Annotated in this window: 206 protein-coding genes, 4 tRNA genes and 1 riboswitch (1 of these 211 running past the window's edge); of the genes, 104 read left to right on the forward strand and 106 right to left on the reverse strand. The window is 73.9% G+C overall.

Going from position 1 to position 223,690, the window contains the following annotated elements; genetic code table 11:
* Positions 1–197 precede the first annotated feature (197 nt).
* The gene (locus tag ACIA8Q_RS05460) at positions 198–491 is read right to left on the reverse strand and encodes a hypothetical protein (protein WP_360210205.1); all 294 of its coding nucleotides are present in this window, start codon (positions 489–491) and stop codon (positions 198–200) included.
* A 135-nt stretch (positions 492–626) separates the two neighbouring features.
* On the opposite strand from ACIA8Q_RS05460, the gene holA reads away from it, so the two are divergent.
* Positions 627–1,625 carry a DNA polymerase III subunit delta gene (gene holA, locus ACIA8Q_RS05465; RefSeq protein ID WP_360210203.1) on the forward strand — a complete coding sequence of 333 codons (999 nt, stop codon included), beginning with the start codon at positions 627–629 and terminating at the stop codon, positions 1,623–1,625.
* Positions 1,626–1,836: 211 nt separating this feature from the next.
* On the opposite strand, the gene ACIA8Q_RS05470 is transcribed toward holA, so the two are convergent.
* The 3 genes from ACIA8Q_RS05470 to ACIA8Q_RS05480 all read right to left on the reverse strand — a co-directional run bounded on the left by ACIA8Q_RS05470 (position 1,837) and on the right by ACIA8Q_RS05480 (position 3,757).
* Complete coding sequence (locus ACIA8Q_RS05470) at positions 1,837–2,664, reverse strand: hypothetical protein (protein WP_360210201.1); 828 nt, start codon at positions 2,662–2,664, stop codon at positions 1,837–1,839.
* Between the two features lie 362 nt (positions 2,665–3,026).
* Positions 3,027–3,296: a 30S ribosomal protein S20 gene (gene rpsT / locus ACIA8Q_RS05475; protein ID WP_196951699.1), complete on the reverse strand. Its 270-nt coding sequence runs from the start codon at positions 3,294–3,296 to the stop codon at positions 3,027–3,029.
* Positions 3,297–3,451: 155 nt separating this feature from the next.
* Positions 3,452–3,757 (reverse strand): antibiotic biosynthesis monooxygenase, encoded by a 306-nt coding sequence (locus ACIA8Q_RS05480; RefSeq protein WP_360210199.1) that lies wholly within the window; start codon positions 3,755–3,757, stop codon positions 3,452–3,454.
* Between the two features lie 231 nt (positions 3,758–3,988).
* Here ACIA8Q_RS05480 and lepA point away from each other — a divergent pair, with 231 nt between their 5' ends.
* Positions 3,989–5,857: a translation elongation factor 4 gene (gene lepA / locus ACIA8Q_RS05485; RefSeq protein WP_360210197.1), complete on the forward strand. Its 1,869-nt coding sequence runs from the start codon at positions 3,989–3,991 to the stop codon at positions 5,855–5,857.
* Between the two features lie 112 nt (positions 5,858–5,969).
* On the opposite strand, the gene ACIA8Q_RS05490 is transcribed toward lepA, so the two are convergent.
* The 4 genes from ACIA8Q_RS05490 to ACIA8Q_RS05505 form a co-directional block, all read right to left on the reverse strand.
* On the reverse strand, positions 5,970–7,049 hold the full coding sequence (locus ACIA8Q_RS05490) for an FAD-dependent oxidoreductase (RefSeq protein WP_360210195.1): 1,080 nt from the start codon (positions 7,047–7,049) through the stop codon (positions 5,970–5,972).
* Between the two features lie 201 nt (positions 7,050–7,250).
* Positions 7,251–8,333 carry an RNA polymerase sigma factor SigJ gene (gene sigJ, locus ACIA8Q_RS05495; RefSeq protein WP_360210193.1) on the reverse strand — a complete coding sequence of 361 codons (1,083 nt, stop codon included), beginning with the start codon at positions 8,331–8,333 and terminating at the stop codon, positions 7,251–7,253.
* Positions 8,334–8,426: 93 nt separating this feature from the next.
* The gene (locus tag ACIA8Q_RS05500) at positions 8,427–10,325 is read right to left on the reverse strand and encodes an ABC transporter ATP-binding protein (RefSeq protein WP_360210214.1); all 1,899 of its coding nucleotides are present in this window, start codon (positions 10,323–10,325) and stop codon (positions 8,427–8,429) included.
* Between the two features lie 170 nt (positions 10,326–10,495).
* Positions 10,496–12,229, reverse strand: a complete 1,734-nt coding sequence (locus ACIA8Q_RS05505; protein WP_360210191.1) for an ABC transporter ATP-binding protein — start codon at positions 12,227–12,229, stop codon at positions 10,496–10,498.
* Between the two features lie 416 nt (positions 12,230–12,645).
* On the opposite strand from ACIA8Q_RS05505, the gene ACIA8Q_RS05510 reads away from it, so the two are divergent.
* The 3 genes from ACIA8Q_RS05510 to ACIA8Q_RS05520 all read left to right on the forward strand — a co-directional run bounded on the left by ACIA8Q_RS05510 (position 12,646) and on the right by ACIA8Q_RS05520 (position 16,493).
* A complete protein-coding gene (locus tag ACIA8Q_RS05510) occupies positions 12,646–14,577 on the forward strand; it encodes a long-chain fatty acid--CoA ligase (protein ID WP_360210190.1) in 1,932 nt (643 codons plus the stop codon).
* A gap of 91 nt (positions 14,578–14,668) precedes the next feature.
* Positions 14,669–15,898 (forward strand): radical SAM family heme chaperone HemW, encoded by a 1,230-nt coding sequence (gene hemW, locus ACIA8Q_RS05515; RefSeq protein WP_387897648.1) that lies wholly within the window; start codon positions 14,669–14,671, stop codon positions 15,896–15,898.
* A gap of 40 nt (positions 15,899–15,938) precedes the next feature.
* Entirely contained in the window at positions 15,939–16,493 is a 555-nt protein-coding gene (locus ACIA8Q_RS05520; RefSeq protein WP_396316792.1) for a Uma2 family endonuclease, read from the forward strand.
* 8 nt (positions 16,494–16,501) lie between these two features.
* Here the strand turns inward: ACIA8Q_RS05520 and ACIA8Q_RS05525 are convergent, their stop codons facing one another.
* From ACIA8Q_RS05525 to htpX, 3 genes are all read right to left on the reverse strand, one after another.
* Positions 16,502–17,329: a DUF3097 domain-containing protein gene (locus ACIA8Q_RS05525; RefSeq protein ID WP_360210184.1), complete on the reverse strand. Its 828-nt coding sequence runs from the start codon at positions 17,327–17,329 to the stop codon at positions 16,502–16,504.
* A gap of 31 nt (positions 17,330–17,360) precedes the next feature.
* Positions 17,361–17,945 (reverse strand): hypothetical protein, encoded by a 585-nt coding sequence (locus tag ACIA8Q_RS05530; protein WP_360210182.1) that lies wholly within the window; start codon positions 17,943–17,945, stop codon positions 17,361–17,363.
* A gap of 103 nt (positions 17,946–18,048) precedes the next feature.
* Positions 18,049–18,969 carry a zinc metalloprotease HtpX gene (gene htpX / locus ACIA8Q_RS05535; protein ID WP_360210180.1) on the reverse strand — a complete coding sequence of 307 codons (921 nt, stop codon included), beginning with the start codon at positions 18,967–18,969 and terminating at the stop codon, positions 18,049–18,051.
* Positions 18,970–19,232: 263 nt separating this feature from the next.
* Here htpX and hrcA point away from each other — a divergent pair, with 263 nt between their 5' ends.
* The 15 genes from hrcA (at position 19,233) to era (ending at position 33,897) form a co-directional block, all read left to right on the forward strand.
* Positions 19,233–20,267 carry a heat-inducible transcriptional repressor HrcA gene (gene hrcA, locus ACIA8Q_RS05540; protein ID WP_360210178.1) on the forward strand — a complete coding sequence of 345 codons (1,035 nt, stop codon included), beginning with the start codon at positions 19,233–19,235 and terminating at the stop codon, positions 20,265–20,267.
* A gap of 76 nt (positions 20,268–20,343) precedes the next feature.
* Positions 20,344–21,486: a molecular chaperone DnaJ gene (dnaJ, locus tag ACIA8Q_RS05545; protein WP_360210176.1), complete on the forward strand. Its 1,143-nt coding sequence runs from the start codon at positions 20,344–20,346 to the stop codon at positions 21,484–21,486.
* A 117-nt stretch (positions 21,487–21,603) separates the two neighbouring features.
* A complete protein-coding gene (locus tag ACIA8Q_RS05550) occupies positions 21,604–22,353 on the forward strand; it encodes a 16S rRNA (uracil(1498)-N(3))-methyltransferase (protein WP_396316793.1) in 750 nt (249 codons plus the stop codon).
* Positions 22,354–22,437: 84 nt separating this feature from the next.
* On the forward strand, positions 22,438–25,701 hold the full coding sequence (locus ACIA8Q_RS05555; protein WP_360210172.1) for a PDZ domain-containing protein: 3,264 nt from the start codon (positions 22,438–22,440) through the stop codon (positions 25,699–25,701).
* A 166-nt stretch (positions 25,702–25,867) separates the two neighbouring features.
* Positions 25,868–26,659 (forward strand): RDD family protein, encoded by a 792-nt coding sequence (locus ACIA8Q_RS05560; RefSeq protein ID WP_396316794.1) that lies wholly within the window; start codon positions 25,868–25,870, stop codon positions 26,657–26,659.
* A 44-nt stretch (positions 26,660–26,703) separates the two neighbouring features.
* Positions 26,704–27,057 carry a histidine triad nucleotide-binding protein gene (locus tag ACIA8Q_RS05565; RefSeq protein ID WP_360210168.1) on the forward strand — a complete coding sequence of 118 codons (354 nt, stop codon included), beginning with the start codon at positions 26,704–26,706 and terminating at the stop codon, positions 27,055–27,057.
* 8 nt (positions 27,058–27,065) lie between these two features.
* Complete coding sequence (locus tag ACIA8Q_RS05570) at positions 27,066–27,989, forward strand: ribonuclease Z (RefSeq protein ID WP_360210166.1); 924 nt, start codon at positions 27,066–27,068, stop codon at positions 27,987–27,989.
* Positions 27,990–28,164: 175 nt separating this feature from the next.
* Entirely contained in the window at positions 28,165–29,283 is a 1,119-nt protein-coding gene (locus ACIA8Q_RS05575; protein WP_387897660.1) for a PhoH family protein, read from the forward strand.
* Positions 29,284–29,297: 14 nt separating this feature from the next.
* Positions 29,298–29,792, forward strand: a complete 495-nt coding sequence (gene ybeY, locus ACIA8Q_RS05580) for an rRNA maturation RNase YbeY (RefSeq protein WP_030061268.1) — start codon at positions 29,298–29,300, stop codon at positions 29,790–29,792.
* A gap of 19 nt (positions 29,793–29,811) precedes the next feature.
* On the forward strand, positions 29,812–31,137 hold the full coding sequence (locus ACIA8Q_RS05585) for a hemolysin family protein (RefSeq protein ID WP_360210164.1): 1,326 nt from the start codon (positions 29,812–29,814) through the stop codon (positions 31,135–31,137).
* Positions 31,138–31,170: 33 nt separating this feature from the next.
* On the forward strand, positions 31,171–31,407 hold the full coding sequence (locus ACIA8Q_RS05590) for a hypothetical protein (protein ID WP_360210162.1): 237 nt from the start codon (positions 31,171–31,173) through the stop codon (positions 31,405–31,407).
* An 87-nt stretch (positions 31,408–31,494) separates the two neighbouring features.
* Complete coding sequence (locus tag ACIA8Q_RS05595) at positions 31,495–32,034, forward strand: DUF4383 domain-containing protein (RefSeq protein ID WP_396316795.1); 540 nt, start codon at positions 31,495–31,497, stop codon at positions 32,032–32,034.
* A gap of 93 nt (positions 32,035–32,127) precedes the next feature.
* Complete coding sequence (locus ACIA8Q_RS05600; protein WP_387897666.1) at positions 32,128–32,481, forward strand: cytidine deaminase; 354 nt, start codon at positions 32,128–32,130, stop codon at positions 32,479–32,481.
* Between the two features lie 200 nt (positions 32,482–32,681).
* Entirely contained in the window at positions 32,682–32,840 is a 159-nt protein-coding gene (locus ACIA8Q_RS05605; protein WP_360210156.1) for a hypothetical protein, read from the forward strand.
* 127 nt (positions 32,841–32,967) lie between these two features.
* Positions 32,968–33,897 carry a GTPase Era gene (gene era / locus ACIA8Q_RS05610; RefSeq protein WP_360210154.1) on the forward strand — a complete coding sequence of 310 codons (930 nt, stop codon included), beginning with the start codon at positions 32,968–32,970 and terminating at the stop codon, positions 33,895–33,897.
* A gap of 106 nt (positions 33,898–34,003) precedes the next feature.
* Here era and ACIA8Q_RS05615 read toward each other — a convergent pair whose 3' ends face one another.
* Both ACIA8Q_RS05615 and ACIA8Q_RS05620 read right to left on the reverse strand, forming a co-directional pair.
* Complete coding sequence (locus ACIA8Q_RS05615; RefSeq protein WP_360210152.1) at positions 34,004–34,270, reverse strand: protealysin inhibitor emfourin; 267 nt, start codon at positions 34,268–34,270, stop codon at positions 34,004–34,006.
* Positions 34,271–34,429: 159 nt separating this feature from the next.
* Positions 34,430–35,452: a M4 family metallopeptidase gene (locus ACIA8Q_RS05620; protein WP_396316796.1), complete on the reverse strand. Its 1,023-nt coding sequence runs from the start codon at positions 35,450–35,452 to the stop codon at positions 34,430–34,432.
* Positions 35,453–35,789: 337 nt separating this feature from the next.
* On the opposite strand from ACIA8Q_RS05620, the gene leuA reads away from it, so the two are divergent.
* From leuA to ACIA8Q_RS05640, 4 genes are all read left to right on the forward strand, one after another.
* Entirely contained in the window at positions 35,790–37,586 is a 1,797-nt protein-coding gene (gene leuA, locus ACIA8Q_RS05625) for a 2-isopropylmalate synthase (protein WP_360210148.1), read from the forward strand.
* 240 nt (positions 37,587–37,826) lie between these two features.
* Positions 37,827–38,519, forward strand: coding sequence for a TerB family tellurite resistance protein (locus tag ACIA8Q_RS05630; protein ID WP_360210146.1), 693 nt, complete (start codon positions 37,827–37,829; stop codon positions 38,517–38,519).
* Between the two features lie 313 nt (positions 38,520–38,832).
* Positions 38,833–39,579 carry a DNA repair protein RecO gene (gene recO / locus ACIA8Q_RS05635; RefSeq protein ID WP_387897671.1) on the forward strand — a complete coding sequence of 249 codons (747 nt, stop codon included), beginning with the start codon at positions 38,833–38,835 and terminating at the stop codon, positions 39,577–39,579.
* Between the two features lie 4 nt (positions 39,580–39,583).
* Complete coding sequence (locus ACIA8Q_RS05640; protein WP_360210142.1) at positions 39,584–40,423, forward strand: isoprenyl transferase; 840 nt, start codon at positions 39,584–39,586, stop codon at positions 40,421–40,423.
* Between the two features lie 79 nt (positions 40,424–40,502).
* On the opposite strand, the gene ACIA8Q_RS05645 is transcribed toward ACIA8Q_RS05640, so the two are convergent.
* Genes ACIA8Q_RS05645 through ACIA8Q_RS05660 form a run of 4 tightly spaced genes read right to left on the reverse strand, consistent with a single transcriptional unit; the run spans position 40,503 to position 43,649 of the window.
* Positions 40,503–40,913, reverse strand: a complete 411-nt coding sequence (locus ACIA8Q_RS05645) for a Fur family transcriptional regulator (RefSeq protein ID WP_360210140.1) — start codon at positions 40,911–40,913, stop codon at positions 40,503–40,505.
* A 35-nt stretch (positions 40,914–40,948) separates the two neighbouring features.
* Positions 40,949–41,905, reverse strand: coding sequence for a metal ABC transporter permease (locus ACIA8Q_RS05650; RefSeq protein ID WP_360210138.1), 957 nt, complete (start codon positions 41,903–41,905; stop codon positions 40,949–40,951).
* On the reverse strand, positions 41,902–42,666 hold the full coding sequence (locus tag ACIA8Q_RS05655; RefSeq protein WP_360210136.1) for a metal ABC transporter ATP-binding protein: 765 nt from the start codon (positions 42,664–42,666) through the stop codon (positions 41,902–41,904). The genes ACIA8Q_RS05650 and ACIA8Q_RS05655 overlap by 4 nt, the downstream gene beginning before the upstream one ends.
* A gap of 17 nt (positions 42,667–42,683) precedes the next feature.
* Entirely contained in the window at positions 42,684–43,649 is a 966-nt protein-coding gene (locus tag ACIA8Q_RS05660) for a metal ABC transporter substrate-binding protein (RefSeq protein ID WP_396316797.1), read from the reverse strand.
* 191 nt (positions 43,650–43,840) lie between these two features.
* Here ACIA8Q_RS05660 and ACIA8Q_RS05665 point away from each other — a divergent pair, with 191 nt between their 5' ends.
* Positions 43,841–45,223, forward strand: coding sequence for a glycine--tRNA ligase (locus tag ACIA8Q_RS05665; RefSeq protein ID WP_360210132.1), 1,383 nt, complete (start codon positions 43,841–43,843; stop codon positions 45,221–45,223).
* Between the two features lie 88 nt (positions 45,224–45,311).
* Here the strand turns inward: ACIA8Q_RS05665 and ACIA8Q_RS05670 are convergent, their stop codons facing one another.
* The 7 genes from ACIA8Q_RS05670 to ACIA8Q_RS05700 form a co-directional block, all read right to left on the reverse strand.
* A complete protein-coding gene (locus tag ACIA8Q_RS05670) occupies positions 45,312–46,385 on the reverse strand; it encodes a hypothetical protein (RefSeq protein ID WP_360210130.1) in 1,074 nt (357 codons plus the stop codon).
* A 68-nt stretch (positions 46,386–46,453) separates the two neighbouring features.
* A complete protein-coding gene (locus ACIA8Q_RS05675; RefSeq protein WP_396316798.1) occupies positions 46,454–47,653 on the reverse strand; it encodes a hypothetical protein in 1,200 nt (399 codons plus the stop codon).
* Positions 47,650–48,228, reverse strand: coding sequence for an NADAR family protein (locus ACIA8Q_RS05680; RefSeq protein ID WP_396316799.1), 579 nt, complete (start codon positions 48,226–48,228; stop codon positions 47,650–47,652). Before ACIA8Q_RS05680 ends, ACIA8Q_RS05675 begins: the two co-directional genes overlap by 4 nt.
* A gap of 119 nt (positions 48,229–48,347) precedes the next feature.
* Entirely contained in the window at positions 48,348–49,046 is a 699-nt protein-coding gene (locus tag ACIA8Q_RS05685; RefSeq protein ID WP_387897682.1) for a hypothetical protein, read from the reverse strand.
* 90 nt (positions 49,047–49,136) lie between these two features.
* A complete protein-coding gene (locus ACIA8Q_RS05690; RefSeq protein ID WP_360210122.1) occupies positions 49,137–49,847 on the reverse strand; it encodes a hypothetical protein in 711 nt (236 codons plus the stop codon).
* A 191-nt stretch (positions 49,848–50,038) separates the two neighbouring features.
* Positions 50,039–50,539 (reverse strand): hypothetical protein, encoded by a 501-nt coding sequence (locus tag ACIA8Q_RS05695; RefSeq protein ID WP_396316800.1) that lies wholly within the window; start codon positions 50,537–50,539, stop codon positions 50,039–50,041.
* 218 nt (positions 50,540–50,757) lie between these two features.
* A complete protein-coding gene (locus ACIA8Q_RS05700; protein WP_387897690.1) occupies positions 50,758–52,317 on the reverse strand; it encodes an MFS transporter in 1,560 nt (519 codons plus the stop codon).
* Positions 52,318–52,419: 102 nt separating this feature from the next.
* On the opposite strand from ACIA8Q_RS05700, the gene ACIA8Q_RS05705 reads away from it, so the two are divergent.
* Positions 52,420–53,283, forward strand: a complete 864-nt coding sequence (locus tag ACIA8Q_RS05705) for a helix-turn-helix transcriptional regulator (protein WP_360210118.1) — start codon at positions 52,420–52,422, stop codon at positions 53,281–53,283.
* Between the two features lie 58 nt (positions 53,284–53,341).
* Here the strand turns inward: ACIA8Q_RS05705 and ACIA8Q_RS05710 are convergent, their stop codons facing one another.
* Positions 53,342–53,728 (reverse strand): hypothetical protein, encoded by a 387-nt coding sequence (locus tag ACIA8Q_RS05710; RefSeq protein ID WP_360210116.1) that lies wholly within the window; start codon positions 53,726–53,728, stop codon positions 53,342–53,344.
* Positions 53,729–54,009: 281 nt separating this feature from the next.
* Between ACIA8Q_RS05710 and ACIA8Q_RS05715 the strand changes: the two genes are divergently transcribed.
* From ACIA8Q_RS05715 to ACIA8Q_RS05740, 6 genes are all read left to right on the forward strand, one after another.
* Complete coding sequence (locus ACIA8Q_RS05715; RefSeq protein ID WP_360210114.1) at positions 54,010–55,224, forward strand: histidine kinase; 1,215 nt, start codon at positions 54,010–54,012, stop codon at positions 55,222–55,224.
* On the forward strand, positions 55,212–55,856 hold the full coding sequence (locus ACIA8Q_RS05720; RefSeq protein ID WP_360210112.1) for a response regulator transcription factor: 645 nt from the start codon (positions 55,212–55,214) through the stop codon (positions 55,854–55,856). Before ACIA8Q_RS05715 ends, ACIA8Q_RS05720 begins: the two co-directional genes overlap by 13 nt.
* Positions 55,857–55,876: 20 nt before the next feature.
* Positions 55,877–56,647: a DUF4097 family beta strand repeat-containing protein gene (locus tag ACIA8Q_RS05725; RefSeq protein WP_396316801.1), complete on the forward strand. Its 771-nt coding sequence runs from the start codon at positions 55,877–55,879 to the stop codon at positions 56,645–56,647.
* Between the two features lie 148 nt (positions 56,648–56,795).
* Entirely contained in the window at positions 56,796–57,965 is a 1,170-nt protein-coding gene (gene dusB / locus ACIA8Q_RS05730; protein WP_360210108.1) for a tRNA dihydrouridine synthase DusB, read from the forward strand.
* A 563-nt stretch (positions 57,966–58,528) separates the two neighbouring features.
* The gene (ppdK, locus tag ACIA8Q_RS05735; RefSeq protein ID WP_360210106.1) at positions 58,529–61,237 is read left to right on the forward strand and encodes a pyruvate, phosphate dikinase; all 2,709 of its coding nucleotides are present in this window, start codon (positions 58,529–58,531) and stop codon (positions 61,235–61,237) included.
* Between the two features lie 270 nt (positions 61,238–61,507).
* On the forward strand, positions 61,508–62,023 hold the full coding sequence (locus tag ACIA8Q_RS05740) for a ribonuclease (protein ID WP_360210104.1): 516 nt from the start codon (positions 61,508–61,510) through the stop codon (positions 62,021–62,023).
* Between the two features lie 71 nt (positions 62,024–62,094).
* Here ACIA8Q_RS05740 and ACIA8Q_RS05745 read toward each other — a convergent pair whose 3' ends face one another.
* Positions 62,095–63,090, reverse strand: a complete 996-nt coding sequence (locus tag ACIA8Q_RS05745) for a hypothetical protein (RefSeq protein ID WP_360210102.1) — start codon at positions 63,088–63,090, stop codon at positions 62,095–62,097.
* A gap of 110 nt (positions 63,091–63,200) precedes the next feature.
* Between ACIA8Q_RS05745 and ACIA8Q_RS05750 the strand changes: the two genes are divergently transcribed.
* Positions 63,201–64,466 (forward strand): ADP-ribosylglycohydrolase family protein, encoded by a 1,266-nt coding sequence (locus tag ACIA8Q_RS05750; RefSeq protein WP_396316802.1) that lies wholly within the window; start codon positions 63,201–63,203, stop codon positions 64,464–64,466.
* Here the strand turns inward: ACIA8Q_RS05750 and ACIA8Q_RS05755 are convergent.
* On the reverse strand, positions 64,456–65,190 hold the full coding sequence (locus ACIA8Q_RS05755; RefSeq protein ID WP_360210098.1) for a GNAT family protein: 735 nt from the start codon (positions 65,188–65,190) through the stop codon (positions 64,456–64,458). The two genes, ACIA8Q_RS05750 and ACIA8Q_RS05755, sit on opposite strands and share 11 nt — an antisense overlap.
* A gap of 647 nt (positions 65,191–65,837) precedes the next feature.
* Between ACIA8Q_RS05755 and ACIA8Q_RS05760 the strand changes: the two genes are divergently transcribed.
* The 5 genes from ACIA8Q_RS05760 to ACIA8Q_RS05780 all read left to right on the forward strand — a co-directional run bounded on the left by ACIA8Q_RS05760 (position 65,838) and on the right by ACIA8Q_RS05780 (position 72,904).
* A complete protein-coding gene (locus ACIA8Q_RS05760; protein ID WP_360210096.1) occupies positions 65,838–66,782 on the forward strand; it encodes a PAC2 family protein in 945 nt (314 codons plus the stop codon).
* A gap of 191 nt (positions 66,783–66,973) precedes the next feature.
* Positions 66,974–67,972: an SGNH/GDSL hydrolase family protein gene (locus ACIA8Q_RS05765; RefSeq protein ID WP_360210094.1), complete on the forward strand. Its 999-nt coding sequence runs from the start codon at positions 66,974–66,976 to the stop codon at positions 67,970–67,972.
* Positions 67,973–68,125: 153 nt separating this feature from the next.
* Positions 68,126–69,439: a deoxyguanosinetriphosphate triphosphohydrolase gene (locus ACIA8Q_RS05770; RefSeq protein WP_360210092.1), complete on the forward strand. Its 1,314-nt coding sequence runs from the start codon at positions 68,126–68,128 to the stop codon at positions 69,437–69,439.
* A 74-nt stretch (positions 69,440–69,513) separates the two neighbouring features.
* On the forward strand, positions 69,514–71,427 hold the full coding sequence (gene dnaG / locus ACIA8Q_RS05775; protein WP_360210090.1) for a DNA primase: 1,914 nt from the start codon (positions 69,514–69,516) through the stop codon (positions 71,425–71,427).
* 235 nt (positions 71,428–71,662) lie between these two features.
* Positions 71,663–72,904, forward strand: coding sequence for a sigma-70 family RNA polymerase sigma factor (locus tag ACIA8Q_RS05780; RefSeq protein ID WP_396316803.1), 1,242 nt, complete (start codon positions 71,663–71,665; stop codon positions 72,902–72,904).
* Here the strand turns inward: ACIA8Q_RS05780 and ACIA8Q_RS05785 are convergent.
* From ACIA8Q_RS05785 to ACIA8Q_RS05800, 4 genes are all read right to left on the reverse strand, one after another.
* Positions 72,892–74,157 carry a DUF2690 domain-containing protein gene (locus tag ACIA8Q_RS05785; protein WP_360210088.1) on the reverse strand — a complete coding sequence of 422 codons (1,266 nt, stop codon included), beginning with the start codon at positions 74,155–74,157 and terminating at the stop codon, positions 72,892–72,894. The genes ACIA8Q_RS05780 and ACIA8Q_RS05785 overlap by 13 nt on opposite strands.
* A 442-nt stretch (positions 74,158–74,599) precedes the next feature.
* The gene (locus tag ACIA8Q_RS05790) at positions 74,600–76,003 is read right to left on the reverse strand and encodes a glutamate decarboxylase (RefSeq protein ID WP_396316804.1); all 1,404 of its coding nucleotides are present in this window, start codon (positions 76,001–76,003) and stop codon (positions 74,600–74,602) included.
* Between the two features lie 87 nt (positions 76,004–76,090).
* Positions 76,091–77,524 (reverse strand): FGGY family carbohydrate kinase, encoded by a 1,434-nt coding sequence (locus ACIA8Q_RS05795; RefSeq protein WP_360210084.1) that lies wholly within the window; start codon positions 77,522–77,524, stop codon positions 76,091–76,093.
* Positions 77,525–77,631: 107 nt separating this feature from the next.
* Positions 77,632–77,928 carry a hypothetical protein gene (locus ACIA8Q_RS05800; protein ID WP_387898648.1) on the reverse strand — a complete coding sequence of 99 codons (297 nt, stop codon included), beginning with the start codon at positions 77,926–77,928 and terminating at the stop codon, positions 77,632–77,634.
* 238 nt (positions 77,929–78,166) lie between these two features.
* Between ACIA8Q_RS05800 and ACIA8Q_RS05805 the strand changes: the two genes are divergently transcribed.
* Both ACIA8Q_RS05805 and ACIA8Q_RS05810 read left to right on the forward strand, forming a co-directional pair.
* A tRNA-Asn gene (locus ACIA8Q_RS05805) sits at positions 78,167–78,239 on the forward strand.
* Between the two features lie 60 nt (positions 78,240–78,299).
* Positions 78,300–78,372 (forward strand) — tRNA-Asn (locus ACIA8Q_RS05810).
* Between the two features lie 163 nt (positions 78,373–78,535).
* Here the strand turns inward: ACIA8Q_RS05810 and ACIA8Q_RS05815 are convergent.
* Together ACIA8Q_RS05815 and ACIA8Q_RS05820 are read right to left on the reverse strand one after the other, a co-directional pair.
* On the reverse strand, positions 78,536–79,282 hold the full coding sequence (locus ACIA8Q_RS05815; RefSeq protein WP_396316805.1) for a trypsin-like serine peptidase: 747 nt from the start codon (positions 79,280–79,282) through the stop codon (positions 78,536–78,538).
* Positions 79,283–79,397: 115 nt separating this feature from the next.
* Positions 79,398–80,261 carry a hypothetical protein gene (locus tag ACIA8Q_RS05820; RefSeq protein ID WP_360210078.1) on the reverse strand — a complete coding sequence of 288 codons (864 nt, stop codon included), beginning with the start codon at positions 80,259–80,261 and terminating at the stop codon, positions 79,398–79,400.
* Between the two features lie 187 nt (positions 80,262–80,448).
* Here ACIA8Q_RS05820 and ACIA8Q_RS05825 point away from each other — a divergent pair.
* From ACIA8Q_RS05825 to ACIA8Q_RS05865, 9 genes are all read left to right on the forward strand, one after another.
* Positions 80,449–80,522, forward strand: a tRNA-Ile gene (locus ACIA8Q_RS05825).
* Positions 80,523–80,879: 357 nt separating this feature from the next.
* Complete coding sequence (locus tag ACIA8Q_RS05830) at positions 80,880–81,833, forward strand: SPFH domain-containing protein (RefSeq protein ID WP_360210076.1); 954 nt, start codon at positions 80,880–80,882, stop codon at positions 81,831–81,833.
* A 13-nt stretch (positions 81,834–81,846) separates the two neighbouring features.
* Positions 81,847–82,074: a hypothetical protein gene (locus tag ACIA8Q_RS05835; protein WP_360210075.1), complete on the forward strand. Its 228-nt coding sequence runs from the start codon at positions 81,847–81,849 to the stop codon at positions 82,072–82,074.
* Positions 82,075–82,117: 43 nt separating this feature from the next.
* Positions 82,118–82,762, forward strand: coding sequence for a GPP34 family phosphoprotein (locus ACIA8Q_RS05840; RefSeq protein ID WP_360210073.1), 645 nt, complete (start codon positions 82,118–82,120; stop codon positions 82,760–82,762).
* A gap of 315 nt (positions 82,763–83,077) precedes the next feature.
* Complete coding sequence (locus tag ACIA8Q_RS05845) at positions 83,078–83,980, forward strand: ABC transporter ATP-binding protein (RefSeq protein ID WP_360210071.1); 903 nt, start codon at positions 83,078–83,080, stop codon at positions 83,978–83,980.
* Between the two features lie 81 nt (positions 83,981–84,061).
* Complete coding sequence (locus ACIA8Q_RS05850) at positions 84,062–84,811, forward strand: ABC transporter permease (protein ID WP_360210069.1); 750 nt, start codon at positions 84,062–84,064, stop codon at positions 84,809–84,811.
* A complete protein-coding gene (locus ACIA8Q_RS05855) occupies positions 84,802–86,091 on the forward strand; it encodes a sensor histidine kinase (protein WP_396316806.1) in 1,290 nt (429 codons plus the stop codon). The genes ACIA8Q_RS05850 and ACIA8Q_RS05855 overlap by 10 nt, the downstream gene beginning before the upstream one ends.
* Positions 86,092–86,095: 4 nt before the next feature.
* Positions 86,096–86,746, forward strand: coding sequence for a response regulator (locus ACIA8Q_RS05860; protein ID WP_396316807.1), 651 nt, complete (start codon positions 86,096–86,098; stop codon positions 86,744–86,746).
* A gap of 9 nt (positions 86,747–86,755) precedes the next feature.
* Complete coding sequence (locus ACIA8Q_RS05865; RefSeq protein ID WP_360210063.1) at positions 86,756–87,673, forward strand: pyridoxal-phosphate dependent enzyme; 918 nt, start codon at positions 86,756–86,758, stop codon at positions 87,671–87,673.
* Positions 87,674–87,729: 56 nt separating this feature from the next.
* Here ACIA8Q_RS05865 and ACIA8Q_RS05870 read toward each other — a convergent pair whose 3' ends face one another.
* Together ACIA8Q_RS05870 and ACIA8Q_RS05875 are read right to left on the reverse strand one after the other, a co-directional pair.
* A complete protein-coding gene (locus tag ACIA8Q_RS05870) occupies positions 87,730–89,334 on the reverse strand; it encodes an LCP family protein (RefSeq protein ID WP_360210061.1) in 1,605 nt (534 codons plus the stop codon).
* 121 nt (positions 89,335–89,455) lie between these two features.
* Positions 89,456–89,920 (reverse strand): MarR family transcriptional regulator, encoded by a 465-nt coding sequence (locus ACIA8Q_RS05875; RefSeq protein ID WP_360210059.1) that lies wholly within the window; start codon positions 89,918–89,920, stop codon positions 89,456–89,458.
* 100 nt (positions 89,921–90,020) lie between these two features.
* Between ACIA8Q_RS05875 and ACIA8Q_RS05880 the strand changes: the two genes are divergently transcribed.
* On the forward strand, positions 90,021–91,046 hold the full coding sequence (locus ACIA8Q_RS05880; RefSeq protein WP_360210057.1) for an NADP-dependent oxidoreductase: 1,026 nt from the start codon (positions 90,021–90,023) through the stop codon (positions 91,044–91,046).
* Between the two features lie 352 nt (positions 91,047–91,398).
* Complete coding sequence (locus ACIA8Q_RS05885) at positions 91,399–91,893, forward strand: DUF3145 domain-containing protein (protein WP_360210055.1); 495 nt, start codon at positions 91,399–91,401, stop codon at positions 91,891–91,893.
* Between the two features lie 63 nt (positions 91,894–91,956).
* Here ACIA8Q_RS05885 and fabF read toward each other — a convergent pair whose 3' ends face one another.
* The 5 genes from fabF to ACIA8Q_RS05910 all read right to left on the reverse strand — a co-directional run bounded on the left by fabF (position 91,957) and on the right by ACIA8Q_RS05910 (position 96,991).
* Positions 91,957–93,222: a beta-ketoacyl-ACP synthase II gene (fabF, locus tag ACIA8Q_RS05890; protein WP_360210053.1), complete on the reverse strand. Its 1,266-nt coding sequence runs from the start codon at positions 93,220–93,222 to the stop codon at positions 91,957–91,959.
* 180 nt (positions 93,223–93,402) lie between these two features.
* A complete protein-coding gene (locus ACIA8Q_RS05895) occupies positions 93,403–93,645 on the reverse strand; it encodes an acyl carrier protein (protein ID WP_360210051.1) in 243 nt (80 codons plus the stop codon).
* Positions 93,646–93,725: 80 nt separating this feature from the next.
* Positions 93,726–94,757, reverse strand: coding sequence for a beta-ketoacyl-ACP synthase III (locus ACIA8Q_RS05900; protein WP_360210049.1), 1,032 nt, complete (start codon positions 94,755–94,757; stop codon positions 93,726–93,728).
* The gene (locus ACIA8Q_RS05905) at positions 94,754–95,704 is read right to left on the reverse strand and encodes an ACP S-malonyltransferase (protein ID WP_360210047.1); all 951 of its coding nucleotides are present in this window, start codon (positions 95,702–95,704) and stop codon (positions 94,754–94,756) included. The genes ACIA8Q_RS05900 and ACIA8Q_RS05905 overlap by 4 nt, the downstream gene beginning before the upstream one ends.
* 90 nt (positions 95,705–95,794) lie before the next feature.
* A complete protein-coding gene (locus ACIA8Q_RS05910) occupies positions 95,795–96,991 on the reverse strand; it encodes a helix-turn-helix domain-containing protein (protein ID WP_360210207.1) in 1,197 nt (398 codons plus the stop codon).
* A 195-nt stretch (positions 96,992–97,186) separates the two neighbouring features.
* On the opposite strand from ACIA8Q_RS05910, the gene ACIA8Q_RS05915 reads away from it, so the two are divergent.
* The gene (locus tag ACIA8Q_RS05915) at positions 97,187–97,963 is read left to right on the forward strand and encodes a pirin family protein (protein ID WP_360210045.1); all 777 of its coding nucleotides are present in this window, start codon (positions 97,187–97,189) and stop codon (positions 97,961–97,963) included.
* Positions 97,964–97,993: 30 nt separating this feature from the next.
* On the opposite strand, the gene ACIA8Q_RS05920 is transcribed toward ACIA8Q_RS05915, so the two are convergent.
* Positions 97,994–98,824 (reverse strand): serine hydrolase domain-containing protein, encoded by an 831-nt coding sequence (locus ACIA8Q_RS05920; protein WP_360210043.1) that lies wholly within the window; start codon positions 98,822–98,824, stop codon positions 97,994–97,996.
* A gap of 122 nt (positions 98,825–98,946) precedes the next feature.
* On the opposite strand from ACIA8Q_RS05920, the gene ACIA8Q_RS05925 reads away from it, so the two are divergent.
* Together ACIA8Q_RS05925 and ACIA8Q_RS05930 are read left to right on the forward strand one after the other, a co-directional pair.
* Positions 98,947–99,450: a MerR family transcriptional regulator gene (locus ACIA8Q_RS05925; protein WP_360210041.1), complete on the forward strand. Its 504-nt coding sequence runs from the start codon at positions 98,947–98,949 to the stop codon at positions 99,448–99,450.
* Positions 99,447–100,472, forward strand: a complete 1,026-nt coding sequence (locus tag ACIA8Q_RS05930; protein ID WP_360210039.1) for an aldo/keto reductase — start codon at positions 99,447–99,449, stop codon at positions 100,470–100,472. The genes ACIA8Q_RS05925 and ACIA8Q_RS05930 overlap by 4 nt, the downstream gene beginning before the upstream one ends.
* A gap of 61 nt (positions 100,473–100,533) precedes the next feature.
* Here the strand turns inward: ACIA8Q_RS05930 and ACIA8Q_RS05935 are convergent, their stop codons facing one another.
* Positions 100,534–101,112 (reverse strand): TIGR03086 family metal-binding protein, encoded by a 579-nt coding sequence (locus tag ACIA8Q_RS05935; protein WP_360210037.1) that lies wholly within the window; start codon positions 101,110–101,112, stop codon positions 100,534–100,536.
* A gap of 101 nt (positions 101,113–101,213) precedes the next feature.
* On the opposite strand from ACIA8Q_RS05935, the gene ACIA8Q_RS05940 reads away from it, so the two are divergent.
* Positions 101,214–102,242 (forward strand): helix-turn-helix transcriptional regulator, encoded by a 1,029-nt coding sequence (locus ACIA8Q_RS05940; protein WP_396316808.1) that lies wholly within the window; start codon positions 101,214–101,216, stop codon positions 102,240–102,242.
* Positions 102,243–102,272: 30 nt separating this feature from the next.
* Here ACIA8Q_RS05940 and ACIA8Q_RS05945 read toward each other — a convergent pair whose 3' ends face one another.
* From ACIA8Q_RS05945 to ACIA8Q_RS05985, 9 genes are all read right to left on the reverse strand, one after another.
* Complete coding sequence (locus ACIA8Q_RS05945; RefSeq protein WP_387898003.1) at positions 102,273–103,487, reverse strand: alpha/beta hydrolase; 1,215 nt, start codon at positions 103,485–103,487, stop codon at positions 102,273–102,275.
* Positions 103,488–103,673: 186 nt separating this feature from the next.
* Positions 103,674–104,009: an MmcQ/YjbR family DNA-binding protein gene (locus ACIA8Q_RS05950; RefSeq protein ID WP_360210031.1), complete on the reverse strand. Its 336-nt coding sequence runs from the start codon at positions 104,007–104,009 to the stop codon at positions 103,674–103,676.
* A gap of 79 nt (positions 104,010–104,088) precedes the next feature.
* Positions 104,089–106,494, reverse strand: coding sequence for a Dyp-type peroxidase (locus ACIA8Q_RS05955; RefSeq protein ID WP_360210029.1), 2,406 nt, complete (start codon positions 106,492–106,494; stop codon positions 104,089–104,091).
* A 34-nt stretch (positions 106,495–106,528) separates the two neighbouring features.
* Positions 106,529–108,433, reverse strand: coding sequence for a galactose oxidase-like domain-containing protein (locus ACIA8Q_RS05960; RefSeq protein ID WP_396316809.1), 1,905 nt, complete (start codon positions 108,431–108,433; stop codon positions 106,529–106,531).
* 231 nt (positions 108,434–108,664) lie between these two features.
* Complete coding sequence (locus ACIA8Q_RS05965) at positions 108,665–109,894, reverse strand: acyltransferase (RefSeq protein ID WP_360210025.1); 1,230 nt, start codon at positions 109,892–109,894, stop codon at positions 108,665–108,667.
* 26 nt (positions 109,895–109,920) lie between these two features.
* Positions 109,921–111,042 (reverse strand): alpha/beta hydrolase, encoded by a 1,122-nt coding sequence (locus ACIA8Q_RS05970; RefSeq protein ID WP_360210023.1) that lies wholly within the window; start codon positions 111,040–111,042, stop codon positions 109,921–109,923.
* Positions 111,043–111,305: 263 nt separating this feature from the next.
* Complete coding sequence (locus tag ACIA8Q_RS05975) at positions 111,306–111,980, reverse strand: response regulator transcription factor (RefSeq protein WP_360210021.1); 675 nt, start codon at positions 111,978–111,980, stop codon at positions 111,306–111,308.
* Positions 111,977–113,281, reverse strand: a complete 1,305-nt coding sequence (locus ACIA8Q_RS05980; RefSeq protein WP_360210019.1) for a sensor histidine kinase — start codon at positions 113,279–113,281, stop codon at positions 111,977–111,979. The genes ACIA8Q_RS05975 and ACIA8Q_RS05980 overlap by 4 nt, the downstream gene beginning before the upstream one ends.
* A 121-nt stretch (positions 113,282–113,402) precedes the next feature.
* A complete protein-coding gene (locus tag ACIA8Q_RS05985) occupies positions 113,403–114,095 on the reverse strand; it encodes a TetR family transcriptional regulator (RefSeq protein WP_360210017.1) in 693 nt (230 codons plus the stop codon).
* A gap of 224 nt (positions 114,096–114,319) precedes the next feature.
* On the opposite strand from ACIA8Q_RS05985, the gene ACIA8Q_RS05990 reads away from it, so the two are divergent.
* Positions 114,320–115,921 carry an MFS transporter gene (locus ACIA8Q_RS05990; protein WP_360210015.1) on the forward strand — a complete coding sequence of 534 codons (1,602 nt, stop codon included), beginning with the start codon at positions 114,320–114,322 and terminating at the stop codon, positions 115,919–115,921.
* Positions 115,922–116,165: 244 nt separating this feature from the next.
* Here the strand turns inward: ACIA8Q_RS05990 and aceE are convergent, their stop codons facing one another.
* Positions 116,166–118,916, reverse strand: coding sequence for a pyruvate dehydrogenase (acetyl-transferring), homodimeric type (gene aceE, locus ACIA8Q_RS05995; RefSeq protein WP_360210013.1), 2,751 nt, complete (start codon positions 118,914–118,916; stop codon positions 116,166–116,168).
* Positions 118,917–119,432: 516 nt separating this feature from the next.
* On the opposite strand from aceE, the gene ACIA8Q_RS06000 reads away from it, so the two are divergent.
* The 5 genes from ACIA8Q_RS06000 to ACIA8Q_RS06020 all read left to right on the forward strand — a co-directional run bounded on the left by ACIA8Q_RS06000 (position 119,433) and on the right by ACIA8Q_RS06020 (position 123,694).
* Positions 119,433–119,870 carry a DUF3052 domain-containing protein gene (locus tag ACIA8Q_RS06000; RefSeq protein ID WP_360210011.1) on the forward strand — a complete coding sequence of 146 codons (438 nt, stop codon included), beginning with the start codon at positions 119,433–119,435 and terminating at the stop codon, positions 119,868–119,870.
* Positions 119,871–120,234: 364 nt separating this feature from the next.
* Positions 120,235–120,693 (forward strand): peroxiredoxin, encoded by a 459-nt coding sequence (locus ACIA8Q_RS06005; protein ID WP_360210009.1) that lies wholly within the window; start codon positions 120,235–120,237, stop codon positions 120,691–120,693.
* A gap of 323 nt (positions 120,694–121,016) precedes the next feature.
* Positions 121,017–121,592, forward strand: a complete 576-nt coding sequence (locus ACIA8Q_RS06010; protein WP_360210007.1) for a TerD family protein — start codon at positions 121,017–121,019, stop codon at positions 121,590–121,592.
* A 279-nt stretch (positions 121,593–121,871) separates the two neighbouring features.
* Complete coding sequence (locus tag ACIA8Q_RS06015) at positions 121,872–122,450, forward strand: TerD family protein (RefSeq protein ID WP_360210005.1); 579 nt, start codon at positions 121,872–121,874, stop codon at positions 122,448–122,450.
* Between the two features lie 149 nt (positions 122,451–122,599).
* On the forward strand, positions 122,600–123,694 hold the full coding sequence (locus tag ACIA8Q_RS06020; protein ID WP_360210003.1) for a DUF475 domain-containing protein: 1,095 nt from the start codon (positions 122,600–122,602) through the stop codon (positions 123,692–123,694).
* 82 nt (positions 123,695–123,776) lie between these two features.
* Here the strand turns inward: ACIA8Q_RS06020 and ACIA8Q_RS06025 are convergent, their stop codons facing one another.
* The gene (locus tag ACIA8Q_RS06025; protein ID WP_360222634.1) at positions 123,777–124,994 is read right to left on the reverse strand and encodes a DUF2637 domain-containing protein; all 1,218 of its coding nucleotides are present in this window, start codon (positions 124,992–124,994) and stop codon (positions 123,777–123,779) included.
* Between the two features lie 348 nt (positions 124,995–125,342).
* Between ACIA8Q_RS06025 and ACIA8Q_RS06030 the strand changes: the two genes are divergently transcribed.
* Positions 125,343–126,092 (forward strand): Tellurium resistance, encoded by a 750-nt coding sequence (locus tag ACIA8Q_RS06030; protein ID WP_360222637.1) that lies wholly within the window; start codon positions 125,343–125,345, stop codon positions 126,090–126,092.
* A 150-nt stretch (positions 126,093–126,242) separates the two neighbouring features.
* On the opposite strand, the gene ACIA8Q_RS06035 is transcribed toward ACIA8Q_RS06030, so the two are convergent.
* Positions 126,243–127,496, reverse strand: coding sequence for a TerD family protein (locus tag ACIA8Q_RS06035; RefSeq protein ID WP_396316810.1), 1,254 nt, complete (start codon positions 127,494–127,496; stop codon positions 126,243–126,245).
* A gap of 372 nt (positions 127,497–127,868) precedes the next feature.
* Here ACIA8Q_RS06035 and ACIA8Q_RS06040 point away from each other — a divergent pair, with 372 nt between their 5' ends.
* The 3 genes from ACIA8Q_RS06040 to ACIA8Q_RS06050 all read left to right on the forward strand — a co-directional run bounded on the left by ACIA8Q_RS06040 (position 127,869) and on the right by ACIA8Q_RS06050 (position 132,771).
* The gene (locus tag ACIA8Q_RS06040; RefSeq protein ID WP_396316811.1) at positions 127,869–129,065 is read left to right on the forward strand and encodes an HpcH/HpaI aldolase/citrate lyase family protein; all 1,197 of its coding nucleotides are present in this window, start codon (positions 127,869–127,871) and stop codon (positions 129,063–129,065) included.
* A gap of 182 nt (positions 129,066–129,247) precedes the next feature.
* On the forward strand, positions 129,248–131,917 hold the full coding sequence (locus tag ACIA8Q_RS06045; RefSeq protein ID WP_396316812.1) for a phosphoribosyltransferase domain-containing protein: 2,670 nt from the start codon (positions 129,248–129,250) through the stop codon (positions 131,915–131,917).
* Complete coding sequence (locus ACIA8Q_RS06050; protein ID WP_396316813.1) at positions 131,917–132,771, forward strand: HAD family hydrolase; 855 nt, start codon at positions 131,917–131,919, stop codon at positions 132,769–132,771. The genes ACIA8Q_RS06045 and ACIA8Q_RS06050 overlap by 1 nt, the downstream gene beginning before the upstream one ends.
* A 59-nt stretch (positions 132,772–132,830) precedes the next feature.
* Here the strand turns inward: ACIA8Q_RS06050 and ACIA8Q_RS06055 are convergent, their stop codons facing one another.
* The gene (locus ACIA8Q_RS06055; RefSeq protein WP_360222652.1) at positions 132,831–133,052 is read right to left on the reverse strand and encodes a zinc ribbon domain-containing protein; all 222 of its coding nucleotides are present in this window, start codon (positions 133,050–133,052) and stop codon (positions 132,831–132,833) included.
* Between the two features lie 164 nt (positions 133,053–133,216).
* Positions 133,217–134,578, reverse strand: coding sequence for a hypothetical protein (locus ACIA8Q_RS06060; protein ID WP_396316846.1), 1,362 nt, complete (start codon positions 134,576–134,578; stop codon positions 133,217–133,219).
* 173 nt (positions 134,579–134,751) lie between these two features.
* On the opposite strand from ACIA8Q_RS06060, the gene ACIA8Q_RS06065 reads away from it, so the two are divergent.
* Positions 134,752–134,826, forward strand: a tRNA-Val gene (locus tag ACIA8Q_RS06065).
* Positions 134,827–134,888: 62 nt separating this feature from the next.
* Here the strand turns inward: ACIA8Q_RS06065 and ACIA8Q_RS06070 are convergent.
* The 16 genes from ACIA8Q_RS06070 to ACIA8Q_RS06145 form a co-directional block, all read right to left on the reverse strand.
* Positions 134,889–136,058 carry a tyrosine-type recombinase/integrase gene (locus ACIA8Q_RS06070; RefSeq protein WP_396316814.1) on the reverse strand — a complete coding sequence of 390 codons (1,170 nt, stop codon included), beginning with the start codon at positions 136,056–136,058 and terminating at the stop codon, positions 134,889–134,891.
* The gene (locus ACIA8Q_RS06075) at positions 136,058–136,282 is read right to left on the reverse strand and encodes a helix-turn-helix domain-containing protein (RefSeq protein WP_387898030.1); all 225 of its coding nucleotides are present in this window, start codon (positions 136,280–136,282) and stop codon (positions 136,058–136,060) included. The genes ACIA8Q_RS06070 and ACIA8Q_RS06075 overlap by 1 nt, the downstream gene beginning before the upstream one ends.
* A complete protein-coding gene (locus ACIA8Q_RS06080) occupies positions 136,275–137,615 on the reverse strand; it encodes a replication initiator (RefSeq protein WP_387898032.1) in 1,341 nt (446 codons plus the stop codon). Before ACIA8Q_RS06080 ends, ACIA8Q_RS06075 begins: the two co-directional genes overlap by 8 nt.
* The gene (locus ACIA8Q_RS06085) at positions 137,615–138,589 is read right to left on the reverse strand and encodes a DNA cytosine methyltransferase (RefSeq protein ID WP_387898034.1); all 975 of its coding nucleotides are present in this window, start codon (positions 138,587–138,589) and stop codon (positions 137,615–137,617) included. The genes ACIA8Q_RS06080 and ACIA8Q_RS06085 overlap by 1 nt, the downstream gene beginning before the upstream one ends.
* Before the next feature lie 67 nt (positions 138,590–138,656).
* Positions 138,657–138,824, reverse strand: coding sequence for a hypothetical protein (locus ACIA8Q_RS06090; protein WP_387898036.1), 168 nt, complete (start codon positions 138,822–138,824; stop codon positions 138,657–138,659).
* Between the two features lie 3 nt (positions 138,825–138,827).
* Positions 138,828–139,013 carry a hypothetical protein gene (locus ACIA8Q_RS06095; protein ID WP_387898039.1) on the reverse strand — a complete coding sequence of 62 codons (186 nt, stop codon included), beginning with the start codon at positions 139,011–139,013 and terminating at the stop codon, positions 138,828–138,830.
* Between the two features lie 101 nt (positions 139,014–139,114).
* Entirely contained in the window at positions 139,115–139,663 is a 549-nt protein-coding gene (locus tag ACIA8Q_RS06100) for a GGDEF domain-containing protein (RefSeq protein WP_387898041.1), read from the reverse strand.
* Between the two features lie 87 nt (positions 139,664–139,750).
* A complete protein-coding gene (locus tag ACIA8Q_RS06105) occupies positions 139,751–140,281 on the reverse strand; it encodes a hypothetical protein (RefSeq protein WP_387898044.1) in 531 nt (176 codons plus the stop codon).
* A gap of 23 nt (positions 140,282–140,304) precedes the next feature.
* Positions 140,305–140,499: a hypothetical protein gene (locus tag ACIA8Q_RS06110; RefSeq protein WP_387898047.1), complete on the reverse strand. Its 195-nt coding sequence runs from the start codon at positions 140,497–140,499 to the stop codon at positions 140,305–140,307.
* Between the two features lie 12 nt (positions 140,500–140,511).
* Positions 140,512–141,228: a DUF2637 domain-containing protein gene (locus tag ACIA8Q_RS06115; RefSeq protein WP_387898049.1), complete on the reverse strand. Its 717-nt coding sequence runs from the start codon at positions 141,226–141,228 to the stop codon at positions 140,512–140,514.
* A 6-nt stretch (positions 141,229–141,234) separates the two neighbouring features.
* Positions 141,235–141,399, reverse strand: a complete 165-nt coding sequence (locus ACIA8Q_RS06120) for a hypothetical protein (protein ID WP_387898051.1) — start codon at positions 141,397–141,399, stop codon at positions 141,235–141,237.
* Positions 141,396–141,578, reverse strand: coding sequence for a hypothetical protein (locus ACIA8Q_RS06125; protein WP_387898054.1), 183 nt, complete (start codon positions 141,576–141,578; stop codon positions 141,396–141,398). The genes ACIA8Q_RS06120 and ACIA8Q_RS06125 overlap by 4 nt, the downstream gene beginning before the upstream one ends.
* 5 nt (positions 141,579–141,583) lie before the next feature.
* Positions 141,584–141,802 carry a hypothetical protein gene (locus ACIA8Q_RS06130; protein ID WP_387898056.1) on the reverse strand — a complete coding sequence of 73 codons (219 nt, stop codon included), beginning with the start codon at positions 141,800–141,802 and terminating at the stop codon, positions 141,584–141,586.
* Between the two features lie 83 nt (positions 141,803–141,885).
* Positions 141,886–143,268, reverse strand: a complete 1,383-nt coding sequence (locus ACIA8Q_RS06135) for an FtsK/SpoIIIE domain-containing protein (RefSeq protein WP_387898059.1) — start codon at positions 143,266–143,268, stop codon at positions 141,886–141,888.
* Between the two features lie 5 nt (positions 143,269–143,273).
* Positions 143,274–143,630, reverse strand: a complete 357-nt coding sequence (locus ACIA8Q_RS06140; RefSeq protein WP_387898060.1) for a hypothetical protein — start codon at positions 143,628–143,630, stop codon at positions 143,274–143,276.
* Between the two features lie 182 nt (positions 143,631–143,812).
* Entirely contained in the window at positions 143,813–144,592 is a 780-nt protein-coding gene (locus ACIA8Q_RS06145) for a GntR family transcriptional regulator (RefSeq protein ID WP_387685950.1), read from the reverse strand.
* A 17-nt stretch (positions 144,593–144,609) separates the two neighbouring features.
* Here ACIA8Q_RS06145 and ACIA8Q_RS06150 point away from each other — a divergent pair, with 17 nt between their 5' ends.
* The gene (locus tag ACIA8Q_RS06150) at positions 144,610–145,089 is read left to right on the forward strand and encodes an NUDIX hydrolase (protein ID WP_387898654.1); all 480 of its coding nucleotides are present in this window, start codon (positions 144,610–144,612) and stop codon (positions 145,087–145,089) included.
* A 1-nt stretch (position 145,090) separates the two neighbouring features.
* On the opposite strand, the gene ACIA8Q_RS06155 is transcribed toward ACIA8Q_RS06150, so the two are convergent.
* A complete protein-coding gene (locus tag ACIA8Q_RS06155; protein WP_387898063.1) occupies positions 145,091–146,035 on the reverse strand; it encodes a nuclease-related domain-containing protein in 945 nt (314 codons plus the stop codon).
* A gap of 578 nt (positions 146,036–146,613) precedes the next feature.
* On the opposite strand from ACIA8Q_RS06155, the gene ACIA8Q_RS06160 reads away from it, so the two are divergent.
* Positions 146,614–146,997 carry a hypothetical protein gene (locus ACIA8Q_RS06160; protein WP_396316815.1) on the forward strand — a complete coding sequence of 128 codons (384 nt, stop codon included), beginning with the start codon at positions 146,614–146,616 and terminating at the stop codon, positions 146,995–146,997.
* Positions 146,998–147,154: 157 nt separating this feature from the next.
* On the opposite strand, the gene ACIA8Q_RS06165 is transcribed toward ACIA8Q_RS06160, so the two are convergent.
* Positions 147,155–147,967, reverse strand: coding sequence for a hypothetical protein (locus ACIA8Q_RS06165; RefSeq protein ID WP_396316816.1), 813 nt, complete (start codon positions 147,965–147,967; stop codon positions 147,155–147,157).
* 1,616 nt (positions 147,968–149,583) lie between these two features.
* On the opposite strand from ACIA8Q_RS06165, the gene ACIA8Q_RS06170 reads away from it, so the two are divergent.
* The 6 genes from ACIA8Q_RS06170 (at position 149,584) to ACIA8Q_RS06195 (ending at position 158,183) form a co-directional block, all read left to right on the forward strand.
* Complete coding sequence (locus ACIA8Q_RS06170) at positions 149,584–152,169, forward strand: ATP-dependent Clp protease ATP-binding subunit (protein ID WP_396316847.1); 2,586 nt, start codon at positions 149,584–149,586, stop codon at positions 152,167–152,169.
* A gap of 192 nt (positions 152,170–152,361) precedes the next feature.
* The gene (locus ACIA8Q_RS06175) at positions 152,362–153,612 is read left to right on the forward strand and encodes a sensor histidine kinase (RefSeq protein ID WP_396316817.1); all 1,251 of its coding nucleotides are present in this window, start codon (positions 152,362–152,364) and stop codon (positions 153,610–153,612) included.
* Positions 153,609–154,286, forward strand: coding sequence for a response regulator transcription factor (locus ACIA8Q_RS06180; protein WP_360220474.1), 678 nt, complete (start codon positions 153,609–153,611; stop codon positions 154,284–154,286). The genes ACIA8Q_RS06175 and ACIA8Q_RS06180 overlap by 4 nt, the downstream gene beginning before the upstream one ends.
* 293 nt (positions 154,287–154,579) lie before the next feature.
* Complete coding sequence (locus ACIA8Q_RS06185) at positions 154,580–154,858, forward strand: SHOCT domain-containing protein (RefSeq protein WP_360220477.1); 279 nt, start codon at positions 154,580–154,582, stop codon at positions 154,856–154,858.
* Complete coding sequence (locus ACIA8Q_RS06190; RefSeq protein ID WP_396316818.1) at positions 154,855–155,610, forward strand: ABC transporter ATP-binding protein; 756 nt, start codon at positions 154,855–154,857, stop codon at positions 155,608–155,610. Before ACIA8Q_RS06185 ends, ACIA8Q_RS06190 begins: the two co-directional genes overlap by 4 nt.
* Positions 155,607–158,183, forward strand: a complete 2,577-nt coding sequence (locus ACIA8Q_RS06195) for an FtsX-like permease family protein (RefSeq protein WP_396316819.1) — start codon at positions 155,607–155,609, stop codon at positions 158,181–158,183. The genes ACIA8Q_RS06190 and ACIA8Q_RS06195 overlap by 4 nt, the downstream gene beginning before the upstream one ends.
* A 150-nt stretch (positions 158,184–158,333) precedes the next feature.
* On the opposite strand, the gene ACIA8Q_RS06200 is transcribed toward ACIA8Q_RS06195, so the two are convergent.
* The 3 genes from ACIA8Q_RS06200 to ACIA8Q_RS06210 form a co-directional block, all read right to left on the reverse strand.
* Positions 158,334–159,206, reverse strand: coding sequence for a metallophosphoesterase (locus tag ACIA8Q_RS06200; protein WP_360220486.1), 873 nt, complete (start codon positions 159,204–159,206; stop codon positions 158,334–158,336).
* 106 nt (positions 159,207–159,312) lie between these two features.
* Positions 159,313–159,642 carry a DUF4190 domain-containing protein gene (locus ACIA8Q_RS06205; RefSeq protein WP_387898079.1) on the reverse strand — a complete coding sequence of 110 codons (330 nt, stop codon included), beginning with the start codon at positions 159,640–159,642 and terminating at the stop codon, positions 159,313–159,315.
* A gap of 40 nt (positions 159,643–159,682) precedes the next feature.
* Positions 159,683–159,838, reverse strand: a complete 156-nt coding sequence (locus ACIA8Q_RS06210; RefSeq protein ID WP_360220492.1) for a hypothetical protein — start codon at positions 159,836–159,838, stop codon at positions 159,683–159,685.
* A 118-nt stretch (positions 159,839–159,956) separates the two neighbouring features.
* Between ACIA8Q_RS06210 and ACIA8Q_RS06215 the strand changes: the two genes are divergently transcribed.
* From ACIA8Q_RS06215 to ACIA8Q_RS06240, 6 genes are all read left to right on the forward strand, one after another.
* Positions 159,957–160,586 (forward strand): TetR family transcriptional regulator, encoded by a 630-nt coding sequence (locus ACIA8Q_RS06215; protein WP_396316820.1) that lies wholly within the window; start codon positions 159,957–159,959, stop codon positions 160,584–160,586.
* Between the two features lie 131 nt (positions 160,587–160,717).
* Complete coding sequence (locus ACIA8Q_RS06220; RefSeq protein WP_360220498.1) at positions 160,718–161,629, forward strand: serine protease; 912 nt, start codon at positions 160,718–160,720, stop codon at positions 161,627–161,629.
* A 180-nt stretch (positions 161,630–161,809) separates the two neighbouring features.
* Positions 161,810–163,294: a S28 family serine protease gene (locus tag ACIA8Q_RS06225; RefSeq protein WP_360220501.1), complete on the forward strand. Its 1,485-nt coding sequence runs from the start codon at positions 161,810–161,812 to the stop codon at positions 163,292–163,294.
* A 216-nt stretch (positions 163,295–163,510) separates the two neighbouring features.
* Positions 163,511–164,281 (forward strand): TetR/AcrR family transcriptional regulator, encoded by a 771-nt coding sequence (locus tag ACIA8Q_RS06230; RefSeq protein ID WP_360220504.1) that lies wholly within the window; start codon positions 163,511–163,513, stop codon positions 164,279–164,281.
* Positions 164,265–165,899: an acyl-CoA dehydrogenase family protein gene (locus tag ACIA8Q_RS06235; RefSeq protein ID WP_360220507.1), complete on the forward strand. Its 1,635-nt coding sequence runs from the start codon at positions 164,265–164,267 to the stop codon at positions 165,897–165,899. Before ACIA8Q_RS06230 ends, ACIA8Q_RS06235 begins: the two co-directional genes overlap by 17 nt.
* Positions 165,896–166,774, forward strand: a complete 879-nt coding sequence (locus ACIA8Q_RS06240) for an amidohydrolase family protein (protein WP_387898094.1) — start codon at positions 165,896–165,898, stop codon at positions 166,772–166,774. Before ACIA8Q_RS06235 ends, ACIA8Q_RS06240 begins: the two co-directional genes overlap by 4 nt.
* A 141-nt stretch (positions 166,775–166,915) precedes the next feature.
* Here ACIA8Q_RS06240 and ACIA8Q_RS06245 read toward each other — a convergent pair whose 3' ends face one another.
* On the reverse strand, positions 166,916–167,758 hold the full coding sequence (locus ACIA8Q_RS06245) for an inositol monophosphatase family protein (protein ID WP_396316821.1): 843 nt from the start codon (positions 167,756–167,758) through the stop codon (positions 166,916–166,918).
* 129 nt (positions 167,759–167,887) lie between these two features.
* Here ACIA8Q_RS06245 and ACIA8Q_RS06250 point away from each other — a divergent pair, with 129 nt between their 5' ends.
* Together ACIA8Q_RS06250 and ACIA8Q_RS06255 are read left to right on the forward strand one after the other, a co-directional pair.
* The gene (locus ACIA8Q_RS06250) at positions 167,888–168,949 is read left to right on the forward strand and encodes an Lrp/AsnC family transcriptional regulator (protein ID WP_360220516.1); all 1,062 of its coding nucleotides are present in this window, start codon (positions 167,888–167,890) and stop codon (positions 168,947–168,949) included.
* 251 nt (positions 168,950–169,200) lie between these two features.
* Positions 169,201–169,629, forward strand: a complete 429-nt coding sequence (locus tag ACIA8Q_RS06255; protein WP_387898102.1) for a hypothetical protein — start codon at positions 169,201–169,203, stop codon at positions 169,627–169,629.
* 50 nt (positions 169,630–169,679) lie between these two features.
* On the opposite strand, the gene ACIA8Q_RS06260 is transcribed toward ACIA8Q_RS06255, so the two are convergent.
* The 3 genes from ACIA8Q_RS06260 to ACIA8Q_RS06270 form a co-directional block, all read right to left on the reverse strand.
* Positions 169,680–170,510, reverse strand: a complete 831-nt coding sequence (locus ACIA8Q_RS06260) for a helix-turn-helix domain-containing protein (RefSeq protein ID WP_396316822.1) — start codon at positions 170,508–170,510, stop codon at positions 169,680–169,682.
* A gap of 85 nt (positions 170,511–170,595) precedes the next feature.
* Positions 170,596–171,078, reverse strand: a complete 483-nt coding sequence (locus ACIA8Q_RS06265) for a DUF2269 family protein (RefSeq protein ID WP_396316823.1) — start codon at positions 171,076–171,078, stop codon at positions 170,596–170,598.
* A gap of 219 nt (positions 171,079–171,297) precedes the next feature.
* A complete protein-coding gene (locus ACIA8Q_RS06270; protein WP_360220528.1) occupies positions 171,298–172,005 on the reverse strand; it encodes a 4'-phosphopantetheinyl transferase superfamily protein in 708 nt (235 codons plus the stop codon).
* A 220-nt stretch (positions 172,006–172,225) separates the two neighbouring features.
* Here ACIA8Q_RS06270 and ACIA8Q_RS06275 point away from each other — a divergent pair, with 220 nt between their 5' ends.
* Positions 172,226–173,815 carry a choice-of-anchor A family protein gene (locus ACIA8Q_RS06275; protein WP_396316824.1) on the forward strand — a complete coding sequence of 530 codons (1,590 nt, stop codon included), beginning with the start codon at positions 172,226–172,228 and terminating at the stop codon, positions 173,813–173,815.
* 218 nt (positions 173,816–174,033) lie between these two features.
* On the opposite strand, the gene ACIA8Q_RS06280 is transcribed toward ACIA8Q_RS06275, so the two are convergent.
* Entirely contained in the window at positions 174,034–174,663 is a 630-nt protein-coding gene (locus ACIA8Q_RS06280) for a TetR family transcriptional regulator (protein WP_396316825.1), read from the reverse strand.
* Between the two features lie 76 nt (positions 174,664–174,739).
* On the opposite strand from ACIA8Q_RS06280, the gene ACIA8Q_RS06285 reads away from it, so the two are divergent.
* Positions 174,740–175,699, forward strand: a complete 960-nt coding sequence (locus ACIA8Q_RS06285) for a hypothetical protein (protein WP_396316826.1) — start codon at positions 174,740–174,742, stop codon at positions 175,697–175,699.
* A 168-nt stretch (positions 175,700–175,867) separates the two neighbouring features.
* Here the strand turns inward: ACIA8Q_RS06285 and ACIA8Q_RS06290 are convergent, their stop codons facing one another.
* The 5 genes from ACIA8Q_RS06290 to ACIA8Q_RS06310 form a co-directional block, all read right to left on the reverse strand.
* Positions 175,868–176,365 carry a hypothetical protein gene (locus ACIA8Q_RS06290; RefSeq protein ID WP_387898118.1) on the reverse strand — a complete coding sequence of 166 codons (498 nt, stop codon included), beginning with the start codon at positions 176,363–176,365 and terminating at the stop codon, positions 175,868–175,870.
* Between the two features lie 87 nt (positions 176,366–176,452).
* Entirely contained in the window at positions 176,453–177,217 is a 765-nt protein-coding gene (locus ACIA8Q_RS06295; RefSeq protein WP_396316827.1) for a glucose 1-dehydrogenase, read from the reverse strand.
* Positions 177,214–177,849, reverse strand: a complete 636-nt coding sequence (locus tag ACIA8Q_RS06300; protein ID WP_396316828.1) for a TetR family transcriptional regulator — start codon at positions 177,847–177,849, stop codon at positions 177,214–177,216. The genes ACIA8Q_RS06295 and ACIA8Q_RS06300 overlap by 4 nt, the downstream gene beginning before the upstream one ends.
* Positions 177,850–177,907: 58 nt before the next feature.
* On the reverse strand, positions 177,908–179,140 hold the full coding sequence (gene kynU / locus ACIA8Q_RS06305) for a kynureninase (RefSeq protein ID WP_396316829.1): 1,233 nt from the start codon (positions 179,138–179,140) through the stop codon (positions 177,908–177,910).
* Positions 179,141–179,148: 8 nt separating this feature from the next.
* Positions 179,149–179,895: a tryptophan 2,3-dioxygenase gene (locus ACIA8Q_RS06310; protein ID WP_396316830.1), complete on the reverse strand. Its 747-nt coding sequence runs from the start codon at positions 179,893–179,895 to the stop codon at positions 179,149–179,151.
* Positions 179,896–180,195: 300 nt separating this feature from the next.
* Here ACIA8Q_RS06310 and ACIA8Q_RS06315 point away from each other — a divergent pair, with 300 nt between their 5' ends.
* Together ACIA8Q_RS06315 and ACIA8Q_RS06320 are read left to right on the forward strand one after the other, a co-directional pair.
* Positions 180,196–180,630 (forward strand): Lrp/AsnC family transcriptional regulator, encoded by a 435-nt coding sequence (locus ACIA8Q_RS06315; RefSeq protein WP_360220552.1) that lies wholly within the window; start codon positions 180,196–180,198, stop codon positions 180,628–180,630.
* A 52-nt stretch (positions 180,631–180,682) separates the two neighbouring features.
* Positions 180,683–181,222 (forward strand): NAD(P)H-dependent oxidoreductase, encoded by a 540-nt coding sequence (locus tag ACIA8Q_RS06320; RefSeq protein ID WP_360220555.1) that lies wholly within the window; start codon positions 180,683–180,685, stop codon positions 181,220–181,222.
* Between the two features lie 50 nt (positions 181,223–181,272).
* On the opposite strand, the gene ACIA8Q_RS06325 is transcribed toward ACIA8Q_RS06320, so the two are convergent.
* Entirely contained in the window at positions 181,273–181,905 is a 633-nt protein-coding gene (locus tag ACIA8Q_RS06325) for a MarC family protein (RefSeq protein ID WP_360220558.1), read from the reverse strand.
* Between the two features lie 327 nt (positions 181,906–182,232).
* Here ACIA8Q_RS06325 and ACIA8Q_RS06330 point away from each other — a divergent pair, with 327 nt between their 5' ends.
* The 3 genes from ACIA8Q_RS06330 (at position 182,233) to ACIA8Q_RS06340 (ending at position 185,773) form a co-directional block, all read left to right on the forward strand.
* Positions 182,233–182,793: a DoxX family protein gene (locus ACIA8Q_RS06330; RefSeq protein WP_360220560.1), complete on the forward strand. Its 561-nt coding sequence runs from the start codon at positions 182,233–182,235 to the stop codon at positions 182,791–182,793.
* Positions 182,794–182,969: 176 nt separating this feature from the next.
* Complete coding sequence (locus ACIA8Q_RS06335) at positions 182,970–183,650, forward strand: hypothetical protein (RefSeq protein ID WP_360220563.1); 681 nt, start codon at positions 182,970–182,972, stop codon at positions 183,648–183,650.
* A 305-nt stretch (positions 183,651–183,955) separates the two neighbouring features.
* Positions 183,956–185,773: a glycosyl hydrolase family 18 protein gene (locus ACIA8Q_RS06340; protein ID WP_360220566.1), complete on the forward strand. Its 1,818-nt coding sequence runs from the start codon at positions 183,956–183,958 to the stop codon at positions 185,771–185,773.
* Here the strand turns inward: ACIA8Q_RS06340 and ACIA8Q_RS06345 are convergent.
* Entirely contained in the window at positions 185,689–186,339 is a 651-nt protein-coding gene (locus ACIA8Q_RS06345; protein WP_396316831.1) for a MarR family winged helix-turn-helix transcriptional regulator, read from the reverse strand. The genes ACIA8Q_RS06340 and ACIA8Q_RS06345 overlap by 85 nt on opposite strands.
* 158 nt (positions 186,340–186,497) lie before the next feature.
* On the opposite strand from ACIA8Q_RS06345, the gene ACIA8Q_RS06350 reads away from it, so the two are divergent.
* From ACIA8Q_RS06350 to ACIA8Q_RS06365, 4 genes are all read left to right on the forward strand, one after another.
* Complete coding sequence (locus ACIA8Q_RS06350; RefSeq protein WP_360214498.1) at positions 186,498–187,790, forward strand: MFS transporter; 1,293 nt, start codon at positions 186,498–186,500, stop codon at positions 187,788–187,790.
* Between the two features lie 157 nt (positions 187,791–187,947).
* Positions 187,948–189,558: a dolichyl-phosphate-mannose--protein mannosyltransferase gene (locus ACIA8Q_RS06355; protein ID WP_396316832.1), complete on the forward strand. Its 1,611-nt coding sequence runs from the start codon at positions 187,948–187,950 to the stop codon at positions 189,556–189,558.
* Complete coding sequence (locus ACIA8Q_RS06360; RefSeq protein WP_360214502.1) at positions 189,537–190,346, forward strand: ABC transporter permease; 810 nt, start codon at positions 189,537–189,539, stop codon at positions 190,344–190,346. The genes ACIA8Q_RS06355 and ACIA8Q_RS06360 overlap by 22 nt, the downstream gene beginning before the upstream one ends.
* A gap of 199 nt (positions 190,347–190,545) precedes the next feature.
* Positions 190,546–191,136 carry a TMEM165/GDT1 family protein gene (locus tag ACIA8Q_RS06365; RefSeq protein ID WP_360214628.1) on the forward strand — a complete coding sequence of 197 codons (591 nt, stop codon included), beginning with the start codon at positions 190,546–190,548 and terminating at the stop codon, positions 191,134–191,136.
* Between the two features lie 110 nt (positions 191,137–191,246).
* Here the strand turns inward: ACIA8Q_RS06365 and ACIA8Q_RS06370 are convergent, their stop codons facing one another.
* Positions 191,247–192,341: a hypothetical protein gene (locus tag ACIA8Q_RS06370; protein ID WP_360214504.1), complete on the reverse strand. Its 1,095-nt coding sequence runs from the start codon at positions 192,339–192,341 to the stop codon at positions 191,247–191,249.
* Positions 192,342–192,663: 322 nt separating this feature from the next.
* Here ACIA8Q_RS06370 and ACIA8Q_RS06375 point away from each other — a divergent pair, with 322 nt between their 5' ends.
* Positions 192,664–194,736 (forward strand): MFS transporter, encoded by a 2,073-nt coding sequence (locus tag ACIA8Q_RS06375; protein ID WP_396316833.1) that lies wholly within the window; start codon positions 192,664–192,666, stop codon positions 194,734–194,736.
* Positions 194,737–194,796: 60 nt separating this feature from the next.
* Here the strand turns inward: ACIA8Q_RS06375 and ACIA8Q_RS06380 are convergent, their stop codons facing one another.
* A complete protein-coding gene (locus ACIA8Q_RS06380) occupies positions 194,797–195,273 on the reverse strand; it encodes a MarR family winged helix-turn-helix transcriptional regulator (RefSeq protein WP_360214506.1) in 477 nt (158 codons plus the stop codon).
* Between the two features lie 63 nt (positions 195,274–195,336).
* Here ACIA8Q_RS06380 and ACIA8Q_RS06385 point away from each other — a divergent pair, with 63 nt between their 5' ends.
* Both ACIA8Q_RS06385 and ACIA8Q_RS06390 read left to right on the forward strand, forming a co-directional pair.
* Positions 195,337–195,747, forward strand: coding sequence for a cupin domain-containing protein (locus ACIA8Q_RS06385; protein WP_387898141.1), 411 nt, complete (start codon positions 195,337–195,339; stop codon positions 195,745–195,747).
* A gap of 90 nt (positions 195,748–195,837) precedes the next feature.
* Positions 195,838–196,161: an antibiotic biosynthesis monooxygenase gene (locus tag ACIA8Q_RS06390; protein ID WP_360214510.1), complete on the forward strand. Its 324-nt coding sequence runs from the start codon at positions 195,838–195,840 to the stop codon at positions 196,159–196,161.
* A 76-nt stretch (positions 196,162–196,237) separates the two neighbouring features.
* On the opposite strand, the gene ACIA8Q_RS06395 is transcribed toward ACIA8Q_RS06390, so the two are convergent.
* The 3 genes from ACIA8Q_RS06395 to ACIA8Q_RS06405 all read right to left on the reverse strand — a co-directional run bounded on the left by ACIA8Q_RS06395 (position 196,238) and on the right by ACIA8Q_RS06405 (position 201,318).
* Entirely contained in the window at positions 196,238–197,116 is an 879-nt protein-coding gene (locus ACIA8Q_RS06395; RefSeq protein WP_396316834.1) for a LysR family transcriptional regulator, read from the reverse strand.
* A gap of 157 nt (positions 197,117–197,273) precedes the next feature.
* On the reverse strand, positions 197,274–200,090 hold the full coding sequence (locus tag ACIA8Q_RS06400; protein ID WP_360214514.1) for a glycoside hydrolase family 3 C-terminal domain-containing protein: 2,817 nt from the start codon (positions 200,088–200,090) through the stop codon (positions 197,274–197,276).
* 277 nt (positions 200,091–200,367) lie between these two features.
* Entirely contained in the window at positions 200,368–201,318 is a 951-nt protein-coding gene (locus ACIA8Q_RS06405) for a helix-turn-helix transcriptional regulator (RefSeq protein ID WP_360214516.1), read from the reverse strand.
* An 89-nt stretch (positions 201,319–201,407) separates the two neighbouring features.
* Between ACIA8Q_RS06405 and ACIA8Q_RS06410 the strand changes: the two genes are divergently transcribed.
* Positions 201,408–202,163: an SDR family NAD(P)-dependent oxidoreductase gene (locus ACIA8Q_RS06410; RefSeq protein ID WP_396316835.1), complete on the forward strand. Its 756-nt coding sequence runs from the start codon at positions 201,408–201,410 to the stop codon at positions 202,161–202,163.
* A gap of 57 nt (positions 202,164–202,220) precedes the next feature.
* Here the strand turns inward: ACIA8Q_RS06410 and ACIA8Q_RS06415 are convergent, their stop codons facing one another.
* From ACIA8Q_RS06415 to ACIA8Q_RS06440, 6 genes are all read right to left on the reverse strand, one after another.
* Positions 202,221–203,099: an ECF transporter S component gene (locus ACIA8Q_RS06415; RefSeq protein ID WP_360214519.1), complete on the reverse strand. Its 879-nt coding sequence runs from the start codon at positions 203,097–203,099 to the stop codon at positions 202,221–202,223.
* Between the two features lie 74 nt (positions 203,100–203,173).
* Positions 203,174–204,775 carry an ABC transporter ATP-binding protein gene (locus ACIA8Q_RS06420; RefSeq protein WP_387898156.1) on the reverse strand — a complete coding sequence of 534 codons (1,602 nt, stop codon included), beginning with the start codon at positions 204,773–204,775 and terminating at the stop codon, positions 203,174–203,176.
* Positions 204,772–205,875 (reverse strand): CbiQ family ECF transporter T component, encoded by a 1,104-nt coding sequence (locus ACIA8Q_RS06425; protein ID WP_396316836.1) that lies wholly within the window; start codon positions 205,873–205,875, stop codon positions 204,772–204,774. The genes ACIA8Q_RS06420 and ACIA8Q_RS06425 overlap by 4 nt, the downstream gene beginning before the upstream one ends.
* Before the next feature lie 63 nt (positions 205,876–205,938).
* On the reverse strand, positions 205,939–206,580 hold the full coding sequence (locus ACIA8Q_RS06430) for an SCO2322 family protein (protein ID WP_396316848.1): 642 nt from the start codon (positions 206,578–206,580) through the stop codon (positions 205,939–205,941).
* A 92-nt stretch (positions 206,581–206,672) separates the two neighbouring features.
* Entirely contained in the window at positions 206,673–207,914 is a 1,242-nt protein-coding gene (locus ACIA8Q_RS06435) for a prenyltransferase/squalene oxidase repeat-containing protein (RefSeq protein WP_360214526.1), read from the reverse strand.
* 117 nt (positions 207,915–208,031) lie between these two features.
* Positions 208,032–208,106: riboswitch (cobalamin riboswitch) on the reverse strand.
* 135 nt (positions 208,107–208,241) lie between these two features.
* A complete protein-coding gene (locus ACIA8Q_RS06440; RefSeq protein ID WP_360214528.1) occupies positions 208,242–208,871 on the reverse strand; it encodes a TetR family transcriptional regulator in 630 nt (209 codons plus the stop codon).
* A gap of 221 nt (positions 208,872–209,092) precedes the next feature.
* On the opposite strand from ACIA8Q_RS06440, the gene ACIA8Q_RS06445 reads away from it, so the two are divergent.
* The 3 genes from ACIA8Q_RS06445 to ACIA8Q_RS06455 all read left to right on the forward strand — a co-directional run bounded on the left by ACIA8Q_RS06445 (position 209,093) and on the right by ACIA8Q_RS06455 (position 212,321).
* Positions 209,093–210,403 (forward strand): glycosyltransferase family 4 protein, encoded by a 1,311-nt coding sequence (locus ACIA8Q_RS06445; protein WP_360214530.1) that lies wholly within the window; start codon positions 209,093–209,095, stop codon positions 210,401–210,403.
* A 125-nt stretch (positions 210,404–210,528) separates the two neighbouring features.
* The gene (locus ACIA8Q_RS06450; protein WP_360214532.1) at positions 210,529–211,263 is read left to right on the forward strand and encodes a class I SAM-dependent methyltransferase; all 735 of its coding nucleotides are present in this window, start codon (positions 210,529–210,531) and stop codon (positions 211,261–211,263) included.
* On the forward strand, positions 211,260–212,321 hold the full coding sequence (locus ACIA8Q_RS06455) for a prenyltransferase (RefSeq protein ID WP_360214534.1): 1,062 nt from the start codon (positions 211,260–211,262) through the stop codon (positions 212,319–212,321). The genes ACIA8Q_RS06450 and ACIA8Q_RS06455 overlap by 4 nt, the downstream gene beginning before the upstream one ends.
* 111 nt (positions 212,322–212,432) lie before the next feature.
* Here ACIA8Q_RS06455 and ACIA8Q_RS06460 read toward each other — a convergent pair whose 3' ends face one another.
* The 4 genes from ACIA8Q_RS06460 to ACIA8Q_RS06475 all read right to left on the reverse strand — a co-directional run bounded on the left by ACIA8Q_RS06460 (position 212,433) and on the right by ACIA8Q_RS06475 (position 216,732).
* Complete coding sequence (locus ACIA8Q_RS06460) at positions 212,433–213,320, reverse strand: hypothetical protein (RefSeq protein ID WP_396316837.1); 888 nt, start codon at positions 213,318–213,320, stop codon at positions 212,433–212,435.
* A gap of 197 nt (positions 213,321–213,517) precedes the next feature.
* Positions 213,518–214,525 (reverse strand): N-acetylmuramoyl-L-alanine amidase, encoded by a 1,008-nt coding sequence (locus ACIA8Q_RS06465; RefSeq protein ID WP_396316838.1) that lies wholly within the window; start codon positions 214,523–214,525, stop codon positions 213,518–213,520.
* A 7-nt stretch (positions 214,526–214,532) separates the two neighbouring features.
* Positions 214,533–215,813 carry a hypothetical protein gene (locus ACIA8Q_RS06470; protein WP_360214540.1) on the reverse strand — a complete coding sequence of 427 codons (1,281 nt, stop codon included), beginning with the start codon at positions 215,811–215,813 and terminating at the stop codon, positions 214,533–214,535.
* 265 nt (positions 215,814–216,078) lie between these two features.
* The gene (locus tag ACIA8Q_RS06475) at positions 216,079–216,732 is read right to left on the reverse strand and encodes a class I SAM-dependent methyltransferase (RefSeq protein WP_360214542.1); all 654 of its coding nucleotides are present in this window, start codon (positions 216,730–216,732) and stop codon (positions 216,079–216,081) included.
* A gap of 183 nt (positions 216,733–216,915) precedes the next feature.
* On the opposite strand from ACIA8Q_RS06475, the gene ACIA8Q_RS06480 reads away from it, so the two are divergent.
* Positions 216,916–218,004: a Zn-dependent alcohol dehydrogenase gene (locus ACIA8Q_RS06480; protein WP_360214544.1), complete on the forward strand. Its 1,089-nt coding sequence runs from the start codon at positions 216,916–216,918 to the stop codon at positions 218,002–218,004.
* 71 nt (positions 218,005–218,075) lie between these two features.
* Here the strand turns inward: ACIA8Q_RS06480 and ACIA8Q_RS06485 are convergent, their stop codons facing one another.
* Both ACIA8Q_RS06485 and ACIA8Q_RS06490 read right to left on the reverse strand, forming a co-directional pair.
* Entirely contained in the window at positions 218,076–218,249 is a 174-nt protein-coding gene (locus tag ACIA8Q_RS06485; protein WP_360214546.1) for a hypothetical protein, read from the reverse strand.
* 200 nt (positions 218,250–218,449) lie between these two features.
* Positions 218,450–220,441: an alpha/beta fold hydrolase gene (locus ACIA8Q_RS06490; RefSeq protein ID WP_360214548.1), complete on the reverse strand. Its 1,992-nt coding sequence runs from the start codon at positions 220,439–220,441 to the stop codon at positions 218,450–218,452.
* Between the two features lie 871 nt (positions 220,442–221,312).
* Here ACIA8Q_RS06490 and ACIA8Q_RS06495 point away from each other — a divergent pair.
* The 3 genes in view from ACIA8Q_RS06495 to ACIA8Q_RS06505 are tightly spaced (at most 23 nt apart) and all read left to right on the forward strand, a layout consistent with a single transcriptional unit that may run on beyond the window.
* Complete coding sequence (locus ACIA8Q_RS06495; RefSeq protein WP_360214550.1) at positions 221,313–222,149, forward strand: Nif3-like dinuclear metal center hexameric protein; 837 nt, start codon at positions 221,313–221,315, stop codon at positions 222,147–222,149.
* A gap of 23 nt (positions 222,150–222,172) precedes the next feature.
* Complete coding sequence (locus ACIA8Q_RS06500) at positions 222,173–222,916, forward strand: C4-type zinc ribbon domain-containing protein (protein ID WP_360214552.1); 744 nt, start codon at positions 222,173–222,175, stop codon at positions 222,914–222,916.
* A 4-nt stretch (positions 222,917–222,920) separates the two neighbouring features.
* A protein-coding gene (locus tag ACIA8Q_RS06505; RefSeq protein WP_360214554.1) for a bifunctional RNase H/acid phosphatase crosses the window boundary here: on the forward strand, positions 222,921–223,690 show its 5' portion. Its footprint extends 367 nt past the window's final position; 770 of the gene's 1,137 nt are visible here — the first part of the coding sequence; its start codon is at positions 222,921–222,923; its stop codon lies off the right edge, out of view.

A 223,690-nucleotide genomic window follows, 5' to 3' on the forward strand; every position in this document is an offset into this window, starting at 1 on the left:
GGGGCGGCGCCCCGCCCCCCGGCCCCCCGGGCCGGGGGGGCGGCCCCCGGGGGGGGGCCCGGCCCCCCGCCGCACAGGGCCCAGCTCGATGCTCGATGCCAGGGTTCCAGGGCTTCGAAGTTCCACGACTCCTGGGCTCGGAGCCACGTGGCCCGGGCCCGGGGCTCACCGGCTCACCCGTTCGTCGGGGTCGGGGATCAGCCCGCTTCGCGCCAGCCCTCGTACTCGGCGGCGAGGGCGTCGAGGGCGCCGAGTCGGGCCGGGGTCCAGCCGTCCTCCGGGGGTTCGACGACGACCAGCCACTGGGCGTCCTCGGCGTCGTCCTCCCCGGCCAGGGCGTCGCGGACGATGTCGAGCTCGCCGAGGTCGGGGTGGGTCGCGCTGAGTTCCTCGGAGGCCTCCTCGGCGGCCTCGCGGTCGGGCAGGACGAGCAGTTGCCGGGCGTGCGGGTCGTCGACGACCGGCAGGTCGGTGGTGTGGTTCTCGGTCACCGGACCATTCTCCAGGTCGGGCGCGGGCCGGTGCGGCCGGGGAGGGCGAGCCCGCCGGGCTGCCCGGTGGGCCGGGTGGGGTGGGCCCGGCGGCCCGGCGGGGAGTGTCCGCGCCCCGTGGGATGCTGGTAGGCGATGGCCAGGAAGAGTGCACCCGACGACCTGCTCGCCCCGCTGACCCTCGCGGTCGGCCAGGAGGAGCTGCTGCTGGACCGCGCGGTCGCCCAGGTGGTGGCGGCGGCGAGGGCGGCGGATCCGGACACCGACGTGCGGGATCTGCCCCCCGGTGGCCTGCAGCCCGGCAGCCTGGCCGAGCTGACCACGCCGTCGTTGTTCGCGGAGCGCAAGGTGATCGTGGTCCGCGCCGCGCAGGACCTCTCCGCCGACTCGGTGAAGGAGGTCAAGGCGTACATCGAGTCGCCCGCCGAAGAAGTGATCGTGGTGCTGGTGCACGCGGGCGGCGCGAAGGGCAAGGGCCTGCTGGACGCCGGGCGCAAGGCCGGCGGTCGTGAGGTGGCCTGCGCCAAGCTGGCCAAGGCGAACGAGCGGTTGGCGTTCGTCCGGGGCGAGTTCCGCACGCTGGGCCGTTCGGCCACCCCGGAGGCCTGCCAGGCGCTGCTGGACGCGCTCGGCAGTGACCTGCGCGAGCTGGCGGCCGCGTGCAGCCAGCTGACCTCGGACGTCGAGGGGACGATCGACGAGACGGTGGTGGCCCGTTACTACAGCGGGCGGGCCGAGGCGACCGGCTTCGAGGTGGCGGACCTGGCGGTCACCGGCCGGGCCGCGGAGGCGCTGGAGCGGCTGCGCTGGGCGCTGGCCGTGGGCCAGCCGCCGACCGGCATCACCTACGCGCTGGCCTCCGGGGTGCGCAGCATCGGGCGGTTGGCGACCGCCGGGCGGAACATGCGCCCGGCCGACCTCGCGCGCGAGTTGGGCATGCCGCCGTGGAAGGTGGATCGGGTCCGCCAGCAGATGCGCGGGTGGACGGGTGACGGGGTGGCCACCGCGCTTACCGCGATCGCCCAGGCCGACGCCGCCGTCAAGGGCGGTTCGGACGATCCCGCCTTCGCCCTGGAGCGTGCGGTGGTCGCCGTGGCCCGCGCCTCCCGGGCCGGGTCCCGCCCCGCCTACTGACGCCCCGGTCGGCATCCTCGACCGGCACCCCACCCGACACTCCGACCGGCACCCCACCCGACACTCCGACCGGCACCCCACCCGACACTCCGACCGGCACCCCCGCCAACGGCCTGCCTGCCGCGCGGGCGCCCACCGGGCGTCCGCGGCCCGACCCCGGCCTCACCTCCGGCCCCGTCCGCGCCCCGGACGTCCGGCGGTGCGGCGACGGCTACTTGTGCATCGAGCGGACGGCGTTGCGGGCGTCCGTCTGCAGGGCGGACCGCAGGTCGTCCCTGGACGGCACCTTGCCCTTGCCCTCGGTGTAGCTGGCCGAGTAGGAGATGTAGAACGTCATCCCGCCGTCCCGCACGTCCACTTCGGCGCTGATGCTGTGCCAGGTCTTGTCCGAGCTGCCCGCGTCGTCCTTGTACAGGAAGTACGCCTCCTCGCCGATCCCCGGGACGTCGGTGACCTGGTAGTCGCGCGCCCGGTAGACCTCCTTGGCGGCGGCGAACTCGGGTGCAGGGTTGACCGCCTTGTGCAGGTCGGCGCGCAGGTAGACGGACGCGTAGTCGGTGTCGGAGCTGCTGGCGCCGGTGCGCTTGAGCGACATCGAGCAGTTCATGCTGTCCAGGGCGGGGTGCCGGTCGCTGTGGTGGGTCGGCGGGCTGGTGTCGGATGCGCTGTAGGTGGTGAGCAGGCTGGAGGGCTTGCCGGTGGTGCAGAAGTCGTCGGAGACCTGGTAGGCGCTCACGCTCCGGGGCGAGGAGTCGGTGCTGACCACGCCGGGGACGACGAGCACGGCGGTGGCCCAGCCGGCCGAGGCGAGCAGGGCGCCGACGAAGGCCCAGACGGTGTTGCGCCGCAGGTTTCCGCCGCCGGGGCGCCCGGGTGTGGGGTGGCCCGGTGCGGCGGCTCCCGGGAGGAGGCCGCCGGGTGCGGGCGGCAGCAGTCCGGTCGGCGGTCCGAAGCCCGGCGACGCGCCCGGCGCGGGCGTGCCCGCTCCGGCGACCGGCCCCGGTGCCTGCTGCGGGAAGCCGTATCCCGGCCGGTTCACCGCTCCCGGGTGCGGCTGGGCCCCTGGCCGGGCTCCGGGCTGGGCCCCCGGCTGTGGCTGAGGCTGCTGCGGCGGTGGTGGTGGCGTCGTCATGGAGTCAGTCCCCCTCGGGCCCGGTGTCGTGGTGCTCCCCGCACCTCCGATCGCGCGTGACCAGACCATAGCGGCCGGACCGCGGAACGCGACAGGCGCCGCGGCCGGCCTCCGGGGAGGAGGTCGGCGGCGACGCCTGTCGTACTGCTCTGTGCACCGCACCCGCGTGGCGAACGCAGGCCGCGTACGGTGCGAGTCTCGCGCGCCTCAGGGGTCCGGGTAGAGGGCCGGGGCGTCCCGAGGCGGTGGGGGCCGGGGCCCCCGGGGCGTCAGGCCTGGGCGGCCGCGTTGACGCGCTTGGTGATGGCCGACTTCTTGTTGGCGGCCTGGTTGGCGTGGATGACGCCCTTGCTCACGGCCTTGTCGAGCGCCTTGGAGGCGGCGCGGGCCAGCACGACGGCCTTCTCGGTCTCGCCGGCGGCAGCGGCCTCACGGGCCTTGCGCAGAGCGGTCTTCAGCGAGGACTTGACGGCCTTGTTGCGCAGGCGCGCCTTCTCGTTGGTCTTGTTGCGCTTGATCTGGGACTTGATGTTCGCCACGAAGGAGCCTCAGTCTTGTCTGAAAAGGATTGAACGGGCTGCACCGGCGGCCGCCGGTCCTGCTGAGAGGGCATGCCGGGGCCAGGTGCAGCTGACCACGCTACCAGGGGGCCCGCCGCCGACCCAAACCGGCCGCGGCCGGAGCCCGGGTCCGGTCAGGCCCGCAGCACCGGCTCCCCGTAGTGCTCGACCTCCGGGAACGGCCGGTAGAAGCGGTGCAGCAGCTCCCGCCAGCGCTGGTACTCGGCGGAGGTGCGGAAGCCCTCGGTGTGGTCGGTGAGGGTCTCCCACTCGACCTGGAGGAGGAAGCGCGAGCCGCGGCCCTCGTCGAGGCAGCGCCGCAGTTCCAGGGAGCGGAAGCCGCGCTGGACGGCGATCAGGGGACGGGCCTCGGTGAAGGCGGCGAGGAATTCGTCCTCCTGGCCGGGCAGGACGTCGAGCAGGGCGCTTTCCAGGATCATGGCGGGCCATCCTGCCGTTCCGGGGACGTTCCGCGGAAGGCGGGGGAGCGCCCCACGGGCGCCCCGGGAGCGCCTCGGGGGCGGTCGGGGCGGACCGAACGGCGGCCGGTGCCGTGGTCGTGGGAGGATGGGGGGACTATTTCGATCGGACGAGACTGTCCGGTCCCCGGGAAACCGGTCAGCGATGATCCGGACACCCCCGGCCCCGGACCAACGGAGAATCGGACCAAGGTGCCCGCGACCCCCAGCAATGTGCCAGAGCCCAGCCGTACCGACCCGGCGCTGATCCGCAACTTCTGCATCATCGCCCACATCGACCACGGCAAGTCGACGCTCGCAGACCGGATGCTGCAGATCACCGGCGTCGTCGACCCGCGGCAGATGCGTGCCCAGTACCTCGACCGCATGGACATCGAGCGCGAGCGCGGCATCACGATCAAGTCGCAGGCGGTCCGCCTCCCGTGGGCGCCGAAGACCGGTCCGAACGCCGGGACGACGCACATCCTCAACATGATCGACACCCCGGGTCACGTGGACTTCACGTACGAGGTGTCCCGTTCCCTCGCTGCCTGCGAGGGGACCATCCTGGTCGTCGACGCGGCCCAGGGCATCGAGGCACAGACCCTCGCCAACCTGTACCTGGCGCTGGAGAACGACCTCACGATCGTCCCGGTGCTGAACAAGATCGACCTGCCGGCAGCCCAGCCGGAGAAGTACGCCGCGGAGATCGCGCACATCATCGGCTGCGACCCCTCGGACGTGCTGCAGGTCAGCGCCAAGACCGGTCTCGGCGTCGAGGACCTGCTCGACCACATCGTCAACACCGTCCCGGCCCCGGTCGGCGTCAAGGACGCCCCGGCCCGCGCGATGATCTTCGACTCGGTCTACGACTCCTACCGCGGCGTGGTCACCTACGTGCGTGTCGTGGACGGTCAGCTCACCAAGCGCGAGCGGATCGCCATGATGTCCACCGGCGCGACCCACGAGCTGCTGGAGATCGGCGTCATCTCGCCGGAGCCGAAGGTCGCCGACGGCCTGGGCGTCGGCGAGGTGGGCTACATCATCACCGGTGTGAAGGACGTCCGGCAGTCCAAGGTCGGTGACACGATCACCTCGATGCACAAGGGTGCGACCGAGGCGCTGGGCGGCTACAAGGACCCGCGCCCGATGGTGTTCTCCGGCCTCTACCCGCTGGACGGCTCGGACTACCCGCTGCTGCGCGACGCCCTGGACAAGCTGCGGCTCAACGACGCGGCCCTGGTGTACGAGCCGGAGACCTCGGTGGCGCTCGGCTTCGGCTACCGCTGCGGCTTCCTCGGCCTGCTGCACCTGGAGATCATCCGGGAGCGCCTGGAGCGCGAGTTCAACCTCGACCTGATCTCCACCGCCCCGAACGTGATCTACCGGGTGATCATGGAGGACGGCACCGAGCACACCGTCACCAACCCGAGCGAGTTCCCGACCGGCAAGATCGCCGAGGTCTACGAGCCGGTCGTGCGCGGCACCATCCTGGCGCCCAACGAGTTCGTCGGCGCGATCATGGAGCTGTGCCAGTCCCGCCGCGGCAACCTGCAGGGCATGGACTACCTGTCCGAGGACCGGGTCGAGCTGCGCTACACCCTGCCCCTCGCCGAGATCGTCTTCGACTTCTTCGACCAGCTGAAGTCCAAGACCCGCGGCTACGCCTCGCTCGACTACGAGCCCATCGGCGAGCAGAGCGCCAACCTGGTCAAGGTCGACATCCTGCTGCACGGCGACGCGGTGGACGCCTTCTCCGCGATCGTGCACAAGGACAAGGCCTACGGCTACGGCGTGATGATGGCCGGCAAGCTGCAGAAGCTGATCCCCCGCCAGCAGTTCGAGGTGCCGATCCAGGCCGCCATCGGCTCCCGGGTGATCGCCCGTGAGACGGTCCGCGCGATCCGCAAGGACGTCCTCGCCAAGTGCTACGGCGGTGACATCTCGCGCAAGCGCAAGCTGCTGGAGAAGCAGAAGGAGGGCAAGAAGCGGATGAAGATGGTCGGCCGCGTGGAGGTCCCGCAGGAGGCCTTCATCGCCGCGCTGTCCACCGACGCCGAGGCGCCCAAGGACAAGAAGTAACCGCAGGCGACCGAAGGGGCCCGGGCATCCGCCCGGGCCCCTTCGCGCGTCCCGGGCCTCTTCGCGCGTCCCGGTCCGGTCCGGCAGGTGGCCGCCGCCGGGCCGCCGTGGGCTACTTCAGCGCGCCGTAGACGCCGCCGACGATCGCCGCCTTGGCCAGCCGCCCGGCCGTGCCGGTGAGCACGGTGGGCCGCATCGAGTCGTCCGCGTGGATCAGTTGGAGCAGCCCGTCGTGCCGGCCCAGGCTCACGCACTGCGCGACGTACTTGAACGAGTACGGCGCCGTGGTGGCCCCGTCGAGCAGCTTGCCGAGGTAGCGGCCCATCGGCAGGGCGGTGGCGCAGCCCATCCGCAGGGTGCCGATGCCGGGCAGCGTCACCGCGGCGGCGTCGCCGACCACGTGGACGTCCGGGTGGGAGACCGACCGCAGCCGGTCGTCGACGACGGCCCGGCCGCGGGCGTCCACGGCCAGCCCGGCCTCGGCGGCCAGCGGGTGGGGCTCCAGCGAGGCGGCCCAGACGGTGACCTCGGCGTCGACCGGGCCGGTGGTGGTGCGCAGCCCGTCGGCGGTGACCGCGGTGACGGTGGCCTGCTCGTGGACGGTGACGCCGAGCCGGTCGAGGGCGCGCAGGACGTGGGCGCGGCCCCTGGGCGAGTAGATGCCGCCGACCTGCCCGGCGGCGACGATGTGCACCCGCCACTGCGGGTGGCTCTCGGCGAGTTCGGTGGCCAGTTCGATGCCGGTCGGTCCGCCGCCGACCACGGCCAGGGTGCCGGGCCGGTCGGCCGTGCGCAGCCGGTGGTCGATTTCGGCGGCCTGCTCGGCGGAGTACGCGTGCTCGGCGGCGCCGGGGACGTCGTGCCAGGCGGTGCGGCTGCCGAGGGCGTAGACGAGGGTGTCGTAGCCGAGGGTGGTGCCGTCGTCGAGCCGGACCCGGTGGTCGGCGAGGTCGATCCCGACGGCCCTGGCCCGCCGGTGGTCGACCTGCCGGCCGCGGACGAGGTGGCCGATGGTCGGCCACTGCCGGCCGTGACCGGCCGCCGTCTCGTGCAGGCGGACCCGGTGGAGCAGCCGCTCCTCGGGTGCGACCAGGGTGACGGGGCGCCGCTTCCCGGCGCGCTTGGCGACGCTGAGGCCCGCGTAGCCGGCTCCCAGTACGACGATCCGCTGGTGGGTGGTGGTGCCGCTCATCTCGTCCGCCTCCATTCGGTGCGCCCGCGCGGAGCGCTGTTCGGGAGGGGGACGACGCGGCCGGCGGGAGTGTGACGGTGACCCGTGTCACATCCCGGCCGGGCCGCCGTCACGCACGCCGGCCGGGCCCGGGCCACACGCCGGCCGGGCCGCCGTCACGCACGCCGGCCGGGCCGCGGTCACACGCCGACCGGGCCGTCGTCACACGCCGATCGGGTCGATGTGGCCCAGCTTCTCCGGGTTGACCACCACGTACGCCTGGGTGATCCGTCCGTCGGCGACGTCGAGGGCGACCACGCCGCCGACGGTGCCGGTGGCCTTCTCGTACCAGACGATCCCCGGCTCGCCGTTGACCTGGGCGAAGCCGAAGCCGTGGTCGGGGGTGGACCACTTGGTGACCAGTCCGACCACCAGCCGGGCCACGTTCCAGGCGCCGAGGACGGGGCGGGCGGCGGCGCGGACGATGCCGCCGCCGTCGGCGTGCCAGACCACGTCCGGGTCGAGGACCTCCAGGAGGGCCTGGAGGTCGCCGCGTGCGGTGGCGGCGGCGAAGGCCTCGACGGCCTGGCGGTGCTCGGCCGGGTCGGCGCCGGTGCGCCGACCGCCGTCGCGCACCCGCCGGCGGGCCCGGGAGGCCAGCTGCCGGGTGGCGTCGGGGGTGCGGTCGAGGGAGGTGGCGATCTCGTCGAAGCCGACGGCGAAGACGTCGTGCAGCACGAACGCGGCCCGCTCGGCCGGGGTGAGCTGCTCCAGCACGGTGAGCAGCGCGAGCGAGACGGACTCGCCGCGTTCGGCCAGGTCGGCGGGGGAGTCGGGGGCGGAGGCGTAGGAGACGGACGGCTCGGGCAGCCACTCGCCGTAGTAGGCCTCGCGGCGGGCCCGGGCGGAGCCGAGCTGGTCGTAGCAGAGCCGGGTGACGACGGTGGTCAGGAAGGCGCGCGGGTCGTGGACGGCGGTGCGGTCGGCGGCCCGCCAGCGCAGCCAGGCGTCCTGCAGGACGTCCTCGGCGTCGGTGAACGAGCCGAGCAGCCGGTAGGCGACGGAGCCGAGGTAGCGCCGGTTCGCCTCGAAGGCGTCCGGCGCGCGGTCGCCGCCCGTGTCCCCGTCCGTGTCGTCTGCCGTGTCGTGCGCCGTGTCGCCGACCCCGGCGCGGGCGGTCCCGGTACCGGCGGTCCCGCCCCGGGCGGTCGCGCCGCCGGGCTCGCCGCCGGTCCCGCCCGTCCTGCCCGTCCCACCGGCCGTGTCGTCGTCACCGGCGGCCCTGGCCGCGTCCTCGGAGATCACGGGCCCACGGTAGCGAAGCCGGTGCGGAACGCGAAGGGCCGGGGCGGTGGAGTCCCGCCCCGGCCCTCCGGCCGTCCCCCGTGCCCGTCCGGGTCAGTCCACCTCGGCCACGGCCTCCGCGAACTGCGCCTGGTACAGCCGCGCGTACGCGCCGTCGGCGGCGATCAGCTCGTCGTGGGTGCCCTGTTCGACGATCGAGCCGTTCTCCATCACCAGGATCACGTCGGCGTCCCGGATGGTGGAGAGCCGGTGGGCGATCACGAAGCTGGTGCGGCCGGTGCGCAGCCGGGCCATGGCCCGCTGGATCAGCACCTCGGTGCGGGTGTCGACGGAGCTGGTCGCCTCGTCCAGGACGAGGATCGACGGCTGGGCGAGGAAGGCCCGGGCGATGGTGATCAGCTGCTTCTCGCCGGTGCTGACGCCGGTGCCCTCGTCGTCGATGACGGTGTCGTAGCCGTCCGGCAGGGTGCGCACGAAGCGGTCGACGTGGGCGGCCCTGGCGGCCTCGACGACCTGGTCGCGGGTGGCGCCCTGGGCGCCGTAGGCGATGTTGTCGGCGATGGTGCCGCCGAACAGCCAGGTGTCCTGGAGCACCATGCCGATGCCGGAGCGCAGCTCCTCGCGGGACATCGCGGAGATGTCGACCCCGTCGAGGGTGATCCGCCCGGAGCTGACCTCGTAGAACCGCATCAGCAGGTTGACCAGGGTGGTCTTGCCGGCGCCGGTGGGGCCGACGATGGCGACGGTCTGGCCGGGTTCGACCTTGAGCGACAGGTCCTCGATGAGGGGCTTGCCGGGCTCGTAGCGGAAGGACACGTCCTGGAAGGCGACCCGGCCGTGGACGGTGTCGGGGCGTTCGGGCATGGCCGGTTCGGGGGTCTGCTCGGGGGCGTCCAGCAGTTCGAAGACGCGCTCGGCGGAGGCGACCCCGGACTGCACCAGGTTGGCCATGCTGGCGACCTGGGTGAGCGGCTGGCTGAACTGCCGCGAGTACTGGATGAACGCCTGGACGTCGCCGATGGACAGCGCGCCGCTGGCGACCCGCAGGCCGCCGACGACGGCGACCAGCACGTACTGCAGGTTGCCGATCAGCATCATCGCGGGCTGGATGATCCCGGAGATGAACTGCGCCCGGAAGCTGGAGGCGAACAGCGCCTCGTTGTGCTCGCGGAAGGTCTCGGCGGACTCGCGCTGGCGGCCGAACACCTTCACCAGGGTGTGGCCGGTGTACATCTCCTCGATGTGGGCGTTGAGCTGGCCGGTGGACTTCCACTGCTGGACGAACTGCGGCTGCGCCCGCCGGCCGACCTTGGCGGCGACGACCACCGACAGCGGCACCGAGACCAGGGCGATCACGGCGAGCAGCGGGGAGATCCAGAACATCATGGCGAGCACGCCGACCACGGTGAGCAGCGAGTTGACGACCTGTCCCATGGTCTGCTGCATGGACTGGCCGATGTTGTCGATGTCGTTGGTGACCCGGCTGAGCACCTCGCCGCGGGGCTGCTTGTCGAAGTAGCTGAGCGGCAGCCGGGAGAGCTTGGCCTCGACGTCCTGGCGCAGCCGGTAGCCGGCCCGCTGGATGGCCGTGGTGGCCAGCCGGCCCTGGGCGATGCCGAACACGGCGGAGGCGACGTAGATGGCCAGGACCCAGAGCAGGACGGTGCCGATGGCGCCGAAGTCCATGCCCTGGCCGGGGGTGAAGTCCACGGAGGAGAGCAGGTCGGCGACGCCGCCCTGGCCCTGGGCGCGCAGCCCGTCGACGACCTGGGTCTTGGAGGTGCCGGGTGCGAAGCGGGCGCCGACGACGCCGGCGAAGATCAGGTCGGTGGCGTTGCCGAGGATCTTGGGGCCGACGACGGCGCAGCCGATGCTGACGACGCCGAGCGTCAGCACGCCGGAGAGCAGGGCGCGTTCGGGGCGCAGCAGGGCGAGCAGGCGCTTGCCGGAGCCCTTGAAGTCCATGGACTTCTCGGTGCCCTGGCCGCCCATGAAGCGGCCCGGGCCGGCCGGGCCGCGGCGGGCGGCGGCGGCCTGCGAGTCGCTGGGGAGCTCGCTGCCGGCCGCAGCGGGCCCGCGGCCGGGCGCCTTGCCCAGGTCGGGGGCCTCGCCCGGGTCGGTCTGGTCCTCGGGGGCCTTGTCGGGGGCCTTCTCGGGGGTGGTCACGCCGCCTCCTGCTCGGTGAGCTGGGAGAGCACGATCTCCCGGTACGTCGGGTTGTCGGCCATCAGTTCGCGGTGGGTGCCGGTGCCGACGACCGCGCCCTCGTCGAGGACGATGATCCGGTCGGCGTCGCGGATGGTGGAGACGCGCTGGGCGACGATCAGCACGGTGGCGTTCGAGGTCTCGCGGGCGAGGGCCTTGCGCAGCCGGGCGTCCGTCGCGTAGTCGAGCGCGGAGAAGGAGTCGTCGAAGAGGTAGACGTCGGGCTTGCGGACGAGGGCGCGGGCGATGGCGAGGCGCTGGCGCTGGCCGCCGGAGACGTTGCCGCCGCCCTGGGAGATGGGGGCGTCCAGGCCTTCGGGGAGCTTCTCGACGAAGTCCTTGGCCTGGGCGATCTCCAGGGCGTGCCAGAGCTCCTCGTCGGTGGCGTCGGGCCGGCCGTAGCGGAGGTTGCTGGCGACGGTGCCGGAGAACAGGTAGGGCTTCTGCGGGACGAGGCCGATGCACTCGGCGATCGCGTCGGCGGCGAGTTCGCGGACGTCGACGCCGTCCAGCAGGACCTGTCCCGAGGTGGCGTCGAACAGCCGGGGGACGAGGCCGAGCAGGGTGGACTTGCCGCTGCCGGTGGAGCCGATGACGGCGGTGGTCTCGCCGGGGCGGGCGGTGATGTCGACGCCGCGCAGCACGGAGGCCTCGGCCCCGGGGTAGCGGAAGTCGACGTCGCGCAGTTCGAGGTTGCCGCGGCGCAGCACCTCGGTGACGGGGGCGGCGGGCGGCACGACGCTGGAGGAGGTGGCGAGCACCTCGTCGATGCGTTCGGCGCAGACCTCGGCGCGCGGCACCATCATGAACATGAAGGTGGCCATCATGACGCTCATCAGGATCTGCATCAGGTAGGAGAGGAAGGCGGTGAGCGCACCGATCTCCATGCCGCCGCTGTCGATCCGGTGGGCGCCGAACCAGAGCACGGCGACGCTGGAGACGTTCACCACCAGCATGACGGCCGGGAACATGAAGGACATCAGCCGGCCGACCTGGAGGGCGACGTGGGTGAGGTCCCCGTTGGCGCCGGCGAAGCGGGCCTGCTCGTGGTCGTCCTTGACGAAGGCGCGGATGACCCGGATGCCGGTGATCTGTTCCCGCAGGACGCGGTTCACCGTGTCGATCCGCTCCTGCATGCTGCGGAACTTGGGGCGCAGCGAGCGCACCAGCAGGATGACGACGACGGCGAGGAGCGGGATGACGGCGAGCAGCAGGCCGGACAGCGGGACGTCCTGGTTGAGCGCCATGATGATGCCGCCGACGCACATGATCGGGGCGGCGACCATGAGCGTGAAGCTCATCAGGGCCAGCATCTGGACCTGCTGGACGTCGTTGGTGGTGCGGGTGATGAGCGAGGGGGCGCCGAACTGGCCCATCTCGCGGGAGGAGAAGGTCTGCACCCGGTCGAAGACGGCGGCGCGCACGTCCCGTCCGAAGGCCATCGCGGTGCGGGCGCCGTAGTAGACGGCGCCGATCGAGCAGACGGCCTGGACGAGGGTGACGCCGATCATCACGCCGCCGACGCGCAGGATGTAGCCGGTGTCGCCCTTGACCACCCCGTCGTCGATGATGTCGGCGTTGAGCGTCGGCAGGTAGAGCGCGGCGAGGGTGGACACCAGCTGGAGGGCGACCAGCAGGGCGATCGGTCGGGTGTAGGGGCGCAGGTACGCCCTGAGCAGTCTGATCAGCACTGGCACACTCTTGTCGTCGGCGGGTGGATTCGCACCCCAATTCTCGGTCTTTGGTGCACTCGTACAGGCGATTCACGGGGTGCGAGCCGGAGGTTTGTCCAGTCCTTTGCCGAATCGCCCGGCGGGCCCGGTTGTATCGTTCACGCGGGCCCGGTCGTCAGGTCGGCGGGGGCCCGGTCGTACGGTCCGCGCCGGCCCGTTCCCGCGGGTCGGGCGGGGGTCGCGGGGCGGACACCGGCGCCGCGGGGGCGTGCCAGCTGGCCTCGCCCCCTTACGGAATGACCGGTTTCCCCCTAGGCTGCTGATTGCCCCCTTGTTACTCGCCGGTACCGAACAGGTGAACCGGGGGCCCGGCGACCGCCCCCACGGACGCCGCGACAATCCCTCAGACGGCCACCCGCCCCCGGAGGTCCTCGTTGAGTTCCGCGCAGTCCCTGATCGACTCCGGCAGTGCCGACATCGTCGCCGGGCGTCCCGCCTCCGTCGCCCACCTGTTCCTGGAGCGGGTCGCCCTGACCCCGAACGGCGAGGCCTACCGCTACCCGGCCCCGGTCGACGAGCAGGCCGCGGACAGCGCCCCCGGCGCCGAGCAGTGGCGCTCGCTCACCTGGGCGCAGACCGCCACCCGGGTCAAGGCGGTGGCCGCCGGTCTGATGGCGCTGGGCATCCAGCCGGAGGACCGCGTCGCCCTGGCCGCCTCCACCCGGCTCGAGTGGGTCATCGCCGACCTCGGGAACATGTGCGCGGGCGCCGCCACGACGACCGTCTACCCGAGCACCAACGCCGACGAGACGGCCTTCATCCTATCCAACTCGGGCTCCAGAGCGCTGTTCGCCGAGAACACCGCCCAGCTGGCCAAGGCCGTCGACCAGATCGGGCAGCTGCCCGACCTGCGCACGGTCATCCTCTTCGACGGGCCCGAGCCCGGCGCCGAGGCCCCCGCCACCGGCGGCCTGGAGGTGCTCACCCTCGCCGAACTGGAGCAGCGCGGCGCGGCCTACCTGGAGGAGCACCCGGACGCCGTCGAGAAGGCCGTCGCCGCCCTCGACAAGGAGCAGCTGGCCACCCTCATCTACACCTCCGGCACCACCGGCCGCCCCAAGGGCGTGCGCCTGGTGCACGACTGCTGGGCGTACGAGGGCCGGGCCCAGGAGGCCAGCGGACTGCTGCGCTCCGACGACGTCCAGTTCATGTGGCTGCCGCTGTCGCACGTCTTCGGCAAGACGCTGATCTCCGGGCAGATCGCCACCGGCCACGTGATGGCCGTGGACGGCCGGGTCGACCGGATCATCCACAACCTGCCGGCCATCCGGCCGACCGTGATGGCCTCGGCGCCGCGCATCTTCGAGAAGGTGTACAACGGCATCGCCGGCCGGGCCCGTGCCGAGGGCGGGGCCAAGTACAAGATCTTCCTGTGGGCCGCCAAGGTCGCCCGGGCCCACGCCCGGGCCGTGCAGGAGAGCCGGATCGCCACCGGCACCGGCACCGCCCCGCTCGGGCTGCGGCTCCAGCACGCCCTGGCCGACAAGCTCGTCTACGCCAAGATCCGGGCGGCCTTCGGCGGCCGGCTGCGCGGTGCCGTCTCCGGCAGCGCCGCCCTCGCCCCCGAGATCGGCTACTTCTTCCTCGGCGCCGGCGTGCCGATCCTGGAGGGCTACGGGCTCAGCGAGACCAGCGCCGGCTCCTGCGTCAACCGCGAGGAGGACGTCCGGATCGGCACCGTCGGCCGCGCCCTGCCCGGCACCGAGGTCCGGATCGCCGAGGACGGCGAGATCCTGCTGCGCGGCCCCGGCATCATGCGCGGCTACCACGACCTGCCGGAGAAGACCGCCGAGGTGCTGGAGGCCGACGGCTGGTTCCACACCGAGGACATCGGCGAGCTCAGCGCCGACGGCTTCCTGCGGATCACCGACCGCAAGAAGGACCTGTTCAAGACCTCCGGCGGCAAGTACGTCGCGCCCAGCGAGGTCGAGGGCAAGTTCAAGGCGGTCTGCCCGTTCGTCAGCAACATCCTGGTGATCGGCAACGGCCGCAACTACTGCACCGCGCTGATCGGCCTCGACGAGGCGGTCATCATGCCGTGGGCGGCCGAGCACGGCATGGCCGGCCGGTCCTACGCCGAGGTGGTCGCCGACCCGCAGGTGCACCAGCTGATCGAGGGCTTCGTCAAGCGGCTCAACGCGGACCTGCAGCGCTGGCAGACGATCAAGCGGTTCCACCTGCTGCCGCGTGACCTCGACATCGAGCACGGCGAGCTCACCCCGAGCCTGAAGATCAAGCGCCCGGTGGTCGAGCGGACCTACGCGGACGCCGTCACCGCGATGTACGCGGGCGCCAACGAGGCCTGAGCCACCCGCCCCGTACGGTCCGCGCCCGGTCGCGGGCCGTACGGGGGCGCGGGCCGCACGGGATACCCGGGCCGTACGGGACAATGGGGTCATGCCCTCCGCACTCCCCGACGGCGATCCGGTGCCGTCCGACGGTTCCCTGCCCGCGCACGCCCTGACCGGGCTCGGCGAGCGGCCGTTCGGTTTCTACCTGCACGTGCCGTACTGCGCCAGCCGCTGCGGCTACTGCGACTTCAACACCTACACCGCCACCGAGCTGCGCTCCTCCGGGGCCGTCGCCTCCCAGGAGACCTACGCGGACAACGTGGTCGCCGAGATCCGGCTGGCCCGCAAGGTGCTCGGCCCGGTCGACCTCCCCGTGCAGACGGTCTTCCTCGGCGGCGGCACCCCCACCCTGCTGCCCGCCCGGGACCTGGTGAAGATGCTCACCGCGCTGCGCGAGGAGTTCGGGCTCGCCCCGGACGCCGAGGTCACCACCGAGGCCAACCCGGAGTCCGTCGACCCGGCCTACCTGGCGGAGCTGCGCGAGGGCGGCTACAACCGGATCTCCTTCGGCATGCAGAGCGCCCGCCCGCACGTCCTGCAGCTGCTCGACCGCCACCACACGCCCGGCCGCCCCGAGGCCTGCGTCGCCGAGGCCCGCGGGGCCGGCTTCGAGCACGTCAACCTGGACCTCATCTACGGGACCCCGGGCGAGTCCGACGACGACTGGCGGGCCTCCCTGGACGCCGCGATCGGCGCCGGACCGGACCACGTCTCCGCCTACTCCCTGATCGTCGAGGAGGGCACCCGGCTGGCCGCCCGGGTCAAGCGCGGCGAACTGCCGATGATCGACGACGACGTGCACGCCGACCGCTACCTGATCGCCGAGCAGGCGCTCGCCGCCGCCGGCTACTCCTGGTACGAGGTGTCCAACTGGGCCACCACCCCGGAGGGCCGCTGCCGCCACAACGAGCTGTACTGGACCGGAGCCGACTGGTGGGGCGCCGGCCCCGGCGCGCACAGCCACGTCGGCGGCGTGCGCTGGTGGAACGCCAAGCACCCGGCCGCCTACGCGCAGGCCCTCGCCGAGGGCCGCACCCCCGCGCAGGCCCGCGAGGTCCTCACCGAGGAGGACCGCCGCGTCGAGCGCGTCCTCCTGGAACTGCGCCTCGCCGAGGGCATCCCCCTGGAGCTGCTCACCGCCGCGGGCCGCCGGGCCGCCGACCGCCACCTCGCCGACGGCCTCCTCGCCGCGGGGACGTACGCCGACGGCCGCGCCACCCTGACCCTCCAGGGCCGGCTGCTCGCCGACGCGGTCGTGCGTGACCTGGTGGACTGACGGCCGTTAACGTGGTGTCAGCCGTCGGAGGGAGCGCGCAGTGACCGCCATCGATGACCGGATGACGGGGATCTTCGAGAACCTGGAGGTCCCGGAAGGCGTCAAGGCCGAGCTCATCAGGGGGGAAATCGTGATGACGGCCGGGCCGGACATGGTCCACAACCTCATCATCGAGTCCATCGTCGACCAGATTCCCCGTGGCCGCTGGCACCGGCTCCAGACCCAGGACGTGGCGTTCCCCGCGGACGGCAGCGAGCCGCAGCCCGACCTGGTGGTGATCGAGCGGGGCGCCGTCGAGGGCCCCGGGCGTCTGGTCCCCGCACCGGCGGTGACGCTCGTCGTCGAGGTCGTCTCGAGGACGAGCGTCCACCGCGACTACCACGTCAAGCGGGAGATCTATGCCGGGGGGATGATCCCGGTCTACCTGATCGTCGATCCGACGAAGGGCGAGTGCCTGATGCTCACCGAGCCGCGCACGGCGACCGCCTCGGGCGTTCCGGACTACTGGTCCGGGCGCACCACCAAGTTCGGGGACCCGATCCCCGTGGACGTCCTGGGGATGACCCTGGAGACCGGTGAGTTCGGAACGCTCTGATCCGGACGTCAGTCCGGGAGGGTCACGAAGTCGATGAGCTCCTCGACGCGGCCGAGGAGCTCGGGCTCCAGGTCCTTGTAGCTGTTCACCCGGGACAGGATGTGCTTCCAGGCGGCGGGGGTGTCCGCCGGCCAGCCGAGGCGGCGGCAGGTGCCCTGCTTCCAGTCCTCGCCGCGGGGGACGTCGGGCCAGGCGGGGATGCCGACCGAGGAGGGCTTCACGGCCTGCCAGACGTCGACGTACGGGTGGCCGACGACCAGGACGGCGTCGCCGGTGACCCGGGCGGCGATCCGGTGCTCCTTGGTGCCGGGGAGCAGGTGGTCGACCAGGACGCCGAGCCGCCGGCCGGGGCCGGGGGCGAACTCGGCGACGATCGCGGGCAGGTCGTCCACGCCCTGCAGGTACTCGACGACCACGCCCTCGATGCGCAGGTCGTCGCCCCACACGCGTTCGACCAGTTCGGCGTCGTGCCGGCCCTCGACGTAGATCCGCGACTCGCGCGCCACCCGGGCCCGGGCGCCGGGGACGGCGACCGAGCCGGAGGCGGTGCGGCCGGGCGTGCGGGCGGGGGCGGGGCCGGCCGGGCGGACCAGGGTGACCACCCGGCCGTCCAGCAGGAAGCCGCGCGGCACCAGGGGGAACACCCGGTGCTTGCCGAAGCGGTCCTCCAGGGTGACGGTGAAGCCCTCGGCGGTCTTCTCGCAGCGCACCACCGCGCCGCAGAAGCCGGTGGCCGCCTCCTCGACGACCAGGTCCCGGTCGGCCGGCACCTCCGGGGCGGGGGTCTGCTTCTTCCACGGCGGGGTCAGGTCGGGTCCGTACTGGCGGCTGCGCATGCAGGCGACTATAGGGAGTGCGGACGGACCGTCAGAGTCCGGGCGCGCCCCAGACCGGGAACCAGCGGCTGAGGTCCTTCTCCAGCCGCAGGTCGTTCCCGAGCAGGGCGTTGACCTGCAGTTCGAGCGGGCTGTTGCGCCGCTCGCCGCCGCCGGGCATCGGCGCGAAGGGGTAGAAGGTGCCGCGCTTGTACAGGTAGACGAGGGCGAGCGACCGGCCCTGCGGGTCGCGGAAGCCCACCAGCGAGCAGAGCAGCTGCGGCCCGAAGCCGTTCCCCTCCAGCTCGCTGTTGACCGCGTGCAGGTCGTTCACCAGCTCGGGCAGCTCCTCGGGGGTGTGCCGGGCGAGCAGCCAGGAGTAGCCGTAGCCGTCCTTGGAGGCCTCCACCGGGACGCCGCCGCGCTCGGTGTCGGCGTCCAGCAGCTCCCGCACCTGCTGCTCGACCTGGCCGAAGGCCGCGCCCTCGACGGCGGCGAAGCACACCGAGCCGAGCCCGGTGGGGGTGAACCCGGCCCCGGCCTCCAGGGTGAGGGCGGCGGACGGCACGCCGAACAGCTGGTCGAGGTCGGGCTTGACGGGCTTGGTGCGGCCGAACAGGGCGTCCAGGATTCCCACGGTGGTCCTTTCGCGTCGAGGCGGAGGGGTGGCGGGGCGGAGGGGTGACGAGGCGGCGGGCCGGTGAGGCGGCGCGGCGGCGGTGGGCGGGGGAGCCCCGCGGTCAGCGGCCGAGCTGCTCGGAGATCTTCGCCAGCTGGTCCAGCCGCTTCTCCAGCGTCGGGTGGGTGGAGAACAGCTGGGCGGCGGTCTCCCGGGCGCCGAGCGCGGGGGCGAAGTAGAAGGCGTTGTAGGGCTGGGCCTGGCGCAGGTCCTTGCTGGGGATGGCGGCGATCTGCCCGGTGACCTTGGTCAGGGCGGAGGCCAGGGCGCTGGGCCGGCCGGTGAGCTGGGCGGCGGCGCGGTCGGCGGCGAGCTCCCGGTAGCGGGAGAGCAGCCGGGTGAGCAGGAAGCTGATGGCGTAGACGACCATCGACACCAGCGGGATGATCAGGGCGACGATGGCCGCGTTCTGGTCGTTGTTGTTGCGGCCGCCGCCCATGAAGCCGCCGTACACCGCGATCCGGGTCATCGCGCCGGCGAGGACGCCGAGGAACCCGGCGACGGTCATCACCGCGACGTCCCGGTGGGCGACGTGCGACAGCTCGTGGGCGAGGACCCCTTCGAGCTCCTCGGGCTCCAGCCGGCGCAGCAGCCCCGTGGTGACGCAGACCACGGCGTTCTGCGGGTTGCGGCCGGTGGCGAAGGCGTTCGGCATGTCGTTGTCGGCGACCGCCACCCGGGGCTTGGGCATGTCCGCGAGGGCGCAGAGCCGGTCGATGGTGCCGTGCAGCTGCGGGTACTGCTCCGGGCTCACCTGGTGGGCGCCCATCGCCCGCTCGGTGATCTTGTCGCTGAACCAGAACTGGGCCACGAACAGCCCGCCGGAGATGAGGACGATCAGTGGCCAGGCGCCGCGCAGGAGCGCGATCAGCAGGCCGGTGAAACCGACGTACAGCAACCCGATCACGAACATCGTCACGACCATGCGGCCGGTCAGACCGCGGTCGGGCGCGAAACGGGTGTGCTGGCCCGAGCTCGACATCGCTTGCTCCTCCATTCGCCGTCGCTTCCGATGCTGCCACCCGGACGGCCCCACGGCACCACCCCCGCGCCGGGAACTGCGGGCAGGATCACTCCGGCCGGGCCGTTCCTGCCTCAAGGCCCGGGCCTTACACTGGCAGGTACGGTTCTGGCACTCGTAGGTTCAGAGTGCCAGGGCGGTCACCGGATCCGGGGCCTTCCCGGAGCGGTCGGCAGCATCTGTGACACAGACGGACAACGTGCGAAGACGGAGGTGTGTGCCCCATGGCCGGTGAGATCCGCCAGCTGGACGACCGCAAGCTCGCCGTGCTCCGCGCGATCGTCCAGGACTACGTGGGGACCGAGGAGCCGGTCGGCTCCAAGGCCCTGGTGGAGCGGCACAACCTCGGGGTCTCCCCGGCGACCGTGCGCAACGACATGGCGGCGCTGGAGGAGGAGGGCTACATCCACCAGCCGCACACCAGTGCCGGGCGCATCCCCACCGACAAGGGCTACCGCCTGTTCGTCGACAAGCTCGCCGAGATCAAGCCGATGAGCGCCCCCGAGCGCCGGGCGATCCGGCACTTCCTGGACGGCGCCGTCGACCTGGACGACACCGTGGCCCGCACGGTGCGGCTGCTCGCGCAGCTGACCCGGCAGGTCGCGGTGGTGCAGTACCCGTCGCTGTCGCGCTCCACCGTCCGGCACATCGAGCTGGTCGCCCTCGCCCCGACCAAGGTGATGCTGGTGCTGATCACCAACACCGGCCGGGTCGAGCAGCGGATGGTGGACTGCCCGGGCACCGTCGGCGAGACGGTCCTGGCGGACCTGCGGGCCCGGATCAACGCGCGGGCCGCCGGCCAGCGGCTGCCGGACGTGCCGGGGTTCCTGGAGGAGCTCCCGGCGATGTTCGAGCAGGCGGACCGGCCGACCGTCACCACCGTCCTGGCGACGCTGTTCGAGGCGCTCGCCGAGCAGAACGAGGAGCGGATCATGCTGGCCGGCACGGCCAACCTGACCCGCTTCGGCCACGACTTCCCGCTCACCATCCAGCCGGTGCTGGAGGCCCTGGAGGAGCAGGTCGTCCTGCTCCGCCTCCTGGGTGAGACCGCGGACGCCGGGATGACGGTCCGGATCGGGCGCGAGATCGCCTACGAGGGGCTGAATTCCACCTCGGTGGTGTCGGTCGGTTACGGTTCGGGCGACGAGAGCGTGGCCAAACTGGGTGTGATCGGTCCGACCCGGATGGACTATCCGGGCACAATGGGGGCGGTGCGTGCGGTGGCGCGGTACGTGGGTCAGATCCTGGCCGAGTCGTAGCAATCGACCGCCGTTGCACGGGTAACGGCGGTGTCCAGTCGCAGCACTTCTACAGGCGGAACAAGCGGAGCATTTGGTGGCCACGGACTACTACGCGGTACTCGGCGTCCGACGGGATGCGGGGCAGGACGAGATCAAGAAGGCGTTCCGGCGCCTGGCACGCGAACTGCACCCGGACGTCAACCCGGACCCGAAGACGCAGGAGCGGTTCAAGGAGATCAACGCCGCCTACGAGGTGCTCTCCGACCCGCAGAAGCGCCAGGTCTACGACCTCGGCGGCGACCCGCTGTCCCCGGGCGGCGGCGCGGGCGCGGGCGGCTTCGGCGCCGGCGCGGCCGGATTCGGCTTCTCGGACATCATGGACGCCTTCTTCGGCGCCGCGGCCGGCCAGCGCGGACCGCGCTCGCGGACCCGGCGCGGGCAGGACGCCATGATCCGGCTGGAGATCACCCTGGAGGAGGCCGCGTTCGGCACCACCAAGGAGCTCCAGGTCGACACGGCGGTCACCTGCACCACCTGCAGCGGCGAGGGCGCGGCCCCCGGCACCTCCGCGCAGACCTGTGACATGTGCCGCGGCAAGGGCGAGGTCTCCCAGGTCACCCGGTCCTTCCTGGGCCAGGTCATGACCTCCCGCCCCTGCCCGCAGTGCCAGGGCTTCGGCACCGTCGTGCCGACCCCGTGCCCGGAGTGCGCCGGCGACGGCCGCGTGCGCGCCCGCCGCACCCTGACCGTCAAGATCCCGGCGGGCGTCGACAACGGCACCCGGATCCAGCTGGCCGGCGAGGGCGAGGTCGGCCCCGGCGGCGGCCCGGCCGGCGACCTGTACGTCGAGATCGCCGAGACCACCCACACCGTCTTCCAGCGGCGCGGGGACGACCTGCACTGCACCGTCACCATCCCGATGACGGCGGCCGCGCTCGGCACCCAGGTGCCGCTGCAGACCCTCGACGGGCTGGAGGAGGTCGACATCCGGCCGGGCACCCAGTCCGGGCAGTCGATCCCGTTGCACGGGCGGGGCATCACCCACCTGCGCGGCGGCGGCCGCGGCGACCTGATAGTGCACGTCGAGGTGCAGACGCCGACCAAGCTCGACGCCGAGCAGGAGGAGCTGCTGCGCCGGCTCGCGGTGCTGCGCGGCGAGGAGCGGCCGGCCGGCCAGTTCGCGCCGGGCCAGCAGGGCCTGTTCTCGCGCCTGAAGGACGCGTTCAACGGCCGGTAGCCGTCCGCGCGGGGGTGCCGGGGATCCGCCCGGCACCCCTTTCGCGTGCCCGCCCGGTTTCGCGTGCCCGCCCAGCCGGAGCGCCCCCGCTCCGCCCCACCACCGGAGGTTCCCCGCATGACCGCCCCCGTCTTCGTCGTCGAGACCGAGCGGATCGCCGCCGCCGCGCCCGGCACCGTGGTGCGCCTGGACGGGCCGGAGGGGCGGCACGCGGCCGCGGTGAAGCGGCTGACCGCCGGTGAGGCGGTGACCCTCGCCGACGGCCTGGGCCTGGGCGTGGACGGCACGGTCGCCGAGGTGCTCGGCAAGGACGCGATCGACGTCGCGGTGGCGGCGGTGCGCCGGGAGCCGGAGCCGGCGCCGCGGATCGTCGTCGTCCAGGCCCTGCCCAAGGGCGACCGCGGCGAGCTGGCGGTGGAGACCATGACCGAGGTCGGCGTGGACGTGGTGATCCCGTGGTCCGCCTCCCGCTGCATCACCCAGTGGAAGGGCGACCGGGGCGCCAAGGCGCTCGCCAAGTGGCGGGCCACCGCCCGGGAGGCGGGCAAGCAGTCCCGCCGGCTGCGCTTCCCCGAGGTGCGCGAGCCGATGACCACCCGGCAGCTGGCGCCGGTGCTGGCCGCCGCGGCGTTCGCCGCCGTGCTGCACGAGGAGGGCTCCCGGCCGCTGGCGCACGCCGGGCTGCCGGAGGGCGGCGACCTGGTGCTGGTGGTGGGCCCGGAGGGCGGGGTCTCCCCGGAGGAGCTGGCGGCCTTCGCCGAGGCGGGCGCCGGGCCGTACCGGCTGGGCCCCTCGGTGCTGCGCACCTCGACCGCCGGCGTGGCCGCCGGCGCACTGCTGCTGGGGCGCACCGGCCGCTGGTCCTGACCGGCCGGACCGGGCGGCTCGCCCGGGCGCCGGAGTCTGCGAAAAGCGGAGCGCGTCGTACGCGCACGTGCCTACGCTGGCCGCGTGACGGAACCCCTGAGCACCCCTGCGGGCGCCTACCTGCGCCACCCCCATCTGCACGGTGACCTGATCACCTTCGTCGCCGAGAACGACGTCTGGCTGGCCCCGCTGGACGGCGGCCGGGCCTGGCGGCTGACGGCCGACCACCTGCCGGTCCACCACCCCCGGTTCGCCCCCGACGGGCGGCACATCGCCTTCACCTCCACCCGGGACGGCGCGCCCGAGGTGCACGTGGTGCCGGTCGACGGAGGCCCCTCCCGCCGGCTCACCCACTGGGGCAGCGACCAGACCCAGCTGCAGGGCTGGACGGCGGACGGCCGCCCGATCGCCACCACCACCGCGGGCGAGGCCACGCTGCGCCGCACCTGGGCGCACGCCGTGCCGCTGGACGGCGGCGCGTCGGAGCGGCTGCCGTACGGACCGGTCGGCGGGCTCGCCCTCGAGCCGGACGGCGCGGGTGCCGACCCGGCCGAGGACCGGGGGAGGGTGCTGCTGGCCACCGTCAACAACCGCGAGCCGGCCTGGTGGAAGCGGTACCGGGGCGGCCGGGCGGGCAAGCTGTGGATCGGCCGGGACGAGTTCGTCCGCGTCCACGAGGAGCTGGACGGCCAGCTCTCCTCGCCGCTGTGGGTGGGGGAGCGGATCGCCTTCCTCTCCGACCACGAAGGCGTCGGCGAGCTGTACTCCAGCCTCCCCGACGGTTCGGACCTGCGCCGGCACACCACCTCCCCGGACGGCTTCTACGCCCGCAACGCCAGCACCGACGGCACCCGGGTGGTCTTCCACCGCGCCGGCGACCTCTGGCTGCTGGACGACCTGGACGGTGCCGAGGCGCGCCGCCCGGACGTCCGGCTGGCCGGCCCGCGCAGCGGCCGCCGCCCGCGCCCGGTGTACGCCGCGCACTGGCTGGAGTCCGTCGCCCCCGACCGCACCGGCCGGGCGAGCGCCGTGGTGGTGCGCGGCGGGGTGCACTGGCTGACCCACCGCGAGGGCCCGGCCCGGGTGCTGGACGAGACGCCGGGCGTGCGCGCCCGGCTGGCCCGGGTCGTCCCGGGCGAGGACGGCGGGCAGGGCGTGCTCTGGGTCAGCGACGCCGAGGGCGAGGACGCCCTGGAGTTCGCCCCCGCGGTGCAGGGCGCCGAGCGCCGACGGCTGGCGGCCGGGCAGCTCGGCCGGGTGAACTCCCTGGTGGTGTCGCCGGACGGCAAGCAGGCGGCGCTCGGCGTGCACGACGGCCGGGTGCTGCTGGTCTCGCTCGCCGACGGCACCGTGCACGAGCTGGCCCGCAGCACCGATGGCGAGGTGAGCGGGCTGGCCTTCAGCCCGGACTCGGCGTGGCTGGCGTGGTCGCGCCCGGTGCCGGGGATGGGCCCGTACTCGCTGCGCCAGATCGTGCTGGCCAACCTGGCCACCCGCACCGTCGGCGAGGCCACCCAGCAGCGCTTCATCGACACCTCGCCGGCGTTCACCGCGGACGGCCGCTACCTGGTGTTCCTGTCGGTGCGCAACTTCGACCCGGTCTACGACTCGCACGTCTTCGACCTGTCGTTCCCCAACGGCTGCCGCCCGTACCTGATCACGCTGGCCGCGGACACGCCGTCGCCGTTCGGGCCGCAGCGGGCCGGGCGTTCGATCGGCGGGGACGAGGACGAGCCGCGCGGCAAGAAGGCGGACGGCGAGGAGGCCGCCGCCGACGCCGCGCCGGTGACCAGGGTCGACCTGGACGGCATCGCCGACCGGATCGTCCCGTTCCCGGTCGAGGGCGGCCGCTTCGACTCGCTCCGGGCGGTCAAGGACGGCGTGCTGTGGAGCCGGGTCCCGCTGCTCGGCGAACTCGGCGACGAGGCGGCCTCGCTGGAGGACGAGCGGCCCCGGCCCACCCTGGAGCGCTTCGACCTGCGCAAGCGCCGCGCCGAGCAGCTGGTGCACGGGCTCGACTCCTTCGCGGTCAGCGGGGACGGCACCCGGGTGGCGGTGCTGGACGAGGGCGAGCTGCGGATCGTCCCGGCCGACCACAAGGCGGGCGGCGAGGACGACGAGGTGGCCGTCGACCTGGCCCGGCTGCGGGTGACGGTGGACCCGGCCGCCGAGTGGCGGCAGATGTTCGACGAGAACGGCCGCCTGATGCGGGACAACTTCTGGCGCCCCGACCTGGGCGGCGTGGACTGGGACGGCGTCCTGGACCGCTACCGGCCGCTGGTCGACCGGGTCGGCTCCCACGACGACCTGGTGGACCTGCTCTGGGAGGTGCACGGCGAGCTCGGCACCTCGCACGCCTACGTGATGCCGCACGGCCTGCACACCGAGCCGGCCCGGCGCCAGGGCCTGCTCGGGGCCGACCTGGTCAAGGACGGCGACCAGTGGCGGATCGCCCGGATCCTGCCCGGCGAGTCCTCCGACCCGCGGGCCCGCTCGCCGCTGGCGGCGCCCGGCGCGGCCGTCCGCCCGGGGGACGCCGTCCTGGCCGTGAACGGCCGCCCGGTCGACCCGGTCACCGGCCCGGCCCCGCTGCTGGCCGGTACCGCCGGGCAGCCGGTCGAGCTGACGGTGGCCGGAAAGGACGGCACCGACCAGCGGCACCCGGTGGTCGTGCCGCTCGCCGACGAGGAGCCGCTGCGCTACCACGACTGGGTGGCCGGGCGGCGGGCCGCGGTGCGCGAGCTGTCCGGCGGGCGCCTGGGCTACCTGCACGTCCCCGACATGCAGACCACCGGCTGGGCCCAGATCCACCGCGACCTGCGCTCGGAGATGGCCCGGGAGGGCGTGGTCGTCGACATCCGGGAGAACCGCGGCGGCCACACCTCGCAGCTGGTGATCGAGAAGCTGGCCCGCCGGATCGTCGGCTGGGACGTCGCCCGGGACATCGCCAGCCCGCTGCCCTACCCCGGTGACGCGCCGCGCGGGCCGCTGGTCGCGCTCTGCAACGAGTTCTCCGGCTCGGACGGCGACATCGTCAACGCCGCGATCCAGGCGCTCGGCCTCGGCCCGGTGGTCGGCACCCGGACCTGGGGCGGGGTGATCGGCATCGACAGCCGGTACCGGCTGGTCGACGGCACCCTGGTGACCCAGCCCAAGTACGCGTTCTGGCTGGAGACCTACGGCTGGGGCGTGGAGAACCACGGCGTCGACCCGGACGTCGAGGTGCCGTTCGCCCCGCACCAGTGGGCGGCCGGGGAGGACCCGCAGCTGGCCGAGGGGGTCCGGATCGCGCTGGAGGCCCTCGCCGCGACCCCGGCCCGGCCGGCGCCCGCGCTGCCCTGGGAGTAGCGGGGCCGCCCGCGCACCCGGGGGCGGGGGAAGCCGGCGGCGGGGGAGGCCGGCGGAGCGGGAAGTCGGACGGGCCGACTTCCCGCTCCGGGCGGTGAGTAGGATGCGGGGCTGTTCTTGATCGATCCCGATCGGGAACGAGCATCCACAGCTCACGGGGGAGCACATGGCACAGGGCTATCCGCAGCCGCAACCGCAGCAGTACGGGCAGCACCCGGACCCGTACGGGCAGAACCCGTACGGGCAGGGCGCCCACGGCCAGAACCCGTACGGGCAGAACCCGTACGGCCAGGACCCGTACGGCCAGGACCCGTACGGCCAGGACCCGTACGGGCAGGGCGCCCACGGCCGGAACCCGCAGGCCCAGCCGTACCCGGGGCAGCCGCAGTACCAGCAGCCCCAGCCGCCGCAGGCGCCGTACCCGCCCTACCAGCAGGCGCCCCACCAGCAGCCGTACGGGCAGCCGCAGCCCGCCGCGCACCGGCCGCCCTGCCCCAAGGAGGCGGGCGGCGGTCGGCGCTTCCTGGCGATCGTGCTCGACTTCCTGTTCGCCGTCGGCCTCGGCTTCGTCGCCGCCAACGCGGCCAGCCGTCCCAGGCCCGCCGCGCACGCGGTGGCCGGCCACGCGTCCCACGCCGCGGGCCCGGCCGTGCCCTACTTCGTGGCGCTGCTGCTGGTCGGACTCGCCGCGTCCTTCCTCAACCAGGTGGTGCTCGCCCGCCTGACCGGGTTCAGCGTGGGCAAGGGGATCCTGGCGATGCGGGTGGTGCGCCGCAAGGGCGTCATGCGCCCGAACACCTGGCGGCTGACCCGGCGCTGGCTGCTCGGCTTCGTCTTCCTCGCGGTCACCCTGCTGTCCGAGGACTTCGACCTGGACGACGGCGACATCGTCGGGATGCGCTCCGTCCGCTGGAAGCACCTGCAGGAGTACCAGCAGGCGGTCGGGCGGCTCGGCTAGGCTGCCGCCGTACCGCCCCGCGACCCGAACCCGAGGAGTAGCCGATGGCCGGCGAGCCGCAGTCCGACTGCCTGTTCTGCAAGATCGTGGCGGGCGAGATCCCGGCGACCGTCCTGCGCAAGACCGAGCGCGTGCTCGCCTTCCGCGACATCGCCCCCAAGGCCCCGGTGCACGTCCTGGTCATCCCGCACGTCCACTACCCGAACGCCGCCGCGCTGGCCGCCGCGGAGCCGCAGATCGCCGGCGAACTGCTCGCCGAGGCGGGCGCGGTGGCCCGGGACGAGGGCATCGAGGACTACCGGCTGATCTTCAACACCGGGGCCGGCGCCGGCCAGACGGTCTTCCACGCCCACGTCCACGTGCTCGGCGGCAAGCCGATGACCGAGAGCATGGTCTGAGGCTCTCCGTGTCACAGCGCGAACTCGTCGTCCTCGGCACCGCCAGCCAGGTGCCCACCCGGCACCGCAACCACAACGGCTACCTGCTCCGCTGGGACGGCGAGGGCCTGCTGTTCGACCCCGGCGAGGGCACCCAGCGGCAGATGCTGCACGCCGGGGTCTCGGCCACCCAGATCACCCGGATCGCCGTGACGCACTTCCACGGCGACCACTGCCTGGGGCTCGCCGGGGTGATCCAGCGGATCAACCTGGACCGCGTCCCCCACCCGGTGGACGTCTACTTCCCGGCCTCCGGCGAGGTCTACTTCGAGCGGCTGCGGCACGCCACCGCCTTCCACGAGACGGCCGTGCTGCGCCCCCGCCCGATCGACGAGCCGGGCCCGCTGCCGGCGCCCGGCGCCCGGTTCGCCCTGGACGCCGTGCGGCTCTCCCACCCGGTGGAGTCCTTCGGCTACCGGCTGTCCGAGCCGGACGGCCGCCGCCTGGTGCCCGAGCGGCTCGCCGCCCTCGGCGTCCACGGCCCCGCGGTCGGCCGGCTGCAGCACGAGGGCGCGACCGAGGTCGACGGCCGGCTGGTCACCCTGGACGAGGTGAGCGAGCCCCGGCCGGGCCAGCGCTTCGCCTTCGTGATGGACACCCGGCTCTGCGACGGCGTCCACGAACTGGCCGAGGGCACCGACCTGCTGGTCGTCGAGTCGACCTTCACCGACGCCGACGCCCGCCTCGCCGAGGACCACGGCCACCTCACCGCCGGGCAGGCCGCCAAGGTCGCCGCCGAGGCCGGCGCGCGGACCCTGGTGCTGACCCACTTCTCCCAGCGCTACCCGGACCTCGGGCAGCACCTGGCCGACGCCCGCAAGCACTTCGACGGGCACCTGGTGCTCGCCGAGGACCTCGCCCGGGTGCCCGTCCCGCCGAGGCGGCAGGGCTGAACCGCGCGGAGCACGCCGAAAAGGGCTCGCGCCGCCCCGCGATCTGCCGCAGCATCGTCGGGTGCGGCCCCGCCGCCCGCCGCGGCGATCACGTGCGCGGCGTACCCTGGTGCCCCGGAGGACCGAGCGGCACACGACACCACGGATGGGATGAGGCAGGCCCCAGCGCCGACCTATGAGTGACACATCGCAGACCCGTACCAACGGACAGTCGCGCCCCGAACCGGCCGACGACGGCCGCGTCAGCGCCCGGATCGTCATCCCCGAGAAGCACCCGATGGTCACCCTGCTCGGCACCGCGGACTCACTGCTGCGGGTGATCGAACAGGGGTTCCCCGCCGCCGACATCCACGTCCGCGGCAACGAGGTGACCGCCACCGGAGCCCGCGCCGAGGTCGCGCTCGTGCAGCGGCTCTTCACCGAGATGATGCTGGTGCTGCGCACCGGCCAGCCCCTGACGGAGGACTCCGTGGAGCGCTCCATCGCCATGCTCCGCGGTGCCGCGGAGGACCCGGACAGCCCGGCGCCGTCCCAGGTGTTCACCGCGAACATCCTGTCCAACCGGGGCCGCACGATCCGCCCCAAGACCCTCAACCAGCAGCGCTACGTCGACGCGATCGACAAGCACACGATCGTCTTCGGCCTCGGCCCCGCCGGTACCGGCAAGACCTACCTCGCGATGGCCAAGGCCGTCCAGGCCCTGCAGGCCAAGGAGGTCAACCGGATCATCCTGACCCGCCCGGCGGTCGAGGCGGGCGAGCGGCTGGGCTTCCTGCCCGGCACGCTCTACGAGAAGATCGACCCGTACCTGCGCCCGCTCTACGACGCGCTGCACGACATGATGGACCCGGACTCCATCCCGCGCCTGATGGCGGCCGGCACCATCGAGGTCGCGCCGCTGGCGTACATGCGCGGCCGCACCCTCAACGACGCCTTCATCATCCTGGACGAGGCCCAGAACACCTCGCCCGAGCAGATGAAGATGTTCCTCACCCGCCTCGGTTTCAACTCCCGGGTGGTGGTCACCGGCGACACCAGCCAGATCGACCTCCCGGGCGGCACCCGCAGCGGCCTCAAGGTCGTCCAGGAGATCCTGGCCGACGTGCCCGACATCCACTTCTCCGTCCTCACCAGCACCGACGTGGTCCGCCACAAGCTGGTCGGCCGGATCGTGGACGCCTACGAGCGCTGGGACGCCCGGCAGGAGGCCGAGGAGAACCCCTCGTCCGCCCGCAAGCCCGCCCAGCGGCGCGGCTCCCGCGCACCCCGCCAGTCCCATCGCACCGAAAGCTGAGTACGCAGCCCGTCATGTCGATCGACATCGCCAACGAGTCCGGTTGGGACGCCGACGAGGAAGCCATCCTCGACGTCGCCCGCTTCGCCCTGGACAAGATGCGGATCCACCCGCAGTCCGAACTGTCCGTGATCCTGGTGGACGGTGCGGCGATGGAGGAGCTGCACATCCAGTGGATGGACCTCCCCGGACCCACCGACGTGATGTCCTTCCCGATGGACGAGCTGCGTCCCGGCAAGGAGGGCGAGGAGCTGCCGCAGGGCCTGCTCGGGGACATCGTGCTCTGCCCCGAGGTCGCCGAGCAGCAGGGCAAGGCGGCCCCCTCCAAGCACTCGATGGACGAGGAGCTGCAGCTGCTCACCGTCCACGGCGTGCTGCACGTCCTCGGCTACGACCACGAGGAGCCCGAGGAGGAGGAGGAGATGTTCGCCCTCCAGAAGCGCATCCTCGACGACTGGCGGGCGGGCCGCGGCCTCGGCGGCATCTCCCCGGCCCCCACCACCCACTGAGCGCGGAGCCCGAACCCCTGTGAGTGGTGAGAGTACGAGCTTCATCCTGGGTGCCGTGCTGCTGGTCGTCCTCGGCTGGCTGGCCGCGTGCGCCGAGGCGGGGATCTCCCGGGTCTCCCGGTTCCGGGCGGAGGAGGCGGTGCGGGTCGGCCGGCGCGGTTCGGCGCGGCTGCTGACCCTCGCCTCCGACCCCATCCGCTACCTCAACCTGGCCACCCTGATCCGGGTGGCCAGCGAGATGGCGGCTGCCGTGCTGGTCACCGTGGTCTGCGTGCGCAACGTCGAGCCGACCTGGCAGGCCGTCCTGCTGGCGTTCGGCGTGATGGTGCTGGTGTCCTTCGTCGCGGTGGGCGTCTCGCCGCGCACGATCGGGCGCCAGCACCCGCTCACCACGTCGACCGCGGCCTCCTTCGTGCTGCTGCCGCTGGCGGCCGTGCTCGGCCCGATCCCGCGGCTGCTGATCCTGCTCGGCAACGCGCTGACCCCGGGCAAGGGCTACCGCGAGGGCCCGTTCGCCTCCGAGGCGGAGCTGCGCGCGCTGGTGGACCTCGCCGAGAAGGACGACCTGATCGAGGACGAGGAGCGCCGGATGGTGCACTCGGTCTTCGAACTGGGCGACACCATCGTGCGCGAGGTGATGGTGCCGCGCACCGACCTGGTGATGATCGAGCGGCACAAGACCGTCCGGCAGGCGCTCACCCTGGCGCTGCGCTCGGGCTTCTCGCGGATCCCGGTGGTCGGGGACAACGAGGACGACGTGGTCGGCATCGTCTACCTGAAGGACCTGGTCCGGCGCACCCACATCAACCGCGAGGCGGAGTCCGAGGAGGTCGGCGCGGTGATGCGCCCGGCCGTCTTCGTGCCGGACTCCAAGCCGGCCGCGGACCTGCTGCGCGAGATGCAGCAGCGCCGTTCGCACGTGGCCATCGTGATCGACGAGTACGGCGGCACCGCCGGCCTGGTCACCATCGAGGACATCCTGGAGGAGATCGTCGGCGAGATCACCGACGAGTACGACCGGGAGATCGCGCCGATCGAGGACCTGGGCGACGGCTCGTACCGGATCACCGCCCGGCTGCTGGTGGAGGACCTCGGCGAGCTGTTCGGCGTCGAGCTGGAGGACGAGGACGTCGAGACGGTGGGCGGCCTGCTGGCCAAGCACCTCGGGCGGGTGCCGATCCCCGGCTCCGCCTGCGAGATCCCGCTGCCCGAGCCGGCCGGCACCGGCCTGGCCGGGATCCTGCTGACCGCCGAGTCCTCGGCGGGGCGCCGCAATCGCATCGGCTCGATGGTCGCCACCCCCGTCCGGGAGGTCGAGGAGGCGGCGGCGGAGTTCGGCGAGTAGCGGCCGGGCGGTCGCGGAGCGACCATGGAGGGCATGACGCACCAACTTCGCGCGGAGCACGGCCCGCAGGGTACGGCCGGCGGGGTCAAGGTCTGGCACGTGGTACGCGAGACCGACCCCGCGACGGCGCTCTGCGGCCGCAGCATGGCCGACGACGCCGACACGCGGCCCGAGCAGGAGTGGGGCACGGGGCTGCGCTGCTGCCAGCAGTGCGGCTCGCTCTACATGCACGAGGTGCCGCACATGCAGGGGAGCCACCCCTACAGCTAGGGGGTGCCCTGTGGATCACTGCCCGGTGCCGTGACGCCTGGACGGCTGGACCACGGCCGGGCCGACTACACCATGGTGGAGGCCGCCATGAAGCTGCAAGACGAACTGCCCGTCGACAACCGGCTCGTCACGGTGTGGCGGATCGGTGCGGGGCTCGGGGGGATCTTCCTGATCGTGTTCGGGTGCCTGGGGCTGGCCGACCACCCGGGTTTCCTCTCCACCCACGGCTCGGACGTCGCCGGGCTGTCGACCAACGGGGCGCTGAGCATCCTGTCCATCGTGGCGGGCGCGGTCCTGGTGGTGGGCGCGGTGATCGGCGGGAACTTCGCGTCCAACCTGAACATGGCCGTCGGCGTGCTGTTCGTCCTCTCCGGCTTCTACGGCCTGACGGTGCTCGGGCGGCCGGACGCCAACATCCTCAACTTCCGGATGGCGAACGTGCTCTTCGCATTCGTCTTCGGAGTGGTCCTGACGACCTTCGGGATGTACGGCAGGGTGAGCAGCCACCTGCCGCACGACAACCCGTACTGGCGCGAGCGCGCCGGGCGCGAGGAGCCGCTGCCCAACGGGCCGAAGACCTTCGTCAGGATCCTCCGCCCGGGGCCGCCCAATCCCGTGGGGCACTGAGTCCGGAGCCTTCCCGGGTCGGTCCGCCCGCTCCGCCGGGCGGGCGACCGGTCGCCCGCCCGGCGCCGGGGCGGGCCGCCTATGCTCGGCGGCATGAGTGACATCGTCGAGCTCGACCCCGAAGACAAGAAGATCATCACCCTGGCCCGCTCGGCCCGCGCCCGCAACGGCGTGGCCGAGGGGGCCGCGGTGCGCGACGAGACCGGCCGCACCTACGTGGCCGGGACGGTCGCGCTGGAGTCGCTGCGGCTGAGCGCCCTGCAGACGGCGGTGGCGATGGCGGTGGCCAGCGGCGCGAAGTCGCTGGAGGCGGCCGCCGTGGTGAGCGAGGCGGAGCAGCCGGCCGAGGCCGACCTGGCGGCCGTCCGGGACCTCGGCGGGGCCGGGACGCCGGTGCTGCTGGCCGGGGTGGACGGGGTGCTGCGGGTGGCGGTCGAGGCCCGCTGAGGCACCGCGGGGGCCGTCCGGGGGGGCTGCCCGGGCTCCCGGCCCGGGCCCCTGTTCGGGGGTCGGGGCCCCACGGGGCGTCCGGAGCCCCGCCGGGGCCGGCCCGGGCTCCGCGGGGGCGGCGACGGTCCGGCGACCACCGTCCTGTGTTCAGCAGATAATCTCACCGGGGGAGTGAACTCGGTGAGGGGGCTGGGCAGATGGGGGCGGTCGCGTTCTTCGCCGGACTGCTGCTGTTCGTGATGGGGATGGGCAAGTGGCAGGAGACCGGCTCGCCGTTCTGGCTTTGGGGCTCCATCGCCTTCCTGGTCCTGCTGATCGTGATGTCCCTCGTCGCCAGGGGCGAGCGCCGGGGCTGATCCGGGCTGGTCCCGGGCCGCTCCCGGGGCCGTTCGCGGCCCGCAGGCGGCCCGTCCCCGGCGGCCGGTCGCGGGTTCCGGGCGGGGTCGGACGGCGGGGCTCCGGTGATCAGGGAGAATGGAGCGCATGAGTGCCCCTTCCTCCCCGTACCGCTCCGGCTTCGCGTGCTTCGTGGGCCGACCCAACGCGGGCAAGTCGACCCTGACCAACGCCCTGGTGGGGACGAAGGTCGCGATCACCTCCGACCGACCGCAGACCACCCGGCACACCGTGCGCGGCATCGTGCACCGCCCGGACTCCCAGCTCGTCCTGGTCGACACCCCCGGCCTGCACAAGCCGCGCACCCTCCTCGGCGAGCGCCTCAACGACCTGGTCCGCTCGACCTGGGCCGAGGTCGACGTGATCGGCTTCTGCCTCCCCGCCGACCAGAAGCTCGGCCCCGGTGACAAGTTCATCGCCAAGGAACTCGCCGAGATCAAGAAGACCCCCAAGGTCGCCATCGTCACCAAGACCGACCTGGTCGACTCCAAGCGGCTGGCCGAGCAGCTGATCGCCATCCAGCAGCTCGGCGTCGAGCTGGGCATCGAGTGGGCCGAGATCATCCCGGTCTCCGCGGTCGGCGACAAGCAGGTCGACCTGGTCGCCGAGCTGCTCACCAAGCTCCTGCCGGAGGGCATGCCGCTCTACCCGGAGGGCAACCTCACCGACGAGCCCGAGCAGGTCATGATCGCGGAGCTGATCCGCGAGGCCGCGCTCGAGGGCGTCCGGGACGAACTGCCGCACTCGCTGGCCGTGGTCGTCGAGGAGATGCTCCCGCGCGAGGGCCGCCCGGCGGACCGCCCGCTGCTGGACATCCACGCCTACGTCTACATCGAGCGCCAGAGCCAGAAGGCCATCGTGATCGGCGCCAAGGGCGCGCGGCTGAAGCACGTCGGGACCACCGCCCGCAAGCACATCGAGGCGCTGCTGGGCACGCCGGTCTACCTCGACCTGCACGTCAAGGTGGCCAAGGACTGGCAGCGCGACCCGAAGCAGCTGCGCAAGCTCGGCTTCTGAGCCGCGGCCGGGCCGACGGCCCGGGCGGGCCCGTCCGGAGTGCTCCGGGCGGGCCTTCGCCGTACGCGGGGGCGGTGGCCACCGGGCGGCGCAGCACCGTCCGGGCCTACGCGCCCTCGCGCAGCACCAGCGAGACCAGCTCGCGCTGGGAGTCGGTGAGCTTCGGGTCGGCGCAGTGCACCGTGCGGCCGTCGACGCTGATCTCGTAGTGGAAGCCGTCCGGCACCCCGTAGGAGGGTGCCCGCAGCCCGCCCGCGACGGCCTCGCGGGCGAGCGCGTGGACGTGCGGGGCGTCCGTGCGGTCGGAGGTGTCGAGCTCCGCGTGGCGGACGATCCCCGCGAGGCCGCCGGTCCGGGTCACCTGGATACGCATGGTGTCCATGGTGCTACGCAGGGAGGGGGATTGCCGGGCCTTTTCCCCGACCGTGACCTTAAGCCCGGCTCGACCAGCCGCCGATCCCCCTCCGGGCGCCTTCCGGGCCCCCTTCCGGCCCCTCGTCGACTCCCCTCCGGCCGTCCTCCCGGACGGTGGTCAGCCCGGGCTGACCCCGACCTGCGCCCAGGAGGCCGTCACGGTGTCCGCCACCGACGGCTGGTCGGGGTAACGGGCCTGCGCGGCGGCCACGGTGGCCCGGGCGAAGGCGGTGAAGTCGGCGTCGGCGGGCAGCCGGCGGCCCGTCAGCGCGTCGTACCAGATCCGGCCGGCGCGCTCCCAGGCCGGGCCGCCGAGGGCGGTGGCCAGCAGGTAGAACGCGTGGTTGGGGATGCCGGAGTTGATGTGCACCCCGCCGTTGTCCTCGGCGGTGTCCACGTAGTCCCGCAGGTGCGCGGGCTGCGGGTCCTTGCCGAGCCTGGGGTCGTCGTAGGCGGTGCCGGGGGCCTTCATGGAGCGCAGCGCCACGCCCTGGATGCCGGGGGCGAGGAGGCCGGCGCCGATCAACCAGTCGGCGTCGGCGGCGTCCTGGCGCAGCGCGTACTGCTTGACCAGCGAGCCGAAGACGTCGGAGACCGACTCGTTGAGCGCGCCGGGCTGGTCCTGGTACTGCAGTCCGGCGGTGAACTGGGTGACGCCGTGGGTGAGTTCGTGGCCGATGACGTCGATGCAGGCGGTGAAGTCACCGAAGATCTCGCCGTCGCCGTCGCCGAAGACCATCCGGTGGCCGTTCCAGAAGGCGTTGTCGTAGTCCCGGCCGTAGTGCACGGTGGCGTCCAGGCGCAGCCCCTGGTCGTCGATCGAGCGCCGGCCGTAGGGGTCGGAGAACAGGGCGTAGGTGGCGCCGAGGCCGTCGTAGGCGTGGTCGACCGACTGGTCGGCGACCGGGGCCTGGCCCTCGGTGCGGACGGTGCGGCCGGGCAGCCGCTGGCTGTGACCGGCGTCGGCGATCACCCGGCTCGGGGCCGCCCCGCCGGCGGGCGGCGGGGGAGGGGCGAGGCGGGCCGCGCGGTGCGCGGTGTCGAGTGCGAGGGAGCGGACGGCGGGCTCGTGACCGGCCTCGGCGAGGCGGTCCAGGACGTACGGCGGGACGATCGCGCAGATCGGTACTGCTGCAGTCATGTGGCCCAGGGTGAGGCCTCGATGACCGGATGTCACCACTCTTGGCATGACCGGTCGGCGTCTCAAGGAGTGGAACGGTGGGCCGGATCACTTCGGGGGCGCGCGGCCCTGGGTTACGCTGGGGACATCATGCGCAACGGGCTGCTTCTTCTTAGCTGCCGCGTCGAGGGCCTGTAGTCCATTTCGGGCCGGCTCCCTCGCCGCGGGGATTCGAGCTGTGCGCGTCATCGGGCGATCCAACGGAGGATCGCGAGCGGCAGCTGGCCGGCCAGTCGGTGTTGATCTTCCCCGACCCGCCCCGCACCCACGCATCACAGGAAGCCGAGAGAGTCACTCCATGACCGAGCAGAGCTCCGCCGCGTCCATCCCCGCCGGTCGCGCCTTCGTCGACCGCCCCACCCCGATCACCGGCGCCTCCGTCCGCCAGCAGCCCTCGGGCATGCGGCACGGGCGCTACCTGCCGTTCGACACCGTCGACCTGCCGGACCGCACCTGGCCGAGCAAGGTGATCACCAAGGCGCCGCGCTGGCTCTCCACCGACCTGCGGGACGGCAACCAGGCGCTGATCGACCCGATGTCCCCGGCCCGCAAGCGCAAGATGTTCGACCTGCTGGTCGCGATGGGCTACAAGGAGATCGAGGTCGGCTTCCCGTCCTCCGGTGCCACCGACCACGCCTTCGTGCGGTCGCTGATCGAGGAGGGGGCGATCCCGGAGGACGTCACCATCTCGGTGCTGACCCAGGCCCGCGAGGAGCTGATCGAGAAGACCGTCGAGTCGCTGGTCGGCGCCCCGCGCGCGACCGTCCACCTGTACAACGCGACGGCCCCGCTGTTCCGCCGGGTGGTCTTCCGCAACGACCGGGCCGCCACCAAGGCGATCGCCACCGACGGCACCCGGCTGGTGATGGAGTACGCCGAGAAGCTGCTGGGCGAGGACACCGTCTTCGGCTACCAGTACTCACCGGAGATCTTCGTCGACACCGAGCTGGACTTCGCCCTGGAGGTCTGCGAGGCGGTGATGGACGTCTGGCAGCCCGGCGAGGGCCGCGAGATCATCCTGAACCTGCCGGCCACCATCGAGCGGGCCACCCCGAACGTCCAGGCCGACCAGTTCGAGTGGATGTCGCGCAACCTGTCGCGCCGCGAGTTCGTCTGCCTGTCCGTCCACCCGCACAACGACCGCGGCACCGCCGTGGCCTCCGCCGAGCTGGCCTACATGGCGGGCGCCGACCGCATCGAGGGCTGCCTGTTCGGCCAGGGCGAGCGGACCGGCAACGTCGACCTGGTGACGCTGGGCATGAACCTGTTCTCGCAGGGCATCGACCCGCAGATCGACTTCTCCGACATCGACGAGGTGCGCCGCACCGCCGAGTACTGCAACCAGATGGAGGTGCACCCGCGCCACCCGTACGCCGGTGACCTGGTGTACACCTCCTTCTCCGGCTCGCACCAGGACGCCATCAAGAAGGGCTTCGACGCCCTGGAGGCGGACGCGAAGGCGGCCGGCGTCCCGGTGGAGGAGCACACCTGGGGCGTGCCGTACCTGCCGATCGACCCGAAGGACGTCGGCCGCACCTACGAGGCGGTCATCCGGGTCAACAGCCAGTCCGGCAAGGGCGGTGTCGCGTACGTCCTGAAGAACGACCACAAGCTGGACCTGCCGCGCCGGATGCAGATCGAGTTCTCCCGGATCATCCAGGCCATGACCGACGCCGAGGGCGGCGAGGTCACCCCGGCCGAGATCTGGCGGGTCTTCGAGGACGAGTACCTGCCCACCACGGAGAACCCGTGGGGCCGGATCTCGCTGAGCGGTTCGCGCACCCTGACCACCGAGGACGGCCGGGACGCGCTGATCGCCGGCGCGCTGGTGGACGGCCTGCCGGTCACCCTGACCGGTGTCGGCAACGGTCCGGTCTCCGCCTTCGCGGACGCGCTGGCCCGCATCGACGTGGACGTCCGCGTCCTGGACTACGCCGAGCACGCGCTGAGCGAGGGCGGCGACGCCCAGGCCGCCGCGTACGTGGAGTGCGCGGTGGACGGCAAGGTGCTGTGGGGCGTCGGCATCGACGGCAACACCGTGCTGGCCTCGCTGAAGGCGATGATCAGCGCCGTCAACCGGGCGCAGCGCGGGTAGTTCGTACGAGTGGCACGCGGCGGGGCCGTCCTCCGGGGCGGCCCTTCGCCGCACCTGGGGGCGGCTGTGTCCTGCGCCACATTTTTTCGGGTCGGAAGGCGTTCGGGGTACTGACACGTGCCGGTAACCGTGGCAACATCGATCCACCGGAAAGCCGGGTCGGTGGGACGGCCCAGGTGTCCGGTCGCGTGACCTGCCCATAGTTGTGCAGGCCGCCTGCCATGTCTGGGGAGTGGCGCCGTGACCAGGTTGTGGGGTGTTCGCCCGCGGTGGCGGACGGACGTTCTCGGTGACTTCTTCTGCCCCGGCTGTGGCGGGGACCGCAACTACCGCCGGCAGCACGGCCGGCGGTGGCTGCGGTTGCTGGGGACGCCGGTGCTCCCGCTCGGCCCGGTGATCGGCAGCGTGCAGTGCACCGGCTGCCACGGCCGGTACGGCGTCGAGAGCCTGGAGCAACCGACCTGCGTGCGTCTCGGAGCGATGCTGCGGGACGCCCAGTACACCATCGCGCTGGCCCTGCTCGCGGCCGGCGGCACCGCCCACCGGGCGGCCCGCGAGGCGGCCTGCACGGCGGTGCGCGAGGCCGGCTTCGAGGACTGCGGCGAGGCGCAGGTGCTGGCCGCGCTCGCCGCGCTCTCCGGGCTCGGCGGCGAACTCCGCGACGCCCACGAGCTGGGGGAGCCCTCCGGCGAGGGGCTGGGGGAGGCCGCCGGCCTGGCGGTGGAACTGCACGCGGTGCTCGAACCGCTCGCCCCGCACCTGGCCCACCAGGGCCGGGAGCGGCTGCTGCTGCAGGGTGCGGCGATCGCCCTCGCCGACGGCCGCTACCTGCCGCAGGAGCGCGAGGCGCTGGCCGCGGTCGGGCGCTGTCTGGACCTGCCGGCGTCGCGGGTCGGGGCGCTGCTGGAGGCGGCGACCCGGGCGCCGTACTAGTCGCCCCGCCCGTCCCGGTCTCCGGCTCCGGGCCGCCCCCGCCGAACCGACCTCCTGAACCGGCCCCCTGGAAACCGACCTCCTGAACCGGCCCCCTGGAAACCGACCTCCTGAACCGTCCGACCGGACCCCCGAGCCATCCCCATCCCCCACAAACGGGCCCGACTCCCCCCTCCGGGCCCGCCGTGACCCGCACCGTACGGTCCTCCCCCACGGACTCGGTGCGGGCAACACGGCTGTCGGCGCCCGCCCGGGCCCCGGCGGTCGTCGCCGGCTGTCGGCCGGGGCCGGCGGCTGGGGGAGAATGGCTGGCATGAGTCTTTTCCGGGACGACGGCGTCGTGTTGCGGGCGCAGAAGCTCGGCGAGGCCGATCGGATCATCACCCTGCTGACCCGCCAGCACGGCAAGGTGCGCGCGGTGGCGCGCGGGGTGCGGAAGACCAAGTCCAAGTTCGGCGCCCGCCTGGAGCCGTTCTCGCACGTGGACGTGCAGTTCTTCAGCCGGGGGAGTGAGCTGGTCGGCCGAGGGTTGCCGCTCTGCACCCAGGTGGAGACCATCGCGCCGTACGGCGGTTCGATCGTCACCGACTACGGCCGCTACACCGCCGGGACGGCGATGCTGGAGACGGCCGAGCGGTTCGCCGAGAACGAGGGCGAGCCGGCCGTGCAGCAGTACCTGCTGCTGGTGGGCGGTCTGCGCACGCTGGCGGCTGGCCTGCACGAGTCGCACCTGGTGCTGGACGCCTTCCTGCTCAGGTCGCTCGCGGTGAACGGGTACGGCGCGAGCTTCACCGACTGCGCCAAGTGCGGCCTGGAGGGGCCGAACCGTTTCTTCTCGCTCCAGGCGGGCGGCGTGCTCTGCCCGGACTGCCGAGTGCCGGGATGTGCCGTACCCTCCCCTGAGACACTGGTACTGCTCGGGGCGCTGCTGTCAGGGGACTGGCAGACGGCCGATTCCTGCGAGCCGCGGTACTGGCGGGAGGGCAGCGGCCTGGTCGCGGCCTATCTGCAGTGGCATTTGGAGCGGGGCATCCGCTCGATGAGATACGTGGAGAAGTGAGCACATGGCAGCGCGACGGCTCTTCGGCGGCGGCAAGCAGCGGGAGTACGTTCCCCCGACCCCGCACCCCAGCGGCGCCCGGCCGCCGAAGATCCCCGGTGAGCTGGTCCCCGAGCACGTCGCGATCGTGATGGACGGCAACGGCCGCTGGGCCAAGGAGCGCGGGCTGCCGCGCACCGAGGGCCACAAGGTCGGGGAGTCCGTCGTGCTGGACGTCCTCAAGGGCGCGATCGAGCTCGGGGTCAAGAACATCTCGCTGTACGCGTTCTCCACCGAGAACTGGAAGCGCTCGCCCGACGAGGTGAAGTTCCTGATGAACTTCAACCGGGACGTCATCCGCCGCCGCCGGGACGAGATGGACGCGATGGGCGTGCGGATCCGCTGGGCCGGCCGGATGCCGAAGCTGTGGAAGAGCGTCGTCCAGGAGCTGCAGGTCGCCGAGGAGCAGACCAAGGGCAACGACGCCGTCACGCTCTACATGTGCGTCAACTACGGTGGCCGGGCCGAGCTCGCGGACGCGGCGCAGGCCCTCGCGGCCGACGTCGCCGCCGGGCGGCTGGACCCGAAGAAGGTCAACGAGAAGACCCTCGCCCGCTACATGTACCACCCGGACATGCCGGACGTGGACCTCTTCCTGCGCCCCAGCGGCGAGCAGCGCACCTCCAACTTCCTGCTCTGGCAGTCCGCGTACGCCGAGTTCGTGTTCCAGGACGTGCTCTGGCCGGACTTCGACCGCCGTGACCTGTGGCGCGCCTGCGAGCAGTACGCGATGCGCGACCGCCGCTTCGGCGGGGCGATCCCGAACGAGGTGCCGGCGCCGGTGGGGCTGCCCACCCAGCGCTGAGGCGCGGCGCCGGGGCACGGCGAAGGGCCCGCGGGAGCAGCTCCCGCGGGCCCTTCGCCGTCGCGTCCGGGCGGCGCGCTCAGACCTTCTTGGCGCACTCCGCGCAGGTGCCGAAGATCTCCAGGGTGTGCGCGATGTCGCTGAACCCGTGCTCGGCGGCGACCGAGTTGGCCCAGCGCTCCACCGCCGGGCCCTCCACCTCGACGGTGGCGCCGCAGTGCCGGCAGACCAGGTGGTGGTGGTGCCCGCTGCTGCACCGGCGGTAGACCGCCTCGCCGTCGGCGGTGCGCAGCACGTCCACCTCACCGGCGTCCGCGAGCGACTGGAGGGTGCGGTAGACCGTGGTCAGACCGACGGAGTCCCCGCGGTGCTTGAGCATGTCGTGGAGCTCCTGCGCGCTGCGGAAGTCCTCGATCTCGTCCAGGGCCGCCGAGACGGCGGCACGCTGCCGGGTCGATCGGGCGCGCGGCGACGGGCCTGCGGTGGTCACCGTGGGTCCTCCTGGGGTGGTGGGCGTCTCGCACCTCATTGTGCCAGCCCTGCCCGCCGCCCCGGGGTGGTCGTGTCGGACGAACTCTGTTCCGGGAGTTGCCCCGGGTGCGACCCGGCCGGACGGTCCGGCAGTTCGACGTCGCAGACCTTCGGTCCCGGGTCCGCGGAGGCCCGGTGGCGGCGCCGGGCGAGCGGTGCCGCGAGCACGCTGAACACCGCGAAGACGGCGATCGCGAGCAGCACGATGGCCGGACCGGAGGGCACGTCGAGCTGGTAGGAGCCGGTGACGCCGGCCAGCGAGACCACCACGCCGAGCGCGATCGAGGCCGCCTGGGTGGCGGCGAAGGAGCGGGTCAGCTGCTGGGCGGCGACCACCGGGACCACCATCAGGGCGCTGACCAGCAGCAGGCCGACCACCCGCATGGCGACGGTGACGGTGACCGCCGCCATCACCGCGAGCAGCAGGTTGAGGGTGCGCACCGGCAGCCCGGTGACCCGGGCGAAGTCCTCGTCCTGGCAGATCGCGAAGAGCTGGCGCCGCAGCCCGACGGTGACCGCGACGACCACCGCGCCGAGCACCGCGATGGCGGTCAGGTCCGCGGGGGCGACGGTGAGGATCGAGCCCCACAGGTAGCTCTCCAGCGAGCCGGCGCCGGCCTGGGCGGAGAGCGAGACGAGTAGCTTGCCGCAGGCCATGCCGCCGTAGAAGAGCATCGCGAGCGCGATGTCGCCGCGCTGGTTGCCACGCGAGCGGACCAGCTCCATGGTGACGGCGCCGAGCACGCAGACCAGGACGGCCATCCAGACCGGGCTGGTCTGGAAGATGAAGCCGAGGCCGACGCCGGTCATCGCGACGTGGCCCATGCCGTCGCCCATCAGGGCCTGCCGGCGCTGCACCAGGTAGATGCCGACGGCCGGGGCGGTGATCCCGACCAGGACGGCGGCGAGCAGGGCGCGCTGCATGAACTCGTAGGACAGCATCTCGGTCATGCGAGCAGCCTCGGCGGGGTGTGGTCGGCGTGCGGGTGGACGTGGTCGTGGCCGGGGAGCGCGTGCAGCCCGGTGTTGGGCACCGGCGGGCCGTCGTGCGCGACGCAGCCGTCCCGCAGCACCACGGCGCGGTCGATCAGCGGCTCCAGCGGGCCGAGTTCGTGCAGCACGAGGAGGACGGCGGCGCCGCGGGCGACCTCGGCGCGCAGCGTGTCGGCGAGCACCTGCTGGCTGGCGGCGTCCACGCCGGCCATCGGCTCGTCCATGATCAGCAGGTCGGGGGTGCCGACCAGGGCGCGGGCGATCAGCACCCGCTGCTGCTGGCCGCCGGAGAGGTCGGCGACGCCGTCCCCGGCCCGCTCCAGCATGCCGACGGCGTGCAGCGCGCGGTCCACCGCGGCGCGGTCCCGGCGGCGGAACGGCAGCAGCCGGTGCTGCGGCAGGCGCCCGGTGGAGACCACCTCGCGCACGGTGGCGGGGACGCCGGAGGCGGCGGTGGTGCGCTGCGGGACGTACCCGATCCGGTGCCAGGCGCGGAACCCGGCGTACGGGACGCCGAACAGCTCCAGGGAGCCCTGCTCCAGCGGGACGGAGCCGATGACGGCCTTGACGGTGGTGGACTTGCCGGAGCCGTTGGCGCCGAGCAGGGCGACCACCTCGCCGGGCTGGACGGTGAGGTCGACGCCGCGCAGCACCGGCCGGCCGCCGCGCGAGGCGACGGCGTCACGGAGGCGGACGGCCGGGGGTGTCGGAGGGGTCATGGCGTGCTGTCGTCCCGTCAGCTGGCGGCGCTGGTGGCGCCGAGGGCGGCCTGGAGGTTGGCCAGGTTCTGCTTCATCACCGTCAGGTAGTCGTCCTTGGCCGGGTCCTTGACGCCCTCCAGGGGGTCCAGGACGGCGGTCCTGAGGCCGAGGTCCTTGGCGACGGTGTCGGCGATCTTGGGGCTGACCAGGGTCTCGAAGAAGATCGTGGTGACGCCGTTGTCCTTGGCGGCCTTCTGCACCTCGGCGAGGCGGGCCGGGGTGGGCTCGGACTCCGGGTCGACGCCGTTGACGGCGACCTGGGTGAGGCCGTAGTGCTCGGCGAGGTAGCCGAAGGCGGCGTGGCTGGTGACGAAGGTCCGGGTGCCGGCGTCCTTCAGGCCGGTGCGGAACTGCTCGTCGAGCGCGGTCAGCCGGCCGACCAGGTCGTCGGTGTTCCGGCGGTAGTCCTCGGCGTGGGCCGGGTCGGCCTTGGCGAACTCCTCGCCGACGCTCCTGGCCACCGCCGCGTAGCGGGTCGGGTCGAGCCAGATGTGCGGATCGCCGGCCGGGCCCTCGTGCCGGTGCCCGTCGGCCCCGCCGCCCTCGGCGCCCTCGTCGAGGTGGTGGTCCACCAGCGGGCTGGCGGCGGTGGCGTCGATCTTGTGCTTGCTGCCGGACTGGGCGACCGCCTGGTCGACGGTGGGCTGCAGGCCCTTGAGGTAGAGGATCGCGTCGGCCTTCTGGACGGTGCCGACCTGCTTGGCGGTGAGCTCCAGGTCGTGCGGCTCGACGCCGGCCGCGGTGAGGTCGGTGACCGCGACGTGGTCCTTGCCGATCTGCTGGGCCAGGTACTCCATCGGGTAGAAGGAGGCGACGACCTTCAGCTTGCCGTTCGCGTCCTGGGCGCTGCTGCTGCCGCCGCAGGCCGTGAGGGCGAGGGAGGCGGCGAGGGCGGTGGCGGCGAGGGCTATGGAGCTGCGGGTGCGTCGTCGGATCATCATGACAATCATTCTCATCTTTAGTGGAAATGATTGTCAACTCACTCGGACGGGTGAACGGCAGGTGACGATGGGTGGGGGAGACCGGACGATACCGATTTGAACCACGTACCCATATGGCCGGTAGCCTGAGGTATTCGGGTACGCGCAACCAGCCGTGCCCTGACCGTGCCGTACGTACTGAAGAGAGCACTGTGGCCGCCGACAAGATCGACACGATCGTCAGCCTGAGCAAGCGCCGTGGCTTCGTCTACCCCTGCAGCGAGATCTACGGCGGCACGCGTGCCGCCTGGGACTACGGGCCGCTGGGTGTCGAGCTCAAGGAGAACATCAAGCGCCAGTGGTGGCGCGCGATGGTGCAGGCGCGTGAGGACGTCGTCGGACTCGACTCGTCGGTGATCCTCGCCCGTGAGGTCTGGGAGGCCTCCGGCCACGTCGCCACCTTCAACGACCCGCTGACCGAGTGCCTCTCCTGCCACAAGCGCCACCGGGCCGACCACCTGGAGGAGAAGTACGAGGCCAAGCACGGCTTCCCGCCGGCCAACGGCCTCAAGGACGTCAACTGCCCCGACTGCGGCACCAAGGGCCAGTTCACCGAGCCCAAGGACTTCTCGGGCATGCTGAAGACCCACCTCGGTGTCACCGAGGAGGCCAGCGGCCTGGCGTTCCTGCGCCCCGAGACCGCCCAGGGCATCTTCACCAACTTCAAGGCCGTCCAGACCACCTCGCGCAAGAAGCCGCCGTTCGGCATCGCCCAGACCGGCAAGAGCTTCCGCAACGAGATCACCCCCGGCAACTTCATCTTCCGCACCCGCGAGTTCGAGCAGATGGAGATGGAGTTCTTCGTCAAGCCGGGCGAGGACGAGCAGTGGCACGAGTACTGGCTCCAGCAGCGCTGGGACTGGTACGTCGGCCTCGGCCTGCGCACCGAGAACATGCGCTTCTTCGAGCACCCGAAGGAGAAGCTCTCCCACTACGCCAAGCGCACGGTGGACATCGAGTACCGCTTCAACTTCGGCGGCAGCGAGTTCTCCGAGCTGGAGGGCGTCGCCAACCGCACCGACTACGACCTGCGGGTGCACAGCGAGGCGTCCGGCCAGGACCTGAAGTACTTCGACCAGGAGTCCGGCGAGCGGTACTTCCCGTACGTCATCGAGCCGGCGGCCGGCCTCAACCGCGCCATGCTGGCCTTCCTGATCGACGCCTACTTCGAGGACGAGGCGCCCAACGCCAAGGGCGTCCTGGAGAAGCGCGTCGGCATGCGGCTCGACCCGCGCCTGGCCCCGGTCAAGGTCGCCGTCCTGCCGCTGTCGCGCAACGCCGACCTCTCCCCGAAGGCCCGCGGCCTGGCCGCCGACCTGCGCACCGCGTGGAACGTCGAGTTCGACGACGCCGGCGCCATCGGCAAGCGCTACCGCCGCCAGGACGAGATCGGCACGCCGTTCTGCGTCACCGTCGACTTCGACACCCTCGAGGACAACGCGGTGACCGTGCGCGAGCGCGACACCATGTCGCAGGAGCGCGTCTCGCTCGACCAGGTCAAGTCGTACCTGGCCGCGCGACTGATCGGCTGCTGAGTCCGGCCGGCGCCTCCGGGAGCCCCCGTCCACCCTCACCGGGCGGGCGGGGGCTCCCGTCGTCGCGGCCCGTCGCGGCCCGGCGCGGCTACCTGCGGCCCCAGCGGGACCGCGGTGCCGGGGCCGGCGTGGTCGGCAGGCCGGCGCTGCGCAGCGCGGCGAGGGTGGTCCGGTGCCGGACGGCGTCGGCCAGCAGGGCCGCGAGCAGTTCCTCGTACAGCCCCGGGGCCGTCTCCAGGGCGGCCGCCAGCCGGACCAGCTCCGCCGGCGGGCGCAGCGCGGCCAGCTCGTGCAGCAGTACGGTGGCGAGCTCGGCGGGCAGGCCCGTCGCCAGCGAGGCCAGGTCCGCGGTCGGCCGGCCCGCCGCCTGGCGCAGCAGGGTCCGCAGGTCGGCCCGGCGGTTCGCGCGCCGCAGGCCGTCGGCCAGCGCGGTGAGCTCCGGTGTCGGCGCCGAGCCCCACTCCCAGAGCAGCGTGGCGCCGTCCGCGCTCTGACCGGCCCGCTCCAGCGCCGCCAGCAGGGCGGGCAGCTCGGCGGCCGGGAGGCCCCAGAAGGTGTGGAACAGCTCCGCGGCCTCCTCGGCCAGCCCGAGCTCGCGCAACTCCGCCAGCACCGCCACCGCCTGCTCCGGGGAGCAGCGGGCGGCGCTCCTGGCCAGCCGGAGCGAGGCGCCCGACGGGCCGCGCCGGGCCAGCATGCCGACCAGCAGTGCGGTGTCGGCCGGTTCGAGGCGGGTCGCGGCCTGGGCGAGCAGCTCCGCGGCCTCGGCGAACGCGCCGGCGCGGTGCAGGGCCGACACCCGTTCGGACAGGGCGCCGAGGTCGGGCCGGGCGGGCGGTGCCGCCGGCGCGGGGTGCGGTGCCTGCTCGGACTGCCGGTGCCGCAGCCGGGTCTGCAAGTCCTCCAGCTGGTCGCTCAGTTGGAGGCAGCGGGCGCCCAGGCCCTCGCGCAGGGTGCGGGCCTGGGCCAGTTGGCGCAGCAGGTCCCCGTCCGGCCGCTGGCGGCCCGGTGCCGCCCGCAGCGCCTCGTTCAACCGCCGCTCCCGCTGGCTCGCGTAGCGGCTCGCCCGGAGTAACTCGTCCAGCTCCGCCCGGAGTTCGTGCGCCTGGTGCTCGCCTTCCAGGTGCTGGCCCGCGGGTTCTGCCGTCGGCCGCATGCGCATGATCGCCCCACCCTGTCCATCTCGACCCTGACTGCGGGACATCCTGGCGTCGTTATGTGGCTGGGGAGTTAAGGGAGCACGTCCAGTCGTGACCGAGTGGTGTCAAGGAGCTCGCAGAGGGCGGACGCCGCGAGAAGTGCGCCGGTCGCGCTCCGGAGCAGCGTCGCCTCGAAGTACGGCCCCGGCAGCAGCGCGGCCACCGCGCACCCGACGGCCAGGCCCGCCGCCGCGGCGGGGAGCAGTCGGAGGGACTCCCGGCGCAGCGCGGCCGCCGCCACCAGCAGGCCCGCGGCGGCAGCGAGCCGGGGAGTGCCGAAGGAGGCGCCGTAGCGGATCGCGAGCGCCGGCACCAGGAAGAGGGCGAGCGCGCGGCCGGTCGTCGCGGTGAGCGCGGCGACCCGGGGGCCGGGTTCCTGCGCGGACCGCGGCAGCGCCGCGGTGACGGCCAGGGCGGCCACCGCGGCGAGCGCGCCGGGCAGGTGCCCGCCGAGCCGGCCCAGGTTGTAGAGCAGCACGGTGTCGTACAGCACCAGCATCAGGTGGCCGTACAGCCACAGGTCGACCGCGAACAGCACCGGGCTGCGCGGCGGTCGGTCGGCGGGCGGCTCCCGCCCGGCGATCCGGGCCAGCAACGGCGGGGTGACCAGCGCCGAGACGATCCGCAGCGCGATGTCGTCCACGGTGTACGGGTTGTGCAGGTCCCACTCCACCGCGCAGAACGCCACCGTGTAGGAGGCGGCGGCGAACGGGACCAGCGGCGAGCGCGCCACCCGTACGTACAGGCCCCGGTCCAGCCGGCGCAGCACGGCGGCGAACGCCAGCAGCACCAGCGGCAGTTCGAGCAGCGCCTGGACCCGGAGCACGGTGGGCGCCAGCAGCTCCGGTGCGGGGAAGTGCGCCGCCAGCCGGTCGAGCAGCGCGTTCGGGCCCGCCAGGTCGAACCAGCCGGGCGGCAGGTGGCGGGCGACGAACGCGGCGCTGCCGTCGTGCACCCGGCGGACGTACACCGTGAACAGGGCCTGGTTGAGCAGGATCAGTCCGACGACGACGGCCAGCGCCGCCTCCGGGCCGAAGCGCCCCCCGCGCCCGGGCGGGACCTCCCGGCTCCCGCGCCCCCGCGGGACCTCCCGGCTCCCGCGCCCGGGCGGGACCTCCCGGCTCCCGCGCCCGGGCGGGACCTCGCGCCGCCACGCCCGTGGCGCCAGTGCCAGCGCCGCCCCCGTCGACAGCAGCACGGCACCGTCCAGCAGCGGGACGACCGCCCTCACGGGGCCAGCCGTGCGCGGGCCTCCATCAGCGCGAAGCCGAGCAGGTTCTCCCCCCGCCACTCGGCGGGGCGCTCCGCCCGGGCGTCGTCCGCGGCGAGCCCGATGCCCCAGATCCGGTCCACCGGACTGGCCTCGACCAGCACCCGCGCCCCCGTGCCCAGCAGGTACGCCCGCAACCGCTCGTCCTGCCCGAACTTGGCGACGTTGCCCTCGACGACCAGCTCGAACCGACCGGCCTCCCACGCCTCGCCGTCGAAGCCCCGGACCAGTCGGCCCAGCTTCTTCGCCTGGGCCGGGGTCCGCGCCTCCAGCACCTGCCGCGCGATGGCCTCGTCCCCGAACATCCGGGCCTTGCCCGCCATCATCCAGTGCTCGGCCGACGGGTACGTCACCCCGTCCACGGTGAACTCCGCGGGCCACCACTGGCTCAGGCACTCCTGCCGGGTGCCCCCGCCCCCGCGCGCGGTGTGCCCCCAGAACATCACCCACTTCGGCCGCGCCCCGGCCGCCGTCAGCGCCGCCAACTCGGCCCGGCTGCGGGCCTCGCCGGGGTGCCCCACGTGCTTCTCGTTCATATCGTCACTCTGACATGAAGGGGCGGGTCCGGGCCAGCGGGTTTCGGGGCGGCAGTCGGGGGTGCCCCCCGGGGGGCGCTGTGGAAGAGCGCGCCCCGGCCCGGGTGGGAGCCCGTCGCTCAGGCCGCCGGCAGGGTGTCGGCGAGCTCGCGGAAGCGGGCCGAGGGGCGCATCATGCCGTTCGTCCCGACGTTGAGGTTCTCGAGCCAGCCGTCGCGGTACCAGAAGATCGACGAGGTCAGCGGCGCCGGGTCGCCGGCGGCGAGGTTCCCGGACAGGTCGATCATGAAGCGGATCGCGTTCAGCGAGGCGCTGGTGCGGATCGGCGCGGCGCAGAAGGCGTTGCCCGTGGGCAGGGTGACCAGGGCGCCGTAGGGCAGTTCGATCCCGCCCAGGGCCTGCTCCAGGCGCAGCGCCCGGGCGGCGCCGGGCCAGGCGCCCGTGCCGTTGACGGCGTACAGGGTGTCGCCGTTGGTGGCGTTGAAGGACCGCCGGTTGAGGTCCTGGGCGGGCAGGTTGGCGAACGCCCGCTCCCACAGCTCCGGGCGGCTGATGCTCCACTGGTCGGCGGCGTGCTCGGCGATCGACAGGGCCGCCGTCGCCCCGCCCCGCTTCCCCCCGTCGACGCAGAGGACCACCGACAGCTCGTCGTCGATCCGCTGCGCCATCGTGTCCGGCCCCAGGCCGCTGGTCGGGGTGATCAGGAGCCGCAGCCGGTCCCGGACGTCGAAGACCGAGATCCTGGCGAGTTCCCTGCACGGGCCGTGCTCGTCGCACAGGGGCTTCGGAAGGTTCTTGCGGCTGCCGAACAGCGGCATGGGTGGCTCCCCCGGGTGGTCGTGGTGCGGTCGGATCGGGGCCACAGCCTTCCAGGTGTCGCCCCGCCCGTCCCGGAGATCACGCGATTCTCACACTTCGCCGGGCGGCGCGTCAGGGCACCGGTGCTCCCAGCGCAGTGCGGGGTGGCCCGGGACCCAGGCGGTCCAGGTGTGCGGGGCGATCCGGAGCCGGACGGCGGTGGCGCCGGGGCGCCCGGCCTCCTGCCAGGCGGCCAGGAGGGGTTCGGCCTCGTCCCACAGGGCGCGCCGGCCGCTCTGGTGGGCCGTCCAGCCGTAGGTGTCGTCGCGGACCTCGGCCAGCGAGCCGGGGGTCGCCAGGCAGTGGATCGACTCCAGGTCCTCGCCGATGGTGACGTAGTACTCCGCGTCGGGGAAGGCCAGTTGGACGAGGAGGGCGGCCGCCGGGTCGCTCAGGAGGGTGGGGGTGATCCGCGCCGGCCGGCCGGGCCCGGCGAAGGTGATCCAGTACGGCTGGCTCCGGGCGTACCGGGCGGCGTCGCCGGGGAGCGCGTCGGCGCGGGCGATGATCCCGCCCTCGGCGGTGCCGTCCGGCAGGACGGTGAGCCGGGCCAGGCCGGCGCCCTCGCTCCAGGTGCCGAGGACGGCCACGAGGGTGGCGCCGGGCCTGCTCCGCGCCACCCAGGCGTACGGGAGCCGGCGGACCGGGCGGGTGGCGAGCACCTTGTCGTACGGCGGGCGGTTGGGCGGGGCGGCGGCGCCGGCCTCCAGGAGGTTGTCGTCCTCCTGGAGGTCCAGCGCCTGGTGGATGTCCGGGGTCATGTCCCTCCTCGGGGTGGCCGTCGGTACGGGGTGCCCGCCGCGGCGGGGCGGATGACCAGGGTGACAGCCCGGAGCGCGGGGAGGAAGGCCGGGCGGGCCTGGCAGGAGGGCACCGCGGGCGGGAGCCGGTGCGGGCCGTGGGGGCACCGCGCCCGGTGGGCGCTGCGGTCGCCGGTCGCCACGACGGGACGTCAGCGGCCGTCGACCGCCCCGCTGCCGAGGCCCGGCCACGGTGTCCGCCGCATCCGGGGCAGCACCGTGGCCACCAGGGCGGCCGCGCTCAGGGGCAGCAGGACGGCGAGCGCCCCGACCGCGGCCGGATCGCGCAGGCCGCCGAAGACGGCGCCCGCGCCGCCGACGGCCAGCAGCCCGGTGCAGAGCGCCGTCCCCGCCGCGAAGGCCGCCGCGCCCGCCGCCCCCTGCCGCAGGCGGTGCGCCGCCCGGGCCCAGCACCACACGGCGGTGGCGGCCACCAGCAGGATCATCAGGAAGCCGATCCCCGCGACCAGGTTGTCGATCTGGGCCGTCTCGTACTCGGCGGAACCCCACTTCTCCCGGGGCGGCAGCCGATCGCCCGGATGCGGCCGCATGGCCAGGGCGTAGAAGGGGGCGGCCCCCCAGAACCCCGCGCCGACCACCATGAGCCGGGCGACCGCGGTGCGGTGGGCGGAACGGGCGGCTTCGACGGACACGACGGTCTCCTCGGGTGTGCGGTAGGTACGGGACGAGCCTTCCGCAGGCGCCCCGGCGCGGCATGAGTACGGGTACTCACCCCGCCCGGGTGCCGGCACCCGGGCCCGGGGCGGGGTGAGTGACGCCCCGACGGGCACCGCCCCGCCGGGAACGGCCGGACCCCGCGGTCACGGGGTGACCGCGGGGCCGTCCTGCGCGCCGTGACCCGCCGGCCGGGTCAGCCGATGGAGCGGGGGAGACGGGTGGTCAGGTAGAGGACGGTGAACGAGCCGAGGAGCTGGAGACCCAGGCAGAGGGCGAGGGCGCGGTCCATGCCGAGACCGGGGGAGAGCGACAGGTAGAGGGTGCCGAGGGTGGCGACGCCGAGGGCGAGGCTGGCCTGCTGGCTGGTGGCGAGTACGCCGCTGCCGACGCCGGCGCGCGCGGTGGGCACCTTGGAGAGGACGACCCGGAACAGCGGGGTGCCGATGAGACCCTGCCCGATGCCGGCCAGGGCGACGCCGGGGGCCATCCGCAGCGGCGAGAAGTGCGCCCAGTCGGTGAGCACGGTCGCGGCGAGGGTGGCCAGGCCGGTGGCCTGGACGACGGCACCGGCGCTCAGCACCCGGCTGCCGTACCGGCCGATCAGCCGCGGGCCGGAGAGCGAGGCGCTGAAGTAGCCGACGGCCATCGGGACGAGTGCCCAGCCGGCCGCCACCGGGCCCAGGTGCAGGCCCTGCTGCAGGGCGACGGCGATGACGAACATGAAGCCGCCGAAGCCGGCGAAGTAGGGCAGGGCGATGCCGAGGCCGCGCCGCATCTCGGGGATGCGCAGCAGCGTCGGCGGCACGAGCGGGGTGTCGCCGCGCCGCTCCGCGCGGCGTTCGACGAGGGCGAAGGCGACGGCGAGGACGGGGAACAGGGCCAGCATCACCCAGGACCAGAGCGGCCAGCCGGCGGCGCGGCCCTCCATGAGGGGGACGAGCAGCGCGACCAGGGCCGCGGTGAGCAGGACGGTGCCGGGGACGTCGACCCGGGCGGCGCTGGCGGCCCGGCTCTCCGGGACGTAGCGGACGGCGAGGACCACCGCGAGCAGCGCGAACGGCACGTTGAGGAGGAAGACGGAGCGCCAGCCGGTGCCGAACAGGTCGGCGGCGACGAGCATGCCGCCGAGCACCTGGCCGATCACGACGGAGATGCCGCCGACGGCTCCGTAGACGCTGAGGGCGCGGCCGCGCCGGGCCCCCTCGGTGGCGGCGGTGATGGTGCCGAGGACCTGCGGGATCAGCAGTGCGGCCGAGGCGCCCTGGGCGGCCCGGGCGGCGACCAGGCTCCAGGCGCCGGGGGCGAGGCCGCAGGCGAGCGAGGTGACGGCGAAGGCGAGCGCGCCGATGACGAAGAGCCGGCGCCGGCCGAAGATGTCGCCGAGGCGGCCGCCGAGCACCAGCAGCACGGCGAAGGCGATGCCGTAGCCGGCGGCGACGAGTTCGAGGACGGCGGGGCCGGCGGCGAGGTCGTGGTCGATGGTGGGCAGCGCGACGTTGACGATGAAGAAGTCGAGCATCGGCAGGAAGGCCCCGAGCAGGACGGTGACCAGCCCGGCGGTGCCGAGGGAGGGGGTCCCGGGGGACGGGGCCACGGCGGGGCGGCCGCCGGTCGAGGGGTGGGCGGTCGACGGGCCGCCGGTGGCCGGGGTGTCGGTGGCCGGGATGCCGGCGGGGCGGGTGGCGGTGGCGGTGCTGCCGGGGGTGGTGGCGGCGCGGGCCGGTGCGGCTGCGGTGGCGAGGTGTCGGGTCACGGGTCATACGATCCGCTGCTCCGCACCCTGGTACCAGAGTGTGGTTATCCGGGTATGAGAAGTACCTGGCAACAGGATCGCGGCTGACGCATGCTGGGAACCATGAGCCTCGTCACCCCGCCCGCGCAAGCCCGGAACACCCCTGCCGACGCCCGCCGGCACGACCTGGCGGCCTTCCTGCGCAGCCGCCGCGAGCGGATCGCACCCGAGCAGGTCGGCCTGCCGATGACCGGGCGCCGCCGGACCCCGGGCCTGCGCCGGGAGGAGGTCGCGCAGCTCGCCGCCGTCGGGGTGACCTGGTACACGTGGCTGGAGCAGGGCCGCGACATCCAGGTGTCCGCCCAGGTGCTGGACGCGGTCGCCCGTGCGCTGCTGCTGGACCCGAGCGAGCGCGCCCACCTGTTCACCCTGGCGGGCGCGGACGACCCGGCGCCGGTGGTCGACTGCCCGTCGGTGACGCCCAGCATCCGCCTGGTGCTGGATCAGCTGGCGCCCTGCCCGGCCGGAGTGATCAACACGCGTTACGACGTGCTGGCGTACAACGCCCAGTACACCGGGATCGTCGGGGACCTCGCCGAGCTCGCCCCGGAGGACCGGAACCTGTTGTGGCTGGCGTTCACGCCCTCGCGCTTCCGCGAGGTGCTCGTGGACCACGACACCGAACGCGACGTGATGGTGGCCCGGTTCCGCGCCGGGATGGCCGACCACAGTGCGGAGCCGGCCTGGAAGACGCTGCTGGCGCGGCTGCGCAGGGCCTCGCCGGACTTCGAGGCGGCCTGGCAGCGGCACGACGTGATGCGCCCGGGCAACGGCATCAAGCGCTTCCGGGTGCCGGGCGTCGGACTGCTGCACTGCGAGTACACCAACCTCTGGCTCGGCCCCCGGCTCGGCACCCGGATGATCACCTACACCCCGCGCGACGAGCAGACCCGCGAGCTGATGAACCGTCTGCCCACCACCCGCTGACCGGCCCGGCGCCCCGCCTCGGCACCGACCCTCAGAGACCGACCCTCAGGGACCGGCCTCAGCGTCCGGCCGCCGCGGCCCGGCCGAGCAGGACGCAGACCACGGCGAGCGGCAGTTCGACGAGGAACGCCATCACCAGCGCGGCGAGCACCGCGTGGCCCGGCCCGGCGCAGGCGACGTCGGCCAGCGCGTCCCCGGCGAGCAGCAGGGCGACGGCCGCGCCGGCCACGGCGGCGGCGCTGCTGCGCCGGCGCAGCAGCGCGTCGAGCGAGACCAGCGCGGTGAGCTCGACCAGGTCGAGCACCACCCACGGGGTCTCGTGGCAGACGGCGAGGACCGCGAGCCAGGGCAGCAGCGCGACGGCGGCCAGCGCCGGCACCCGCTCGAAGCGTGCGGGCAGGACGAACGGGGCGGCCGGGCGGCCGGCCAGGACGGCGGTGCTCATGCCGCGCCGCCGTCCCGGCCGGCCCCGACGGGCAGCGTGCCCTCCGGCCCCGCCGCGCGGGGCGCGCCGTCGGGAGTAGCCCCGTGGCTCCCGGGGGCGGGCCGCCGGTGCGGCGGGGTGGCGGAGTGCGGTGCGCTGCTCGTCATGGGCCCAAGAATTCCGTCGATCATGGTCCGTTGTCGGTGGTGCCCCGCTCCGAATCGGGGGTGTACCCAGGTACACCCCCGCCGGGGCGCCCCCTTCATGGCGGTCGATGATCACCGGGCCCTACGCTGTCGGCCATGTCCTCCACACCGTTGCGCCGAGCGCTCGTCAGGAGCCTCCGGCGCACCCCGTGGTCGCCCGGGGCCTGGCGGGACACCCGTCTGATAGCCGCCGGCATCCCGATCGCCCTGCCCGTCTGGCTGGCCGTCACCGAGTCCGCCCTGTTGATCCCGGTGCTCGTCCTGGTCCTCGGCGGCACCCGTCCGCTGACGGCCCTCCAGCGCGGCCGGCTGCGTGCCCTGCACGGGGTGGAGGTGCCGCCGCCGCGCCCGGCCGGCGGTTGGCACCGGTGGCTGCTGGGCCTGACCTGGCGCCAGAGCGCCTACCACCTGGTGGTCGGCCCGCTGCTGGCGGTGGGCGCGCTGGCGGTGCTGTACGCCTGGGGTGCCGGGCTGGTGATGGCCTGCACGTACGGCTGGATCTGGTTGCTGCCCAGTGGCGGGCTGCGCTCCGAGCTGGCCGGGCTGGACGTCGCGATCACGCTCTGCGGGGTGCTGCTGCTGGCGGCCGCGCCGTGGCTGGCGGCCCTGGCGGCCTGGCTGGAGGTGCGTGCGGCGGGCCTGCTGCTCGGCCCGAACCGGGCGGAGAGGCTCGAGCGCCGGGTGGAGGAGGTCACCGAGAGCCGTGCCGGGCTGGTGGACGCGGTGGACGCCGAGCGCCGCCGGATCGAGCGGGACCTGCACGACGGCGCCCAGCAGCGGCTGACCTCCCTGGCGATGAACCTGGGCCTGGCCCGGCGCACCCTCAAGGACGTGCTGCCGCCCGAGGCCATGCAGGTCATCGTGGCCGCGCACGAGGAGGCCCAGGCGGCCATCGACGAGCTGCGCGACCTGGTCCGCGGCCTGCACCCGGCCGTCCTGGAGGACCGCGGCCTGGACGCCGCGCTGTCCGGGATCGCCGCGCGGGCCCCGCTGCCGGTGCGGCTGGACGTCGACCTGTCCGAGCCGGTCTCGCCGACGGTGGAGGCGGTGGCGTACTTCACCGTCTCCGAGGCCCTGACCAACGTGGCCAAGCACGCCCGCGCCCGGCGGGTCGACCTCTCGGTGCGGACGGCCGGCGGCCGGCTGCGCCTGGTCGTCAGCGACGACGGCGTGGGCGGCGCGGATCCGGCCGGCGGGACCGGTCTGACCGGTCTGCGCAAGCGCACCGCCGCGGTCGACGGCACCCTCTCCGTTCTCAGCCCCCTCGGGGGTCCCACCACCATCACCGTGGAGTTGCCGTGCGTGCTGTGATCGCCGAGGACTCGGTCCTGTTGAGGGTCGGCCTGGTCAAGGTCCTGGAGGCGGTGGACTTCGAGGTCGTGGCCGCCGTCGGGGACGCCACCGAGCTGCTGGCCGCGGTCGAGGAGCACCGCCCGGACGTGGTGGTGGCGGACGTCCGGATGCCGCCGGGCTTCCACGACGAGGGCGTGAAGGCCGCCATGGTGATCCGCCGGGAGTGGCCGGAGGTCGCCGTGCTGCTGCTGTCCCAGTTCGTGGAGGAGCGCTACGCGGCCGACCTGCTGGCCACCAACACCAGCGGCGTGGGCTACCTGCTGAAGCAGCGGGTCGCCAACGTGGACGACTTCCTGGACGCGCTGCAGCGGGTCGCCGCGGGCGGCACCGCGCTGGACCCGGAGGTGGTGGCCCAGCTGCTGGTGCGGCGGCACCGGGATCCGCTGGAGAAGCTGACCCCGCGCGAGCGGGACGTCCTCGGCCTGATGGCGGAGGGCCGCTCCAACGCGGCGATCGCGGGCGCGCTGGTGGTGAGCGACAGCGCGGTGGCCAAGCACATCAACTCGATCTTCACCAAACTGGACCTCCCGCCGGCCGACGACAGCCACCGCCGGGTGATGGCGGTGCTGCGGTTCCTGGAGGTCGGGTAGCGGTGGCGGGGGAGAAGGGGGTGGCGGTCCGCAGGGCCTGGCGGGTCACCGGGACGGTCGCGACCGTGCTCGGCCTGATCGGCGCCGGGGTGCAGAGCTGGGCGGTGGCGGTGCAGCAGCAGACCACCTCCGTCCAGTCGTACGACGTGGCGGTCCACCGGCTCAGGCTGGACACCGGCAGCGCCGCGGTGCGGATCAGGGCGGGCCGGGACGGCCACGTGGTGGTGCGGCAGAACCTGGACTGGACGGTGCGCAAGCCGGTGGTGTCGGCCACCTTCGAGGGTGACGTGCTCACCGTCGGCATGGACTGCCGGCAGGTCCTGCCGGTCGCCGACTTCGGGTGCGGCGCCCAGATCGATCTGGAGGTGCCGGCCGGCACCGACGTCTCGGGGGAGGTGGGCTCGGGCAGCGTCCAGGTGGAGGGCCTGAGCGGCGGCGTCCGGATGGACCTTGGCTCGGGTCAGCTGCGGCTGGTCGACATCTCGGGCGAGGTGTACGCGCACACCGGTTCCGGGATGGTGCAGGGCGTGGACCTGAGCTCCGGGCGGGTGGAGGTGGAGAGCACCTCGGGCGCGCTGGAGCTGTCCTTCGCGAAGGCCCCGCGGTCGGTGGACGCCAGGACGGCCTCCGGCTCGCTGCGGATGACCCTGCCGACCGGCACCCGGTACGGCTTCAGCGGTGAGGCGGGCAGCGGCAGCCGGCACATCGACCCGAACCTGGCGGACTCCGCCAGCCCGAACCGGATCCACGCCTCGGTCGGCTCCGGGTCGGTCACGATCGACCCGTCCTGAGCCCGGGGCGGTCGGGTGCCCGGGGCCCGGGGCCGGCCGGCGCCCGCCCCGGCCGCCGGGCGGTGCCCGCACCGGGCCCGCACCGGGCCGGTGACCCGGGTGGGGGACAATGGAGAGTCCCCGTCCCCTGCCCCGAGGTCAGCCGCGCATGACAGCCACGTCCGCACCCACCGCGTCCGACACCGAGTTCGCGCCGCTGGACATCGGCCCGATCCGGGTGTGGCCGCCCGTCGTGCTGGCGCCGATGGCCGGCATCACCAACGCGCCGTTCCGCACGCTCTGCCGTGAGCAGTCCGGCGGCAAGGGCCTGTACGTGTCGGAGATGATCACCACCCGGGCGCTGGTCGAGCGCAACGCGAAGACCATGCAGCTGATCAGGTTCGACCCGAGCGAGAAGCCGCGGTCGATCCAGCTGTACGGCGTGGACCCGGTGACCGTCGGCAAGGCCGCCCGGATGATCTCGGACGAGGGCCTGGCCGACCACATCGACCTCAACTTCGGGTGCCCGGTGCCCAAGGTGACCCGCAAGGGCGGCGGCTCGGCGCTGCCGTACAAGCGCAACCTGCTGCGCGAGATCCTGCGCGAGGCGGTGGCCAACGCGGGGGAGCTGCCGGTGACGATGAAGATGCGCAAGGGCATCGACGACGACCACCTCACCTTCCTGGACGCCGGCCGGATCGGCGCCGAGGAGGGGGTGGCCGCGATCGCCCTGCACGGGCGCACCGCCGCCCAGCACTACGGCGGCACGGCGGACTGGTCGGCGATCGCCCGGCTGCGCGAGTCCGTCCCGGCGCACGTCCCGGTGCTCGGCAACGGGGACATCTGGTCGGCGGACGACGCGCTGCGGATGATGCGCGAGACCGGGTGCGACGGCGTGGTGGTGGGGCGCGGCTGCCTGGGCCGGCCGTGGCTGTTCAAGGACCTGGTCGCGATCTTCGAGGGCGACGTCGACTACGCCCGCCCCGACTTCGGCTACGTGGCCCGGGCGATGGTGCGCCACGCGCAGCTGCTCGGCGAGTGGATCGGGGACGAGGCACGCGGCGTGGTCGACTTCCGCAAGCACGTCGCCTGGTACACCAAGGGCTTCTCGGTCGGCTCCGAGCTGCGGGTGCGGCTCGCCGGCTCCTCCTCCCTGGCCGAACTGGCCGAAACCCTGTCCGAGGTGGAGCAGTCCCAGGGGTGGCCGGCCGGTGCGGACGGCCCGCGCGGGCGCACCAGCGGCAACAACCGGGTGGTCCTGCCGGAGGGGTGGTTGGACGATCCGTACGACTGCGCCCGACCCGGCGAAGACGCCGAATCGGACACCTCTGGCGGATGATCTGTCCTTAGTGGCGAAATGGGCCTCCGAGGGTCCACTGCCACCCGGTCCCAGCCCTCTTGTCCAATCTGGACAGGAGGGCTCCTTTTCGGCGCCCGATCGTCACGCTGCGGGCATGCGAGTGGACGGAGTGCGACGATCGGCGGAGGTGGCCTACGCTCGAAGGGCGAGATGTGCTGGTGACTCTTGCCACATACGGTGTCGACTGATGGCGGGTCAGTGGACGAATTGGACAGGTCGGCGGTGAATCGCTTCCCGAAGCCGGTCGGCCGGGGATCGGGGATCCGGGTGCAGGAAATCAAGCCGGGGCAACGCGACGGACCCGGCGCCGCTACCCTCCGTCCGAATCGTGTGATCTTCACGTTTCCTTGCGTTCAAGACTTGAACGCTGGCTAGCGTCATCCGGACGATTTCACCAACAGAGGTGAACGCCTTTATGTGCTTTCGATCTAGCGGGTTACCGCTGGGTACCGGCCTCGTACGGCCTATTCGGGGCAGAGAAGTGCCTTCGAAATGGGTATGTTCTCCGGCGTCAGGGCAACCGCGTACGAGGAGACCGACCCGTGCCGTCCCAGCAGAAGTTTGTTTACTCCTTCACCGAAGGAAACAAGGACCTCAAGGATCTTCTTGGTGGCAAGGGCGCGAACCTGGCCGAGATGACCAACCTGGGACTCCCCGTCCCCCCGGGGTTCACCATCACCACCGAGGCCTGCAAGGTCTTCCTGGAGACCGGCAGCGAGCCGACCTCGCTCCACGAGGAGATCGGCGCCCACCTGGACGCCCTCGAGCAGGAGATGGGCAAGAAGCTCGGCCAGGCCGACGACCCCCTCCTCGTCTCGGTGCGCTCCGGCGCGAAGTTCTCCATGCCCGGCATGATGGACACCGTCCTCAACATCGGCCTCTCCGACGCGTCGGTGACCGGCCTCGTCGCCCAGTCCGGCAACGAGCGCTTCGCCTGGGACTCCTACCGCCGCCTGGTCCAGATGTTCGGCAAGACCGTGCTGGGCGTCGACGGCGAGCTGTTCGAGGAGGCCCTGGACGCGGCCAAGCACGCCAAGGGCACCGTCAACGACCTGGACCTGGACGCTTCCGACCTCCGGGAACTCGTCGAGGTGTTCAAGGGCATCGTCCAGCGCGAGACCGGCCGGGCCTTCCCGCAGGACCCGCGCGAGCAGATGGACCTCGCCATCCACGCCGTCTTCCACTCCTGGAACGGCGACCGCGCCCGCCTGTACCGCCGGCAGGAGCGCATCCCGAACGACCTCGGCACCGCGGTCAACGTCTGCAGCATGGTCTTCGGCAACCTCGGCGAGGACTCCGGCACCGGCGTCGCCTTCACCCGTGACCCCTCCACGGGCGCCCAGGGCGTCTACGGCGACTACCTGTCCAACGCCCAGGGCGAGGACGTCGTCGCCGGCATCCGCAACACGCTGCAGCTGTCCGAGCTGGAGAAGCTCGACAAGAAGTCGTACGACGAGCTGATGGCGATCATGCAGAAGCTCGAGAACCACTACCGCGACCTCTGCGACATCGAGTTCACCATCGAGCGCGGCAAGCTCTGGATGCTGCAGACCCGCGTCGGCAAGCGCACCGCCGCGGCCGCCTTCCGGATCGCCGTCCAGCTGGTCGACCAGGGCCTGATCGACCTGGACGAGGCCCTGATGCGGGTCACCGGCGGCCAGCTCTCGCAGCTCATGTTCCCGCGCTTCGCCCCGAACGCCGAGTCCAAGCAGATCGGCTGGGGCCTGGCCGCCTCGCCCGGCGCCGCGATCGGCAAGGTCGTCTTCGACTCCTACACCGCCGTCAAGTGGTCCCGCTCCGGCGAGAAGGTCATCCTGGTCCGCCGCGAGACCAACCCGGACGACCTGGACGGCATGATCGCCGCCGAGGGCATCCTCACCTCGCGCGGCGGCAAGACCTCGCACGCCGCCGTGGTCGCCCGCGGCATGGGCAAGACCTGCGTCTGCGGCGCCGAGGAGCTGGAGGTCGACACCAAGTCCCGCCGGTTCACCACCGCCGACGGCCTGGTCGTCGAGGAGGGCGACGTCGTCTCCATCGACGGCGCCTCCGGCAAGGTCTACCTCGGTGAGGTACCCGTCCTGCCGTCCCCCGTCGTCGAGTACTTCGAGGGCACCCTGCACGCCGGCGCCGACGTCCAGGGCGGGCTGGTCCAGGCCGTGCACCGGCTGATGTCGCACGCCGACGGCCGCCGCCGCCTCGCGGTGCGCGCCAACGCCGACAACGCCGAGGACGGCGGGCGCGCCCGCCGCTACGGCGCCCAGGGCATCGGCCTGTGCCGCACCGAGCACATGTTCCTCGGCGAGGAGCGCCGCAAGGAGGTCGAGCACCTGATCCTGGCGGACAACGACAAGGACCGCGAGCTCGCGCTCTCCACCCTGCTGCCGCTGCAGAAGAGCGACTTCCTGGAGCTCTTCCAGGCGATGGACGGACTGCCCGTCACCGTCCGCCTGCTCGACCCGCCGCTGCACGAGTTCCTGCCGAACATCACCGAGCTGTCGGTGCGCGTCGCCCTCGCCGAGGCCCGCAAGGACCCGAACGAGAACGACCTGCGCCTGCTCCAGGCGGTGCACAAGCTGCACGAGCAGAACCCGATGCTCGGCCTGCGCGGCGTGCGCCTCGGCCTGGTCATCCCCGGCCTGTTCGGCATGCAGGTCCGCGCCATCGCCGAGGCCGCCGCCGAGCGCAAGCTGGCCGGCGGGGACCCGCGCCCCGAGGTGATGATCCCGCTGGTCGGCACCGTCCAGGAGCTGGAGCTGGTCCGCGACGAGTGCGAGCGCGTGCTCGCCGAGGTCGCCCAGTCCACCGGCGTCCAGCTGGACATCAAGCTCGGCACCATGATCGAGCTGCCGCGCGCCGCCGTGACGGCGGGCCAGATCGCCGAGGCAGCCGAGTTCTTCTCCTTCGGCACCAACGACCTCACCCAGACGGTCTGGGGCTTCTCCCGGGACGACGTGGAGGCCTCGTTCTTCACCGCCTACCTGGAGAAGGGCATCTTCGGGGTCTCCCCGTTCGAGACCATCGACCGCGACGGCGTCGGCTCGCTCGTCAAGCACGCCGTCGAGGCCGGCCGGGCCACCCGCCCCGACCTCAAGCTCGGCGTCTGCGGCGAGCACGGCGGCGACCCGGACTCGGTCCACTTCTTCCACGAGGTGGGGCTGGACTACGTCTCCTGCTCCCCCTTCCGGATCCCGGTGGCGCGCCTGGAGGCCGGCCGCGCCGCCATCGAGACGGCGGGCAGCGACTCGCGCTGAGAGAGGGTAGGCATCCCCTCCTCGGCCGCGAGCCGGACTGACCGCTCCCCTCCCCACCGGGAGGGCGTGCACCGGAGCTCGGCGCAGGAGAACCGGCGTACGTAACACGGCCGGGGGGGGGGGGGGCACCGCCGCCCGCCCCCCCCCCCCCCCCCGGCGGGGGGGGGGGGCGCCCCCGGGGCCCCCCCCCCCCCCGGCCCACGTGCGTGTGGCGGCGGCCACGCGCGTGACACCCCGCCCCCGCCGCCGGGGCCTGCCAAGCTGGGGCGCATGACCAGCCGCAACCGTCTGCCCGTGCTCGTGGCCGTGGTGATCCTCGCGATCGCCGCCGCGGTCGGGTACCTGCTCTCGGCCCGGGGCGGCGGCAGCCACCCCAGGGCCGCCGCGACCCCCACCGCCGCCACCACGGGCTCCTCGGCCCCCAGGCCCTCCGCCCCGAAGCCCACGCCGCCGCCCGGCGGAGGCGGCCCCGCCGCCGGCACCTGGGTGCCCGCCGACCCGGCGCTCGCCGACGTCTGCCGCTCCAAGCTCCCCGGCCAGGCCCAGGACACCCTCGGCCTGATCGCCAAGGGCGGCCCCTACCCGTACAACCGCGACGGCATCGTCTTCGAGAACCGCGAGAGCCGGCTGCCGCGCAAGGGCGACGGCTACTACCACGAGTACACCGTGGTCACCCCCGGCTCCAACGACCGCGGTACCCGCCGGGTCGTCACCGGCAACGCCGGCGAGCAGTACTGGTCGGCCGACCACTACGCCACCTTCCAGGAGATCGACCCGCGCTGCTGACCGGCGCGGTCGACGCCCGGTGGTCCGCGTCACCCCCGGCCCCGCGTACGCCCGCCCCGCCCGCCGCCGCGTCACCTGGCGCGGCGCCAGCTGATCCGGCGGTGCGGGCCGTGCGGGCCGGTGGTGAGGAGCGCGGTCAGCTCGTGCAGGAGCGGGGTCGGGTCCCGGCGGAGCTGGGTCGGAGTGGTGCGGACCACCGGGAGGCCGACGGCCGTCAGCCGGTTGGCGCGGGCCAGGCCGCGCTCGTGGTCGGCGGGCCGCAGGTGCCAGGCACGGGAGTCGATCTCCAGGGCCACGCAGGCGTGCGGCCAGTAGGCGTCCGGGACGGCGAGGAAGCGGCCGTCCAGGAAGAGCACCGCGTTCCACAGCGGTTCGGGCAGACCGGTGTGCGCCAGCACCTCCCGGGCCTCGCCCTCGACCACCGACCGCACCCCGGCCGTGAGGTCCTCCACCACCCGGGCCACCTGCGGCAGTCCGAGCGCGCCCGGTCTGGCCAGCAGGTGGTCCAACAGCTCGCCGAGTTCGCAGTGCCGCCGCTGGACGGCCTCGGCGCACAGCGCCCGGAAGCGCTGCTGCCCGCTCTCGCGCGGCGCGAGGTCGGCCAGCGCCCGGGCCACGGTGGCGCTCCACAGCCCGTCGTCCCGCTCGTAACCGCCCGGCAGCGGCCCGGCCGACCGGTGGATCCGGACGAACTCCCGCTCCGCCACCCGGCGTTGACCCGGGATCAGGACGTCGACGCGATCGAGGTCGGCCGGGTGCCCGGCGCTCGGCAGCCCCGCGTCGGCGAGCACCGCGTGGCCGGTCAGCAGCACCTCCCCGGCCCGGGGCTCACGCCCCTTGGGGCTCGCGTACGCCAGGGCGGCGCGCAGCCGCTGATGGCCGGTCAACCGGCCGCTCTGCAGGCAGATCACCCGGGGCAGCACCTGCTGCCAGGGCCCGCCGGGACGCAGCCGGTGGGCGATGGTGCCGGAGGGCACGCCGAGCCGGCGCAGCTGCGCCCGGGTGGCGATGTGCTGCTGGTCGGCGCCGAGCAGCACGACGGGGTCGAGGGGGTTCGCGCGGGTCATGACCCGGTGCTGCCCGTCCCGTTCGGATGCATGCGAAACATCGCCCGTCGGAGGCTTCCGCGGGAATGATGTTGACGGACCGTCGGTCCGGACGCTGAGCTGGACCGCCTATGACGACTCCACCCGACAGCCCCGCACTCGACGCGCTCAACGGGCTCTCCGTGGGCGACGCCCTCGGAGCGCAGTTCTTCGTCCCCGCCACCGCGGCCGCCCACCTCGTCGACCGCACCGACCCGCCCGGCCCCTGGCCGTGGACCGACGACACCGAGATGGCCTGCTCGGTCTACGCGGCCGTCACCGAGCGCGGCACCGTCGACCCGGCCGACCTCACGCTCGCCTTCGCCCTGCGCCACGACTTCGACCGCGGCTACGGCCCGGCCGCCAACCGGATGCTCCGGCTGGTCCGGGAGGGCGGCGACGCCCGGGCGCTCGCCGCCGAACTCTTCGACGGCCGGGGCTCCTACGGCAACGGCGCCGCGATGCGGGTCGCCCCGCTGGGGGCGGCGCTCGCCGACGACCTGGACGAGGTGGTCCGGCTGGCCGCCCGGACGGCGGTGACCACCCACACCCACCCGCAGGCGGTGGACGGCGCGGTCGCGGTCGCGGTCGCCGCCGCGGTGGCGGTCCGGGCCCGGACCGGGACCATGACGCCGAACGGCTTCCTGGCGAAGGTCCGCCACCACACCCCGAGCGGTGCCGTCCACGACGGCCTGGCCGAGGCGGCCGCCCTGCTCGCCGAGCCGGACCCGCTCGCGGCCGCCCGGGTGCTCGGCAACGGCAGCCGGACGTCCGCCGCCGACACCGTCCCCTACGCGCTCTGGTGCGCGGCCCGGCGGCTGACCGACTACCGGGCCGCCGTCCGGGAGGCGGTCGCGCCCGGCGGCGACATGGACACCGTGGCCGCGATCACCGGGGGAGTGGTCGCCGCCCACACCGGCACCCGGGGCATCCCGGCGGCCTGGCTGGCGGCCCGGGAGCCGCTGCCGGCCTGGGCGTTCCCGCGGCCCGGCTCCGTCACCGGGGGCCGCGGCCGCGCCGCCATGCTGGTCCCGCGCCCGCAGGCCGTCCCGGACGTGCTGTGGACGGAGGAGCAGTGGCAGCGGATCCGCACCGGCGGCGACCCGGCCGCCCTGGACCACCGGTGGGCCGTCCACACCGCCGGCGGAGCCGTGCGGATCTGCGACTCCCGGAGCGGTCACCCGATCTGGGAGGTCGCGGTCGCCCTGGTCCGCGGCGGCCGGCGCCCGGTCTCCGCGGTCGTGGAGGCCGGTCACAACCGGTGGCTGGCCCTGCCGGGGGAGCGGCACGCCCCGGCGCTGCTGGCGTGGATCCTGCGGACCGCCGCCACCGGTGAGCGGGAGGCCTTCAGGCCGTGATCATCAGCTGCCCGGCACCGCTGCCGCCGTGTCTAAGGCACTCCTGGTTGATCGCCGGATCCGGGGCGCTGGGCGAGGTGGCGGCGGCGATCCGCAGCTCGATGATGTCCCGGACGGCGGGCCACTCGGAGTCGAGGATCGAGTAGAACGCGGTCGAGCGCACCACGCCGTCGAGCCCGCGCGAGTGGGCCCGGCGGACCCCCTCGGAGGTGGCGCCGAGCCGCTCGATGGCGGACCGAGAGCGCAGGTTGCGGGCGTCGGCGCGCAGCGAGATCCGCTGGACGCCCCAGGTCTCGAAGGCGTGGCGGAGCATCAGCAGCTTGGCCTCGGTGTTGATGCCGGTGCCCTGGGCCCGCGGCGAGAGCCAGGTGTTGCCGATCTCGGCGGCGTCCGGGACGGCCGTGGCCGGGTCGCCGAACGGCACGCCGGGCACCGGCGGCCAGACCACCGGGCCCTGCCAGTAGTCGAGTTCCAGGAACCGGGTGGAGCCGACCACCCGGCCGTCGGCGACGTTCACCGTGGCGAACGGCAGCGACCGCCCCGCGGCCTGGTCGGCCAGGGCGCGGGCGATGTACTCGCGGGCCGCTTCCAGGCCGTGCGGGACGGCGGTGAAGGCGTAGGTCGTACGGTCCTCGGCGCCGGCCTCGGCGATGGCCTCGGCGTGGTGCGCGGCGAGGGGCTCCAGCCGCACGGTGCGGCCGGTGAGGATGACAGGTACGGGCACGGAACCTTCGGTCCTTCATCGGTCGGAGGGTGCCTCCCGGGCCGGGGTGCGGCACGGGGTGCGGGGACTGTTCGCCCCGGTCCTGGGGCCGTCCGCCGGGACCGGCGCACGCCGGAGGTCCGGTCGGGCGGGGCGGGGGCGGCGGCCCGGAACGGGCGGCGCGGTGCCGGAACGGACACGGGTCCTCGGACCGGTCCGGCGGGATGAGCGAAGGGACAGTGTGCGTCCGCGAAATGGCCGAGAAGGAAACGAGAGCGCGAAGGGAAGCAGGCGGCCAGGTGAAGGCAAGATGCGTCGTGGGTGGCTGGCCGAGCACCGGACCGGGACGTGGCCGACGGCGTTACGGGACGACGTGACGACGACGCGACGATGCGAGGCAGCGAGAGGACGATACCCGCCAGAAGGCGGTGCGTCACTTCGCGGCACGCGAATGGCGGCGCGGCCCGGTCGAACGCGCCCCCGGGCGGGCCGCCGAACCCCTGTGACCAGGGACTTTGTCGCCGGGTGCGATCATGGTCCGGAGGCGTCGGCTGCGGCCCCCGGGCACGCCGTCGGGCGCGGTCGGGAATTCCGGCGGCGCCCGGCACGCTGGACAGGACGAGGAATCCGGTAGGCCGTGACGAGTAGGGAACGGGGTTGGGTGCGCGGTGCGTGACTTCCAGGCGCTGTACGAGCTGGACGAGCAGGGCGTGGCCGCGGTGGCCGCGGCCAACGCGGAGCTGAGCGACACCGGCGCGGGCCTCGTGCTGCTCCACCACTTCGAGGGCTTCATGGACGCCGGCGAGGCCGGCGGCCAGGTGGTGGCCCACCTCCTGGAGACGGGATCGCCGCAGGTCGTGGCCCGTTTCGACCACGACCGCCTGGTGGACTACCGGGCGCGCCGCCCCGCGATGGTGTTCGACCGCGACCAGTGGACGTCCTACGACCCGCCGGAGATCCTGCTGCAGCTGGTCCGCGACGCCGCGGGCGCGCCGTTCCTGCTGCTCACCGGCCCCGAGCCGGACGTCGAGTGGGAGCGCTTCGCGCGGGCCGTCCGCGAGCTGGCGGAGCGCTTCGAGGTCCGGCTGTCGGTCGACTTCCACGGCATCCCGATGGGCGTGCCGCACACCCGCCCGGTCGGTCTGACCCCGCACGGCAACCGGCTCGACCTCGCGGCCGGCTACCCGCAGTGGTTCGAGCAGGCCCAGGTCCCGGGCAGCGCCCAGGCGTTGCTGGAGTACCGCCTGGCCGAGGCCGGGCACGACGTGCTGGGCTTCGCCGTGCACGTGCCGCACTACGTGGCCCGCTCGGAGTACCCGGCCGCGGCCGTGCTGATCCTGGAGGCGGTGCAGTCCGCCACCGGCCTGGTGCTGCCGGGCACCCGGCTGCGCGCGCGGGTCGGCGAGGTGTACGCGGACATCGAGGAGCAGCTGGCGCAGGGCGACGGCGAGCTGCGCTCGGCGATCCGCGGCATGGAGGGCCAGTACGACGCGGTGGCGGGCGGGGAGGACCGGGAGAGCCTGCTGGCCGAGCCGGCCGACCTGCCCTCGGCGGACGAGCTGGGCCGGCGCTTCGAGCAGTTCCTGGCCGAGCACGAGCGCGGCGCCGAGTAGGCCCTGCCCGGCCGATCCGGTCCGCGCAGCGGATCCGGTCCGCCCGGCCGTCGGGGACACCGGCCCGAGGACGCCGCGGTGAGAGGCCGTCCGGGCCGGGAGTCATCCGCGCGGCTCCGTTCGTTGGGGATTGCGGCGTCGGGGGACGCGCCGCGAGGAGCCGCTGTGACGCCTATCCCCGGGGGGATGCCATGCCGAGGACCACGTACCGGACCATGCCCGCGCCCGCGCGCCCGACCGTCGCCCTGACGGCCGGGCTCGCCGCGCTCCTGCTCGCCGGGTGCACCGGCGCCGGGGGAGCGGACACGGGCGGAGGGGGCTTCGCGGGCGCGGTGCCCGCTCCGGCCGCGAAGTCCACGCCGCCGCCGACCGGCCCGTACGTGGCCCTCGGCGACTCCTACACCGCCGGCCTGAAGATCGCCCCGCAGGTGGGCGAACCCGCGGGCTGCTCGCGCTCCGGGGTCAACTACCCGTCGCTGGTGGCGAAGGGGCTCGGCCTGGCGGCCGCGCAGTTCCAGGACGTCAGCTGCAGCGGCGCCCGCACCGGCGACCTCACCGGCGCCCAGGAGACCGGCCGCGGCACCAACCCGCCCCAGCTCGACGCGCTGACCGGGGACACCCGGCTGGTCACCGTCGGCATCGGCGGCAACGACGCGGGCTTCATGGAGGTCGTCCAGGAGTGCGCCAAGGAGAACCTGGTGGACGCGGTGAAGGGCCTGGTCGGCGCCTCGCGCGCGGCCTCGCCCTGCCGCGCGCACTACGCCTCCGGCGGCACCGACGACGTGCAGCGCAGGGTGGACGCGGCCGGCGAGCGGCTCGGCGGGATCCTGCAGGACATCAGGCGCCGCTCCCCGCGGGCCCGGGTGTACGTGGTCGGCTACCCGACGCTGCTCCCGGCCGACCCGGCGGGCTGCGAGCGGGTGCTGGGCAAGGCGGTGGCCCCCGGCGACCTCGGCTTCCTGTCGGAGAAGGAGCAGCAGCTGAACGCGATGCTCAGGAAGCGGGCGGAGGGCGCCGGCGCGGTGTTCGTGGACGCGGCCGCCCCGTCGGCCGGGCACGACATGTGCGCCGGCGAGGCGGCCCGCTGGGTCGAGCCGCCGTTCCCGGCCCCCGGCCTGGCGGCGATCCACCCGAACGCCAAGGGGCAGGAGGCGGTGGCGGCGGCCGTCCTGAAGGCCGTCCGGGGCTGAGCCCCTGCGCGGCGGGACGGGGGCGGGACGACACCGGCGGTGGGAGGGGGCGGGACGACACCAGCGCGTGGCGCAGGATTCACGCCCCGGCCCGCGCCCCTTCGTGCGCGGCACACCCCGGCTGTCAGGGGCGCGGCGTACCGTGTGTGGCATATGGATGACACCGCGCACCGCCTCGCCGCCGCCCCGTTCCCGTACGACCACGCCGCCGAGGCCCGCTGGGTCCCCGAACCGGACAAGCGCCCCGGCCGCACCGCCTTCCAGCGCGACCGCGCCCGGGTGCTGCACTCGGCGGCGCTGCGGCGGCTGGCCGGCACCACCCAGGTGGTCGCCCCGATGCGCGCCGACTTCCCCCGCACCAGACTCACCCACTCCCTCGAATGCGCCCAGGTCGGGCGCGAGTTGGGAGCCGCCCTGGGCTGCGACCCGGACCTCGTGGAGACGGCCTGCCTGGCCCACGACATCGGCCACCCGCCGTTCGGCCACACCGGTGAGGAGGCGCTCGACCAGGCCGCCGAGGCCTGCGGCGGCTTCGAGGGCAACGCCCAGTCGCTGCGCATCCTCACCCGGCTCGAACCCAAGCGCTTCGCGCCCGAGGACGAGCAGCCCGCCGCCCGGCTCGCCCCCTGGCCCGGCCGCAGCGTCGGCCTCAACCTGACCCGCGCCGCCCTCGACGCCGCCACCAAGTACCCGTGGTCGCGCGGCGCGCACCCCACCGACCCGGCCTCGCACAAGTACGGCGTCTACGCCGACGACCTGCCGGTCTTCCGCTGGCTGCGGGCCGGCTCCCCGGCCGGGCGCAAGTGCTTCGAGGCCACCGTCATGGACTGGTCCGACGACGTGGCCTACTCCACCCACGACGTCGAGGACGGCCTCCAGGCCGGCCACATCGAGCCGGCCGCCCTGCGAGCCCCGGGCGAGCGGTCCGAACTCTTCAAGGTCGCCGAGCGCTACGCCCCGGACGCCGAGCCGGAGGAGCTGGCCGCCGCCCTGGACCGGCTGCTCGCCCAGGACTGGTGGCCTCGCTCCTACGACGGCACGGCCCGCGCCCGGGCCGGGCTGAAGGACCTCACCAGCCAGCTGATCGGCCGCTTCTGCCTGGCCGCCGAGCAGGCCACCCGGGCCCGCTACGGCCCCGGCCGGCTCACCCGCTACGGGGCCGAGCTGGTGGTGCCGCGCGGCGTGCGGCTGGAGTGCGCGGTGCTCAAGGCCGTCGCCGTCCGCTTCGTGATGCAGCGCGACGAGCAGGCGCAGCTGCGCGCCCGCCAGCGGATCGTGATCGCCGAGCTGGCGGACGTGCTCAACCGGCGCGCTCCCGAGGGCCTGGACCCGGTGTTCGCCGCCCAGTACCACGAGGCCGAGGACGACCGGGCCGCCCTGCGCACGGTCATCGACCAGATCGCCACCCTCACCGACGCCTCGGCCCTCGCCCTGCACGCCAGGCTCGTCGGCGCCTCCTGGGCCTGACCGGTCGGGCCCGCCCCGGCGCCCGGCGGGACGCGCCCGGCCGGAAAGCCCGGCCGCCCCAGTAGACTTCCGGGGTGGCCGGGCGGATCAGGGACGAAGACGTACAGGCGGTGCGCAGCGCACTGCCGATCGACGCGGTGGTCGGCGACTACGTACAGCTGACCAACGGTGGCGGCGGCGAGTACAAGGGCGTCTGCCCGTTCCACGACGAGAAGTCCGCCTCCTTCTACGTGAACCCCGCCAAGGGCGTCTTCCACTGCTTCGGCTGCCAGGAGAACGGCGACACCATCGCCTTCCTGATGAAGATCGAGCACTTCACCTTCGCCGAGGCCGTCGAGCGGATGGCCGCCCAGGCCGGCATCACCCTGCGTTACGAGGAGGGCGGCTACAGCCCCCGCCACCAGCAGGGCGAGCGGACCCGCCTGGTCGAGGCGCACAAGGTGGCCGCCGCCTACTACCAGGAGCAGCTGGCCTCGCCCGAGGCGGAGATCGGCCGCCGCTTCCTCGCCGAGCGCGGCTTCGACGAGGAGGCCGCCAGGACCTTCGGCGTCGGCTACGCCCCGGCGGGCTGGGAGCACCTGGTCCGCTACCTGCGCGGCAAGGGGTTCAGCGACAAGGAGATCCTGCTCGGCGGTCTGGCCTCGCAGGGCCAGCGCGGCGGCCTGATCGACCGCTTCCGGGGCCGGCTGGTCTGGCCGATCCGGGACATCGCGGGCGAGGTTGTGGGCTTCGGCGCCCGCCGGCTGCGCGAGGACGACAACGGCCCGAAGTACCTGAACACCCCCGAGACGCCGATCTACAAGAAGTCGCACGTGCTGTACGGCATCGACCTGGCGAAGAAGGAGATCGCCAAGTCGGGCCGGGCGGTGGTGGTCGAGGGCTACACCGACGTGATGGCCTGCCACCTGGCCGGGGTCACCTCGGCGGTGGCCACCTGTGGCACGGCCTTCGCCGAGGACCACATCAAGATCATCCGCCGACTGCTGATGGACACCTCGCAGTACCGCGGCGAGACGGTCTTCACCTTCGACGGCGACGCGGCCGGCCAGAAGGCCGCCCTGCGGGCCTTCGAGGATGACCAGAAGTTCGCGGCCAAGACCTCCATCGCGGTCAGCCCGGGCGGCATGGACCCGTGCGACCTGCGGCTGGCCCAGGGCGACGAGGCCGTGAAGCAGCTGATCGACAACCCCGTCCCGCTCTTCGAGTTCGCGCTGAACACGGCGGTGTCGAAGCACCGGGTCGAGACGCCCGAGGGGCAGGCCGCCGCGATGGAGGAGGCCGCCCTGATCGTCGCGAAGATCAAGGACCCCTCGATCCGGCACGGCTACGCGATCCGCCTGGCCGGCATGCTCGGCGTCAATCCCGGCGACGAGCAGTTCGTGGTCCGCCGGATCTCCCAGCTGTCCCGCTGGGAGCGGGAGAAGCAGCAGAACCCCCGCGGCAGCACCGCGCGGCGCACCGAGCAGCCCGTCGCCGCGGTGCGCCCCGCCCAGCCCGCGTTCCGGCTCAACCCGCGCGACCCGGCCCAGTTCGTCGAACGCGAGCTGCTCAAGCTGGCGCTCCAGCACCCGGACCTGGTCAGCCCGGCCTTCGACCACTACGGCGAGGACGAGTTCCCCACCCCGCCGTACACCGCCGTGCGGCAGGCCGTCGCCAAGGCCGGCGGCGCCGCCTACGGGGCGACCCTGCCGGACTTCACCAGCGCGGTGCGCGAGGCGTCCCCGGACGACCAGGTGCGCTCGCTGGTCACCGAGCTGACCGTCGAGCCGGTGCGTTCCCGCCGCAAGGTGGACGCGGTCTACGCGGGGGAGTTCCTGGTCAAGTTGCGCCTGCTGGCCGTCGACCGCCGGATCGCCGAGGTCCGCGGCTACCTGCAGCGGCTCGGCCACCGGGCCGACGCCGAACAGCTGCACGCGGTGCAGACCGAGCTGTGGCAGCTCCAGCAGTACGGCCAGCAGCTCCGCAGCCGGGGCGCCGCGGCGCTCTGAGCCCCGGGGCTTGCCGGACGAGCCCCAGCGGCTCCTCGACCCGGGGCGCCGCCCCCGGGCGTGGCCGGACGGTCGCGCGCCCGGCGGGAAGATGCGGGCGCGCCCCGGGAAGTGCGCAGAAAGTCGGCGCACGAGTCTCGGCCACGGAGTGTGGCGTACCGCACACTGGATGGCGTCCCACCTCCGTACAGCGCGGGTCCGCCAGAGTCGCGCCCGCCCCGAGGGGATGCTGCCCGTGGACCAAGGCCTTGTCGCACCGACCACCGCCATCACCACCACGAGACCGGACCGCGCCGGGCCGGCGCGGGAGCAGGAGACGGACCACGGCCGGGCCGGCGCGGCTCCGCCCGACGGCGCCCGGGTGCCCGCCCAGGGCCTGCCCGAGGGCCATCCCGAGAGCGCTGACCCGGATCCGGCCGCCGGGGAGCTCGACGCCGAGCCCGATGCCGACGTCGACGCCGAGCCCGATGACGAGGCCGACGCCGACCGCGACGCCGACGCCGACCGTGACGCCGAGGCCGACCGTGATGCGGAGGAGGAGCCCGGTCCGCAGGCCGACGGCAGCGGCCCGGCCGCGGACCTGCTGCGCCAGTACCTGCGCGAGATCGGCCGGGTCCGGCTGCTGACCGCCGCCGAGGAGGTGGAGCTGGCCCGCCGGGTCGAGGCCGGCCTGTTCGCCGAGGAGCGGCTGAACGGCGAGCCCCCGCCCCCCGACCCGCTGGCGCGCGAGCTGGACACCCTGGTGGTGCGGGGGCGGATCGCCAAGCGGCGGCTGATCGAGGCGAACCTGCGCCTGGTGGTGTCCGTCGCCAAGCGGTACGTCGGCCGCGGGCTGACCCTGCTGGACCTCGTCCAGGAGGGCAACCTCGGCCTGATCCGGGCCGTGGAGAAGTTCGACTACGCCCGCGGCTACAAGTTCTCCACCTACGCGACCTGGTGGATCCGGCAGGCGATGAGCCGGGCGCTGGCGGACCAGGCCCGGACGATCCGGGTGCCGGTGCACGTGGTCGAGCTGATCAACCGGGTGGTCCGGGTGCAGCGCGCACTGCTGCAGGAGCGCGGCCTGGAGCCGACCGCGGCCGAGGTCGCCGCCGCCCTGGAGCTGACCGAGGCGCGGGTGCGGGAACTGGTCCGGCTGGCCCAGGAGCCGATCTCGCTGCACACCCCGGTGGGGGAGGAGGACGACGTGGCGCTCGGCGACCTGATCGAGGACGCCGACGCCACCTCACCCGCGGAGTCCGCCACCTTCCTGCTCCTGCGTCAGCACCTGGACGCGGTGCTGGCCACCCTGGGCGAGCGGGAGCGCCAGGTCGTCCAGCTCCGCTACGGGCTGGACGACGGCAGGCCGCGCACGCTGGAGGAGATCGGTGCGGTGTTCGGCGTGACCAGGGAGCGGATCCGCCAGATCGAGTCGAAGACGCTGGTCAAGCTCCGCGACCACGCCTTCGCCGAGCAGCTGCGCGGCTACCTCGACTGACCCGGGTCCGGGCTCGCGGCGGACGGCGAGGCGGCCCCCGGCGTCCCGGACGGCTGCGCGGTCGCTCCCGGGTCGGTGGCGGCCGGGGCCGGGTCGGTGCTCGCCGCGCCCGCGCCGGTGCCCGGGGGCGGCGAGGCGGGACCGATCGGGATCGGGGTGGAGGCCACGACGGCGGCCAGGTCGGAGATGGCCGTGGTGCAGACGTGGCCGGCCGGCTGGTAGCCGCAGACCACGAAGCCGGTGTGCGGGTCGGCCGCGTTCAGCATCGACGAGTAGTTGTCGTAGCCCCAGTGGATGAGGGCCGTCTCGCTGTCACCGGTGCTGTCGGTGATGGTCGCGTAGTCGTTCGGCTCGCCCTCGGTGATCGCGGCCCAGGCGGCCTGGCAGGTCTGGCTGTACCGGAGGTAGACGACCACCTTGCCGATGACGTCGGTCTGCAGGGTGCGGGCGTCCTTGCCGCAGCCGGTGGTCTTCGGGTCCTTGTGCGCGCAGCCGACGGCCTGGCAGGCGGGCGGGGCCGAGGCGGGCTTGGCCGGTGACGCCGAGGACGCCGAGGCGGTCGGAGCGATGGAGGAGGTCGGGGCGGGCTCGGCGGCGGCCGTCGGCTCGTCGTGCCGGGTGGCGGCGCGCACGCCGACCAGCACCAGCAGGGCGGCCACCACGGCGGCGGCGGTGAGCAGCGTCGCCGGGCGCCGCCACCAGGCCGCGGGCGGCCGGACGGGATCCGCCTCGACCGCGGGCGCGGCCACGTCGGGGAGCTCGGCGACGACCGGAGCCACGGCGTCGGACTCCGCCGGCGCGGACCCGGTCGGTCCGGTCGCGGTCGGCGTCGGCCCGCACAGCACGGACAGCGACAGGCCGGACCCGGACGCGGACCCGGAGCCGGGCTCCTCGGGGGCGGGGTCCGGGTCGGCCGGCTGCCCGGCGGCCGGGCCGCCGTCGGGGGCGTCCGCGGCGGAGGTCGTCGCCGGCGCCGGCGCGCCGGCCCCGGGCGCGGCCACGGCCCGCTCCCAGAGCGACCGCAGGGCGGGCCCGTCGCAGTCCACGGTCCCGATCAGCGCTTCCAGCGCCTGCTGGGTGATGACCCGTTTGCCGTTCAGCCAGCGCTCCCAGGAGGCCCGGCTGTAGTGCGTCCGGGTGGCCAGTTCGGCCAGCGAGAGTCCGGCGGCGTCCTTGATGGTCCGGAGCTCCCCGGCCAGGTCCCTGGCGGGCTCGGACAGCTCTTCGGGCAGGTTCTTCCAGGCGGAACCCATGCGGCCTTCCAACGGTGCGAGACGGGAACGGGGTACGGGGAGAGCGGGACGGGCTCCGGCCCGGGCCGTTCGGGTGTCTCCGCTTCTCCAAAGTCATCGGCCTGACGTCCCAAACCCCAGGTCATGGCGCTGAGACGGACGGAAGTGTCTCACAACCGCCGGGAACGCTCGAACAACCGTCTTCCGTCGTGCAGAGTTCTCAGGCCGGTGCGGTTCACCGACCGGCGGACACGTTCGGACACGGACCGGTCACCGGTCGTGGGTCCGGCATCCACGCCCCGGTTCCCCCACGGCCGAGGCAGCCTCGCGGGGGGAGGCTGCCCCGGTCCACCGGGACGCACGGCGGGGAGGACGCCCCAGGGCGTCCTCCCCGCCGTGATCATTTCCGGAACGGGTCCCGGGCGGCCCGCCGGCGCCCGCCGACGGCCCGTCGGGGGGGGGCTCAGTGGTGGAAGCCCTCGCGGACCGGCACACCGAGCTCCTTGAGCGGGACGGGCTGGCGCCGCAGCTCCGGCAGCAGCCGTCGCAGGTCGGCCAGCAGCAGGTCGGCGAGGTCCTTGGAGAAGCCGTTGCGGCAGACGATCCGGAGCACCGAGAGGTCGGTGCGGTTGTCCGGGAAGGTGTACGCGGGCACCTGCCAGCCGCGCTCGCGCAGTCGCCGTGACACGTCGAACACGTCGAAGGGCACCCCGTCGGTGGTGGTGACGGCGAAGACCGGCAGTTCGTCGCCGCGGGTGAGCAGCCGGAAGCCGTCCAGTTCCGCGATCGCCCCCGACAGGTAGGTGGCGACCTCGCGGCAGGCGCCGTGGACGGCCCGGAAGCCGTCCCGTCCGAGCCGCAGGAAGACGTAGTACTGCGCGACCACCTGGGCGCCCGGGCGGGAGAAGTTGAGCGCGAAGGTCGGCATCTCGCCACCGAGGTAGTTGACCCGGAAGACGAGCTCCTCGGGCAGCGCCTCCGCGTCCCGCCACAGCGCCCAGCCGACGCCGGGGTAGACCAGTCCGTACTTGTGCCCGGAGGTGTTGATCGAGGCCACCCGGGGCAGCCGGAAGTCCCAGGCCAGCTCCGGGTCCAGGAAGGGCGCCACCATGCCGCCGGAGGCGCCGTCCACGTGCACCGGGACGTCCAGCCCGGTGCGCTGCTGGAGGTCGTCCAGGGCCGCGCAGATGTCCGCGACGGGCTCGTAGGAGCCGTCGAAGGTGGAGCCGAGCACCCCGACGACGCCGATGGTGTCCTCGTCGCAGAGTTCGACGGCCCGCGCGGCGTCGAGGTGGTAGCGCTCGCCCTCCATCGGCGCGGTGCGCGCCTCGACCTCCCAGAAGGTGCAGAACTTCTCCCAGCAGACCTGCACGTTGACGCCCATCACCAGGTTGGGCCGGGCACCGGCGGCGTAGCGCTCGGCGTTGCGGGCCATCCAGCGGCGCTTGAGGGCCATGCCGGCGAGCATGCAGGCCTCGCTGGAGCCGGTGGTGGAGCAGCCGACCGCGCTGTCCGGGTCGGGGGCGTGCCAGAGGTCGGCGAGGATGGCCACGCAGCGCCGTTCGAGTTCGGCGGTCTGCGGGTACTCGTCCTTGTCGATCATGTTCTTGTCGAGGCACTCGGTCATCAGCCGGGTGGCCTGCGTCTCCATCGAGGTGGTGACGAAGGTCGCCAGGTTGAGCTTGGCGTTGCCGTCCAGCATCAGCTCGTCGTGGATCAGCTGGTACGCCGTGTCCGCCGCGACCGGGCCGTCGGCGAGCCGGTGCACCGGTGGCGCCAGCTCCATCGCGCCCAGCGGGTCCGCGGTCGAGACGAACGGACTGATGCTGAGCCGGCGGTCGTCGCCGGTCCCCTTGTGCAGCGCCATGGAATCCTGCCGCCCTTCACCCTCCGGTGGCCGTGTCCCGTCCTACGCTGCCACCGGCCGGCCGGTGACGCATCTTCACCGATCGGTTCAGGCCTTCGTCTCCGGGTGGACCTGCTCGCGGGCGGCCCGGTACTGCTGGCGCACCGCGGATCCGATCGCCAGGTCCTGCTCCCCGTCGGGTTCGACGGTCTCGGCGTCCGGCAGCGGCCACTCCGGCGGCTCGGGCGTGCCGGCCAGTGCCCAGGCGGCCTGCCGGGCGGCCCCGCGGGCCGCGTGCGCGCCCGGCGGCGGCACCACGACCGGAACGCCGAACAGCAGCGGGGCGACGTGCCGGACGACGGGCAGCCGCCCGGCCGCCCCGAGCAGGAAGACCCGTTTGATCCCGACGCCCTGAGCCCGCAGCACGTCGAGCGCGTCCGCGATGTTGCAGAGCATCCCCTCGACGGCGGCCCGGGCCAGGTGCTGCGGCGTCAGCGACTCGGCCCGCAGGCCGGTCAGGGTGCCGGCCGCGTGCGGCAGGGCCGGGGTGCGCTCGCCGTCCAGGTAGGGCAGCAGGACCAGCCCGTAGGCGCCGGGGGAGGAGTGCAGGGCGAGGTCGCTCAGGCCGTCCAGGTCGCGGCCGAGCAGGGCGGCGGTGGACAGCAGCACCTGGGCGGCGTTGAGGGTGGCGACCATCGGCAGGTGGCGGCCGCTGGCGTCGGCGAAGGAGGAGACCAGCCCGGTGGCGTCGACCACGGCCCGCTCGTGCACCGCGAAGATCGTCCCGGCGCTGCCGAGCGAGACCACCGCGTCGCCCGGGCGCAGGCCGAGGCCGAGGGCGGCGGCCATGTTGTCGCCGGTGCCGGCCGAGATCAGCAGGCCCTCGGGGGTGTGCCCGGCGGGTTCGGCGGGCCCGAGCACCTCGGGCAGTTTCAGCTCGTGGCCGAGGGCCAGCTCGACCAGGTCCTGCCGGTACTCGCCGGTGATCGGTGACCAGTAGCCGGTGCCGGAGGCGTCGCCGCGGTCGGTGGTGCGGCGCCTGGGGTGGCCGAGCAGCTGCCAGACCAGCCAGTCGTGCGGCAGCAGCACCTCGGCGACCCGGCGGGCGTTGGCCGGCTCGAACTCGGCCAGCCAGCGCAGCTTGGCGATGGTGTAGGTCGGGGCGGGGACGGCACCGATCGCGGCGGTCCAGGCGGCCGGGCCGCCCAGCGCGTCCAGCAGTTTGGCGGCCGCACCGCTGGAGCGCGGGTCGTTCCACAGGATCGCCGGCCGGACCAGCACGCCGCCCGCGTCCAGGCCGATCATGCCGTGCTGCTGCGCGCTGACGCCGATGGCCCGGACGCCCTCCAGCAGTCCGCCCGCCGCGGCGTCGCCGAGGGAGTGCAGCCACAGCTGCGGGTCGGCCTCGCCGGGGCGGGTGTCCGCGGCCTCGGGGACGGGGTGCGGCGCCTTGCCGGAGCGCAGGACGGCGCCGGTGTCCGCGTCGCACGCGACGATCCGGGTGCGGTTGGTCGAACTGTCTATCCCCGCGACGATGGCCATGTCGAGATCATGCCTCAGCGGGGCCCCCGGCGCGTCCGGGCCGGGCGAGGTGTTGCCCGTTCGGAACGAGGCCGGGAGGCCCCGTTCGCCCGGGCGTCACCCCCGCGTCACGGCCGGAAGGTACCCCAGCCGTCGTCCTCGGGCCGGGACCGGTTGAAGTACGGCACGCGGTCGGTGACCGCGTTCGGCAGCCGGTCCCCGACCTTGTCCGCGACGGCGCCCGCGGCCTTCCCGGCGACCGAGCCGGCCTGTTGCCTGGCCCGCTCGGTCGCGCCCTGCACCGCGGGGTTCTGGGCGATCTGCCGGGTGACCTTGGCGATCTGCTCGTAGCGCTGGCGCCCGGCCCGCGAGCCGAGGACGTAGCCGGCCGCGAACCCCGCGGCCAACGACAGCTTCCACATGATCGGATCCACCCTCTCCTGGCGGCCATCTGCCGCATTGCCCTACCCGTCAGTCGGGACGGCGAACCGTCCGCGCCCCCAGCATCCCCGGGGGCCGGGCCCGGCGCGCGCCGGGCGCGCCGGGTGGAGCCCGGGCCGCCGGGGAAAGCGATTGGCGGACCACCCCCCCGAGTGCGCTAATGTATGTCCCGCAGCGAGCGCCGCGGAGCCCGGGGAAACCGGGGGCCGGGGCGGGAGCCGATCCCCCATAGCTCAATTGGCAGAGCAGCCGACTGTTAATCGGCAGGTTATTGGTTCGAGTCCAATTGGGGGAGCTCAGGAGAGGCCTGGTGAGGGCCCTCCTCCTGTGCGTGGTGCGCGGTTGGGCACCACGATCCCGCATAGCTCAATTGGCAGAGCAGCCGGCTGTTAACCGGCAGGTTTTTGGTTCGAGTCCAAATGCGGGAGCTTCACCGGCTCCGCCCGGTGACTGCTCAGAGCGAAGGCCCCTCGGACGACCGGGGGGCCTTCGTGTTGTCCTGGCTCGGCTCCGCCCGGTGTTGCCTTCGTCACTCCGTGGCGTTCGGGGGGCCGGGGGTGCCCGGCCCCCCGGCCGGGGCGCCCCGGTGGCTCAGGTGGTCGCCTGCTGGTAGAGCGTGGCGACGCGCTGGTCGAAGGTGACGCTGTACGAGGTGCCGTCGGTCTCCCCGCCCTCCTGGTAGCCGCCGATCACGCCGATGACCGAGCCGCCGGTGGTCACCCAGGGGCTGCCGCTGGTGCCGTCGGTGTAGCCGCCGCAGTCGAAGCGCTCCTGGGTCGGGCTCTGCGAGCGGGTCGTGACGGTGCAGGTGATCGGTTCGTCGCTCTGGTTCGGGTAGCCGGTCACCGAGACGGACTGGCCGAAGCCCTGGCCGGTGGCGATCGGGTTGCCGCCGACCGCGTCCTCGACCTGCCGGTCGTCGACCGGGCTCACGGAGACGAAGGCCACGTCGTACTCGGGGTCCTCGTCGGAGACCCAGCGCGGGTCGACGGTGATCCGCTGGACGGGCCAACTCCCGTAGGGGGAGTAGCCGTTGCGGTACCCGGGGGTGAACACCAGGCCGTCCAGCAGGCCGATCCGGCGGCTCTGCACGCAGTGCGCCGCGGTGACCAGCAGATTGTGCTTCGGGCTGCGCACGACGCTCGCGGTGCAGGCCCGGGGGCCCTGCGCGGTGTGGATCGAGAGGGTGCCGATGCGGTCGCGCGCGGCGTTCTGCTGCGCGACCTCGGCGGTGGGCGCCCGGTCCTGTCCGCCGCACGCGGTGCCGGCCGCGACCAGCAGGGCCGCCAGCGCGACCGTCCGTGCCGCGTGCGCGGGCCGTATCGGGCGGGGGGCCATCGGGGCTCCGTCTCCTCGGGGGCGGGTGCCGGGCTCGTGCGTTCCGCCGTTCGAGAGGAAGATCTACCAGGCCGTGCCCGGCGGCGCCACCGCCGCCGGGGCGGGTGCCGTCCGGCTACCCGGTCGCGCGGTCGTAGAGGGCCTGGACGCGGTCGCCGAAGTAGCTGCTGTACGAGGTGTCCGGGGTGTCCCCGCCCTCCTGGTAGCCGCCGATGACGCCGACCACGGTGCCGGTCCTGGTGTTCGGGTCGAAGTCGGTCACCCAGGGGCTGCCGCTGGTGCCGCCGGTGTAGTCCGGGCAGTCGATCCGCAGCTGCGTGGGGCTCTGTTCGGTGGTCGTGTTGGAGCAGGTGATCGGGACGTCGCTGGTGCCGGGGTAGCCGGTGACCTTCACGGGCAGCCGGTAGCCGCGGTTGACGCCCAGGGTGTTGGCGCCGAGCACCTGCTGCACCTGCTTCCCGTTCTGGGCCTGGACGACCGCGAAGGCGACGTCCACGTCCGGGTCGGCGTGGTCCTTCCAGCCGTCGTCGACGGCGACGGACAGCAGGGGCCAGACGCCGCTGGGGGTGTCGCCGTCCCGGTAGCCGGGGACGAAGACGAGGTCGCTGCGCTGTCCGAGGTCGAGGTCCCAGACGCAGTGCGCGGCGGTGACGATGAGGTTGAGGCCTGCGCTGTCGACGACGCTGGCGGTGCAGAAGTGGTCGCCGTCCGCGTTGCGGGTGAAGACGGCGCCGACCAGGCCGTTGAGCACGGTGGGCTTCGCGGTGCGGGTGACGCCGGTGCGTCTGGCGACCGCGCCGCGCAGCCGCTGCCGGCTCCAGCCGTGGCTGCTGACGGCGGCGGCCGGTCCCGAGGTCGCGGCCGGCGCCGAGGTGACCGTGGGCGTGCCGCCGCCCGGTCCGGCGGAGGTCGTGCACCCGGCCGCCAGCAGTACCGCCACGAGCGCCCCGGCCGTCGCTCCCGTCCCACGCACCGTCATCCGTCCAGGCTGCCCGCGCGGGCGCCCGGACGCCAGCCGGACTGCACGGTCCGAAGAGGCGCACACCCGTGCGCACCCGTGTGCGCCCCCGGCGCGCACCACGGGTGATCGACCGGCTATGCTGCCCGGGACGGCCTTTCGGGGCCGTCTGCTGCTGCCGTGGCCGATGTCCGGCGCGCGGCGAACCGGGGCGGTAGCTCAGCCGGTTAGAGCAGGGGACTCATAATCCCTTGGTCGTGGGTTCGAGTCCCACCCGCCCCACTCCGAGACGCATGCCGTGAACCGTCCGCGGGCCGGCCCCGGGCCGGGGCTCCGCCCGTCCGTGACGACGGAAGTCTAGAGCGCGGCCGCCTTCTCCTCCGGTGCGGCGCGCCGGAATTCACCCGCCCGTGGGCATCGCCCGGGCCTCCCGCGACACCCTGCCGGCCACCGCCCGGAGCCTTCCGCGCCTCGGCTCCGTGCCGCGTGCTCCCGTCGTCTCCTCCCGTCGCCGTTCCGCTGCCGTCGGACCGTTCCGCCCCGTTCGCTCCGTCCCGTCGGACCCCTGGCGCCGTCCGCGAAAAAAGTGATATCACTTTGACAGCTGAAGCGGATGAACGCGCTCGAGGAGCTGCTCTGATGGCCACACCCAGTCCTGCCGTCGACGTCGAAGACGCCCCCGTCCTCGACCTCCCGGCCCCCAAGATCACCGAACGGGCCCTCACCGGCGCCGCGGGCCTGCCGGTGCTCGGCGGCGCGCTGCTCGGACTGCTCGCCGGGCTCGCCTCCGTCATCGCCGGTGGCGTCCAACTGTCCGGCGGGAACAAGGGGTTGGGTGCCACCCTGGTGGTCCTCGGGCCGCTGGTGCTGCTGACCTCGCTGGTGCTGATGTGCGGGCTGACGGTCGTCTCCCCGGGCGAGGCCCGGGTGGTCCAGCTGCTCGGCCGCTACCGCGGCACCATCCGCGCCGAGGGCCTGACCTGGCTGAACCCCTTCACCAGCCGCCGCCGGATCTCCACCCGGATCCGCAACCACGAGACCGAGACCGCCAAGGTCAACGACGCCGACGGCAACCCGATCGAGATGGCCGCCGTGGTGGTCTGGCAGGTCGAGGACACCGCCAAGGCCGTGTTCGAGGTGGACGACTACACCGACTTCGTCGCCATCCAGACCGAGACCGCGGTGCGGCACATCGCCAGCAGCTACCCGTACGACGCCCACCACGAGGGCCAGTTGTCGCTGCGCGACGGCGCGGAGGAGATCACCCGGATGCTCTCCGCCGAGATCGCCGCCCGGGTCGTCTCGGCCGGTGTGCGGGTCGTCGAGTCCCGGATCACCCGGCTCGCCTACGCCCCCGAGGTCGCCCAGGTGATGCTCCAGCGGCAGCAGGCCGGGGCCGTGGTCGCGGCTCGTCGGCTGATCGTCGAGGGCGCCGTCGGTATGGTCGAGGAGGCGTTGGACCGGCTCGCCGAGAACGACGTCGTCGAGCTCGACGAGGAGCGCAAGGCCGCCATGGTGAGCAACCTCCTGGTCGTGCTCTGCGGCGACCGGGGCGCCCAGCCCGTCGTGAACACGGGCTCCCTCTACCAGTAAGGAGCGGCGCGCGTTGGCGACGGAGCGGAAGAAGATCCTGCTGCGGCTGGACCCTGCGGTCCACGACGCGCTGGCCCGGTGGGCCGCCGACGAACTGCGCAGCGCCAACGCGCAGATCGAGTTCCTGCTCCGTCGGGCCCTCACCGACGCGGGCCGGATGCCCGGCGGCGCGGCCCGGCTTCCCCGGCGCGGCCGACCGCCCAAGGAGAGCCCGGAACCCGGCGGGTCCGACGCCGACTGACCGGGCGGTCCCACCGACACCGTCCACCTGCTTGGAGTCCACCATGGACGTGCCCACCACCCTGCCGGAGAAGCTGTACCTGCTCGCCTACCGCCCGGACCGCGAGCGGCTCACCGCCACCGCCACGCTCGACCTCGTGATGCGGGCGGCCGCGCTCGCCGAACTCCTGCGGCGCGGCCTGGTCCGCGACGACGGCCGGCACCCCGCCGCCGTGGACGGCGCCCGGGCCGACGGCCTCGACCCGCTCTCCGTGGCACTGCTGGAACAGCTCCGGCAGGGGCGCCGGCGCAGCTGGCAGAGCTGGGTCGGCCGCGGCCAGGGCCCGACCTCCCGTGCCGCCCGGGTGGTCCGGGACGGCCTGGCGGCGAGCGGACGGATCCGGGTCGAGGAGCGCCGGGTGCTCGGGATCTTCCCGTGCTCCCGGGTCACCCTGCCGGAGCCCCGGCTGCGCAAGTCGCTGGCGGCGTCGGTCGGTTCCGCGCTGAGGGGCCCGCTCAGCCGGGTCGACCCGGCGGACGCCGCGCTGGTCGCCCTGATCGACGCCGCCCGGCTGGGTTCGGCCCTGACCTGGCGCCAGAGCCGTGAGTTCCGCGGCCGGATCGACAAGCTGGCCCCGGCCGCCGGGCCCGTCCCGCGCGCCCTGCGCCGGGCCGTCAACGCCACGCACGCCGACGGCGGGGCGGGCTGACCGGCCCGGCCCCGGCACGATCCACCGCCCCCGGCCCGGCTCCGCCCGGCCCGATCCACTACCCCGCCCGGCTCCCGCCCGGCCCCGCACGACCCGCAGCCCGGTCGCCGACAGCACGGCGGCCGGGCCGCGCGCCGTTCCGGGCCCCAGCCCCGGCCCCGGCCCCATCCACCGATCGGTTGATCCCCCCTCCACCGCGGCCGCCGACCGCTCTGACCGTCCGGTCGATCCGCCGCAGGGGCCCCGCGCGGGAGGCTCGTAGCAGGCCGGGGAACACGGCCGGAGCGAGCAGGACGAGCGGGAGGGAGCGGCGCGATGGCCGTGATCGAGGTGGCGGGGCTGCGCAAGGCCTACGGGCGGCGGCAGGTGCTGGAGGACGTCTCCTTCAGCGTGGAACGCGGCGAGGTGTTCGGCCTGCTGGGGCCCAACGGCGCGGGCAAGACCACCGCCGTGGAGTGCTGCGAGGGCCTGCGCCGGGCCGACGCCGGGACGGTCCGGGTCCTCGGACTGGACCCGGTGCGGGACGCCCACCGGCTGCGGCCGCGGATCGGCGTCCAGCTCCAACAGGCCCAGCTGCAGGGCGGGTTGCGGGTCGCCGAGGCACTGGAGCTGTACGCCGCGCTCTACCCCAGCCCCCGGGACTGGCGGGAGCTGCTGGACGAGTGGGGGCTCGCCGACCAGCGCCGGACGCCCTTCGACAAGCTCTCCGGCGGCCAGCGGCAGCGGCTGTTCATCGCCCTCGCGCTGATCGGCAACCCCGAGGTGGCGTTCCTGGACGAGCTGACCACGGCACTCGACCCGCAGGGCCGCCGCGACACCTGGGAGCTGGTCCGCCGGATCCGCGACAACGGGGTGACGGTGGTGCTGGTCTCGCACTTCATGGACGAGGTCGAGGCGCTGTGCGACCGCGCGGCCGTGCTCGACGGCGGACGGATCGTCGCCACCGGAACCCCCGCCGAGCTGGTCGCCCGCTCCGGCGCCGGCGGCACCCTCGGCTTCCGCCCCACCGCGCCGCTGGACCCGGCCCGACTGGCGGCGTTGCCCGGGGTCACCTCGGTGCGCGAGCGGGACGGCCGGATCGAGGTCTCCGGGGTCGGGGACTTCGCCGACCAGGTCACCGGGCTGCTGGCCCGCGAGGGGATCGTCGTCACCGGGCTGCGGATCCGCGAGCACGGCCTGGACGAGGCCTACCTCGCGCTCACCCGGCACGACTCCTGACCAGTCCGGGCTCCTGACCAGCCGCCACCCGACCAGCCGCCACCCGACCAGCCGCCACCCGACCCGAGGGGACCCACCACCGTGAACCACACCGTCCACGCCGTACGCCGCCTGGCCGTCGCCGAGACCCGGCTCTTCCTGCGCGACCCGCTGACCGCCTTCTTCGGCCTGCTCTTCCCGGTCGTCCTGCTGGGCGTCCTCGGCTCGATCCCGTCCATGCGCAAGGCCTCGCCGGACATGCACGGGATGAGCACCATCCAGCTGTACGCGCCGATCCTGGCCGTGTTCAGCCTGATGCTGCTCGGCCTCAACGCCCTGCCCTCGCTGCTCGCCGCCTACCGCGAACGCGGCGTGCTGCGCCGGATGTCCGCCAGCCCGGTGCGCCCGGCACTGCTGTTCGGGGCGCTGCTGCCGCTCTACCTGGGCATCGCCACCGTCGCACTGCTGCTGGTGATGGCGGTCGGGCCGGTCCTCGGGGTGGCGCTGCCGCGCCAGCCGCTGGGGTTCGTGCTGGCCTTCCTGCTCGCCGCCGCCGCGATGCTCTCGGTCGGCCTGCTGCTCGCCTCGGTCGTCCCCTCGGCGAAGGCCGGCAACGCGGTCGGCGCGCTGGCCTTCTTCCCGATGATGTTCTTCTCCGGGATCTGGCTGCCCCGCGAGTTCGCGCCCGCCGTGGTCAACCGGATCGGCGACTTCACCCCCAGCGGGGCCGCGGTGCAGGCCCTGCAGGACTCCTGGGCCGGCCACTTCCCGCACGCCGTGGGCCTGCTCACACTCGCGGCGTACGCCCTGCTCGCGGGCGCCGCGGCTGCCAGGCTGTTCCGGTGGGAGTGATCAAGACCGACCCGGTGGACGAGAGTGCGCTCGGCGCCTGGCAGGAGCGGCTGGACCGCGCTGCCGGGCTGCTCGGCTACGTGGGACTGCTGATCGCCACCACCCTCGTCCTGCTGGTCCCGGTGCCGACCGCGCGGTCCGTCCGGGTCACCCTGCCGGTCGCGCTCCTCGCCCTGCTCTGGCTGCTGCTGCGCTCGGCCCTGGACCGCACCCCCCGCCCGTACGGCCGGGCGCGCCACGCCGGCGCCCACTTCGTCGGGCTGCTGGCGGTGACCACCGTCCTGGTGCTGGACAACCCGATCTACGGCTTCTTCGCCTTCAGCTCCTACCTGCACGCCGCGCAGTACCTGCACGGACGGGCCCGGGTGGTGGGCACGGCGGTGGCCGCCGTCCCCACCACGCTCGCCCAGACCGGCGGGGTGCTGCCGACGACCCCGGGGCAGGTCGGCGGGTTCCTGACCGTCCTGGCCTTCAACCTGGCGGTCGTCGGGGTGCTCCTCGCGCTCAGCGAGGTCGCCGACCGGCTGAGCCGCCACCGCAAGCAGGCCAACGCCGAACTCGCCGAGGCCAACCGGCGGCTGACCGAGATGCTCGCCGAGAACGCCGGACTGCACGCCCAGCTGCTGGTCCAGGCCCGTGAGGCCGGGGCCGCCGACGAGCGCCGCCGCTTCGCCCAGGAGATGCACGACACCGTGGCCCAGGGCCTGGCCGGCATCGTCACCCAGCTCCAGGCCGCCGACCAGGCGCGGCAGGCGAGCGCGGCGGACGCCGACCGGCACCTGGCCAACGCGGTGGCCCTCGCCCGGGAGAGCCTCACCCAGGCCCGCCGGGCCGTCCACGCGCTGCGCCCGCTCGAACTGGAGCGGGCCGCCCTGCCGGAGGCGCTCGCCGAACTGGTCGAGCAGTGGCGGGAGCGCAACAGCGCCACCGCCGCGCTGACCGTCACCGGCGAGGCCCGCCCGCTGCACCCCGAGGTCGAGGTGACCCTGCTGCGGATCGCCCAGGAGTCGCTGGCCAACGCCGCCAAGTACGCGCGGGCCTCGCGGGTCGGGCTGACCCTCTCCTACATGCCCGGGCTGGTGACCCTGGACGTCCGGGACGACGGCGTCGGCTTCGACCCGGCGGCCGAGCCGCCCTCCCGGGCCACCGGCGGCGGCTACGGGCTGGACGTGATGCGCCGCCGGGTGCAGCGGCTGGCCGGGCGGCTGGACCTGGAGACCGAACCCGGCGCCGGGACGACGGTGTCCGCGACCCTGCCGGCGATCAGTGTGGAGGAGTAGGACCGTGAGCGACGAGACGACGATCAGACTGCTGCTGGTGGACGACCACCCGGTGGTCCGGGACGGGCTGCGCGGCATGTTCACCGCCGCCCCCGGCTTCGAGGTGGTCGGCGAGGCCGGCGACGGCGCCGAGGCGCTGGTGCTGGTCGCCGCACTGCGGCCCGACGTGGTGCTGATGGACCTGCGGATGCCGCGGATGGACGGCGTCACCGCGATCCGCGAGATGGCCGAACGCGGCCTGCCCGGGCGGGTCCTGGTGCTCACCACCTACGACACCGACGCCGACGTGCTCCCGGCCGTCCGGGCCGGCGCCACCGGCTACCTGCTGAAGGACGCCGCCCGGGAGGACCTCTTCCACGCCGTCCGGGAGGCCGCCCGCGGCGCCTCGGTGATCGCGCCGACCGTCGCCGCCAAGCTGCTCGGCCAGGTCCGCGCGCCGGTCCAGGAGGCGCTCAGCCCGCGCGAGCTGGAGGTGCTGGAGCTGGTCGCCGCCGGATCCACCAACCGGGAGGCGGCGGCCCGGCTGTTCATCAGCGAGGCCACCGTGAAGACCCACCTGATCCACGTCTACGCCAAGCTCGACGTCAAGGACCGCGCCTCGGCCGTCGCCGCCGCCTACAACCTGGGCCTGCTCACCCCGACCCGCCGCCCGTAAGCTGGCCTGATGCTCGAACCCGCCCTGCTGCCGACCCCGCTGGTGGACTGCACCGACGAGGCGCTCGCCCGGGCCGGGGTGGAGCTGCGCCTCAAGCGGGACGACCTGCTGCACCCCGCCGTCCCGGGCAACAAGTGGCGCAAGCTGGCGCCCAACCTGACGGCCGCCGTGGAGCAGGGCCACACCCGGCTGCTGACCTTCGGCGGGGCGTACTCCACCCATCTGAGGGCGGTCGCGGCGGCGGCCGCGGCGCTCGGGCTGGAGAGCGTCGGGCTGGTCCGCGGCGAGGAGCTGGCCGACCGGCCGCGCAACTGGTCGCTGCGGGCGGCCGAGCGGGACGGCATGCGGCTGGAGTTCCTCACCCGCACCGAGTACCGGGAGGCCACCGGCCGGGCGGCGGCCGGCGACGGCGGTGCCGCGGCCGGGCCGCAGTGGCGCTGGGGCCCCGGCCTGGTGCTCCCGGAGGGCGGCTCCAACGCCCTCGCGGTGACGGGCGCGGCGGCGATCCCGGCCGAACTGCCCGACCTCGGCGAGCGCGACGTGGTCTGCTGCCCGGTCGGCACCGGCGGCACCCTGGCCGGCGTCGCGGCCGGTCTGCCGCCGGGCGCCCGGGCCCTCGGGGTGGCCGTGCTGCGCGGCGGCGAGGGCTACCTGGAGGCCGAGGTCACCCGGCTGCACCGGGCCGCCCGCGGCCGGGAGTTCGACAACTGGCGGATCGACCACGGGCACCACGGCGGCGGCTACGGCAAGGTCCCGGCCGAACTGGAGGCCTTCGCCCGGCGGTTCGAGCGCCGGCACGGCGTGCCGCTGGAGCGCCGCTACGTGGCCAAGCTGCTGGCGGCGCTGGCCGGGCTGGCCGCCGCCGGCGCCTTCCCCCGGGGCACCCGGCTGACGGCCGTGGTCACCGGGGTGCCGGACCCGGTCTGACCGGGCCCGAGCCGAACCGGCCCGCCACCCGGCCGCGGGGTCCACGGCCGGTGCCGTCAGCCGAAGGTGAGGTCCGCGCAGGGGTCGGTGTCGGCGCCGCGGGAGTTCTCCGCTATGCCGGTGGGGACCCCACCGGGCGTGCCGCCGGGCGAGCCGCTCGCGGTGGCGCCCGGGGTGGCGCCCGGTGATCCGCTCGCGGTGGCGCCCGGGGAGGGGCTCGGCGAGCCGCCCGCGGCGTCCGTCGCCGGGGCCGGGTCGGCGCCCACCGAGTCCAGCCCGGTCGAGGGCACCGGCCGGTAGTCCCGGCCCAGGGTGACGGTGATCGCCTCGGAGCCCGGGTCCTCGACGGTGCGCGAGCCCGGGAAGAGCGCGGCCACCTGGTCGGCGGCGGCCTTGAGGGCGGGGTCGTAGGCGATCTCGGTCTGCAGCCGGCCGCCGGTGGGCTTGCCGGGGGCGACGTTCTTGAAGCCCCTGGCCCGCAGCGCCTCGGCGCCGGAGGTGGACAGTCCGGAGGTGCCGACGCCGTTGACCACGACCACCGGTGCGGCGGCCTGCTCGGGCGCGAGCGGTCCGCTCGGGGCGGCCGGCGCGGAGGAGCCGTCGGGCCCGGGGACGGTGGGGGAGGGGGCCGGGGTGCCGGTGCCGGCGGTGCCCCGGCCGTCCAGGGTGCGGTCCTCGCGCATCAGCCGCCACAGCGTGTCGGCGTCGGGCTGCACCAGCTGGACGCGGTCGCCGGCGAAGCGCCAGGGCGCGGTCACGAAGGTGATGTCGGAGAGTTTGATGTCCTGCAGCGAGCGGGCGAAGTCCACCAGCTTCATCGCGGTGCCCAGTCCCTCGTCCACGGTGAGCGAGCGGGTGGCCGCGTCCGCCAGCGGGAGCAGGGTGGGCAGCGAGAAGCCCTGGTTCTGGACCTTCCTGATCATGGACGAGACGAAGGCCTGCTGGCGCTTCATCCGCCCGATGTCGGAGTTGTCGCCGAAGCCGTAGCGCGCCCGCAGGTAGTCCACCGCGGGCTGCCCGGAGAGCTTCTGCATGCCCTTCCTGAGGTGGATGCCGTGCGAGTCGACGTCGTTGGGGACGCAGACGTCCACCCCGTTGATGGCCTCGGTCATCGCGGCCGCGCCCTTGAAGTCGACCACGATGGTGTGGTCGATCCGCAGGCCGGTGAGCGTCTCGACGGTGTTCTGGGTGCAGGCCGGGTTTCCCTTGGGGAACTCGCCGACGGTGAAGGCCGAGTTGAACATCTGGTTGGTGCGGGGTGATGTCCACCTGCCGCTCGGCAGCTTGCAGGAGGGCACGGTGACGAGGGTGTCCCGGGGTATGGAGACGCCGACGGCGTGCTTGTGGTCGGCGTAGACGTGCACCACCATCGCGGTGTCGGAGTGGCCGACGCCCTCCTCTCCGCCCCCGATCGCGCTGTTGCCGTCCTCGCGGGTGTCCGAGCCGAGCACCAGGATGTTCACCGGCACCGAGGCGCCGGGGGTGGTCGGGACGGGTGCCGGCGGGCGCTCGGTGGCGACGCCGCCCGCGTCGAAGGTGGTGATGTTGCTGTCCAGCCGGTGGTAGAACCAGGCCCCGGCCCCCACGACGGACAGCACCAGGACGGCCGCCAGGCCGATGGCGGTCCGCACGTAGCGGCGCCTGCGCGTGCTGCTGCCCATCTTCCGCGTGCCCCCCGTCTTTGCGTCTCTCGCGTTCGATGTTCGAACGTTAGACGTTTCGAGGGACGGTTCGGTTACCTCCGAGCGGGGTGCGGATCCCGCGGGGAGCCTGTGATGCTGCTCACGCCCCGGGGCCGGCGGCGCCGGTGAGCATCCGGCGCAGGAGGTCGCGCAGGACGGTCCGCTCGTCGTCGCCGAGGGCGGCCAGCGGCTCCCGGGCGAAGTTCAGCGACTCCCGCAGCTCCTCGGAGGCGGCGGCGCCGGTGCCGGTGGCGGCGACCAGCTTGACCCGGCGGTCCTGCCGGTCGGCCTCGCGGGTGACGAAGCCGCGCGCCTCGAGCCGGTCGACGATGCCGGTGATGTTGGACGGCTCGCAGCTGAGCGTCTGGGCGATCTGGCGCATCGGCATGGGGCCGCGGCGCAGCAGGGCGAGCACCTTGGCCTGGGCGCCGGTGAGCGAGCGGGCGGCGGCCGCCTCCTCGTACTCGCGGTGGAACAGCGCGACCAGGTTGGCCATCAGGTCGACGACCTCGCGGGTGATCTCGTCGGACTGCGGCGCGGCGGACCGGGGCGGCTGGGTGTCCATGCCCCAGAGTCTACCTGAAAAGTTGACAACATGAACCTTTCATGTCCATCGTTACTTCAGTAGCTCAACCTTTCAGGTACCGGAACACAAGGAGCCCCCCATGGCAGAGCAGGCCGCACCCGCCACCGCCCGTGAATGGCACCTCGCCGCCCGCCCGCAGGGCTGGCCGCAGCCGACCGACTTCGCCCTGGTCGAGGCGCCGGTCCGGACCCCGGGCCCGGGCGAGGTCCTGGTCCGCAACCTCTACCTCTCGGTCGACCCGTACATGCGCGGCAGGATGTCGGCGGCCAAGTCCTACGCGGAGCCGTACGCGCTGGGCGAGCCGATGCTGGGCGGCGCGGTCGGCCGGGTCGTCGCCTCGCAGGCGGACGGCTTCGCCGAGGGCGACTACGTGCTGCACTACTACGGCTGGCGCGAGTACGCGACCTTCGCCGCCGCCACCGCCGTCAAGGTGGACCCGGACGCCGCGCCGCTCTCGACGTACCTGGGCGTGCTGGGCATGCCCGGCCTGACCGCCTACGCGGGGCTCACCCGGATCGCCGAGGTCAAGGCCGGCGACGTGGTGTTCGTCTCCGGCGCGGCCGGCGCGGTGGGCGGCATCGTCGGCCAGATCGCCAAGCTGAAGGGCGCGGCGCGGGTGATCGGCTCCGCGGGCTCGGACGACAAGGTCAAGCTCCTCCTGGAGGAGTACGGCTTCGACGCCGCGTTCAACTACAAGAACGGCCCGGTCGCCGAGCAGCTCCGGGCGGCGGCCCCCGACGGCATCGACGTCTACTTCGACAACGTGGGCGGCGAGCACCTGGAGGCGGCCATCGAGGTGATGAACCTGCACGGCCGCATCGCGGTGTGCGGCATGATCTCGCAGTACAACGCCACCGAGCCCACCCCGGCCCCGCGCAACCTCGCACAGATCATCGCCAAGCGCTTCCGCATGGAGGGGCTGCTCGTCGGCGACCACTACGACCTCCAGCCGAGGTTCGTCGAGGAGGTCGCGGCGTGGGTGCGCTCGGGTGAGCTCAAGTACCGCGAGACGGTGACCCAGGGCATCGACAGCACCGTGGACGCCTTCCTCGGCCTGCTCGGCGGCGTCAACACCGGCAAGATGGTGGTCCGCCTGGAGGGCTGACCGGCCGTCAGCTCCTCGAACCGCCCCGCGCGCCCCGGTCGGGCCCGCGGGGCGGTTTGCGTACGGGCGCGGGGGATCCGGCCGCACTACCGCATTCCGGCCGGATCCGAAAGTGCGTCATCCACGGTGCGGGGCGGCGCGGTACGGTGGTCCCGCCCGGCGATGGGGCCGTTCGGGGGAGAGATCCGGCCGAGGGGTAGACCTCATTGGGGATTCGACTAGCATTGAGCGAAAGCCTGTCCGTTTTGCTCAATTTAGTGGCTTAATGTCGGCAAACGTGGGTAACTGTGGATCAACTGCAGGCACGAGGCAGCTGGGGAAGGCGACCCTCGTCCACAGCCTGGAGGTCCCGGTGACGACACGTGGAGTTCTCTACATCCACTCCGCGCCCCGCGCGCTGTGCCCGCACGTCGAGTGGGCCGTCGCGGGAGTGCTCGGTGTGCGGGTGAGCCTGGACTGGATCCGCCAGCCGGCCGCACCCGGACACTGGCGCGCCGAGCTCTCCTGGCAGGGGGAGCCCGGCACGGCCTCGAAGCTCGCCTCCGCACTGCGCGGCTGGCAGCTGATGCGGTACGAGGTCACCAGCGAGCCCTGCGCCACGGCGGAGGGCGAGCGGTACAGCAGCACGCCCTCGCTCGGCATCTTCCACGCCGTCACGGGCATCCACGGCGACATCCTCATCCCCGAGGACCGGCTGCGGGCCGTCCTGCTGCGCTCCCGCAGCGAGGGGGCCGACCTGGAGGCCGAGATCTCCCGGCTGCTGGGCAAGCCCTGGGACGACGAACTGGAGCCCTTCCGCTACGCGGGCGAGGGCGCCCCGGTGCGCTGGCTGCACCAGGTGGTCTGACCCCGGGAACGGCGGAAGGGGCCGGCGCTCTCCGTGAGCGCCGGCCCCTTCCGTTCGGGGCGGTCAGCGGGTGCGGAAGGCCAGCACCACGTTGTGGCCGCCGAAGCCGAACGAGTTGTTCAGCGCCGCGATCCGGCCCTCGGGCAGCTTGCGCGGCTCGTCGCGCACGATGTCCGCGTCCACGTCGTCGTCCAGCTCGTCGACGTTGATGGTCGGCGGGGCGAGGCGGTGGTGCAGGGCCAGCACGGTGGCGACGGTCTCGATGCCGCCGGCGCCGCCCAGCAGGTGGCCGGTCATCGACTTGGTGGCCGAGACGGCGATGTGGTCGAGGTCGTCGCCGAGCTCCTTGCGCAGCGCCTTCAGCTCGGCGGTGTCACCCTGCGGGGTCGAGGTGGCGTGCGCGTTGACGTGCACGATCTCGGCCTTGTCCAGGGTGTTGCGCTCGAACAGGTCGGCCAGTGCGCGGGCCACGCCCGCACCGGTCGGCTCGGGCTGGGCGATGTGGTGGGCGTCCGAGGACAGGCCCTGGCCCACGGCCTCGCAGTAGATCCGGGCGCCGCGCGCCTCGGCGTGCTCGACCGACTCCAGCACGACCACGCCGGCGCCCTCGCCCAGCACGAAGCCGTCGCGGCCCTTGTCGTACGGGCGGGAGGCGCGCTGCGGGTCGTCGTTGTTCTTGGACATCGCCATCATGTTGGCGAACGCGGCGATCGGCAGCGGGTGGATCGCGGCCTCGGTTCCGCCGGCCACCACGACGTCGGCGCGGCCGGTGCGGATCATCTCGATCGCGTAGCCGATCGCCTCGGCGCCGGAGGCGCAGGCGGAGACGGGGGTGTGCACACCCGCGCGGGCGCCGACCTCCAGGCCGACGTTGGCCGCCGGGGAGTTGGGCATCAGCATCGGGACGGTGTGCGGGGAGACCTTGCGGGAGCCCTTCTCCTTCAGCACGTCGTACTGGTCGAGCAGGGTGGTCACGCCGCCGATGCCGGACGCGATGACGGCGCCCAGGCGCTCGGGGGCGAGCTTGGAGGACTCGTCGGTGGCCGGGGTCTCGTAGCCGGCGTCGGCCCAGGCCTCGCGGGCGGCGATCAGCGCGAACTGCGCCGAGCGGTCCAGCTTGCGGGCCAGCGGGCGGGGGAGGATCTCGCCGGGCTCGACGGCGGTGCGCGCGGCGATCTTGACGGGCAGGTCCTCGGCCCACTCCTCGGTCAGGGCCGCCACTCCGGAGCGCCCGGCGACCAGGTTCTCCCAGGTGGTGGCGGCGTCGCCGCCCAGCGGCGTGAAGGCGCCGATACCCGTGACGACCACGGTACGGTTTTCAGCGGTCACTGGATCTTCTTCTCTCACGTTGTGCGGGGGTCGGCGGCGAGCCGAGGAAGGGCCCGGCCGGGCGCCCGGTGGGGCGTCCCGGCCGGTTGGTCGGTCCGGCTCGGTGAGCCGGTCGACGGGTCAGCCGCCCGAGGCGTGGGGAACGCCGGACGGGCTGGACGGATCGAGCGTGTCGATCGATCAGGCGTTGGCGAGGATGTAGTCCACGGCGTCGCCGACGGTCTTCAGGTTCTTGACCTCGTCGTCCGGGATCTTGACGTCGAAGCGCTCCTCAGCGGCCACGACGACCTCGACCATGGACAGCGAGTCGACGTCCAGGTCGTCCGTGAAGGACTTCTCGAGCTCGACGTCCTCGGTCGGGATACCGGCGATCTCGTTGACGATCTCGGCGAGACCTTCCAGAACCTCGTCCTTGGTAGCCATACTGGCTGCTCCTCTTCGGTGTTGAACGCGTCCGACCGGCGGCCGGACACAGGCTTGCGGATGACTGGGGCGAAACGCGCCTAGGGGAGCGTAACGACTGCGGCGGCGTACACGAGACCCGCCCCGAACCCGATGATCAGGGCGAGGTCGCCGCTGCGGGCCTCGCCGCTCTCCAGCATGCGCTCCATCGCCAACGGGATGGAGGCGGCGGAGGTGTTGCCGGTCTCCGAGATGTCGCGGGCGACCGGCACCGAGTCGGGCAGCTTGAGCGCCTTGATCATGGCGTCGGTGATGCGCATGTTGGCCTGGTGCGGGATGAAGGCGCCGAGCTGGTCGGCGGTGATCCCGGCGGCGTCCAGCGCCTGCTGGGCCACCTTGGCCATCTCCCAGACCGCCCAGCGGAAGACCGTCTGGCCCTCCATCCGCAGGGCCGGCCACTTGGTCTCCTCGCCCGCGCCGTTGACGGCGTCGGGCTTGGCGAAGGCGGTGTCCCAGGCGTGGGTCTGCGAGATGACGTCCGACTGCGAGCCGTCCGAGCCCCAGATCACCTTGCCGATGCCGGGGGTGTCGGAGGGGCCGACGATCGCGGCGCCGGCGCCGTCGCCGAAGATGAACGCGGTCGAGCGGTCCGACTGGTCGGTCAGGTCGCTGAGCCGCTCGACGCCGACCACCAGCACGTACTCGGCGCTGCCGCCGCGGATCATGCCGTCGGCCAGGCCCAGGCCGTAGCCGAAGCCGGCGCAGGCGGCCGAGATGTCGAAGGCCGGGGCGGTGCCGCAGCCGAGCCGCTCGGCGATCTCGGTGGCGATCGCCGGGGTCTGCTTGAGGTGCGAGACGGTCGCGACGATCACGCCGCCGATCTGGTCGGGGGAGATCCCGGCCTGCGCGATGGCCTTGCCGGCGGCCTGCACCGACATCTCGGCGACGGTCTCCTCCGGGCCCGCCCAGCGGCGCTCGGCGATCCCGCTGCGGGTGCGGATCCACTCGTCCGAGGAGTCGATCCACTCCAGCACCTCGGCGTTGGGGATCACCCGCACCGGGCGGTAGCCGCCCACCCCGAGGATGCGCGAGAACTGCGCACCCACGGTGGGACGGATCTGCGGCTTGCTCATGCCTGGGTCTCCTGCTCCTGACCGCCGTGCTCCGCGACGAGCGCGCGGGCCTTGTCCAGGTCGGCGGGGGTCTTGAGGGCAAGCGTCGCCACACCCTTGAGGTTGCGCTTGACCAGTCCGGTGAGCGTGCCCGCGGGGGACAGCTCGATGACGGCGGTCGCGCCCAGGCGGCCCAGGGTCTCCATGCAGAGGTCCCAGCGGACCGGGTTGGAGACCTGCGACACCAGGCGGTCGAGCACCTCGGCGCCGGAGTCCACGACCCCGCCGTCCCGGTTGGACACGTAGCGGACCTGCGGGTCGGCGACGGTCAGCGTCGGGGCCAGTGCGGCCAGCCGCTCGACACCCGGGGCCATGTGCTCGGTGTGGAAGGCGCCGGCGACCTTGAGGGCCACCAGCTTGGCGCCGACCGGCGGGTCCGCCCGCAGCGCCTCCAGCTGGGCCAGCGTGCCGGCCGCGACGATCTGGCCGCCACCGTTGTTGTTGGCCGCGGTCAGGCCGTGCTCGGCGAGCTTCGCCGCCACGACCTCCTGGTCGCCGCCGAGCACGGCGATCATGCCGGTCTCGGTGACGGCGGCGGCCGCGGCCATGGCCTGGCCGCGCTCGCGGACGAAGGCCAGCGCGTCGTGCGCGCTCAGCACACCGGCGCCGGCGGCGGCGGTGATCTCGCCGACGCTGTGGCCGGCCACGGCGCCGACCAGCTTGCGGGCGACGTCCTCGTCCGGGAACAGCTCCCGGGCGGTCATGAGACCGGCGGCGACCAGCAGCGGCTGGGCGACGGCGGTGTCCTTGATCTCCTCGGCGGAGGCCTCGGTACCGGCGTGCACCAGGTCGAGCCCGGCGACCTCCGACCAGCCGCGCAGGCGGTCGGCGACACCGTCGAGCTCCAGCCAGGGGCTGAGGAAACCGGGGGTCTGGGCACCCTGTCCAGGGGCGACGATTACGAGCACGGTTCAACCCTCTCTCGCCAGGCGCCCAGGGGCGGGTAGGCGACGGTAACGAAGAAAACCATCCGGGATTGTAAGTTCCCTACATTCGGCTCAACTCGGCTCCCCGGCGGCGGTCAGCCGGCCGAGGGCGAGTGCGATCCGCAGCGTGAACGCCGAACGTACGTCGGAGGGGGCGTACCCCGTGACGTCGGTCACACGTCGTAGCCGGTAGCGCACCGTGTTGGGGTGGACGAAGAGCATCCGGGCCGCGCCCTCCAGGGAGGAGGCCTGCTCCAGGTAGACGCTCAGCGTCTCCAGCAGCGCCGAGCCGGCTTCGTCCAGTGGTGTGTAGATCTCCTCCACCAGTTGGCGGCGGGCGGCCTGGTCACCGGCCAGCGCCCGCTCGGGCAGCAGGTCGTCGGCCAGGACCGGTCGGGGGGCGTCCGGCCAGGCGGCGCAGGCGCGCAGCCCGGCCGCCGCGGCGTGCGCCGAACGGGTGGCCGAGAGCAGGTCCGGCACGGTCGGGCCGACCACCACCGGGCCCGGCGCGAACTGGCCGATCAGCGCCCGGGCGGCGTGCACCGGCTCCTTGTCGCCACCCACCACCACCACCAGCCGCTTGCCGAGCACACCGGTCAGCACGTGCAGCTTGGCGTAGCGGGCGGCCCGGCGGATCGCCTCGACCACCAGCTCGCTGTCGCCGTCCGGGGCGCTGCCCATCACCACCCGGACCTGGCTGGGCTGGCCCCAGCCCAGTGCGGCCGCCCGGGACAGCACGCCCTCGTCGGCGTCGCCGGACAGCAGCGAGTTGACCACCAGCGCCTCCAGCCGGGCGTCCCAGGCGCCGCGGGCCTCGGCCGCCTGGGCGTACACCTGCGCGGTGGCGAAGGCGATCTCCCGGGCGTAGACCAGCACGGACTCGCGCATGTCCGCCTCGTCGCCGGGGGCGGCCACCTCCTCGATGGCCTCCTCCATCACCTCGATCGTGGTGCGGATCAGCTCGACGGTCTGGCGCAGCGTGATCGCCCTGGTCAGCTCGCGCGGGGCGGTGCCGAAGACGTCGGTGGAGATCGCCTGCGCGGTGTCCGGGTGGCGGTACCACTCGGTGAAGGCGGCGATGCCGGCCTGGGCGACCAGGCCGATCCAGGAGCGGTGCTCCGGCGGCATCCGCCGGTACCAGCCGAGCTGGTCGTCCATCCGCGAGATCGCGGCGGTGGCCAGCTTGCCCGAGGACTTCTCCAGCCGCTTCAGCGTCGCGGCACGGCGCTCGGCGCGTTCGGCGGCGTTTCTGCGCTCCTGCGCGGTCAGGCGCGGCGCCGCCCGGCCGGGACGGTCGCGCACGGCCCGGGGAGCCGGACTCGTCCCGGTCGTCCCGGGCTCGGGGCTGGGTTCGCTCTTGGAGTTCGCGGATGCGGCTGGCACAGGGACAAGACTGCCTCACGTGAGTGACTGCTCGTGCACAGGCCCCGGGGGCGAGCCGGGAAGCGCGCTACGGTGGGGCCCGTGACCGACGCCGCCGCCCGCCCCCGAGCCGACCTGCGCCGCACCGCCGAGCGCTACCTCTCCACCCCGGCCGAGGGCGTCGAGACCCGACACGCGTTCTCCTTCTCCGGTCACTACGACCCGCGCAACACCCACTTCGGCGCGCTGCTCGCGTGCAACGAGGAGCTCCTCGCCCCGGGCGCAGGCTTCGACGAGCACAAGCACCGGGACACCGAGATCCTCACCTGGGTGCTGGAGGGGGCGCTGGCGCACCGGGACTCGCAGGGCCACGGCGGCGTGGTCCGCCCCGGCATGATCCAGCACCTCGGCGCGGGCTCCGGGGTCACCCACACCGAGCGCAACGTCGGCGGTGCCGACGGCCCGGTGCGGTTCGTCCAGATGTGGCTCCAGCCGGACGTGTTCGACGCGCCCCCGGTGTACGGGCTGCGCAGGGTGAAACCCGCGGACGGCGGGTTGACGCTGCTCGCCTCCGGGCTGGCCCGCGACGCCGGGACGGAGGCGCTGCGGCTGCGCCGCGGTGACGCCGCGCTCTGGCTGGCGAAGGCCGGACCGTGGCAGCCGTTGCCCCCGCTGCCCGGGGCCGCCTGGCGCTACGCGCACCTGACGGCCGGCTCGCTCGGCTACCGGACGGTCCCCGGGCCGAAGGGCGGCGGGCGCTCGATGGCCCCGGGCGACAGCGTGCGGATCACCGGGGACGCCTTCGCCGACCCGACGGCCGGCGAGGACGGCGCCGAACTGCTGCTCTGGGAGATGCACTCGCCGGTCTCGTACGGCTGACCCGCCGCCGGCCGGCTCCCCGGGGTCCGGCTAGCGGAGCTCGGCCAGCACGGCGTCCGAGAGGGCCGGCCAGACCTCGGCGGCCCACGGGCCGAAGTCCCGGTCGGTGAGCGCGACGCAGGCCACGCCGGCCTCCGGGTCGACCCACAGGAACGTCCCGGACTGGCCGAAGTGGCCGAAGGTGCCGGGCGAGTTGGCGGTGCCCGTCCAGTGCGGGGACTTGCCGTCGCGGATCTCGAAGCCCAGGCCCCAGTCGTTCGGGCGGCGGTGGCCGTAGCCGGGCAGCACGCCGCTGGTCCCCGGGAAGGCGACCTCGCGGGTGGCCCGCCGGACGGTCGACGGGTCCAGCAGCTTGGGGGACTGCAGCTCGGCGGCGAAGCGGACCAGGTCGGCGACCGTGGACAGGCCGCCCGCCCCGGCCGGGGACCTGTGCGCGGTGTTGAGCAGGGTGTCGTGCATGCCCAGTGGCTGGAACACCGCCTCGGCGGCGTACCGGGAGAACTCGATCCCGGCGGCCTCGGACAGCGCCCGGGCCAGCGCGTCGAAGCCCGCGTTGGAGTACAGCCGGCGGTCGCCGGGCGCGGCGAACACCCGGTCCTCGTCGAAGGCCAGGCCGGAGGTGTGCGCGAGCAGGTGGCGGACGGTCGACCCGGGCGGGCCGGCCGGGTCGTCCAGCTCGAAGACCCCCTCCTCGACGGCGACCAGCGCGGCGTACGCGGTGAGCGGCTTGGTCACCGAGGCCAGCGGGAACAGGTGCTGCTGCGGACCGTGCGCGCCCAGCACGGCACCGTCCGACCCCCTGACCACCGCCGCCGCGGCGTGGGGCACCGGCCAGTTCTCGATCATCCGCAAGCTCTCCATGCGCCCGACTCTAACGAAGCGCGGAAAACCGGTGGCGGGAGCACCCGGCCGACGGGCTTGCTTGGAGTGCACTCCAACTCGCTAGCGTCGTCGTCACCGCACACCACAGGGGGTAACCGATCATGGCCGTGCTCGCCGCCGTCCCGCTCGACCTGCGCAGCTGCACCGAGGTGTTCAGCCGCCCGGTCGGCGATCCGGACCGGACCCCGCGGCACACCATCAGCGAGGTCTCCGCGGCCAGCGGCCTCACCGCGCACACCCTGCGCTGGTACGAGCGGATCGGCCTGCTCGACCCGGTCGACCGCTCCGCCAGCGGCCAGCGCCGCTACTGCGACGCGGACCTGCACCGACTGGCCTTCCTGGGCAGGCTGCGGCTGACCGGGATGCCGGTGGCGGACATGCTCCGGTACGTCGACATGGCCCGCCGCGGCGAGGAGACCTACGAGGGGCGCCGGCAGCTGCTCGTCGACCAGCGCGAGGAGGTGCGGCAGCGGATCGCCGACCTCCAGGCCACCCTCGCCGTCCTCGACTACAAGATCGACCTCTACGCCGGGAAGATCGCCGACAGCGGCGACGCCCCGGTCCAGTGCCAGCACCACCGAGCAGAGGAAGAGCAGAGCGCATGACCGACCCCGCCCTCCCCACCGCCCTCCCCACCGCCCGACTCGGCGCCGACGGCCCCCTCGTGGGGGTCCAGGGCCTCGGCTGCATGGGCATGAGCGAGTTCTACGGCCCGAGCGACCGGACCGAGTCGCTCGCCACCCTGGACGCGGCCCTGGCGGCCGGCGTCACCCTGTTCGACACCGCCGACGCCTACGGCTCCGGCCACAACGAGGAGCTGATCGGCCCCTTCGTCCGCGCCAACCGGGAACGGGTGGTGCTCGCCACCAAGTTCGCGCTCGTCCGCAGGCAGGAGGACCCGGGCTACCGCGGCATCTGCAACGACCCCGCCTACATCCGCTCCGCCGTGGACGCCTCGCTGCGCCGCCTCGGCGTGGACGAGATCGACCTCTACTACATGCACCGCCGCGACCCGGCCGTGCCGCTGGCCGACTCGGTCGGCGCGATGGCCGAGCTGGTGGCGGCCGGCAAGGTGCGCCACCTCGGGCTGTCCGAGGTGACCGGCACCGAGCTGCGCGAGGCCCACGCCGTCCACCCGATCGCCGCGCTGCAGTCCGAGTGGTCGGTGTTCGCCCGGGACGTCGAGCGCACGGTGGTGCCGGCCGCGGCCGAACTGGGCGTCGCCTTCGTCCCGTACTCGCCGCTCGGCCGGGGGTTCCTCACCGGGGCCTTCCAGGCCGCCGAGGAGCTCGCGGCCGACGACTTCCGGCGCACCCAGCCGCGCTTCACCGGGGCCAACGCGGCGGCCAACACCGAACTGCTGGCACCGCTGCGGGAGATCGCGGCGGACCGCGGGGCGAGCCTCGCCCAGGTCGCGCTGGCCTGGGTGCACCAGCGGGCCGAGGTGCACGGGCTCACCGTCGTCCCGATCCCCGGCACCCGCAAGCGGAGCCGGCTCGCCGAGAACACCGCGGCCGCCGTGCTGCGGCTCACCGCGGAGGAGCTGGACCGGCTGGAGCCGGTGGCGGGCGCGGTCGCCGGGGACCGCTACCCGGACATGCGGTTCACCCAGGTCGGGCGGGAGTAGCCGGCGCCCCGGGGGGAACGGCCGCCGGTGCCGCTCCCCCTCCCCGGGCGTCCGCGCCAGCTCACACCTCGCGGCCCAGCCAGGCGGCCAGCCGGGTGTGCACGTCGGCGTCCTCGGCGACCGGCCGGACCTCGTCGAACGGCACGGCACCGCCGCGGTGTCCGGCGGGCAGGACGGCCCCGGCGACGGCCAGCGCGGCGTGCGACAGGGCGTCGTCCAGCGGCTGGGCGGAGCCGAGCGCCCGGGCGATGTCCCAGGTGTGGCCGACCGCCTCCATCAGGTAGCCGCCGACCGCGATCGCGCCGGGCACCACGCCCCAGGGCGCGTGGGTCGGGCGGTCCAGCTTGGCGTCGTCCGCCCAGGCCGCGGCGGCGCGGTCGCGGGCCCGTTCCAGGGCGGCCGGCCAGGCGTCGTCGGGCAGGTCCCCGGTGGCCGCGACGACGTCCTCGGCCCGGCCGCCCTCGCCCATGTACGCGAAGCGGTGGACGCCGCCGACCACGTGGCCCAGCAGCTGCCGCAGCGTGAAGTCGGTGCACGGGGTGGGCCGGTCGAGGGCGTCCGGGGTGATCTCGGCGAACAGCTTCTCCAGCTGGCCGAGGGCGAGCAGGTACTGCGGGCGGGCGTCCTGGACGGAGGTCACGTGGAATCAGCTCCCTGGTGTCGGGCGGTCTTTCGGGCTCGGACGGCAATCTCCCAGTAAAACCTGACAACCGCCGTCAGGTTTTCTGGGATTCTGCTGCCATGAAGGCCGACCGCCTGCTCTCGATCCTGCTCCTGCTCCAGACCCGCGGCCGGGTGCCCGCCACCGAACTGGCCGAGCGGCTGGAGGTGTCCGTCCGCACCATCTACCGCGACGTCGAGTCGCTCTCCGCCGCGGGCGTGCCGGTGTTCACCGAACGCGGCCGGCACGGCGGCATCAGCCTGCTGCCCGGCTACCGCACCGACGTCACCGGGCTGACCGCGGACGAGGCCCGGGCCCTGTTCGTGCTCTCCGCCCAGGGCGCGCACAGCGACCTCGGACTCGACGGCGCCCTCGGCTCGGCCCTGCGCAAGGTGATGGCCGCGCTGCCGGCACCGCACCGCCCGGCCGCCGAGCGGATCAGCGAACGCGTCCTGGTCGACCCGGCGCGCTGGATGCAGAGCGGCCCCCCGGGCGGCGCCCAGCCGGGCACCCCGGCGGGGGCGCAGTCCGGGGCCCGGAGCGGGGCGGAGCTCGGCGAGCTGCAGTACGCGGTGTTCGCCGACCGGCGGCTGCGGCTGCGCTACCGCCACAGCGGCACGCCCGCGCCGGTGGACTACACCGTCGACCCGTACGGGCTGGTGAGCAAGGCCGGGGTCTGGTACCTGGTGGCGGACCTGCGCGGGGAGCCCCGGCTGTTCCGGGCCGACCGGGTGCTGCTCGCCGGGACCACCGAGGAGCCGGTGCGCCGCCGCCCCGGGATCGGGCTCGGGGACGCCTGGGCGGTGCTGCGCGACCAGGTGGAGCGGCTGCCCAAGGAGCTGCAGGTGCGGGTGCGGGTGCGGCGCGGGCGCCTGGACATGTTCGTCCGGATCCACGGCGGCCGGGTCACCGCCTCGCCCGACTCAGGCGCCGGGCCGGCCGAGGAGTGGGTGGAGGTCGCGATGGCCTTCCCCTCGCCGGCGGCCGTCCGCTCGCTGCTCGCCTTCGGCGCCGACGCCGAGGTGCTGTCCCCGCCGGCCGCCCGGCGCGAACTCGCCCGCGCGGCGGCCGACGCGCTGCGCCTCTACCAGGACCAGGGCACGCCCTGAGGGTTGTTCCAGGAGGTCGGGCCCGGGGCGTCAGGAGCCGGTGTTCGGGCGGACGACGTCCTGGTAGTGGCCGAGCGAGATCGCCGCGAAGTTGTGCAGGCTGTCGGTGCCCTCGGTGAAGTAGCCGTTGTGGCCGGCCGCCCGGGCGGAGGAGATCTGCTCGGCGCCGAAGCCGCTCGCGGTCGGGTCGGCGCCGTGGCCGAGCCCGCCGACCTCCAGGTACGGGACGTTGCCGATCCAGTCGCTGGGGTTGCGGGTGGCCCAGACGTGCACACCGGTGCCCAGTTCGCCGGTGCTCTGCACGCCCATGCCGGGGCTGCCGAACACCATCATGTCGGTGACCCCGGTGGTGTCGGACGGCGAGGCGGCCGCGCGGGGGATCTCGGGGGCGGCGTTGCCGCAGACCACGGATCCGTAGGAGTGGCAGAGCAGGGCCGGCGGTGCGTCCGGCCGGGTGGTCTCCTTGAGCCCGGCGAGCAGCCGCTGGAGCCGGGGCGCGCCGACGTCGGCCAGCCGGGAGGTGACGGCGTCGGGGCCGAGGCCGGAGGGGGTGACGTAGCCGGTCCAGGCGATCACCGCGGTGCGGGTGTCCGGAGCCTGCCTCCGCTCCTCGGCGTGCAGGGCGCGGGCCATGCCGGCCGGGGAGCGCAGCGGCTCGGCGGACTGGTCGAAGTGGCCGAGGTCGGCGTCCGAACCGGGGACGAGGACGGAGATCCGCTCGGCGTCGGCGAGGTCGCCCCACACTTCGGAGACCAGACCGCGGCCGCGCGGGTCGAAGGCGAGGATCTGCCGGCCCGGGGCGAGCAGGTGGTCGACGTCGTTGGCGCGGGAGACGGCCAGGTCGCGGGTGTCGGAGTCGAGCTTCCGGTCGGCGGCCCGGGCCCGGGCGCGGTCCCGTTCGGCGGTCAGCGCGATCCGGTTGGCGCGGTAGCGCAGGTCCAGCGGGGCGCCGTCGTAGTTGCCGACGACCAGCGGGTAGTCCTTGATCAGCCGGTCCAGCTCGGTCGGGGCGAGCGAGGCGAAGAAGTCGGCGGCGGCGGCCGGGCTGGTGGTGGCCGGGTCGGGCAGGGTGCGCCCGAAGCTGTGGTCCTGGACCCAGGCGGCGCTGCCGGCCGGGGGTGTGGAGATCGCCAGCTGCTCGGTGGAGGCGGCGGCCTGGGCGGCCGCGGCGCCGGCGTCGGCGAGCACGGCACAACCCGCGAACGCCCCGATCAGTACCCGCTTCCAGCGTCGACGGTTGCGCACCGCACCAACTCCCTTGGGGCCCGTCACCGTTTCTCGGGCGGTGCCCGGAGGGTGCGACTCAAACACTGCTGACTTCCTGGGCAAAGCCTAGAGGTCACAGGAGTATGACGGACCCGGCCAAACTGTGGGATGGGTCACATGAACCGGGAGTGTCGGTGCGGCGTCCGGGCGTGGCCCGGGGGCCGTCTACGCGTCGAACTCGCGGACCAGCCGTTTGGGTGCCGTCCGCCGCCAGGCCTCGGTGACGAGGTCGTGCAGCTCCTCCCGGTCGACCCGGTCCAGCCGGACGCTCACCCAGCCGTGCCGGCCGACGTACGGCGCGACGGAGAACACCTCGGGCTCGGCGGCGAGCAGTTCGGCCTGGTCCTCGGGGGAGGCCTTGACCGTGACCGCCAGGCCGCCCGGCGCGCCCATCGCGAAGATCCTGCCGCGCACCCGCAGGGTCTCGATGTCCCAGGTCGGCTCCTGCGCGGCCTCCGGCAGGCCCAGGGCCATCGCACGGAACTCGTCGAACGTCACCATGGCCGCAGCGTAGGGCAGGGGACCGACACCGTGCTCCCGGTGCGCGCGGAACGCACCGGGAGCACCGGCCGCGGTGGCGTCAGAGCAGCGAGGACCAGGCGTCGCAGGAGCGGTCGCCGGCGACCAGCCGGTCCGGGTGGCCGCTGCCGTCGGCGACCGAGATCCGACGGTAGCCCTGGCCGGAGAAGCACCAGAACTCGCTCCGGCCGCCGACCCGCTGACAGTCCGGCACGGGCAGGAAGCAGTCCACCCGGGTGAGGCCGGTCAGCGAGCCCCACTGGGTGAGCTCGCGGTCGGTGCGCTCGCGGACGTCGGTGTGCGCGGAGCCGTCGGCGATCGAGCACAGCCGGTACTGCTGCCGGCCGCCGGTGGTGTGGAACACCCAGTACCAGCTCTTGCCGCCGACCCGCTGCTGGTCCGGCACGGGCAGCCAGCAGTCCACCTGCCCGACGCCGCTGAGCGATCCCCAGGCGGTGAGTTCGCGGTCCGGGCGCTCCTGCCGGGTGGTGTAGCGGCCGCCGTCGCAGGTGATCGTGACGGTCCGGTACTGCTGGCGGCCGTTGGTGCTGTGGAAGACCCAGTACCAGCTCGTGCCGCCCGGGTCCTGCAGGTCGGCCATGGGCAGGACGCAGTCGACCCGGCCGACGCCCTGCAGGCAGGACCAGGTGTCCAGCCAGGTGTCGTCCTCGACCTTGCGGTCGGTGTGGGCGGAGCCGTCGGCCACCGAGATCAGTCGGCAGCGGTCGCCGTGGAACGCCCAGTACCGGCTCTGCCCGGCGCGGCGCTGCTGGTCGGGGACGGGGAGGAACTCGTCGCAGGGGTAGGCCTTCACCGGCTGCGGGGCGGGCTGCGCCTGCCCGCCGCCCTGTTCCTGGGTGCCGCCCTGGCCGCCGGTCGTGCCCTGCCCGCCGGTCGCGCCCTGCCCGCCGCCCTGGGTGCCGCCCTGGGGGGTGAGCCGGCCGTCGGCGAGCGCCCTGAGGAGGCTGAGGGACGGCATGAAGGCGTACACCGACCCGGTGGTCTGGACGAACTGCTGGAAGCTCACCGGGGTGTGCCCGACGAGGCCGTCCGGGCCCCGGCTCTCGAAGTCGACCTCGGGGGCCTCCTGGGTGACCGGGTCCTTGCCGGGCACCGGCCGCGGGCCGGCGTGCCCCGCCGGGGTGGCGCCGCCGCTGTCCCGGTTCGGCGGGAAGTTCGGCTGGTCCATCCAGTCGGCCTGGATGAACTCGAACTGCCGCTGGATGTCGGCCTGGTAGCAGATGAACAGCAGGCCGCGCGGGTCGTCGGGGCCGCCGGGGCCCTCCGAGGCCGGGTCGAACGGGGACCCGTACGGCGTGCCGCGGCGGATGATCCGCCGGCCGTCGAGGACCCCGGCGTCGAGCGGCGGCTGGTCCGGGGCCTCCTGCAGTCCGGCGCGCGGGCTGGTCTTGCGCAGGTGCGACCAGAGCGGGGTGACCAGGCCCTCCAGGTCGTCCCGGAAGTCGAAGTCGTTGTCGTTGGCGGCGGCGGGGTTGTTCGGGACGTCCCGGTCCTGGTGCTTGCAGACCGGCGCGCCGGAGCGCCACCGCCCGACCATCCGGGCGGCCAGCCACTCGGCGGTGGCGCTCTCCGGGACGGCCTTGGCCTGCTTGAGCTCCCGGAGTCTGACCGAGACCTGCGACCACCAGCCGGGGACGTCCTGGGCGAGCCGCCGGACCACCTGGAAGGAGCCGTTGCGGCACCAGGCGGGGTACTGGTCCTTGGGGAAGCTGAACGGGTCGTTGTCCTCGCCGCACACGAACTCGCCGGCCGGGATGAGCCGGGTGCCGGGGTGGCCGTCCTCCTCCTGCGGTCTGGCCGGGTCGGGCCGGTCGAAGCCCTGGACGCCGGGCTCGCTGATGCCGTCCTTGAAGCCGAAGTGCTCCTTGCCCCGGCGACTGCCCTGGAGCGTCCTGGCGTTCTGCTGGTAGGCGATCAGGATCCGGCACTCGGCGGCGGCGATGCGCTGCGCCTCGATCGCGGTGACCAGGTCGCTCTCGGTGTCCGCGGAGATCTTCAGCAGCGCGTGGACCGGCTGGTTCCGCCCGTTGCCGAAGAGCCAGTTCTCCGGGGAGTTGTCGCCGGTGTCGCCGAGGGCGCCGGCTCGTCTGGCCGAGCCCTCCTGGAAGGCCTCCAGCCCGCTGCCGACCGGCGGCGGCGTCGGGAACGGGTCGGTGGTGGAGAGCATCCGCAGGCCCTCGTAGGTGAAGCTGACGCCGAGCCAGGTGGCCTTGAGCGTCTTCGGGTCGTCCCCGCCGGAGGACCTGCGGGCCTCGCTGAAGGCCTCGTTGAACTCGGCGACCTCGCGCGTGGTGGAGATCTGCGGGACGAGCCGGCGCACCCAGTCGCGGGCCCGGGCCGCGTCCTCGAACTTGAGGAAGAGGACGCTGACGTTGTCCTTCCTGAAGCCGGCCAGGATGTCCCCCTGGATCTCCTCGCTCGCGCGCAGTCTCAGATCCGTTGCCATGGTTCTGGTGTTCCTTTCGGTGGATTCCGGGGGATCAGGCCGTCGAGCTGAGCTGGACCCACTTCGCGACGCTGGGCACGCCCTGGTCGTTGAGGAGGAAGAGCATGTACCAGCCGGGCGGGGCGGCCTTGGCGTCCGGCGGGGCCTGGAGCTGCAGACGGTTGCCGGCCCGGCTGGTGATCCGCAGGTCGAGGTGGCGCTGGCTGGTGTTGACCGAGTGGGTGGAGGTGGTCGGGGCCAGCAGCACGGCCTTGACGGCCTGGCCGGGGGTGGTGCTGGTGACGGTGAAGCTCTTGTCGTAACCGACCGGCGTGGTGGGCGGGTTGTCCAGCGCGGGGCGGGCGCCCTGGTGCAGGTAGGCCGGCTCGTAGATCTCGATGGTGCCGTTCATGCTGCTGGGGATGGCCGCGGTGTCGGGGTTGTTGGCGAGCTGCTGGAGCTCGTCCCCGGTGACCATCACGCGGCCGTCGGGCAGGACCACGGCGTTGGAGTGGTAGCCGCGCGGCAGCCGCTGGACGGGGCCGAGCTTCCAGTTGCCCTGGTCGTCGCGCAGTTCGACCTGGCGGTACTTGAGGTCCGCGTTCGGGTTGTACGGGCCGTTGCCGTAGTCGCGGATGTCGTAGGCGCCGTTGACGGTCATCAGCCGGCCGTTGGGCAGCAGCAGGGTGTCGTCCTGGGTGCGGCCGAAGGCGCGGGACTTCTCGGCGGTCCAACTGCCGTTGGAGAAGCGCAGGGTGCTCGGGTTGTCGCGGTCGCCGCCGAGGACCAGCGCGGAGTCCGGGCCGCTCACGCCGCCGGGCAGCATGACGGCGGATCCGTAGTTGCGCCGGCGGCCGTCAGGGCGGGCGGTGAGGTCGCTGCGGGACTCGGCGACGGGGTCGAACCGCCACTGCTCGTTGGCCTGGCGCCCGAAGCCGTAGACGTTGCCGTCGTTGAGCGAGAAGAGGTGCGGGTAGTCGGTGCTGAACGGGGCGTCCGCCTTGAACCGGTCCACCGGGGTGTTCCGCGGGGTGTCGTTCCGGCCCTGCGGGACGGGGAAGCCCTTGGCGGGGAAGCGTTCGACCACCGGGGTCGGGGTGCCGTAGCCGAGTTCGGACTGGCCGGACATGATCAGCTGCCGGCCGTCGGCGCCGGTGACCACCGAGGGGTACCAGCGGCCGACGGACATGTCGGGGTTGCGGGTCCAGGTCTCCGTCCACGGGTCGAAGACCAGGGAGAGCTTGGCGCCGGTGCCGCCGTTGCCGCCCAGGTTCCCGCCGAAGACGCCGAGCATGCCGTTGGGGAGGAAGGAGTGGCCGGAGCAGAAGAACGGTGCCGGGCGCTCCTGGTCGAGGCCGTCCGGCATGTTGGCGATCGGTGGGGTGACCTGCTTGAAGGCGTCCGTGCCGGTGCCCTTGGCGGGGTCCCAGAGGAAGGCCCGGCCGGCGTTCTCCCGGCCGATGGTCTGGGTGGGGGCGGGTTCCTTCTCCGGGTTGCTCTCGATCCGTTCGAAGGAGAACAGCAGCACCTTGCCGGTCGGCAGCAGGGCGACGTGGTCGCCGAAGTCGGGGGAGGGGAAGTACTCCTTGAACGCGCCGGACACCGCCGGGTCGAAGCCGGCGTTGGTGCTCGCCTGGGAGGCCGTCAGGGCGTTGTAGCGGTTGGTGCGGGTGGTCTGCGGGTAATCGCCGATGCCGCGGATGGCCGCGCGGGCCCGGGCGTGCTCCTCGGCGTGCTCCGGTCCGAGCGCGGCCACCTCGTCGTCCCGCATCTCGGCCATCACCCGGGGGGAGGCGACGTGCGGGGCGAGGTCGTTCTGCCCGGGGGCGGCGGGCTCACCGTGCGCGGCGGCCGGGCCGACGGCGCTCATCAGGGTGCCGGCGGTGACGGCGCAGACCACCAGGGCCGCGGACAGCCGTCGGCGGGCCCGCGGCCGCGGGCATGGCGGAGGCAGGGACATGGGACTCCTCGGGAGGGGCTGTTCGGGGGAAGGCGGGCGAATGCGGGCGGACGGCCGTGGGCGGGCGCGATCCGGCGATGGTCGCCGACGGTCACATGGCATCACAGTGCGTGGTGGTTCGCATGCGGATGCACCGGCCCGTGGCGGCCCCGCGGCGCAGAGCCGGACCACACCGAAGGGGCGCGGACCGACTGGCCCGCGCCCCCTCCTCGCCTCACCTTCCGGCGCAGGTCACACCATGCCCAGCGCGTAGGCGGCGAACAGCGCGGACCCCGCGGCGGCCAGCGCCTTCCCGGCCCGGGAGAAGGCCGTCCACGGCCCGTCGAACCGCCGGGTGAACCACCCGATCGCCACCAACACGGCTCCGAACAGCGGAAGCAGCAGCACCCGGGCCGCCACCCAGCCGAACGAGTCCGGCACCGTGGTCAGCCCCTGGACGGCGCCCAGGCCGGCCGCACCCGGCACCGCCACCGCGAGCATCGCGCTCTGGTGCCAGGTGAAGACCGTCATCGCCGAGAGGTTGACCACCACCACCGGCAGCCAGAGCAGCGGACGGCGGGTCAGCAGCCGGCCCAGCCGCTCCCGCAGCAGCACCGCCGCGCCGCACTGCAGCGCCGCCAGCGCGAGCACCAGCAGGGACGGCGGGTGCGAGTTGGTCCGCTCGACCCCCGGCACCCCGACCATGCTGGCCGGGTAGTGGAACACCAGCAGCAGGACGGCGAACAGCGTGCCGCCGCCGAACAGCAGTACCCGGGCGGCCGGCCGGCCGAGCCGCTCCTGCGCCCACAACACGCCCAGCTGGTAGCCGAACAGCCAGCCCGGAAGGATGTTCAGCAGCGCGATCCAGGACGGCACCGACTCCGCCCACGGCCCGTACCGCAGCAGGTCGACGGCGGCCACGGCGGCCACCAGGAGGCCCGCCGACCAGCCGCCCAGCCGGCGGCCGACCGCGGCGCAGAGCGGGGTCAGCGCGGTCAGCCCCAGGTAGACCCCGATGTACCAGAGCGGCTGCACCACGAGCGTCGCACCGGTGCGCACGGTGTCCCCGGGGACGCCGAGCGCGGGCAGCAGGGCGATCAGCAGCGCCCAGACGGCGGTGACCCCGAGCACCGGGCGCAGCAGCCGCACCGTCCGGCCGCGCAGCCAGCCCCCGTAGGTCACGCCCTTGGCCCGGGCCCGTTCCAGTGACCGGACGGAAGAGTGCCCGCCGACCAGGAAGAACACCCCGAGCATCTGCAGCACCCAGCTGACCGGGGCGAGCGAGCCGAGCGCGGAGAGCGGGCTGGCGTTGTGCAGGGCGCCGTCGGCGGAGAGCGTGAATCCGCCGAGCAGCCAGTGCCCGACCGGCACGGCGAGCAGGGCGAGGGCGCGCAGTCCGTCCAGGGCGCGGTCGCGGGTCACGGGGGTGCGCGCGTCGACCTGCCGGGCGGCGCGGTGCAGGGCGGTGAGCGGGTGGGCCATGGCGGTGCTCCTTTCGGTGGGGAGGGTCAGCGGCCGAGGGCGACGGCGGCGAAGGCGGCGAGCGAGGAGGTGCCGGGGGCGAAGTAGCCGGTGTGGCCGGTGGATCCGGTGGCGGGCAGCGGGCGGGCGCCGAAGCCGGGGGAGGTCGGGTCGGCGCCGTGTCCGAGTCCGAGCACCGAGACGAACGGGACGTCACCGATCCAGTCCCCGTCGTTGCGGGCGGTGGCCCAGAGCGGGACCCGCGGGTCGAGGTCGGCGGCCGAGCCGACGCCCATCCCGGGCGAGCCGAGGACGACCACGCCGGAGGCCTGCTCCGGGCCGGGGCGGGCCAGGCCGCAGACCACCGAGCCGTAGCTGTGGCAGAACACGGTGGGCGGCGCCTGCGGGCCGGTGGTGACGGCGAGTCCGTCGAGCAGCCGGGTGAGCCGGGTGGCGCCGGCCCGGGCCAGGTCCTCGGTGGCGGCGTCGAGGCCGATCCCCTCGGGGGTGGTGTAGCCGGCCCAGGCGATCACGGCGGTCCGGCCGCCGGTGGCCCGGTGGAGCTCCCGGGCCATCCCGACCGGGGTGCCGTACGGGTTGTCCGGGCGGTCGAACCGCAGCAGGTCGATGTCCGAGCCGGGGACGACGACGGCGGTGCGGTCCGCGGTGGTGAGGTCGCCGAACACCTCGGCGACCTGGCCGCGGCCGCGCGGGTCGAAGGCGAGGATCTGCCGGCCGCCGTCCAGCAGGCCGCGGTAGCGCGCGGTGCGGGCCCGGGCGGCCTCGTGGTCCTCGGGGGTGAGCGCCGGGTCCGTGGCCCGGGCGGTCTCCCGGTCGAGCTCGGCGGCGAGGGCCAGCGCGTTGGCCCGGTACCGCAGTCGTACCGGGGCGCCGTCGAGGTTGCCGACCACCAGCGGGTGGCGGGCGGCCAGTGCGTCCTGCCGCGCCGGGGTCAGCCCGGCGAAGAAGGCGGCGACCCCGGCCGGGGTGGTGGTGGCCGGGTCGGGCGGGTGGAGGCCGAACGCGGTGTCGGCGACCCAGGCGGCGCTGCCCGGCGGCGGGCCGGTGACGGGCTGCTGGCCGTCCGCGGCGAAGCCGCCGAGCCCCAGTACCGCGGTCAGCGCCACCGCGCCGGCCGCGAGGGCCCTCCTGACCCGATGCTTCCCCATGTCCGGCCCCTCCCTGGTCCGTTCGACTTCGACGGAGAGGAAGGTAGGAACGCGGCGGCCCCGCGGACGTCACACCGCGGGGCCAACTGCCCGGTGGTACCGGGGTATGACTCGAGCCCTGCCCGAGTACCGTGATGGGTGGGGCCAGCCCCACCCCCGGTGCACCGGCTGGCTGCACCACCGGGCCGGGCCGGCGACCTGGCGGGGCGTCAACGAGCTTCTTCCGGAGGGCGGATGGGGCGGGCCGGTGCTATTCGGCCGGGTCATCCGCCCGGCGTCACCAGGCCGGACTCGTAGGCCAGGACGACGGCCTGGGCGCGGTCGCGCAGCCCGAGCTTGGCGAGGATGCGCCCGATGTGCGTCTTGACGGTCTGCTCGGCCAGCACCAGCCGGGCGGCGATCTCCTGGTTGGACAGGCCGCGGGCGATCAGCTCCAGCACCTCCGTCTCGCGCGGGGTCAGGCCGTTGAGCCGCAGCTTGGGGTCGTGCCGCCGGGCCGGCCGGTTGCGGGCGAACTCCTCGATCAGCCGGCGGGTCACCGAGGGGGCGAGGAGGGCCTCGCCGGCCGCGACCACCCGGACCGCGGAGATGAGGTCGGCCGGCGGGGCGTCCTTGAGCAGGAAGCCGCTGGCCCCGGCACGCAGCGCCTCGTACACGTAGTCGTCCACGTCGAAGGTGGTCAGCATCATCACCTTGGGCCGGTGGGTGCCCGGGACGGCCGGGTCGAGCAGCCGGCGGGCCGCCTCCAGGCCGTCCATGACGGGCATCCGGACGTCCATCAGCACGAGGTCGGGGTGGGTGCGGCCGCTCACCTCCAGGGCCTGCGCGCCGTCCGCCGCGTCCCCCACCACGTCGATGTCGCTCTGGGCGTTGAGCAGGGCGGCGAAGCCGGCCCGCACCATGGCCTGGTCGTCGACGATGATCACGCGGATGGTCATGCGGGGGTCTCCCGGGAGGTGTCGATGGGCAGGGAAGCGGCCACCTTGTAGCCGCCGTCCGGCATCGGGCCGGTCTCCAGCCTGCCACCGACCAGCCGGGCGCGTTCCCGCATTCCGATCAGTCCCTGCCCGGTGCCCTCCATGGAGGCCTCCAGCGACTCGGTGTAGCGGGGCGGGGGCGTGTTCACCACGGTCAGCAGCAGGGTGGCGCCCTCGTCGGCGAGGGAGACGGTGGCCCGCGAACCCGGCGCGTGGCGCACCACGTTGGCCAGCGCCTCCTGCACGATCCGGTACGCGGACAGGCCGACCGCCTGCGGCACCGCCTCGGCCAGTCCGGGGTCCACCGCCAGCGCGGCGGGGATCCCGGCCCGCCCCACCGTCTCGACCAGCTGCGGCAGTTGGGATATCCCGGGTTGCGGCACCTTCTCGGCGGCGGACTCCTCGCTGCGCAGCACGCCGAGCAGCCGGCGCATCTCGGTCAGCGACTCGCGGGCGGTGCCGGCGATCGCGGTGAACTCCTCGGCGGCCTCGTCCGGCACGCCGGTGATCCGGTAGGGCGCGCTGGCCGCCTGCACGGCGATCACCGACATGTGGTGGGCGACGACGTCGTGCAACTCCCGTGCGATCCGGGCGCGTTCCTCCAGCAGGGTGCGCCGCTCGCGCTCGGCCTCGCTGATGTGCTCCTGCTCGGCGAGCAGCCGGCGGGCCTCGGTGCGGTCCTGGACGGCCCAGCCGAGCAGCAGGGCGGCGCCGCCGAGCGCGACCAGCAGCATGGTGGTGCCGTCGTCGGAGTGCGGGAAGCCGAGCGTGGTGGTGAGGAGGGTGAGCAGGATCGTGGCGATCCAGACCGAGATCAGGGTGGCCCGGCTCTCCCGCAGCGCGAGCGCGATCAGCAGGAAGACGTACGCCAGGATCATCGGCGCCGTCCACGGCCAGGTGCCGCCCAGCTGGTCGTGGCGGGCGGTGATGGATGCCGTGGTGACCAGGGCGGCCGCGCTGATCCACCACGCGGCCAGCGGCCGGGTGATGGCGAGCAGCAGCGGGGTGGTCTGGGCGATGGTGAGCGCGCCGGCGATCGGCGGGGCGACGTCGTAGAAGTCGACCAGCGCGACGATCCCGGTGGGGATCAGCGAGGCCTGCATGATCAGCGCGACGACGTACGGCAGCCGGCGCAGCCACCCCCGGGGCGAGTCCCCGAGCAGCGGGGTGTGCCCGCCGGTCGGGGTGGTGAGGTGGTGCCGCAGCGAGCGGAGCGACCGGAGGGTGCGCGCGCGGACCTCGGTCGTGGTGATCGTCTTCATCGCGGGCCAGCCTAGGAGGGCCCCGCCCGCCCGTCGTCGCCCTGGGGTCGAACATCCGGGTGCTACCGGGGTAGGGGGTGGGGCGGGGTCCGGGCTGCCACCCGGGTACGACCCACGGCTGCTACCGCGGTGTGACGGTCCGCCAGTGGCCGGCCAGGGCGGGGCCGAGCTGGTCGAAGTGGCGCTCGATGACGGCGACCATGCCCTCGGGCCCGGCGGGCTCCTGTTCGGGCGTCCAGGACAGGTGGGCGGCGCGCAGCACGCTGCCGAAGACGGCGGCGAGCACGGTGGGCCGCAGGTCCGTCGTCGGGTCCAGGCCCTCGCGCTCGGCGATCACCCGGACGACCACCCGCTCCTGCTCGGTGACCCGGCGCAGGTGGGCGGCGAGCAGGGTGGGGGTCTCCTCGATCATCCGCATCAGTTCCAGGGCGGTGGTGATCGAGCCGGGCCCGCTGCGGTGCTCGGCGCCGAGTTCCCGCCAGGACTGGACGATCGCGGCGCGCAGGGCCTGCAGCGGGGACTCCTCGGCGGGGCGGCGGCGCAGGCACTCGATGAAGTAGTCCTCGGCGTCGGCCATCACGGCGAGCGCGACCTCGTCCTTGTTGGCGAAGTAGCGGAAGAAGGTGCGCTGGGAGACCTCGACGGCGGAGGCGATCTCGTCGACGGTCGTGCGGGCGAAGCCCTGGCCGAGGAAGAGCCCGTGGGCGGCCTGGACGAGGGCGTCCCTGGTCTGCTGCTTCTTGCGCTCGCGCAGCCCGGGCTGCCGGCCGGGGCCGGCCGGGGCGGGGGTGGGGGCGGGGGTGCGAGCGGCCATGGCGGGGCCTTCCGGGCGCGTGCGGGCGGGGTGGGAGGACAACCTTAGCGTTCTGCCAAATGTCAGACATGGCCAGAAGTCAGTGTTTGCCGAATGTCAGAGGCTGACATAATCTGCCGGGAGTGGCGCTCGCCGGCCGGGCACTCGTGGGGACGGGTGGGCCGCGGCGCCACGACCTCTTCGTCCGGTTCCGCACCCCGCGCCACGCCCCCGGAGGGCCCCAGATGAGCCAGTCCGTCGTCAAGAACGCCGAGGCGGACGCCCCGCCGCTCGGTCCGCCGTCCGGAGGGGGCCTCAAGGGGCACCCCTGGCTGACCCTGCTGACCGTCGCGGTCGGCGTGATGATGGTCGCCCTGGACGGCACGATCGTCGCGATCGCCAACCCCGTCATCCAGGAGAAGCTGAACGCCGCGCCCTCCGAGATCCAGTGGGTGACCAGCGGCTACCTGCTCGCCCTGGCGGTCTTCCTGATCACCGCCGGCAAGATCGGCGACCGGTTCGGCCACAAGAACACCTTCCTGGTCGGCGCGGTCGGCTTCGCCGCCACCTCGGCCGCGATCGGCTTCGCCGGCAACATCCAGACCGTGATCGCCTTCCGGGTGCTGCAGGGCCTGTTCGGCGCCCTGCTCCAGCCGGCCGCGCTCGGCCTGCTGCGCGGCGCCTTCCCGGCCGAGAAGCTCAACATGGCGATCGGCATCTGGGGCGGCGTGATCGGCGCCTCCACCGCGGCCGGCCCGATCGTCGGCGGCCTGCTGGTCGAGCACGTCAACTGGGAGTCGGTCTTCTTCATCAACGTCCCGGTCGGCCTGGTCGCGCTCGGCCTGGGCCTGTGGATCCTCAGGGACGTCCGGGCCGAGAAGGCCGCCAAGTCCTTCGACCTGCCCGGCATCGCGCTGCTCTCGGTGGCCATGTTCGCGCTGGTCTTCGGCATCATCAAGGCCCCCGAGTGGGGCTGGGGCGACACCCGCACCCTGCTGTTCCTGGGCGGCGCGGTGGTCCTGATGGTCCTGTTCGCGTTCTGGCAGGCCAGGGCGAAGGAGCCGCTGATCCCGCTCAGCCTGTTCCGCTCGGTGCCGCTGTCGGCGGGCACCCTGCTGATGGTGCTGATGGCCTTCGCGTTCTTCGGCGCGATCTTCTTCGTGACCTTCTACCTGCAGAACGTGCACGGGATGTCGCCGGTCCAGGCCGGCGTCCACCTGCTGCCGATGACCGGCATGATGATCGTCGGCTCGCCGGTGGCAGGCATCGCGATCGGCAAGCTCGGCCCGCGCATCCCGATCGTGGCCGGCATGCTGATCACCACCACCGCGATGTTCGGCATGTCCACCCTGGACACCGGCTCCGGCAACGGCGTGATGTCGCTCTGGTTCGTCCTGATGGGCCTCGGCATCAGCCCGGTCATGGTCGGCGCCACCGAGGTGATTGTCGGCAACGCCCCGCTGGAGCTGTCCGGCGTGGCCGGCGGCCTCCAGCAGGCCGCGATGCAGGTCGGCGGCAGCCTGGGCACCGCGGTGCTCGGCGCGCTGATGGCCGCCAAGGTCACCGACGTGCTGCCCGGCAACTGGGCCGGGGCCGGCCTGCCGCCGGTGGAGGGCGCCGCGGCCGAGGGCCTCGAGCAGGCCGCCCAGCTCGGCATCGCCCCGCCGGCCCCGGCCGGCACCCCGCAGCAGGCGGTCGACGCGATGGCCGGTGCCGTCCACGAGTCCTTCGTCAGCGGCATGTCGCTCGCCTTCGCGGTGGCCGCCGTGGTGGCCTTCGCCGCCGCCCTGCTCGGCCTGCTCACCCGCCGCGGCGCCACCGACGCGGGGCCGGCCGTCCACATCTGACGCACCCGCGCCGCACGGCCCCGGACTCGACGGAGTCCGGGGCCGTCGTGCTGCCCGGGCGGGCCGGCGCGCCCCGGCGGGCGTCCACGGCGGCCCGTCCGGCTCGGGGTGCGCGCCCCCACGGCAGGGCCCGGACGGCCCCACGCAGGGGCCGCCCGTGGACGGCGAAGGGGCCGGACCCCCGTACGGGAGTCCGGCCCCTCAGCGCCTGTCGGCGAGTGCCCAGCGCGTGCCTAGCCGCGGATCAGGCGTCGCCGCCGGCGGCGCCCGGGTCGGCCGCCGTCACGTCGAGCAGCTGGTAGCGGTCGATCGCGTCCTTCAGGGCGCTACGGTCGATCCGGCCCTGCTTGGCGAGCTCGGTGAGCACGGCCAGGACGACCGACTGCGCGTCGATGTGGAAGAAGCGTCGGGCCGCGCCCCGGGTGTCGGCGAAGCCGAAGCCGTCGGCGCCCAGCGACTGGTACTGGCCCGGCACCCAGCGGGAGATCTGGTCCGGCACGGCTCGCATCCAGTCGGACACCGCGACGACCGGGCCCTCGGCACCCTGGAGCTTCTGGGTGACGTACGGCACGCGCTGCTGCTCCTCGGGGTGCAGCAGGTTGAACTCCTCGGCCTCCACCGCGTCGCGGCGCAGCTCGTTCCAGGAGGTCGCGGACCAGACGTCGGCCTTGACGTTCCACTCCTCGGCGAGGATGCGCTGGGCCTCCAGGGCCCACGGCACGGCCACGCCGGAGGCGAGGATCTGGGCCGGGATCTGGCCGGCGGTGGCCGGCGCGTACTTGTGCAGACCCTTCAGGATGCCCTCGACGTCCACGTTCTCGGGCTCGGCCGGCATCTTGATCGGCTCGTTGTAGACGGTCATGTAGTAGAACACGTCCTCGCCGTGCGGGTGCTCGGCGCTGGAGCCGTACATCCGGCGGAGACCGTCCTGGACGATGTGCGCGATCTCGAAGCCGTACGCGGGGTCGTACGCGACGACGCCCGGGTTGGTCGAGGCGAGCAGCTGCGAGTGGCCGTCGGCGTGCTGCAGGCCCTCACCGGTCAGCGTGGTGCGGCCGGCGGTGGCGCCGATCACGAAGCCGCGGGCCAGCTGGTCGGCCATCTGCCAGAACTGGTCGCCGGTGCGCTGGAACCCGAACATCGAGTAGAAGACGTAGACCGGGATCAGCGGCTCGCCGTGGGTGGCGTAGGACGAACCGGCGGCGATCAGCGAGGCGGTGCAGCCGGCCTCGGAGATGCCGTCGTGCAGCATCTGGCCCTTCGGCGACTCCTTGTACGCGAGCAGGAGGTCGCGGTCGACCGACTCGTAGGTCTGGCCGAGCGGGTTGTAGATCTTCGCCGACGGGAAGAGCGAGTCCATGCCGAAGGTGCGGTACTCGTCGGGCGCGATCGGCACGAAGCGGTTGCCGATGCCCTTGTCCCGCATGAGGTCCTTGAGCACCCGGACGAACGCCATGGTGGTGGCGATGGTCTGGTTGCCGGACCCCTTCTTGACCGCCTTGTAGGCGTCGTCGCCGGGCAGCTCCAGCTGGCGCGGGCGCACCTTGCGGGTGGGCACGTAGCCGCCGAGCTCCTGCCGGCGGTCGTGCATGTACTGGATCTCCTCCGAGTCGCGGCCCGGGTGGTAGTAGGGCGGGTAGCCCTCCTCGAGCTGCTTGTCGGTGATCGGCAGGTGCAGCCGGTCGCGGAAGCGCTTCAGGTCCTCGACCGTCAGCTTCTTCATCTGGTGCGTGGCGTTGCGGCCCTCGAAGTTGGGGCCGAGGGTCCAGCCCTTGACCGTCTGGGCCAGGATGACCGTCGGCTGGCCCTTGTGCTCGCGGGCCGCCTTGAACGCCGCGTAGATCTTCTTGTGGTCGTGGCCGCCGCGACCCAGGTGCTGGATCTGCTGGTCGGTCATGCTCTCGACCATCTTGCGCAGGCGAAGGTCGCTGCCGAAGAAGTGCTCGCGGATGTACTGGCCGGTCTCGGTGGCGTAGGTCTGGAACTGGCCGTCCACCGTGGTGTTCAGCTTGTTGACCAGGACGCCGTCGCGGTCCTGCGCGAGCAGCGGGTCCCAGCTGCGGTCCCAGACCAGCTTGATCACGTTCCAGCCGGCGCCCCGGAACTGGGACTCCAGCTCCTGGATGATCTTGCCGTTGCCGCGGACCGGCCCGTCCAGGCGCTGCAGGTTGCAGTTGACCACGAAGGTCAGGTTGTCGAGGCCCTCGCGCGCGGCGAGCGACAGCTGGCCCAGCGACTCCGGCTCGTCCATCTCGCCGTCGCCGAGGAAGGCGTACACCTGCGAGTCGGAGGTGTCCTTGATGCCGCGGTGCTCCAGGTAGCGGTTCATCCGGGCCTGGTAGATCGCGCCGAGGGGGCCGAGGCCCATCGAGACGGTCGGGAACTCCCAGAAGTCCGGCATCAGCCGCGGGTGCGGGTAGCTGGACAGGCCGTACGGCGCCTTCGACTTCTCCTGGCGGAACGCGTCGAGCTGCTGCTCGGTGAGTCGGTCCAGGAGGAAGGCGCGGGCGTAGATGCCGGGGGAGGCGTGGCCCTGGAAGAAGATCTGGTCGCCGGACTCGCCCTCGGCGTCCTTGCCGCGGAAGAAGTAGTTGAAGCCGACGTCGTAGAGCGACGCGGAGGAGGCGAAGGTGGCGATGTGCCCGCCGACGCCGATGCCGGGGCGCTGCGCCCGGGAGACCATGACGGCCGCGTTCCACCGGGTCGCGTTGAGGATCCTGCGCTCGATCTCCTCGTTGCCCGGGAAGAACGGCTCGTCCTTGGTGGCGATGGTGTTGACGTAGTCCGTGCTGCGCATCTCGGGCACGGCGACACGCTTCTCGCGGGCGCGCTCGATCAGGCGGAGCATCAGGTAGCGGGCACGCTCGCGCCCCCGCTCGTCGATGGCCGCGTCAAGCGACTCCAGCCATTCCGCGGTCTCCTCGGGATCGAAGTCCGGGACCTGACTCGGAAGGCCGCCAATGATGATCGGGTTGCGATCGGATCCGGAAGCCACGCTGTTCCTTCACTGTCGGTCGAAACTGAGGTGTGTCGCGCCGCCTCCATCGTGCTACCGCGCTCGGAGATCCGTCATCTCTACCGATCGGTAACCGTTCCGCCTGGTGGGCGGGACGGTCTGGCGGCGTGCGGTCCGGGCGTCATCGCCCGCCCCGCACACCCCCGGGTGTTACGAAAAGAGGTGGTCCGACCTGGTTTCCCGTCCGCCCGATGGCGGGCGGCCGGGGTGAGGGCCAACAGGAGACTCTACGCCCGCGCACGCGCGGACCCGAATGCCGTTCGCATCTCGGGCATGAGTACGGCCTGTGGGCCGGGACCACCCGAAGCATCCTTGTCCCACGCAGAGAAGGGCAAATCGGTGTGATTCGCGCCACCTCGACCGGCGTGTCCCGCTGCGACACGTCAACCTTTGGGGGGGATCGGGGGTCGGGTACTTGCGCGAACCGCCGCGCCCGTGTGGACTACGGCCACAGCCTCGGCATGGACGCCGAGCCGAATACTGGAGGTTATTCCCGTGAGCGCGACCGCGGACCCCGCGGACAAGTCCAACCCGGCGACCCGACTCGGCTTCGAAGAGGGCCAGATCATCCAGGAGCTGGGGTACGACGAAGACACTGACCAGGATCTCCGCGAGGGCATCGAGGAGCTCACCGGGACGGATCTCGTCGACGAGGACTACGACGACGTCGCCGACGCCGTCCTGCTGTGGCACCGCGACGACGACGGGGACCTCACCGACGCCCTCGTCGACGCCCTGGAGTACCTGGCCGAGGGCGGCCTGATCTGGCTGCTCACGCCCAAGACCGGCCGTGACGGTCACATCGAGGCCTCCGACATCGCGGACGCCGCCCGCACCGCCGGCCTCTCCCAGACCAGCTCGATCGCGATCGCCAAGGACTGGGCGGCCACCCGCCTCGCCACCAAGTCCACCGCCAAGGGCGGCAAGCGCTGAGCGGGCCCTGAAGCCCCGCACCGGGCCCCGCCGGAGGACCTCCTCCGGCGGGGCCCGGTCCTTTGCCGTGGCGGCCCGGGGTGGCCGGGGCGGGCCCCGTGGGCCCGGCCGGCCCGGTGGGTCACCCGGGACCGGCGGGGGTCGGCCCGAATTAGTGACGCAGGGTGACGAATCCGGGCCGCGAGGTGGCGGTGCGCCACGGCGGGTCGGGTGGATCGCACCCTTCGCGGCGTTCGCCCAGGGCGAAAGCCGGGCGGCCCGGGAGCCCCGCCCTCATCCGTTCGGCGGAACGCACCCGGACGGATGCGAGGATGGCGCTGGTCGCGCGCTGCGCGCGGCCCGGTCGCGTCAGAAAGGTCACGTCATGGCCGTCGAGGTCGGCACCGAGGCTCCGGACTTCGAGCTCAACAACCAGCACGGCGAAACCGTCCGGCTCTCCGACTTCCGGGGCCTGCGCGACGTCGTCCTGGTCTTCTACCCGTTCGCCTTCACCGGCGTCTGCACCGGCGAGCTGGGCGCGATCCAGCGGGAGCTGCCGCGCCTGCAGAACGACGACGTCCAGGTGCTCGGCGTCTCGGTCGACTCGCAGTTCGGCCAGCGGGTCTTCGCCGACCGGGAGGGCCTGGAGTACCCGCTGCTCGCCGACTTCTGGCCGCACGGCGAGGTCGCCCGCGCCTACGGCGTGCTCGACGAGGAGAAGGGCTGCGCGCTGCGCGGCACCTTCGTGATCGACAGGGCCGGCGTGGTGCGCTGGAGCGTCGTCAACGACCTCCCGGACGCCCGGGACGTGCAGGAGTACCTGGCGGCGCTCGCCGCGCTCTGACGCCCGCGCTCCGAGGCCTGCGCTCGGATGCCCGCGCTCCGAGGCCTGCGCTCGGATGCCCGCGTTCCGATGCCCGCGTTCGGATGCCCGCGCTCTGACGCCTGCGCTCGGACGCCCGCGTTCCGATGCCCGCGCGACCGCCTCCGGGCCCGGCCCGGCCGAACTTCGAACGGCCGCGCCGGGCCCGTTCGCGGGTCCGGACGGGAACCGCGCACTACGCTCGGTCCGTTGGCCGGACAGGGCACGTGAGCCGTTCGCCGGCCGGCGCCTCGAACCGCACCGCCGGGGGCACCAGGGCGTGCCTCCCGAATCTTGGAGGACAAGTGGGTGTCAGCCTGAGCAAGGGCGGCAATGTCTCGCTCACCAAGGAGGCTCCGGGCCTCGTGGCCGTGGTCGTCGGCCTGGGCTGGGACGTCCGGACGACCACCGGGACGGACTTCGACCTGGACGCCAGCGCGCTGCTCTGCAACGACCAGGGCAAGGTCGCCTCGGACGGGAACTTCGTCTTCTTCAACAACCTGAAGAGCCCCGAGGGCTCGGTCGAGCACACCGGTGACAACCGCACCGGTGAGGGCGAGGGTGACGACGAGGCGATCAAGGTCAACCTGGCCGGCGTCCCGGCCGACGTGCAGAAGATCGTCTTCCCGGTCTCGATCTACGACGCCGAGAGCCGCGGACAGAACTTCGGCCAGGTGCGCAACGCGTTCATCCGCGTGATCAACCAGGCCGACAACGTGGAGCTGGCCCGCTACGACCTCTCCGAGGACGCCTCCACCGAGACCGCGATGGTCTTCGGCGAGCTGTACCGCAACGGCGCCGAGTGGAAGTTCCGGGCCATCGGCCAGGGCTACGCCTCCGGCCTGCGCGGCATCGCCCAGGACTTCGGCGTCAACGTCTGACCGGACGGCAGCCGCCGGTCTGCCGACCGGCCCGCCGTGCGAGGGGCGGGGCCCGGCCCGGCCCGGGGGGGGGGCCCCCCCCGGCCCCCCCCCGCCGCGCGGGGGGGGGGGGCCCCCCCCCCCGCCCGGGCCGGGGCCCGCCCCCGTTCCGTCCCGGCGCCGCGCGCTGGGAGGATGTGAGTTCAGGAAGTTCAGCCGGCCAAACGGGGCCGGCCGGGGTCTCGGGGGACTACACCTTGTAGGCGCGCCCCGGGAGAAGGCAAGGGAGGAAGAACAGTCATGGTGGTCACGCTCGCCAAGGGCGGGAACGTTTCGCTCACCAAGGCCGCGCCGAACCTGACGCAGGTCCAGATCGGCCTCGGCTGGTCCGCCCGTTCGACCACGGGCGCACCGTTCGACCTCGACGCGAGCGCCCTGATCTGCGGCGGCGGCCGGGTGCTCGGTGACGAGTACTTCGTGTTCTACAACAACCTCAAGAGCCCCGAGGGCTCGGTCGAGCACACCGGCGACAACCTCACCGGCGGCGACGACACCGGCGACGACGAGGTGGTCCTGGTCAACCTGGACCTCGTCCCGGCCCAGGCGGACAGGGTCGTCTTCGCGGTGTCGATCTACGACGCCGAGGCCCGGCTGCAGAACTTCGGGCAGGTCCGCAACGCCTACATCCGGGTCGCCAACTCCCTGGACGGCCAGGAGATCGCGCGCTACGACCTGTCCGAGGACGCGTCCAGCGAGACCGCGATGATCTTCGGCGAGCTGTACCGCTACGCGGGCGAGTGGAAGTTCCGCGCGGTGGGCCAGGGGTACGCCTCCGGCCTGCGCGGCATCGCGCTCGATTTCGGAGTGAACGTACAGTAAGGGCGAAAATCAGAACGATCGCACCCAACCAACGATCATGAGAACAGAGGGCAGTGCGGGGGTGACCTGACCGGGCCGGGCCCGGTCAGGGCGTCTCGGGACGAGGCCGACCCCCGGCACGGCCCGAACCCGAAAGGTAACCAAGTCCCGTGTTCCTCCGCACTTTCGGCTGGTCGTTCGCGATCACCGTCATCGGCCTGATCGCGGCCGGACTGCTCTGGGGGGCCCAAGGATTCGGCATCGTGCTGATCCTCTCCATCCTGGAGATCTCCCTGTCGTTCGACAACGCGGTGGTCAACGCCACGGTGTTGAAGCGGATGAACCCGTACTGGCAGAAGATCTTCCTGACGGTGGGCGTGCTCATCGCCGTCTTCGGCATGCGCCTGGTCTTCCCGCTGCTGGTCGTCGGCCTCACCGCCCAGCTCAACCCCAGCACGGTCATCGACCTCGCGCTGCACTCCGACAAGACGTACGAGGGCCTCACCTACGGCCAGTACCTGGAGGCGGCCAACCCCGCCATCGCGGCCTTCGGCGGCGTGTTCCTGCTGATGATCTTCCTCGACTTCGTGTTCGAGGAGAAGGAGCACAACTGGCTGGCCTGGATCGAGCGCCCGCTCGAGAAGGTCGGCAAGCTGGACGCCTTCTCCGTGGTCGTCGCGCTGGTCACCCTGGTGCTGGCCTCCAACTTCTTCGCCGGGGAGCACGCGGAGACCGTTCTGCTCGCCGGTGTCCTCGGCATGATCACCTACCTCGTGGTCGGCGGGCTCTCCTCCGTCTTCGAGGCGGGCCTGGAGGAGGAGGCCGAGCGCGAGGAGGAGGCCGAGAAGAGCGGCAAGTCGATCGTCCAGGTCGGCGGCAAGGCCGCGTTCTTCCTCTTCCTCTACCTGGAGGTCCTGGACGCCTCGTTCTCCTTCGACGGCGTGGTCGGCGCGTTCGCCATCTCCAGCGACATCTTCCAGATCACCCTGGGCCTCGGCATCGGCGCGATGTACATCCGCTCGCTGACCGTCTTCCTGGTCCGCAAGGGCACCCTGGACGACTACGTCTACCTGGAGCACGGCGCGCACTACGCGATCGGCGCCCTGGCCGTGATCCTGATGGTCGGGATCAAGTACCACATCCCGGAGATCGTCACCGGCCTGATCGGCGTGGCGTTCATCGGGCTGGCGCTCGGCTCCTCGATCCTGCGCAACCGGCGCGAGGGGTCGGACGACGACCACGAACTGGTGAGCAGCGACCAGTAGTCGTTCGGCACACCGCACGCGCGAAGGCCGCCCCCGGGACTCCCGGGGGCGGCCTTCGCGCGTGCGGTGTGGTGCGTGGTCCTCAGCCGAGCTGCTGCTCGATGGCGCGCAGCTTGCGCTCCAGCGAGTCCAGCTTCGGCATCGAGAGGGTGTCGTCGTCCGCCGTCAGGTCGACGGTCGAGCCGCGCTGGGACGAGCCCTTCTCGGTGCCCGAGGAGTACGACGAGCCCGAGGAGTAGGAACCCGAGTCGTAGGACGAACCCGACTCGTAGGACGAGGAGGACGAGTAGGACGACGACGAGGAGTAGGACGAGGAGGAGTAGGACGAGCCGACGGCGGCACGCGGGCGGCGGCCGGCGTCCAGGGCGCCCGAGGGGGTCGACTCGAGCGCCGCGGAGGCGGACTGGCGCGGGGAGGCGGTGTCCGACTCGGCCGCTAGGGCAGGCTCCGTAGCGGTCGGGCCGTCTCCGGCCGCCGTCAGCGCCGGCACCTGGCGGCCGCCGCGGGCCCGGGTCAGCATGCCGCCCTGGCGGGAGATGGCCTTGAGCTCGGCCCGCTCGCGACGGTCGGCGGTGCGGGCGCGGGCCTTGGCGTCCAGCTTCGCCTGACGCTCCTCGCGCACCTCCTCGACCGCCTCGTCCAGGCTGCGGACGTTCTCCAGCAGCATCAGCGACCAGGCCGCGTAGGTCTCGCGCGGGGCGCGCAGCCAGCGGACGATCCGGATCTGCGGCAGCGGGCGCGGCACGAGGCCCTGCTCGCGCAGCGCGGCCTTGCGGGTCTGCTTCAGCGCCCGGTCGAACAGGATGGCCGCCGAGATCGACATGCCGGAGAAGAACTGCGGGGCACCGTCGTGCGACACGCCGCGCGGGGCGTGCACCCAGTTGAACCAGGCCGAGGCGATCGCGAACACCCAGACCAGCAGGCGCGAACCGAGTGCGGCGTCACCGTGGCTGGCCTCGCGCACCGCGAGCACCGAGCAGAACATCGCGGCGCCGTCCAGGCCGAACGGGACGAGGTACTCCCAGCCGTTGGAGAGCCCCAGGTTCTCCTTGCCGAATCCGACCAGGCCGTGGAAGGAGAGCGCGGCCGCGACGCCGGCGCAGCAGAACAGCAGCGTGTAGGAGGAGATGCCGTAGATCATCTCCTTGCGCCGCCGCCGCTCCTCACTGCGCTCCCAGGAGTCGCCGGCCTCCTCCTTCTTCGTGTTCTTGAAACGCAGCGTCGCCACCAGCACGGCGACGAACAGCAGGGCTGCGCCTCCGACGACGGTCCAGACCAGCTGTATGGAGGTCAGGTTCATTGCGGGTCGGGCCTCGGGTTTCCGCAGGGGACGGGTTCACGGAGCGACACAGGCGGCCAGCTCCCTTGGTGCCTGGGCCGCCTGACGGATCGTTCGTCGCCGCACGGCGTGCCCACCCGCGCCCGCGCAGGACGGGACGGGACACCTGTGCGGCTAGACGATATCGCGTCCGAGGGGGCCGCATGTTACGGGAGGGCGGCTTCCCCGGCCAATCGGCCCGAGGGTGAGCGCCGGGCGGCGCTTTGGGGTAGGGGAGAGGACGGTTCGGGTATCCGGCGGCCGGGCTGATGCCCGATCATGGAACGGCGTCCCGTCAGAACGCCTGACGGGAAAGGGGGAGAGGACGGGATGGTCTCGATCTGGGAGTACCTGCGCGGGGAGCGCAACTACACCTTCGACAACCCCGGCGGTCAGCACAAGGTCATACTCACCAAGTCGACCCCGCAGCACGCGATCACCGGGTCCGCGGCCACCACCGGATACCTCTACGTCAACCTGCACTGGACCACCCGCTCCGGAGCCGTCCGCCCGAGCGGCGGCGAGCGGATCAAACGCTTCTTCAGCCCGCGCATCCTCAGCCCGCTGGAGCCGGACACAACCCAGAACGAGCAGGTCAACGTCGACCTCGACCTGGCCTGCATGTACGAACTGTCCGACGGCAGCAGCGGGGTGGTGCAGCCGCTCGGCGGCTACTTCGGCGACCTCCGGCAGCCGCCGTACATCAAGCTCAGCGGCGACGACCAGTACGGGGCGCCCTCCGGCGAGACGATGTACGTCAACCTGGAGAAGAAGGACAAGTTCAAGCGGCTGCTGATCTTCGTCTACATCTACGACGGGACGCCGGCCTTCGAGCAGTCGCACGCGGTGGTGACGATCGTGCCGCAGACCGGGCCGCGGATCGAGATCAAGCTGGACGAGCGGGCCCGTGCGGCGCGCTCCTGCGCGGTGGTGCTGATCGAGAACGCCGGGGACAACCAGCTGACGGTGCGCCGGGAGGTGCGGTACGTCAACGGCTTCCAGGCGGACATCGACCGGCTGTACGGGTTCGGGATGCAGTGGCAGCGCGGCTACAAGGGCGAGTCGGGCGGCGCGGAGTAGTCCGGCGGACCGGGGCGGCCCGGCGGTGCCCCGCTGCCGGGCCCGGACCGGGGGGCGGGCCGGGGGCCGGGGCCGGCCGGCGGATCCCGCCGGACGAGCCCCGTGCGGCCGTGTGGTCCGCGCGGCCGTGTGGTGAGTGAGGCGGTCCGGTCAGCGCGGCTGGAACTGCGGGCCCTGTGGCGGCAGGGCGAAGTCCTCGCCGGCGGCGGGCTGGCCCTGGCCCTGGCCCTGGCCCTGGGCCTGGGCCGGCGGCTGAGCCGGGGGCTGGGCGTGCTGTTGCTGGTGCGGGTACCCGTACCCCGTGCCCTGCTGCGGCGGGGCGGGCTGCTGCTGCTGCGGGTATCCGTAGCCCGTGCCGGCCTGCGGCGGGTACTGCTGGGGGGTGGGCTGCGGATACCCGTAGCCGGTGCCCTGCGGGGGCGGGGCGGAGTGCTGCTGCGGATAGCCGTAGCCGGCGCCGGACGGGGCCTGCGGCGGCTGGGGGTAGCCGTAGCCGGTGCCGGGCTGGTGGCCCGGAGGCGCGGGCGGAGGCGTCGGCGGTGCCGTCGGCATGGCCGGTGGCGCGGTCGGCGGCGGAGTCACGGTCGGCGGGGCGGTGGGCGGCGGCGGGGTCGGCGCCTGGCCCGCGGCGGCGGTGGTCTGCGGACGGCCCTGGGCCTGACCCTGGCCCTGGGGCGGGGTCGAGGGCTGCGGGACGGCCGGGGCCAGGGTGAAGGTGCCGGGCTCGGGCCGGGCGGCCGGACGCGGGTCTGGCAGCGGCGTGCTGCGCGGGTCGAGGGCGGCGGTGGGCGTGGCGGTCGAGGCGGGCGCGGCCGTGGGGGCCCCCGTGGGCGCCCCGGAGGCGGCGCCCTCCGCCTCGTCGTCCACCGTGATGCCGAAGTCGGTGGCCAGGCCGATCAGCCCGGAGGTGTAGCCCTGGCCGATCGCCCGGAACTTCCAGGCCCCGGCCCGGCGGTACAGTTCGCCCGCGACCAGGGCGGTGACGTTCTCCCCGTCGCTGATGTCGAACTGGGCGAGCGCCGTCCCGCCGTCACCGCTCGCGGCGTCGAAGAGCAGCAGGCGCAGCCCCGGCACCGCCCGGAACGGGCCGCCCTCGGAGGAGCCCGCCAGCACCACCCGGTCCACGTCGGCGGGCAGCTTGGCCAGCTCGACCTCGACCGTGTCGATGATCTCGGCGCCGCCGGAGGTCTGCTGCTTGGGCAGGTGGCGGACCAGGCCGGACGGGTGCCGGGGCTGGTTGTAGAAGACGAAGTCGGCATCCGAACGGACCTTGCCGTCGGCTCCGAGCAGCAGCGCGGACGCGTCCACGTCCGGCGCACCGGGCGTGGCGCTCCAGCGCAGCACGGCGCGGACCGCCGCCGCCGGCAGTGCGATGTTGGCGCCCTTGGCCATCACGTGCGTCATAGCGGACCATCCTGCCCGTTCGCCACCCCTTCGGACAACGTGACCGGGGTTGCCGGACTCACGTCGGACTTTGCCAAGACTTGCGCTTGCCGGGGGTTTGCCGGGACTTCACCCGCGATCGATGAAGTGGACGGAGATGTTCCGAGAGTTCAGTGACCCGGAACCGCGGACGGCCGGATCCCGTCCGTACGATGGGCGGTCGAAGGGCCCCCGGGGGGTCCGGCGGAGGGGGATCCGCCGGTGCGCACCCGGGAACCACGGCGCCCGGCGAGCCGGTCGACCCCCGTGCCGTCCGGCCCGAACCCGGTGCCGCGCCGCGCCGCCGCACGCCCCGGCAACGGGCCGGAGCCCGTCCATCCTGAGGAGAGCACCTTGCGCCATTTCGGCCACCTCGCCGACGACGTACGCGGCCGGCTCTTCCTGGAGGAACCCAGGCCGTTCACCGCCCGGAGCGAGCCCGCGGTCCTCGCGACCGCCCTCGGCGGCACCCTCTACTGCCCCGCCACCCGGCCCGCCCTGGCCGCGGACGTCCGCAAACAGGCTGCTCGGGGGGTGGTCTCGATGGTGCTCTGCCTGGAGGACGCCATCGCCGACCACGAGGTGGACGCCGGGGAGCGCAACCTGGTCGAGCAGTTGAACGATCTGGTCACGGACTTCACCGACTGCACACAGGGTCACCCCCTGCTCTTCATCAGAGTTCGGGCCGCCTCCCAGATCCCGGACCTCGCCCGACGGCTCGGGCCGGCCGTCGACCTGCTCAGCGGCTTCGTCCTGCCGAAGTTCACCACCGAGAGCGGCGGCGCCTACCTGACCGCCCTGGCCGAGGCCGAGGCCGCCACCGGGCGCAGGCTGTTCGCCATGCCCGTGCTCGAATCGCCCGAACTCGCCCACCTGGAGACCCGCCGCGGGCAGCTGTTCGGCATCGCGGAGCTGCTCGCCGCCCACCGGGAGCGGGTGCTCGCCGTCCGCCTGGGCGTGACCGACCTCTGCTCCGCCTACGGCCTGCGCCGCTCGCCCGACCTCACCGCGTACGACGTCGCGCTGGTCGCCGCCGTGATCGGCGACGTCGTCAACGTGCTCGGCCGGGCCGACGGCACGGGGTACACCGTCACCGGCCCGGTCTGGGAGTACTTCCCGGTCCAGGAGCGGATGTTCAAACCGCAACTGCGCCGCACGCCCTTCGCCGAGGCCTCCGGCACCGACCACGCCTCCGGCGAGGAGGTCCGGCGGCGGATCATCGAGCACGACCTTGACGGGCTGATCAGGGAGGTCGAACTCGACCGGGCCAACGGCCTGCTCGGCAAGACCTGCATCCACCCCAGCCACGTCCCCGCGGTGCACGCACTCTCCGTGGTCACGCACGAGGAGTACTGCGACGCCCGGGACATCCTCCGGCAGGAGCAGGACGGCGGCGGCGTACTGCGCTCGGCGTACACCAACAAGATGAACGAGGCCCGGCCGCACCGCGCCTGGGCGGAACGGGTACTGCTGCGGGCGGAGGTGTTCGGAGTGGCCCGGGAGGACGTGAGCTTCGCGGAACTGCTGTCGGCCTGCCTGTGCGGGGGCTGAGGCGGGCGGCGCCCCGCGACCGTGGGCGTCCGCCCGCGGGGCGAGGGCCGCGGGGCGCTCGACCGCTGATCCGAATGACCCGTTCGCTCCGAATGACCCGTTCGCTCCGGACGGCCCGATTGGTCCGGACGGCCTGATTGGGCCGGACAGCCCGATTGACCCGGACGCCCTGATTGATCCGGATGAGCTGTTCGATCCGTAGGACCTACCAGGTCCGCAAGGCCCGGCAGGTCCGAGTGGCCCACCAGGTCCGTACGACCCACAGATCCGCAACCGCACCACCGAAGGCAGGACCAGCAGTGACAGCACAGCAGACGTGGACCGGTCAGTGGGTCGCCGACCGGGCCGGCATCGGCCTGACCGGATCCGACCGCCTCCCCGAACTCGTGGGCCTCGCCCTGCGCGAGAACCGCAAGCGCGCCCACCTGCTGGTCTCCACCGTGCTCGGCAAGCACGTCCCGCAGCGGCCCTCGGTCGTCCACCGCTCCGGACTCGAACTCGGTGCCCGGGTCCGCGAACTGCTCGGCGCCGAGGCGGCCGCCCGAGCCGTCGTCCTCGGCTACGCGGAGACCGCCACCGGCCTCGGCCACAGCGTCGCCGACGGCCTCGACGCCCCCTACCTGCACTCCACCCGCCGCCCGGTACCCGGCACGGCGCCGCTCGGCGGCTTCGAGGAGGAGCACTCGCACGCCACCTCGCACCTGCTCCTCCCCGACGACCCCGGCCTGCTCGCCGGAGACGGCCCGCTGGTGCTGGTCGACGACGAGTTCTCCACCGGGCAGACCGTCCTCAACACGATCCGCGCCCTGCACGCCCGCCACCCGCGCGACCACTACGTCGTCGTCGCCCTGGTCGACCTCCGCTCGGCCGAGGACCGGCACCGGCTCGACGGCACCGCCGCCGAACTCGGCGCACGGCTCGACCTGGTGGCCACCGCCAGCGGCGCCGTCCGGCTCCCCGTCGACATCCTGGACCGCGCCGAGCGGCTGATCGCCGAGGTCGGCCCGGCCCCGGCCGCCCCGCCGGCACCCCGGCCGGCCCCGCTGGTCCGGGCCGCCCTGGACTGGCCCGCCGGACTCCCGGACGGCGGCCGGCACGGCTTCACCGCCCGGCACCGCGCCCGGCTCGACGCCGCCCTGCCCCGGTTGGCCGAGCAGCTGGCCGCGGGACTGCCCACGACGGCGGAGCGCGTCCTCGTCCTCGGCTTCGAGGAGCTGATGTACGCGCCGCTGCGCCTCGCCGACGCCCTCGCCGACCGGCTCGGCGGCGACCGCGTCCGCTACTCCACCACCACCCGCTCACCGGTCCTCGCGGTCGACGACCCCGGCTACGCCATCCGCACCCGGCTCGCCTTCCCCGCCCACGACGACCCGCAGGACGGGGCCTCGCAGGAGCGCTACGCCTACAACGTCGCCCCCGGCGCCGACCCGGCCCGCCGCTTCGACGCCGTCGTGCTGGTCGTCGACGACGTCGCCGACACGCCCGCGCTGCACGAGGGCGAGCACGCCCTGATCGGGCAGCTGCGGCAGGTCACCGACCGGGTGGTGCTCGCGGTGCTGCCCTCCCACCGGCCGTCCGGGGCGGGGCCGGCGCCCGTGCTGGCTGCGGCGTCCGGCCCGGCTGTCCCGTCCGCGCCGACTGCGGCGTCCGGCCCGGCTGCCCCGTCCAGCCTGGCTGCCCCGCCGGTCCCGGCGTCGCCCGTGGTGCTGCCGACGCCGCTCCGCGGGCCGGCGTTCTCCTCCTACCGCCCCGACGAGGTCGCCTGGCTGCTCAAGGACCTCTCCGACGTGCCGCTCGAAGCCCCCACCGAGGAGCGGGAGGAGGCCGTCCAGAACGGCGGCGCCCACTACGCCGAGTCGCTGCCGGTCGAGTACCAGCCCAGCCCCGAGTACCAGGAGCTGTTCCACCAGGCGCTGCGCAGCTCCGCCCGCCGGATCGCGCTCGCCGTCGGCACCGTCGCCGAGACCCTGCTGCGCGAACGCGGCCCCGGCCTGGTGCTGGCCTCGCTGGCCCGGGCCGGCACGCCCGTCGGCATCCTGATCCGCCGCTGGCTCGCCTTCGCCCACGGCGTCGACACCCCGCACTACGCCGTCTCGATCGTCCGCGGCCGCGGCATCGACCCGGTCGCGCTGCGCTACCTCGACGCCCACCACCCGGCCGGCGACGTGGTGTTCGTCGACGGCTGGACCGGCAAGGGCGCGATCACCCGCGAACTCGCCGAGGCCCTCGCCGGGACCGGCTTCGACCCGGACCTCGCCGTCCTCGCCGACCCCGGCCGCTGCGTGCGCACCCACGGCACCCGGGACGACTTCCTGATCCCGTCCGCCTGCCTCAACTCCACCGTCTCCGGGCTGATCTCGCGCACCGTCCTGCGGCCAGGCCTGATCGGACCGGACGACTTCCACGGCGCCAAGCACTACGCCGAACTCGGCACCGCCGACGTCTCCGCCGCCTTCCTGGACACCGTGGCCGACCACTTCGCCGCCGTCCGCGCCGAAGCCGTCGCCGCGGCCGACCGGCTCGCCGTCGACCCCGACCGTGCACCCGACTGGGCCGGCTGGGCCGCCGTCGAGCGGATCAGCGGCGAGTACGGCATCGACAACGTCAACCTGGTGAAGCCCGGCGTCGGCGAGACCACCCGGGTCCTGCTGCGCCGCGTCCCCTGGCGCGTGCTCGCCCGGCGCGGTGCCAGCGCCGACCTCGACCACGTCCGGCTGCTCGCCGCCCAGCGCGGCGTCGAGGTCGAAGAGGTCGACGGCCTGCCCTACACCTGCGTCGGCCTCATCCACCCCCGCTACAGTCGAGGCGCGACCGGAGCCTCCGGTAGGGCCGTTCTGACGAAGGAGTCCTGATGCACACCGACGTCGCGACCGAGGTGCTGGTGGCCAGCGACCTCGACCGGACGCTGATCTACTCCAACCGGGCCCTCGCCCTGGACGTGCCCGACCGGCTCGCCCCGCGGCTGCTCTCCGTCGAGGTGCACGACGGCAAGGCGCTCTCCTTCATGACCGAGCAGGCCGCCGCGCTGCTCGTCGACCTCGCCCGCGAAGCCTGCCTCGTCCCCGCCACCACCCGCACCCTCACCCAGTACGAGCGGATCAACCTGCCCGGCCCGACGCCCGGTTGGGTCCCCGCCTACGCGATCTGCAGCAACGGCGGGCAGCTGCTCGTCGACGGCGTGCCCGACCAGGACTGGCGCGCCGAGATCACCGGACGCCTCGCCGCCGGCTCCGCCCCGCTCGACGAGGTCGTCCGCCACCTCGCGCTGATCGCGGCCCCGGAGTGGACCCACAAGCGCCGCGCCGCCGACGGGCTCTTCGCCTACCTGGTCGTCGAACGCGCCGAACTGCCCGCGGGCTGGGTCGACGAGCTGACCGGCTGGTGCGCCGAACGCGGCTGGACGGTCTCCCTCCAGGGGCGGAAGGTGTACGCCGTCCCGGCGCCGCTCACCAAGAGCGCCGCCCTCGCCGAAGCCGTCCGGCGCACCGGTGCGACCACCGTCCTCGGCGCCGGCGACTCACTGCTCGACGCGGACCTGCTGCTCGCCGCCGACGCAGCCTGGCGGCCCGGGCACGGCGAACTCGCCGACTCCGGCTGGACCGCCCCCGGCGTCACCGCCCTCGACGAGGTGGGGGTGGCGGCGGGGGAGGAGATCGTCCGGCGCTTCCTCACCCGGGTCCGCGGCGGCGTCCCGGTGGCGGGCTGAGGGCTCGGGGCCGGGAGATCGGGGGCCGGGGGTGGTGGTGAACGGGAGGGTTTCGGGTCCTAGCCGCAGCACCCCCCGCCGCAGCAGCCCCCGCCACCACCGGAAGGGGCCTGCTGCGGGGCCCCGCCGGAAGCGGCACCCGTGACCGCGACGGTAGACAGCAGCTTCGCGGTGTCCTCGTGGCCCTGCGGGCAGACGGCGGGGTCGTTGGCCTGCGCCATCGGGCGACGGAGCTCGAAGGTGGCGCCGCAGGAGCGGCAGCGGAAGTCGTAGCGTGGCATACCCGCAGGGTACCCAGGGGCGGGCCCGTTGTCCGAGCCCTGCGCGGGAGCGGCCCGGCCGCTCCCCTTCCGCCCGGGTTCCCGCTCCGGGTTCCGCCCCTGCCGCCTCGCCGTGCCGTCCTGCCGTGCTGCCTTGCCGTACCGCCTTGCCGTACCGCCTTGTCCTACCGGTGACCGCCGAGATCGCCGCGGATCAGGTCGATCACCCGGGCCGCCGTCTCCCGCACGCCCGCCAGCTCCGTCAGGAAGTGCCAGTAGTCGGGATGCCGGCCGGCCGCCTCCAGCACGGCCACCGCCCGGTCCAGCCGCGCCACCGCCTCGTCCAGCGGCGCCGCGTGCCGCGGGTCCGGCGCGCTGCGGCCCGCCATCGCCAGCCGTTGCGCGTCACGCAGCGCGAAGCGGGCCCGCTCGACCTCGCGGCTCGGATCGTGCTGCACCTCGTTCAACTGGCGCAGCCGGTCGTTCACCGCGACCACCGAACCGTCCGCCGTGTCCAGCAGCGCGCGCACCGTACCGATCGCGCCCGTCGCGTCCGCCCAGCGCTGCTCGTCCCGCGCCCGCGAGGCCTCCGCCAGCTTGCGCTCCGCAGCCCGGCCGGTCTCCGCGACCTGGTCCGGCACCCGCTGCAGGTCCTGCCAGCAGGCCGTGCTGAACCGACGGCGCAACTCGCTCAGCGCCGGCTGGACCGTCTCCGCCTTCGTCTCCAGCGCCTGGATCCGGGTCCGCAGGCTGGCCACCCGCCGGTCGATCTCCCTGGCCCGCTCCGGCAACTGCCCGGCATCCGCCGCGATCGCCTCCGCGCGCTGCTTCACCCCGTCCGCGCGACGCAGCGTCTCCGCCACCCCGTGCCGGGCCGGGCCCTCGTTCAGCCGCCCCAACTCCGGGGCCAGTTCGGCCAGCCGGGCCGCCAGGTCGTCCGCCCGCAGGCCGGCCCCGCGCGCCGCGTCCAGCGCGTTGCTCGCCTCCAGCAGGGACCGCTTCGCCTGCTCGACCGCCGGGGCGACCCGCATCAACTGCTGCTCGGCCCGATCGACGGCCGGCTGCAGCCGCTGCAGGAAGTCGTTCAGCTCCGCCCGGGCGGACCCGAGCTGCCCCTTCACGTCCTCCAGCTGCCGCCGGGCCCGCGCCGCGGCACCGGGATCCAGCGCCTCGTCGTCCAGGTTGTACGCGTCCAGGGCGCCCAGATAGTTCACGGTGACCTGGTCCACCCGGCCGGAGATCGCCTCCAGGTCGGCCAGCGCCCGCCGGGTCGCCGCCTCGTCCTCACCCGCCCGGACCGTCTCCACCGCCAGCTGCACCTCGCGCTGCGTCGAGTCCAGCTCGTAGAACGCCTCCTGCGCGGCGTCCCGGGCCGCCTTGGCCTCCGCCCGCACACCGTCCCCACCGCGCCGGCCCCACCAGCCACCGCTCCCGGCCGAGGCCAACCCCACCGCACCCAGCGCACCCGCCAGCACCACCGGCAACACCAGCGCGTCGGCCAGCGCACTTCCCGCCCGACGCCACCCCCGCCCGCTCCCGCCGGCCACCGTCACTGCGCGCTCCCTGCTCCGACCCTCTGATCCACCCCCATTCTTCCCGATCGCCCCACCCCACCGGCACCCCCCACCACCCGTCCCACCCCCCGACCACCCCGCACCACACCACCCCCCGGAACCAGGTACCCTAGGCACTCGTCGTGCGCCCACCAGCCCACGACGGGGGGCGCGTAGCTCAGCGGTAGAGCGCTGCTCTTACAAAGCAGATGTCGGCGGTTCGAAACCGTCCGCGCCCACCAGCACGAAGGGCCAGTTCGGAGGAGTGATCCTCACGAACTGGCCCTTGGTCGTTTCAGGGGTCTCAGTCTGGCCGTGCCACCGGCGTGCCAGATGCCCCCGGCGCCGGTCTTTGCTCGCCGAGCGCCTGGCGGACGGCTTCGCCCATGCGGTCGGCGATGGCGCGGTCCCGATCGCTGGTCATGTGCTGGTAGATGAGCGCGGCTCGGGTGCTGCTGTGGCCCATCCGGGTCATGAGCTCCCGAGTGCTGGCGCCGTTCTGCGAGGCGAGGGTGTTCCCGGTGTGGCGCAGGTCGTGGAAGTGGGCGTCCGCGCTCACCCCGGCGGCGGTGCGGGCCCGGATCCAGTCGTCCCGGAAGTTGCTCCGGCGGAGCTTGCCGCCGCGGGGTCCGATGAACAGGTGCCCGTCCGGGCCGGGGCCGGCGTACCGGTCGAGGTGGTGCTCCAGGTCGTCCACGATCTCGGTGGGGAAGGCGACGGGGCGGAAGCCCGCGCGGCTCTTCGGTGCCTTGTCGTAGAGCCGTCCGCTGTTCAGCTCCGCCTGGTTGCGCTGCACCCGGACGAGCCGGTTCGCCAGGTCGACGTCCCGCCGGCGGAGAGCGGCCAGCTCCCCGAACCGGAGCGTAGTGAACGCGGTCAGCAGTACCAGGGCCCGCCAGCGCGGACCGATGGCGTCAGCGACGGAGAACACCTCAGACACGGAGAGGACAGGCCGTTCCGGGACGTCGTAGGTGTCGGCCCCCTTGATCCGGCACGGGTTGCGTTGGATCAACTCGTCATCGAGGGCGGTGTTCATGATGCCCCGCAGCAGCTGGTACGCCTTGACGACGGAGGGTTCGCCGGCCCCGGCCTCCAGGAGGGCGGAGCGCCAGGAGCGCACCCGAGCCGGGGTGATCTCGGCGAGTGTCCGGTGCCCCAACCCGGGCTGGATGTACTGGCGGAGGGTGATGGCGTACCGCTCGCGCGTGCTCTCCTCCAGCTTGCGGTCCCGCAGCCAGGCCGCGGCGAAGTCGCCGAGCTTGACCTTCCCGGCGTCCGGGTCGCTCCACCGGTCGCGCTTGATGTCGGCTTCGATGAGCGTGAGCGCGATATCGGCGTCCGTCTTGGTGGGGTAGGTCTGCTCACCGGGCCGCATCAGGCCGGTGACCGGGTCCAGATAGCGGATCTGCCACCGGCCGGAGGCGAGTTGGCGGACCGAGCCGAAGCGCCGACGGTTGCCCCTGGAGTTGGCCATCACGCCACCTTCCGGGCCGGACGACGGCGGGAGGCCACGGGCTGCACGGTCCGTTCGGCGATGAATGCGTCGATGGCCGAGGCGGGGATGCGCACGTGGTGGCCGAGCTTGACGTAGGCGATGCGTCGTTCGGCGATCAGCCGGCGGGGGAACCGTTCCCCGCTGGTCTCCCAGGTGCCGAGCAGTTCGGCGGCCTGTGCGGCGGTCAGCAGGCGGTCAGTCATGGGTCGGTTCTCCTTCCCTGCCAGGTGCGGGTTGCAGTGCTTGGGTGAGCCAGGCTTCGCCGCGGGTGAGGCCGAGGCCGGCGAAGGCCCAGTGGGCGAGGACGAGCGTGGTGTCATCGGTGGCCGGGGCGTCGGGGCCGTGGAGGCGTTCGAGAGTCTGGGCGCGGCGCCAGGCGGTGCGGGCGTCGCGGAGTGCGCCGAGGGTGGTCGAGTACTTGCGGGTCTTGGTGGAGAAGTGGCCGCGGAAGCCGAGCATGTGGGCCCAGGCGCGGAGGCGGAGTTCCGCCAGTTGGGGGCGGGCGCCGAGGTTCCAGCAGGTCCGGATGAGCCGGCGGGCGTGCTCGGGGATGTCGTGCTGGGCGATCTCGGCGAGGAACCGGACGGGGCGGTCCAGGGTGCCGGTGGCGGCTTCGGCGCCCTTGGTCGCGTACTTGGCGATGTAGGCGGCGACAGCCCGTTCGGTGATCTGGACGGGGCCGGTGAAGTCGGCGTTGCGGATCGTCCGGATGTCGATCTGCTTGCCGAAGGCGAAGCGGTGCTGTCGGCCGTCGACCAGCGGGCCGGCGATGTCGGCCCGGCGGGCGGCGGCGCGGATGGCGTCGGTGAGCAGGCCAGCGGTTGCCCAGGCGGGTGGGGGCGTATTCCCGCCTTCGGGGCCGTCGAGGCGGATGACAGCGTGGAAGTGGATGGCGCCGCGCTTCTGGTACTCGGCGACCTTGCCGAAGGAGACCCGGGCGATGTCCTTGAAGGCGCGCTGGGAGAGTCCGGCGAGCTTGGCGATCTCTCGGCGCAGGTGGATGGTGAACCGGGCCCAGATCTTGCCCGCGTGGGCGTTCCACAGGACATGGCCTGCGTAGTCGTACGTCTCGGGATCCAGCGGTGAGCCGAGTAGCGGGTCATCGGCCGGGTGGGCGGTGCCGCAGCGGCAGGCGCCGGAGCCGGGCCGGTTGTGGACGGGGCCGAAGCTGGGCGCGGTGAAGGTGGCGAACACCCGGGGATGGGCGGACACCGTCTCCGGGGTTCCCTTGCCGCCGACGAGTCCCGCGGTGATCAGGTGGTAGGTGTCGCGGCGGTAGGTCTCGGCGCACGACGGGCAGCGGGTGACGCGGCGGTTGCCGCAGCGCAGGAGCAGGTTCCCGGCGGGCAGGTCGGCCGACTCCATGTGGTGGAGTACTTGTCCGGTGGCTTCGTTGATCTCGGTGCGCCAGCCGTCGAGGCGGACGGGCGAGGTGCAGCCGGCGAGTCCGGACAGCTGTCGCATCAGGGCGGGCATGGTGCCGAGCTGGGCGATTCCAAGGAGATCGGCGACCGGCGGAGCGGTGGTGGTGGCCATCAGGCAGCCACCGCCAGCCGCAGGCGAGCGGGTTCCAGAACCGAGCGGAGGACCGCGGTGGCGAGGCCGGGCGGGACGGCGTTGCCGATCTGCTCGAACTGCTTGGTCCGGGAGCCGGTCCACGGGTGGCCAGCGGGGAAGTCCTGGAGAACACCGGCTTCGGCGGCGCTCAGTTCGCGCTCCGGGTCGGATTCGGTGGAGAGCTTCCACGACCGAGCGCGGCCCGTCAGGGTCCAGGCCGGGCCGGCGGTGGTGAAGCGGTTGCCGCCAGCGGTGTGCTCGCCGCGGGTGGTGACGTCGCCAGCGGAAAGCCCAAGGGCGTCGGCCATGGTGGTCCAGGCGGCGCGGCCGGGGCCGAAGAGGTTTTCGGGTTCGGACACTTTGGCGTGGGTGGCTTCGGGCGGGGCGACTTGGCGCGTCGTGGAGGCCAGGAGAAAGGCGCGGCGGCGGGTCTGCGGTATGCCGTGGTCGGCGGCGTTGAGGATGCCGACCCAGGTTGAGTAGCCGACCGTGCGCAGGACACGGGCCATGTGGTCGAAGAGGGGTTCCACCGAGGGGACTTCTTCCAGGGCGATCCATTCCGGGCGGATGTCGAGGGCGTACCTCAGAGGCTCGACGGCCAGGAGCGAGCGTGCATCGACGCAGGCGGTCCGAAGGACGGTGCGGGTGTCGCGGCCAGCGGCGAGGTCGTCAAGGGCTTGGTGGCAGAGCGTGATGTCGTCACCCCCGGCGCCGAGCCCGGCTGAGCTGAACGTCTGGCACGGCGCGGAGCCGATCAGGCCGGAGACCTTGCCGATGAGCGGGGCAGTCGGGTAGGCGGCGACGTCGGTGCGGATGGTGTGGTGGCCGGCGGCGGCGCGGGTTGTGCAGGCGGCGGCATCGATCTCAAGGCCGATGTCGGTGTGGCCGAGACGGCGCAGCCCCTCGGACCAGCCGCCGGGGCCGGCGAACAGGTCGATGATGTGGCGGTTCAATGCGGTTCCTCCCTCCGTGGGGAGGCCCCGGGACGGACCAGCGGTACCAGTCCCGGGGCCGGGCTGGTCAGGACTGGTCGGCGGGCTTCTGGTGGTGGTCGGTCCACTCCTCGGCACACACCTTGTGGACGGGCTTGCCGCGGTCGGAGCGGAGGTTGGTGGGCTTCTTGCAGACGCCGCAGGGAGCGGGCTTGGCGGCCCAGTGCTTGGAGTCGCGCCAGTCGAGGAGTGCCATCGGTCAGACCGCCTTGGCAGCGGTGGCCAGCGGGCGGGCGACGGTGCCGGTGCCGTGGCAGGTGGGGCAGGTGACCGGGACGGTGGCGCGGGAGCCGTCGCGGAGGCGGACGCCGGTGGCGATGTGCGCGGTGGCGTGACCCGAGCAGTTCGGGCAGATCCGGGTCGGGGCGTGGCTGTGCTGCGGCATGATGGTGCTCTCCTTCGTGGGCTTCGGTTCGGGAAGGGGTTGCGGCCTCGGGGCGGCGGGATGCTTGGCGGCGTGTTGCCGCCCCGGGGCCGGTCTTCGAATCAGCGGCGGCGGGAGGTTCGGCCGTCGCGCTTGTGCGCGTACATGTCCCGGTCGGCGGAGGCGAGCGCGTCCGTGAGCGAGACGACCGGCAGCTCGGCGACGGGGCAGATGCCCACCGAGGCGGAGGCCGGGAGCGTGAAACCGGCGTATGGGACCGGCTGGTTGAGGGCCGTGCGGAGGTCGGGCAGGCGCGCGGGGGCGTCCAGGACGACGGCGGCGAACTCGTCCCCGCCGAGGCGGGCGGCGATGCCGGAGCGGCCGCACCACGCGGACAGGCGGACGGCGGTGGCGGTGATGACCGCGTCGCCGGCGTCGTGGCCGTAGGTGTCGTTGGTGGCCTTGAAGTCGTCCAGGTCGACCAGCAGCACCGAGGCGCGGTCCGGGTGGCGCTGGGTCAGCCGGTGGGCGCGGGCGGTGAAGCCGCTGCGGGTGTGGAGCCCGGTGAGCGGGTCACGGCGGGAGGTGGCGAGGCGCCGGTTCAGCCAGGTGCCGTGGGTGGTCCATCCGATCAGCGGTACACCGGCGGCAAGGATCGTGGGCACGTCCATGTGCGGTCCTTCGTGTTGGGCGGGTGGTTGGGGGTTGCGATCTCCGGGCGGCGGGATACTGGCGGCGTGTTGGCCGTCCCGGGGAGGTCAGAGGCCGAGGCGCTGGGCGCGGACGGCGGCCTGGTCGAGCAGGTGGTGGATGTCGGCCCTGCGGGTGGTGGGGCGGTCGTTGTACTCGTCCGGGGAGCGGACGGGGCGCCTGGTGGCGTGCAGGATCTCCATGAGCTGGACCCGGGCGGTGGTGACCGTGGCCGGAGTGCCGTAGCCGTGGGCGAGGACGGCGGCCTGGGCGCCGAGGAGGCAGACGCGGCCGGCCGAGTCCCACATGGCGCCCTGGAGCCAGCCGAAGACGTCGATGTAGCGGGAGGTGAGCCGGAGGTGGCCGGCGGCGCTCACCGGGACCGGGCGGGCAGGGCGGTGGGTGACCCGGTCGAGAAGCGTGAGCCGCGGGACCGGGTAGCCGGCATTCCAGGCCTGGGCGGCGGAGCCGAGCGGTGAGACGTACGGCACGGCGATGCGGGCCGGGGCGGGCAGGGAGGCCAAGTACGCCTCGATTTCGGCGACGAGGCCGGAGCCGTCCACGGTGACCAGGGGCGGTAGGCGGACAGTGGTCTTCACGGGCAACTCCCTTGTCTTGTTGGTTACTTGGTGGTCTCGTTGATGATGTTCACGCCGTCGTGGGTGGTGTTGTCGATCAGCGGGGCGGCGGAGGTGTCGGCGAGGTAGAAGCCGAGGAGGACCAGCGCGGCGACGGCCCACCAGCGCAGTCGGAGGTTCCGGACGATGAACCAGGCGGCGAGCGCGAGGATCAGCAGGAAGGGCAGCTGGATGTTCATCACGTAGGTCCTTCAGGCGAGTTCGGCGGCGAGCGCCGAGGCGAGCGGGTCTTGGACTCCGAGGCGGGCGCGGAGCGTGGCGGCATCGATCGGAGTGCCGGTCCGGGTGCGGTGGTCGTCGGCGACCTTGCGGGCGTGGTCGAGGAGAAAGCCCGGGACCGCGGGCGCCGAGGCCGGCGCGGGGACCGGGGACGGTGCCGGGGCGGGAGCCGGTTCGATCGCCGGGACAGCCGCGGGCGCCGGAACCGGCATCGGCTCGACGTCCGGTTCGGTGATCGGTTCGGCGGCCGGGGCGTACAGCGGCGGGTCATCGTCGACCTCGGCGTAGTCCGGTTCCAGCTCGGCCGGCGGGGCTTCCTCGCCGGGCACGGTGGCCGAGTGGGCCAGCAGGGTGCCGCCGAGGAAGGCGGCGGCGGGCCAGCCGGCGACCAGGACTCGGAGCCAGGCCGGGGCGTGGCCGAGGTCGAGCAGCCCGGCGGTTCCGACGTTGGCGCCGAGCGAGGCGGCCAGCGCGATCACGAACCAGCACCAGGCGAGCCGACGGGCGGTTCCGCCGCGCATCCGGCGCCAGGCGGCGACGAGCAGGAGGTCGACGGACACCGGGTAGGCCCAGGACTTCCAGCCGCTCTGGCCGGCGGCCTCGGCGAGGTCGTGCAGGTGGGCGAAGGAGAGCGCGGCGGCGATCACCGCTTGCGCGAGTACGGCGTCCAGCTTGGGGAGTCGGCGCATGTTCATTCACCTGGTACTGGTCGCTCGGCGGGTGGCGGTGACGTAGAGGCGACGGTGGCCGGAGTCCCGCGCGGGGAGTTCCTTGACGTCGTGCACGCGCCACAGCCGGCAGAGGTCGGCGACGGCGGTCGGCACGTCGTTGACGTCGCAGATCACGCGAATCTGGATCACAGCGATGCCTCCATGGCGATGCCGGTACCGAGGCAGTCCAGGCACGTGGCCTCCTGCTCGGCGATCCGACGACGGCGGGCGCCACGGCCGACGTACACGGACTCGGTGGTCTGGCCGGTGCCCTTGCAGGGCTGACAGGGCGCAGGCTTCGGCGGCGCGGTGCGCTTGCGGGCGGCCACCGGGGTCACCGGCGGTTGCGCTGGGCGCGGTCGGCGGCGGCGCGGGCCTCTCGGGCGACCTGGGCGGCGTCGCGGTCGTCCGGGTTGGCCTGGGCGATGCGCTCCAGCAGGTCCGCCTTGTCGGCGAGCAGCGGGCCGGTGTCGGTGTCGGTGTCGTTGTCGCGGGCGGCTTTGAGGTGGCCGAGGAAGGCGCCGATCTCGGCGATGGACGGCTTGCGGGACATGGGCGGGTCTCCTCCTAGTCGAGGCATGGCGGGGGTTGGGACTTGGCACGAAGCGGTCGCGCCAACCGGTGAGTGAGGTGCCGCTACTCGGCGGCCGGGACCGGCGCGAAGGGCATCGGCGGGATGTTCGCCGGCGTGGCGGCCGGCGGGCGGAAGGCCGCCAGGCGGTCCAGGTCGGGCGTCAGGTGCGCGAACTCAGCGCAACGCTCGGCGACTTCGGTGAGCGAGCGGAACGGGGTGCGGATCGCGGACCACTGGCCGGAGGTGTCGCCGGCGACGGCCATCCCTGGCATGTCGGGGCTGATCCGGGTGGACGCGGCGACGGCGGCATCCGAGATGTCACCGAGCCCCATCTTCGCCGTCTCCAGGTCGTTGACCCGGTGGACGGTGCGGCTGGTGAGCTGGGAGCGGAGCAGGGTCGCGCCCTTGCCCAGCTCCGAGCCGAAGCGCTGGCCCGAGATCTCCAAGAAGATGCCCACGGCGCGGGCGAGTTGGGCGAGCCGGATGAGCGCCGTGACGATCTGGTTCCGCCGATCCTCATCGGCCCTGCTGGCGACCAGGAACAGCTCCGCGATCTCGTCCACCACGACTACGATCGGCACCGGCCGGACCTTGACGGGCAGGCCCCAGATATCGGCGGTCAGGTCCTCGGCCGCCACCGATCCGGGGACACCCTGGTGGTCGCGGATCAGGTCGTACCGGTCGTCCATCTCGACCAACAGCGCGAGCAGCAGGCCAAGCGCTTCGCCCTGGTCGGTGGCCAGCGCGGACATCCGCGGGGCGAAGGGGCGCTGTTCGACGCCACGCTTACAGTCGATGCCCACCAGGGCAACGGGCTGCGGAGCGAGGCCGTGGATCAGGTTCCGGGTGAACATCGACTTGCCGGACTGGTTGGCACCGAGGTTCAGCCCGTTCGGAGCCTGCCGGTAGTCCCGGTGGTGCACGGTCCCATCGGCCCGCAGCGCGACCGGGACCCGCAGCAGCTCATGAGACTTGGCGCCGGCGCGACGCGGCATGCGCACGTTCCGGAGAACGTCGAAGCCGACGATCCGCAGATCCACCACCCCGGGCTTGACCTCCGAGACGTGCACCGCGTGAACGCCCCAGGCGTGCCGAAGCCGCTCGGCCGCATCGTCCAGGTCCGACGTCTGCTGACCATGGGCGAGCCGGAGCCGGACCCGCAGGCCGGTCGAGCTCGCCTGCATGCCCCGGATCCTCGGCATCGCGGGCTTCGTCGGCCGATTGGTGGCGGACGAGGCCATGGCGCGCCAGAACGACGGTTCCACGGTCAGCCCGCAGGCCTCCATGACGTTCTCGAAGTCGTGCCAGATGCGGTGGACGGTCAGCGGGAGGCCGACGGTCGCCCAGTAGGTCCGGGGCATCTTCGCCTTGGCGTAGAGCGCTCCGGAGCCGACGGCGGCCGCGGGGACGCTCAGCTCCAGGAGCGTCGTCGTCAGGGTGTTCACGATGGTCAGGCGTTCGTGCCGACGAGGGCCGGCGCGGCGGTGACGGTCACGGCGTCGGCCCGGAAGGCGATGCCGGAGCGCTTCTGGCCGTTGAACTCGTTCTCCCACGGCCGGGCGATGAGCCGGGTGAGGCTGACCAGCACGCCCGGCGCCAGCCCGTCCGGGATGCCCGGCTGCGGCACGGTCAGGGACAGGATGTCGGCCTCGCCGTTGGCCACGAACGTGACGTCCAGCGTGACCAGCGGCGCGCCGGTCTCGGCGTCCATGGCCATCTCGCCGGTGCGGCGGTCCTTCAGCTTCGGTCGGGGCGCCTGGGCGACCATCACCAGTGCGGCGGTCGTGTCGACGGGGATGAAGCGCATTCTCTGGCTCCTTCATCGGGCACCCGGGTCAATGAGCACAGCCGGGTGCTTCTCCTCTAGCGGAGTGAAGCTCATGCACTCATGTACATGAGTTGATGGATAGAAGAGTGTCCGACTCCTGTACATGAGTCAACCCGCCGCGAGAAAGAATCTCGCGACGGGTTGCGGGAGTTGAGGTGGCGTCAGTCCCGTGCTGGGAAGCGGTAGTCAAGAACGAACTGGTCAGCAGCCATCACGGTGTCACAGACCTCGACGACGCGGCCGGCGTCCGAGATGGCGTCCCGGACGAGATGGATCACCGGGGAGCCGGGGCTCAACGCCAACGCCGCCGTCTCCGCCTTGGTAGCCAGGCGGGCCCGGACCGTCTCGGTGAACTCAGCCAGCCTGTGGCCGTGCTCCTCCAGCCGTGCGTAGATGCCACCGCCGCCGGGGTTCTCGGCGAAGGTCTCCGGGATGTCCTTGACCACGTCCCACGGCAGGTAGGACGTTGCTTCCTCGGTCGGAGTCCCGTCGCGGAAGTACCGTCGCTTGCGGGCCAGCACCTTCGAGCCGGCGGGCACGTTCAGCCGCTCGGCGATCTCCTCCGGGGCGTCGACCGGTCCGACGAAGAGCACGTTCACGGAGGGCTTGCCGCCGGATTGCTCGGCCTCGGCAAGATAGGCCGCCTTGCCGGCGAGCCGGTGGGCGCGGCGGAAGCGGTCCGAGGACTTGCGCTGGACCGGAGGACGGGAGCGGACGAAAGAGCCGCGGCCGTGGTGCGTCTCGATCAGCTGCGTCGTCCGTAGCTCGGCGACGGCCTTGCGGACCGTGCCGGAGGCCACTCCATAGCGCTCCATGAGCTCGGCTTCACTGGGGATCGCCGCCCCCGGGGCCAGGACCCCGGACCGGATCTGCGACGCCAGGTCATCCGCGATCTGCTGGTACTTCGCCTTCGCCGTCGATGCGGCCTCGCCACTCGCCATGGTGCTACAGGTCTCCTATTCTCCTGTACATGAGTACCAGTCCCTCGCGACAAGTTTCAACGCCTCTCCACTCCGTGTCCGTGGCCGGGGCGGTGGTGCGTGAGGACGGCCGGATTCTCGCGATCCGGCGAGCCGACAACGGCACCTGGGAACCGCCCGGCGGAGTGCTGGAACTGTCGGAGACGGTCGAGGACGGCGTGCGCCGCGAGGTGTACGAGGAGACCGGGATCAAGGTCTCGGTGGAGCGGCTCACCGGGGTCTACAAGAACGTGACCCGTGGCATCGTTGCCCTGGTCTTCCGGTGCCACCCCGAGGGCGGCAGCGAGCAGCTGTCCGACGAGTCGACGGCCGTCGCCTGGCTCACCCCGGAAGAGATCACCGACCGCATGGGCGAGGTCTACGCCGTCCGCCTGCTCGACGCCGTCCGGAGCGACACGGTCCCGCAGGTCCGGACCCATGACGGGCGGACGCTCATCGACATGCCGCGGGCAAGCTGAGTCAGCGAGTCTTCTTGCCGCGCTTGCCTATCTGGCTCCAGACATGGCGGTGGCGAGCGATGGTGAAGACCCGGTCCACCCTGCTCGGGGACAGCGCGGCCGGCCGAGTGGGCAGGACGTCGGCGATCTGTTCGCCATCGATGACCGTCACCGCCGGCGCCGCCCCAAGCGTGATCTTCTGGGCGCCGACGACGGCGATGACCGGGTGAACAGGCACCTCGAAGCCGCACCACTCGGTGAGCAGTCTGGCGGTACGGCTCGCCTCGAACTCCGAGTTCTCCAGGTACGGGAAGCCGTTGCGGTTGACCTTCACCACCTTGTCGCCGACCCACACGGTGGCGCCCGGGTGGTGCTTCGAGTTGACCGTGAAAACGCCCGGCGGACCGATCACCACGTGGTCGATGTCGGACCCGGACGGCAGCGGCACCCCGTGTAGGACCCTCCAGCCGGCGACCTTCAACGGCTCCAGCCGGGCCCCGACGATCTGCTCGCCCTCCAGACCACGAAGCGTGCTCGAATCGCCGAGACGCTGGCGAGAGAGCTTGGCAGCGAGGCGGACAAGCAGCCCGTACCGCTCTTCGCCCTCACGCACCAGGCTCTCCAGCCCGGCACCGGGCAGGTTCCGTGAAAGGTCGTCCTCGTCGCGCATCGGGGGCAGGAACGGGACCTCTGCACGAGGCTGCGGCACCTGTGCTGAGACCACCTTCGGAGGCAGGTTCTTCTCTCCGCGACGCTGGACGATGCGGGGCGGCACATGAGCGCCGAAGGATCGGCACCACTCTTCGACCTTGGCCAGTGCAGACTCCTCGAACTCCGGGAGCTCGACCATGACAACGCCGGTCTTGCAGTCCAGCCAGGCCACCGAATCGCCGCGGGCACCAGCCTTGTTGACGTAGAGCCGTTCCTTCCCCGGCACCCGCCAAGGCTTGACCACCAGCGCTGTCATGCGTCCCCCTCCGGCATGCGCGTCCTGACCATGGTCAGCATGCCCACGCGCGGATCGGCAGGAACGCGGAGAAGCAGACAGCCGGGCCAGTTCAGCCAGAGGCAAGGAGGCAGAGCGGAAGGGGTGCGAGAAGGAGGAAGCGGGAGGGTGGGTGCGTAAAAATCTTCTCCACGGGTTCAAGGGCGCGCACAGCGCGCCAGCGCGCGGCCCTGCCGCTCGCCGTCGCTCCTGTCTGCGCCCCGCTTCGGCGGCGGCCGGCCGCGCACGACGAGCGTGTGGCCGGGAGGGAGCCGGGGTTAGAGCCCGTCGTGGCTGGGGTCGGGCGGCTCCACGGTTTTACCCACCTCCCAGGCTCGGGGCCCGAGTCGAGCAAGAACGGGGGGCCACTCGGCCAAATTGCGGTCAGGCCCAAGAGCCCTGACCGAGTCGCAACAGCTTACGGCCCCCCGATCATGCTCGACCCCAAACCAGGCAGGACACCGGCCAAAACCGTTCCACCGCCCTCGACTTCGGCACACAGGTGATCACTTTCGAAGAATTGCCACAAATCGGCAGTTAGCTCAGTACGTTACTGAGCTATGGATTTCACAGTGATCGCCAATGCAGTAGAGGTCGACGCCGGCGTAAAGCGCCTGTCGATGAGGTTCATTAAGAAGTACGCAGCCCCCGAGCGGTCAAGGCTCAGCTCAGAACTCTGCGAGACGATCAGCAACGTCCTTGATGCCCATGGCCTACTGACTGTGCCGAGGACATTGCCGACCTCCGAGAATGACTGGGTCTATGTCATCAGCAAGGAAAGTCCGCTTGGGCAGGCAGTGGCCATCGCAGCAACCGTTGCCAACTTCGCCATGCTAGGAGCATTCCCTTTGGGTGGGCTGGAGAACAATTTCCCCGAGCTGCAGGAGCTCTTCCTCGGTGGTCCCCCGCTGAAGCCGTTTGCCAGCCCAGATGCCGTCAACTGAGCGTCTAACTGAGCTGCAGCGGGTGCGCATCTCGGCGGACAGCCCCGGGTGATCGGGGACTGTTCGTGCAGGTCAGCGGCATCACTGCCCTACTGCCGATAATGTTCGACCCAGGCCAGGCAGGGCGCTGGCCAAGACCACTTAACCGCCAAGACTCTTATGCGGCTTGAAGTAGTGGAACCCCCAGTTTCTCTGCCACATCTTCCGCCGCATTCTCATCTCGGATGTTCACTGTGTGTGAGAATTGCTCGATGGCGCGGAGGTGGCTTTCAACGGAATCGGAGCGCTCGGACTTGCCGAGGTCGTAAAGTGTCACGAATGCTGGATCCTTGATTTCGGCGTCCCGTTGGGCATGCTCAATCCGGAACAGCAGGTCATTGACCTTCTGGCGGACAAGCTTATCCTGAGAGGAAAGCGTAATCTTATCGAGCAGATTTGTGCGGCCGTTTTGATACCGGTAATCAAAGTCCAGCTCTCGCGGCTCGCCATGTAGAAGAACTGTGTAGCTGACATCCCGCTCGATCATGCGGTCGGCCGGTACCTGTAGCTTCCGGAATAGCAGCTCATTTGCGAGGTCGTCAATGGACCTGACGCCACTCGGTGCAGGTTCGCCGACAAGCTCGCGAAACAGGTCTTCTGCTACTGCTTGTAGATTTGTTTCTTCGGAGGGTGTGAGCAAGCTTCCGCGGGGTTCGATGCGATAGTTTTGCCCGGGGCGGCTGACGCTCTTCAGGACACTCTCATGGAATGTTCCGGAATCCAGGTGATACTCGATGTACTCAAGCCATGCGCGCAGCATCTTTGTGCTGCGAACCACTCCGCGTGCTTTGCGGCCGTCAAGACCATCTTGATGCTGGCCGATGAAGCGCGCGACTCCGTAGCCGCTTGACTCAACGACTACCCCGATGTTCCTCGGCTCGTTTCGGAAAGGGTCGGGAACATACTTGACGAGGTACCAATTAGTTGCCACCGTCCACCTCCTCAATGTCGAGGGTCCAACTTGTGATGCCTCGGTACAGGTCCCTGGTCTGGTCTATGTATGACCGTACGCGGGTCTGCCTGTGCTCGAGGAATGAGATCAAGGCATCACGCCCCGAAGCGTCGATCAGTCTCGCCGAGTAGCAGGTTTCGACTGCTCGGCGAATCTCTCGCCTAGTCACAGAGCTGATGCGAGCAAACCATTCCGGAAAGTGGGACGAGTCGGTGACGTGGGGCGTAAGGCAGTGATGCTTATAGACAATGTCCCTGTTCTTTGCCAATGCCGATGTGGCATCTTCGCCGGGAAGTGGAATATTTATGAGGGACAAGTCGTGATCGAACACTGCCACCCCAACATCGGGGATATATGAGAGATTGTGATCATGGCGGTCTGTGTTCAGAATCCAGTGATCGAAGGCAATAATCCCGCAAGCTTCCCATGGGCGGTCTGTGCAGAACTTGGGAGGAATGATGGGAGGGGCTACATCGCCTCGATGGCCGAATGCCAGGGAGACGTAGCCATGGCTGCCGCCATGAAGGCCGAAGAGTGTGCCTGGGGGCACGGGGAGGCCCACTGCCATTCCCAGCGTGCTGGCGACGTAATCGTTGACTACTGCAAACGGTCGGTCTGCAGTATTTTGTCGGGCAAATGCGTTCAGGCGAACGTGGCCGACCCCTCCGGATGAATCCTCGATTGCGGCGCCATGATAGGCCACGTCGAAGAAGCCCACACTGTTCTTTGAGTGCCTGTCGGACCCCATCGGCATCAGCCCTCCCGTGCTACCTCCGACGCCACGTGCGCGCGAGCATACCGGGTGAAGCGATCGTTGATGGGAGTTACGGTCCACTCGGGCGCCGTGTGGCACTGCCCGCTTGGGGCGAAAGTGGCGATGGATCTTGGTGGGGAAGTGGCAGGCATAGCGCAGCGCTTCGCGACAGTCCTGGGTGCCACGGGTGATCGCACTTTCGTTCGATATGCCTGCCATGCTTCGACCATAGGCTGTGGGTCAGACACTGGCACCCCGCTTCCGCATACTGAGCCAAGGATGTGTGGCGGCCGGCTCCGTCGGACCCGCATGCTCGACGTGCCAGTTGCGTGCCAGATCTGGCGGTACGTGGCGGCCAGTCGCGGGCGCTGACGGTGCGGTGGCCGCGGAGCCGGCAGACCAGGCGGGATGCAGCTCAGGGCGGATGCCGCACGCCAAGCCTTACAAAGCAGATGTCGGCGGTTCGAAACCGTCCGCGCCCACCAGCAGAACGAAGAAGCGCAGGCGGTGGCCTGGATCGGGAACGTGATCCCGATCCAGGCCACCGCCGTTTGCGCTGGTCTCCGGGTTCCTGGCGCGTCCGGATCTCCTGATTTCCTCCCAGATGATCACGGTGGGTGCGCAGGCCGGGGGAGATGGTGGGGCCGACGGCGCGTGGACCGAACTCGGCATCGAACCGCTGGTGTTGACCAGTCCGTGGCCGGCGGCCGGGTGGGGGTGCCTGGCGGGGTTGGTGACGGGGTGCGGGGGTGGGACCGGGCGGGTTCGTTCGGGAGGCGGGGTGGTGCGGGCTGTGTTTGTGTGGCTGCAGACCGCTTGGGAGAGGTGAAGTGCCGTGACCATGCCCCCGTTCGGATCGAGCGATCCGTTCTCCGATCTGCTCAGCCGGTTCTTCGGGATGAGTCCGGTGGCCTCCCCGCCCGCCGTGCAGCGGGTGCCGATCGGGCGGCTGCTGAGCGAGTCCTCGCAGGAGCTGCTGGCGCTGGCGGCGCAGCGGGCGGCGGAGGACGGGAGCAGCGACCTCGACACGGCGCACCTGGCCTGGGCGGCCACCCGGGCGGAGCCGTCTCGCCGGATGCTGGCGCGGGCGGGGATCGATCCGGACCGGTTGCGCGGTGACCTCGAGCAGTCGCTGCCGTCCGGGAACACGTCCGGTAACGGGTCGTGGGGGTTGCCCGGGGACGTGTCCGGGGCGGAGGGGCGGCCGGCGCTGACCCCAGCGGCGAAGCGGGCGTTGCTGGCCGCGCACGCCCGGTCGCAGGCGGCCGGGGCCTCGTACATCGGTCCGGAGCACATCCTGGGCGCGCTGCTGGACCAGGAGCGCTCCGGTGCGGGGACGGCGCTGCGCAACGCGGCGCCCTCGCAGGAGGCGCTGAAGACGGTGCTGGACGGGCGCGGGGTGGGTGGTGAGCGCAGCAGCACGGGCGCGCACCCGAGCGAGACCCCGACGCTGGACGAGTACGGCCGGGACCTCACCGAGGCGGCGCGCGCGGGGCGGCTGGACCCGGTGGTGGGGCGGGCCGAGGAGATCGAGCAGACCGTCGAGATCCTCTCCCGGCGGACCAAGAACAACCCGGTGCTGATCGGGGAGCCGGGGGTGGGCAAGACCGCGATCGTGGAGGGGCTGGCGCAGCGGATCGTCTCCGGGGACGTGCCGCAGAGCCTACGCGAGAAGCGGGTGGTCACCCTGGACCTGACCGCCCTGGTGGCCGGGTCCAAGTACCGGGGGGAGTTCGAGGAGCGGCTGAAGAGCGTGATCGACGAGGTCACGGCGGCGGAGAAGAGCGTGATCCTCTTCCTGGACGAGCTGCACACGGTGGTCGGTGCCGGGGGCGGCGGCGAGGGCTCGATGGACGCCGGCAACATCCTCAAACCGGCCCTGGCGCGCGGTGAGTTGAGCGTGGTCGGGGCGACGACGCTGGACGAGTACCGCCGGTACGTGGAGAAGGACGCGGCGTTGGAGCGGCGGTTCCAGCCGGTGCTGGTGCCCGAGCCGAGCGTGGAGGAGACCGTCGAGATCCTGCAGGGGCTGCGGGACGCCTACGAGGCGCACCATCAGGTCCGGTTCACCGACGCGGCGCTGGACGCGGCGGCGTCGCTCTCCGACCGGTACGTCAGTGACCGCTTCCTGCCGGACAAGGCGATCGACCTGCTGGACCAGGCGGGTGCGCGGGTGCGGCTGCGCAGCCTGAGCGGGTCGACCGCGGCGACCGGGGTGCAGGACCGGATCACCAAGCTGAAGCGGGAACTGGAGGAGGCCGTCGCGGACGAGGAGTTCGTGCGGGCCGCCAACCTGAAGACGGAGCTGCGGCAGACCGAGGACGAGCTGGCGGCGCTCGGGGAGTCCCGCGAGGAGGTCGTGGAGGTCACCGCGGACGACATCGCCCAGGTGCTGTCGTCCCGGACCGGGATCCCGGTGGCGGAGCTGAACGCGACGGAGCGGGAGCGGCTGCTCAGACTGGAGGAGCACCTGCACGAGCGGGTGGTCGGCCAGCACGAGGCGGTCACGGCGGTGGCCCAGGCGGTGCGCCGGGGCCGGGCCGGGATGGGCGACCCGGAGCGGCCGACCGGCTCGTTCCTCTTCCTCGGGCCGACCGGCGTCGGCAAGACCGAGCTGGCGAAGGCCCTGGCGGCGCTGCTCTTCGGGGACCCGGACCGGATGATCCGCTTCGACATGAGCGAGTTCCAGGAGAAGCACACCGTCTCCCGGCTGGTGGGTTCCCCGCCCGGGTACGTCGGCTACGACGAGGCGGGGCAGCTGACCGAGGCCGTGCGCCGCAAGCCGTACAGCGTGCTGCTCTTCGACGAGGTGGAGAAGGCGCACCCGGACGTCTTCAACCTGCTGCTCCAGGTGCTGGACGACGGGCGGCTGACCGACTCCCAGGGGCGTACGGTCGACTTCCGGAACACCGTGGTGATCATGACCAGCAACATCGGGTCGCAGCGGATCCTCGAGCGCGCCGGCGCGGTGGACGCCCGGAGCGGGGCACCCGACCAGGCGCTGCGGGACGACCTGATGCGCGACCTGCGCCAGCAGTTCAGGCCGGAGTTCCTGAACCGGATCGACGAGGTGATCGTCTTCCACGCGCTCACCCGGAAGGACCTGCTGTCGGTGGTCGACCTGCTGCTGGAGCGCAGCCGGCGCCGGCTCAGGGCGCAGGACGTGCGGCTGGAGGTCACCGAGGCGGCCAAGGAGTGGCTGGTCAACCGTGGTTACCAGCCCGAGTTCGGGGCCCGGCCGCTGCGCCGGACGATCCAGTCGGAGCTGGACAACCGGGTGTCGAACCTGCTGCTGGACGGCACGGTGCGGGAGGGGGACACGTTGATCGTGGACGTGGGCGACGGCGAGCTGGTGGTCACCCTGGCGCGGCCGGAGGCGTCCGCGGACGTCGCGGTGGCGGAGCAGGGAGCGCCAGCGGCAGGGTGACCGGGGGCCCGGCGAGCGGGTCGGGCCGCGCGCGGTCGGGCCGGCGGGCAGAGAGGCAGACAGGGCAGGCAGGCGGGCAGACCGGCAGGCCGGCGGTCCGCGGGCGGGTTCGGGCGTACTCCCGTGGGAGTACGCCCGAACGCCACTGGTGGAGGACGCGTGGGGAGGCGGCGCGGGTCTAGCCTTCCGGGCATGATGCCGCGCACGCCCCCGCCGTCGGAGGACCCCCCGGTCGGGCCGGGGGTACCGGAGCCGCCCGGGCCGCCCGAGCCGTGGCGCCCGCCGTGGGTGCGGGCGGCCAAGGCGGGCTGGCCGCTCGGGCTGGCGGCCGCGGCCGCGCTGATCCAGGTGGTCGGGTCGACGTTCGCCGCCCGGAACCAGCCCGGCCGGGTCCCGCTGGACGGGCTGGGCTACTTCCTGCTGCTGGTCGGCCCGGCGCTGCTGGTGCTGCGCTGCCGCCGGCCGGTCGCGGCGGTGCTCGGCACCTCGGTGGTCACGGCGGTCTACCTGGGCGCCGGGTACCCGTACGGGCCGGTGTTCCTGAGCTGGCTGATCGCCTGCTGCGCGGCGATCGGCGCCGGGCACCGCCGGGCGGCCTGGGCGGGTCTGGCCGGTGTGTACCTGGTGCACGTGCTGGTCACCTTCGTGCTCCCGGAGGACTGGCAGCGCACGGCGTCGTCCGGTGTCGCCTGGCAGGAGGAACTCGGCCTGCTGGCCTGGCTGTTGCTGGTCGCGGTGGGCGCCGAGCTGGTCCGGTTCCGGCGGGAGCGGATCGCCGCGCACCAGGCCTACCGGCAGCAGTTGGAGCAGCGCCGGGCGAACGAGGAGCGGCTGAGGATGGCCCGGGAGCTGCACGACATCCTGGCGCACAGCCTGTCGCTGATCAACGTCCAGGCGGGGGTCGCGCTCGCGCTGCTGGACCGCCGGCCGGAGCAGGCCCGCACCGCGCTGGTCACCATCAAGTCGACCAGCAAGGAGGCGCTGGGGGAGGTCCGCCAGGTCCTCGCGACGCTGCGCGGGCCCGGTGCGGCGCCGCGCGGACCGGCGCCCGGGCTGGACCGGCTGGACGAACTCACCGACCAGGCCGACCGGGTGGGCCTGGCCGTCGAGGTGCACGAGGACGGTGACCGGCGGGCGCTGTCCGCCGCCGTCGACCTCACCGCCTTCCGGATCGTCCAGGAGGCGCTGACCAACGTGATCCGGCACTCGGTGGCCCGGCAGGCCGTCGTGGTCCTGGACTGGCGGGATCCGGCGGTGCTGGTGGTCCTGGTCGAGGACCCGGGCCCGGCCGTGCTGGGCGACGCGGGCGGTTCGGGCAGCGGACTGGCGGGGATGCGCGAACGGGCCGGCGCGTTCGGTGGCACCATCACGGCGGGGCCGCTGCCCGGCGGCGGCTTCCGGGTCAGGGCGGAGCTGCCGACACCGAAGGCGGAGAGTGAGTGATTCGGGTACTGCTGGCGGATGACCAACTGCTGGTCCGGGCCGGGTTCCGCGCCCTGCTCGACCTGGAGGACGACCTCACGGTGGTCGGCGAGGCGGACGACGGCGAGGCGGCGGTCCGGCTGGCCCGCGAACTCCTGCCGGACGTCGTGCTGATGGACGTCCGGATGCCGCGGATGGACGGCCTGGAGGCGACCCGGCGGATCGCCGGGGACGAGGCGCTGTCCTCCGTACGGGTGGTCGTGCTGACCACCTTCGAGCTGGACGAGTACGTCTTCGAGGCGCTGCGTTCGGGGGCGGCGGGCTTCCTCGTCAAGGACACCGACCCGGCCGAGCTGCTGCGGGCGATCCGCGTCGCGGTGGCGGGGGACGCGCTGCTGTCGCCGGGGGTGACGCGGCGGCTGATCGGCGAGTTCGCGGCCCGCTCGAAGGGGCCCGGGGCGGCGCCGGCGGGGCTCACGGACGTCTCCGCGCTGACCGAGCGGGAGCGGGAGGTGCTGGCGCTGGTCGGGATGGGGCTGTCCAACGACGAGATCGCCCGGCGGCTGGTGGTGAGCCCGTTGACGGCCAAGACGCACGTGAGCCGGACGATGCTGAAGCTCGGCGCCCGGGACCGGGCGCAACTGGTGGTGCTGGCCTACGAGTCGGGGCTGGTGCGGCCGGGCTGGCTGGGCTGAGCGGCGGTAGGGACGCGGGCAGCCGGGCCGATCGGCGGTGGGTCCGAGGGCCGGTGAGTCCGAGGGCCGGTGGGTCCGAGCGGTGGCAGGGACGAGTGGCGACCGGGCCGAGTGGCGGTGCGCAAGGGTCCGGTACTCCCGGCCCGGCGTGTCGGGAGCCGTCCGTACTCTCCCGGGAGTACCGCAACTGTCGCTGCTGGTAGGACGCGTGATGAGAGGGCTCCGCGGCACGCTCTAGTCACCTCGGGAACCGCCCGGGGTCCTGGAGGCAACCGCCGAGGAGATGAACCGCCATGTACACGCTGCTGGCCGACTGGGACGGTCACGGTCCCGGACCCTGGATCCTGCTGGTCCCCCTGGTCTGGATCGCCGTGGTGGTCCTGGTGATCACGGTGCTGCGCCGGACGTTCTGGCGGCGCGGCTGCGGGCCCGGGGCCGGGGCGGACCACCCGATGGCCGTCCTGGGCCGCCGCTACGCCGAGGGCGACATCGACGCCGAGGAGTACCGGGCCAAGCGGGCCGTGCTCACCGAGTCGCCGCGCGACCAGTCCCGAGGGGGTGCCGGGAAGTGACGACCCTCGACCTCGTCCGGGGCACCGCCGCCCGGGTCGCCGACGCCGTCAAGGTCTACGGCGTCGGCGGCACCGAGGTCCGTGCGCTGGACCACGTGACGGTGGAGTTCCCGGCCGGGCGCTTCACCGCGATCATGGGGCCCTCCGGCTCGGGCAAGTCCACCCTGATGCACTGTGCGGCCGGGCTGGACACCCTCAGCTCGGGCCGCGCCTGGATCGGCGAGACCGAGCTCGGCCCCCTGAACGACCGGCGGCTCACCCTGCTGCGCCGCGAGCGGGTCGGCTTCGTCTTCCAGACCTTCAACCTGGTGCCCACGCTCACCGTCCTGGAGAACGTCACCCTGCCGCTCGACCTCGCCGGGGCGGCCCCCGACGAGGACTGGCTGACGGCGCTGATCGACGTCGTCGGCCTCGGAGACCGGCTGCACCACCGGCCCGGCGAGCTCTCCGGCGGCCAGCAGCAGCGGGTCGCGGTGGCCCGGGCACTGGCCGGGCGGCCGCAGGTGGTCTTCGCCGACGAGCCCACCGGCAACCTCGACTCCCGCTCGGGCGGCGAGGTGCTCGGCCTGCTGCGCCGCGCGGTGGACGAGATGGGGCAGTCGGTGGTCATGGTCACCCACGACCCGACGGCTGCCGGCCACGCCGACGAGGCGCTCTTCCTCGCCGACGGGCGGCTGGTGGACCGGATGGAGCGCCCCAGCGCCGCGGCGGTGCTGGACCGGATGAAGGCCTTCGAACGGGGGCGGTCATGACGTCCGCGGTCACCTTCCGGCTCAGCCTGCGCTCACTGCGCGCCCACAAGCGGCGGCTGGCCGGCACCTTCCTGTCCATCCTGCTCGGGGTCAGCTTCCTGACCGGCACCATGGTGCTGGGGGACACCCTCCGGGCCAACTTCGACACCCTCTTCGCCGACGCCAACGCGGGCACCGACGTGGTGGTCCGCAGCGCCGACGTGCTGGACTCCCCGGGCACCGCCGGCGGGGTGCGGGCCCCGGTGGACGCCGCGCTCGCCGACGGGCTGCGCACCGTCCCCGGGGTGGCCGCCGCAGAGCCGTCCGTCCAGGGCGCGGGCCAACTGGTCGGCTCCGACGGCAAGCCGATCGGCGGTCAGGGGCCCCCGACCCTGGCGGGCAACTGGCTCACCGACGGCCGGCTCAACCCGTACCGGCTCGCCGAGGGCCGGGCACCGGCGGCGCCGGGGGAGGTCGTGGTCAACCGGGGAGCGGCGCGGTCGGGCGGGCTGCACATCGGCTCGACCACCGTGCTGCGCACCCCCGACCCGGTCCCGGTCACCGTCGTCGGCATCGCCACCTTCGGGGCGAGCGCGGACGGCATGGGCCCGAGCACCTTCACCGCCATGACCTTCGCGGACGCCGAGCACCACCTCACTCCGAAGGGCGCCGGGCAGGCCAGTTCGATCCAGGTCCGCGCGGCGGCCGGGGTCGGCCAGCGGGAGCTGGTCGACCGGATCACCCCGCGGCTCCCGGCGGGCGTCCAGGCCATCACGGGAACGGCGGCCACCCAGGAGAGCACCCAGCTGCTGTCTGGGCGGTTCCTGAGCATGTTCACCACCCTGCTGCTGGTCTTCGCCGGGATCGCGCTGCTGGTCGCCACGTTCACCATCCACAACACCTTCGCCATCGTGGTCGCCCAGCGCACCAGGGAGAACGCGCTGCTGCGGGCGCTCGGCGCGGTGCGCGGTCAGGTGCTCGGCGCGACGCTCGCGGAGGCCTCGGCGGTCGGCCTGCTGGCCTCGCTCGGCGGCCTGCTGGGCGGGATCGGCGTGGCCACCGGCCTCAAGGCACTGTTCTCCACCCTCGGCTTCGCCCTGCCGACCGGCGGCATGGTGATCGGTGCGGCGGCGATCGTGCTCCCGTTGCTGGTCGGGACGCTGGTCGCGGTGGGCTCGGCGCTGCTGCCCGCGGTCCGGGCCGGGCGGACGGCACCGCTGGCGGCGCTGCGGGAGACGGGCGTCGACCGGGCCGGACAGGGGCGTTCCGGCACCGTCCGGGTGCTGGCCGGCGGTCTGCTGCTGGCCGGCGGAGTGCCGGTCGCCGTCCTCGGCGCCACCGACGGCCCGTCGGTGGCCCTGACGGCGGGCGGGGCGCTGGCGGTGCTCGCGGGCGTGGTGGTGCTCGGCCCGGTCGCGGCGGCGTTCGCGGTCCGGACGCTGGGCGCGCCACTGCCCCGGCTGCGCGGGGTCTCCGGCCTGCTGGCCCGGCGCAACGCGGCGCGCAACCCGCGCCGGACGGCGGCGACGGCGAGCGCGCTGATGATCGGGGTCGCGGTGGTGACGCTGTTCACCGTCTTCGGCGCATCGATCAAGGCCACCCTGGACTCCACGGTGAGCAAGTTTTTCGCGGGAGACCTGGCCGTCACCAGCCCCTCGTTCGGGGCCGGCGGCAGCGGGATCAGCCCGAAGGTGGCGGACGCGCTGGCCGGGCTGCCCGAAGTCCGGCAGGCGGTCGGGCTCGGCCGGGGCGTCGCCCGGATCGACGGGCACGGGCGGGCGCTGGACGTCACCGATCCGGCCAGGCTGCCGGGGATCGTCGACCTCGGCCGGGTCGACGGCTCGCTGGACGGGCTCGGCACGGACGGCCTGGCGGTCTCCCGCAGCGAGGCGCGGCAGCACGGCTGGCAGCTCGGACAGTCCGTCACCGTGGGCTTCACCGACGGCAGCAGCGGTCCGTTCACGATCCGCGCACTCTACGAGGGCGGCGGGCTGGCCGGTGACTACCTGGTGACCCGCCAGGCCTGGGCCCCGCACCGGGGGCAGGACGCGGACGCCATGGTCGCGGTCGGCCTGCGCGACGGCGTCTCCACCACCGCCGGCAAGGCGGCGGTGGAGAAGGCACTGGTCCCGTTCGGCAGTCCGCAGGTGCAGGACCGCGACGGCTACGCGAAGAGCGCGGCCTCCGGCGTCGACATGATGCTGTCGGTGGTCTACGCGCTGCTGGCGCTGGCGGTGCTGATCGCGCTGCTGGGCATCGCCAACACGCTGACGCTGGCGGTGCACGAGCGGACCAGGGAGCTCGGGTTGCTGCGGGCCGTCGGCCAGACCAGGGCGCAACTGCGCGGCATGGTGCGCTGGGAGTCGGTGCTGGTGGCCGCCTTCGGGACGGTCGGCGGGCTCGGGCTGGGGGCCTTCCTCGGCTGGGCGCTGGTCCGGGCCGCGGACCGCGCGGGGACGAGCTCCTTCGCGATACCGCCGGGGCAGCTCGCGGTGGTGCTGGCGGCCGGGCTGCTCGCCGGCGCGGTGGCCGGCCTCCGCCCGGCGGGGCGGGCGGCACGGCTGGACGTCCTTCGGGCGATCGCCACGGAGTGACGGCAGGGGCCAGGGTGGAGAACGGTCGGCGGGCCGAACCAACGACGGAAGGAGGCGGAGTCGTGAGCGGACGAGGAGAGGGAGCGTGCCCCCGTGCCGCCGTACCCCCCGTGCCGCCGTACCCCCCCCCGGGCCCGGTGCTCCCCGGGCCTACCGCGGGAACACCTCCCGCAGCAGCGGGTCCGGCAGTCCGCGGCGGCGCCACTCCCGCGGGTAGCCGAGCGAGACCTCCTCGAAGGGGACGCCGTCGTAGCTGGTCTTGCGGGGGATGTGCAGGTGGCCGTAGATCATCGCCGCGGTGTTGAAGCGGCGGTGCCAATCGGCCGTCAGCTCGGTGCCGCACCACTGGGCGAACTCGGGGTACCAGAGGATCTCGGTGGGGTGGCGGACCAGCGGATAGTGGTTGACCAGCACGAGCGGTACGTCCGGGTCACAGGCGGCGAGCCGCTGCTCGGTCAGCCGGACCCGCTCGCGGCACCAGGAGTCGAGGTCGGGGAACGGGTCCGGGTGGAGCATCCGCTCGTCGGCGCAGACGATGCCGCTCTCGTAGGCGGCCGCGAGGGACTCCTCCTTGGTGGTCGTCCCCGGCGCCCGGAAGGAGTAGTCGTACAGCAGGAAGAGCGGGGCGATCCGGACCGGGCCGCCCGCGCCCTGCCAGAGCGGGTACGGGTCCTCGGGAGTCACCACGCCGAGGTTCCGGCAGAGTTCGACGAGGTGCTCGTAGCGGGCGACACCGCGGAGCGTCACCGGGTCCTCGGGGTGGGTCCACAGTTCGTGGTTGCCGGGGGCCCAGATCACCCGGGCGAAGCGTTCGGCGAGCAGGCCGAGCGCCCACTCGATGCTGGTGGTCAGCTCGGCGACGTCCCCGGCGACGAGCAGCCAGTCGTCGGGGGAGGTGGGCTGGAGCTTCTCCACCAGGTCCCGGTTCTCCTGGTAGGAGATGTGGAGGTCGCTCACGGCGAGCAGCCGCCCGCCCGCTCCGGTCGGCTCCGTCGACGCGTCGCCGCGGTGTTCGGTCGTCACTCCTGCCCCCTGTGCTCACCCTGCCGATGTCGCCACAGTACGTGGCGGATGGGGGCTGTGGGGCGGGTTGGCGGGATCGCGCGTTCGAGCGGCCGGCGTCGGCGGTTCAGCTGCCGAAGTCCATGAGCACGCCGTGGGCGGAGACGGTGGTGACGGTCAGGATCGCCAGCGAGGCGATGCCGAGGGCCAGGCCGAGGAGGGCGCGGCCGCGGCGCCGGGTGCCGCGGACCAGGGCCAGCGTGGCGAGGACGATGGCGAGCGGCCCCAGGGCGATGTTGAAGATCAGCAGGCCGGGCAGGCCGAGGAGGAAGGAGGCGACGGCCAGGTTGTCGGCCTCGGCGCCGGCGCGGTCGGTGGCGGTGCCGCGGTGCTCGGTGGCGTGGTCGGTGCCGCGGTGCTCGGTGGCGGTGCCGCGGTGTTCGGTGACGGTGCTCATGGCGGTGGCGGGTCCTCTCTGGTGAGTCGGAGCGGCCGGGTCAGCGCTGCCGGAGGCGGGCGATGCCCTCGCGGGCGCCGAAGGCGAGCAGCCAGGCGGCGATGGCGGCCGAGGCGGTGAGGAAGACGGGGAGCGAGGTGTGTGCGGCGGCGCCGATCAGGACGCCCATGGCGACCAGGGCAGAGAACAGGATCATGGCTGGCCCCTCCGGCCGGTGCGGTGTCATCCGAGTTTCGGTTGACAAGTGTTCACTGACTTCGGTGTCACTCTACGCCGACTGGCCAATTTCGGCAAACACTTGTTTACTGAATGGCGTGAGTCACACCGTTGGGGCCAGACAGGCCCAGAAGCAGCAGAGTCGGCGCGCGTTGCTGGACGCGGGTCTGCACCTGCTGGCCGATCAGAACCTCGCCAGCCTCGGCGTGCGCGAGGTCACCCGGGAGGCCGGACTGTCCCCGGCCGCCTTCTACCGGCACTTCCCGGACCTCGCCGCGCTCGGGGTGGCGCTGGTCGAGGAGTCGCTGGCGAGCCTGCACGTGATGATCAGGTCGGTGCTCGCCGAGGCGGGCGGCGCCGAGGAGCTGATCGACCGTGCGGTGGACGTCATCGAGCGGCACGTCATGGATCACCGGGCGCACGTCCGCTTCCTGGCGCGCGAGCGGCACGGCGGGGTCCGGCGGGTGCGCGAGGCGATCGATGCGGAACTCGGGCGGTTCGCCGCCGAGGTGGGGGAGGCGCTGGCGCTCCAGCCGGTCTCGCGCGGGTGGAGCGGGCGGGACCTGGGGATGCTCGCCGAGTTGTACGTGGATCACATGGTGTCGACGGCTTCGGCCCTGCTGGAGGCCGTGGAGGCCGATCCGGCCAGGGCGCAGCGGATCGCCGCCACCGCGCGCCTGCAGCTGCGCCTGATCAGCGTCGGTCGGCGGCACTGGCAGGGGAGTTGACGGCTCCCCTGGCGCGCTGAGGGCGGGAACTGGCCATTGCGGCCGGAGTGACCTCTTGGGGTGGTCTTGACTCTTGACAGTGAGTCATGTCCGCGACAGCTTTGGTGGACCCCCACACCGAGAGGTCTCTCATGAAGAAGCCGCTCATAGGCATGCTCGCCGCGCTCCTGGTCGCCGGGACGACCGCCCTCGCCGGAGCCCTCCCCGCCCAGGCCGCGACCCCGGAGGCCCCCGCCTCCGTCGCCGCCGACACCGCCGCCGCGTCCGGGGCGGACGCCGCCGCGGTGGACACCAAGGCCGCCCCCCTCGCCGCCGTGACCTTCGCCGGGACGGTGGCGCTCAGCAACTGCTCCGGCTCGCTGGTCCGGATGCCCGGCTCGGCCGCGAGTGACCCGGCCCTCGTCCTGTCCAACGGGCACTGCCTGGAGTCCGGGATGCCCGGCCCCGGCCAAGTGGTCCTCAACCAGTCCTCCAGCCGGACCTTCACCCTGCTCAGCTCCACCGGCGGCCGGCTCGCGACCCTGCGCGCGACCAAGGTGGTCTACGGGGCGATGACCGACACCGACGTGTCGATCTACCAGTTGAACACCAGCTACTCCTCGATCCAGTCCCGCTACGGGATCGCCCCGCTGACGATCTCGGCCGCCCACCCCACCCAGGGCGCCTCGATCAAGGTCGTCTCCGGGTACTGGAAGAAGATCTACTCCTGCTCGATCGACGGCTTCGCCTACCGGCTGCACGAGGCCGACTGGGTCTTCAAGGACTCGGTGCGCTACACCTCCGGGTGCAACGTGATCGGTGGTACCTCCGGCTCGCCGGTGGTCGACGCGAACACCGGCCAGGTGGTCGCCGTCAACAACACGATCAACGAGAGCGGCGAGTCCTGCACCCTGGACAACCCCTGCGAGGTCGACCAGAGCGGCCGGGTGACGGTGCACCAGGGCATCGGCTACGCCCAGGAGACCTACGGGATCCCCGCCTGCTTCGCCGCCGGCAACCGCTTCGACCTCACCCTGCCCGGCTGCACCCTGCCCCGCCCGTGACCGGTGGGCCGCCCGTCACGGGCCCGGGGTGACCCCACTGACCAGCATCCGTTCCCGATGGGCCACCCGCGATCGGCGGGTGGCCCATTCGGCCGTCTACCAGGCGGCCGTCGCACCACCCGCACCGCAGAGTTGTGCCGACAAGGCAGCAGTCATGTCCGTTGACCAGATGGAGAGTTGATGACCACCACAGTGCGAAGGCTGCTGGTTTCCGCCCTGCTGATACCGCTGCTCGCGTTCGGCGGCCTGTCCGCCCCGGCGATGGCCGCCGGTGCGCAGGGCGTCGGGGCGGCCGATGCCGCCGCCGGTCGGAGCCCCGCCGACGACCCGAACGCGGACATCAAGGACCGCCTCGCGGCGATCCCCGGGGTGACCGTCACCGAGGAGAAGCCCACCACCACCGGCCACCGGTACTTCCTGGCCACCTACACCCAGCCGATCGACCACGCGCGGCCCTGGCTGGGCACCTTCCAGCAGCGCTTCAGCCTGCTGCACCGCGGGTACGACCGCCCGACCGTCTTCTACACCAACGGCTACACGCTGGGCACCACGCCGTCCCGCACCGAGCCGGCGCGACTGGTGGACGGCAACCAGGTGTCGATCGAGTACCGCTTCTTCACGCCCTCGCGCCCCGAGCCGGCGGACTGGACCAAGGCCGGCATCCGCCAGCAGGCCGCCGACTCGCACCGGCTGGTGACCGCGCTCAAGCGGATCTACCAGCAGGAGTGGATCTCCACCGGCGCCAGCAAGGGCGGCATGTCCTCCACCTACTACCGCCGTTTCTACCCGGACGACATGGCGGGCACGGTCGCGTACGTGGCGCCGAACAACACCGACGTCAACGACTACGCCGCCTACACCCAGTTCTTCCGCACGGTCGGCACCGCGGAGTGCCGGGCGGCGCTGAACGCGGCGCAGCGGGAGCTGCTGGTGCGCCGCGACCGCCTGGAGGCGCGCTACGTGGCGGACAACAAGACCGCGGGCTCGACGTTCAACACCCTGGGCACGCCGGACCGGGCCTACGAGGCGGGTGTCCTCGACGTGGTCTGGGCGTTCTGGCAGTACAGCACCGAGGCGGACTGTGCGAAGGTCCCGGCCGCCGCGACCGCGACCGACGACGAGCTGTACGCCTGGTTCGACGCGCAGTCCGGCATCACCGGCAACAGCGACCAGTCGCTGGCGAAGTACACCGCCTACTACTACCAGGCCGCCACCGAGCTGGGTGCGCCGTTCTTCGACGTCTCGTACCTGAAGGACCAGCTGCACTACGACTACAAGGAGCTCTACTCGGCTCGCTCCTACGTGCCGAAGGAGATCCCGACCACCTTCAACCCGTACGCGATGCGTGACATCGACCGCTGGGTGAAGCGCGACGCCGAGCGGATCATGTTCGTCTACGGCGGCAACGACCCGTGGGGCGCCAAGCCGTTCAAGCTCGGCCGGGGCAGCGAGGACAGCTACGTCTACACCGTGCCGGGCGGCAACCACGGCTCCAACATCGGCAAGCTGCCGGCCGCGGAGTCGGCCGAGGCGACCGCCAAGGTGCTGGAGTGGGCCGGTCTGGCCGACCACGACTCGGCCCGCTCGCTCGCCAAGGCGCAGCAGATCCCGCCGTTCGGCCCGCTCGACGAGGAGGGCCAGAAGCTGGAGCGCCGCCCGCTGTAGTCGGGACCGCGCTACCAGGAGGCCACCCCCGCCGGGGTGGCCTCCGTGCGTTCCGGGGCTCCCCCGCGTCCCCAGGCCCGTGTGTTCCCGGGGCCCGTGCGTTCCGGAGCCTTTCCGCGTTCCGGGCCGGCCGCGCGCCCCGGGCCGGGCCCGAGGGCGTCGCGCGACGCCGTCCGCCCCCTTACCGAAGCAGTGAATCGGTGCTTCAATGCTTCCATGGCCTACCGACGCACGCCCGCCGTCCAAGCCCGGCTGGACGCCCAGCGTGAGACGGTGCTCCAGGCCGCCGTCCTGCTCCTCGCCGAGCGCGGGTACGGCGGTTGCACCATGGCCGCCGTGGCGGACCGCGCCGGGATCGCGACCGGGAGCCTCTACCAGCACTTCGCCAACAAGGCCGAGCTGTCGGTGGAGCTGTTCCGGCGGGTGGTGACCCGCGAGATGGACGCCGTCAACGCGGCCGTCGCCGCCCGGGAGACCCCGCAGGACCGGATCGCCGCCGTCGTCGAGACCTTCGCCTCCCGGGCGCTGCGCGCGCCCCGGTTGGCATACGCGCTGCTGGTCGAGCCGGCCGACGCGGTGGTCGACGGCGAGCGCCTGGTGTTCCGGCGGGCGTTCCGGGACGTGATCGCCACCGAGATCGCCACCGCCGTGGCCGACGGCGAACTCCCCGAACAGGACCCGGTGCTGACCGCGGCCGCCCTGGTCGGCGCGGTCGGCGAGGCGCTCGCCGGCCCGCTCTCGGCCGCACCCGGCCGGCGCGGCGCACCCGCCGGGCCCGCCACCGCCACCGCCACCGCCGCCCAGCCCGTACCCGCCACCGTCGCCGGAGCGCTCCCGGAGCCCGCACCTGCCCAGCCCGCACCCGCCACCGGCGCACCCACCGAGCCCGCACCCGCACCCGCACCCGGGGCCGCCGCCGTGGTGGTTCCCGCCCTGGTCTCCTTCACCCTGCGTGCCCTGGGAGGACGCGATGACAGCGACGCATGAGGTCACCAACCAGGTGCCCCTGCCGTACGGCCACGACACCGCCGCCGACCCGACCCTGCTCGCCGCGCTGCACCGGGCCGGCGCCGGCTGGGCCGAGCCCGAGCTGCGGGAGCTCGGCCGGTTGGCCGGCTCCGAGCAGGCGGCCGAGTGGGGTCGGCTGGCCAACGAGAACCCGCCGGTGCTGCGCACCCACGACCGCTTCGGCCACCGGGTCGACGAGGTCGAGTTCCACCCGGCCTGGCACGAGCTGATGCGCACCGCCGTCTCCCACGGCCTGCACGCGGCGCCCTGGCGGGACGACCGGCCCGGCGCGCACGCGGCCCGCGCCGCGAAGTTCCTCGTCTGGAGCCAGGTCGAGGCCGGCCACACCTGCCCGATCTCGATGACCTACGCCGCCGTCCCGGCGCTGCGCGCGAACCCCGCCCTGGCGGCCGAGTTGGAGCCGCTGCTGGCCGCGACCGAGTACGACTTCGGGCTGCGCGAGCCGCGCACCAAGCGCGGGCTGATCGCCGGCATGTCGATGACGGAGAAGCAGGGCGGCTCGGACGTCCGCACCAACACCACCACCGCGACCCCGCAGGCGGACGGCACCTACCGGCTGACCGGCCACAAGTGGTTCACCTCCGCGCCGATGTCCGACCTCTTCCTGACGCTCGCCCAGGCGCCCGGCGGCCTGAGCTGTTTCGTGCTGCCGCGGGTGCTGCCGGACGGGAGCCGCAACCGGCTCCAGCTGATGCGGCTCAAGGACAAGCTGGGCAACAAGTCCAACGCCTCGGCCGAGTTGGAGTACGACGGTGCCGTCGGCTGGCTGGTCGGCGAGGAGGGGCGCGGGGTGCCGACCATCATCGAGATGGTCAACATGACCCGCCTGGACTGCACCACCGGCGCCGCCGCCGGGATGCGCTACGGCGCCACCCGGGCCGTCCACCACGCCCTCCACCGGCGTGCGTTCGGCAAGGCGCTGGTGGACCAGCCGCTGATGCGCAACGTGCTCGCCGACCTGGTGGTGGAGTCCGAGGCGGCGACGGCCGTCGCGATGCGCCTCGCCGAGGCCACCGACCGGGCGCTGGCCGGGGACGGGACGGAGTCGCTGGTCCGGCGGCTGGGCCTGGCGGTGGCCAAGTACTGGGTCTGCAAGCGCGGTCCGGCGCACGCCGCCGAGGCGCTGGAGTGCCTGGGCGGCAACGGCTACGTCGAGGAGTCCGGGATGCCGCGGCTCTACCGGGAGGCGCCGCTGGTGTCGATCTGGGAGGGCTCCGGGAACGTGGCCGCCCTGGACGCGCTGCGCGCGATGGCCAGGCGCCCGGAGACCGTGGAGGCCTTCCTGGGCGAGCTCGACGCCGCGGCCGGGGCGGACCGCCGGCTGGACGCCGCCGTCGCCGACCTGCGCAAGCAGTTGTCGGACCCCGCCGACCTGGAGTTCCGGACCCGTCGGCTGGTCGAGTCGATGGCGCTGGCCCTGCAGGGCTCGCTGCTGGTGCGCCACGGCAGTGCGGCGGTGGCGGACGCGTTCTGCGCCAGCCGGCTCGGCGGCGACCACGGCGCAGCCTTCGGCACGCTGCCCTCCGGCGTCGACACCACCGCGATCATCGACCGGGCCCGCCCGGTGCCGGCGTGACCGGCACCGAGGCCGCGGACGTCCGGGCGTTCTGGCAGGCGCTGGGCCTGCCCGGGCTGATCGACGTGCACACCCACTTCATGCCGAAGAACGTCATGGACAAGGTGTGGGCGTACTTCGACGCCGCGGGCCCGCTCGTCGACCGCCCGTGGCCGATCACCTACCGGGTGGCCGAGTCCGAACGCGTCGACCGGCTGCGGGAGTTCGGCGTCCGCGCGTTCACGTCGATGCTCTACCCGCACAAGCCCGGCATGGCCGCCTGGCTGAACGCCTGGGCGGCGGACTTCGCCGCCCGCACCCCGGACTGTCTGCACACCGCGACCTTCTTCGCCGAGCCCGAGGCACCCGGCTACGTGGCGCGGGCGCTCGAGGACGGCGCCCGGGTGTTCAAGGCACACCTGCAGGTCGGCGGCTACGACCCGACGGACCGCCGGCTGGACGAGGTCTGGGGGATGCTCGCCGAGAGCGGGACGCCGGTGGTCTGCCACTGCGGATCCGGGCCGGTGGCCGGCAAGTTCACCGGCCCCGGTCCGATCGGGGAGGTGCTGGACCGGCATCCCGGACTGGTCCTGGTGGTCGCCCACCTCGGCATGTCCGAGTACCGCGACTTCCTCGACCTCGCCGAGCGGCACCCCTCCGTCCGGCTGGACACCACCATGGCGTTCACGGACTTCGTCGAGGCCGACGACCCGTTCCCGCGCACCGAACTGCCGCGCCTGCGGGCCCTCCGGGACCGCGTGCTGCTCGGCAGCGACTTCCCCAACATCCCGTACCGGTACGTCCACCAGCTGGAGGCGCTGGCCGGGTTGGGCCTGGGGGAGGAGTGGCTGCGGGCCGTCTGCCACGACAACGCCGCCGCGCTCTTCGGCCTCTGACGCGCCGGCCGGCCGCCCTACCCCGGCCGGCCGCACGTCACCAGACCGCACGTCACCAGACGCGCGCCGCCCGGCCGTACGCTGCCCGGCCGTACGCCGAGCGACCCGCCCCTCGCCCCCGGCCGGCCGACCGACGCCGGCTCAACGCACCACCCGCAGCACCCCCAGCGCGTCCGCGTGCAGCCCGGGCGCGGCGGCGAGGAAGCTGTCGGACCCGGCCGTCCAGGCCGCACCGGCGGCGTCCGTCACCGTCGCCCCGGCCTCGCTCGCGATCAGTGCTCCGGGCAGCAGGTTGCCGGCGTCCCGGCCGTACTCCCAGAACAGCGCCAGGTGTCCGGAGCCGACCTGCGCCACCTGCAGCGCGGTGGGGCCGAGGTTGCGCACGGCGGGCACCGCGCCGGCCATCGCGCACAGCGACTCGCCCGCCCGGCGCAGCGCCACCGGGTCGGCCGCGACGAACGGCGGCTGGCTGGTGCCGGCGACGGTGGCCGCGAGCTCGCGCGGCAGCGGCGCGATCGCCCGCCCGTCCAGCCGGGCCCCGCCGCCCAGCACCGCCTGGTACGTCCACCCGGCGCCGGGGCCGGTGCCCAGCTCCGGCGCGTGCACCACGGCGAGCACCGCCGCGCCGTCCCGGATCAGCGTCGCCGTGACGGCCCAGTGCGGCTGCCCCAGCAGGTACTGCACCGCGCCGTCCGTCGCGTCGCAGAGCCACCACTCGCCCTCGGCGGGCATCGAGCCGTCCAGTTCCTCCGGCACCCACCCGGCGCGGGGGTGCAGTGCGCTCAGCCGCTCGCGGAGCTCGGCGGCGGCCGGGCCGTCGATCTCGGCGAACCGGGCGCCCGCCTCCTCCCCGGTCGCCGCCGGGGTCGGCGCGGCGGGCCGACGGGCCGCCAGCCCCGCACCGACCAGGCGTACGGCCGCCGTCACCTGCTCCGCCAGCGCCCACAGCTCGGCCGGTACGGTCTCCGCCGACACGGTCCCCATCGCCGCAGCCTCCACTGTCGTCGTCCCTTCCGCCGGGGGCCGGTCGCTCCGGCCTCCCGGGACAAGGAGTACCGTCATGGCGCTGGAACAGGACGCTCGAACGGCCCCGGATGACGGAGATCGGACACCATGGACCTTTCCGCCGCTGATCCGGACACCGTGCTGGACCAGCTGGACCGCCGTCTGGTCTGCGCCCTGCAGGTCGACGGACGGGCCGAGCCCGGCCGCATCGCCGAGGTGCTCGGCGTCTCCGCCCGGACGGTCACCCGCCGACTGGGCCGGCTGCGGCAGACCGGGGTGCTGCGGGTGGTCCGGCTGCCCGACGTCGAGGACGCCGCGGTGGGCGCGCTGCTGCTCCGGGTCCGGGTGCTGAGCGGGGCGGTGGACGCGGTCGCCCGGGCGCTGGCCGACCGGCCCGACGTGCCCTTCGTCGACGTGATGCTCGGCGGCCAGGAGGTCGGCGCCGTCATGCTGACCGACGCCGGGGCCCGCGACCGCCTGCTGTACGGGCAGTTGCCCGCGACCAGCGCGGTCGTCGAGACCACCACGCACGCCGTGCTGCACGCCTTCGCGGACGCCGGGCAGTGGCGGGCCGGCCAGCTGACGGAGGCGGAGGTCGCCGCGCTCGCCCGGCCGGTCGTGCCGCGTCCCGCGGTGCCGCCGCCGACGGACGAGCTCGACCGTGCGCTGCTGGCCCGGCTGGGCGAGGACGCCCGGCAGTCGCACGCGGCGCTGGCCGGAGCGGTCGGCGCCGCGGAGTCGACCGTCCGCCGCCGGCTGGGCAGGCTCGACGAGCTGGGGCTGCTGCGCACCCACGCCACCGTCGACCCGAGGCTGCTCGGGATGGCCGTGGACGCCAACCTCTGGCTGGACGTCCCGCCGGGTCGGCTCGCGGAGGTCGGCACCGCGCTCGCCGGTCATCCGCAGGTGCACGGGGTGTTCGCCACCAGTGGTCCGGCCAACCTGCTGGCCACCCTGTTCTGCGCGGACCACGGCGGCCTCTACCGGTTCCTCACCGAGACCCTGGGCCCGCTCGGGGTGGCCCGGGCCGAGACCACGATCACCGCCCGGGCGGTGAAACGGGCGGGTGTCGTGCTCCGCCGCCCCGGGGCCGATCCGCGGCCCGGCGTACGCACCGAGCCACGTTCCGGCGCACGCCCCGACCGACACCCCGACCGACACGCCGGCTGACGCCCCGACCGACACCCCGACCGACACGCCGGCTGACGCCCCGGCCCCGACCCGACCCAGCCCCGCCCCGGCCCCGACCCGACCCAGCCCCGACCCGACCTGACCCCGACCCGGGCCGTGACCCGGCGGGTACCGATCATGACCTGGCGGGTAATCGACGCCCCGCGGGTCGCCGGGCAGGCTGGAGGCGTCCGGTCGGCGCACGGCCACCGGCAACCAGGACCCGAACCCCCTCAGGAGGCTGATCCGCCGTGTCCGCCCACACCCTGACGCCGCCCACGCGCCCCGCCGACTCCGTCCTCTCGCTGCGGACCGTGCGCGGGGTGCTCGCCCTGGACGCACTGGTCACCGGCGGCAACGGCCTGGCCTACCTGATCCTCGCCGGTCCGGTCGGCGAGCTGCTCGGCGTCGGTCGGTCCACCCTGGTCGAGCTCGGGGCCTTCCTCACCGTGTACGCGGTGGCGGTCGGCGCCCTGGCCGCCCGCAGGCGCCCGCCGCGGGCGGCCGTGTGGACGGTGACCGGCCTCAACGCGGTGTGGGTGGTGCTCAGCCTGGTCGCGCCGGAGGTCTGGTTGGAGCCGACCACCGCCGGGTCCGTCTGGATCGCCGCGCAGGCCGCGGTGGTGGCCCTGTTCGTGGCCCTGCAGTCCACCGCCCTGCGCCGCGCCGACCGCACCTGAGGTCCGGACCGTACGGACGCCCCTCCGTCCGCCCGCCTGACCGCCCGCTCCTACCGCTCCGGCCCCACGGCGGACTGCAGGAACCGGACCGTCTCCGCGTCCGCCGGGAGGAAGGTCTCCATGGCCAGCTCGGAGACGGTCACGTCCAGCGGGGTGTTGAAGGTCGCGATGGTGGACAGGAAGGACAGCACCCGCCCCTGGTGCGCGATCCGCAGCGGCAGCGCGAACGGGAACGCCTCGGTGGTGTCCTCCTCCGCCGTGCCCGCGCCGGACGCCGGCTCGGGGTACCCGGAGACCTCCTCGTAGAGTCGGCGCAGCGGCTCGGAGCGGACCAGGTCGATCTGGTGCTCCATCCGCTCCAGCAGGTGCCGACGCCACTGGCGGAAGTTGACGATGCGCGGCGCCACGCCCTCGGGGTGCAGGGTGATCCGCATCGCGTTGGGCGGGTCCTGCAGCAGGTGCGGGGCGACGCCGTCGAGGAGCAGGCCGAGCGCGCGGTTGGCGGCCAGCACCCGGAAGGCGCCGTCGACGACCAGGGCGGGGTAGGGGTCGTGCGCGGCGAGCAGGCGCTCCAGGCCGCCCCGCAGCGCCGCCATCGAGGGGTCGTCCAGCGGCGTCTCGGGGTAGAGGGGGGCGTAGCCGGCGGCGAGCAGCAGCGTGTTGCGTGCGCGGACGGGGACGTCCAGGTGTTCGGCCAGCCGCAGCACCATCTCCTGGCTGGGCCGGGAGCGGCCGTTCTCGACGAAGCTGATGTGCCGGGCCGAGGAGTCGGCCAGCAGGGCCAGTTGCAGTTGGCTGAGCTGCCGTCTCTCCCGCCAGCCGCGCAGCAGTGCGCCGACGCCCGTCCCCACCCCGGTCCCCATGCCCGCCATGATCGTCATGGTCGACGACGGTACTGGACCGGGCCGGTCGGGCGGGAGAGGGCCGGGTGCCCGCTCGGGGAGGTCCGGACGCGCTCGGGGAGGTTCAGACGCCGGTGCTGGACCCGGGGCGGATCACCATCATCACCACGACCACGGCCCACAGCAGGTTGAACACCCCGGCCGTCATCGGCAGCAGTCGCAGGCTGCTGACGGCCTTGGCGTGCCGCTCGTCCGAGTCGTCGAGGCCGAGTGCGTCCACCGCGGCCTGTTGTCCGGGCAGCACGAAGAGCAGCAGCGAGAGCGCGGCGATCGCGGTGAGCACCATCGAGACGATCAGCCAGGACTGGCCGAGCACGTCCATCACCTGGGCCAGGCCGATCCCCAGCACGGGCACCGCGATCCCCAGCAGGGCGTAGACCTGGGTGATCCGGTGCAGGATGCGCAGCACGCCGGCGTCCGAGGCCTGGTCCGGTCCGCCGGCCAGCGCGGCCCTGGCCCGCCGCGGGAACATGCTGACGGCCACCGCGACCGGGCCTATGAACAGGACCGACGCGAGGACGTGCAGGCTCAGCAGGAACTTGGCCATGGCGGGGACACCCTTAATCCGGCGGTGGGCAGCTGGTGGGGCGGGCGCCCGGTGGACACCGGTGGACATCCGCCGCGACCAGGCACGCTAACACCGCTTACGCACCGGGCCGCCGCGCGGGTCGTCGCCGCCGGGCCCGTCCGCCGCGCCCGTCCGGCGGGCCCGGACGCGCGCCGTCCGCCTGCTCGGCCCGCCAGACCGCTCGGTTGTCCCGCCCGCTCAGCCCGCGGTCGTCAGCTCCACGACCTCCGGTGCGGCGGTGCTGACGGCTGCGACGGCGGCGTCGTGCTCCCGGTCGGTCCAGTCGAGCAGGTGCAGGTCCTGGTGCCGGCTGCGCAGCGGGGGGCCGGGCGGGACGTCCAGGGGGAGGGCGGAGAGGTCGACGCCGGCCAGGGTGTCCAGGGTGGCCCGGCCGATCTTGATCAGTGACTCCTTGCGGACCCACTGGCGCAGGAAGGCCCGGTCCGGCTCCGGTGCCGCCTCGACCCGGGCCAGTTCGGCCGGGGTGAGGACCCGGCGGGCGACGGCGCGCAGCGATCCGCTGCGCCCGGCCAGTTCGACGTCGACGCCGACCGGGTGGCGGCCGGCCCCGGCCGCGACCACGCCGCGGGTGTGGGAGAGGCTCACGTGCACGTCGGGGTGGTCCGGCAGGAAGGGCTTGCCGTGGTCGGCCAGGCCGCAGTCCGGGCACTGCTGGGCGAGCGTGACGGCGGCCACCGGGACGTCGAGGAGCCGGGCGGCGCAGAGCCGGACGAGCAGGTGCCCGGCGGTGAAGTCGATCCGCCCGGACTCGTGCCGGAAGCGGGCGGCGCGCTCGCGCTCGACGGGGGTCAGCAGGTGCTCGCCCGCCTCGGGGTGGCGCAGCACGGCGTCGGCGGACGCGACGGCGACGAGCGGTGCGCTGTGGTCCTTGGCCTCGGTGGTCATGCCCCCAACCTAACGGCCCCGGCCGGAGTCCCGGGGCCGGGGCCGTCCTGGCGGAGCCGCTCCGCCGTTCGGCTGATCGCCGGATCGCATCCGAGGGTCTCCAGGGTGTCATTCGTCCTGTTTCGGGTTGGATGTCTCGGATTTGTGGGATTGGCAGCACATCACACGGAACGTGGCAGGTCATACACCTGCCCTTTTCTATGCGCGGAGGAATGTGTCGATGGCTCAGGGCACCGGTACGCCGGATCACAGAACGACCGCCGCCAGGGGCGTGTCCACCACCGGTCGGCGCCGGGCGGCGCGGGTCGCCGTGGCCACCGCCGTCGCCGCGCTGCCGCTGGCCGCCGTGCTGACGGTCGGTTCGGCCGCGCCGCTGGCGCCGCCGCTCGGCGCCTGCACGGGGCCGGACTGCCCGGCCACCTGGCCGCCGCCGAACAACGGCGACTTCACCGGCCGGGACGCCACCATCAACGTCTTCGCCGGCGGCGACTACACCGTGACCGGCCGTGCGGCCGAGGCCGAGGGCAAGATCGTCGCGCTGGGGAACCTCACCGTCGACAAGAGCCAGGGCGGCGGCGCCTACAACATGGGCGTCGTCGGAGTCGGTTCGCGCATCGCACCGCCCAACGGCAGCGACTTCGTGACCGCCGGCGGCAACGTCGACGTCAAGACCGGCAACCGGATCCTGATCGGCGGCAGCGACTCCAAGGGCCAGGCCTTCGGCAACCTGCGCCACGCCGGGACGGTCACCGGCACGGTCAACATCGACCCCACCGGCCGGTCGATCGCGGACGCGGACGCCGCCGCGCCGTACCGGTCGGTGCTGACCCGGATCGAGGACGTCTCCGCCTGCGTGGGCCGGGCCGCCGCGACCGGGACGGTCGCCGTCACCAACAGCGAGGCGACCTTCACCGGTGACGGCACCAGCATGAAGCAGGTCTTCAACGTCACCCGGAACCTCGCCTCGTCGTCCGGCGGGCAGATCGGCCTGGTCTTCCGCGGCATCCCGGACGGCGCCACCGTCGTGGTCAACATGCTCGGCGACAGCCCGGTCATCAACACCTACACGGGCACCGGCCTGGCGGGGGACCAGACCACCGAGCTGCGCCCCAGGCTGATGTACAACTTCCCGACCGCCACCGACGCCCGGATCCTCGGCGGCGCCCAGTTCCAGGGGTCCGTCATGGCCGGCAACCCGGCCGGCACCACGACCATCGGCCAGGCCGGCACGAACGGCCGGGTCTACCTGGCGGGCAACCTGATCCACACCGGCACGGGCGGCTACGAGATCCACAGCTACCCGTTCGACGGGGACCTGCCGGACTGCCGGGTGACCCCGAGTCCGACGCCGACCTCCTCGTCGCCTTCGCCCTCGCCGTCCCCTTCCCCTTCGCCGACCCCCACCTCGCCGACCCCCACCTCGCCGAAGCCGACGTCCCCCACTCCCACCTCCCCGCGGCCCACCTCCCCGCGGCCGACTCCCACTCCCACCTCGCCGCGGCCCACCTCCCCGAGGCCGACCTGGCCGTCGCCGACCTGGACGCCCACGTCCCCGACCGCGACCCCGACCTCCCCGTCCCCGACCGCGAGCAGCACCTCGCCCTCGGCGAGCTGGTCCAGTTCCGGCCCCGCGCCGACCAGCCACCACCCGTCCGGTCACCCGGGCAGCCACCACCCGGGTGGCGGCGGTGAGCTGCCCTCGACCGGTGCGGGCAACGCGCCGGTGGTCTTCGGGCTGGCCGGTGTCGGCCTGCTCGGTCTGGGCGGTCTCGCCGTCCTCGCCGCCCGCCGCCGCGGCCGGCACAGCTGAACGACCCCCACAGGGCGGGTGCGTGCGTGACGTCTGAGCGCACCCGGAACCCGAGGTGACGGCACAGGCCGCCCGGTCCGCATCCGACCGGGCGGCCTGTGCCGTGCCGTCCCTGTGCCCGGCCGGACACGCGGCCGGGGCCGGGGCCGGACACGCGGCCGCCCCCGGGTCCGGTCGCGGTCACGGGGGGGGGAGATGGCGAACGGGACGGGCGGCGGTCAGTGCCGCCGCGGGTAGTCGGCGAGCCCGGCGGCCAGCAGGCCGAAGGCCCGTTCCACCGCCTCCCGGGCGCGGGTGCGCACCGCTTCGACCGGTTCCCCGGCCACCACCGCCCGGCGGATCTCTCCGAGCACCGCGCGGTGGGCCCCGGCGACGGCGCCGGCCACGATCCGGGGGAGCGGGTCGGCCGGGGCGGCGGCCGACTCCTCGGCCAGCACCTCGGCCAGCGCGGCCTCGGAGCGCTCGCCGAGTTCCAGCAGCCGGGCGCGCAGGGCCGGGCTGTCCGCGACGATCCGCCAGAAGGCGGTCATGCCGGGGTCCAGTCCGACCGTCGGTTCGCCGGCCTCGACCGCGGCCAGCAGGTCGGCCCGGACGGCGTCGACCGCGGAGCTGCCCGGGGGCCGCCGCCGGACCACTCCGGCCAGGTGGGCGACCACCTCGTCCTGCCGGTCGAAGAAGAGGTCCTCCTTGGTCGGGAAGTAGTTGAACACGGTGTTGGGGGAGACCCCGGCCGCCCGGGCCACCTCGACCACCGTGACCCGGTCGAACCCGTGCTCGGCGAACAGGACCATGGCGGTGCCCGACAGGAGCTCCCGGGTCTGCTGCTTCTTGAGTTCGCGAAGTCCCATGGCGGCATCCTACGGGCGAATCATGGTGTCACAGTAAATTTGCAGTGACACCAAAAATATCGGGTACGGTGACGGCATGACCTTCACCTTCGGCATCTATCCCGGCGGCCTGCTCGGCGACGAAACCTCGGTGATCGAGCCCGTCCGCCCCGACGACCCCGCCCTGATCGCCGCCGCCCTGAGCGAACTCCAGGGCGACGCGCCCGAGTTCCTCGTCCGCGCCTACCGCTCGTACCCCACCGGGGAGCACACCCCGGAGCGGCCCGAGCAGTACGCCGGGCAGGGCCGGCGGCTCGACCTGGTGCTCCAGTACCGCGAGCGCAGCGGGGAGTCGGCGGGCTGGCTGGACTTCGTCCGGCACACCGTCCGGACCGACGGCGGGCGGATCGCCCTGCTGCAGATCTGCGAGGAGCCCAACGCCGACCTGCCCGTCCTGGACGGCAGCGTCCCGGGCGTGCGCCGGGCGCTGGTGGAGGGAGTGGTCGCCGCCAAGGAGGAGGCGCTGGCACACGGGTACGACCTGGCGGTCGGCTTCAACGCGGTGCCGGTCTTCGACCCGGCCGACACCTTCTGGCCGGAGCTCGGACGCCTCGCCGACGAGCGCTTCCACCGCGCGCTGGACTACGTCGGCCTGGACTTCTTCCCGGACGTCTTCCGTCCGCTGCCGCCGGACCGGCTCGCCGACGGGGTGCGGGCCGTGCTCGCGGGCTTCCGGCGGGACGCCGCCCGGGCCGGCATCGCGGCCTCGGTGCCGATGCGGATCTGCGAGCACGGCTGGCCCACCGGCCCGGGGCGCGACGAGGCGCGGCAGGCCGAGGTGGTCGAGGAGGTGGTCCGCACGGTGGCCGGCCTCGCCGCCGAACTCGCCGTCAGCGGTTACGCGTTCTTCGGCCTGCGGGACGCCGACAGCGCCGGCGCGGGGCTGTTCCACCACTTCGGGCTGCTGCGCGACGACTACTCCCGCAAGCCGGCCTTCGACGTCTACCGCCGGCTCGTGGCGGAGCTGACGGTGGTTCCCGCCGCCTCGCGGGCCTGAATCGCCGACGGGCCGGCGCCCGGCGTGGCGGGACGACGGGCCCGCGGCCGGCCGGGCTCAGCAAGGGCAGGGCTCGGATCGGGCCCGGCTCGGGGTCGCCCCGGCTCGGATCGGGCCCGGCTCAGGGTTGCCCCGGCTCGGCCCGGCCCGGCGCGGAGCCGCCCCGGCTCAGAGCGAGCCGAAGAAGCGGTCCACCGTGCGGCGGTCGGCGGCGACGCCGTGCACCGGTTCGCCGACCACCCGGCCGGCCAGCGCGACGGCGAGCTCGCCCACGTCCCTGCGCAGCCGGTTCGTCACCTCGGTCTGGTCGGCGGCGATCCGCGCGTGCGCGGCGGTGACCAGTCGGCTGCGTTCCCGGGTCGCCTCCTCGCGGGCCGCGGTGACGGCGGCCGCACCCCGTTCGGCGTACTCCTGGCGTATCCGCGCCGCCCGGAGCCGGGCCCGGGCCAGCTCGTGCCGGCCGGCGTCGCGGGCGGCCTCGGCCTCGGCCCGGACGGCCTCCGCCCGCAGGGTGCGGCCCTCGGTGGCCTCCCAGCGTTCCGCCATGATCCGTTCGATGCGGGGGAACAGGCCGTGGCCGAGGATCCACAGGACCAGGAAGAACAGGGCCAGCCCGAGGGCCAGCATGAAAGGTTCGGGCTTGAGCGGTCCGAGTTCGAAGTTCACGCAAACCTCCCTTGGTGCTGACGGACGGTCAACCGGGAGGCTTCCCAAGGATGATGGGCGTCGAACTTTACCTGGACATGACGTGTGTCACTGTCCCATGACGTACCGGACGGTCGGGCCGGTGGTCCAGCCGCCGTCCACCGCGAGCTCGGCGCCGGTGACGTAGGAGGCGTCGTCGGAGAGCAGGTAGACCACGGCGGTGGCGATCTCGGGCGCCTCGCCGACCCGGGCCATCGGGGTGTTGGGGTAGTTGCCCTCGCCGCGCCGGATGCCGACCGCGGCCGTCATCGGGGTGTAGGTCATGCCCGGGTGCACCGAGTTGACCCGGATCCGCTCGGCGCCCAGCTCGACCGCACCGATCTTGCTGAGGCCGCGGACGCCCCACTTGGAGGCGCCGTAGCCGGCGGTCAGCGCCAGGCCCATCAGGCCGGCGGCCGAGGAGATGTTGACGATCGAGCCGCCGCCGGCCGCGCGCATCGCCGGGACGACGGTCCGCATGCCGATGAACACGCCGGTGAGGTTGACCTCGACGACCCTGCGGAAGTGCTCGACGCTCTCCTCCGCCAGCAGGGAGCCGGTGGAGATCCCGGCGTTGTTGACCAGGCCGTGCACGGCGCCGAACTCCGTCACCGCGTGGTCCACCACGCGCTGCCAGTCCTCCTCCGAGGTCACGTCGTGCCGGACGAACCTCGCCCGCTCGCCGAGTTCGGCGGCGACGGCCCCGCCGTCCTCGGCCAGGACGTCGGTGATCACCACGTTGCCGCCGGCCGCGACCGCGAGCCGGGCGGCCTCGGCACCCAGGCCACGGGCGCCTCCGGTGATGATGACGGTCCTGCCGGTCAGGTCGTTCACGTCGTGCTCCTCTGGGGGGTGGGGGCGGAGAGCATGGCGACGGACACCGTCACCAGGTCGGCCAGGAAGGTCTCCTCGTCGGTCAGGGGGGCGGCCCCGGCGGCGTACTGCCGCGCCCGGTCGGCCAGCGCCGCGCCGACCAGCGTCAGCGTCAGGTCGATCCGCTCCAGCCGGACGGGTTCCGGCAGGGTGCGGACCCGCTCCTCCACCAGTCCGATCAGCCGCCAGTAGCCGCCGCCGGCGAGGGTGGGGTGCGGGGTCCGGGTGCGGACCCCGTTGCTGCGGCTGACCTGGGCGGAGATCCGCAGGCAGTGCCGGCCCCGTTCGGTGCGCAGTTCGGTGGCCTCGGCCGCGACGAGGGCGCCGAGCAGTCCGGTCAGGTCCGCGTCCGCGAGTGCGGGCAGACGCGGCGCGAGGGCCTGCTCGGCGCGTTCCTGGCGGCCGGCCATGATCGCGTCGAGCAGGCCCTCGCGGGAGCCGAAGTGGTACTGCACGGCGGACGGGTTGCTCTGCCCCGCCAGTCGGGTGATGTCCCTGGTCAGTGCGGCTTCCACGCCGCGGGTGGCGAAGAGTTCCTCCGCCGCCCGCAGCAGCCTCTCGCGGGTCTCGTGGCCCGCCGACGTCCTTGCCATGCCCGCAACTTTAATGCTGGGCATTATTAACGGCAAGGAACGCCCTCCGCCCCCGGGCTCAGGTCACCTCGCCCCGGCGGGAGAACCGCTCCGCCCGCCACTCGCCGCTCTCCAGCACCTCGGCCAGCTGCCGGGCCGCGTCCCAGACGTCGGTGTACGAGAGGTAGAGCGGGGTGAAGCCGAAGCGCATCAGGTCCGGCGCGCGGAAGTCGCCGATCACGCCGCGCTCGATCAGCGCCTGCACCACCGGGTAGCCGTCGGCGTGCCGCAGCGCCACCTGGCTGCCCCGGCGGGCGTGCTCGCGCGGGGTGGCCACCTCGACCCCGTCCAGGCCCTCGACCAGACCGATGAACAGGTCGGTCAGCGCCAGGCTCTTGGTCCGCACGGCGGCGAGGTCGGCCCGCTCCCAGACGTCCAGGCTGGCCTCCAGGGCGGCTTGGCCGAGCAGCGAGGGCGAGCTGGTGAGGAACCGGCCGATGCCCGGCTTCGCCTCGTACCCGGGCTCGAAGGCGAACGGGCGGGCGTGGCCGAACCAGCCGCTCAGCGGCTGCAGCGGACCGGCCGCCAGGTGCCGCTCGGCGACGTAGAGGAAGGCCGGCGAGCCCGGGCCGCAGTTCAGGTACTTGTAGGTGCAGCCGACCGCGAAGTCCGCCCCGGCGGCGCCGAGTTCGACCGGCACCGCGCCGACCGAGTGGCAGACGTCCCAGATCATCAGCGCGCCCGCGGCCTGCACCCGGGCGGTGATCCCGGGCAGGTCCAGCAGCTCGCCGGTGCGGTAGTCCACGTGGGAGAGCACCACCGCGGCGACGTCGCCGTCCAGGTGCCGGTCCAGCTCCTCCGGCCTGATCAGCACGCTGCGCGCGCCCTCGACCAGCCCGGTGACGCCCTCGGCGATGTACAGGTCGGTCGGGAAGGCCTCGCCGTCGCCCAGCACCGTGCCCCGCCCGGGGCGCAGCCGCAGCGCGGCCGACAGCACCTTGAACAGGTTGACCGAGGTGGTGTCGCAGACGACCACCTCCTGCGGCGCGGCCCCGACCAGCGGCGCGATCCGGCGCCCGAGCCGGTACGGCTGCTCGAACCAGCCGGCGTCGTTCCAGCTGCGGATCAGCTCCCGGCCCCACTCCTCCTCGACCACCTGGCGCACCCGCTCCGGGGTCCGCACCGGCAGCGCGCCGAGCGAGTTCCCGTCCAGGTAGACGACGCCGTCCGGCAGGGCGAACTCCTTGCGGAACGCCGCCAGCGGGTCGACGCCGTCCAGCGCCGCGCACTCCTCGCGAGTGATCATGCCCATCCCCTCGTTCACAGCTCGTCCCGGATCGTCCACAGCTCCGGGAACACGTCCTGTTCGGCCGACTTGCGCAGCCAGGTCAGCCCGCTCGAGCCGCCCGACCCGGGCTTGCCGCCCATCGTCCGCTTCACCGCGGACAGGTGGCGCTGGCGCCAGCGGGTGACCCGCTCGGCGACGTCCAGCAGCGCCTCGCCGAGCGGCTGCAGGGCCGCGTGCTCCGGGTCGGTGTAGACCAGGCGCCAGGCCGCCGCGACCTCCTCGGAGGGGCGGTAGCGCTGCGCGGAGGGCTCCGCGCGCAGCGGCAGCCCCCGGCGGGCCAGCAGGGCCAGCGCGTCGTCGTACAGGCTGGGCGCGCGCAGCGCCTCGTCCAGTTCGGCCCGGGTCTGCGGCATCCCGTCGTACATCGACAGCAATGCGGGGTTCTTGTTGCCGAGCAGGAACTCCAGGTGCAGGAAGGCCGAGGACTGGAAGCCGGAGGCCTCGCCGAACGCCGGGCGGAAGGCGTTGAACTCCTGCGGGGTCATGGTGGCCAGCAGGTCCCAGGACTCCACCAGCACGTTCTGCGCGTGGGCGCCGCGCCGCAGGGCGGCCAGTGCGGCGGGCAGGTCGTCCTCGCGCAGCGCCTGCTGGGCGAGCGTCCACTCGTGCCGCACCAGGTCGAACAGCAGCTCCATCACCTGGGTGGTGACGATGAACGACAGCTCGGCCGGTATCTTGCTCTGCGGCTGCTGCAGGCTGTGCAGCTCCTCCAGGCGCACGTACCGGGAGTACGGTGTGCCGCGACCCGGTTCCCCACGCCGACCGAACGACAGGTTGGGTGTCTCCACCGTGTCGTGCCCCATCCCGATTCCTCCTGATCCACCCGGGCGCGTCGCCCGGACCGGCGACCAGGCGGACGGCCTGGTTCCGCCGGGGAGGCCATTGTGCGGCGGTGCCACCCCCGGCTTGAATGGTCGACGGACACCGCAACCGGTCTCGCGGCTGTCGTTTGCGAGGCGTTCGGCGGATTCGCTTTACGATCGCAAAACCACTCGTTTTCAGTCACTCAGGGAGCCGCCGTGGACGCCGTGGACCGCCGCCTGCTGGCCGAGCTGCAGACCGACGCCCGGCTCTCCTACAACGAACTCTCGCGCCGGGTGAGCCTGTCCGCACCCGCGGTGGCCGAACGGGTCCGCCGGCTGGAGGCGGACGGGGTGATCACCGGCTACCACGCCCACGTGGACCTCACCCGGGCCGGCCTGCCGATCACCGCGCTGGTCCAGATCCAGTGCTACGGCCCGCGCTGCGTGCTGCGCGACCCGCAGGTGGCCGCCTGGCCGGAGGTGCTCCAGCTCCACCGGGTCACCGGCGGGGCCTGCTGCGCCCTGCTGGTCGCGGTGCCCACGATGGCCGAATTCGAGGCCCTCTGCGACCGGCTCGGCGGCTACGGCCAGCCGTCCAGCTCGATGATCCTCTCCAGCCCGGTGCCCTGGCGCCCGGTGGTCGCGCCGTAGGGCGTCCCGTCCGGCGGCCCGGGGCCGGGCGGGGCGCGGTAGGTTCCTCGGCATGTCGAACGAGCGTCACGTCCTGCTGCTGTCCGGGAGCCTGCGCGCCGGTTCCACCAACGAGACGGTGCTGCGCACCGCCGCCGCCGTGGCGGCCGCCACGGCGGGCGTGCGGGCCACGTACTTCGAAGGGCTGGCCGCGCTGCCGCACTTCAACCCCGACCACGACACCGACCCGCTGCCCGGGCCGGTGGCCGACCTGCGCGCGGCCGTCGCGGCCGCCGACGCGCTGCTGATCTGCACCCCCGAGTACGCCGGCACGCTGCCCGGCTCCTTCAAGAACCTGCTGGACTGGACGGTCGGCGGCACGGAGATCTCGGACAAGCCCTCGGCCTGGATCAACGCGGCCGGCCCGGGCCGCGGCGGCGGCGCCGAGGCGACCCTGCGCACCGTCCTCGGCTACACCGGCGCGGCGGTCGTGGACGGGGCCTGCGCCAGGATCCCGCTGGACCGCCAGGCCGTCGGCCCGGACGGACTGGTCGCCGACCCGCTGGTGCGCGAGCGGATCGGCGAGGTGCTGGCCAGGCTGACCGCGGGCTGACGACGGGCCGGGTGGCGGGCCGACGACGGGCCGAGGGCGGGCGGCCGGGCTCAGTGCGCCTCGGGCAGGTGCACGCCGAGCCCGGACAGCCCGTTCAGGAACAGCTCCACGCCGACCGCCGCCAGCAGCAGCCCGAGCAGCCGGGAGAGCACCTCCAGCGAGGTGCGGTGGGTGCGCCGCATCAGCGGTGCGAGCAGGGCCACGCAGACGTAGTTGATCACCACGACCGCGACGTAGGCCCCGGCGACGGTGGCCTTCCAGCCCCAGTCGTCCTTGGCGAGCGAGGCGACCAGGACGGCGGTGACCGCGAGCGGGCTGGCGATGTACGGCAGCAGCAGTTCGCGGATGCCGTCCACCAGCGGGTTCCGCAGGTGCTCGGCGTCCTCGTCGTCGGCGCCGAGGTGGAGGCCGAAGACCAGCGCGACCGCGTAGATGAAGAAGATCGTCCCGCCCGCGAGCTGCAGCGACTGGTCGCTGATGTGGAACAGCGTGCTGACCTCGTCCGCGGTGAAGCCGAGCACCAGGCCGATCAGCGCCGAGATGACCGTGCTCCACGCCGCCAGCCGCCGCAGCTCCCGGGTGCTCCGGGTGGTGGCCAGCCGGGCGAAGGCCAGCAGGACCTTCGGCGGGCCGACCACGGCGAAGAAGGCGATGAAGGCGCTGCTCAGGTTGAAGACGAACATGCGCCAAGCATGACCGCGCCGGTCGGCGCGGCAGCTCCGCCACGCCCCGCGGCCGGGCGCGGCGTGGTGCGGGCCGCTCCTGACGCGGATCGGGCGGCCGCGGACCGGGCGGCCGGGGGGCGGACGGTGCGGCCCGGACGGGCGCGGTCGGGAGCGGCGCGCGGAGGGCCGACGGGGGCGTGATGCGGCCGGTCCGCGGTTCATTCCGCGAACCGGCCGGATTCCCCCGGATGGCGGTCCCGGCTCGAACGGGTGCGCGCTCTCGGTTGCTATGGAGGCAGGCTGCGCCAACGGGCGGGCGGCCCCGCGCGGAAACGAGGATCCGAGATGTGTCTGAACCGTAGGGACCTGGGCCTGCTGGCCCTGCGCGGTGCGGTCGGCGGGGTGCTGATCGCGCACGGTACCCAGAAGCTGTTCGGCTGGTTCGGCGGTGGCGGCCTGGAGGGCACCACCGCGGCGATGGAGCACATGGGGTTCCATCCGGCCCGGCAGAGCGCGATCGCGGCGGGCGTCGGCGAGGCCGGCGGCGGCGCCCTGCTGGTGGCCGGACTCGCCACCCCGGCGGCCGGGGCGGTGGTGGCCGGGACGATGGCGGGCGCGGTGGCCGTGCACGCGCCGGCCGGCTTCTTCGTGACCTCCGGCGGCTACGAGTACCCGGCCTTCCTGGGCGCGACCGGGCTGGCGCTCGGCCTGGCGGGCCCGGGGCGGTACTCGCTGGACCACCTGAGCGGCCACGCCTTCGACCGGCCGTGGGTGGGCCTGCTGGCCTTCGTGGCGAGCGCCGCCGGGGCCTACGGCGTGGTGGCCCGGCGCCGGCACGTGGTGCGGCTGCGCGAGGAGCGCGCCGCGGTGGAGGCGGACGAGCAGGAGGGCTCGGGCCTGTCCTGACAGCGGCCCGGCGGCGGTGCCTCCCGGTGGGGCGGTGCCTCGCGGCGGCGGTGCCGGTGCCTCCCGGCGGCGTCACCCGGAGGCACCAGCCCTGCTGGCGGGCCCCGTCCGGCGCTCCGAGGGTGGGCGCAGAGGTGTGCCGGGCAGCCCGGCGCCGGGCAGAATCGAGGAACCGCATGAACCGCCAGCCGCTCACCCGGGGCCCGTCCGGGCCGCGCACCGGCACGCAGCACAGGGTCACCGCACAGCGCCCGGACGCGCGCGCCGGCGGGCGGCCGCCGCACCGCCGGCAGCGGGCCGCGGCCGGGGTGCTGGCCGCCGTCGCGGCCGGCGCACTGGTGCTGGCCGGGTGCTCCTCCGGCAGCAGCCCGAGCAGCGTGGCCTCCTCGGCGGTCTCCGCGGTGGAGAAGGGCGCCTCGGCCGCGGCCTCCGCGGCCTCGGCGCTGGGCTCGGCGGCCGGCGGCGCCGGGTCGGCGCTCGCCTCGGCGGAGGCGCGGGTCTCCTCGGCGCTCGCCTCGGCCGGGTCGCAGGCCTCCTCGGCGGTGGCCTCGGCCTCCTCGGCGATCGCCGGGATCAAGGGCGGGCTGGACGCCAAGGGCGACGTGACGGTCGACGGGGTGACGAGCGTGTCGGGCGGCAAGGCGCAGGCGGCGCTGACCGTCACCAACCACGGGCAGCAGTCGTACCGGTACCTGATCCAGGTGAACTTCACCGACGACTCGGGCCAGGTGCAGGACGCGACCGTGGTGACGGTCCAGGACGTGGCGGCCGGTCAGACCGCCCAGGCCGTCGCCTCCAGCAACCGGGACCTGTCCGGGACGGTGAAGGCCGTGGTGGCCAACGCGGTGCGGTACTGACCCGCAGGTCGGCGGGGGTGGCCGGGGGCGACCGAACCTTAAGCGCGGCTCAAGCCCCAACATCACCCCTTGACGGGGGAGTTGGTCTAGTCCATTTTTAATGCCCAGGTGCAGGGAGCCCCTGAACCGGCGTCACCGGCCTCGTGCCGGGGGCGCCGGTTCGGCACATCCCGGTGTCCGTCAGGCCTGATCCCGCTGATCCCGCTCGATCCCCACCCCTGATCTGTCATGTCCCGGTCGTCCGGCCCCACCCCGGACGCTGCCCACCGGGCGACGGAACCCCCACAACCAGGAGTCACGCACCCATGCTGCGTTCACGCATTGAAAGGGCCGGGGCCCCGGCTCCGGAGGGCGGCCGTCGGCGCCGCCCGAAGAGCCTGGCCGCCATCGCGGCCGGCACCGCCGCCTCCGTGCTGCTCGGCGCGGGCCTCGCGCTGACCGGCGGCGGCGCGGCCAACGCCGCGACCACCAACAGCACCGGCGCGCCCGCCACCAGTGGCGGCATCAAGGTCGCCTACTTCGACCAGTGGTCGATCTACGCGAACGCGTACTACCCCAAGACCATCCAGGACACCGGCGTCGCCGGGAAGCTGGACTACATGATCTACTCGTTCGCCAACATCCACCCGACCGACCTCGGCTGTTTCGAGGCGACCAAGGCGGCGAGCACCGACGACAACAACCCCAACGCGGGTGACGGCGCCGGCGACGCGTTCGCCGACTACCAGAAGAGCTTCGGCCCGGACATCGCGGTCGACGGCGTCGGTGACGTCTGGGGCCAGCCGATCGCGGGCAACTTCAACCAGCTGAAGAAGCTGAAGGCGAAGAACCCCAACCTCAAGGTCCTGATCTCGCTGGGTGGTTGGACCTACTCCAAGTACTTCTCGGCGGCCGCCGCCACCGACGCCTCGCGCAAGCACCTGGTGTCCTCCTGCATCGACATGTTCATCAAGGGCAACCTCCCCTCGGACGCCGGCTACGGCGGCCCGGGCTCGGCGGCCGGCCTCTTCGACGGCGTCGACATCGACTGGGAGTACCCGGGCGGCGGCGGCCACACCGGCAACATCTCCAGCCCGGCCGACAAGCAGAACTTCACCCTGCTGCTTCAGGAGTTCCGCAACCAGCTGGACGCCCAGGGCAAGGCCAACAACAAGACCTACGCCCTGTCCGCCGCGGTCGGCGCCGGCCAGGACAAGATCATGAACGTCGAGACCGACAAGGTCGGCCAGTACCTCACCTTCCTCGACGTCATGACCTACGACATGCACGGCGGCTGGGACGCCCAGGGCCCGACGAACCACCAGGCCCCGCTCTACTCCGGCCCGAACGACCCGATGACCCCGGCCAAGCCGGGCCACGGCAAGTACTCGATCGACAACGCCATCAAGGCCTGGACGGCCGGCGACGCGGACTACGGCATCCCCGGCGGCTTCCCCGCCAAGAAGATCAACATGGGTGTCCCGTTCTACTACCGCGGCTGGACCGGCGTCGCCAACAACGGCAAGAACGGCCTCTTCCAGCCCGCCGCCAACCCGGCGGCCGGTGCGGCGATGTCCGGCAACGTCCCCGGCATCCAGATGTACAAGGAGCTCGGCGGCTTCGTCGACAACCCGTCCAAGACCTTCTGGGACGACGACGCGAAGGCCACCTACTTCTACGACGGCACCACGTTCTGGAGCGGTGAGGACGCCCGCTCGATCCAGGCCAAGGCCGACTACGCGCACTGCAACGGCCTCGGCGGCTCCTTCGCCTTCTCGCTGTACGACCTGGGCACCAAGACCGCGCTGTTCGACAAGATGGTCGACGCCACCAACGGCTCCGCCGCGTCCTGCCCGGCCGCGCCGAGCCCGACGCCGACCCCGACCGGCACGGCCACCCCGACCCCCACGGGCACGCCGACCAGCACCCCCACGTCGACCCCGACCGGCACTCCGACCAGCACCCCGACCTCGCCGGCCGGCTGCCCGGCCGCCCCGAGCTGGGACGCCGGCACCACCTACGCGGCCGGCGGCACCAAGGTCTCCTGGAAGGGTCACTACTACACCAACAAGTGGTGGACCAAGGGCGACGACCCGAGCCTGAGCGGCCAGTGGGGCGTCTGGACCGACAACGGTCCCTGCTGACCGACGCACCACGCGCCGGGGGTGCGCCCGAGGGCGTCCGGCTGGCTCTCCTCGATCCGCCGCAGCATCCGGGCCAGGAGCCCGGACAGCACCGCCCGCTCCTCGCCGGTGATGTCCTGGAGCAGCTCCTCCTCGAAGACCGCCGCCATCCGCATCGACTCCAGCCACTTGTCGCGGCCGTTCTCGGTCAGTTCGATGATCACCCGCACTCGGTTGCTCTCGTCCCGCTCCCGGGTGACCAGGTCCTCGGCCACCATGCGGTCGATCCGGTGGGTCATCGCGGCCGGGGTGAGCCCGAGCCGCTTGGCGAGCTCGCCCGGTCCGAGCCGGTACGGGCTGCCCGAGACCACCAGGGCCTTGAGCACCTCCCACTCGGCGGCCGTGATCCCCAGCACAGTCAGCTGCCGGTCGTAGGCCACGCCCATCCGCCGGGCGACCCGGGAGAGGGTCTGCACGATGGTCTCCACCTGGGGGTCCACGGTGGGGAATTCCCGCTGGTAGACGGCCACCTGCTCGGCGATGCCGAGCTCCCGGTCGGTGGCCGGCGCGGGCTTGTCCGTAGTCATGCGGACCAGTGTCGCACGGGGGCGTGCATCTCTTAAGCCTTTGACTCCGCAGTCTTCCGGTGCTAAGACTTTATCTCGTCAAACTTTAGCTCTGAAATCTTCTGGACTTAAGAGTATCCAGTTGAAGCCAGGAAGGGATGTGCACGGTGATCGGCACGGTGAAGCAGCAGAGGCAGCAGCGACGTGGGGCGGGCAGCCCGCTGCGCCGCGTCCAGATCGGCAACGCGCTCAGCGCGTTCGGCAGCGGGTTCACGATGCCGTACATGTTCGTGTACGTGGACCAGGTGCGCGGGCTGGGCTCGCTGGCCGCCGGGATGGTGTTCACCGTCTTCGCGCTGGCCGCGCTCGCCGTGCTCCCGTTCACCGGCCGCGGCATCGACCGGTACGGCCCCCGCCCGGTCCTGCTGGCCGGCACGGCGCTCGCCGCCACCGGCGCGTTCGCCTTCGGCCACGCCACCGGCACCCCGGCGCTGCTGGTCGCGTCCTTCCTGTTCGGCGCGGGCGTCACCACCTGCCAGCCGGCGCTCGCCACGATGATCGTCCGCTGCTCGACGGCCGCGACCCGCTCGCACGCCTTCGCGCTGCAGTTCACCCTGGTCAACCTGGGCATGGGCATCGGCGCGCTGGTCGGCGGGCAGATCGTGGACGTCGCCGACCCGGCCAGCCTCACCCGGCTGTTCACCATCGAGGCGGCGACCTTCCTCGGCCTGGCCCTGGTCACCGGCACCGCCCGGATGCCGGCCGCCCCGCTGACCGTCCTGCACGGGAAGGCGGACGGCCCGACCGGCCTGCGCGCCCTGGTCGCCGACAAGGCGATGCTGCGGCTCTGCCTGCTCGCCGGGCTGATCTTCTTCACCTGCTACGGCCAGTTCGAGTCCGGTGTCGCGGCCTTCGCCACCGACACCGTCGGCACCGCGCCCTCCACCCTCGGCTTCGCGATCGGCGCCAACGCGCTGACCATCGTCGTCCTGCAGATGTTCGTGGTGCGGATCACCGCGCGCCGCCGCCGCACCACCGCGATGGCCGCGGCCGGCGTGGTCTGGCTCGGCGCCTGGACGATGGCCCTGGTCGCCGGCCTGATCCGGACCGAGACCATGGCCGCCACGGTCGCGATCGTCTCGATCTACGCGCTGTTCGGCGTCGGTGAGTCGCTGCTCGCGCCCACCATGGGCCCGATCGTCGCCGACCTCGCCCCGGCCCGGCTGCTCGGCACCTACAACGCCGGCTACGCCCTCGTGAAGCAGATCGCGATCGCGGTCGGCCCGGCCGTCGGCGTGCTGCTGGTCGGCTCCGGCACCTGGCCGCTCTACCTCGCGGCCATGGCGGGCTCCACGCTGCTGATCGTCGCCCTGGCGCTGCGGCTGCGCCCGCACCTCACGCCGGAGCAGGACAACGCCGCACCGGCCGTGGTCCGCGTCGCCCCGGTCCGGGAGCTGCAGACCGCCGCGTAGCAGAGCCGTTCGAACGGGCGCCGACCAGGTCACCTGGTCGGCGCCCGTCGCGCTTGGCTTCGCGACCACCGCCACATAGTGTCAGTGGCTGTTGGCCGCCCGGCCCCCGGCCGACGGGGCGGACCCGGGCACAGCAGACAGTCGGATCGGCGAGGCAATGACGCAAGCGGCGCTCACGCACCCCCCGGCGGCAGCGGCCCCCGCCGCCCCCGCACCGGCCCCGCGCCGGCTGCCCCCCTGGGTGGCCGACCACGCCGGCTGGCTCGGACCGATCGCCGTCGCGCTCTTCGCCGGCCTGCTGCGGTTCTGGAACCTCGGCTACCCCAACGCCTTCGTCTTCGACGAGACGTACTACCCCAAGGACGCCTGGTCGCTGCTCCGGCAGGGCTACGAGGGCAGCTGGCCGGACCACGCCAACACCGACATCCTGGCCGTCCCGCAGACCGTCCCGCTCACCCCCTCGCCCGAGTTCATCGCGCACCCGCCGCTCGGCAAGTGGGTGATGGCGATCGGCGAGCAGCTGTTCGGCCTGCACCCGTTCGGATGGCGGTTCATGACCGCGCTGCTCGGCACCGTCACCGTGCTGATGCTCGCCCGGATCGGCCGCCGGCTCTTCGGCTCCACCCTGATCGGCTGCACCGCCGCGCTGCTGATGGCCGTCGACGGCCTCCAGCTGGTGATGAGCCGGGTCGGCCTGCTCGACGGCATCCAGATGTTCTTCGTGCTGGCCTCCTTCGGGAGCCTGCTGATCGACCGCGACCACGTCCGCGCCCGGCTGGCCGGGGTCGCCGACGCCGACCGGGTCCGGCTGGGCCTGCGGCCCTGGCGGATCGCCGCCGGCGTCCTCGTCGGCGCGGCCTGCGCGGTCAAGTGGAACGGCGTGATGATCCTCGCCGCCTTCGGCCTGCTCACCGTCCTGTGGGACCAGTCCGGCCGCCGCGGAGCGGGTGCCCGCCGCCCGTGGCGCTCGATGCTGCGCCGGGACGCCGTCCCCGCCCTCCTCGCCATGGTCGGTTCCGCCCTGGTGGTCTACGTCGGCGCCTGGGGCGGCTGGCTCGCCAGCGGCGGCAACGGCGAGGGCGGCTACGACCGGCACTGGGCCGACGGGCGCGCCGGCCTGTCCCCGGACCGCTTCCTGGGCGTCCCGCTGCCGCAGGTGCCGATGAGCTGGGTGCCGGCGGCGCTGCGCAGCCTCTGGCACTACCACTCGCAGATGTACGACTTCAACACCGGCCTGAGCACCCCGCACACCTACCAGTCCAACCCCTTCAGCTGGCTGGTGGTCGGGCGCCCGGTCTCCATGTACTGGGAGCAGGTCCCGAACGGCCAGCGCGGCTGCACCGACTCCGGCGGCTGCGCGGCGCAGATCCTCGGCCTCGGCACCCCGCTGCTCTGGTGGACGGCCTGCTTCGCCCTGGTCTACCTGCTGTGGCGCTGGTTCTTCCGCCGGGACTGGCGCTCGGGCGCCGTGCTGTGCGCGGTGGCCGGGATCTACCTGCCCTGGTTCCAGTACCAGGAGCGGACGGTCTTCTCCTTCTACATGGTCGTCCTGGTGCCGTTCCTGTGCCTGGCCGTCGCCCAGATGCTCGGCGCGATCCTGGGCCCGCCCGGGTGCAGCCCCGAGCGCCGCCGGATCGGCGCGGCCGGGGCCGGGCTGATCGTGCTCGCCATCGTCGGCTGCTTCGCCTTCTTCTACCCGCTGTACACGGCGGAGGTGATCCCGATGTCGTCCTGGCAGGACCGGATGTGGTTCACCAGCTGGATCTGACGCCGGTGGCGCTGGCCGCCCAGGGGGGCCAGCTGCTGCCCGTCACCCCGGTGCTCGGGGCGGTCACCGCCGTCCTGCTGCTGGCCGCCGTCGCGGTGGCCGGGTGGGGCCTGCTCGGGCACGGGCACGCGGTGCTGCGGGCCGGGCTGCGGGCGGTCGTGCAGCTGGCCGCCGTCGCCGCGGTGATCACCTGGGTGGTCGGCTCGCTCTGGTGGTCGGCGCTCTTCGTGCTGCTGATGTTCACGGTCGCGGTGCGTACCGCCGGGCGGCGGATGACGCCGGGCCCCGGCTGGGTCTGGGCGGCCGCCCCGATCGGCGCCGGGGTGCTGCCCGTCCTGGGCCTGCTGCTGGCCGTCGGGCTGCTGCCGCCGAAGGGCCTGTCGGTCATCCCGGTCGCGGGCATCCTGATCGGCGGCGGGCTCACCGCCACCTCGCTGGCCGGGCGGCGGGCCCTGGACGAGCTGCGGCAGCGCCGCGGCGAGGTGGAGGCCGCGCTGGCGCTCGGCTTCGAGGACCGCGACGCCCGGCTGGAGATCTGCCGCACCGCCGCCGCGACCTCGCTGGTGCCCGCGCTCGACCAGACCCGCACGGTGGGCCTGGTCACCTTGCCCGGGGCCTTCGTCGGGATGCTGCTCGGCGGCGCCTCGCCCGTCCAGGCGGGGGCGGTGCAGCTGTTCGTGCTGGTCGGGTTGCTGGCGGTGGAGTCGGTGGCGATCGTGGTGGTGCTGGAACTGGTGGGCCGCGGACTGGTGGCCGCCGGGGCACCGGGCGACGTCGGGTACCCTTGACGACGTTGAAGGGGAGTAGCCCTCCACCGGACCGTCGACACACTGGCCCCCCGGGGCCCGGCGCCCGGGGCACCCGTACCTCCGGGTCGGTGCCGGCGAGACCTTCGGCCGCAGTGCTGTGACCATGACCAGTGCTGTCGGGCCGAGGCGTCCCCTGACGGAGCTGCGGAGGCCGGGCAGCCCGACCGAGGGAATCCCCCTGATGAGCCTGACCGTTGCCGCGTTGACCTTCGGCATCATCTTCCTGGCCGAACTGCCGGACAAGACCGCCCTGGCCAGCCTGGTGCTCGGTACCAAGTACCGCGCGAGCTACGTGTTCGCGGGCATCGCCGCCGCCTTCGCCCTGCAGGTGGGCCTCGCGCTCGCCGCCGGGCACCTGCTCTCGCTGCTGCCGCAGCGCTGGGTCGAGGGCGTCACCGGCGTGCTGTTCCTGGCCGGCGCGGCGATGCTGCTGTTCCACGGCGGGGGCGAGGACGAGGACGGCCACGCCGCCAAGGAGCCCTCCTCGAACAGCTTCTGGAAGGTGGCCGGGGCGAGCTTCGTGGTCGTCGCGGTGGCCGAGTTCGGCGACCTGACCCAGATCATGACCGCCAACCTGGCGGCCAAGTACGCCGACCCGCTGGCCGTCGGCCTGGGCTCCTGGCTGGCGCTGTGCGCGGTCGGCGGGGTCGCCATCGTGGGCGGGCAGAAGCTGCTGAAGCACGTGCCGATGAAGCTGATCATCCGGGTCGCGGCGTCGATCATGGTGGTGCTGGCGGGCGTCAGCATCGTCAAGGCGATCACCGGCTGACGCCCGGTCGGCCACTCTCCGGCGACGGGCCGGGCGGTCGCCCTCCGGCGGACGGCCCGGCTGGTCGCCGTCCGGCGGACGGCCGCCCGGGTTCCGGGGGCGCCGGCCGGTCAGCAGCCCGGGTCGGCCTCCAGGGCGGCCCGGGTCTTCGGCCCGTAGACGTTCTTCTCGCCCTTGATCCGGTTGTAGTTCTGGTAGTCCGTCAGCACCGACTGGGTCCAGTAGTCGAAGGTGCCGGTCACGATCGACTTGTCGACGAATCCGCATTCGGCGGCCCACAGGCGCTGCTGCATGTCCTTCACGTCCGGGCCCGACATCCCGAGCTGCAGCACCCGGGTGGTAGCGGTCGGCGTCGGGGTGGCGGTCGGCGACGGGGTGGTCGTCGGCGTCGGGGTCGGGGTGGGCGTGGGGGTCGGCGTGGCGGCCGGGGCCGGGGGAGCGGCCGGCGGGGCCTGACTGGTCGCCACCGGGGAGGGCGTCCTCGTCGGACTCGGCCGGCTCGTCCTGGTCGGCGTCGGGCTCGGCGCCTCGCTGGTCGGCGGCTGCGCGCTCGGGGTCGGCACCGCCGGGGTGGTCGGATCCACCGGGGCGGGCGCCAGGGTGGTGGTGGGCAGCGGCTGCGCCTGCCGGTGGCCCGCCCCGGGCGAGGGCGTCACCGCGTAGGCGATGCCGACGGTCAGCGCCAGCAGTCCCGCACCGGCCCCGGCCAGCACCAGCTTGTGCCGGGCGAGCGGGTTCTGCGCGGACTGCTCGGCCGCCCGGCGCGCGGCCCGGCCGCCGGCCCGGTCGGGGTCCTCCGCCGCCGGCGCCGCGTACTCGAACGGGAAGACGCCGAGGTCGCCGCCGGGCGGGGCCTGCGGCGGCGCCGCCGCGGCGTAGGCGCCCGGCCCGGAGGCGGGCACCGGCGGCAGCACGGTGGTGGCGTAGGCGTCGGCGTCCGGCCCGAGCGGCGGGGCCACCGGCGCGGCGGGCCCGGCCGGGGGCGCGACCGGCGGGAGCAGTGCGGTGGCGAAGGCGTCCGCCGCGGGGAATCCCGCGGCGGCCCCGTCGGTGGGCCGGCCGGCCGCCTGCGCCACGTAGGGGCGGACCAGCGGCGGGCCCTCCAGGTGCGGGAGGACGGCCGTCTCGGTGAGGCTCGGGTCCGGGAGGCAGCCGCACCCGGTGGAGCGTGCGGTGCCGCACGTCGGGCAGTGCTGGTCCGGCATCGGCCGGCCCTCCTCGGTACTCGGGTGGTCTCCGGGGCGGTCCCGGGCTCACGATCGCGGTGCCCCCCGGCCCACGATCGCGCCTGATTATGCAGGACGTCCCGGAGGGTGGACAGGGGCGTCCGACCCCGGGTGGGGGTGTTGTGCCGGTTGGTGGTGGTTGGCTCCTGATGAACGGTCGGGGAGGAGCGGATGTCCCCCGTGCTTACGTTCGGCTCAACCACGAGGCGCAAACCAGGGCATTTCTGACAGCATGGTGAGCTGGGAGTGATCATCCGCCCGGACCGCCGCGTCGGCCGGCCCGCGACCCTACGGAGACGCCATGACGGACCCGCTCGCCGCGTCCGACCGGGGCCCGGCGCCCGCGCCCGGGCCGCCGGAGGTCACCGTCCCCAACCTGTGGCTGCCGATCGGCGCCCTGCTGCTGGCGATGCTGCTCGCCGCCCTCGACCAGACCATCGTCTCCACCGCGCTGCCCACCATCGTCAGCGACCTCGGCGGCCTGGAACACCTCTCCTGGGTGGTCACCGCCTACCTGCTGGCCTCCACCGCCGCCACCCCGCTGTGGGGCAAGCTCGGCGACATGTACGGCCGGAAGCGCTTCTTCCAGGCCTCCATCGTGATCTTCCTGCTGGGCTCCGCCCTCTGCGGAGCGGCGCAGGACATGGGGGAGCTGATCGCCTTCCGCGCCCTGCAGGGCCTCGGCGGCGGCGGTCTGATGGTGCTCTCCCAGGCCATCGTCGGCGACCTCGTCTCACCCCGGGACCGCGGCAAGTACCAGGGCCTGTTCGGTGCCGTCTTCGGCGTCACCAGCGTCCTCGGCCCGCTGCTCGGCGGGCTGTTCGTCGACCACCTCAGCTGGCGCTGGGTCTTCTACGTCAACCTGCCGATCGGCGCCGTCGCCCTGGTGGTCATCGCGGTGGTGCTGCACGGGCGGGAGGTCAGGCGCCGGCACCGGATCGACTACCTCGGCACCGCGCTGATCGCCGCCGTCGCCACCTGCCTGGTGCTCATGACCTCGCTGGGCGGCACCACCTGGGCCTGGAGCTCCTGGCAGGTCGTCGGCCTCGGGGTGCTCGGGCTGGTGCTGCTGCTGGCCTTCGTCGAGGTCGAGCGGACGGCCGAGGAGCCCGTGCTGCCGCTGCGGCTGTTCCGCTCCCGGACGTTCAGCCTGGTCGCGGTGATCTCCTTCGTGGTCGGCTTCGCGATGTTCGGCGCGCTCACCTACCTGCCGACCTTCCTCCAGGTCGTCATGGGGGTCTCGCCCACCCTGTCCGGCATCCACATGCTGCCGATGGTGCTCGGCATGCTGGTCACCTCGATCGGCTCCGGCCAGGTCGTCGCCCGCACCGGCCACTACCGGGCCTTCCCGATCGCCGGTACGGCCGTCACCACCGTCGGCCTGCTGCTGCTCTCCCGGCTCGACGAGCACAGCAGCACCGCCGAGATGAGCCTCTACTTCCTGGTCTTCGGCCTGGGGCTGGGGCTGGTGATGCAGGTGCTGGTGCTGATCGTGCAGAACTCCGTCGGCTACCAGGACCTCGGCGTGGCCACCGCCGGCGCCACGTTCTTCCGCTCCATCGGGGCCTCCTTCGGCGTCTCCGTCTTCGGGACGGTCTTCGCCGGCGGACTGCGCGACCGGCTCGCCGACGCCCTGGCCGGTGTGCCGCTGCCGCCCGGCTTCGACCCCGACGCCATCACCTCCGACCCGCGGGTGATCACCGCCCTGCCGGCCGCCGTCCAGGAGAGCGTCCACCACGCGTACGCCGAGTCGATCACCCGGGTGTTCCTCTACGCGGTGCCCGTCACGGCGGTCGCCTTCGTGCTCTCGCTGTTCCTGCGCGAGCAGCCGCTGCGCTCCACCGTCACCGCGCCCGACCTGAGCGAGTCCATCGGCCTCAACCCGGTCGAACGCTCCTCGCTGGACGAGATCGCCCGGGCCCTCTCGGTGCTGAACACCCGCGAGGCCCGGCGCGACCTCTTCCGGCGGATCACCGCCACCGCCGGGCTCGACCTGCTCCCGGCCTCCAGCTGGCTGCTGCTGCAGATCCACCACCACGGCTCGGTCGAGCCGGCGGAGCTCGCCGAGCACCGGGTCGTCCCGTTCGCCGTCGTGGAGGCGGCGGTCCGGGAGGTCGAGGGCCGCGGCCTGGCGGCCCGCTCCGGCGGCCTGCCGCTGCGGCTCACCGAGGCCGGGGAGGAGGCCGCGCTGAAGCTGGTCGCCGCCCGGCGCGCCCAGCTCTCCGAACTGCTCGGCGACTGGGACGAGCAGCAGTACGCCGACCTCGCCGACCTGCTCACCCGGCTCAGCTCCGCGCTCTGCGCCGACCGGCGCGACCGCCCCGACCGGGTCGAGCCCGAGCCGCCGAACTTCGCGGAGGGCCGGACGCTCTAGGCGCGGTCGTTCCGGGCGCTGTCGTTCCGGAGGCGTAGGGCCCGGGCCGGTGGGCGACCGTCAGGGGCCCCCGAACCACCGGGCGGTGTCGAGGCGGAACGGGTCGCCGGGGGCGAGCAGCCGCAGACCGGCCTCCAGCTCGCGCAGCCGCTCCTCGCCGAGGGCGGCGGACCACTCGGCGCGCAGCTCGTCGAAGATCCGGGCCGAGCGGACCAGGCAGTCGACGCCCCGGGCGGTGAGGCGGACCACCTTGCGGCGGGCGTCGGCCGGGTCCGCGGCGCGTTCGACGTAGCCGAGCTGCTCCAGGTGCTCGACGGTCTTGCCGGCGGCCTGCTTGGAGACGCCGAGGCGGCGGCCGAGCTCGACGGCGGTGGTGCCGTCCGGTCCGATCGCCTGGAAGACGAAGCCGTGCGTCGGGCGCAGGTCGGGGTGGCCCTCGCGGGCGATGCGTTCGTGCAGCTCGTCGATGATCGTGCGGAACGCGGACAGCAGGCGCAGCGGCAGCTCGAAGCCGGGCGGGGCGGGTTCACTTGACACGATAGACAACCTCATTGACCATATAGACAACGCCATTGACCATCTTAGGGGGATTCCTCAGCCATGCCCGTCATCCGTCACGCCGAAGCCCGCCGCACCGAGACCCCCAACGCCGTCATGACCACCTACGCCTCGCCCACCCAGGGCTCGACCGGCCTCGCCCTGTGGCGCGTCGACATGCGCGCCGGCGGCACCGGCCCGCTGCACGCCATGGACGTCGAGCAGGTCTGGACCCTCCTCACCGGCTCCGCCACCGTCGACCTCGTCGAGGGCCCGGTCACCGTCGCGGCCGGCGACACCCTGGTCCTCCCGGCCGACACCGCCCGGCAGTTCACCACCGCCGACGGCTTCACCGCCGTCGTCGCCGGCCCCTCCCCGGCCCACGCCTACAACCCCGACGCCGTCACCCCCGAGGGCGCCTGCGCGATGGCCCCGCGCGACGCCGAGCGGGTCCTCCCGGCCTGGATCGCCTGAGCCGCCGCCCGGGCGGTGCGCCTCCGGGCCGCCGACCGCTTCGGGGCACCGCTCCGTTCCGTGCGCTGTTCGGTGGGGCAGGATGGAGCCATGAGCGTAGTCAAGATCAACGTACTGACCGTTCCCGCCGAGCAGCGCGAGGTGCTGGAGAAGCGCTTCGCCTCCCGCGCCGGTTCGGTCGAGGGCTCCGACGGCTTCGAGTGGTTCGAGCTGCTCCGCCCGGTCGAGGGCACCGACAGCTACCTCGTCTACACCCGCTGGCGTGACGAGGAGTCCTTCCAGGCCTGGATGGAGGGCCCGATGAAGTCGGCCCACCAGAACGGCGGCGAGGGCGAGGCGCCCAAGCGCCCCGCGGCCTCCGGCTCCACCCTCTGGTCCTTCGACGTCGTCCAGTCGGCGGGCCCGAAGGGCTGATCCGACGGCGGTGGCGGCGCGTCCCGGGGTTCCGGGGCGCGCCGTCGTGTGCGGCGGGACGCCCCGTCGGGCGCCGTCACGCGGCGGCGGGGCGGAGGACCTCGCGCAGGCCGGGGACGGGCTCGCGGTCGGCGCGCCAGACCAGCCGCAGCCGGAGCCCCGGCACCTCCAGGGGGAGCCGGACCAGGGTGCCCGAGGCGAGCTGCTCCCGGACCGCGAAGTCGGGGAGCAGGGCGATCCCGAGGCCCTGTTCCGCGCAGGCGCGGGTGACGGCGACACCGCCGGTGCGGACGCGCTCGACGTCGTTGCCGAGCAGGCGCTCCCCGGCGAGCCGGAAGGAGCAGGCGGGGGAGTCCACCAGCAGGTGCCGGCCGCGCAGGTCCTCGCGGTGGAGGCCGCCGGCGCGGCCGAGCGGGTGGGCCGGCGCGGCGACCAGCGAGAGCGGGACGTCGCACAGGTCCAGGTGGTCGAGCGGGGCGGGCGGCAGGTAGAAGCCGAGTTCGCCGAGCGGGCCCGCGGTGTCCAGGACGAGCGCCGCCTCCAGGGCCCCGGCGGCGACGCCGCCCAGCAGGCCGTCCCGGGCGGTGCCGGTGTGCAGTGAGACCGCCAGGTCGGGCCGGCGCTCGGCGAGGCGGGCCAGCACGGCGGGCACGTGGGTCGCCGCGACGGTCTCCAGGGCGCCGAGCCGCAGCCGGGGGCGGGCGGTGGCCACCTCCCGGCGGGCCTGGTCGGCCTGGTCGAGCAGGCGGCGGGACCAGGGCAGCAGCCGTTCGCCGGCGGCGGTGAGGGCCATTCCGCGCGGGGCCCGGTCGAACAGCTCGGTGCCCAGGCTCCGTTCCAGCGTCCGGATCTGCTCGGACACCGAGGAGGGTGCGAGGCCGAGCGCCACGGCCGCGCCGGTGACGGTCCGGTGGGCCACGACGGCCTCGAAGACGCGCAACTGACGGAATTCCACCCGGCACCCCTCGAACGTCCTTGCTGCTCGTTCCGCGGGACAGCGTACGGGTGGGACGCGTGGTCGCGTACGGGTACGACGGATCGTCACCACCGCACCGCCCCGGGCCCGGCGCGGGGGCCGGGGCCGGGTCCGGGGCGGTGCGGTGCGGGGCGGCTCAGGAGGGCAGGATCCAGCGCTGGTTGGCCCCGCCGTGGCAGTCCCAGATCTGCAGCCGGGTCCAGTCGGCGCTGCTGCCGTCGCGGGCGTCCAGACAGCGGCCGGAGAGCGGGTTGACGAGGGTGCCGTCCGGGCGCGGCTGCCAGTGCTGGGCTCCGGTGCCGTTGCACTCGTACAGCTGGACCGGTGTCCCGGCCGCGGTCCAGCCGTTGGTGACGTCCAGGCACTTGCCGAAGGCGTGCAGCGAGCCGTCCTGCTGGACGGTCCAGTCCTGGGCGCCGGTGGAGTTGCAGTGGTAGAGCTGGACGGTGGTGCCGTTGACGGTCGCGGCGCGGATGACGTCCATGCACTGGCCGGCGATGCCGGTCACCGGGCCGCTCGGCCGGGGGGTGTTCCAGCGCTGGTCGGCGGCTCCCGAGCAGTCCCGCAGGAGCAGCCGGCCGTCGGCGGCGGCCAGGCAGCGGCCGGAGGCGGGCTGGAACAGGGAGGCGTCCGGGCGGAGCCGCCACTCCTGGCCGGCGCCGCCGGTGCAGTCCCGCAGGCGCACCGCGGAGCCGTCGGCGGTGCCGGCCGGGGCGAGGCAGCCGCCCGGAAACGCGATGCCGCCGTCGGAGCCGACGGTGGCGTCCTGGGCCGCGGTGCCCGCGCAACCGGCCGACCGCACCGCCTCGTCCGGGTCCGCCGCGGCGACCTCGGCGTCCAGGCAGGACCCGTCGGCGCCGGTGATCCGGCCGGACCAGGTGGAGACGGCCGGGGAGCCCGGCACCTCGACCGCACCCTGCAGCCGCGGGGCCCGGGAGGAGGATCCGACGGTGAGGCCGTACCGGCCGCCGGGCACCTGCCAGCCGTGCACCCCGGAGTCCCAGACCGAGAAGTCCGGGCGCTCCAGCCGCAGCTCCACGTGGGTCGAACGGCCCGGCGCCAGGGTGACCTTGTCGAAGCCCTTGAGCTGCTGCGGCGGCTCCCCGGCGGCGGACGGGAAGGCGACGTACAGCTGCGGGACCTCGGTGCCGGTCCGGGTGCCCCGGTTGGTGACGTCGAAGCCGACCCGGACCCGGCCGGCGGCGTCCGGGCCCGTCACGGTGAGCCCGGAGTAGCCGAAGGAGGTGTAGGACAGGCCGTACCCGAAGGGGAACAGCGGCGGGGTGCCGGAGGCGTCGTACCAGCGGTAGCCGACGTCGAGCCCCTCGGTGTAGTGGTAGGCGCCGTCGGTGCCGGGGTACTGCGACGCGTCGCGGATCGGCGTGGCCGCGGCCGAGGTGGGGAAGGTGACGGGCAGCCGGCCGCCGGGGTCGACGTCGCCGAACAGCACGTCGGCGAGCGCGGTGCCGCTCTGTTCGCCCGGGTACCAGGCCTCGACGACCGCGGGGACGGAGTCCAGCCAGGGCATGGTGACGGGGCCGCCGGTGTCGAGCACCACCACCGTCCGGGGGTTGGCCTTGGCGACGGCCCGGATCAGGGCGTCGTCCGCCGGCGCGAGGTCCAGCGAACCGCGGTCGGCGCCCTCGGTCTCCTCGTCCCCGACCACGACCACCGCGACGTCCGCCCCGGCGGCCACCGAGGCGGCGGCGCCGGCGTCGTCACCCTTGTGGTAGCGCACCTGGACCCCGGCGCCGGCCCTGGCGGTGATCCCCTGGCGGGGCGTCACCGTGTAGCCGTCGTAGGGGGTGACGTGCGAGGAGCCGTAGCCGCCGGTGTAGCTGCGGTCGGCCCACGGCCCGATGACCGCGATCGAGTGCAGCCGGGAGGCGTCCAGGGGCAGTGCCGCGCCCTGGTTGCGCAGCAGGACCGTGCCGGCCGCGGCGGCCGTCCGGGCGTCGCGGGCCCCGGCGGCCGGATCGGCGGCGGGTGCCTGGCCGCCGTCCAGGGCCCCGGTGCGGACCATCAGCCGCAGCACCCGGCGCACCTGGTCGTCCAGGACCGCCGGGGCGAGCCGGCCGTCGGCCACGGCGGCGGGCAGGTCGGTGAACCAGGTGGAGCCGCCGAACTCCTGGTCCAGTCCGGCCGCAGCGGCGTTCACCGAGGAGTGGGTGGCGGGGTAGTCGGAGCCGACGACCCCGTCGAAGCCCCAGCGGCCCTTCAGCACGTCGCGCAGCAGCGGGAAGTTCTCGCAGGCCCAGACGCCCTCGACCGGGTTGTAGCCGCACATCGCCGACCAGGCACGGCCGTCCCGGACGGCCGCCCGGAAGGCCGGCAGCTCGATCTCGGTCAGCGTCCGCTCGTCGACCTCGGAGCTGTACGACTGCCGGTTGTCCTCCTGGTTGTTCGCCGCGTAGTGCTTGACCTGCGCCGCGACGCCCTGGGACTGGATGCCGCGTACCTCGGCGGCCGCGACCCGGGAGGCCAGGAACGGGTCCTCGCCGAGCGTCTCGAAGTTCCGGCCGCCCTGCGGGACGCGCACGATGTTCACCATCGGGGCGTAGAGCACCTGGTAGCCGCGGGCCCGTGCCTCGCGGCCCAGGACGGTGCCGTAGGTGGTGGCCAGGGCGGGGTCGAAGGCGGCGGCCAGGGCGACCGGCGCGGGCAGCGCGGTCGCCGGCAGGCCGTCCCGGACGCCGGCCGGGCCGTCGGAGAGCAGCAGCGGGGGGATCCCGAGCCGGGGCACGCCCTCGACGTAGCCCACCGAGTGGGCGTCGTCCGGCGCGGTGACGCCCAGCAGCAGCCGGGCCTTCTCGTCGGTGGTCAGTTGGGCGAGCAGGGCCTCGACCCGTTGTTCCGGGGAGGCCGCGGTGGCGGTCCTGGGGGTGGTGGGGGGTGTGGTGGGGGCGGGGGCGGGTGCGGCGACCGCGGTGGTGGTTCCGGAGGCGGTGGTCACCGTGAGGAGACAGCCACCGAGGCCGAGGCGGAGGGTTCGCGTCCAGGAGGAGGTTCGACGCATGGCGACACCGATCGATGAACTGCGGCCGTGTGGGGCGGCCGAGAAAATGTGACTGTCTGTCAAACTTACCCATGGTGAACGCCTGGTTACACGTCGTGCGGGGGTGTGTCGTGCAGGTCGGCGGGAGCGGAGGGCTTCCGCGGTGGGCGCCCTTCGTGTGCCCCCCGTCCGCCGAGGGCGGGGGCGATCGGGTTTCGGGACGCCCGGCGGGGCGTCAACCCGACTGCGGCGCGCGACGTTCGGCGGCGGGACCGCGGTGGCGGAACTCCGTCGGGGTGCATCCGTGGTGCGCGCGGAACCGGCGGGTCAGGTGCGGGTGGTCGGTGAACCCGGCGGCGGCCGCGATCTCGGCCAGCGGGAGCCGGGTGCGGCGGATCAGATGGCCCGCCACGTCCAGGCGCACGGCCGCGAGCTCCGCCTGGAAGCTGGTGCCCGCCCGGGCGAAGGCCCGCTGCAGCGAGCGCGGCGCCACCGCGAGCTCGCCGGCCAGCGCGGCGACGCGCCAGGCCGCGGCCGGCTCCCGGGCGAACCGGGCGCGGGCCGCGTCCACCAGGGCCCGTCCGGCCCGCGGCCCGGGGGTGGGCGCGGCGGTGGGGGCGGGCCGGTCCGACCACTCCAGTCGCCACCCGTGGATCTCCGGGGCCCCGCCGGGCCGCCAGGGGGCGTCCGCCGGAAGGGCCGTCGAGGCCGCCCCGAGCAGGGTGACGCGCACCGGGCCGTCGACCACCGCCCCCACCCCGGCGGCGTGCAGGGCGCAGACGAAGACCGTCTCGGCCACGGCCGGGCGACGCCCGAGGTAGGGCAGGTGCTCGACGGTCAGGCGGCCGGGTCGCAGCAGGGTGCTCGTCCGGTGGCCGGCGTGCAGCCACGGTTCGGCCAGGCTCGCCCGGGCGAGCAGGTCGGCGACGTCGGCGGCGCAGAGCAGCGCCCGCAGCCGGGCGTCCCGGGGGCGCTCGAACAGCCGGCGCGCGGCGTCGAGCACGGCGGCCGGCCCGCAGGAGTACAGGGCGCCGAGCAGCTCGCGGTGCAGGCCCTCGGGCACCGGTGCGCCCTCGGCGAGCAGCGCCCGGACGGTGCCGGCGGAGGGCGCGAGCGGGCCCCGGCCGTGCCGGAGCACCCCGTGCAGGGCGGCGGCGGCCAGCTCGGGGCTGACGGTGCGGGTCACCGGTCGGGCCCCGCCGGGCGGAGCGGCCAGGCGTGCGGCATGGCGCGATGGTACAAGTGCGGACCGGCCGGGGAGGCCATCGTGGGGGCATGAACGTGAACGGAAGACGCGTCCTGGTCACCGGCGGCACCAGCGGGGTCGGACTGGCCCTGGCGGCGGAACTGACGGCGGCGGGTGCGCGGGTGGCGGTCTGCGGCCGCCGTGTCGTCGAGGGCGGCGCGCCGCCGGCGGAGGGGGTGACGGCCCTCGCCGCCGACCTCGGGCGCCGCGGCGAGGCCGCCCGGGTGGTGGACCGGGCGGCGGCCGCGCTCGGCGGGCTCGACGTGGTCGTCGCCAACGCGGGCGTGCAGCACCTCGTCGACCTCACCGGCGGCCCGAGCGCCGCCGTCCTCGACCGGACCGCCGAGGAGATCGAGGTCAACCTCCGCTCGGTGGTGGAACTGGCCGTCGCGGCCTGGCCCCACCTGGCCGCCGGCGGTGGCGCCGAGCCCGCGGCCTTCGTCGCCGTCACCTCCGGACTGGCCTACGCCCCCAAGCGCTCCGCCCCCGTCTACTGCGCCACCAAGGCCGCCGTGCACACCCTGCTGCGGTCGCTGCGCTACCAGGCCGAGGAGTCCACCCCGTGGATCCGGGTCCAGGAGGCGGTCCTGCCGCTGGTCGACACGCCCATGACGGCCGGCCGGGACGGCGCCGTCCGCAAGATCCCGGCCGCCACCGCGGCCGCCGCCCTGCTGGAGGGCATCCGCCGGGGCCGCCCGACCATCCCGATCGGCGCCGCCCGCACGCTGCTGGCCCTGCTCCGGCTGCACCCCCCGACGGCGTACCGGCTGCTGCGCGACACCTGACGGCGCCGGCGGCGCGCGTACGGGCCGGTGGCCGGCGGGCCCGCCCCGGGTGCGGCCTCACCCGCCCGGCGGGCGGAAGGACACCGGGGCGTCGAAGGCGGCGCGGCGGGTGGCGCGGCGCAGGGCGCGCAGCACGGGCGTGCCGAGGGTGAGGCACAGCACGACGGTGAGGGCCGCCCTGGGGAGGTCCCACCCGAGGGAGGTGGTGAGGCAGTAGGCCGCGAAGCGGACCAGGTTGGCGGAGACCGGGTCGCCGGGGACGAACGAGATGGAGCCGGACAGCCCCGCGATGTAGGGCCAGCCCTGGAGGTTCATGACGGTGCCGTACAGGACGGCGGCGAGGGCGCCGTAGACCGCGAGCAGCCAGAGTTCGCGCCGGCCGCGCAGGGTGGCCGGGCCGGGCAGCAGGCCCGCACCGAGACAGACCCAGCCCATGGCGAGCATCTGGAACGGCAGCCACGGCCCGACGCCGCCGGTCAGCAGCGCGGACGCGAACATCGACAGCGCGCCGAGGACGAAGCCGAAGCCCGGCCCGAGCACCCGGCCGGAGAGCACCATCAGGAAGAACATCGGCTCCAGGCCCGCCGTGCCCGCGCCGAGCGGGCGCAGGGCCGCGCCGGTCGCGGCCAGCACGCCCAGCAGGGCCACGGACTTGGCGTCCAGTCCGGGGGCCCCGCCGCCGGCCGTGCGGCCCTCGGAGATCTGGGCGACCACGACGGCGAGCAGCAGCGGCAGCAGCAGTGCGAACAGCCAGGGGGCGTCGGCGGAGTGCCCGACCAGGGCGGAGTCGGTGGCGGCGAGCAGCGGCCAGCCGAAGCCGGCGACGCCGACCGCGGAGACCAGCAGCAGGGTCGTGACGGAGCGGCGGCCGAGCGGGACGGGCCGGGCGAGCGTGCGGGGGCGGGCCGCCTCGGGCTGCCCGGGCTCCGGGCGCACGGGTGCCGGGGGTCGGGGCTCCGGGCGGTGGGCTTCCGGGCGGTTCGGGCGGGGCGGGCCCGGGTCGGGGCGGCTCATGAGCTCAGCGCCTCCGCGACCTGCCGCACGGTGAGCCACGGGCCGGGCGCCAGCACCTTGGCGACCTGCGGGGCGAAGGCGGGGGAGGAGACCACGACCTCCGCGGTCGGCCCGTCCGCGACGACCTCGCCCTCGGCCAGGATCACCGTGCGGTGGGCGAGTTCGGCGGCGAGCTCGACGTCGTGGGTGGCCAGCAGGACGGCGTGGCCGTCGGCGGCGAGGTCGCGCAGGATCTCCACCAGCCGGGCCTTGGCGGCGTAGTCGAGGCCGCGGGTCGGCTCGTCGAGGAGCAGCAGCGGGGGCCGGGCGGTGAGCACCACGGCCAGGGCCAGGGTGAGCCGCTGGCCCTCGGAGAGGTCGCGCGGGTGGGCGGTGTCGGGGATCCCCGGGAGCAGGCGCTCGACCAGGGCGCGGCAGGTGCCGGGGTCGGCACCCGCGTCGCCGTCGGCCGCGGCGCACTCGGCGGCGACGCTCTCGCCGTACAGCAGGTCGCGCGGGTCCTGGGGGACGAGGCCGACCTCGCGGACCAGCTCGGCGGGCCGGGTGCGGTGCGGGGTGCGGCCGCCGACCCGGACGCTGCCGGAGGCGGGCGCGTGCAGGCCGACCAGGCCGCCCAGCAGGGTGGACTTGCCGGCGCCGTTGCGGCCCATCAGGGCGGTGATCTCGGCGGGGCGCAGCGTGAGGTCGACCCCGCGCAGGGCCTGGACGGGGCCGCGTCGCACGGCGAGGCGCTCGACGGTGGCGACCGGGGTGCCGGTCGGGGTGCCGGCGGTGGCCGGGTGGCGGCCGTCGAGGCGTTCGCGCAGCGGGCCGGCCTTGCGGCGGGCGTCGCGGACGGACAGCGGCAGCGGCCGCCAGCCCGCGAGCCGGCCGAGGCCGACCACCGGCGGGTGCACCGGCGAGTGCGCCATCACCTCCGCCGGTCCGCCGAGGACGGGCGGGGAGCCCGGGGTCAGCAGCAGCACCTGGTCGGCGTACTGGACGACCCGTTCCAGCCGGTGTTCGGCCATCAGCACGGTGGTGCCCAGGTCGTGCACCAGCCGTTGCAGGACGGCGAGCACCTCCTCGGCCGCACCCGGGTCGAGCGCCGAGGTGGGTTCGTCGAGGACCAGGACGCGGGGGTGCACGGTGAGCACCGAGCCGATCGCGACGCGCTGCTGCTGGCCGCCGGAGAGCGAGGCGAGGGCGCGGTCGCGCAGGTCGGCGAGGCCGAGCAGGTCGAGGGTCTCCTCGACCCGGCGCCGCATCACGTCGGCGGGCAGGCCCAGCGACTCCATGCCGTAGGCGAGTTCGTCCTCGACGGTGTCGGTGACGAAGTGCGCCAGCGGGTCCTGTCCGACGGTGCCGACCAGGTCGGCGAGGTCGCGGGGCCGGTGTTCGCGGGTGTCCCGGCCGCCGACGGTGACCCGGCCGTGCAGGACGCCGCCGGTGAAGTGCGGGACGAGGCCGCTGACCGCCCCCAGCAGGGTGGACTTGCCGGAGCCCGACGGGCCGACCAGCAGGCACAGTTCGCCCTCGGGCACGGTCAGGTCGACGCCGCTCAGGGCCGGCTCGGCGGCGTCCGCGTACTGGACGGAGACCTGCTCGAAGGTGATCACGAGGCCCTCCGGGGCGGGGTCGGGGTGGCGAACGCCGGTACCAGGCCCAGGAGTACGGCCAGGACGGCGGCCAGCGGCAGCGCGGGGACGGTCGGCGGGACGACGGTGGGGGCGAAGGCGGCGGGATCGACGGAGGAGAGGTGGACGGTGAGCGCGGCGACGGCGGCGCCGGAGCCTGCGGTCAGCCATTCGGGCAGCGCCCAAGGGTCGGGCCGGTAGCGGGTCCTGACGGACCGTCGGCCTCCCAGCAGCAGCCCGGTGAAGGCGGCGGCCAGACCGAGCAGCAGGACCGGCAGCGCCCAGTCGGCGCCCCCGGCGGTGAGCAGCCCGTACGCGGCCAGGCAGACCCCGAGCAGGCCGGCCAGGGTGAGTGCGGCCGTCGCCCGGGCGAGGCGGCGCGGGACGTCGGCGGTGCGGCCGAAGCCGCGGGTGTCCATCGCGGCGGCCAGCGCCACCGAGCGCTCCAGCGCGCCCTCCAGGACGGGCAGTCCGACCCTGAGCACGGCGGCGACGCCCTTGTCGCTGCGGCCGCGCAGCCGGCGGGCGGCGCGCAGCCGGCGCACGTCCGCGACCAGGTTGGGCGCGAAGGTCATCGCCACCACGACCGCGACACCCGCCTCGTACAGCGCCCCGGGCAGGGTGCGCAGCAGGCGCGCCGGGCTGGCCAGGGCGTTGGCGGCGCCGACGCAGACCAGCAGGGTGGCCAGCCGCAGGCCGTCGTACAGCGCCGCGAGCAGCCCCTCGACGGTCACCCGGCCGCCGATCCGCACCCCCTGCGCCCAGGCCGGGAGCGGTACCTCGGGCAGGGTGAACAGGACGTGCGTCCCGGGGACGGGCGAGCCGAGGAGGATCGCGAACACCAGGCGGATGCCCAGCACCAGCAGGCCCAGGCGCAGGAACGCGCCGTACGAACGGGACCAGGGCGCGTCGCCGCGCCGGGCCGCCACCACGTACCCGGCGACGGCGGCGAGCAGCAGCAGGATCGCCGGGTTGGTGGTGCGGGTCGCCGCGGCGCCCAGCCCGAGCGCCCACAGCCACCAGGCCCCGGGGTGCAGTTGACGGGGGCCGGTGGGGGGTCGGGTGCTGCGGGCTGGGCGCACGGATCAGTCCAGGTCGGGATCGGGATCGGGATCGGGTCGGGCGGGTAGGGCTTGTTCGGGGGATCAGGAGGAGCGGCGGCGGCGGGTCTGCCAGACGGCGCCGCCGGCCAGGACGGCGACCAGCGCTCCGCCGGCGATCAGGCCGAGGTCCGGTCCGCCGTGGCCCCCGCCGTCGGCGGGGCCGCCCGCCGCGGCCGCGCCGCCGAGCTGCTCGCCGCACCCGGCCCTGGGGTAGCCGGCGATGGCGCAGAGCAGGCCGTTGGTGTCGTACCGCAGCGGCGGGGCGACGGCGGCCAGCACCTCGGCCGAGGTGGCGTTCGGGGCGACGGCGGCACACGCCGTGCGCTGCTCGGGCGGCGCCTCGGTGGAGCCGGCGTCGGCGGCGGTGCCGAAGTCCAGCACCACGGCGACCCGCTTGCGGCCCTCCTGGGCGGGGGTGTCCGCGCAGACGGCGGCGAAGCCCGTGGCCGCACGCGGCCGGGCGGCGTCGCGGCCGCCGTCCGGGCTGACGGCGAAGCGCCAGCCGTCCACCGCTCCGTCCGGGGGGACCGACACCGCCGGCCCCTGCTGCTGGTAGGCCCAGCCGGTGTCGGTGGCGCGCCAGAACGACCAGTACCGGTACCCGGCGGCCTCGGCGGGCGAGGCGGTGGCGACCAGCAGCAGCGCGCCCAGCAGCGGGGCGAGCAGCAGCGGGGCGAGCGGCAGGGCGGTGCGGGGCCGCCGGCCCGGACGGGCCCCGGGGCCCGTCCGCGGGGAGCCCGCCGGGCCGCCCCGGGCGGGGCCGGTGGTGCGGGGGGTCACGGCCTGGCGCCGCGCTTGCGCTGGAGGCTGAGCACCAGGCCGCCGCCGACGCCGATCAGCAGGCCGACGATGATCAGCCAGTACTGGCCGAAGCCGTCGCTCTTCTTCGCCGGCTGGGTGGCGGCGGCCGCCGGGCTCGCGGTGGCCGCGGGGGCCGGGCCGAGGGCGGTGAGCTGGGCGGTCAGCGCGGCGGTGTCGCGCTGGGCGGCCTGGGTGACCAGCAGGAGCGTGGCGGTGGCGCCGGCGTCGGTGCCGCCCTTCGTCCAGGTGGCGCCCTCCTTGCCGAGCCAGTCGACGGCGCCGGTGGCCTGCTGCGGGTGGCCGCTCTGGATCAGGCCGAGGGCGGCCCAGGCGGTGGCGGTGTAGTCGGGGGTGGCCGGGGCGCCGGGGGTGGTGAGCGAGAGGTGGTCGCCGCCGGCGGTGAGCTGGGCGCTCAGGTAAGCGGCGGCGGCCTCGCCCGAGTCGGCGTGGGCGACGGGCGCGGCGGGGGCGCCGTCGGGGCAGCCGAGGGCCTTGGGCGCGGCGTCGGCGCGGGCGGTGGTGGCGACCGGGAGGTGGCCGCCGGCGGCGGCGAGCGAGGCCTGGCCGCTGGCGAGGGCGTTGGGCGCGAGGGCGCCGGTGGCCGGGTCGGGCTGGTAGGCGAAGGCGCCGCGCTGGTCGGCGGGCGCGGCGCAGCCGAGCTGGTAGAGGGCGAGCCCGTCGAAGGCGTTCCGGCCGGCCTTGGCGACGGCCGCCGGGTCGGCCTTGGCGGCGAACAGGGCGTTGACGGCGAGGCCGGTGGAGTTGGCGTCGCCGGGGCTGCCCGGGTTGTAGGCCCAGCTGCCGTCCGCGTTCTGGTTGGCCTTGAGCCACTGGACGCCCTTGTCGACGGCGTCCTGGTGCCCGCCGAGCGCGACCAGGGCCTGGACGGCGACGGCGGTGGCGTTGCTGTCCTCGGTCTTGGCGTCGCAGGCCGCGCCGGCGGCCCGGTAGGAGGGCCAGCCGCCGTCCTCGCACTGCTGCCCGGTGAGCCAGCCGACCGCGGACGCCGCCGGGGTGACCTTGGCCGCCGCGAGGGCGGTGAGCGCGAGCGACTGCCGCCAGACGCCGTCGTACGTCGGGTCGCCCTTGCCGTACAGGCCGTCGGGGACGACCGCGGTGGTCGGCGCGGGGCTGTCGGCGAGGGCCGGTGCGGCGGCGGCGCCGGTGAGCAGCGCGGCGGACAGGGCGGCGGCGCCCAGGCGGGCGGCGGTGAGCATGGTGGAGTGGTGCCTTTCGGTGAGCGGTGGTGGCCCCGGGGGCCGTTCCGTAGTCCTCGACGGTGCCGGGCGGTGCGCGGTGGCGGGCCCGGACTGGCCGCTCGCCCCTCCGCGGGCGGTCCGACTCGCCGGGGCCGCGGCGGCTCCGGACTCACGGTTGCGGGGTCAGCGCCGGATTCGCACCGGCTTCCCCCGCGGGAGGGGCGGGATGGAGTTGTGCTGCCCGTCGACTCTAAGCCCTGGGGTCCGCCGCCGGGCTCAGGGCCCGTCCGGGGCAGCCCGCCGGGGTGCCGCCCGGGGAGGAACAGGTTCCAGTCGGGGCCCGGTTCAGGGCAGGGTGAGCAGCCGGGCCGCGGTCTGCAGGTCGGCGCGGACCTCGGCGATCGAGGCGCGGCCGGAGAGCCAGGCGACCAGGGCCGAGTGCCAGGTGTGCTCGATCACCCGGACGGCCGCGCGCTGGCTGTCGCTGGGTGGCCCGGACTGGCCGATGGCGTCCAGGATGAGCTGTCCGGTGGCGGAGCTGACCTGGTCCACCTCGGCCCCGACGGAGCGGTCCGCGAAGGACAGCGCCCGGACCATCGCCTCGGCGAGCAGGGGCTCGCGCTGCAGGGCGTGGAAGGCCCGGGTGAGCGTGTCGGCGACCCGGGGGGCCGGTTCGAGGTCGGTCGGCGGGTGCCGCCGGATGTGTTCCTGGAGGCCCTGCAGCTGCTCCAGCATGACGGCGACCAGCAGGTGGACCTTGGACGGGAAGTACCGGTAGAGCGTGCCGAGGGCGACCTGGGCGCTCTCCGCGACCTCCCGCATCTGTACGGCCTCGTACCCGCCCCGGGCGGCCAGGGCGGTGGCGGCCCGCAGGATCCGCCGGCGGCGCTCGGCCTGGCGCGCGGTCAGCGACGGCTCACCGGGCGGTGCGGGCGGCGGTGCGGCGGGGCTCGTGGAGGTGGTCGGAGGCGGCAAGGAGTGCTCCCGGGGCGCGTGGGTGGCGGTGTGCTCCACAAGGTCGGCATGGTCCGGCGTGGCGGGAATCACCAGCCCTGGCTCCTGAGGGAAAGCTACGGGCCGGTATCTTCGAGGTCTCTCATTGTTCACATGGTCGATGACGAGTTCCACACCCACTGAAACCTGATCTACTTTAGCGACCAGCAGCACAGATAGCAGCTAGAGATGAGGGCCCGAGGATGACCGCGCAGCCGCTGCGGATTGCCCTGCTGTCGTACCGCGGGGACCCCTTCTGTGGCGGTCAGGGCGTGTACGTCCGGCACCTGTCGCGCGAGCTGGCCAGGCTCGGCCACCACGTGGACGTGATCGGGGCCCAGCCCTTCCCGGTGCTGGACGAGGTCGAGGGCCCCGGTTCGGTGCGCCTGGTCGAACTCCCCAGCCTGGACCTCTACCGCGCCGACGACCCGTTCCGCACGCCGGCCCGCGGGGAGTTCCGCGGCCCGGTGGACGTCCTGGAGTTCGCCACCATGCGCACCGGCGGCTTCCCCGAGCCGCTGACCTTCTCGCTGCGCGCCCGGCAGTACCTGGCCCGGCACAAGGGCCGCTACGACGTGGTGCACGACAACCAGACCCTCGGCTACGGCCTGCTCGGCCTGGCCCGGCACGGCTTCCCGCTGGTCACCACGATCCACCACCCGATCACCGTGGACCGGCAGTTGGAGCTGGACGCGGCCGACACCCGGCTGCGCAGGCTGTCGCTGCGCCGCTGGTACGCCTTCACCCGGATGCAGCGCCGGGTCGCCGCCCGCCTGGACCACGTGATCACCGTCTCCGGCAGCTCGCAGCGCGAGATCGCCGAGCACCTGGGCGTTGCGCCCGGTGCGATCTCGGTGGTGCCGATCGGCGCCGACACCCGGCTGTGGTCGCCCTCGGACGCGGTCGAGCGGGTGCCGGGCCGGATCGTCACCACCTCCAGCGCCGACGTCCCGCTGAAGGGGCTGGTGTTCCTGGTCGAGGCGCTCGCCAAGGTGCGCACCGAGCGCCCCGCGCACCTGGTGGTGGTCGGCAAGCCGCAGAAGGACGACGGCCCGGTGGCCGAGGCGGTGCGCCGCTTCGGACTGGCCGAGCACATCGAGTTCCGCAGCGGCCTCACCGACCGGGAGCTGGTGGACCTCTACCGCTCGGCCGAGGTGGCCTGCGTGCCGTCGCTGTACGAGGGCTTCTCGCTGCCCGCCGCCGAGGCGATGGCCACCGGGACCCCGCTGGTGGCCACCACCGGCGGCGCGATCCCCGAGGTGGCCGGCCCGGACGGGCGCACCTGCCTGGCCGTGCCGCCGGGCGAGGCGGACGGGCTGGCGGCGGCGCTCGGACGGCTGCTGGACGACCCGGAGCTGCGCGGGCGGCTCGGCGGCGCCGGCCGCGAGCGGGTGCTGGCCCGGTTCACCTGGGAGCGGGCCGCCGAGCTGACCGCCGAGGCCTACCGCGCGGCCATCGCCACCGGGGCCGGGGCCCGGGCCCGTTCGGGGCCGGGCTGGCGCTACGTGCCCTGAGCCACCCGCCCCGGCCGGCCCGGGCGCGCTCCGGCGGCCCCGACCCACCCGGCCGCCGGCCCGGCGCGAATCGTTCTGACGCGGCGTCAAGTCCGCTTGGTAGCAAAAGGAATGGGAGCCCTGCAGTGCTGACCGTCGATTTCTCGCGCTTCCCGCTCGCCCCCGGCGACCGGGTGCTCGACCTGGGCTGCGGCGGGGGCCGGCACGCGTTCGAGTGCTACCGCCGCGGCGCCAACGTGATCGCCCTCGACCAGAACACCGAGGAGATCGCCGAGGTCAAGAAGTGGTTCGCCGCGATGGAGCAGGCCGGCGAGGCGCCCGAGGGTGCGTCGGCGGTCGCGATGGAGGGCAACGCGCTGGCGCTGCCGTTCGAGGACGAGTACTTCGACAAGATCATCATCTCCGAGGTGATGGAGCACATACCCGATGACAAGGGCGTGCTCAACGAGATGTTCCGGGTCCTCAAGCCCGGCGGCCTGCTCGCCGTCACCGTGCCGCGCTGGCTGCCCGAGAAGATCTGCTGGGCGCTGTCCGACGAGTACCACGAGGTCGAGGGCGGCCACATCCGGATCTACCGCGGCGACGAACTGCTCGGCAAGCTCAAGGACGCCGGCCTGGAGCCGTACGGCACCCACCACGCGCACGCGCTGCACTCGCCGTACTGGTGGATCAAGTGCGCCGTCGGCGTGGACAACGACAAGGCGCTGCCGGTCAAGGCCTACCACCAGCTGCTGGTCTGGGACATCGTCGGCACCCCGGTGATCAGCACCCTCACCAAGGCCGCCGAGCGGGCCCTCAACCCGGTCATCGGCAAGAGCTTCGTCGCGTACGCCTCGAAGCCGCGGAGGGCGGGCGCATGACCGCGGCCGTCCCCGAGGTGCTGCTGCTCGAGGGGGTGCTCGACGCCGAGCAGGCGGCCGGCACCGTCCGCAGCATCCTCGCCGAACAGCGCCCCGACGGTGCCATACCCTGGTTCGCCGGCCACCACCTGGACCCCTGGGACCACACCGAGGCCGCCATGGCCCTCGACACCGCCGGCGAGCACGCCGCCGCCGAGGCCGCCTACCGCTGGCTCGCCGCCAGCCAGAACCCGGACGGCTCCTGGTACGCCGCCTACACCGACGGCGTGGTCACCGACCACGCCAAGGAGACCAACTTCTGCGCCTACGTGGCCGTCGGCGTCTGGCACCACCACCTCAGCACCGGCGACGACGCCTTCCTGGAGTGGATCTGGCCGGTCGTCCGGCGCGCCCTGGACTTCATCGTCGGCCTGCGGCTGCCCGGCGGCCCGATCGCCTGGCGCCTCGACGAGGACGGCACCGCCACCGACGAGGCGCTGCTCACCGGTTCGTCCAGCATCCTGCACGCGCTGCGCTGCGGCCTGGCCATCGCCGAGTACCTGGAGGAGCCGCAGCCGGACTGGGAGCTCGCGGCCGGCCGGCTGGGGCACGCCGTGGCGCACCACCCCGAGCGCTTCCTCGACAAGGACCGCTACTCGATGGACTGGTACTACCCGGTCCTCGGCACGGGCCTGCGCGGCGACGCGGCGGTCGAGCGCATCGACCGGGAGTGGGACCGCTTCGTCGTCCCCGGCCTCGGCGTGCGCTGCGTCAGCGACCGCCCCTGGGTGACCGGCGGGGAGAGCGCCGAACTGGCCCTGGCGCTCTGGGCGATCGGCCAGTCCGACCGCGCGGTGGACATCCTGCGCTGGATCCAGGAGCACCTGCGGCACGAGGACGGCTCGTACTGGACGGGGTACGTCTTCGAGGACGACGCCATCTGGCCGGAGGAGCGCACCACCTGGACGGCCGGCGCACTGCTGCTCGCGGTCGCCGCGCTCGGCGGTGACCCGGCGACCGTCGCGGTCTTCGGCGGCGAGCAGCTGCCCGCCGGGCTGGTGGTCCGGGACTGCTGCTGACCCGCCCGCGCCGGGCCGGCCCGAAGGGGCGGGACGGCGAAGGGACGTGACAGCGCGAAGGGGCGGGACCGGAGAGATCCGGTCCCGCCCCTTCGCCGTACCGCCGGGGCGTCAGCCGCGCTGGATGCCCGCGGTGTCGGCCAGCAGGCCGAGGCTGCCGTCGGCCAGCTGGGCGACCAGCGCGGAGCCGCGCTGCTCGACCGCCAGGTACCAGGTGCCGGGCACCAGCTCACCGATCGGGGCACCGACCGGGTTGTCCTTCGGGGCCAGCGGGCGCGGGGCCGGCACGGCGAACCAGAACGGCGCGAAGTCGGCCGCCGGGGCGGCCGGGGCCGGCTGCGCCTGCGCGGCCGGGACGGGCTGCGGGGCCGGGGCGGCCGCGTCCTGCGGCTGGCCGGCGGCCGCACCGGCCGGGTAGCCGTAGCCGCCGGGCTGGGCGCCGTACGCCGGGGCCTGGTTCGGGTCCTGGCCCGGGCCCGGGTAGCCGTACTGGCCGGGCTGGCCCGGGGCCGGGTAGCCCTGGTACGGCACGGCGGCCGGGCGGTCGGTGACCAGCGGGGCCTTCAGCGCCGGCACCAGCGGCGCGGCCGCGGCCGCACCCGCCAGCACGATCAGCGAGATCAGGCCGAGCCAGGCGCCGAAGCCGTGACCGAAGCCGGAACCCGACGGACCGCCACCCAGCGACCACAGCGCCGTCCACAGCGCGGTGACGGCGAACGCGATGCCCCACTGGTCCAGCCGGAGGCCGAGCACCTGGCGGCCGGCCGCGGCCGGGCCCTGGAACCGCTGCAGCAGGATCAGCACCGCGGCGGCGATGCCGAGCAGGTAGATCGAGGGCAGGATGGGGAACAGCTGGGTGCTCCACGCGTTCTGCGACGTGTCGCCGCAGTACCGGCCGCTGCAGTCCACGGTCCAGTAGGGCAGGAAGGAGGCGATGAAGAGCAGGACGGCCGCGCCTGCGACGGCGGCGTCTCCCCTGGTGAGAGCGCGCAGATTCACTAACGTTCCCCTCGTTGACGTGTCGTGGTCGGCGGTTCGTGCGGTCGGGCTGACCGGCCGAAACTCCCGAACGGACCAGAAGCCTAGGCCCAACCGCGCCGCCGGCGCACGGCGGGACCGGTAATGGGGCGAAGTCGTTGCAAACGGCGCGGGCCGGGCGCGCTGCCGCCCACCGGGCCGGCCCGCCCCAACTCCCTTTACCGCGTGGTCAGATACGCCGTCAGCGCGTCTGCGATCCCCTGTGCCGCCTGCTGCCGCCACTGAGGATCCGTCATCCGCTTCGCGTCCGCCGGGTTGCGCATGTTACCGCACTCGATGAACACCTTGGGGACCGTGGACAGGTTGAGGCCCCCCAGGTCGGAGCGGGTGTCCAGGCCCTGGTTCGCGACGTAGTCCGCGTACTGCTCGCCGGTCGCCGCGCGGAAGTGCTCGCGCAGCAGAAGGCCGAGCCGGTGCGAGGGTTCGACGATCGCGGAGGTGTCCGCCTTCCCCGCCACCACGCGCGCCGGCATGATCACGTGGAAGCCGCTGCCGCTCGCCGGGCCGCCGTCGCCGTGCACCGAGAGCGCGACGTCGGCGTGCGCGGCGGCGCTCGCCCGGGCGCGTTCGTCGATGCACGGGCCCCACCGGCGGTCACCGTCCTGCACCAGCACCACGGTGGCGCCGCGGGCGGCGAGGATGGCCCGCGCCCGGCGGGACACGTCCAGGGTGTACTCGGCCTCGGTGTAGCCGGCGTTGGTCTCGGTGCCGGTGGTGTCGCACTCCTTGTGGGCGTTGCCGATGTCGACCTGACGGTTGATCTCGGTGGTGTGCGCCGAGTTGCCCGGGTTGTGGCCGGGGTCGAGCACGACGGTGCGGCCGCTGAGCGCGGTCGCGTCGGGCGAGCCGGAGGCGCCGGGGGAGGCGGTGGCGGCCGCGGTGTCCGACGGAGCCGGGGAGGCCGCGGTGGGCCGGTCCGCGGCCGGGGTGCCCGAGGCGTCCGGCGCGCCGGACGCACCCGGCGTCCCCGGTCCTCCGGACGGGTCGGTGCCGGACGGGGTGGTGGGCGCCGCGGCGGAGGTGCCCGCGGCGCTCACCGGGGTGGGGCCTTCGAGGGCCTGCCAGCCCAACCAGCCCGCCATGCAGAGCGGTACGGCCGCGCCCACCACCGTGGTGACGCGCAGCAGGGCGGAACGGCGGGGCGGTCGGGAGGCGGAGCCGGTCACGGGTGGTTCAGATCCTGTCCTGGGTGCGCGGGGTGAGGCCGTAGCTGTCGGCGATCGGCTTCCACTTGGCGGCGAAGTCCTTCTTCGCCTGGGTGGCCTGCGGGTTGAGCTCGTCGGCGTGCTTCTTGTCGGCGGTGTTCGGGGCCGAACCCGAGCAGCCCTGGCCGGCCACCGCCCGGGCCCAGCTCGCGTACGCCCGGTCGATGTCGGCCGACAGCTGCCAGGCCTGCTTCAGCGAGGCCACCGCGTCGGCGCCGCCCGGCACGTCGCCGACGCCCACCCCGGCGAGCTTGCGCAGCAGGTCGTCGCGCTGCTTCGCACCGTTGTCGAACACCTGCGCCGCGCTCTCGATGTCGGCCTTCGCCGGGCAGCTGGTCACCTTGGCGACCGCGCTGCCGATCGGGGCCTTCGCGCTCTCGCCCTGGGTGAGCAGGTCGTCCAGCGCCTGGGCCTGGCCCTTGGCGTTCGGGCCGGCTCCGGAGGCGGTGGGGCTCGGCGTGGCGCCGGCCGAGGCCGGGTCGGTCGCGGCGCCGCTCGGCGCGGCGTCGGTGCCCGTCGGGGCCGGGGCCGGCGGCGGGTTGCCGGCCGAGGTCGGGGCGGTGGCCGACGGGGCGGGCGCGGCCTGCCCGTTCTTGTCGTCGCCGTTCCTGGCGGCCATCAGCAGGCCGCCGCCGACCGCCAGCACCAGGAGCAGGGCGAAGCCGATCAGCAGGGGGGCCTTCCGGTTGCCCGGGCGGTCCTCGTCGTCCGGGTCCGCGTAGTCGTTCGGGTAGTCGGCGGGGTGGCCGGCCGGGTACCCCGGCTGCCCGGGACCGCCCGGGTACGGGCCCGGGCCGTGCCCGTACGGGGCCTGCGGGGGGCCGGCGGGCGGCTGCGGCGGGTACACGTAGCCGGGCCCGGGGGCCTGGCCGGAGACGTAGCCGGGGCCGGCCTCCCGGCCCGAGACGTGACCCGGGCCCGGGGCGGTGCGCTGGGACGTCGCGTGGGATGGGAACGGAGCGGCGGGCGGCTGCGGGGCCGCGGCGGGGAAGGCGGGCGCGGTCGGCGCCTCGTGGCCGGGTGCGGCGGCCAGGTAGGGGCGGGCGGCCAGCGGGGGGCCCTGGTCGCCCACGGCGCCCGCGGTGGGCGGCGGGGCCACGGGGCCGGGAGGGACGGGGCCGGTCACGAGCGGCGGCGGGCCGGCGGCCTCCTCGCCCGGGGCCTGCTGCGGGCCGCGCACCCAGCCGCCCGCACCACCGCGCGCGGTGGGGTCCCAGACCGCCGGAGCGGTGTTGTGCTGGTCCGTCATGTGCCGCTAGCCCCCACCGTCCGCCGATTGCTCTGCCTGGTGCTGCGCGGACACCGTACCGTTCGAACCCCCGCCCGACAGCCCCGGCACGACGTTAGAGCATCGGGGTGTGGCTGTGGGGCGGCTCGGCGGATCGGTCGGAGGCGCGGCGGTCGTCCGTGCGCGTCGGGGCCGGGCGGGAGGGTTCGCGGGGCCCGTCGGGGCTCCCCGGGCGGGGTGCGACGGGCGGGGTGCGGCGGGCGCCGGGGCGGACGGCGGGGGAGGCTCAGCCCGCCGTGCGGCGCAGGACCCGCAGCGAGCCCGTCACCGAGACCTCCTCGAAGCCCTCGGCGAGCGCCCGCAGGTACACCCGGTACGGGGCCTGGCCGCCGTCCGCCGGGTCCGGGAACACGTCGTGCACCACCAGCAGCCCCTCCGGCGCCAGGTGCGGGACCCAGCCCTCGTAGTCGCCGGTCGCGTGCTCGTCGGTGTGACCGCCGTCGATGAACACCAGGGCCAGCGGCCGCCCCCACAGGGCGGCGATCCGGGGCGAGCGGCCCACCAGGGCCACCACGTGCTCCTCCAGCCCGGCCGCGTGCAGGGTGCGGCGGAACCGCGGCAGGGTGTCCATCAGCCCCACCTCCCGGTCCACCAGCGTCGGGTCGTGGTACTCCCAGCCGGGCTGCTGCTCCTCCGAGCCGCGGTGGTGGTCCACCGTGAGCGCGACCGTCCCGGTCTCCCGGGCCGCGGCGGCCAGCAGGACCGCGGAGCGCCCGCAGTAGGTGCCGATCTCCAGCACCGGCAGCCCGGTGCCGCGCGCCGCGGTCACCGCCGCCGCGTACAGCGCCAGCCCCTCGTCCACCGGCATGAACCCGGTCGCCGCCTCGAACGCCGCCAGCACCTCGGGCGCCGGGCGGGCGCTCTCCAGCAGGTCGGACATGCCGTGCTCCTCGGGTTCGGGACGTCCGGGACGGGGGCGGACGTGCTCGCCCCGGACCCTACTCGACGGTAGACGGGGGGACCACAGGGGCCCTGGAACGTGTTCTAGTCCCGCCGGGCCGCCCGTGCCAGAATCGGCCCGACCGCCGATCCGAGGCACACCAGGCACACCGGGAGCAGCCCCATGCGCGCAGCCGTCCTGCACAAGACCGGCCAGGACACCCTCGACGTCCGGGAGGACGTGACGGCCGTCGGGTTCGGCCCGGGCACCGTACGGGTCCGGATGCGCGCGGCCAGCCTCTGCCACTCCGACCTCTCCGCCATGAGCGGCGTCCTGCCGCAGCCCGCGCCGTTCGTCCCCGGGCACGAGGGCGCCGGGGACGTCGTCGAGGTCGGCGACGGCGTCCGGGGCATCGCCCCCGGCGACCGCGTGGTGCTCTGCTGGATGGCCCCCTGCGGCCGCTGCGCGCACTGCGAGCACGGCCGGGGCCACCTGTGCGTCGCCAGCCTGCGGCGGCTCGGCGCGCCCGGCTTCCGCTTCGAGGAGGGCGGCGCCGCCGTCGAGGCCTCCGGGTTCTACGGCACCGGGGCCTTCGCCGAGGAGGTCGTGGTCTCCGCCGACGCCGTCATCAAGGTGCCCGCCGACCTGCCCCACGAGGCCGCCGCGCTGATCGGCTGCGGCGTCACCACCGGCGTCGGCGCCGCCGTCAACACCGCCCGGGTCGAACCCGGCTCCTCCGTCGCGGTGATCGGCGCCGGCGGGGTCGGGATCGCCACTGTCCAGGGCGCCCGGGTCTGCGGGGCCGCCCGGATCACCGTCGTCGACCCGGTCGCGTCCCGCCGCGAGCGGGCGCTCTCCTTCGGCGCCACCGAGGCCCTCGCCCCCGAGGAGCTCAGGGCCGCGGCCAAGGGCCTGCCGGGCGGCGGCTTCGACTACGTCTTCGAGGCCGTCGGCCGGGCCGCCACCGTCCGGGCCGGGTACGACGCCGCCCGGCGCGGCGGCGCGGTCGTGGTGATCGGCGCCGGCGCGCAGGACGACCGCGCGCAGTTCACCATGGGCGAGCTGTTCTTCAACGAGAAGCGCCTGCTGCCCTCGCTCTACGGCGGCGCGCCCGTCGCCCGCACCATCGGGCTGGTCGTCGACCTCTGGCGGGCCGGGCGGATCGACCTCGACGCCATGATCACCCACCGGGTCCCGCTGACGGACGTCAACGAGGCCGTCGCGCAGATGCGCAGCGGCGAGGCCCTGCGCACGGTCGTGACGCTGGGCTGAGGCGGCCGGCACCGGACGCGGAAGGGCCCGCCGGGGGTGCGTCCCCGGCGGGCCCTTCCGTGCGTGCGTGCTCAGCCCAGGCGCGCCGCGGCGCGGTGCCGGCCGTGCGGGTCGGCCGCGGGGCTGTCGTCGGCGGCGGACCGTCCGCGGTGCCGACCGTGCGACGCGGTGTCCTCGGCCGTGTTCTCGTCGGCGTCGGTCCCGTTGGCCGCGGGTCCGGTGGTGTCGGTGAGGGTGTCGGACATCAGAATCGTCTTCTCCGTGCGAGGGTGCAGGTCATCGGCGCCCGGCCGGCGCGTGGCGCGCGGCCCGGTCCCCGATCGGGCGCTCGGTACGCGCCACAGCCGGTGATCGCGGCCCGTGCCCCGGCCACCATAACGGCCGGAGCGGACGAGACCCTATCGAGATCACGATGCGCGCCCGGGGGCCGGGCGCGGCGGTGTCATCAGCCCGGTCGGCCGGTCCGCAGGAACCCGGCGAGCAGCTCGTGCAGGACGGCGGCGCCCTCCTCGGCGAGCACCTCGTGGCCGGAGCCGGCCGCCTCGACGTACCGGAAGTCCACTCCCTCGACCCGGCCGATCCGCAGCAACTCGTGCCGCAGCGAGCGGGATTGGCCGACCGGGACGACCTCGTCCCGATTGCCGTGCACGATCAGCAGCGGTGCGGTCAGCCGGTGCGCGAGCTGCAGGACGTCGCGCGGGCCGCGGGCGTCGGCGATCGTCTCGCCGCCGCCCAGCCGGGTGGTCAACGCCCCGACGGGCCCGGCGGCCTCGGCCAGCAGCCGGGCGCCGGACAGGAACGGGGCGACCACCGCGCAGCGCGACACCTGCTCCGCGGGTGCGTGCGCGGCCGCCAGCAGGGCGAGGAACGCGCCGTAGCTGACCCCGAACAGGGCCGGGGGCTCCAGGCCGAGCGCCGCACGCTGCCCGGCGATGCCGTCCAGCAGGTGCAGCACGTCGTCCAGGTCCGGTCCGCCCCAGGCGCCCCGGATGGCCATCGCGTGCGCCACCCCGTAACCGGTGGAGCCGCGCTGGTTGGGGGCGACGACGGCCAGCCCCTCGGCGGACATCCGCTGCAGCGCGGGATCGAACTCCAGCCGCCAGGCGTCGGCCGGGCCGCCGTGCAGCGCCAGCACCAGGTGCGGGCTGCTCAGCCAGGCGTCCCCGCCGTACACCACGGCCTCCAGGGGCCCTGCGGGGCCGGCGAGTTCGAGGCTCTGCGCGGGCTGCCAGCGGCCGCCGTCGCCGGGTGCGGTGCTGCCGTCCACCCGCCAGCCCGGCGGCGGGGTGCGGGTGGCCCGGGGGCCGTCGGGCTGCCACGGCAGCCCGGCCCCCCGCCAGGGGCCGGGGGGCCCGGAGCCCAGTGGTGCCAGTTGCAGCGGCAGCGGCGTCGGGCCGCCGGCGGCCGGGGCGGGGCCGTGCGCGAGCAGCGCGTCGACGTCCAGGGCGGCCAGCGCCGCGGGGTGGTCGGGCGAGGAGTAGGGGAGCCGCAGTGCCGCCTCGCCCCAGTGCCCGACCGAACCGAGCCGGCCGGGCGGGACGGGGAGCGGTTCGAGCCGGCCGGTGCCCGGCCGCCAGAGGGCGAGCGCCGAGCCGGCGCCGTGGTCGACCTGCACCGCGACCCGCAGGCCGTCGCCGTCCGGCCGCAGCGCCACCGGACGCAGGACGGTGCCCGCGACGTGCAGGCACGCCGGGAACCGCAGCGGCTCGCCGCCGCCCAGCACGCCCCAGCCGAGCCGGTCGGTGCCCGGTGCGTCGCTGCGCACCATCGCGAACCCGCTGTCCGGGTCGAACAGCACCAGCCGGTCGTTGCTGTGCCCGCCGATCTCCAGCAGCGGGGCGGTCGTGCCGCTGCGCAAGTCCAGCAGCACGCTGCGGACGAGCCCGGCGTCGACCCGGTCCAGCGCCAGCAGGTCACCGGTGCGGTCCAGCCAGGTGCCGCCGCCGTGCAGTCCGGGGATCTCGGCGACCCGTTCGGGCTCGCTGCCGTCCGTGCGCACCAGCCAGGCGGTGGTGGCCGGGCGGTTGTCCGTGCCGAGGGCCAGGGCGACGGGCGTGCCGGGGCCGGCGCCGGGGCCCGTCGGGAGTGCCAGCAGCCGCAGTCCGGGCATCCGGATGGTGGCCACCGGCTGCTCCGCGGCGGAGGTCCCGCCGTAGGAGAGGCGGACCAGGTCGTGGCGGTCCCCGTCGTGGCGGCAGATCAGCACCGAGCCGTCCGGCAGTGCGACCAGGTGGGAGCGCAGGTCCTCCGAGCGGTTGCCGGACAGCGGCAGGGCGAGCGGGGCGGCCGGGCCGCCGTCCGGGGGCAGCCGCCAGCTCTCCGCGTACCAGCCGCCGTCGGCGGCCGAGGCCAGGCAGGCAGCGTGTCCGCCGTCGGCGGCGAAGGCGAAGCCCAGCCGGCGCAGCGCCGGCGCGACGGTCCGGGTGGCCAGGTTCACGTCCCGATCACCCCGCTCGTCGTGCCGCGACACCGGTGGACCTCCGGCCGTGCCGGCTCCGGACGCGGGCCCGTCGCGGATCCGGTGGACCCGACGCAGACGGCCCGGCCGTGCACCGGAGGCCCTCGACGGCGACCTCCCGGTCGTCGTCGCCTCCCCGGCCTCCGGCGCCGGCCGGCGCCGCCCGCGTCGTCCCCGGCCACGGGGCCGCCGCATCCGGCCCGTGGCCCGCCGATTCCCCGCCCGCGGCCGTACGCAGCGATGTGTCCGCCTCCATGCGCCGCCACATCCCTTCGTCTGGGCCGCCGGCCCGGGTGCCCACTGCTCCGGCACCCGGGCCGACGCCCCGGCCTGATCGGTTCCTCGGAAGGAGCGGGAGCCCCGGGGGCCGGAGTCACCGGCCCCGCCGTGCCCCGCCCGGTGCCCGCTCCTGCCGGGCCCGCGCGGGGCGGAGCGCCGTCCGGACCGCCAAGTCGGGGCGCCTCCCGGGGCAACTCCCGTTCGCAGGACTGAAGTTACTTTCGAGGCGGGGGTGACTCAACGGAGCGCCGGTCACTTCACTCATAAGGGTGATCCGGGCTTCGTTTCGCCTTCGTGCGAGGGCCCCGGTGTGAGCAACGCGCGCCCGGCGTGCGGAGGCGCGGAGGCCGCGCCGGTCGCTCCCGGCCGCCCCCTCCGCCGGTTGACGCGCATCCGTACGCCGACGGCACCTCCGTCCGAACGCCGCCCCCCGCTCGGGCCCGACCCCCGCCCGACGGGGGCCCGCGCCCCGCCCGAACGGCACCCCGGACTCCTCCGGCTCCCGCGGCCCGGCCCGCCCCGCCCCACGGCCGGGGCCCGACCGCCCCCGCGCGCACGGTAGTCTCGACAGGTGCCGAAACTGTCCGACGTCATCACCGCGCTCGAAGAGGTCTACCCCCCGCAGTGGGCGGAGTCCTGGGACGCCGTCGGCCTGGTCTGCGGGGACCCTCAGGCCGAGGTCGGCCGCGTGCTGTTCGCCGTCGACCCCGTGCAGACGGTCGTGGACGAGGCCGTCGAATGGGGCGCCGACCTGGTCGTCACCCACCACCCCCTCTACCTGCGCGGCACCACCAGCGTCGCCGCGACCGGTTTCAAGGGCCGGGTGGTGCACACGCTGATCAGCAACGGCATCGCCCTGCACGTCGCGCACACCAACGCCGACCACGCCGACCCCGGTGTCTCGGACGCGCTGGCGGAGGCGGTCGGACTCCGGGTGACCGGCCCGCTGGTGCCGGACCCGACCGACCCGCTGGGCCGCCGCGGCTCCGGCCGGATCGGCCTGCTGGAGCCCCCGCTGACGCTGTCCGCCTTCGCCGCGCAGGTCGCCAGGGGCCTGCCCGCCACCGCCGCCGGGGTCCGCGTCTCCGGGGACCCGAACCGGCTGCTGAGCCGGGTCGCCGTGTGCGGCGGCTCGGGCGACGGATTCTTCGCCGAGGTGCGGGCGGCCGGGGTGGACGCCTACCTCACCGCCGACCTGCGCCACCACCCGGCGTCCGAGGCCGCCGAGGCGGCGCCGGTCGCGCTGGTCGACGCCGCGCACTGGGCCACCGAATGGCCCTGGCTGACCCTGGCCGAGCGGGCCCTGCTGGCCGCCGCGGACAAGCGCGGCTGGGCCGTGGAGACCAAGGTCTCCCACCGGGTCACCGACCCGTGGACCGCGCACGCCCCCATGTCCTTCACCGCCTGACCCGATTCACAGGAGCCCTCCGCTTGAACGCCGCGCCCGCCGACCAGATCCGCCTGCTCGACCTCCAGGCCATCGACTCGAAGCTCGACCAGCTGGCCCACCGGCGCCGGACCCTGCCCGAGCACGCCGAGATCGAGAAGGCCTCCGCCGACCACACCGCGCTCAAGGACCTGGTGGTCGCCGCCGAGGCCCAGCAGGGCGACACCACCCGTGAGCTGACCAAGGCGGAGGGGGACGTGGAGCAGGTCCGCGCCCGGTCCGCCCGCAACCAGCAGCGCCTCAACTCCGGCGCGATCACCTCGCCGAAGGACCTGGAGAACCTCCAGCACGAGATCGGCTCGCTGGCCAAGCGCCAGGGCGACCTGGAGGAGGTCGTGCTGGAGGTCATGGAGCGGCTGGAGAGCGCCCAGGGCCGGGTCGTCGAGCTGGGCGCCCGCCTGGAGCACTCCACCGTCGTCCTCACCGAGGCCGAGGCCCGCCGCGACGCCGCCTTCGCCGAGATCGACGGCGAGGCCGAGAAGGTCAAGCGGGACCGCGAGGCCGTCGCCGCCGTCATCCCCGCCGACCTGCTCAAGGTCTACGGCAAGCTGCGCGAGCAGCAGGGCGGCGTCGGCGCGGCCCGGCTGTACCAGCGCCGCTGCGAGGGCTGCCGCACCGAGTTCTCCATCACCGAGCTGAACGCCATCAAGGCCGAGCCGGCCGACAAGGTGGTCCGCTGCGAGAACTGCTCGCGGATCCTGGTCCGGACCGCCGACTCGGGCGTCTGAACCGGTGGCGGCACGCTTCATCGTCGAGGCTGACGGCGGGTCCCGGGGCAACCCGGGGCCGGCCGGCTACGGCGCGGTGGTCCGGGACGGCGACACCGGGCAGATCGTCGCGGAGGCCGCCGAGTTCATCGGCCACGCCACCAACAACGTGGCCGAGTACCGGGGCCTCATCGCCGGCCTCAAGGCGGCCCGGGACCTCGACCCGGACGCCTCGGTGGACGTCCGGATGGACTCCAAGCTGGTCGTCGAGCAGATGTCGGGCCGCTGGAAGATCAAGCACCCCGACATGCAGCCGCTGGCCGCCGAGGCGCGCACCGTCCTGCCGCGCGGCCGGGTGACGTACACCTGGATCCCGCGCGAGCGGAACAAGGACGCCGACCGGCTCGCCAACGAGGCGATGGACGCGGGCCGGGCCGGCCGCCAGTGGGAGCCCCGGCCGAAGGCCGCCGCCGTCGCCGCGGAACCGCCGCTGGAGACCGCCGCCCCCAGGGCCGGCTGGGCGGCCGAGGCCGACCTCGGTACCCCGACCACCTTCGTCCTGCTGCGCCACGGCGAGACGGCGCTGACCCCGCAGAAGCGGTTCTCCGGCAGCGGCGGCACCGACCCGGAGCTCTCCGACCGGGGCCGCTGGCAGGCCGAACGGGCCGCCGCGGCGCTCGCCGCGCGCGGCAGCGTCCAGGCCGTGGTGGCCTCCCCGATGCGCCGCACCCGGCAGACCGCGGAGATCGTCGCGGCCCGGCTCGGCCTGGAGGTCCGGTACGAGGACGGGCTGCG

Origin of the sequence: Kitasatospora sp. NPDC051705 (genome assembly GCF_044453265.1) — a bacterium.
Taxonomy (GTDB): Bacteria; Actinomycetota; Actinomycetes; order Streptomycetales; family Streptomycetaceae; genus Kitasatospora.

What these genes read in the sequence shown, in the direction of transcription:
- holA (WP_360210203.1), top strand. Translation starts at nt 627, where the DNA reads ATGGCCAGGAAGAGTGCACCCGACGACCTGCTCGCCCCGCTGACCCTC.
- ACIA8Q_RS05480 (WP_360210199.1), bottom strand. Translation starts at nt 3,757, where the DNA reads ATGATCCTGGAAAGCGCCCTGCTCGACGTCCTGCCCGGCCAGGAGGAC.
- ACIA8Q_RS05490 (WP_360210195.1), bottom strand. Translation starts at nt 7,049, where the DNA reads ATGAGCGGCACCACCACCCACCAGCGGATCGTCGTACTGGGAGCCGGC.
- ACIA8Q_RS05500 (WP_360210214.1), bottom strand. Translation starts at nt 10,325, where the DNA reads ATGGGCGGCCAGGGCACCGAGAAGTCCATGGACTTCAAGGGCTCCGGC.
- hemW (WP_387897648.1), top strand. Translation starts at nt 14,669, where the DNA reads ATGCCCTCCGCACTCCCCGACGGCGATCCGGTGCCGTCCGACGGTTCC.
- ACIA8Q_RS05525 (WP_360210184.1), bottom strand. Translation starts at nt 17,329, where the DNA reads ATGCGCAGCCGCCAGTACGGACCCGACCTGACCCCGCCGTGGAAGAAG.
- htpX (WP_360210180.1), bottom strand. Translation starts at nt 18,969, where the DNA reads ATGTCGAGCTCGGGCCAGCACACCCGTTTCGCGCCCGACCGCGGTCTG.
- hrcA (WP_360210178.1), top strand. Translation starts at nt 19,233, where the DNA reads ATGGCCGGTGAGATCCGCCAGCTGGACGACCGCAAGCTCGCCGTGCTC.
- ACIA8Q_RS05550 (WP_396316793.1), top strand. Translation starts at nt 21,604, where the DNA reads ATGACCGCCCCCGTCTTCGTCGTCGAGACCGAGCGGATCGCCGCCGCC.
- ACIA8Q_RS05560 (WP_396316794.1), top strand. Translation starts at nt 25,868, where the DNA reads ATGGCACAGGGCTATCCGCAGCCGCAACCGCAGCAGTACGGGCAGCAC.
- ACIA8Q_RS05565 (WP_360210168.1), top strand. Translation starts at nt 26,704, where the DNA reads ATGGCCGGCGAGCCGCAGTCCGACTGCCTGTTCTGCAAGATCGTGGCG.
- ACIA8Q_RS05575 (WP_387897660.1), top strand. Translation starts at nt 28,165, where the DNA reads ATGAGTGACACATCGCAGACCCGTACCAACGGACAGTCGCGCCCCGAA.
- ybeY (WP_030061268.1), top strand. Translation starts at nt 29,298, where the DNA reads ATGTCGATCGACATCGCCAACGAGTCCGGTTGGGACGCCGACGAGGAA.
- ACIA8Q_RS05590 (WP_360210162.1), top strand. Translation starts at nt 31,171, where the DNA reads ATGACGCACCAACTTCGCGCGGAGCACGGCCCGCAGGGTACGGCCGGC.
- ACIA8Q_RS05595 (WP_396316795.1), top strand. Translation starts at nt 31,495, where the DNA reads ATGAAGCTGCAAGACGAACTGCCCGTCGACAACCGGCTCGTCACGGTG.
- ACIA8Q_RS05600 (WP_387897666.1), top strand. Translation starts at nt 32,128, where the DNA reads ATGAGTGACATCGTCGAGCTCGACCCCGAAGACAAGAAGATCATCACC.
- ACIA8Q_RS05605 (WP_360210156.1), top strand. Translation starts at nt 32,682, where the DNA reads ATGGGGGCGGTCGCGTTCTTCGCCGGACTGCTGCTGTTCGTGATGGGG.
- era (WP_360210154.1), top strand. Translation starts at nt 32,968, where the DNA reads ATGAGTGCCCCTTCCTCCCCGTACCGCTCCGGCTTCGCGTGCTTCGTG.
- ACIA8Q_RS05615 (WP_360210152.1), bottom strand. Translation starts at nt 34,270, where the DNA reads ATGCGTATCCAGGTGACCCGGACCGGCGGCCTCGCGGGGATCGTCCGC.
- ACIA8Q_RS05620 (WP_396316796.1), bottom strand. Translation starts at nt 35,452, where the DNA reads ATGACTGCAGCAGTACCGATCTGCGCGATCGTCCCGCCGTACGTCCTG.
- leuA (WP_360210148.1), top strand. Translation starts at nt 35,790, where the DNA reads ATGACCGAGCAGAGCTCCGCCGCGTCCATCCCCGCCGGTCGCGCCTTC.
- recO (WP_387897671.1), top strand. Translation starts at nt 38,833, where the DNA reads ATGAGTCTTTTCCGGGACGACGGCGTCGTGTTGCGGGCGCAGAAGCTC.
- ACIA8Q_RS05640 (WP_360210142.1), top strand. Translation starts at nt 39,584, where the DNA reads ATGGCAGCGCGACGGCTCTTCGGCGGCGGCAAGCAGCGGGAGTACGTT.
- ACIA8Q_RS05650 (WP_360210138.1), bottom strand. Translation starts at nt 41,905, where the DNA reads ATGACCGAGATGCTGTCCTACGAGTTCATGCAGCGCGCCCTGCTCGCC.
- ACIA8Q_RS05655 (WP_360210136.1), bottom strand. Translation starts at nt 42,666, where the DNA reads ATGACCCCTCCGACACCCCCGGCCGTCCGCCTCCGTGACGCCGTCGCC.
- ACIA8Q_RS05660 (WP_396316797.1), bottom strand. Translation starts at nt 43,649, where the DNA reads ATGATGATCCGACGACGCACCCGCAGCTCCATAGCCCTCGCCGCCACC.
- ACIA8Q_RS05670 (WP_360210130.1), bottom strand. Translation starts at nt 46,385, where the DNA reads ATGCGCATGCGGCCGACGGCAGAACCCGCGGGCCAGCACCTGGAAGGC.
- ACIA8Q_RS05680 (WP_396316799.1), bottom strand. Translation starts at nt 48,228, where the DNA reads ATGAACGAGAAGCACGTGGGGCACCCCGGCGAGGCCCGCAGCCGGGCC.
- ACIA8Q_RS05685 (WP_387897682.1), bottom strand. Translation starts at nt 49,046, where the DNA reads ATGCCGCTGTTCGGCAGCCGCAAGAACCTTCCGAAGCCCCTGTGCGAC.
- ACIA8Q_RS05690 (WP_360210122.1), bottom strand. Translation starts at nt 49,847, where the DNA reads ATGACCCCGGACATCCACCAGGCGCTGGACCTCCAGGAGGACGACAAC.
- ACIA8Q_RS05705 (WP_360210118.1), top strand. Translation starts at nt 52,420, where the DNA reads ATGAGCCTCGTCACCCCGCCCGCGCAAGCCCGGAACACCCCTGCCGAC.
- ACIA8Q_RS05710 (WP_360210116.1), bottom strand. Translation starts at nt 53,728, where the DNA reads ATGAGCACCGCCGTCCTGGCCGGCCGCCCGGCCGCCCCGTTCGTCCTG.
- ACIA8Q_RS05715 (WP_360210114.1), top strand. Translation starts at nt 54,010, where the DNA reads ATGTCCTCCACACCGTTGCGCCGAGCGCTCGTCAGGAGCCTCCGGCGC.
- dusB (WP_360210108.1), top strand. Translation starts at nt 56,796, where the DNA reads ATGACAGCCACGTCCGCACCCACCGCGTCCGACACCGAGTTCGCGCCG.
- ACIA8Q_RS05740 (WP_360210104.1), top strand. Translation starts at nt 61,508, where the DNA reads ATGACCAGCCGCAACCGTCTGCCCGTGCTCGTGGCCGTGGTGATCCTC.
- ACIA8Q_RS05745 (WP_360210102.1), bottom strand. Translation starts at nt 63,090, where the DNA reads ATGACCCGCGCGAACCCCCTCGACCCCGTCGTGCTGCTCGGCGCCGAC.
- ACIA8Q_RS05750 (WP_396316802.1), top strand. Translation starts at nt 63,201, where the DNA reads ATGACGACTCCACCCGACAGCCCCGCACTCGACGCGCTCAACGGGCTC.
- ACIA8Q_RS05765 (WP_360210094.1), top strand. Translation starts at nt 66,974, where the DNA reads ATGCCGAGGACCACGTACCGGACCATGCCCGCGCCCGCGCGCCCGACC.
- ACIA8Q_RS05770 (WP_360210092.1), top strand. Translation starts at nt 68,126, where the DNA reads ATGGATGACACCGCGCACCGCCTCGCCGCCGCCCCGTTCCCGTACGAC.
- ACIA8Q_RS05785 (WP_360210088.1), bottom strand. Translation starts at nt 74,157, where the DNA reads ATGGGTTCCGCCTGGAAGAACCTGCCCGAAGAGCTGTCCGAGCCCGCC.
- ACIA8Q_RS05790 (WP_396316804.1), bottom strand. Translation starts at nt 76,003, where the DNA reads ATGGCGCTGCACAAGGGGACCGGCGACGACCGCCGGCTCAGCATCAGT.
- ACIA8Q_RS05795 (WP_360210084.1), bottom strand. Translation starts at nt 77,524, where the DNA reads ATGGCCATCGTCGCGGGGATAGACAGTTCGACCAACCGCACCCGGATC.
- ACIA8Q_RS05815 (WP_396316805.1), bottom strand. Translation starts at nt 79,282, where the DNA reads ATGGCCCCCCGCCCGATACGGCCCGCGCACGCGGCACGGACGGTCGCG.
- ACIA8Q_RS05820 (WP_360210078.1), bottom strand. Translation starts at nt 80,261, where the DNA reads ATGACGGTGCGTGGGACGGGAGCGACGGCCGGGGCGCTCGTGGCGGTA.
- ACIA8Q_RS05830 (WP_360210076.1), top strand. Translation starts at nt 80,880, where the DNA reads ATGGCCACACCCAGTCCTGCCGTCGACGTCGAAGACGCCCCCGTCCTC.
- ACIA8Q_RS05840 (WP_360210073.1), top strand. Translation starts at nt 82,118, where the DNA reads ATGGACGTGCCCACCACCCTGCCGGAGAAGCTGTACCTGCTCGCCTAC.
- ACIA8Q_RS05845 (WP_360210071.1), top strand. Translation starts at nt 83,078, where the DNA reads ATGGCCGTGATCGAGGTGGCGGGGCTGCGCAAGGCCTACGGGCGGCGG.
- ACIA8Q_RS05865 (WP_360210063.1), top strand. Translation starts at nt 86,756, where the DNA reads ATGCTCGAACCCGCCCTGCTGCCGACCCCGCTGGTGGACTGCACCGAC.
- ACIA8Q_RS05870 (WP_360210061.1), bottom strand. Translation starts at nt 89,334, where the DNA reads ATGGGCAGCAGCACGCGCAGGCGCCGCTACGTGCGGACCGCCATCGGC.
- ACIA8Q_RS05875 (WP_360210059.1), bottom strand. Translation starts at nt 89,920, where the DNA reads ATGGACACCCAGCCGCCCCGGTCCGCCGCGCCGCAGTCCGACGAGATC.
- ACIA8Q_RS05880 (WP_360210057.1), top strand. Translation starts at nt 90,021, where the DNA reads ATGGCAGAGCAGGCCGCACCCGCCACCGCCCGTGAATGGCACCTCGCC.
- ACIA8Q_RS05895 (WP_360210051.1), bottom strand. Translation starts at nt 93,645, where the DNA reads ATGGCTACCAAGGACGAGGTTCTGGAAGGTCTCGCCGAGATCGTCAAC.
- ACIA8Q_RS05900 (WP_360210049.1), bottom strand. Translation starts at nt 94,757, where the DNA reads ATGAGCAAGCCGCAGATCCGTCCCACCGTGGGTGCGCAGTTCTCGCGC.
- ACIA8Q_RS05920 (WP_360210043.1), bottom strand. Translation starts at nt 98,824, where the DNA reads ATGGAGAGCTTGCGGATGATCGAGAACTGGCCGGTGCCCCACGCCGCG.
- ACIA8Q_RS05925 (WP_360210041.1), top strand. Translation starts at nt 98,947, where the DNA reads ATGGCCGTGCTCGCCGCCGTCCCGCTCGACCTGCGCAGCTGCACCGAG.
- ACIA8Q_RS05930 (WP_360210039.1), top strand. Translation starts at nt 99,447, where the DNA reads ATGACCGACCCCGCCCTCCCCACCGCCCTCCCCACCGCCCGACTCGGC.
- ACIA8Q_RS05940 (WP_396316808.1), top strand. Translation starts at nt 101,214, where the DNA reads ATGAAGGCCGACCGCCTGCTCTCGATCCTGCTCCTGCTCCAGACCCGC.
- ACIA8Q_RS05950 (WP_360210031.1), bottom strand. Translation starts at nt 104,009, where the DNA reads ATGGTGACGTTCGACGAGTTCCGTGCGATGGCCCTGGGCCTGCCGGAG.
- ACIA8Q_RS05955 (WP_360210029.1), bottom strand. Translation starts at nt 106,494, where the DNA reads ATGGCAACGGATCTGAGACTGCGCGCGAGCGAGGAGATCCAGGGGGAC.
- ACIA8Q_RS05960 (WP_396316809.1), bottom strand. Translation starts at nt 108,433, where the DNA reads ATGTCCCTGCCTCCGCCATGCCCGCGGCCGCGGGCCCGCCGACGGCTG.
- ACIA8Q_RS05965 (WP_360210025.1), bottom strand. Translation starts at nt 109,894, where the DNA reads ATGGCCCACCCGCTCACCGCCCTGCACCGCGCCGCCCGGCAGGTCGAC.
- ACIA8Q_RS05970 (WP_360210023.1), bottom strand. Translation starts at nt 111,042, where the DNA reads ATGGGGAAGCATCGGGTCAGGAGGGCCCTCGCGGCCGGCGCGGTGGCG.
- ACIA8Q_RS05975 (WP_360210021.1), bottom strand. Translation starts at nt 111,980, where the DNA reads ATGACCATCCGCGTGATCATCGTCGACGACCAGGCCATGGTGCGGGCC.
- ACIA8Q_RS05980 (WP_360210019.1), bottom strand. Translation starts at nt 113,281, where the DNA reads ATGAAGACGATCACCACGACCGAGGTCCGCGCGCGCACCCTCCGGTCG.
- ACIA8Q_RS05985 (WP_360210017.1), bottom strand. Translation starts at nt 114,095, where the DNA reads ATGGCCGCTCGCACCCCCGCCCCCACCCCCGCCCCGGCCGGCCCCGGC.
- ACIA8Q_RS05990 (WP_360210015.1), top strand. Translation starts at nt 114,320, where the DNA reads ATGAGCCAGTCCGTCGTCAAGAACGCCGAGGCGGACGCCCCGCCGCTC.
- ACIA8Q_RS06005 (WP_360210009.1), top strand. Translation starts at nt 120,235, where the DNA reads ATGGCCGTCGAGGTCGGCACCGAGGCTCCGGACTTCGAGCTCAACAAC.
- ACIA8Q_RS06015 (WP_360210005.1), top strand. Translation starts at nt 121,872, where the DNA reads ATGGTGGTCACGCTCGCCAAGGGCGGGAACGTTTCGCTCACCAAGGCC.
- ACIA8Q_RS06025 (WP_360222634.1), bottom strand. Translation starts at nt 124,994, where the DNA reads ATGAACCTGACCTCCATACAGCTGGTCTGGACCGTCGTCGGAGGCGCA.
- ACIA8Q_RS06030 (WP_360222637.1), top strand. Translation starts at nt 125,343, where the DNA reads ATGGTCTCGATCTGGGAGTACCTGCGCGGGGAGCGCAACTACACCTTC.
- ACIA8Q_RS06035 (WP_396316810.1), bottom strand. Translation starts at nt 127,496, where the DNA reads ATGACGCACGTGATGGCCAAGGGCGCCAACATCGCACTGCCGGCGGCG.
- ACIA8Q_RS06045 (WP_396316812.1), top strand. Translation starts at nt 129,248, where the DNA reads ATGAGCTGTTCGATCCGTAGGACCTACCAGGTCCGCAAGGCCCGGCAG.
- ACIA8Q_RS06050 (WP_396316813.1), top strand. Translation starts at nt 131,917, where the DNA reads ATGCACACCGACGTCGCGACCGAGGTGCTGGTGGCCAGCGACCTCGAC.
- ACIA8Q_RS06055 (WP_360222652.1), bottom strand. Translation starts at nt 133,052, where the DNA reads ATGCCACGCTACGACTTCCGCTGCCGCTCCTGCGGCGCCACCTTCGAG.
- ACIA8Q_RS06070 (WP_396316814.1), bottom strand. Translation starts at nt 136,058, where the DNA reads ATGGCCAACTCCAGGGGCAACCGTCGGCGCTTCGGCTCGGTCCGCCAA.
- ACIA8Q_RS06075 (WP_387898030.1), bottom strand. Translation starts at nt 136,282, where the DNA reads ATGACTGACCGCCTGCTGACCGCCGCACAGGCCGCCGAACTGCTCGGC.
- ACIA8Q_RS06080 (WP_387898032.1), bottom strand. Translation starts at nt 137,615, where the DNA reads ATGGCCACCACCACCGCTCCGCCGGTCGCCGATCTCCTTGGAATCGCC.
- ACIA8Q_RS06090 (WP_387898036.1), bottom strand. Translation starts at nt 138,824, where the DNA reads ATGGCACTCCTCGACTGGCGCGACTCCAAGCACTGGGCCGCCAAGCCC.
- ACIA8Q_RS06095 (WP_387898039.1), bottom strand. Translation starts at nt 139,013, where the DNA reads ATGCCGCAGCACAGCCACGCCCCGACCCGGATCTGCCCGAACTGCTCG.
- ACIA8Q_RS06100 (WP_387898041.1), bottom strand. Translation starts at nt 139,663, where the DNA reads ATGGACGTGCCCACGATCCTTGCCGCCGGTGTACCGCTGATCGGATGG.
- ACIA8Q_RS06110 (WP_387898047.1), bottom strand. Translation starts at nt 140,499, where the DNA reads ATGAACATCCAGCTGCCCTTCCTGCTGATCCTCGCGCTCGCCGCCTGG.
- ACIA8Q_RS06115 (WP_387898049.1), bottom strand. Translation starts at nt 141,228, where the DNA reads ATGCGCCGACTCCCCAAGCTGGACGCCGTACTCGCGCAAGCGGTGATC.
- ACIA8Q_RS06130 (WP_387898056.1), bottom strand. Translation starts at nt 141,802, where the DNA reads ATGTCCCGCAAGCCGTCCATCGCCGAGATCGGCGCCTTCCTCGGCCAC.
- ACIA8Q_RS06140 (WP_387898060.1), bottom strand. Translation starts at nt 143,630, where the DNA reads ATGCGCTTCATCCCCGTCGACACGACCGCCGCACTGGTGATGGTCGCC.
- ACIA8Q_RS06145 (WP_387685950.1), bottom strand. Translation starts at nt 144,592, where the DNA reads ATGGCGAGTGGCGAGGCCGCATCGACGGCGAAGGCGAAGTACCAGCAG.
- ACIA8Q_RS06155 (WP_387898063.1), bottom strand. Translation starts at nt 146,035, where the DNA reads ATGACAGCGCTGGTGGTCAAGCCTTGGCGGGTGCCGGGGAAGGAACGG.
- ACIA8Q_RS06160 (WP_396316815.1), top strand. Translation starts at nt 146,614, where the DNA reads ATGGATTTCACAGTGATCGCCAATGCAGTAGAGGTCGACGCCGGCGTA.
- ACIA8Q_RS06170 (WP_396316847.1), top strand. Translation starts at nt 149,584, where the DNA reads ATGCCCCCGTTCGGATCGAGCGATCCGTTCTCCGATCTGCTCAGCCGG.
- ACIA8Q_RS06175 (WP_396316817.1), top strand. Translation starts at nt 152,362, where the DNA reads ATGATGCCGCGCACGCCCCCGCCGTCGGAGGACCCCCCGGTCGGGCCG.
- ACIA8Q_RS06185 (WP_360220477.1), top strand. Translation starts at nt 154,580, where the DNA reads ATGTACACGCTGCTGGCCGACTGGGACGGTCACGGTCCCGGACCCTGG.
- ACIA8Q_RS06195 (WP_396316819.1), top strand. Translation starts at nt 155,607, where the DNA reads ATGACGTCCGCGGTCACCTTCCGGCTCAGCCTGCGCTCACTGCGCGCC.
- ACIA8Q_RS06205 (WP_387898079.1), bottom strand. Translation starts at nt 159,642, where the DNA reads ATGAGCACCGTCACCGAACACCGCGGCACCGCCACCGAGCACCGCGGC.
- ACIA8Q_RS06210 (WP_360220492.1), bottom strand. Translation starts at nt 159,838, where the DNA reads ATGATCCTGTTCTCTGCCCTGGTCGCCATGGGCGTCCTGATCGGCGCC.
- ACIA8Q_RS06220 (WP_360220498.1), top strand. Translation starts at nt 160,718, where the DNA reads ATGAAGAAGCCGCTCATAGGCATGCTCGCCGCGCTCCTGGTCGCCGGG.
- ACIA8Q_RS06225 (WP_360220501.1), top strand. Translation starts at nt 161,810, where the DNA reads ATGACCACCACAGTGCGAAGGCTGCTGGTTTCCGCCCTGCTGATACCG.
- ACIA8Q_RS06230 (WP_360220504.1), top strand. Translation starts at nt 163,511, where the DNA reads ATGGCCTACCGACGCACGCCCGCCGTCCAAGCCCGGCTGGACGCCCAG.
- ACIA8Q_RS06235 (WP_360220507.1), top strand. Translation starts at nt 164,265, where the DNA reads ATGACAGCGACGCATGAGGTCACCAACCAGGTGCCCCTGCCGTACGGC.
- ACIA8Q_RS06245 (WP_396316821.1), bottom strand. Translation starts at nt 167,758, where the DNA reads ATGGGGACCGTGTCGGCGGAGACCGTACCGGCCGAGCTGTGGGCGCTG.
- ACIA8Q_RS06250 (WP_360220516.1), top strand. Translation starts at nt 167,888, where the DNA reads ATGGACCTTTCCGCCGCTGATCCGGACACCGTGCTGGACCAGCTGGAC.
- ACIA8Q_RS06260 (WP_396316822.1), bottom strand. Translation starts at nt 170,510, where the DNA reads ATGACGATCATGGCGGGCATGGGGACCGGGGTGGGGACGGGCGTCGGC.
- ACIA8Q_RS06265 (WP_396316823.1), bottom strand. Translation starts at nt 171,078, where the DNA reads ATGGCCAAGTTCCTGCTGAGCCTGCACGTCCTCGCGTCGGTCCTGTTC.
- ACIA8Q_RS06270 (WP_360220528.1), bottom strand. Translation starts at nt 172,005, where the DNA reads ATGACCACCGAGGCCAAGGACCACAGCGCACCGCTCGTCGCCGTCGCG.
- ACIA8Q_RS06275 (WP_396316824.1), top strand. Translation starts at nt 172,226, where the DNA reads ATGGCTCAGGGCACCGGTACGCCGGATCACAGAACGACCGCCGCCAGG.
- ACIA8Q_RS06280 (WP_396316825.1), bottom strand. Translation starts at nt 174,663, where the DNA reads ATGGGACTTCGCGAACTCAAGAAGCAGCAGACCCGGGAGCTCCTGTCG.
- ACIA8Q_RS06285 (WP_396316826.1), top strand. Translation starts at nt 174,740, where the DNA reads ATGACCTTCACCTTCGGCATCTATCCCGGCGGCCTGCTCGGCGACGAA.
- ACIA8Q_RS06300 (WP_396316828.1), bottom strand. Translation starts at nt 177,849, where the DNA reads ATGGCAAGGACGTCGGCGGGCCACGAGACCCGCGAGAGGCTGCTGCGG.
- kynU (WP_396316829.1), bottom strand. Translation starts at nt 179,140, where the DNA reads ATGGGCATGATCACTCGCGAGGAGTGCGCGGCGCTGGACGGCGTCGAC.
- ACIA8Q_RS06320 (WP_360220555.1), top strand. Translation starts at nt 180,683, where the DNA reads ATGTCGAACGAGCGTCACGTCCTGCTGCTGTCCGGGAGCCTGCGCGCC.
- ACIA8Q_RS06325 (WP_360220558.1), bottom strand. Translation starts at nt 181,905, where the DNA reads ATGTTCGTCTTCAACCTGAGCAGCGCCTTCATCGCCTTCTTCGCCGTG.
- ACIA8Q_RS06330 (WP_360220560.1), top strand. Translation starts at nt 182,233, where the DNA reads ATGTGTCTGAACCGTAGGGACCTGGGCCTGCTGGCCCTGCGCGGTGCG.
- ACIA8Q_RS06335 (WP_360220563.1), top strand. Translation starts at nt 182,970, where the DNA reads ATGAACCGCCAGCCGCTCACCCGGGGCCCGTCCGGGCCGCGCACCGGC.
- ACIA8Q_RS06340 (WP_360220566.1), top strand. Translation starts at nt 183,956, where the DNA reads ATGCTGCGTTCACGCATTGAAAGGGCCGGGGCCCCGGCTCCGGAGGGC.
- ACIA8Q_RS06345 (WP_396316831.1), bottom strand. Translation starts at nt 186,339, where the DNA reads ATGACTACGGACAAGCCCGCGCCGGCCACCGACCGGGAGCTCGGCATC.
- ACIA8Q_RS06355 (WP_396316832.1), top strand. Translation starts at nt 187,948, where the DNA reads ATGACGCAAGCGGCGCTCACGCACCCCCCGGCGGCAGCGGCCCCCGCC.
- ACIA8Q_RS06370 (WP_360214504.1), bottom strand. Translation starts at nt 192,341, where the DNA reads ATGCCGGACCAGCACTGCCCGACGTGCGGCACCGCACGCTCCACCGGG.
- ACIA8Q_RS06375 (WP_396316833.1), top strand. Translation starts at nt 192,664, where the DNA reads ATGACGGACCCGCTCGCCGCGTCCGACCGGGGCCCGGCGCCCGCGCCC.
- ACIA8Q_RS06385 (WP_387898141.1), top strand. Translation starts at nt 195,337, where the DNA reads ATGCCCGTCATCCGTCACGCCGAAGCCCGCCGCACCGAGACCCCCAAC.
- ACIA8Q_RS06390 (WP_360214510.1), top strand. Translation starts at nt 195,838, where the DNA reads ATGAGCGTAGTCAAGATCAACGTACTGACCGTTCCCGCCGAGCAGCGC.
- ACIA8Q_RS06410 (WP_396316835.1), top strand. Translation starts at nt 201,408, where the DNA reads ATGAACGTGAACGGAAGACGCGTCCTGGTCACCGGCGGCACCAGCGGG.
- ACIA8Q_RS06435 (WP_360214526.1), bottom strand. Translation starts at nt 207,914, where the DNA reads ATGCTCACCGCCGCCCGCCTGGGCGCCGCCGCCCTGTCCGCCGCGCTG.
- ACIA8Q_RS06445 (WP_360214530.1), top strand. Translation starts at nt 209,093, where the DNA reads ATGACCGCGCAGCCGCTGCGGATTGCCCTGCTGTCGTACCGCGGGGAC.
- ACIA8Q_RS06455 (WP_360214534.1), top strand. Translation starts at nt 211,260, where the DNA reads ATGACCGCGGCCGTCCCCGAGGTGCTGCTGCTCGAGGGGGTGCTCGAC.
- ACIA8Q_RS06470 (WP_360214540.1), bottom strand. Translation starts at nt 215,813, where the DNA reads ATGACGGACCAGCACAACACCGCTCCGGCGGTCTGGGACCCCACCGCG.
- ACIA8Q_RS06475 (WP_360214542.1), bottom strand. Translation starts at nt 216,732, where the DNA reads ATGTCCGACCTGCTGGAGAGCGCCCGCCCGGCGCCCGAGGTGCTGGCG.
- ACIA8Q_RS06480 (WP_360214544.1), top strand. Translation starts at nt 216,916, where the DNA reads ATGCGCGCAGCCGTCCTGCACAAGACCGGCCAGGACACCCTCGACGTC.
- ACIA8Q_RS06485 (WP_360214546.1), bottom strand. Translation starts at nt 218,249, where the DNA reads ATGTCCGACACCCTCACCGACACCACCGGACCCGCGGCCAACGGGACC.